At 73.3% G+C, this 225,865-nt stretch carries 213 protein-coding genes, 1 tRNA gene, 7 pseudogenes and 1 riboswitch (2 of these 222 cut by a window edge); of the genes and pseudogenes, 122 read left to right on the top strand and 99 right to left on the bottom strand.

Features of this window, described 5'->3' with window-relative positions:
• Window positions 1-822, bottom strand: the 5' portion of a protein-coding gene (locus O7598_RS27880; protein ID WP_269694184.1) for an MFS transporter. The gene continues 360 nt to the left of window position 1, outside the view; only the first 822 of its 1,182 coding nucleotides appear in the window; its start codon is at window positions 820-822; its stop codon lies off the left edge, out of view.
• A gap of 153 nt (window positions 823-975) precedes the next feature.
• Between O7598_RS27880 and O7598_RS27875 the strand changes: the two genes are divergently transcribed.
• Window positions 976-1,758 (top strand): IclR family transcriptional regulator, encoded by a 783-nt coding sequence (locus tag O7598_RS27875; protein ID WP_269694183.1) that lies wholly within the window; start codon window positions 976-978, stop codon window positions 1,756-1,758.
• 71 nt (window positions 1,759-1,829) lie between these two features.
• On the opposite strand, the gene O7598_RS27870 is transcribed toward O7598_RS27875, so the two are convergent.
• A complete protein-coding gene (locus O7598_RS27870) occupies window positions 1,830-3,947 on the bottom strand; it encodes a PhoX family protein (protein ID WP_269694182.1) in 2,118 nt (705 codons plus the stop codon).
• 165 nt (window positions 3,948-4,112) lie between these two features.
• Between O7598_RS27870 and O7598_RS27865 the strand changes: the two genes are divergently transcribed.
• Together O7598_RS27865 and O7598_RS27860 are read left to right on the top strand one after the other, a co-directional pair.
• Window positions 4,113-4,703: a sigma-70 family RNA polymerase sigma factor gene (locus O7598_RS27865; protein WP_269694181.1), complete on the top strand. Its 591-nt coding sequence runs from the start codon at window positions 4,113-4,115 to the stop codon at window positions 4,701-4,703.
• Window positions 4,700-5,389 carry an anti-sigma factor family protein gene (locus O7598_RS27860; protein WP_269694180.1) on the top strand — a complete coding sequence of 230 codons (690 nt, stop codon included), beginning with the start codon at window positions 4,700-4,702 and terminating at the stop codon, window positions 5,387-5,389. Before O7598_RS27865 ends, O7598_RS27860 begins: the two co-directional genes overlap by 4 nt.
• Here the strand turns inward: O7598_RS27860 and rarD are convergent.
• The 4 genes from rarD to eccE form a co-directional block, all read right to left on the bottom strand.
• Window positions 5,374-6,306, bottom strand: a complete 933-nt coding sequence (gene rarD / locus O7598_RS27855; protein ID WP_269694179.1) for an EamA family transporter RarD — start codon at window positions 6,304-6,306, stop codon at window positions 5,374-5,376. The two genes, O7598_RS27860 and rarD, sit on opposite strands and share 16 nt — an antisense overlap.
• Before the next feature lie 26 nt (window positions 6,307-6,332).
• On the bottom strand, window positions 6,333-6,791 hold the full coding sequence (locus tag O7598_RS27850; RefSeq protein ID WP_269694178.1) for a GNAT family N-acetyltransferase: 459 nt from the start codon (window positions 6,789-6,791) through the stop codon (window positions 6,333-6,335).
• A gap of 98 nt (window positions 6,792-6,889) precedes the next feature.
• The gene (locus tag O7598_RS27845) at window positions 6,890-7,276 is read right to left on the bottom strand and encodes a phage holin family protein (RefSeq protein ID WP_269694177.1); all 387 of its coding nucleotides are present in this window, start codon (window positions 7,274-7,276) and stop codon (window positions 6,890-6,892) included.
• 50 nt (window positions 7,277-7,326) lie between these two features.
• Window positions 7,327-9,123: a type VII secretion protein EccE gene (eccE, locus tag O7598_RS27840; RefSeq protein ID WP_269694176.1), complete on the bottom strand. Its 1,797-nt coding sequence runs from the start codon at window positions 9,121-9,123 to the stop codon at window positions 7,327-7,329.
• 242 nt (window positions 9,124-9,365) lie between these two features.
• On the opposite strand from eccE, the gene O7598_RS27835 reads away from it, so the two are divergent.
• Window positions 9,366-9,683, top strand: a complete 318-nt coding sequence (locus O7598_RS27835; RefSeq protein ID WP_091062809.1) for a WXG100 family type VII secretion target — start codon at window positions 9,366-9,368, stop codon at window positions 9,681-9,683.
• Window positions 9,684-9,705: 22 nt separating this feature from the next.
• Window positions 9,706-9,999, top strand: coding sequence for a WXG100 family type VII secretion target (locus O7598_RS27830; protein WP_091062807.1), 294 nt, complete (start codon window positions 9,706-9,708; stop codon window positions 9,997-9,999).
• A 43-nt stretch (window positions 10,000-10,042) separates the two neighbouring features.
• On the opposite strand, the gene mycP (O7598_RS27825) is transcribed toward O7598_RS27830, so the two are convergent.
• Window positions 10,043-11,248, bottom strand: coding sequence for a type VII secretion-associated serine protease mycosin (gene mycP, locus O7598_RS27825; RefSeq protein WP_269694175.1), 1,206 nt, complete (start codon window positions 11,246-11,248; stop codon window positions 10,043-10,045).
• 191 nt (window positions 11,249-11,439) lie between these two features.
• On the opposite strand from mycP (O7598_RS27825), the pseudogene O7598_RS31515 reads away from it, so the two are divergent.
• From O7598_RS31515 to O7598_RS27810, 3 genes and pseudogenes are all read left to right on the top strand, one after another.
• A pseudogene (locus tag O7598_RS31515) lies at window positions 11,440-11,670 on the top strand (hypothetical protein); the annotation flags it as partial.
• 1,908 nt (window positions 11,671-13,578) lie between these two features.
• Window positions 13,579-14,739 (top strand): annotated as a pseudogene (locus O7598_RS31510) (SseB family protein); the annotation flags it as partial.
• The gene (locus tag O7598_RS27810) at window positions 14,736-15,101 is read left to right on the top strand and encodes a hypothetical protein (protein ID WP_269694174.1); all 366 of its coding nucleotides are present in this window, start codon (window positions 14,736-14,738) and stop codon (window positions 15,099-15,101) included. The pseudogene O7598_RS31510 and the gene O7598_RS27810, both read left to right, overlap by 4 nt.
• 1 nt (window position 15,102) lies before the next feature.
• Here the strand turns inward: O7598_RS27810 and O7598_RS27805 are convergent, their stop codons facing one another.
• The 5 genes from O7598_RS27805 to acs form a co-directional block, all read right to left on the bottom strand.
• Window positions 15,103-16,035: an alpha/beta fold hydrolase gene (locus O7598_RS27805; protein ID WP_269694173.1), complete on the bottom strand. Its 933-nt coding sequence runs from the start codon at window positions 16,033-16,035 to the stop codon at window positions 15,103-15,105.
• Between the two features lie 84 nt (window positions 16,036-16,119).
• On the bottom strand, window positions 16,120-16,629 hold the full coding sequence (locus tag O7598_RS27800; protein ID WP_269694172.1) for a hypothetical protein: 510 nt from the start codon (window positions 16,627-16,629) through the stop codon (window positions 16,120-16,122).
• A 110-nt stretch (window positions 16,630-16,739) separates the two neighbouring features.
• Entirely contained in the window at window positions 16,740-19,142 is a 2,403-nt protein-coding gene (locus O7598_RS27795) for an immune inhibitor A domain-containing protein (RefSeq protein WP_269695001.1), read from the bottom strand.
• Window positions 19,143-19,488: 346 nt separating this feature from the next.
• Complete coding sequence (locus tag O7598_RS27790; protein ID WP_269694171.1) at window positions 19,489-22,281, bottom strand: immune inhibitor A domain-containing protein; 2,793 nt, start codon at window positions 22,279-22,281, stop codon at window positions 19,489-19,491.
• 205 nt (window positions 22,282-22,486) lie between these two features.
• Window positions 22,487-24,475: an acetate--CoA ligase gene (gene acs, locus O7598_RS27785; RefSeq protein ID WP_269694170.1), complete on the bottom strand. Its 1,989-nt coding sequence runs from the start codon at window positions 24,473-24,475 to the stop codon at window positions 22,487-22,489.
• Between the two features lie 197 nt (window positions 24,476-24,672).
• Between acs and O7598_RS27780 the strand changes: the two genes are divergently transcribed.
• Window positions 24,673-25,419 carry an oxidoreductase gene (locus tag O7598_RS27780; RefSeq protein ID WP_269694169.1) on the top strand — a complete coding sequence of 249 codons (747 nt, stop codon included), beginning with the start codon at window positions 24,673-24,675 and terminating at the stop codon, window positions 25,417-25,419.
• A gap of 16 nt (window positions 25,420-25,435) precedes the next feature.
• Here O7598_RS27780 and O7598_RS27775 read toward each other — a convergent pair whose 3' ends face one another.
• The 3 genes from O7598_RS27775 to O7598_RS27765 all read right to left on the bottom strand — a co-directional run bounded on the left by O7598_RS27775 (window position 25,436) and on the right by O7598_RS27765 (window position 28,315).
• Window positions 25,436-26,242 carry an HAD family hydrolase gene (locus O7598_RS27775; RefSeq protein ID WP_269694168.1) on the bottom strand — a complete coding sequence of 269 codons (807 nt, stop codon included), beginning with the start codon at window positions 26,240-26,242 and terminating at the stop codon, window positions 25,436-25,438.
• A 366-nt stretch (window positions 26,243-26,608) separates the two neighbouring features.
• Complete coding sequence (locus tag O7598_RS27770) at window positions 26,609-27,496, bottom strand: hypothetical protein (protein ID WP_269694167.1); 888 nt, start codon at window positions 27,494-27,496, stop codon at window positions 26,609-26,611.
• Window positions 27,497-27,622: 126 nt separating this feature from the next.
• On the bottom strand, window positions 27,623-28,315 hold the full coding sequence (locus tag O7598_RS27765) for a VHL beta domain-containing protein (RefSeq protein WP_269694166.1): 693 nt from the start codon (window positions 28,313-28,315) through the stop codon (window positions 27,623-27,625).
• 329 nt (window positions 28,316-28,644) lie between these two features.
• Here O7598_RS27765 and ssd point away from each other — a divergent pair, with 329 nt between their 5' ends.
• The 8 genes and pseudogenes from ssd (at window position 28,645) to O7598_RS27725 (ending at window position 34,671) form a co-directional block, all read left to right on the top strand.
• Window positions 28,645-29,748 carry a septum site-determining protein Ssd gene (gene ssd, locus O7598_RS27760; protein ID WP_269694165.1) on the top strand — a complete coding sequence of 368 codons (1,104 nt, stop codon included), beginning with the start codon at window positions 28,645-28,647 and terminating at the stop codon, window positions 29,746-29,748.
• Entirely contained in the window at window positions 29,745-30,956 is a 1,212-nt protein-coding gene (locus O7598_RS27755) for a TadA family conjugal transfer-associated ATPase (protein WP_269694164.1), read from the top strand. Before ssd ends, O7598_RS27755 begins: the two co-directional genes overlap by 4 nt.
• Window positions 30,953-31,957: a type II secretion system F family protein gene (locus O7598_RS31380; RefSeq protein ID WP_332367392.1), complete on the top strand. Its 1,005-nt coding sequence runs from the start codon at window positions 30,953-30,955 to the stop codon at window positions 31,955-31,957. The genes O7598_RS27755 and O7598_RS31380 overlap by 4 nt, the downstream gene beginning before the upstream one ends.
• A complete protein-coding gene (locus O7598_RS27745) occupies window positions 31,957-32,685 on the top strand; it encodes a type II secretion system F family protein (RefSeq protein ID WP_269694163.1) in 729 nt (242 codons plus the stop codon). The genes O7598_RS31380 and O7598_RS27745 overlap by 1 nt, the downstream gene beginning before the upstream one ends.
• A gap of 23 nt (window positions 32,686-32,708) precedes the next feature.
• Window positions 32,709-32,876: a DUF4244 domain-containing protein gene (locus O7598_RS27740; RefSeq protein ID WP_081883916.1), complete on the top strand. Its 168-nt coding sequence runs from the start codon at window positions 32,709-32,711 to the stop codon at window positions 32,874-32,876.
• 86 nt (window positions 32,877-32,962) lie between these two features.
• Entirely contained in the window at window positions 32,963-33,331 is a 369-nt protein-coding gene (locus O7598_RS27735) for a TadE family type IV pilus minor pilin (RefSeq protein WP_269695000.1), read from the top strand.
• A 146-nt stretch (window positions 33,332-33,477) separates the two neighbouring features.
• Window positions 33,478-33,828, top strand: a pseudogene (locus O7598_RS27730) (Rv3654c family TadE-like protein); the annotation flags it as partial.
• Between the two features lie 177 nt (window positions 33,829-34,005).
• The gene (locus O7598_RS27725; protein ID WP_269694162.1) at window positions 34,006-34,671 is read left to right on the top strand and encodes a hypothetical protein; all 666 of its coding nucleotides are present in this window, start codon (window positions 34,006-34,008) and stop codon (window positions 34,669-34,671) included.
• Between the two features lie 401 nt (window positions 34,672-35,072).
• On the opposite strand, the gene O7598_RS27720 is transcribed toward O7598_RS27725, so the two are convergent.
• The 3 genes from O7598_RS27720 to O7598_RS27710 form a co-directional block, all read right to left on the bottom strand.
• A complete protein-coding gene (locus tag O7598_RS27720; protein WP_269694161.1) occupies window positions 35,073-35,651 on the bottom strand; it encodes a hypothetical protein in 579 nt (192 codons plus the stop codon).
• Between the two features lie 232 nt (window positions 35,652-35,883).
• Window positions 35,884-36,090 carry a hypothetical protein gene (locus O7598_RS27715; protein ID WP_089154522.1) on the bottom strand — a complete coding sequence of 69 codons (207 nt, stop codon included), beginning with the start codon at window positions 36,088-36,090 and terminating at the stop codon, window positions 35,884-35,886.
• Between the two features lie 278 nt (window positions 36,091-36,368).
• Window positions 36,369-38,849: a DEAD/DEAH box helicase gene (locus O7598_RS27710; protein ID WP_442929939.1), complete on the bottom strand. Its 2,481-nt coding sequence runs from the start codon at window positions 38,847-38,849 to the stop codon at window positions 36,369-36,371.
• A gap of 92 nt (window positions 38,850-38,941) precedes the next feature.
• Between O7598_RS27710 and O7598_RS27705 the strand changes: the two genes are divergently transcribed.
• From O7598_RS27705 to topA, 6 genes are all read left to right on the top strand, one after another.
• Window positions 38,942-39,292, top strand: coding sequence for an STAS domain-containing protein (locus O7598_RS27705; RefSeq protein ID WP_091062772.1), 351 nt, complete (start codon window positions 38,942-38,944; stop codon window positions 39,290-39,292).
• Window positions 39,292-39,729, top strand: a complete 438-nt coding sequence (locus tag O7598_RS27700) for an ATP-binding protein (protein ID WP_091062769.1) — start codon at window positions 39,292-39,294, stop codon at window positions 39,727-39,729. Before O7598_RS27705 ends, O7598_RS27700 begins: the two co-directional genes overlap by 1 nt.
• A 294-nt stretch (window positions 39,730-40,023) precedes the next feature.
• Entirely contained in the window at window positions 40,024-42,372 is a 2,349-nt protein-coding gene (locus O7598_RS27695) for a sodium-translocating pyrophosphatase (protein WP_269694159.1), read from the top strand.
• A gap of 97 nt (window positions 42,373-42,469) precedes the next feature.
• Window positions 42,470-43,009 carry a hypothetical protein gene (locus tag O7598_RS27690; protein ID WP_269694158.1) on the top strand — a complete coding sequence of 180 codons (540 nt, stop codon included), beginning with the start codon at window positions 42,470-42,472 and terminating at the stop codon, window positions 43,007-43,009.
• On the top strand, window positions 43,000-43,599 hold the full coding sequence (locus O7598_RS27685) for a hypothetical protein (protein ID WP_269694157.1): 600 nt from the start codon (window positions 43,000-43,002) through the stop codon (window positions 43,597-43,599). The genes O7598_RS27690 and O7598_RS27685 overlap by 10 nt, the downstream gene beginning before the upstream one ends.
• 314 nt (window positions 43,600-43,913) lie before the next feature.
• Window positions 43,914-46,733, top strand: a complete 2,820-nt coding sequence (topA, locus tag O7598_RS27680) for a type I DNA topoisomerase (RefSeq protein ID WP_269694156.1) — start codon at window positions 43,914-43,916, stop codon at window positions 46,731-46,733.
• Window positions 46,734-46,883: 150 nt separating this feature from the next.
• Here the strand turns inward: topA and O7598_RS27675 are convergent, their stop codons facing one another.
• Window positions 46,884-48,200 (bottom strand): D-arabinono-1,4-lactone oxidase, encoded by a 1,317-nt coding sequence (locus O7598_RS27675; RefSeq protein ID WP_442929900.1) that lies wholly within the window; start codon window positions 48,198-48,200, stop codon window positions 46,884-46,886.
• A 219-nt stretch (window positions 48,201-48,419) separates the two neighbouring features.
• On the opposite strand from O7598_RS27675, the gene O7598_RS27670 reads away from it, so the two are divergent.
• Window positions 48,420-48,995, top strand: a complete 576-nt coding sequence (locus tag O7598_RS27670) for a TetR/AcrR family transcriptional regulator (RefSeq protein WP_269694999.1) — start codon at window positions 48,420-48,422, stop codon at window positions 48,993-48,995.
• Between the two features lie 53 nt (window positions 48,996-49,048).
• On the opposite strand, the gene O7598_RS27665 is transcribed toward O7598_RS27670, so the two are convergent.
• Window positions 49,049-50,257 (bottom strand): amino acid deaminase/aldolase, encoded by a 1,209-nt coding sequence (locus tag O7598_RS27665; protein WP_269694154.1) that lies wholly within the window; start codon window positions 50,255-50,257, stop codon window positions 49,049-49,051.
• Window positions 50,258-50,563: 306 nt separating this feature from the next.
• Here O7598_RS27665 and tmk point away from each other — a divergent pair, with 306 nt between their 5' ends.
• The 6 genes from tmk (at window position 50,564) to O7598_RS27635 (ending at window position 56,573) form a co-directional block, all read left to right on the top strand.
• Window positions 50,564-52,630, top strand: a complete 2,067-nt coding sequence (tmk, locus tag O7598_RS27660; RefSeq protein ID WP_442929938.1) for a dTMP kinase — start codon at window positions 50,564-50,566, stop codon at window positions 52,628-52,630.
• Window positions 52,627-54,009, top strand: a complete 1,383-nt coding sequence (locus O7598_RS27655) for a DNA polymerase III subunit delta' (RefSeq protein WP_269694152.1) — start codon at window positions 52,627-52,629, stop codon at window positions 54,007-54,009. Before tmk ends, O7598_RS27655 begins: the two co-directional genes overlap by 4 nt.
• A 152-nt stretch (window positions 54,010-54,161) precedes the next feature.
• The gene (locus tag O7598_RS27650) at window positions 54,162-54,491 is read left to right on the top strand and encodes a YbaB/EbfC family nucleoid-associated protein (protein WP_269694151.1); all 330 of its coding nucleotides are present in this window, start codon (window positions 54,162-54,164) and stop codon (window positions 54,489-54,491) included.
• A 1-nt stretch (window position 54,492) separates the two neighbouring features.
• The gene (locus O7598_RS27645; RefSeq protein ID WP_269694150.1) at window positions 54,493-54,798 is read left to right on the top strand and encodes a hypothetical protein; all 306 of its coding nucleotides are present in this window, start codon (window positions 54,493-54,495) and stop codon (window positions 54,796-54,798) included.
• A complete protein-coding gene (locus O7598_RS27640; RefSeq protein WP_269694149.1) occupies window positions 54,798-55,466 on the top strand; it encodes a hypothetical protein in 669 nt (222 codons plus the stop codon). The genes O7598_RS27645 and O7598_RS27640 overlap by 1 nt, the downstream gene beginning before the upstream one ends.
• Before the next feature lie 261 nt (window positions 55,467-55,727).
• Window positions 55,728-56,573, top strand: coding sequence for a PSP1 domain-containing protein (locus O7598_RS27635; RefSeq protein WP_269694148.1), 846 nt, complete (start codon window positions 55,728-55,730; stop codon window positions 56,571-56,573).
• A 92-nt stretch (window positions 56,574-56,665) separates the two neighbouring features.
• Here O7598_RS27635 and O7598_RS27630 read toward each other — a convergent pair whose 3' ends face one another.
• Window positions 56,666-58,522, bottom strand: a complete 1,857-nt coding sequence (locus O7598_RS27630; RefSeq protein WP_442929899.1) for a metallophosphoesterase family protein — start codon at window positions 58,520-58,522, stop codon at window positions 56,666-56,668.
• A gap of 12 nt (window positions 58,523-58,534) precedes the next feature.
• Here O7598_RS27630 and O7598_RS27625 point away from each other — a divergent pair.
• Window positions 58,535-58,608 (top strand) — tRNA-Thr (locus O7598_RS27625).
• A 17-nt stretch (window positions 58,609-58,625) separates the two neighbouring features.
• Here O7598_RS27625 and O7598_RS27620 read toward each other — a convergent pair.
• On the bottom strand, window positions 58,626-58,787 hold the full coding sequence (locus O7598_RS27620) for a hypothetical protein (RefSeq protein ID WP_269694146.1): 162 nt from the start codon (window positions 58,785-58,787) through the stop codon (window positions 58,626-58,628).
• Entirely contained in the window at window positions 58,784-59,335 is a 552-nt protein-coding gene (locus tag O7598_RS27615; RefSeq protein ID WP_269694145.1) for a tyrosine-type recombinase/integrase, read from the bottom strand. The genes O7598_RS27620 and O7598_RS27615 overlap by 4 nt, the downstream gene beginning before the upstream one ends.
• 483 nt (window positions 59,336-59,818) lie before the next feature.
• Here O7598_RS27615 and O7598_RS27610 point away from each other — a divergent pair.
• A pseudogene (locus O7598_RS27610) lies at window positions 59,819-60,634 on the top strand (IS5 family transposase); the annotation flags it as partial.
• Window positions 60,635-60,772: 138 nt separating this feature from the next.
• Window positions 60,773-61,599, top strand: a protein-coding gene (locus tag O7598_RS27605; protein ID WP_269694998.1) for an IS5 family transposase whose coding sequence is annotated in 2 segments (ribosomal slippage) — window positions 60,773-61,109 and window positions 61,109-61,599 — 828 coding nt in all. Because the reading frame shifts where the segments join, the coding sequence is not laid out codon by codon here.
• A 61-nt stretch (window positions 61,600-61,660) separates the two neighbouring features.
• On the opposite strand, the gene O7598_RS27600 is transcribed toward O7598_RS27605, so the two are convergent.
• Entirely contained in the window at window positions 61,661-65,377 is a 3,717-nt protein-coding gene (locus O7598_RS27600) for a hypothetical protein (protein ID WP_269694144.1), read from the bottom strand.
• Between the two features lie 958 nt (window positions 65,378-66,335).
• Here O7598_RS27600 and O7598_RS27595 point away from each other — a divergent pair.
• The 4 genes from O7598_RS27595 to O7598_RS27580 all read left to right on the top strand — a co-directional run bounded on the left by O7598_RS27595 (window position 66,336) and on the right by O7598_RS27580 (window position 68,925).
• On the top strand, window positions 66,336-66,755 hold the full coding sequence (locus O7598_RS27595; protein ID WP_332367412.1) for a mycothiol transferase: 420 nt from the start codon (window positions 66,336-66,338) through the stop codon (window positions 66,753-66,755).
• Between the two features lie 30 nt (window positions 66,756-66,785).
• Entirely contained in the window at window positions 66,786-67,292 is a 507-nt protein-coding gene (locus O7598_RS27590; RefSeq protein WP_269694143.1) for a SigE family RNA polymerase sigma factor, read from the top strand.
• Entirely contained in the window at window positions 67,289-68,434 is a 1,146-nt protein-coding gene (locus O7598_RS27585) for a hypothetical protein (protein WP_269694142.1), read from the top strand. Before O7598_RS27590 ends, O7598_RS27585 begins: the two co-directional genes overlap by 4 nt.
• A gap of 95 nt (window positions 68,435-68,529) precedes the next feature.
• A complete protein-coding gene (locus tag O7598_RS27580; RefSeq protein ID WP_269694141.1) occupies window positions 68,530-68,925 on the top strand; it encodes a VOC family protein in 396 nt (131 codons plus the stop codon).
• Between the two features lies 1 nt (window position 68,926).
• Here the strand turns inward: O7598_RS27580 and O7598_RS27575 are convergent, their stop codons facing one another.
• Window positions 68,927-69,439, bottom strand: coding sequence for a hypothetical protein (locus tag O7598_RS27575; RefSeq protein ID WP_269694140.1), 513 nt, complete (start codon window positions 69,437-69,439; stop codon window positions 68,927-68,929).
• A gap of 126 nt (window positions 69,440-69,565) precedes the next feature.
• On the opposite strand from O7598_RS27575, the gene O7598_RS27570 reads away from it, so the two are divergent.
• The gene (locus O7598_RS27570) at window positions 69,566-70,150 is read left to right on the top strand and encodes a hypothetical protein (RefSeq protein ID WP_269694139.1); all 585 of its coding nucleotides are present in this window, start codon (window positions 69,566-69,568) and stop codon (window positions 70,148-70,150) included.
• Window positions 70,151-70,277: 127 nt separating this feature from the next.
• Window positions 70,278-71,024 carry a hypothetical protein gene (locus O7598_RS27565; RefSeq protein ID WP_269694138.1) on the top strand — a complete coding sequence of 249 codons (747 nt, stop codon included), beginning with the start codon at window positions 70,278-70,280 and terminating at the stop codon, window positions 71,022-71,024.
• Between the two features lie 215 nt (window positions 71,025-71,239).
• Here O7598_RS27565 and O7598_RS27560 read toward each other — a convergent pair.
• Window positions 71,240-71,686 (bottom strand): annotated as a pseudogene (locus tag O7598_RS27560) (SRPBCC family protein); the annotation flags it as partial.
• Window positions 71,687-71,757: 71 nt separating this feature from the next.
• Window positions 71,758-72,378: a pyridoxamine 5'-phosphate oxidase family protein gene (locus tag O7598_RS27555; RefSeq protein WP_269694137.1), complete on the bottom strand. Its 621-nt coding sequence runs from the start codon at window positions 72,376-72,378 to the stop codon at window positions 71,758-71,760.
• A 165-nt stretch (window positions 72,379-72,543) separates the two neighbouring features.
• Here O7598_RS27555 and O7598_RS27550 point away from each other — a divergent pair, with 165 nt between their 5' ends.
• From O7598_RS27550 to O7598_RS27540, 3 genes are all read left to right on the top strand, one after another.
• The gene (locus O7598_RS27550; RefSeq protein WP_091063178.1) at window positions 72,544-73,050 is read left to right on the top strand and encodes a DUF2231 domain-containing protein; all 507 of its coding nucleotides are present in this window, start codon (window positions 72,544-72,546) and stop codon (window positions 73,048-73,050) included.
• Window positions 73,047-73,574, top strand: a complete 528-nt coding sequence (locus O7598_RS27545) for an Hsp20/alpha crystallin family protein (protein ID WP_269694136.1) — start codon at window positions 73,047-73,049, stop codon at window positions 73,572-73,574. The genes O7598_RS27550 and O7598_RS27545 overlap by 4 nt, the downstream gene beginning before the upstream one ends.
• A 61-nt stretch (window positions 73,575-73,635) precedes the next feature.
• Window positions 73,636-74,757, top strand: a complete 1,122-nt coding sequence (locus O7598_RS27540) for a glycosyltransferase family 9 protein (RefSeq protein WP_269694996.1) — start codon at window positions 73,636-73,638, stop codon at window positions 74,755-74,757.
• On the opposite strand, the gene O7598_RS27535 is transcribed toward O7598_RS27540, so the two are convergent.
• Together O7598_RS27535 and rfaE2 are read right to left on the bottom strand one after the other, a co-directional pair.
• Window positions 74,732-75,604, bottom strand: coding sequence for a glycosyltransferase (locus O7598_RS27535; RefSeq protein WP_269694135.1), 873 nt, complete (start codon window positions 75,602-75,604; stop codon window positions 74,732-74,734). The two genes, O7598_RS27540 and O7598_RS27535, sit on opposite strands and share 26 nt — an antisense overlap.
• Complete coding sequence (rfaE2, locus tag O7598_RS27530) at window positions 75,601-77,418, bottom strand: D-glycero-beta-D-manno-heptose 1-phosphate adenylyltransferase (RefSeq protein WP_269694134.1); 1,818 nt, start codon at window positions 77,416-77,418, stop codon at window positions 75,601-75,603. The genes O7598_RS27535 and rfaE2 overlap by 4 nt, the downstream gene beginning before the upstream one ends.
• Before the next feature lie 139 nt (window positions 77,419-77,557).
• Between rfaE2 and O7598_RS27525 the strand changes: the two genes are divergently transcribed.
• Both O7598_RS27525 and O7598_RS27520 read left to right on the top strand, forming a co-directional pair.
• Window positions 77,558-78,115, top strand: coding sequence for a type 1 glutamine amidotransferase domain-containing protein (locus O7598_RS27525; protein ID WP_269694133.1), 558 nt, complete (start codon window positions 77,558-77,560; stop codon window positions 78,113-78,115).
• A 54-nt stretch (window positions 78,116-78,169) separates the two neighbouring features.
• Window positions 78,170-79,843, top strand: a complete 1,674-nt coding sequence (locus O7598_RS27520) for an MDR family MFS transporter (RefSeq protein WP_269694132.1) — start codon at window positions 78,170-78,172, stop codon at window positions 79,841-79,843.
• A gap of 195 nt (window positions 79,844-80,038) precedes the next feature.
• On the opposite strand, the gene O7598_RS27515 is transcribed toward O7598_RS27520, so the two are convergent.
• Window positions 80,039-80,530, bottom strand: coding sequence for an NUDIX domain-containing protein (locus tag O7598_RS27515; RefSeq protein WP_269694131.1), 492 nt, complete (start codon window positions 80,528-80,530; stop codon window positions 80,039-80,041).
• A gap of 84 nt (window positions 80,531-80,614) precedes the next feature.
• On the opposite strand from O7598_RS27515, the gene O7598_RS27510 reads away from it, so the two are divergent.
• A complete protein-coding gene (locus tag O7598_RS27510; protein ID WP_269694130.1) occupies window positions 80,615-82,264 on the top strand; it encodes a long-chain fatty acid--CoA ligase in 1,650 nt (549 codons plus the stop codon).
• Window positions 82,265-82,439: 175 nt separating this feature from the next.
• Here the strand turns inward: O7598_RS27510 and O7598_RS27505 are convergent, their stop codons facing one another.
• The 5 genes from O7598_RS27505 to O7598_RS27485 form a co-directional block, all read right to left on the bottom strand.
• Entirely contained in the window at window positions 82,440-83,453 is a 1,014-nt protein-coding gene (locus O7598_RS27505) for an NADPH:quinone reductase (RefSeq protein WP_269694129.1), read from the bottom strand.
• A 66-nt stretch (window positions 83,454-83,519) separates the two neighbouring features.
• A complete protein-coding gene (locus tag O7598_RS27500; protein WP_269694128.1) occupies window positions 83,520-84,173 on the bottom strand; it encodes an HAD family hydrolase in 654 nt (217 codons plus the stop codon).
• A 28-nt stretch (window positions 84,174-84,201) separates the two neighbouring features.
• Window positions 84,202-85,050: an SCO6745 family protein gene (locus O7598_RS27495; protein ID WP_269694995.1), complete on the bottom strand. Its 849-nt coding sequence runs from the start codon at window positions 85,048-85,050 to the stop codon at window positions 84,202-84,204.
• A 139-nt stretch (window positions 85,051-85,189) separates the two neighbouring features.
• Entirely contained in the window at window positions 85,190-85,894 is a 705-nt protein-coding gene (locus O7598_RS27490; protein WP_442929937.1) for an FKBP-type peptidyl-prolyl cis-trans isomerase, read from the bottom strand.
• Window positions 85,895-85,980: 86 nt separating this feature from the next.
• Window positions 85,981-86,580 (bottom strand): DUF4241 domain-containing protein, encoded by a 600-nt coding sequence (locus tag O7598_RS27485; RefSeq protein ID WP_269694126.1) that lies wholly within the window; start codon window positions 86,578-86,580, stop codon window positions 85,981-85,983.
• 130 nt (window positions 86,581-86,710) lie between these two features.
• Between O7598_RS27485 and O7598_RS27480 the strand changes: the two genes are divergently transcribed.
• Entirely contained in the window at window positions 86,711-87,103 is a 393-nt protein-coding gene (locus O7598_RS27480; RefSeq protein ID WP_091062701.1) for a PPOX class F420-dependent oxidoreductase, read from the top strand.
• Window positions 87,104-87,157: 54 nt separating this feature from the next.
• Here the strand turns inward: O7598_RS27480 and ku are convergent, their stop codons facing one another.
• Window positions 87,158-88,150 carry a non-homologous end joining protein Ku gene (gene ku / locus O7598_RS27475; RefSeq protein WP_269694125.1) on the bottom strand — a complete coding sequence of 331 codons (993 nt, stop codon included), beginning with the start codon at window positions 88,148-88,150 and terminating at the stop codon, window positions 87,158-87,160.
• Window positions 88,151-88,235: 85 nt separating this feature from the next.
• Between ku and ligD (O7598_RS27470) the strand changes: the two genes are divergently transcribed.
• Together ligD (O7598_RS27470) and ligD (O7598_RS27465) are read left to right on the top strand one after the other, a co-directional pair.
• Window positions 88,236-89,174, top strand: coding sequence for a non-homologous end-joining DNA ligase (gene ligD, locus O7598_RS27470; RefSeq protein ID WP_269694124.1), 939 nt, complete (start codon window positions 88,236-88,238; stop codon window positions 89,172-89,174).
• Window positions 89,164-90,075, top strand: coding sequence for a non-homologous end-joining DNA ligase (gene ligD, locus O7598_RS27465; protein ID WP_269694123.1), 912 nt, complete (start codon window positions 89,164-89,166; stop codon window positions 90,073-90,075). Before ligD (O7598_RS27470) ends, ligD (O7598_RS27465) begins: the two co-directional genes overlap by 11 nt.
• On the opposite strand, the gene O7598_RS27460 is transcribed toward ligD (O7598_RS27465), so the two are convergent.
• Entirely contained in the window at window positions 90,005-91,174 is a 1,170-nt protein-coding gene (locus tag O7598_RS27460; protein ID WP_269694122.1) for a hypothetical protein, read from the bottom strand. The two genes, ligD (O7598_RS27465) and O7598_RS27460, sit on opposite strands and share 71 nt — an antisense overlap.
• Window positions 91,175-91,275: 101 nt before the next feature.
• Entirely contained in the window at window positions 91,276-91,650 is a 375-nt protein-coding gene (locus tag O7598_RS27455; protein WP_269694121.1) for a DUF4267 domain-containing protein, read from the bottom strand.
• An 88-nt stretch (window positions 91,651-91,738) separates the two neighbouring features.
• Between O7598_RS27455 and O7598_RS27450 the strand changes: the two genes are divergently transcribed.
• The 7 genes from O7598_RS27450 (at window position 91,739) to O7598_RS27420 (ending at window position 97,467) form a co-directional block, all read left to right on the top strand.
• Window positions 91,739-92,317, top strand: a complete 579-nt coding sequence (locus tag O7598_RS27450; RefSeq protein ID WP_269694120.1) for a TetR/AcrR family transcriptional regulator — start codon at window positions 91,739-91,741, stop codon at window positions 92,315-92,317.
• 27 nt (window positions 92,318-92,344) lie between these two features.
• Complete coding sequence (locus tag O7598_RS27445; protein WP_269694119.1) at window positions 92,345-93,082, top strand: TIGR03089 family protein; 738 nt, start codon at window positions 92,345-92,347, stop codon at window positions 93,080-93,082.
• Between the two features lie 73 nt (window positions 93,083-93,155).
• Window positions 93,156-94,208, top strand: a complete 1,053-nt coding sequence (locus tag O7598_RS27440) for a hypothetical protein (protein ID WP_269694118.1) — start codon at window positions 93,156-93,158, stop codon at window positions 94,206-94,208.
• Between the two features lie 20 nt (window positions 94,209-94,228).
• On the top strand, window positions 94,229-94,633 hold the full coding sequence (locus tag O7598_RS27435; RefSeq protein ID WP_269694117.1) for a YbaB/EbfC family nucleoid-associated protein: 405 nt from the start codon (window positions 94,229-94,231) through the stop codon (window positions 94,631-94,633).
• Entirely contained in the window at window positions 94,630-95,286 is a 657-nt protein-coding gene (locus O7598_RS27430) for a hypothetical protein (RefSeq protein WP_269694116.1), read from the top strand. Before O7598_RS27435 ends, O7598_RS27430 begins: the two co-directional genes overlap by 4 nt.
• A gap of 45 nt (window positions 95,287-95,331) precedes the next feature.
• Complete coding sequence (locus O7598_RS27425; protein WP_269694115.1) at window positions 95,332-96,180, top strand: GNAT family N-acetyltransferase; 849 nt, start codon at window positions 95,332-95,334, stop codon at window positions 96,178-96,180.
• Window positions 96,181-96,516: 336 nt separating this feature from the next.
• The gene (locus tag O7598_RS27420) at window positions 96,517-97,467 is read left to right on the top strand and encodes a zinc metalloprotease (protein ID WP_269694114.1); all 951 of its coding nucleotides are present in this window, start codon (window positions 96,517-96,519) and stop codon (window positions 97,465-97,467) included.
• A gap of 49 nt (window positions 97,468-97,516) precedes the next feature.
• Here the strand turns inward: O7598_RS27420 and O7598_RS27415 are convergent, their stop codons facing one another.
• Entirely contained in the window at window positions 97,517-99,196 is a 1,680-nt protein-coding gene (locus O7598_RS27415; RefSeq protein ID WP_269694113.1) for a DNA repair helicase XPB, read from the bottom strand.
• Window positions 99,197-99,369: 173 nt separating this feature from the next.
• On the opposite strand from O7598_RS27415, the gene O7598_RS27410 reads away from it, so the two are divergent.
• Window positions 99,370-100,245 (top strand): L,D-transpeptidase family protein, encoded by an 876-nt coding sequence (locus O7598_RS27410; RefSeq protein ID WP_269694112.1) that lies wholly within the window; start codon window positions 99,370-99,372, stop codon window positions 100,243-100,245.
• A 113-nt stretch (window positions 100,246-100,358) separates the two neighbouring features.
• Complete coding sequence (locus O7598_RS27405) at window positions 100,359-100,592, top strand: hypothetical protein (RefSeq protein WP_269694111.1); 234 nt, start codon at window positions 100,359-100,361, stop codon at window positions 100,590-100,592.
• A 4-nt stretch (window positions 100,593-100,596) separates the two neighbouring features.
• Here the strand turns inward: O7598_RS27405 and O7598_RS27400 are convergent, their stop codons facing one another.
• Window positions 100,597-103,062: a helicase-associated domain-containing protein gene (locus tag O7598_RS27400; protein WP_269694110.1), complete on the bottom strand. Its 2,466-nt coding sequence runs from the start codon at window positions 103,060-103,062 to the stop codon at window positions 100,597-100,599.
• A gap of 37 nt (window positions 103,063-103,099) precedes the next feature.
• Between O7598_RS27400 and O7598_RS27395 the strand changes: the two genes are divergently transcribed.
• Both O7598_RS27395 and O7598_RS27390 read left to right on the top strand, forming a co-directional pair.
• The gene (locus O7598_RS27395; RefSeq protein ID WP_091062662.1) at window positions 103,100-103,723 is read left to right on the top strand and encodes an HAD family hydrolase; all 624 of its coding nucleotides are present in this window, start codon (window positions 103,100-103,102) and stop codon (window positions 103,721-103,723) included.
• 28 nt (window positions 103,724-103,751) lie between these two features.
• Window positions 103,752-104,138 (top strand): cold-shock protein, encoded by a 387-nt coding sequence (locus O7598_RS27390; protein WP_073826071.1) that lies wholly within the window; start codon window positions 103,752-103,754, stop codon window positions 104,136-104,138.
• Here the strand turns inward: O7598_RS27390 and O7598_RS27385 are convergent.
• Window positions 104,099-104,929, bottom strand: coding sequence for a 1,4-dihydroxy-6-naphthoate synthase (locus O7598_RS27385; protein WP_269694109.1), 831 nt, complete (start codon window positions 104,927-104,929; stop codon window positions 104,099-104,101). The two genes, O7598_RS27390 and O7598_RS27385, sit on opposite strands and share 40 nt — an antisense overlap.
• A gap of 323 nt (window positions 104,930-105,252) precedes the next feature.
• Between O7598_RS27385 and O7598_RS27380 the strand changes: the two genes are divergently transcribed.
• The gene (locus tag O7598_RS27380; RefSeq protein ID WP_269694108.1) at window positions 105,253-106,137 is read left to right on the top strand and encodes a GNAT family N-acetyltransferase; all 885 of its coding nucleotides are present in this window, start codon (window positions 105,253-105,255) and stop codon (window positions 106,135-106,137) included.
• Here O7598_RS27380 and O7598_RS27375 read toward each other — a convergent pair.
• The 3 genes and pseudogenes from O7598_RS27375 to O7598_RS27370 form a co-directional block, all read right to left on the bottom strand.
• Window positions 106,109-106,759, bottom strand: a complete 651-nt coding sequence (locus O7598_RS27375) for a futalosine hydrolase (protein WP_269694107.1) — start codon at window positions 106,757-106,759, stop codon at window positions 106,109-106,111. The genes O7598_RS27380 and O7598_RS27375 overlap by 29 nt on opposite strands.
• Window positions 106,756-106,926 (bottom strand): annotated as a pseudogene (locus O7598_RS31505) (MFS transporter); the annotation flags it as partial. The gene O7598_RS27375 and the pseudogene O7598_RS31505, both read right to left, overlap by 4 nt.
• A gap of 96 nt (window positions 106,927-107,022) precedes the next feature.
• Window positions 107,023-108,426 (bottom strand): annotated as a pseudogene (locus O7598_RS27370) (MFS transporter); the annotation flags it as partial.
• A gap of 65 nt (window positions 108,427-108,491) precedes the next feature.
• Here O7598_RS27370 and O7598_RS27365 point away from each other — a divergent pair.
• Entirely contained in the window at window positions 108,492-109,331 is an 840-nt protein-coding gene (locus O7598_RS27365; protein WP_269694105.1) for a DUF3027 domain-containing protein, read from the top strand.
• Between the two features lie 4 nt (window positions 109,332-109,335).
• On the opposite strand, the gene O7598_RS27360 is transcribed toward O7598_RS27365, so the two are convergent.
• Window positions 109,336-109,551, bottom strand: coding sequence for a DUF2530 domain-containing protein (locus O7598_RS27360; RefSeq protein ID WP_425412829.1), 216 nt, complete (start codon window positions 109,549-109,551; stop codon window positions 109,336-109,338).
• A 138-nt stretch (window positions 109,552-109,689) separates the two neighbouring features.
• On the opposite strand from O7598_RS27360, the gene O7598_RS27355 reads away from it, so the two are divergent.
• The 5 genes from O7598_RS27355 (at window position 109,690) to thpR (ending at window position 114,222) form a co-directional block, all read left to right on the top strand.
• On the top strand, window positions 109,690-111,171 hold the full coding sequence (locus O7598_RS27355; protein ID WP_442929898.1) for an NCS2 family permease: 1,482 nt from the start codon (window positions 109,690-109,692) through the stop codon (window positions 111,169-111,171).
• Window positions 111,172-111,232: 61 nt separating this feature from the next.
• On the top strand, window positions 111,233-111,682 hold the full coding sequence (locus O7598_RS27350) for a MarR family winged helix-turn-helix transcriptional regulator (RefSeq protein WP_189193212.1): 450 nt from the start codon (window positions 111,233-111,235) through the stop codon (window positions 111,680-111,682).
• A gap of 69 nt (window positions 111,683-111,751) precedes the next feature.
• The gene (locus tag O7598_RS27345; protein WP_269694103.1) at window positions 111,752-113,038 is read left to right on the top strand and encodes an MFS transporter; all 1,287 of its coding nucleotides are present in this window, start codon (window positions 111,752-111,754) and stop codon (window positions 113,036-113,038) included.
• Between the two features lie 112 nt (window positions 113,039-113,150).
• Window positions 113,151-113,660 (top strand): hypothetical protein, encoded by a 510-nt coding sequence (locus tag O7598_RS27340; RefSeq protein WP_269694102.1) that lies wholly within the window; start codon window positions 113,151-113,153, stop codon window positions 113,658-113,660.
• 4 nt (window positions 113,661-113,664) lie between these two features.
• Window positions 113,665-114,222, top strand: a complete 558-nt coding sequence (thpR, locus tag O7598_RS27335; RefSeq protein ID WP_269694101.1) for an RNA 2',3'-cyclic phosphodiesterase — start codon at window positions 113,665-113,667, stop codon at window positions 114,220-114,222.
• Between the two features lie 61 nt (window positions 114,223-114,283).
• Here the strand turns inward: thpR and O7598_RS27330 are convergent, their stop codons facing one another.
• The 4 genes from O7598_RS27330 to O7598_RS27315 form a co-directional block, all read right to left on the bottom strand.
• Window positions 114,284-115,270, bottom strand: a complete 987-nt coding sequence (locus O7598_RS27330) for an aldo/keto reductase (protein WP_269694100.1) — start codon at window positions 115,268-115,270, stop codon at window positions 114,284-114,286.
• 68 nt (window positions 115,271-115,338) lie between these two features.
• Window positions 115,339-116,427: a septation protein SepH gene (gene sepH, locus O7598_RS27325; RefSeq protein WP_269694099.1), complete on the bottom strand. Its 1,089-nt coding sequence runs from the start codon at window positions 116,425-116,427 to the stop codon at window positions 115,339-115,341.
• A 191-nt stretch (window positions 116,428-116,618) separates the two neighbouring features.
• Entirely contained in the window at window positions 116,619-117,746 is a 1,128-nt protein-coding gene (gene serC, locus O7598_RS27320; protein ID WP_269694098.1) for a phosphoserine transaminase, read from the bottom strand.
• Window positions 117,747-118,007: 261 nt separating this feature from the next.
• Complete coding sequence (locus O7598_RS27315; RefSeq protein ID WP_269694097.1) at window positions 118,008-119,114, bottom strand: citrate synthase 2; 1,107 nt, start codon at window positions 119,112-119,114, stop codon at window positions 118,008-118,010.
• Between the two features lie 272 nt (window positions 119,115-119,386).
• On the opposite strand from O7598_RS27315, the gene pdxH reads away from it, so the two are divergent.
• The 7 genes from pdxH to O7598_RS27280 all read left to right on the top strand — a co-directional run bounded on the left by pdxH (window position 119,387) and on the right by O7598_RS27280 (window position 125,274).
• The gene (pdxH, locus tag O7598_RS27310) at window positions 119,387-120,016 is read left to right on the top strand and encodes a pyridoxamine 5'-phosphate oxidase (protein WP_269694993.1); all 630 of its coding nucleotides are present in this window, start codon (window positions 119,387-119,389) and stop codon (window positions 120,014-120,016) included.
• Window positions 120,013-121,305: an MFS transporter gene (locus O7598_RS27305; protein WP_269694096.1), complete on the top strand. Its 1,293-nt coding sequence runs from the start codon at window positions 120,013-120,015 to the stop codon at window positions 121,303-121,305. The genes pdxH and O7598_RS27305 overlap by 4 nt, the downstream gene beginning before the upstream one ends.
• Before the next feature lie 15 nt (window positions 121,306-121,320).
• A complete protein-coding gene (locus O7598_RS27300; RefSeq protein WP_269694095.1) occupies window positions 121,321-122,247 on the top strand; it encodes an aldose 1-epimerase family protein in 927 nt (308 codons plus the stop codon).
• A gap of 2 nt (window positions 122,248-122,249) precedes the next feature.
• The gene (locus O7598_RS27295; RefSeq protein WP_269694094.1) at window positions 122,250-122,852 is read left to right on the top strand and encodes a nitroreductase family protein; all 603 of its coding nucleotides are present in this window, start codon (window positions 122,250-122,252) and stop codon (window positions 122,850-122,852) included.
• Between the two features lie 54 nt (window positions 122,853-122,906).
• The gene (locus O7598_RS27290; RefSeq protein WP_091062625.1) at window positions 122,907-123,212 is read left to right on the top strand and encodes a type II toxin-antitoxin system VapB family antitoxin; all 306 of its coding nucleotides are present in this window, start codon (window positions 122,907-122,909) and stop codon (window positions 123,210-123,212) included.
• Window positions 123,213-123,243: 31 nt separating this feature from the next.
• Window positions 123,244-124,404: an acyl-CoA dehydrogenase family protein gene (locus tag O7598_RS27285; protein ID WP_269694093.1), complete on the top strand. Its 1,161-nt coding sequence runs from the start codon at window positions 123,244-123,246 to the stop codon at window positions 124,402-124,404.
• A 99-nt stretch (window positions 124,405-124,503) separates the two neighbouring features.
• Window positions 124,504-125,274 carry a DUF4230 domain-containing protein gene (locus O7598_RS27280; RefSeq protein ID WP_269694092.1) on the top strand — a complete coding sequence of 257 codons (771 nt, stop codon included), beginning with the start codon at window positions 124,504-124,506 and terminating at the stop codon, window positions 125,272-125,274.
• 54 nt (window positions 125,275-125,328) lie between these two features.
• On the opposite strand, the gene O7598_RS27275 is transcribed toward O7598_RS27280, so the two are convergent.
• Both O7598_RS27275 and O7598_RS27270 read right to left on the bottom strand, forming a co-directional pair.
• On the bottom strand, window positions 125,329-125,532 hold the full coding sequence (locus tag O7598_RS27275) for a PspC domain-containing protein (protein WP_181571422.1): 204 nt from the start codon (window positions 125,530-125,532) through the stop codon (window positions 125,329-125,331).
• A 157-nt stretch (window positions 125,533-125,689) separates the two neighbouring features.
• Entirely contained in the window at window positions 125,690-126,604 is a 915-nt protein-coding gene (locus O7598_RS27270; RefSeq protein WP_269694091.1) for an alpha/beta hydrolase, read from the bottom strand.
• A 106-nt stretch (window positions 126,605-126,710) separates the two neighbouring features.
• Here O7598_RS27270 and O7598_RS27265 point away from each other — a divergent pair, with 106 nt between their 5' ends.
• The 7 genes from O7598_RS27265 (at window position 126,711) to O7598_RS27235 (ending at window position 135,932) form a co-directional block, all read left to right on the top strand.
• Window positions 126,711-127,124 (top strand): MarR family winged helix-turn-helix transcriptional regulator, encoded by a 414-nt coding sequence (locus tag O7598_RS27265; RefSeq protein WP_269694090.1) that lies wholly within the window; start codon window positions 126,711-126,713, stop codon window positions 127,122-127,124.
• Window positions 127,125-127,319: 195 nt separating this feature from the next.
• Window positions 127,320-128,690: an L-serine ammonia-lyase gene (locus O7598_RS27260; protein ID WP_269694089.1), complete on the top strand. Its 1,371-nt coding sequence runs from the start codon at window positions 127,320-127,322 to the stop codon at window positions 128,688-128,690.
• A gap of 65 nt (window positions 128,691-128,755) precedes the next feature.
• On the top strand, window positions 128,756-129,583 hold the full coding sequence (locus O7598_RS27255; protein ID WP_269694088.1) for an ABC transporter permease: 828 nt from the start codon (window positions 128,756-128,758) through the stop codon (window positions 129,581-129,583).
• Complete coding sequence (locus O7598_RS27250) at window positions 129,584-130,327, top strand: ABC transporter ATP-binding protein (RefSeq protein WP_269694087.1); 744 nt, start codon at window positions 129,584-129,586, stop codon at window positions 130,325-130,327.
• Window positions 130,324-132,252: a DUF5941 domain-containing protein gene (locus O7598_RS27245; protein ID WP_269694086.1), complete on the top strand. Its 1,929-nt coding sequence runs from the start codon at window positions 130,324-130,326 to the stop codon at window positions 132,250-132,252. The genes O7598_RS27250 and O7598_RS27245 overlap by 4 nt, the downstream gene beginning before the upstream one ends.
• A 16-nt stretch (window positions 132,253-132,268) precedes the next feature.
• Window positions 132,269-134,452, top strand: coding sequence for a bifunctional glycosyltransferase/CDP-glycerol:glycerophosphate glycerophosphotransferase (locus O7598_RS27240; protein WP_269694085.1), 2,184 nt, complete (start codon window positions 132,269-132,271; stop codon window positions 134,450-134,452).
• Between the two features lie 157 nt (window positions 134,453-134,609).
• On the top strand, window positions 134,610-135,932 hold the full coding sequence (locus O7598_RS27235; RefSeq protein WP_269694084.1) for an ABC transporter ATP-binding protein: 1,323 nt from the start codon (window positions 134,610-134,612) through the stop codon (window positions 135,930-135,932).
• Window positions 135,933-136,422: 490 nt separating this feature from the next.
• Here O7598_RS27235 and O7598_RS27230 read toward each other — a convergent pair whose 3' ends face one another.
• Window positions 136,423-136,947 carry a hypothetical protein gene (locus tag O7598_RS27230; RefSeq protein ID WP_269694083.1) on the bottom strand — a complete coding sequence of 175 codons (525 nt, stop codon included), beginning with the start codon at window positions 136,945-136,947 and terminating at the stop codon, window positions 136,423-136,425.
• An 88-nt stretch (window positions 136,948-137,035) separates the two neighbouring features.
• Here O7598_RS27230 and O7598_RS27225 point away from each other — a divergent pair, with 88 nt between their 5' ends.
• The 3 genes from O7598_RS27225 to O7598_RS27215 are packed head-to-tail and all read left to right on the top strand — an operon-like array spanning window position 137,036 to window position 140,673.
• Window positions 137,036-137,503: a DUF4442 domain-containing protein gene (locus O7598_RS27225; protein WP_269694082.1), complete on the top strand. Its 468-nt coding sequence runs from the start codon at window positions 137,036-137,038 to the stop codon at window positions 137,501-137,503.
• Between the two features lie 48 nt (window positions 137,504-137,551).
• Window positions 137,552-138,304, top strand: a complete 753-nt coding sequence (locus tag O7598_RS27220; protein WP_269694081.1) for a beta-phosphoglucomutase family hydrolase — start codon at window positions 137,552-137,554, stop codon at window positions 138,302-138,304.
• Window positions 138,301-140,673, top strand: coding sequence for a glycoside hydrolase family 65 protein (locus O7598_RS27215; RefSeq protein WP_269694080.1), 2,373 nt, complete (start codon window positions 138,301-138,303; stop codon window positions 140,671-140,673). Before O7598_RS27220 ends, O7598_RS27215 begins: the two co-directional genes overlap by 4 nt.
• A 48-nt stretch (window positions 140,674-140,721) precedes the next feature.
• Here O7598_RS27215 and O7598_RS27210 read toward each other — a convergent pair whose 3' ends face one another.
• The 3 genes from O7598_RS27210 to O7598_RS27200 form a co-directional block, all read right to left on the bottom strand.
• The gene (locus O7598_RS27210) at window positions 140,722-140,901 is read right to left on the bottom strand and encodes a hypothetical protein (RefSeq protein WP_269694079.1); all 180 of its coding nucleotides are present in this window, start codon (window positions 140,899-140,901) and stop codon (window positions 140,722-140,724) included.
• Window positions 140,902-140,963: 62 nt separating this feature from the next.
• Window positions 140,964-141,311, bottom strand: a complete 348-nt coding sequence (gene trxA, locus O7598_RS27205) for a thioredoxin (RefSeq protein WP_269694078.1) — start codon at window positions 141,309-141,311, stop codon at window positions 140,964-140,966.
• Window positions 141,281-141,673 carry a MerR family transcriptional regulator gene (locus tag O7598_RS27200; RefSeq protein ID WP_269694077.1) on the bottom strand — a complete coding sequence of 131 codons (393 nt, stop codon included), beginning with the start codon at window positions 141,671-141,673 and terminating at the stop codon, window positions 141,281-141,283. The genes trxA and O7598_RS27200 overlap by 31 nt, the downstream gene beginning before the upstream one ends.
• A 203-nt stretch (window positions 141,674-141,876) precedes the next feature.
• Between O7598_RS27200 and O7598_RS27195 the strand changes: the two genes are divergently transcribed.
• A complete protein-coding gene (locus O7598_RS27195; RefSeq protein ID WP_269694076.1) occupies window positions 141,877-142,530 on the top strand; it encodes a dienelactone hydrolase family protein in 654 nt (217 codons plus the stop codon).
• 95 nt (window positions 142,531-142,625) lie between these two features.
• Here the strand turns inward: O7598_RS27195 and O7598_RS27190 are convergent, their stop codons facing one another.
• Window positions 142,626-143,972: an AI-2E family transporter gene (locus O7598_RS27190; protein ID WP_269694075.1), complete on the bottom strand. Its 1,347-nt coding sequence runs from the start codon at window positions 143,970-143,972 to the stop codon at window positions 142,626-142,628.
• A 129-nt stretch (window positions 143,973-144,101) separates the two neighbouring features.
• On the opposite strand from O7598_RS27190, the gene O7598_RS27185 reads away from it, so the two are divergent.
• Complete coding sequence (locus O7598_RS27185; RefSeq protein WP_269694074.1) at window positions 144,102-144,284, top strand: antitoxin; 183 nt, start codon at window positions 144,102-144,104, stop codon at window positions 144,282-144,284.
• A 136-nt stretch (window positions 144,285-144,420) separates the two neighbouring features.
• Here the strand turns inward: O7598_RS27185 and O7598_RS27180 are convergent, their stop codons facing one another.
• The 6 genes from O7598_RS27180 to O7598_RS27155 form a co-directional block, all read right to left on the bottom strand.
• A complete protein-coding gene (locus O7598_RS27180) occupies window positions 144,421-144,708 on the bottom strand; it encodes a hypothetical protein (RefSeq protein WP_269694073.1) in 288 nt (95 codons plus the stop codon).
• A 98-nt stretch (window positions 144,709-144,806) separates the two neighbouring features.
• The gene (locus O7598_RS27175; RefSeq protein WP_269694072.1) at window positions 144,807-145,424 is read right to left on the bottom strand and encodes a C39 family peptidase; all 618 of its coding nucleotides are present in this window, start codon (window positions 145,422-145,424) and stop codon (window positions 144,807-144,809) included.
• Between the two features lie 141 nt (window positions 145,425-145,565).
• Window positions 145,566-145,979 carry a pyridoxamine 5'-phosphate oxidase family protein gene (locus O7598_RS27170; RefSeq protein ID WP_269694071.1) on the bottom strand — a complete coding sequence of 138 codons (414 nt, stop codon included), beginning with the start codon at window positions 145,977-145,979 and terminating at the stop codon, window positions 145,566-145,568.
• A gap of 43 nt (window positions 145,980-146,022) precedes the next feature.
• The gene (locus O7598_RS27165; protein ID WP_269694070.1) at window positions 146,023-146,367 is read right to left on the bottom strand and encodes a YkvA family protein; all 345 of its coding nucleotides are present in this window, start codon (window positions 146,365-146,367) and stop codon (window positions 146,023-146,025) included.
• 40 nt (window positions 146,368-146,407) lie between these two features.
• Window positions 146,408-147,232, bottom strand: coding sequence for a hypothetical protein (locus O7598_RS27160; protein ID WP_269694069.1), 825 nt, complete (start codon window positions 147,230-147,232; stop codon window positions 146,408-146,410).
• Between the two features lie 139 nt (window positions 147,233-147,371).
• A complete protein-coding gene (locus tag O7598_RS27155) occupies window positions 147,372-147,791 on the bottom strand; it encodes a hypothetical protein (protein ID WP_269694068.1) in 420 nt (139 codons plus the stop codon).
• Window positions 147,792-148,018: 227 nt separating this feature from the next.
• Here O7598_RS27155 and O7598_RS27150 point away from each other — a divergent pair, with 227 nt between their 5' ends.
• Window positions 148,019-148,606 carry a lipocalin family protein gene (locus tag O7598_RS27150; RefSeq protein WP_269694067.1) on the top strand — a complete coding sequence of 196 codons (588 nt, stop codon included), beginning with the start codon at window positions 148,019-148,021 and terminating at the stop codon, window positions 148,604-148,606.
• Between the two features lie 66 nt (window positions 148,607-148,672).
• On the opposite strand, the gene O7598_RS27145 is transcribed toward O7598_RS27150, so the two are convergent.
• The 3 genes from O7598_RS27145 to eccB form a co-directional block, all read right to left on the bottom strand.
• Window positions 148,673-149,956 carry a WXG100 family type VII secretion target gene (locus tag O7598_RS27145; protein ID WP_269694066.1) on the bottom strand — a complete coding sequence of 428 codons (1,284 nt, stop codon included), beginning with the start codon at window positions 149,954-149,956 and terminating at the stop codon, window positions 148,673-148,675.
• The gene (locus tag O7598_RS27140; protein WP_269694065.1) at window positions 149,949-150,320 is read right to left on the bottom strand and encodes a hypothetical protein; all 372 of its coding nucleotides are present in this window, start codon (window positions 150,318-150,320) and stop codon (window positions 149,949-149,951) included. Before O7598_RS27140 ends, O7598_RS27145 begins: the two co-directional genes overlap by 8 nt.
• 117 nt (window positions 150,321-150,437) lie before the next feature.
• Window positions 150,438-151,907, bottom strand: coding sequence for a type VII secretion protein EccB (eccB, locus tag O7598_RS27135; RefSeq protein ID WP_269694064.1), 1,470 nt, complete (start codon window positions 151,905-151,907; stop codon window positions 150,438-150,440).
• A gap of 161 nt (window positions 151,908-152,068) precedes the next feature.
• Here eccB and O7598_RS27130 point away from each other — a divergent pair, with 161 nt between their 5' ends.
• Complete coding sequence (locus O7598_RS27130; protein WP_269694063.1) at window positions 152,069-153,244, top strand: type VII secretion protein EccE; 1,176 nt, start codon at window positions 152,069-152,071, stop codon at window positions 153,242-153,244.
• Here the strand turns inward: O7598_RS27130 and eccD are convergent.
• A complete protein-coding gene (eccD, locus tag O7598_RS27125; protein WP_269694062.1) occupies window positions 153,228-154,625 on the bottom strand; it encodes a type VII secretion integral membrane protein EccD in 1,398 nt (465 codons plus the stop codon). The two genes, O7598_RS27130 and eccD, sit on opposite strands and share 17 nt — an antisense overlap.
• 156 nt (window positions 154,626-154,781) lie before the next feature.
• Between eccD and eccCa the strand changes: the two genes are divergently transcribed.
• The 3 genes from eccCa to O7598_RS27110 all read left to right on the top strand — a co-directional run bounded on the left by eccCa (window position 154,782) and on the right by O7598_RS27110 (window position 159,572).
• Complete coding sequence (gene eccCa / locus O7598_RS27120) at window positions 154,782-158,747, top strand: type VII secretion protein EccCa (protein WP_269694061.1); 3,966 nt, start codon at window positions 154,782-154,784, stop codon at window positions 158,745-158,747.
• Window positions 158,748-158,953: 206 nt separating this feature from the next.
• The gene (locus tag O7598_RS27115) at window positions 158,954-159,262 is read left to right on the top strand and encodes a WXG100 family type VII secretion target (protein ID WP_091062557.1); all 309 of its coding nucleotides are present in this window, start codon (window positions 158,954-158,956) and stop codon (window positions 159,260-159,262) included.
• A 28-nt stretch (window positions 159,263-159,290) separates the two neighbouring features.
• A complete protein-coding gene (locus tag O7598_RS27110; RefSeq protein ID WP_091062555.1) occupies window positions 159,291-159,572 on the top strand; it encodes a WXG100 family type VII secretion target in 282 nt (93 codons plus the stop codon).
• A gap of 106 nt (window positions 159,573-159,678) precedes the next feature.
• Here O7598_RS27110 and mycP (O7598_RS27105) read toward each other — a convergent pair whose 3' ends face one another.
• Together mycP (O7598_RS27105) and O7598_RS27100 are read right to left on the bottom strand one after the other, a co-directional pair.
• Window positions 159,679-160,917, bottom strand: a complete 1,239-nt coding sequence (gene mycP / locus O7598_RS27105) for a type VII secretion-associated serine protease mycosin (RefSeq protein WP_269694060.1) — start codon at window positions 160,915-160,917, stop codon at window positions 159,679-159,681.
• 59 nt (window positions 160,918-160,976) lie between these two features.
• Window positions 160,977-161,318, bottom strand: a complete 342-nt coding sequence (locus tag O7598_RS27100; RefSeq protein WP_269694059.1) for a helix-turn-helix transcriptional regulator — start codon at window positions 161,316-161,318, stop codon at window positions 160,977-160,979.
• 171 nt (window positions 161,319-161,489) lie between these two features.
• Between O7598_RS27100 and O7598_RS27095 the strand changes: the two genes are divergently transcribed.
• On the top strand, window positions 161,490-162,146 hold the full coding sequence (locus O7598_RS27095; RefSeq protein WP_269694058.1) for a carbonic anhydrase: 657 nt from the start codon (window positions 161,490-161,492) through the stop codon (window positions 162,144-162,146).
• Window positions 162,147-162,212: 66 nt separating this feature from the next.
• On the opposite strand, the gene O7598_RS27090 is transcribed toward O7598_RS27095, so the two are convergent.
• The 3 genes from O7598_RS27090 to O7598_RS27080 form a co-directional block, all read right to left on the bottom strand.
• Entirely contained in the window at window positions 162,213-163,238 is a 1,026-nt protein-coding gene (locus O7598_RS27090; RefSeq protein WP_091062546.1) for a coiled-coil domain-containing protein, read from the bottom strand.
• A gap of 4 nt (window positions 163,239-163,242) precedes the next feature.
• A riboswitch (cyclic di-AMP (ydaO/yuaA leader) is annotated at window positions 163,243-163,373 on the bottom strand.
• 154 nt (window positions 163,374-163,527) lie between these two features.
• Window positions 163,528-164,817, bottom strand: coding sequence for a YibE/F family protein (locus tag O7598_RS27085; RefSeq protein ID WP_269694057.1), 1,290 nt, complete (start codon window positions 164,815-164,817; stop codon window positions 163,528-163,530).
• A gap of 228 nt (window positions 164,818-165,045) precedes the next feature.
• Window positions 165,046-165,345 carry a metal-sensitive transcriptional regulator gene (locus tag O7598_RS27080; protein WP_269694056.1) on the bottom strand — a complete coding sequence of 100 codons (300 nt, stop codon included), beginning with the start codon at window positions 165,343-165,345 and terminating at the stop codon, window positions 165,046-165,048.
• Between the two features lie 79 nt (window positions 165,346-165,424).
• On the opposite strand from O7598_RS27080, the gene O7598_RS27075 reads away from it, so the two are divergent.
• The 4 genes from O7598_RS27075 to O7598_RS27060 all read left to right on the top strand — a co-directional run bounded on the left by O7598_RS27075 (window position 165,425) and on the right by O7598_RS27060 (window position 169,090).
• The gene (locus O7598_RS27075; protein WP_269694055.1) at window positions 165,425-165,631 is read left to right on the top strand and encodes a heavy-metal-associated domain-containing protein; all 207 of its coding nucleotides are present in this window, start codon (window positions 165,425-165,427) and stop codon (window positions 165,629-165,631) included.
• Window positions 165,632-165,665: 34 nt separating this feature from the next.
• A complete protein-coding gene (locus O7598_RS27070; RefSeq protein WP_269694054.1) occupies window positions 165,666-166,595 on the top strand; it encodes a hypothetical protein in 930 nt (309 codons plus the stop codon).
• The gene (locus tag O7598_RS27065) at window positions 166,592-168,847 is read left to right on the top strand and encodes a heavy metal translocating P-type ATPase (RefSeq protein ID WP_269694053.1); all 2,256 of its coding nucleotides are present in this window, start codon (window positions 166,592-166,594) and stop codon (window positions 168,845-168,847) included. The genes O7598_RS27070 and O7598_RS27065 overlap by 4 nt, the downstream gene beginning before the upstream one ends.
• Window positions 168,848-168,916: 69 nt before the next feature.
• Complete coding sequence (locus O7598_RS27060) at window positions 168,917-169,090, top strand: CsbD family protein (protein WP_091416163.1); 174 nt, start codon at window positions 168,917-168,919, stop codon at window positions 169,088-169,090.
• 60 nt (window positions 169,091-169,150) lie between these two features.
• Here O7598_RS27060 and O7598_RS27055 read toward each other — a convergent pair whose 3' ends face one another.
• The 4 genes from O7598_RS27055 to O7598_RS27040 form a co-directional block, all read right to left on the bottom strand.
• Window positions 169,151-169,786, bottom strand: a complete 636-nt coding sequence (locus O7598_RS27055; protein ID WP_269694052.1) for a dihydrofolate reductase family protein — start codon at window positions 169,784-169,786, stop codon at window positions 169,151-169,153.
• A gap of 29 nt (window positions 169,787-169,815) precedes the next feature.
• On the bottom strand, window positions 169,816-171,060 hold the full coding sequence (locus tag O7598_RS27050; RefSeq protein WP_269694051.1) for an RNA polymerase sigma factor: 1,245 nt from the start codon (window positions 171,058-171,060) through the stop codon (window positions 169,816-169,818).
• Window positions 171,057-171,416 carry a YciI family protein gene (locus O7598_RS27045; RefSeq protein WP_269694992.1) on the bottom strand — a complete coding sequence of 120 codons (360 nt, stop codon included), beginning with the start codon at window positions 171,414-171,416 and terminating at the stop codon, window positions 171,057-171,059. The genes O7598_RS27050 and O7598_RS27045 overlap by 4 nt, the downstream gene beginning before the upstream one ends.
• A 618-nt stretch (window positions 171,417-172,034) precedes the next feature.
• Window positions 172,035-173,225, bottom strand: a complete 1,191-nt coding sequence (locus tag O7598_RS27040) for a DUF2786 domain-containing protein (RefSeq protein WP_269694050.1) — start codon at window positions 173,223-173,225, stop codon at window positions 172,035-172,037.
• 219 nt (window positions 173,226-173,444) lie between these two features.
• Here O7598_RS27040 and O7598_RS27035 point away from each other — a divergent pair, with 219 nt between their 5' ends.
• The 5 genes from O7598_RS27035 to O7598_RS27015 all read left to right on the top strand — a co-directional run bounded on the left by O7598_RS27035 (window position 173,445) and on the right by O7598_RS27015 (window position 177,712).
• Window positions 173,445-174,224, top strand: coding sequence for a DUF3152 domain-containing protein (locus tag O7598_RS27035; RefSeq protein ID WP_269694049.1), 780 nt, complete (start codon window positions 173,445-173,447; stop codon window positions 174,222-174,224).
• Window positions 174,225-174,256: 32 nt separating this feature from the next.
• Window positions 174,257-174,919: a response regulator transcription factor gene (locus O7598_RS27030; RefSeq protein WP_269694048.1), complete on the top strand. Its 663-nt coding sequence runs from the start codon at window positions 174,257-174,259 to the stop codon at window positions 174,917-174,919.
• Between the two features lie 2 nt (window positions 174,920-174,921).
• Window positions 174,922-176,112 carry a sensor histidine kinase gene (locus O7598_RS27025; protein WP_269694047.1) on the top strand — a complete coding sequence of 397 codons (1,191 nt, stop codon included), beginning with the start codon at window positions 174,922-174,924 and terminating at the stop codon, window positions 176,110-176,112.
• A gap of 85 nt (window positions 176,113-176,197) precedes the next feature.
• Window positions 176,198-176,689, top strand: coding sequence for a DUF2231 domain-containing protein (locus tag O7598_RS27020; RefSeq protein WP_269694046.1), 492 nt, complete (start codon window positions 176,198-176,200; stop codon window positions 176,687-176,689).
• 45 nt (window positions 176,690-176,734) lie between these two features.
• Window positions 176,735-177,712, top strand: coding sequence for an aldo/keto reductase (locus tag O7598_RS27015; protein ID WP_269694045.1), 978 nt, complete (start codon window positions 176,735-176,737; stop codon window positions 177,710-177,712).
• Between the two features lie 3 nt (window positions 177,713-177,715).
• Here O7598_RS27015 and O7598_RS27010 read toward each other — a convergent pair whose 3' ends face one another.
• Window positions 177,716-178,147: an ATP-binding protein gene (locus O7598_RS27010; RefSeq protein WP_269694044.1), complete on the bottom strand. Its 432-nt coding sequence runs from the start codon at window positions 178,145-178,147 to the stop codon at window positions 177,716-177,718.
• 164 nt (window positions 178,148-178,311) lie between these two features.
• Between O7598_RS27010 and O7598_RS27005 the strand changes: the two genes are divergently transcribed.
• Window positions 178,312-179,346, top strand: coding sequence for an extracellular catalytic domain type 2 short-chain-length polyhydroxyalkanoate depolymerase (locus O7598_RS27005; RefSeq protein ID WP_269694043.1), 1,035 nt, complete (start codon window positions 178,312-178,314; stop codon window positions 179,344-179,346).
• 67 nt (window positions 179,347-179,413) lie between these two features.
• Window positions 179,414-179,632 carry a hypothetical protein gene (locus tag O7598_RS27000; RefSeq protein WP_091062509.1) on the top strand — a complete coding sequence of 73 codons (219 nt, stop codon included), beginning with the start codon at window positions 179,414-179,416 and terminating at the stop codon, window positions 179,630-179,632.
• Window positions 179,633-179,646: 14 nt separating this feature from the next.
• Here O7598_RS27000 and O7598_RS26995 read toward each other — a convergent pair whose 3' ends face one another.
• Complete coding sequence (locus tag O7598_RS26995; protein WP_269694042.1) at window positions 179,647-180,357, bottom strand: GAF and ANTAR domain-containing protein; 711 nt, start codon at window positions 180,355-180,357, stop codon at window positions 179,647-179,649.
• A 170-nt stretch (window positions 180,358-180,527) separates the two neighbouring features.
• The gene (locus tag O7598_RS26990; RefSeq protein WP_269694041.1) at window positions 180,528-180,974 is read right to left on the bottom strand and encodes an STAS domain-containing protein; all 447 of its coding nucleotides are present in this window, start codon (window positions 180,972-180,974) and stop codon (window positions 180,528-180,530) included.
• 212 nt (window positions 180,975-181,186) lie between these two features.
• Between O7598_RS26990 and O7598_RS26985 the strand changes: the two genes are divergently transcribed.
• The 9 genes from O7598_RS26985 (at window position 181,187) to O7598_RS26945 (ending at window position 192,609) form a co-directional block, all read left to right on the top strand.
• The gene (locus tag O7598_RS26985; RefSeq protein ID WP_269694040.1) at window positions 181,187-181,891 is read left to right on the top strand and encodes an ANTAR domain-containing protein; all 705 of its coding nucleotides are present in this window, start codon (window positions 181,187-181,189) and stop codon (window positions 181,889-181,891) included.
• Between the two features lie 51 nt (window positions 181,892-181,942).
• Window positions 181,943-183,091: an FUSC family protein gene (locus O7598_RS26980; protein WP_269694039.1), complete on the top strand. Its 1,149-nt coding sequence runs from the start codon at window positions 181,943-181,945 to the stop codon at window positions 183,089-183,091.
• A 216-nt stretch (window positions 183,092-183,307) separates the two neighbouring features.
• Window positions 183,308-183,397 (top strand): K(+)-transporting ATPase subunit F, encoded by a 90-nt coding sequence (gene kdpF, locus O7598_RS26975; protein WP_036343797.1) that lies wholly within the window; start codon window positions 183,308-183,310, stop codon window positions 183,395-183,397.
• Window positions 183,397-185,052, top strand: a complete 1,656-nt coding sequence (gene kdpA / locus O7598_RS26970) for a potassium-transporting ATPase subunit KdpA (protein WP_269694038.1) — start codon at window positions 183,397-183,399, stop codon at window positions 185,050-185,052. Before kdpF ends, kdpA begins: the two co-directional genes overlap by 1 nt.
• A gap of 20 nt (window positions 185,053-185,072) precedes the next feature.
• On the top strand, window positions 185,073-187,247 hold the full coding sequence (gene kdpB / locus O7598_RS26965; protein ID WP_269694037.1) for a potassium-transporting ATPase subunit KdpB: 2,175 nt from the start codon (window positions 185,073-185,075) through the stop codon (window positions 187,245-187,247).
• Window positions 187,247-188,128 carry a potassium-transporting ATPase subunit C gene (locus O7598_RS26960; RefSeq protein ID WP_269694036.1) on the top strand — a complete coding sequence of 294 codons (882 nt, stop codon included), beginning with the start codon at window positions 187,247-187,249 and terminating at the stop codon, window positions 188,126-188,128. The genes kdpB and O7598_RS26960 overlap by 1 nt, the downstream gene beginning before the upstream one ends.
• Before the next feature lie 80 nt (window positions 188,129-188,208).
• Entirely contained in the window at window positions 188,209-190,755 is a 2,547-nt protein-coding gene (locus O7598_RS26955; protein ID WP_269694035.1) for a sensor histidine kinase, read from the top strand.
• Window positions 190,752-191,432, top strand: coding sequence for a response regulator (locus O7598_RS26950; RefSeq protein ID WP_269694034.1), 681 nt, complete (start codon window positions 190,752-190,754; stop codon window positions 191,430-191,432). Before O7598_RS26955 ends, O7598_RS26950 begins: the two co-directional genes overlap by 4 nt.
• Window positions 191,433-191,490: 58 nt before the next feature.
• Window positions 191,491-192,609, top strand: a complete 1,119-nt coding sequence (locus O7598_RS26945) for a magnesium and cobalt transport protein CorA (RefSeq protein ID WP_269694033.1) — start codon at window positions 191,491-191,493, stop codon at window positions 192,607-192,609.
• On the opposite strand, the gene O7598_RS26940 is transcribed toward O7598_RS26945, so the two are convergent.
• Window positions 192,587-193,768, bottom strand: coding sequence for an MFS transporter (locus O7598_RS26940; RefSeq protein ID WP_269694032.1), 1,182 nt, complete (start codon window positions 193,766-193,768; stop codon window positions 192,587-192,589). The genes O7598_RS26945 and O7598_RS26940 overlap by 23 nt on opposite strands.
• Window positions 193,769-193,943: 175 nt before the next feature.
• Here O7598_RS26940 and O7598_RS26935 point away from each other — a divergent pair, with 175 nt between their 5' ends.
• The 4 genes from O7598_RS26935 (at window position 193,944) to O7598_RS26920 (ending at window position 197,318) form a co-directional block, all read left to right on the top strand.
• Entirely contained in the window at window positions 193,944-194,864 is a 921-nt protein-coding gene (locus tag O7598_RS26935; RefSeq protein ID WP_269694031.1) for an ion transporter, read from the top strand.
• Window positions 194,865-194,904: 40 nt separating this feature from the next.
• Window positions 194,905-195,522, top strand: a complete 618-nt coding sequence (locus O7598_RS26930; RefSeq protein ID WP_269694030.1) for an ABC transporter ATP-binding protein — start codon at window positions 194,905-194,907, stop codon at window positions 195,520-195,522.
• Complete coding sequence (locus tag O7598_RS26925) at window positions 195,519-196,931, top strand: DUF6297 family protein (RefSeq protein ID WP_269694029.1); 1,413 nt, start codon at window positions 195,519-195,521, stop codon at window positions 196,929-196,931. The genes O7598_RS26930 and O7598_RS26925 overlap by 4 nt, the downstream gene beginning before the upstream one ends.
• 117 nt (window positions 196,932-197,048) lie before the next feature.
• Entirely contained in the window at window positions 197,049-197,318 is a 270-nt protein-coding gene (locus tag O7598_RS26920) for a GlsB/YeaQ/YmgE family stress response membrane protein (RefSeq protein ID WP_091062484.1), read from the top strand.
• 73 nt (window positions 197,319-197,391) lie between these two features.
• Here the strand turns inward: O7598_RS26920 and O7598_RS26915 are convergent, their stop codons facing one another.
• Window positions 197,392-198,975 carry a DUF4139 domain-containing protein gene (locus O7598_RS26915; protein ID WP_269694028.1) on the bottom strand — a complete coding sequence of 528 codons (1,584 nt, stop codon included), beginning with the start codon at window positions 198,973-198,975 and terminating at the stop codon, window positions 197,392-197,394.
• Between the two features lie 114 nt (window positions 198,976-199,089).
• Between O7598_RS26915 and O7598_RS26910 the strand changes: the two genes are divergently transcribed.
• On the top strand, window positions 199,090-200,484 hold the full coding sequence (locus O7598_RS26910; protein WP_269694027.1) for a glycoside hydrolase family 6 protein: 1,395 nt from the start codon (window positions 199,090-199,092) through the stop codon (window positions 200,482-200,484).
• 57 nt (window positions 200,485-200,541) lie between these two features.
• Here the strand turns inward: O7598_RS26910 and O7598_RS26905 are convergent, their stop codons facing one another.
• Window positions 200,542-201,312 carry a L,D-transpeptidase family protein gene (locus O7598_RS26905; RefSeq protein WP_269694026.1) on the bottom strand — a complete coding sequence of 257 codons (771 nt, stop codon included), beginning with the start codon at window positions 201,310-201,312 and terminating at the stop codon, window positions 200,542-200,544.
• Window positions 201,313-201,419: 107 nt separating this feature from the next.
• On the opposite strand from O7598_RS26905, the gene O7598_RS26900 reads away from it, so the two are divergent.
• Window positions 201,420-202,277 carry a hypothetical protein gene (locus tag O7598_RS26900; protein ID WP_269694025.1) on the top strand — a complete coding sequence of 286 codons (858 nt, stop codon included), beginning with the start codon at window positions 201,420-201,422 and terminating at the stop codon, window positions 202,275-202,277.
• A gap of 77 nt (window positions 202,278-202,354) precedes the next feature.
• On the opposite strand, the gene O7598_RS26895 is transcribed toward O7598_RS26900, so the two are convergent.
• Genes O7598_RS26895 through O7598_RS26875 form a run of 5 tightly spaced genes read right to left on the bottom strand, consistent with a single transcriptional unit; the run spans window position 202,355 to window position 205,443 of the window.
• Entirely contained in the window at window positions 202,355-202,633 is a 279-nt protein-coding gene (locus O7598_RS26895) for a PqqD family protein (protein WP_269694024.1), read from the bottom strand.
• The gene (locus O7598_RS26890; protein WP_269694023.1) at window positions 202,630-203,778 is read right to left on the bottom strand and encodes an asparagine synthase-related protein; all 1,149 of its coding nucleotides are present in this window, start codon (window positions 203,776-203,778) and stop codon (window positions 202,630-202,632) included. The genes O7598_RS26895 and O7598_RS26890 overlap by 4 nt, the downstream gene beginning before the upstream one ends.
• Before the next feature lie 7 nt (window positions 203,779-203,785).
• The gene (locus tag O7598_RS26885; protein ID WP_269694022.1) at window positions 203,786-204,643 is read right to left on the bottom strand and encodes an ABC transporter permease; all 858 of its coding nucleotides are present in this window, start codon (window positions 204,641-204,643) and stop codon (window positions 203,786-203,788) included.
• Window positions 204,640-205,254, bottom strand: a complete 615-nt coding sequence (locus O7598_RS26880; RefSeq protein WP_269694021.1) for an ABC transporter ATP-binding protein — start codon at window positions 205,252-205,254, stop codon at window positions 204,640-204,642. The genes O7598_RS26885 and O7598_RS26880 overlap by 4 nt, the downstream gene beginning before the upstream one ends.
• A gap of 33 nt (window positions 205,255-205,287) precedes the next feature.
• On the bottom strand, window positions 205,288-205,443 hold the full coding sequence (locus tag O7598_RS26875) for a lasso RiPP family leader peptide-containing protein (protein ID WP_269694020.1): 156 nt from the start codon (window positions 205,441-205,443) through the stop codon (window positions 205,288-205,290).
• Window positions 205,444-205,708: 265 nt separating this feature from the next.
• Between O7598_RS26875 and O7598_RS26870 the strand changes: the two genes are divergently transcribed.
• Window positions 205,709-207,136, top strand: coding sequence for a lasso peptide biosynthesis B2 protein (locus tag O7598_RS26870; RefSeq protein WP_269694019.1), 1,428 nt, complete (start codon window positions 205,709-205,711; stop codon window positions 207,134-207,136).
• Here O7598_RS26870 and O7598_RS26865 read toward each other — a convergent pair.
• Window positions 207,130-208,044, bottom strand: a complete 915-nt coding sequence (locus O7598_RS26865; RefSeq protein ID WP_269694018.1) for an NAD-dependent epimerase/dehydratase family protein — start codon at window positions 208,042-208,044, stop codon at window positions 207,130-207,132. The genes O7598_RS26870 and O7598_RS26865 overlap by 7 nt on opposite strands.
• Before the next feature lie 77 nt (window positions 208,045-208,121).
• On the opposite strand from O7598_RS26865, the gene O7598_RS26860 reads away from it, so the two are divergent.
• Window positions 208,122-208,775: a ScbR family autoregulator-binding transcription factor gene (locus O7598_RS26860; protein WP_269694017.1), complete on the top strand. Its 654-nt coding sequence runs from the start codon at window positions 208,122-208,124 to the stop codon at window positions 208,773-208,775.
• Here O7598_RS26860 and O7598_RS26855 read toward each other — a convergent pair.
• Window positions 208,756-209,634 carry a ScbA/BarX family gamma-butyrolactone biosynthesis protein gene (locus tag O7598_RS26855; RefSeq protein WP_269694016.1) on the bottom strand — a complete coding sequence of 293 codons (879 nt, stop codon included), beginning with the start codon at window positions 209,632-209,634 and terminating at the stop codon, window positions 208,756-208,758. The two genes, O7598_RS26860 and O7598_RS26855, sit on opposite strands and share 20 nt — an antisense overlap.
• 328 nt (window positions 209,635-209,962) lie before the next feature.
• Between O7598_RS26855 and O7598_RS26850 the strand changes: the two genes are divergently transcribed.
• Window positions 209,963-210,679, top strand: coding sequence for a LuxR C-terminal-related transcriptional regulator (locus O7598_RS26850; RefSeq protein ID WP_269694015.1), 717 nt, complete (start codon window positions 209,963-209,965; stop codon window positions 210,677-210,679).
• On the opposite strand, the gene O7598_RS26845 is transcribed toward O7598_RS26850, so the two are convergent.
• From O7598_RS26845 to O7598_RS26795, 11 genes are read right to left on the bottom strand one after another with little or no spacing between them, the layout of a single operon-like run.
• Window positions 210,649-211,674: a TauD/TfdA family dioxygenase gene (locus O7598_RS26845; RefSeq protein ID WP_269694014.1), complete on the bottom strand. Its 1,026-nt coding sequence runs from the start codon at window positions 211,672-211,674 to the stop codon at window positions 210,649-210,651. The two genes, O7598_RS26850 and O7598_RS26845, sit on opposite strands and share 31 nt — an antisense overlap.
• A 29-nt stretch (window positions 211,675-211,703) precedes the next feature.
• Complete coding sequence (locus O7598_RS26840) at window positions 211,704-213,092, bottom strand: phenylacetate--CoA ligase family protein (RefSeq protein ID WP_269694013.1); 1,389 nt, start codon at window positions 213,090-213,092, stop codon at window positions 211,704-211,706.
• Window position 213,093: 1 nt separating this feature from the next.
• On the bottom strand, window positions 213,094-214,203 hold the full coding sequence (locus O7598_RS26835) for an AMP-binding protein (protein WP_269694012.1): 1,110 nt from the start codon (window positions 214,201-214,203) through the stop codon (window positions 213,094-213,096).
• A gap of 17 nt (window positions 214,204-214,220) precedes the next feature.
• The gene (gene ispG / locus O7598_RS26830) at window positions 214,221-215,396 is read right to left on the bottom strand and encodes a flavodoxin-dependent (E)-4-hydroxy-3-methylbut-2-enyl-diphosphate synthase (protein ID WP_269694011.1); all 1,176 of its coding nucleotides are present in this window, start codon (window positions 215,394-215,396) and stop codon (window positions 214,221-214,223) included.
• A 1-nt stretch (window position 215,397) separates the two neighbouring features.
• Entirely contained in the window at window positions 215,398-216,369 is a 972-nt protein-coding gene (locus tag O7598_RS26825) for a 4-hydroxy-3-methylbut-2-enyl diphosphate reductase (protein ID WP_269694010.1), read from the bottom strand.
• Window positions 216,370-216,379: 10 nt separating this feature from the next.
• Window positions 216,380-218,170: a 1-deoxy-D-xylulose-5-phosphate synthase gene (locus O7598_RS26820; protein WP_269694009.1), complete on the bottom strand. Its 1,791-nt coding sequence runs from the start codon at window positions 218,168-218,170 to the stop codon at window positions 216,380-216,382.
• Between the two features lie 19 nt (window positions 218,171-218,189).
• The gene (locus O7598_RS26815; RefSeq protein ID WP_269694008.1) at window positions 218,190-218,396 is read right to left on the bottom strand and encodes a ferredoxin; all 207 of its coding nucleotides are present in this window, start codon (window positions 218,394-218,396) and stop codon (window positions 218,190-218,192) included.
• Window positions 218,393-219,760 carry a cytochrome P450 gene (locus O7598_RS26810; protein ID WP_269694007.1) on the bottom strand — a complete coding sequence of 456 codons (1,368 nt, stop codon included), beginning with the start codon at window positions 219,758-219,760 and terminating at the stop codon, window positions 218,393-218,395. The genes O7598_RS26815 and O7598_RS26810 overlap by 4 nt, the downstream gene beginning before the upstream one ends.
• Window positions 219,761-219,802: 42 nt before the next feature.
• Window positions 219,803-220,750, bottom strand: a complete 948-nt coding sequence (locus O7598_RS26805; protein ID WP_269694006.1) for a terpene synthase family protein — start codon at window positions 220,748-220,750, stop codon at window positions 219,803-219,805.
• On the bottom strand, window positions 220,740-222,308 hold the full coding sequence (locus O7598_RS26800; RefSeq protein WP_269694005.1) for a prenyltransferase: 1,569 nt from the start codon (window positions 222,306-222,308) through the stop codon (window positions 220,740-220,742). Before O7598_RS26800 ends, O7598_RS26805 begins: the two co-directional genes overlap by 11 nt.
• Window positions 222,305-223,390 carry a polyprenyl synthetase family protein gene (locus O7598_RS26795; protein WP_269694004.1) on the bottom strand — a complete coding sequence of 362 codons (1,086 nt, stop codon included), beginning with the start codon at window positions 223,388-223,390 and terminating at the stop codon, window positions 222,305-222,307. Before O7598_RS26795 ends, O7598_RS26800 begins: the two co-directional genes overlap by 4 nt.
• A gap of 291 nt (window positions 223,391-223,681) precedes the next feature.
• Between O7598_RS26795 and O7598_RS26790 the strand changes: the two genes are divergently transcribed.
• Both O7598_RS26790 and O7598_RS26785 read left to right on the top strand, forming a co-directional pair.
• Window positions 223,682-224,560 carry a bile acid:sodium symporter family protein gene (locus O7598_RS26790; RefSeq protein ID WP_269694003.1) on the top strand — a complete coding sequence of 293 codons (879 nt, stop codon included), beginning with the start codon at window positions 223,682-223,684 and terminating at the stop codon, window positions 224,558-224,560.
• Window positions 224,561-224,872: 312 nt separating this feature from the next.
• Window positions 224,873-225,865 carry the 5' portion of an acetylornithine transaminase gene (locus O7598_RS26785; RefSeq protein ID WP_442929897.1) on the top strand. 162 nt of this gene lie beyond the right edge of the window, so 993 of the gene's 1,155 nt are visible here — the first part of the coding sequence; the start codon lies at window positions 224,873-224,875; its stop codon lies off the right edge, out of view.

Below are 225,865 nucleotides of genomic sequence, written 5' to 3'. Positions count from 1 at the left end.
CGCCCGGCGGTCGGCCAGCCAGCCGACGCCCACCCGGGCCAGCACGCACACCGCGCTGCCCAGGGTCAGGGTGAGGCCGGCGAGGGCGGGGGACAGCCCTCGGCCGGCCGACGAGTCGACCAGGAACGTGGCCAACGCGTTCGCCGCGCCGGCGGCCAGCGTCGCGGCCAGCCCGACCACCACCAGCGCGGCCGTGCCGCCGCCACGGCCGGCGGAGCGGGTCCGGGCCCGCCGGTCCCGACCGGACCGGGGTACGGCCGCCAGCGCCGCAGCCGCGGCCCCGGCGGCGGCCACGAACGCCCAGCGCCAGCCGGCGGTCAACGCGACGGTCGGCACCGCCGCGCCGGCCAGCAGGGTGGAGACCGGGATGGCGGCCTGCTTCACGCCGAAGGAGAGCCCCTGGCGGTGGGCGGGTACGTGTTCGGCGAGCGCGGCGTTGCTGGCGAGCTGACCGAGGGCGTTCGCGGCGGCGCTGAGCGCCAGCAGCGCCACCAGCACCGGGTAGGACCGGGCCAGGGCCGCCACGGCCAGCAGCGAGCCGGCGGAGAGCCCGATGGCGACCCGGGCGATCGGGGCCGGGCCGTAGCGCTCGACCAGAGCGCCGGAGGGTACCGAGGCGAGCGCGCTGACCCCGAAGTAGACCGATACCGCCAGACCCAGCCCGGTCGGGCTGAACCCCAGCTCGTCGCCGAGTTGGACGGCGAGGCCACCGACCAGGAAGACCGGCAGGACGCAGGCGATCGTGGTGATGGTGGCGCCCGCGCCGACCCGGACGCCCCGTCCGGTGGTCGGTGGACCGGTTCGCGAAATTGTTTCGGTCATCGTCGGCCAACCTACGCCGAACGCGTTTTCGCTGCTGATCGTGTCTGTCGGTGCACGGTCTGTGTCCGGTGATCTGGCATCCTCGACCCGAACAGGCATTTCGCACTCGGCCTCTTTTTCATATGGTGTAAGTCCCCGGCGTCGGAGGTGGCTGTGCGCGACCCCCTGGCGGAACCTTCGGACCTGATCCGGAGCGTCTCCCGCGCGCTTCGAGTGCTCGAGTCGGTCGGCCGTGCGCCGAGGGGCCTCACCGTGAAACAGATCGCCCGCCGCTGCGAGCTGACCGTCGCCACCACCTACCACCTGGTGCGCACGCTGGCCTACGAGGGCTACGTGATCCGGCGCGAGGACGGCACCTACATCGTCGGGCTGGAGATCGCCGACCGCTACCGCGAGCTGGTCACCGCGTTCCGGGGGCCGCCGTCGGTCGGCGAGGCGCTGCGCCGGGCCGCGGCGGACACCGGGTGGAGCCACTACCTCGGCCGGTTCGTGGGCGGGCAGGTGGCGGTGACCGCGTGCGCCGAGGGGCCGCGCTCGCCCTACATGGAGGATCTGGTGCCGGGCTTCGACGAGGGCGCGCACGCCACCGCGCTCGGCAAGAGCCTGCTCGCCACGCTCACCGCCGAACAGCGCTTCCGTTACCTGCGCGAATACGGTATGCGCCCGTTCACCACCGCCACCCTCACCACGGTCGAGGCGTTCGAGGCCGACCTCGCCGCCGGCGACCGGCGCGGCATGCAGTTGGAGCTGGGCCAGTTCCGGCAGGGCGTGGCGTGCGCCGCGGTGCTGGTCACCCCGGACAAGGACATCGAGCGGCGGGTGGTGCTGGCCTGCGCGCTGCCGGCCGGCGAGATGATGACGTCCGCGCGGGTGGTCCGGGCGAAGCTGCTCACCGCCGCGCGGGCGGTCGCCGACGGGATCGCCACCGAGAACTGAGCGGGCCACCATCCTGGCGGGATGGTGGCCCGTCAGCGGGCGGCCCAGCGCCGGGCCGCCCCGGGGAAGGCTCAGCTGCCGACCGCGCCGCCGTCCAGCCGCCAGGTGACGACCACGCCGGGCTTGGCGAAGTCACCGTCCGGCCAGGTGGAGGCCGGGTTCTCCACCGACGCGCCGGAGATCTCACCGGGGTGCTGCACGGCCACGAACACCGACCGGTTGTCCCTGGTGATGAACGGGCCGCAGGTCTCCGCGCCGAGCGGCACGGTGAGGAACTGCTTCAGGTGCCCCCGCTCCGGGCCCTCGACGGCGGTGGCGAAGAGGCCGTCGTTGCTGCCCAGCGCGTTGCCGTCGGTCGAGATCCAGAGGTTGCCGGTGGCGTCGAACGCGACGTTGTCCGGGCAGGAGATCGGGGAGACCTTGCTCTTGTCGTAGCCGGCGAACCAGGTCGAGGCGTCGGCCGGGTCGCCGCAGACGATCGGCAGCGACCAGGCGAACGTCTCCGCCGTGTTGTCGCCCCCGTCCTCCACCAGCTCCAGGATCTGGCCGTGCTTGTTGGCGTTGCGCGGGTTCGCCTCGTCGGCCGGTGCCTTGCCGGCCTTGCCCCGGTCGGTGTTGTTGGTCAGCGCCACGTAGACCTTGCCGGTGAGCAGGCTCGGCTCGACGTCCTCGGGACGGTCCATCTTGGTCGCGCCGACCTTGTCGCCGGCCAGCCGGGTGAAGGTGAGCACGTCGGCGGCGGTCATCCCGTCGACGTACGAGCGGTTGCCGCTGACCAGCCTGATCCACCGGCCCCGGCCGCCGAAGCCGCCGTCGGCGGGGAGCGCGCCGGTGCCGTCGATCTCGCCGGCCGGGCTGTCACCCTCGATCCGGGCGACGTAGAGCGTGCCCGACTCCAGCAGCGTCAGGTTGTGCTTGCGGGCCACCCAGGAGTTGCCCGGCATGAACTTCTTGTCCGAGACGAACTTGTAGAGGTAGTCGAACCGCTCGTCGTCACCCATGTACGCGACCACGTGCCCGCTGCGCGCCACGATGACGTTCGCGCCCTCGTGCTTCACCCGGCCCAGCGCGGTGTGCTTGCGCGGCCGGGACTCCCTGTCGAACGGGTCGATCTCCACGACCCAGCCGAACCGGTGCGCCTCGTTGGGGTGCCTGGCCAGGTCGAAGCGCTCGTCGGCGCGGTCCCACTTGCGGCTGCCGCTCGGGTAGCGGACGTCGGTCGGGATGCCGTAGCGGGCCAGCTTCGGCTTCAGCTCCTCCGGCGCGCCGTCGCCGCCGACGAAGTACTGGTTGAAGTTCTCCTCGCCGGAGAGCACGGTGCCCCACGGCGTGACGCCGCCGGCGCAGTTGTTCAACGTGCCGACGACCGTCCGGCCCTTCGGGTCGGCGGCGGTCCGCAGCCACGCCGAGCCGGCGGCCGGGCCGGTCAGGTCGAACTTCGTGGCCAGCGCCGTGACCCGGCGGTTGTACTCCCGCCGGCCGCGCCGCACCGGCCGCCACTGCCCGGTGTCCGCCACCCGCTCCAGCTCGACCACGGACATGCCGTGCGCGGCCATCGCCACCCGCACCTGCTCCACGGTCAACGCGTCCTGACCGGTGAAGCCGGGGAACATCAGGTCCTCGTTGGTGTACTCGTGGTTCACCACGAGCAGCGCGCGCCTGCGGTCGATCGGCAGCACGCCGACGAAGTCGTTGTTGTAGCCGAACTGCCTGGCCTGCGCGGCGGCGCTCTGGTGGCGTACGTCGAACGCGGGCGCGCCCGGCACCACCTCGTCGCCCCACTTGATCACCACGGCGTGGTCGTAGCCGTTCGGCACGACGAGCGTGTCGAGCTTGTTCGGCGGGATCGGCTTGAACGTCAGCGCCCCGCTGCCCGGGCGGCCGGCGGCGGCCGGGGCCGGGCCGGGCGCGGTCGGGGTGGCCGGCGCCGCGGCGGCGGGTGCGGCGCCGGTGAGTGCACCGGCGGCGGCGCCACCGAAGCCGAGCACGAGCGCGCCCACCGCGCCGGCCCGGACCACTCCACGCCGGGAGACCTCGGCGTCGACCAGGTCACCGAAGTACGGGTTGTCGGAACGGTTGGGCACCGGGTGGTCGCAGGCGTTGCCGCACCGGTACAGACAGGTCATCGCGTCGCGGCTGCCGTGCCGGGTGCCACCCAGCAGCGGGAGCAGGCGGGGACGGTCGCTCATGAGGTGGAGCCTCCTGATCGGACTCGAAGGCGCCGGGCGGTCGGCCCGGGCGCGTACCCGCCGGACGGTGCCAGGGCGCGGTGAGCGCCGGTCGGCCCGAATCTGAACCGGGCGTGAACAGCTCCGGCGTGACCTGGGGCTGAACCGTTCGGCGTCACGGCACGTATGGAAGGGCGAACGCAACGCCCGGACGGGCGGACGCATCGCCGGTCTCCCCGCCGCCGGAAGCGAGGTACCGCCATCAGTGACCACGACGCCCAACTGCTGCGCGCGCTGCACGACGAGCATGCCGACGCGCTGCTCGCGCACGCCCTGAGGCTGGTCAACGGCGATCGGCCGCGGGCCGAGGACCTGGTCCAGGAGACGCTGCTACGAGCCTGGCGGCACCCGGAGTCGCTGGACCCGCGACGCGGCTCGGTCCGCGCCTGGCTCTTCACCACCGCCCGTAACCTGGCCATCGACGCGTGGCGTCGCCGCTCGGCCCGGGTCGGCGAGGTCTACACCGACGAACTGCCCGAAACCGCCGAGACGGTCGACGAGACGGAGCGCGCGGTGGAGGCGTGGACGGTGGCGGAGGCGCTCAACCGGCTGAGCCCGACCCACCGCGAGGTGCTGGTCGAGTGCTTCTACCAGGGACGGTCGGTGGCGGAGGCCGCCGCCCGGCTGGGCGTGCCGCCGGGCACGGTGAAGTCGCGCACCCACTACGCGCTGCGCTCGCTGCGGTTGGTGCTGGCCGAGATGGGGGTGACCGGATGACCAGCTGCGAGTTCGCGCACGACGACGGGGCCTACGTGCTGGGCGCCCTCGCCCCGGCCGACCGGGTCGCCTACGAGCGGCACCTGGCCGGCTGCGCGCAGTGCCGGGAGGCGGTGGCCGAGATCGCCGTGCTGCCCGGGTTGCTGGGTCGGCTCGACCCGGCCGGGCTGGAACAGTTCCTGGAGGTGGGGCCGGAGACGTCGCGGGTGCCCGCGCTGCTCGACGCCGCGCGGGAGCGCCGGCGCCGCGAGCGGTCCCGCACCCGACGGCGGTACGCGTTGACCGCGCTCGCCGCCGCCGCGCTCGCGGTGCTCGCCGGTGTCGGGGTGGCCGTGGTCCGGCCGCCGGCCGAGCCGGCCACCCGCCCGGTGGCGCTCACCTCCATGCGACCGGTCGCCGGCACCGTGCCGGTGCACGCCGAGGTGGGACTGACCGAGACGCCGTGGGGCACCGAGGTCACCATGCACTGCGGCTACGACCGGCGGGCCGGGCACCGCGAGGCGTACACGTTCCGGCTGGTCGCGCACGGCCCGGACGGCGCGACCGAGCAGATCGGCTCCTGGCTGGCCGCCCCCGGTGACGACCTGCGCTTCTCCGGCGTCACCCGCTTCACCCGGGGCGAACTGGTCCGCCTGGAACTCCTCCGCGCCCCCGACACCCCCGTCCTCGCCTACGACCTCCGCTGACCCGCCACCCCCACCAGCGAGGAAGTGGGGTGGGCGCGGGGGCGGCGGCGGGACTGGCGCAGGGCGTCGGCGGTGAAGACCACGAGGGCCAGCCAGACCAGGGCGAAACCGGCCAGCCGGGCCGGCGGCATCGGCTCGTGGAAGATCAGCACGCCGCAGCCGAGCTGGAGGATCGGCGCGAGATATTGCAGCATGCCGACGGTGGACAGCGGCAGCCGGTTCGCCGCGCCGGCGAAGAGCAGCAGCGGAATCGCGGTGGCCGCGCCGGCCAGCACCAGCAGCGCGGTGTGCCCGGCGGAGACGTGCCCGAACGTCAGGTCGCCGCGCGTCGACAACCAGACCAGGTAGGCCAGCGCGGGCAGCGCCAGCACCGCCGACTCGACGAAGAGCCCCTCGGCGGCCGGTAGGCCGAGCCGCTTCTTGACGAGGCCGTAGCCGGCGAAGCTGAACGCGAGCGTCAGCGCCAGCCAGGGCAGCCGCCCGTAGTCGACGGTGAGCACGGCCACCGCGAGCGCGCCGACGCCGAGTGCCGCCCACTGCGCCGGGCGCAGCCGCTCGCGCAGTGCGACGACGCCGAACAGCACGGAGACCAGCGGGTTGATGAAGTAGCCGAGCGCCGTCTCCACCACCCGGTCGGAGTTCACGCCGTAGATGTAGGTGCCCCAGTTGACCGCGATCAGCACGGCGGCGAGCGCGATGCCGGCCAGCGCCCGGGGGCGCCGGGCCAGCGTCCGCAGGAAGGCGACGTGCCGCATCGCGGCCAGCAGCAGCGCCACGAACGCCACCGACCAGACGATCCGGTGCGCGAGGATCTCCCCCGGCCCGGCCGGGCGGAGCAGCTTCAGGTAGATCGGGAAGAAACCCCAGAGCAGGTACGCGCCGATGCCGTACAGGTAGCCGAGGCGGAGCTGGTTCACCGCTCCACCGTAAGTGGTGAATTCGGCTATTGGTCCTTTCCGGTGATCGGCGTCACCCGCTGGTCCAGCTCCAGGTACCGATCCGCCGCCACCGGCTGGAAGCCGAGCTTCGCGTACACCCCGTGCGCGTCGAGCGTCGCCAGCAGGATCCGGCGTACGCCCAGCTCGGCCAGGTGGTCGCGGACGCCGCCGGCCAGCCAGGTGCCCAGCCCGCGACCCCGCTCGGCCCGCTCCACGTAGACGTCGCAGAGCCAGGCGAACGTGGCCCGGTCGGTCACCACCCGGGCCACCGCCACCTGCCGGCCGTCGCCGGGCCGGTGGACACCGAAGCCGATCGAGCCGGCGAAGGCGCGCTCGACCGTCTCCCGGTCCCGCCCGAGCGCCCAGTAGGCGTCGGTGGCGAGCCAGGCGTGCACCCGGTCCAGGTCGAGTCGGTCCGGGTCGGTGCTGAGCTGGTAGCCGTCGGCGCGGGTCACGGTGAACACCCGCCCGAGGGTAGTGCCGGTCCCGGGCCGTACCTCCGACGGTTTCCCGTCTGCTGGACCGGCCGGCCGCCGGACGCGCGGCGACCGGCCGGGACCCGTCAGTCGCGGTCGAGGACGGCGCCGAGGATCCAGGTGACGATGCCGACGAAGAGCGCGCCCAGCACCGCCGCCGGCCAGAACCCGTCCACGTGGAAGTGCAGCCCGGCCTCCCCGGCGATCCAGCTGGTGAGCAGGAAGAGCAGACCGTTGACCACAAGCGCGATCAGACCGAGGGTGAGCAGGTAGAAGCCGCAGCCCACGGTCTTGATGATCGGCTGGAGCACCGCGTTCACCACGCCGAAGATCACCGCGACGAGCACCAGCGTGGTCACCGTCTCGGTGGCCGACCCGGAGTCCAGCGAGATGCCCGGGATGAGCAGCGTGGCGAGCCAGAAGGCCACCGCCGTCGTGACCACCCGGATCAGAAGACCCTTCAGAAAATCCATGGCCGGGATCGTGCCACGCCGTTTCCACCTGCGGAACCCGTGCCGGCGGCTCAGCGCCGGGTCGGACGACCGACCAGTTGCGACTCGACCGGGGTCGGCGAGAGCAGCGCCCAGCGCAACGCCCGCCGGTTGACCACCGCCACCATGTCGTCGCGGATCCGGGTGAGCCAGTCGGCGGAGGCGCCGAGGCCGAGCGCGGTGCCGGCCAGCGCCGCCTCGGCCGGGTCGAGCGGTTGCAGGACGGCCAGGTCGGCGCGGGCCAACGCGGGCGCGTCGGCGGGCGTCAGCTCGTCGCGCACCACCAGCACGGACTGCCACGCCGCCGCCGGCCCGGCCTCCGGCGGAACCGGGCCGGCGTCGACCACCAGCAGCAACGGCCGCAGCGGCGAACCGGGCGGGCCGCCGGCCGGCCGCCCGGGCGGGAGCAGCGGCACCGGTGCCCCGACACCCCGGACGAAGGCTTCCCAGGCACGCGGCCGGGCCGTCTGCACCGCCACCCGCGCGCCGAGCGCCAGCGCTCGCAGCACGACGAGCTGCGCGGCCGGAACCCCGCCGACCAGCAGCACCCGGGTCGTCGCCGGCCGGAACAGCCGGACGGTGAGCGGCCCGCCACGCCGGTTGGCGCCCACCATCAGGCCGGACCCGCCGACCGGCAGGTCCGGCGCGGCCGGCGGCGTGCCGGCCGCGGGCGCGCCCGCTCCGGTGACCGCCAACGGCAGGGTGGCGGCCAGCCCGGTCAGATGCTCGCCGTCGAGGCGGCGCAGCTCGCCGCCCGCGTCGGTGGCCACCCGGCCCAGCGCCCGCTCGGCCACCACCAGCTCCGTCGGGCTCCCGGCGGCCACCCGGACGGTCAACTCGGCCGGGGTCGGCGCGGAGTCGGCGCGGGGGCCGACGCACAGCGCGACGGTGGTGGCGGTGGCCGGCACCGCCAGCAGCCGGGGCACCAGGGAACGGACGGCCTCACCCCGGGGATCCGGCCACCGGCGCAGCCGCCAGGTGGCCTGCGCCAGCCCACCCACGGTGAGCAGCGACCAGGCCTCCCGGGCCGGTGCGCCGGCGTCGTGGTGGGCCAACTCGGCGATCACCCGCAGTGCCGCCGGGACGCCCAGCGGACGGCCGGTGAGCGGACCGAGCCGGCGGACCATCCGCCGGACCGTGCCGGAGAGCGCCCGCAGCAGTTCCTCGTCCGGCCAGCCGTCGGCCCGCATCACCCGGACCGCCAGCACCACCCGGGCGCGCCCGGCCAGCCGGCCGTCGGTGAGCTGGCGGTAGGACGTCCCGGCCGGGCCGGCGGCGACGGCCGGCGCGGGCGCGGGGGAGGCCGAGAAGAGCAGTTGGAGCCGGACCGGTGGGCTCTCCGGAGTGGCCGGGGGAAGCAGGTCGAGCGGCGCCGGGAGCGCCAGCGGGTGGTCACCGAGCAGGTCGTCCGGATCACCCAGCTCCAGCAGCGCGGTCAACCCGCCCGCGTCGTGCAGCACGGCGGCCGGACCACCGGCCAGCTCCGCGGCGTGCGGCACGGTGCCCGGCCCGACCAGCTCCAGCAACGCCGCCGGGTCGGCCGCCGCGGGCAGGGTGCGGCGACGGCTGAGGTACGCCCCGGCGACGGTCAGCCACTCGTACCACCAGCGGCCCCGGAACCGGACCCACGCGGCGGGCAGCAGCAGCGTCGCCGTCAGCAGTGCGACCGCGGTGGGCACGACGCCCCGCCCCACGGCGGCCACGAGCACGGCGGCCGCCACCTGCGTCGTCACCACCTGGCCGGCGCGGAGCCGGACCGTCGACCGCCGTCTCCACTGTGGAGTCGAGCCGGGCGTGGGGGTGGGCCGGTCGGTCGTGGTCGCGGTCACCGCACCTCCTCGTCCGGCCCGCCGGGTGACGCCGCCGTGGCTCATCGTAGTGACGTCGTTGTCCACAGGGGAGGCCCGGGGGGTAGCAGAACCGGACTGGGGCGGCTACCGTCAGCGACGAAAATCGTCACGCGTGCGCCCGCCGCCCCCTCCCCTCCGGCGGCCGCGAGCGCCGCGTCGACGAGTCCACGGTGGCCACATCGGTGGCCAGCCACGACCGAGGAGACGAGGTGACGTCCGGGATGTCCCAGACCCAGGCAGAAGCCGCGGTGATGCAGCAGACCGCCGCGAAGTTCGAGCAGGTCGACCAGTCACTGCAGACCATGCTCAGCGGCCTGATGGCCGAGCTGGAGGTGCTGCAGCAGGCCTGGCGGGGCGCCGGTGGGCGCTCGTTCACGCAGGTCAAGCAGCAGTGGGCGCAGGACCAGGCGGCCCTGCAGCGGGCGCTGCGCGAGACCGCCACCGCGATCCGCAGCGCCGGCCGGCACTACGACGTCTCCGACACCGAGGCCGCCGGCCGGGTGGCGGGCACCAACCGCGGCATCCAGCTGCCGCTCTAGAGCATCGGAAGGGATCGAACCCATGGAGCACGGTGTGCTGGTCGTCAACTTTGCCGCCCTGCAACAGGCAGGCGCGGACATCCAACGGGCGCTGACCACCCTCGAGAGCCAGCTCGGGCAGCTCGAACGCGACGCCGCGCCGCTGGTGGCGAGCTGGAACGGTGAGGCGCGTGAGGCGTACGAGCAGCGGCAGTCCCGGTGGCGGGCCGCCTCGCAGGACATGCAGGCGATGCTGCGCGACATCAAGCTCGCCGTCGAGGACTCCGCGGCCGACTACCTCGACACCGAGAAGCGCAACGCCAACCTGTTCCACTGAGCCGGGCGCGGCCCGGGTGCCCCACCCGGGCCGCCCGCACCGGTCAGGCCGGCCCGGCCGGGCGCCAGCGTCGGCGGGCGCCCCGGGGCAGCACCACGGCCAACAGCGCCACGATCGCCGCCGCGCCGCCGGTCGCGCCGGCCACCAGCAGCGCCCGGTCCCGGGCCGTGGCCCGGCGGGCCCGGCGGGCCAGCGCCGCCGGGTCCGGCCGGTCGGCCGGGAGCGCGGCCCCGCCCCCCGAGCGGGCGGACGCTCCGCCGGGCGCCTCGGTCACCGCGCGGTACGGGTTCAGCACCCCCGCGCCATAGCCCTCACCCCGGCCCGGCGCCGGGTCGGTCCCGGCGATGATCCGTGCGGCCACCTCGGCCGCGCTCAGCTCCGGGCGATACTGCCGCAGCAACGCCGCGGTGGCGGCCACGAAGGGGGTGGCATAGCTGGTCCCCTCCGCCCGATGGTGGCCCTGCCGGGGCGCCGCCATCAGCACCTCGCCGCCCGGAGCGACCAGGTCGACGTACGCGCCGGTCTGGGAGAAGGCGGCGCGCGTCCCGTCCCGCCCGATCGCGCCCACACCGAGCACCCCGTCGTACGCCGCCGGGTAGGGCCGCGGGTCGCCGTTGTCGTGCAGGTTGCCGGCGGCGGCCACCACCACCACCTCCCGCCGCAGGGCGTAGCTCACCGCGGCGCGTACGGCCGGGTCGTCCGCGTAGAGCACGACCGAGAGGTTGAGCACGTCCGCGTCGTGGTCGACGGCCCAGCGGATGGCCGAGGCGAAGCCGGCCGCGTCGACCGTGCGCCCCGACTCCCGCCCGTCGACCACCTGCTGCTCGCTCACCCGTACCGGCAGAATGCGCGCGCCCGGCGCGAGCCCGCGGAACGCGACGCCCGGTTGCGGCGTGGCGGCGATGATGCTCGCCACGCCGGTGCCGTGCCCGGCGCAGTCGCGGGTGCCGTCCCCGCCCGGGTCGAGGAAGTCCGCGCCCGTCGACACCCGGCCGGTGAGCTGCGGATGGGACCGGTCCACCCCCGAGTCGACCACCGCCACCACCACGCCGGCGCCGGTCGCGAGCGGGGCGAGGCGCTCCGGGGCGTACCGTTGCTGGGTCCACGGCTGCTCGGCCACCGGCCGGGCCGGCGCGGGCGGCGTGGCGCAGCGGGCCGGCGCGCGGGCCGCCGCCGGAGCGGCGGGCAGGCCGGTGACGAGGAGGGTCGCCAGGGCGGCCAGCGCCGGGCGCGCGAGGGGCCGAGCCATCGACGACCTCCGTAACGTGTCGACTCCGGAACGGGATGTTAGCGCCTCGCCGACGCCACGGCCGACCGTCGATGGCCAGACATTGTGATCTTGTTACCACCTTGTAGGTTGTAGGCGATGCCTGTGGCCTGTTCACGGAAGGAGAGGTGGCCGTGACCGGATGGGAACCGGCCACCGAGGCCGAGGTGGCGATGCGGGACGCGCTGCACGCGCAGGACCAGCAACAATACTTCCGCGTCCTGACCCACGTCGATCTGGTGCTGCCGGTCGCCGGCGGGTCCGGCGCGGGGTGGGGCACCTGGACCTCCGGGGGGCGGACGCACGTGCTGGCGTTCACCTCCGTCGCCGCGCTGCGGGCCAGCCTGGGCGAGAACGCCGGCGCCACGCGCCGCCTGCCGTTCGCCGACCTGGCCGCCGGCTGGCCCGACCAGGAGTGGTGGTTGGCGGTCAACCCCGGCCTGCCGGTCGAGGGATACCTGCCGGCCTGGTACGTCGCGCAGCTCGCCCGGGGCGACGTCCGGCTGCCCGGCCGGACCATGGGTGCCCGGGCCCGCCTGGAGCGGGTGCAGAGCGCCGCCCGGGCCGCCCGCAACGGCGCCACCGGATCCGCCCACGAAGACCCGGCCGTCCTGGTCCCCGCCGCCTCCCCGCCCCCACCCCCGGTCCCTCCGGACCGCCGCGGGCGGGTGGCGGAGCCCGAGGAGCCCGCGACCGTGCCGATGCGGACCGTTCCGGTCCTGGGCCGTCGCGTCCCGACCGTGTCGCCGCGCCGCCCGGAGCCGACCACCGGCGAGCGGGGCCGTACCGCGTCGGGCGACGGATCCGACGTGGACGCGCTCGACGGCTGGCTCACCGACCTGCGCCGCCATCCGGGCGAGCCGGACCCGTTCGCCGCCGGCCGCACCGCGCCGGCCGCGGAGACGCCCCCGGCGCCACCGCCGGCCCGGTCCTTCTTCGAACCCACCTCGGGCCGGTCGACCCGGCGGTCCTCGCCGCTGGACACCCCCCGACGGCCCGCCGAGCGGGCCACACCGCCGTCCCGGTTCGCCGGCGGCCAGCCGTTCCCCCGGCGCCGGCCGCTCAACGAGCCGGTGCGCGAGGACCCGACCCGGGCGTTCGGGATGGGCCCGGACGAGCCGGCGTCGCCGCTGCACGCCGCCGAGCCGGCCGCACCGTTCCAGCCGGCGCGCCCGCCCGAGGACGCCACCCGGACGCTGCCCCGCCGTCCCGCCGGTCCGGCCGCGCCCGCCGCGGACGAGTGGGCGCCGACCGCCCCGCAGCGGGACGCCCCGGGGTGGCGCGCCCTGGAGGAGCCGGCGGAGGTGGAGGAGTTGCCGCCGTCGATCGCCGAGCCGGTGTCCGTCCCGCCCGCGCCGGTCCCTCGTGACTTCACGCCGATCGTCATCGAGGGCGTCGTCATCGAGGCCCGTGACCTGACCGATCCCGCGCCGGCCTGGTCGCCGCCGGCCGCGGACGGGTACGCCACCGGCCCGGCCGCCGGTGAGGCGGCGCCGTGGGCGGGCTCCACCGACCCGCTGCCCCACCTGGCCGCGCCGGTCGAGGAGAAGGCCGCGCCGGTCGAGGAGAAGACGGCGCCGCTCCCGCCGTTGGCCGGTCCGGACGACGTGACGGTGCGCCTCGGTCGACCGGCCGCGCCCTCCGCCGAGCCGACGGTGTCGCTGTTCGAGCCGACCAGCCCGCTGTTCGAGCCGACACCGGACGAGCCGTCCCCGGTGGCGTCCCCCGCCGGGGAGCCCCGCAGGTCGCTGTTCGAGCCGCAGCCCTCCGCGGAGTCGACCTTCGGGACGCCGACCCCGGCCGAACCCACCGTGTCGCTGTTCACGCCGGCATCGTCCGAGGAGTCGACGGTGGCGTCGTTCGGTCCGGGCTCGCCCGAGGAGCCGACGGTGGCGTCGTTCGGGGCGGGCTTGTCCGAGGAGTCGACCACGTCGCTGTTCGGGGCGGGCTCGTCCGAGGAACTGACCACGGCGTTCGCGCCGTCGTCCCCGGTCGAGCCGACCGCGTCGCCGGTCACGCCGACGTCGTCGGAGGAGTCGACGACGTCGATGTTCGCCCCGGCACCCCCGGAGGACGCGACCCCGCTGTTCGGGCCGGCCTCGTCGGCGAATTCGACCACGGCGTTGTTCGGGTCCGGGCCGGGGGAGGATCCGACCACGGCGTTGTTCGCGCCGGGACCGGCGGAGGAGTCGACGACGGCGTTGTTCGCGCCGGGACCGGCGGAGGAGTCGACGACGGCGTTGTTCGCGCCGGGACCGGCGGAGGAGTCGACGACGGCGTTGTTCGCGCCGGGACCGGCGGAGGAGTCGACGACGGCGTTGTTCGCGCCGGGACCGGCGGAGGAGTCGACCACCGCGCTGTTCGCGCCGGCGTCGGCGGAGGAGTCGACGACCGCGGTGTTCGAGCCGGCGGCGGCCGAGCCCACGTATCGCCCCGCCGGGGCCGAGCGGACCGTCGCCGAGCCGGTGGCCGCCGGTTCCCCGCCCCCGGCGGCCGAGCCGGACTTCGAGCCGGCGAACGAGGTGGAGGAGGAGTTGCTGGCCGCGGCCGGCAGCGGGAACACCGACGGCTTCCTCACCACGCTGCTGCTGGCGCGGGTGCTGCTGCCTGTCGCGTTCGACTCGGCGGCCGGCAGCCGCCCCGGTGACCCGGGCTTCTCCTGGCGGACCGAGACGGTCGACGGGGTGCGGTACGTGGCGGTCTTCACCTCGCCGGAACGGCTCGCCGAGCACGCCGAAGGCCCCGTCGACACGATCCGGGTCAAGTTCGTCCAGCTCATCCGGCGATGGCCGGACGAGAACTGGTCGTTCCTCATCAACCCGGGCAGCCCGGTCGGCGCCGCGTACCCGGGGGAGCAGGTCCTCGCGCTGGCCAACTGGGCCGCCGAGGTGGGGCTCGGCGACGACCCGGAGACCGAGCCGGAGCCGGCCGCCACCGGGCCGGCACCGGCGGCCCGGCCCCGGTCGGACGCGCCGGCGGCGCAGCCGAGCCGCCCGGTGACGATGCAGAAGGCGATCGCGGCGAGCCAGCTCTCCTACTACCTGGAGCGAGGCTACGACCGGGTGTCCGGCTTCGTGCACCGGGCCGGGGAGCTGAGCCACCTGCGTACCCCGGCGGAGCTGTACGACGCCCTCGGCCTCGGCCATCCCGGCTCCCCGTTCTCCCGCGACGACGAGGAGCTGTACCTGCTGCGCTGGCCGGCCTACCGGCCGAGTCTCTACCGGATCCCGTACGGCGGGCAGAACGAGGCCGCGATGCGCGCGATGGAGGGCTGGGTGATCGAGCGGTCGCCGTTCCGCGGCAACGGCTTCGCACCGGGCGAGAGCAGCGACGTGATCGCCGAGTTCAAGGTGGACAGCGCCCGGCTGCCGCACGGCGCCGAGCTGTGGCGGGTCGGCGCCGACGGTGACGCCCGGCTGGTCGCGGTCCTGGACACCGACGCCCTGCTCTGGCGGAAGGCGGACGAGGCGTGACCCGCGACGGCTACGTGGCGCGCTGGCACGGCCGGGAGTACCAGGCCAGCCCGGACGGCGACGACGTCCGCCTGTACCAGCCGGAACCGGACGAGGGCTTCACCGAGGTACGCCCCGGGCGGTACGTCCGGGTGGTGCCGGCGGCCGAGGTCGACGACCTGGCGTACGTGCGAACCATCTGCACCTGGCAGGGGCAGCCGTTCATCGTGCTGGCCGAGCACGAGGGCTGGTTGCGGGTGGAGTACACCGGCGGGCGCTGGCCGGTGGCGGAGGCGATGGGGCTGGAGGCCTTCGACTTCGGCGTCTACCAGGGCTGGGCGCCCGCCACCGAGGTGGCCGGGCTGGGCGAGCAGCGGGTCTGAGTCAGGACTTCGCCCACCGCAGGATCTCGCCGAGCACCAGGTCGCGGGCCTCCACGTGCGGGAAGTGGCCCACGCCGTCGAGCAGCCGCCACTCGTAGGGTGCGCTGACGTAGCGGCCGGAGCCCTGGGCGGTGCGGGGCAGCGACGCCTCGTCCAGCGCGCCGTGCAGTTGCAGCGTCGGCGTGACCAGCGGCTGCTGCATCAGCTTCACGAACCGGTAGCCGTGCAGCCGCAGCACCGACCGGAACGCCCACCGGTAGCCCTCCAACGCGCAGAACGCGGCCTGCGGGATCTGCATGGCCACCCGGCAGCACCGGGCGTAGTCGGCGAAGTCCGGCCCGGCCACCCAGCGCGGTCCGCCCCAGCGGCGCAGCATCTCCTCCACCTCGGCGGCGCCGTCCCGGGTCAGCACGTGCTCGTAGCGGGGAAGCTGGAACTTCAGCGTCGCGGTGGCCGAGGCGAACTGGCCGCGCGGGTCGGCGACGATGGCGGTCCGTAGCCGGAGGGGGTGCGGCGCGCCGAGCACCACGAGCCGGCGGACCAGCGTGGGGTGGAACGAGGCGGCGGTCCAGCCGATGAGGCCGCCGGCGCCGGTGCCGACCACGGTGGCCGAGCGCTCGCCGAGCGCCCGGATCAGCCCGGCCACGTCGGCGGCGAGCGTGTAGCCGTCGTACCCCCGGGGTGGTTTGTCGCTCGCGCCGTAACCGCGCAGGTCGACGGCGACCGCGCGGAAGCCGGCGTCGGCGACCGCGGGGAGCATCTCGTGCCAGGCGTACCAGTATTCCGGGAAGCCGTGCAGGAAGAGCACCATCGGGCCGGTGCCCGCCTCGACGACGTGGAACCGGCTGCCGTTGGCGCCGACGAACCGGTGCGTCCACGGCCCTTCGGGCATCACGCAGGACTCGTCGGCGGCCCCGCCGCGCTGGTCGGTCATGGGCTCAGCCTAGGGCCGGGGGTGGTGCGTCGACCCCGCAGGTGCGCAGGATCAGGGGTTTCTCCGGGACGGCGGCACGGGCGGTCAGGCCACGCGTTCGATACGCAGCAGGCCGAGCGGCCGGCCCGGTCCGCATTCGACGCCCTCCGGCGCCGGGCCCACGGTGACCCGGACCCAGGTGCCGGCGGGCCACGTGCCCTTGTCCCGGCCGTAGAGCCCGTGCTCCTGGCCGTCGTCGGTGACCAGGGTGTAGCAGGGGCCACCGCCGCCGTGGCTGATCCGGCCGGCGAGGACGTTCGGCTTCATCTGGTCGGTCGGGTGCCGTGGGGGCCCGGTCGGCGGCCGGAGCGTCGGCAGGTCGGTCGCGGAGAGCGGGGGCCGGCCGGAGGAGGCGGCCGGGGTGGGCGCCGCCGGGGTGGGTGGCGTCGTCGCGGGCTCGGGTGTGGCTGCGGCGGTGGGTTCGGCGGGACGCTCGGACGCGGGCACGTCGGTTCCTTCCTGCGGGCCGGCTTCCCGGTCGGCGCAGCCGGCCAGGGTCAGGGCCAGGGGCAGTGCGAGGACCGCGGCCAGGCGGCGGTCGAGGCTCGTGGTCACCTGCCTGGGACGCGCGGCGGGCCGGCGCGGTTCCCGTCCGGCGCACAACGGGCGAGGCCCGGGCAGGTGACCTGCCCGGGCCTCGCCGTGGTGTTGCGTGGATCAGCGGTTCAGGAGAAGCGGACCTTCAGCGAGGTGCCGTCCTGCTCCAGGACCTTGATCTTGGTGCCGGTGGCCGGGAGCTTGACGCCGTGGTTCGGCAGCTCCGGGTACCAGTACTGCTTGGTGTCGTCGAACAGCGGCTGCGCGGCCTGGCCACGGACGTACTGCGGCTGGCTGTTGATGTGCAGCGTGAACGAGTCCGCCTTCTTCAGGCTGAACGGCGCGTCGTAGACCTGGACGCGGGCCCGCCAGGGCGCCCCGGTCAGGTTGTAGAGCGGCCGCGGGTGAGCGTCGATGATCATGTTGCGACCCTCGCCCGGGTGCACGAACGTGTCGTTGTCCGCCCACCGGAGGTTCCAGTAGGAGATCAGCAGACCCTCCTGGTACGCGTAGTGGTCCACGTAGTCCGGGCGGGTGTTCGCGTAGCCGAAGTAGTACGGGCCGGTCTTGAGGTACTTGTCGTACGAGGTGTACGACCGGTTGCCGGCGATGTAGTAGTTGTCGAACTTCCGGATGTAGGTCTCCTCGACGATGCTCCAGCCGGACAGCGTCCAGCCGGCGGCACCGGTCTCGGCACCGTCGCTGAGCAACGTCTGCCCGTCGGCGGTCACGGTGAGCGCGTCACCGTAGAAGCCACCGGCGGAAACGCCGCCGTCCGTCTGGTAGCGGAGCCGGAACTGCACGACCTTGCCGGCAGCCGCGTCCATCGGGATGTTGACGTCGACCCACTGGCCGCCGCTGGAGCCGTCCAGGGCGAAGCGCCCGGGCGAGATCTCCTTGAGCGCCTTGCCGTTGGCCGTGCCGGGCAGGGTGGCCCAGGTCTGGCCACCGTCGGTCGAGGCCTCGAAGAAGAGGTAGTCGTAGTCCTCTTCGATGTTGTAACGACCCTTCATCGACAGCGCGGCGCTGGTCTTCCCGGTGAGGTCGATGGTCCGCGTCATCGTGGTGTTCAGGTCGTCCTCGTTGCCCGAGAAGAACTGCTTCGTCCCCTCGAACGGCTTGCCGTTCTGGAACGTGTACTCCCGCTGCGGCAGCACCACCACGGCACCCTGCGCCTTGGCGGTGTTGTACTCCTGCGGGCCCAGCTCCAGCGTGCGCTTCTGACCGGCGACGACCGTCTCGTAGTCGAGCCAGCCGAGCTGGAGCTTGTTCCAGGCACCCAGGTCGCCACCGCGGTCGCCGATGCCGGCGTCGTTCTTGGCGCCGAGCCGGCTCTGGGCCATCAGGGTCCAGTGCTCGTTGTTGTTGTCCCCACCACTGGTGACGTTGTAGTCGTCCGGCAGACCGAGGTCGTGGCCGTACTCGTGGTAGAAGACGCTCCGGCCACCGTTCTCCGGCTGGATCGTGTAGTCGCCGATCCAGACCCCGGTGTTGCCGATCTGGGTGCCGCCGGCCGGGAAGTTCTCCGGACCGGTGCTGCCCTGGTCGCTGGCGAACGCGTACCAGCGGTGGCTCCAGATGGCGTCCTCACCCTGGATCGGGTCACCGTCGGCCTGGTCGCCGCCGGCGTGGACGATCTGGAAGTGGTCGATGTAACCGTCCGGCTCGTTGAAGTTGCCGTCGCCGTCGAAGTCGTAACGGTCGTACTCGTCCATCGACTTGACGTCGGCGGCGATCTGCGCGTCCGAGCGACCCTGCGCCTTCTGGTCCTCGACCCACTGGTTGGCGGCGTCGCGGACCAGCGCCCAGGTGTTGGTGCAGACGTTCGAGGCGCACGGGTAGCCGTCGGAACGGCCGTAACGAGCCTCGTTGTACTTGACCTTCACCCAGTTGGTGACCTCGCCGTCGACGCTGTACCGGCCCGACGACTGGGCCTCGTAGTACTGCTTCAGCGACTCGTCACCCGGCTTGGTGCCGAAGTACAGCTGCCGGAAGTGGTCGGCGCTGAAGTCCTTCTGCCAGATCGTGGAGTTGTCCACAGCCCGGTTGGGCTCGGGGATCTGGTTGACGCGCGGCCCGTCGAACCGGGTCGGACCCGCCGTGTCGGGGTCGGTGTCCTGGTCCGGGTAGTTCGGGTGCCGCTCGTCGCCGAACTCCGCGAGGATGACGAAGATCTTGTCGGTCCGCTCGCGGGAAAGCTCGACGTACTGGTCCTTGGTCGGACCCTTGCCGGCCTTGGTGCTCTTGGCGGCCGTGCCCGCCGCGGCACCCTCGGCAGCCGTCTCGCCAACCTTGACGACGGTGCTGCCGTTGATCTTCTGGGCCTTCGCCCTGCCGGACAGAACCTCGCTGAGGCCTTCCTGGCGCAGCGCGCGCCGCTTGTCCTCGAGCGGGTTGGGCAGGTCGTGCTCAGCCTGCGCAGGCTCGGCCACCGACGGAGCGGTGGTCGGCAGCTTCGGCGTCGGCGCGGCACTGGCGGACGTACCTGCCATCAGCCCCGTCGCGGTCAGCGAAAGCCCGAGCAGACCCACTGCGACTTTGCGCACGTGGTACCTCCGGTGTGAGGGAACCGGCCCCTTGGGGGTACGGGCCGGTGGAACGTCCCACAAGTGGGACCCCTGGTGAACATAGACACTGCTGGGACCGGTGTGAAGATGTGCGCGTCGATTTGTAGCAACTTTTTGTTGGGGACGACTTTGCCCGTCACACCCCGGCCCGGCGTCGCGGCGCTGACCAGCGCCGATGTCCAATCGTCCAGACGCAACGACACCGATGGATATGCGGAAGGGTCGGGAGCGCGGCGGCTCCCGACCCTTACCTCATCCGGTCCGTTCAGCCCATTTTCCGGTCATTCCGGTTCCGGTTTGACGCTGTCGATCAGCTCCTCGGCGGGACCACGAACACCGTGGCGTACGCGTTGTCCCGGGCGGCCTTCAGGATGACGATCGAGGTGCCGTACGCGACGCCCGCGTCCCGCGGGTTGCCGGTACCCAACACGATCGCGCCGCCACCCAGCTCCGTGCCGTACCAGTCGGTCGCCGGGCTGCCGTCCGGGTTGACCACCCGGGTGGTGTACCGCTGGTTGCCCTTCGACGGGACGACCACCGAGGCGTCGTTGTCCCGCGCGTACGCCGCACCGTCGCGGATCTCGATGCCCGGGTACCAGCCCTTGGCGTCGGTGAAGGCCCGCACCGGCGCCTGGGCGCCGAACTTGGTGCAGTACTCGCTGTACGGCTCGTCCGCCGCCTCCAGGCACTCCTTGAACGGGTACGTCTTCGTCAACCCGAACGCGGCGTTGGAGGACTGCGGGCGGCTGGGCAGGTTCTTCAGCACCGACGGGTCCTTCGCGGCCGCCGTGCCCGTGCGGCGCAGCGGGTCGTTGTGCGAGTCGACGATCAGCAGCCCGCCCTTGGCGCCGTAGCTGGGCAGCGCGGTCATCTGCCCGGTGACGTGGTTGACGTCGCCGAGCTCGGTGTCCCGGTACCAGACCAGCATGCCCGGCGCGTTGTAGGAGATCCGGTCGACCTTCCACGCCTCGTGCGAGTAGACGGTGTCGTAGGCGTACTTCAGGCCCTTGTCGAAGCCGTCGAAGTTGCGCCACTCGGCCAGGTAGTAGTGCGACCTGACCTGGGTGCCCGTGTCGATGTGCCAGCCCGCGCCACTGGTGTCGGTGAACGTGCCGCCGGTCTGGGTCCAGCCGGCCGCGCCGCCCTCGACGTCGTCGCTCCACGTGGTCGCGCCGCCGCCGGTCACCGAGAAGTCGTCGGCGAACCAGCCGCGCTCCTGGAACGCCTCGTCGGTCGCGTACCGCAGCCGCACCTGCACGGTCTGCCCGGCGTACGGCGACAGGTCGACGTAGTCGTGCCGCCAGCCGCCGGTGCTGCCGGTCAGGCCGTACTTCTTGTTGCCGAAGTCGACCATGCGCCCGTTCGGGTCGGAGTAGCCGTCGTCGGTGGAGACCAGCGCTCCGGCCTCGTCGTAGACCTTGCGTTCCGTCCAGGTGGCGCCGCCGTCGGTGGAGACCTCGACGAAGCCGTAGTCCCAGTCCTCCTCGATGACGTAGTCGTTCCACATCCAGAACTTCGCATCAGCGGCGTTCGGCACGGTCACCGTGCGGCTCAGCTTGACGTCCGCCCACGCCTGGTCGGCGCCGGAGTACCACATGTTCGCCCCGCTGTGCGGCTCGGCCAGCGTGATCACCTTGTCCGGCAGGTCGATCTTGATGCCGTCCTCGGTGCCGACCGGCGTACGCGAGGTCTGCCCGAGCTTGACCAGCTTGGACCGGTCGCCCGGCCCGAAGGTCTTCGGCTCGGCCCAGCCGAGCACCCACTTGTCCCAGATACCCATGTGGGTGGGGAGCGCCTGGAAGATCTCACCGGAGTGCGAGCCGGACGCCATCAGGTCCCAGAAGTCCACGTCGGAGTCGGCGTTGCCGGAGGTGTCGTAGAGGTCCGGCAGGCCGAGGTCGTGCCCGAACTCGTGGGCGAAGACGCCGACGCCGGCGTCCTCCGGCTGCACGATGTAGTTGGACACCTTCAGGTTGGTGCCGGGGATGGTGTAGCCGCCGGCCACGGTGGACGAGTGCGCCCAGACCGAGTAGATGCCGACGTCGCCGCCACCGCGGGACTTGCCCTGGTTGGCGTGCACCAGCACCAGGTGGTCGATCACACCGTCCGGCTCGTGGAAGTTGCCGTCGCCGTCGCGGTCGCTCTGGTCCTCGATGTCGTAGTCGGCCCACGGGAAGCTCGGGTCGGAGGCGGCCAGCGCGTCGATCGCGTCGGTGGCGAGCCGGCCGGCGCCCTGCGGGTTGTCCGGGTGGCCGTTCATCGACTGCTCACGCCCGGCGACCCAGTTGCCGTTCTCGTCCTGGAAGCAGCGCGACGCCGCGTACCAGCCCTCCGAGTGCGGGACCGTGATCCACGGGCTGGCCTGCCCGTCCACGGTGTAGGCGTTCTTCGACATCTCCAGGTACATGTTGTGCATGGTCCGTCCGGCCAGGCTGATGCCCGGCTTGCCGTCCGGCCCCTTGAGGTCCTTGCGGACCCGCTCGGTGATGCCCTTCTTGCTGTAGAGCATCTTGTCGTAGTGGGCCGGGGAGAAGTCCGGCACCCACATCGAGTTGTTGTCCTTGTGCGGCAGCGTGGCCGGGTTCGGGATGGTGTTGTGCCGCGGCCCGTTCTGCACGGTGCCGGGAACGCAGGTGCGATCCTCGAAGACCGTCTTCGGGACCATCACGTTCGTGAAGTCGTCGTTGGCCTTGTCGTTGAACTCGACCAGCAGCGTCAGCAGCTTGGCGGTCTGGGTGTTCTTCGCCTTCTTGATCTTCCGCGGGCTCTGGCCGGTGCGGATGGACTTCGCCTCCAGCTTGGCCAGTTCCCGGGCGGTGGCCGGGTTGCCCCCGGCGTACTTCCGGTCGTAGGCGCGGGCCTCGTCGGCCGGCGAGGCGAAGACCCCGTCCTTACCCTTGGTCTCCCTGCCGCCGGTGTCCGGCTGCACCTCGGGCTCGGCGTAGTTGATGTAGTACTCGTCCGCCGCGATGGTGGCCGGCGCGGAGCGGGACGGTTGGGCCGCCGCGCTGCCCGCCGCGGTCAGCGACGTGGCCGCGAGGGCGATGGCGGGCAGCGCGACGAGTAGTCGCCGGCCCGCCCGGGACTGCGAAATGGGGAGCATGCCACTCCGATCGTAGGGAATGGTGAAGGACCGGTCGACTCAGTGACGCCTGTCGAAATCCGCCGGTTGCGGCTGAAGGTAGTCGACCGGGCTCGCCATCGACAGGGGTGAACAGGCCAGTGCGCCTCCGCCGATCGACCGGCATGATCCCGGGTACGCGAGAGGGCGGGCCGCCGCGCGACCCGCCCCCCTCGTTCCGCTGTGCTCAGTCCTCGTCGGACTTGCCGCCGCTCATCCCCGAGGAGATCAACTCCATCACCGAGGAGTCCTGGAGCGTGGTCACGTCACCGAGCGACCGGTTCTCCGCCACGTCCCGCAGCAGCCGACGCATGATCTTGCCGGAGCGGGTCTTCGGCAGCTCCGGCACCAGCATGATCTGTCGCGGCTTGGCGATCGGGCCGAGCGTCCTCGCCACGTGGTTGCGCAGCTCGGCGATGAGCTGCTCGCCCGCGTCGCCGCCGGTCTCCGCGCTGCCGCGCGGGATGGCGAACGCCACGATCGCCTGCCCGGTCGTCGGGTCGGTCGCGCCGACCACCGCCGCCTCCGCCACCGACGGGTGGCTGACCAGCGCCGACTCGACCTCCGTGGTGGAGATGTTGTGCCCGGACACCAGCATCACGTCGTCGACCCGGCCGAGCAGCCAGATGTGCCCGTCGTCGTCCTTCTTGGCGCCGTCACCGGCGAAGTAGACCCACTTGTCGCCGGCGTTCGCGCCCGCGCCGAACCGCGACCAGTAGGTCTCCAGGAACCGGCTGTCGTCGCCCCAGATGGTGCGCAGCATCGACGGCCACGGCTCGGTCAGCACCAGGTAGCCACCGCCGCCGTTCGGCACCGACTCGCCCTGGTCGTCGACCACGTCGGCGGCGATGCCGGGCAGCGGCGCCATCGCCGAACCGGGCTTCGCCTCGGTCACGCCCGGCAGCGGCGAGATCATCATGGCGCCGGTCTCGGTCTGCCACCAGGTGTCGACCACCGGCAGCTCGCCCCGGCCCACGTACTGCCGGTACCAGATCCACGCCTCCGGGTTGATCGGCTCGCCGACGCTGCCGAGCAGGCGCAGCGACGACAGGTCGTACCCGGCCGGGACGTCCTCGCCCCACTTCATCATGGTCCGGATCAGCGTCGGCGCGGTGTACAGGATGCTCACCCGGTACTTGTCGACGATCTCCCAGAACCGGCCCTTGTGCGGGGTGTCCGGGGTGCCCTCGTACATGACCTGGGTGGCGCCGTTGGAGAGCGGGCCGTAGACGATGTAGGAGTGCCCGGTCACCCAGCCGATGTCGGCCGTGCACCAGTAGACGTCCGTTTCCGGCTTCAGGTCGAAGACCGCGTGCGTGGTGTACGACGCCTGGGTCAGGTAGCCGCCCGTGGTGTGCAGGATCCCCTTCGGCCGGGCGGTGGTGCCGCTGGTGTAGAGGATGAACAGCGGGTGCTCGGCGTCGAACGGCTGCGCCTCGTGCTCCGGCGAGGCCTTCTCCACCGCGTCGTGCCACCAGTGGTCCTTCGCCGACCAGCCGACCTCCTCGCCGGTGCGGCGGACCACCAGCACGTGCTCCACCGACGGGCAGTTCGCCACCGCCTCGTCGACGGTCGGCTTGAGCGCCGACGGCTTGCCCCGGCGGAACCCGCCGTCCGCGGTGATCACCACCTTGGCGCTGGCGTCCTGGATCCGGTTGGTCAACGCGTCGGCGGAGAAGCCGCCGAACACCACGCTGTGCGTGGCGCCGATCCGGGCGCAGGCGAGCATCGCCACCGCGGCCTCCGGGATCATCGGCAGGTAGATCGCCACCCGGTCGCCGGCCGTCACGCCCAGCTCGGTCAGCGCGTTGGCCGCCTGGCAGGTGAGCCGGTGCAGGTCGGCGTAGGTGACAGTGCGGGTGTCGCCCGGCTCGCCCTCCCAGTGGATCGCCACCTTGTCGCCGTGCCCCGCCTCCACGTGCCGGTCCACGCAGTTGTACGCCACGTTGAGCCGACCACCGGTGAACCACTTCGCGAACGGCGCGTTCGACCAGTCGAGCACCTGCTCCCACGGCTGCGCCCAGGCCAGCCGCCCGGCCTGGCGCTCCCAGAAGGCGAGCCGGTCACCGGCCGCCTCGTCGTACGCCGCCGCGGTCACGTTGGCGTTCGCGGCGAGTTCGGCCGGCGGCGGGAACTGGCGCGTCTCGTTCAGCAGATTGGCCAATGCCTCGCTCATACGGTGACTCCTTCGTCGCGTGACCTGCGTCTCCCTACTCCGGGGAAGGTTAGCCGCGCCGTACCGCACCCGCGACCGCCCCGCCCCGCTCCGCGCGCCCAGCGGCGCCCCCTCCGCGCTGAGGTGTAAGGAGGGGCCCCCTGTTAACGCCTCCGGTAGAGGAAGGGCCCCCTCTTAACACCCCGTACCGTGTACGGGTGACCACTGATCCGCTGGCCCCGCTGCTCGCGCTCGCCGACGTCGCGTCCGCCGTCGAGCGGGCCCGCGACCGGGTCGACCAGGCCCACCGGCACCGGGCGCTGCGCCGCCAGGGCGGCCCGCTCGCCGCGGAGGTCAGCCTCCGCTCCGCGGTGGCCAGCGCCGCGCTGGAGGGCCGGGAACACGACCGCGAGGAGGTACGCGCCGGCACGGTCACCGACCCGGTGCTCCAAGGCGCGCTGCGGGTGGCCGGCGCGCTGCCCGGGCTCAGCGACCTCTGGCCGAAGGCGCCCCGGCAGGTGCTCGCCCGGCTGCACGTGCTCGCCGCCCGCGACGTGGTGACCGAGGACGAGGTGGGCCGGCCGGTGACCGACCCGGTGGTGGCGGCCCGGCTCGACGGCCTGTCCGGCCTGGTGGCCGGCGGCACCAAGGTGCCACCGCTGGTGCTGGCCGCCGTGGTGCACGGCGAACTGCTGAACCTGCGCCCGTTCCCCGGCCCCTCCGGCGTGGTCGCCCGGGCCGCCGCGCGACTGGTGCTGATCTCCACCGGCTTCGACCCGCGTGGGTTGGTCGGCGTGGACGTCGGGCACCACGAGCGGGAACCGGAGTACGTCGGCGCGGCCGGCGCCTTCGCCACCGGCACCCCGGACGGCCTGCGCTCCTGGCTACGGCACTACATGGCCGCGGTGGAGGTCGGCGCGGACCAGATCACGCTGATCGGCGACGAACTCCTCGCCGCCTCCTGAACCCGGCCTTGCGCCGTCAGCCGGTGGGCGCGGCGGCCCGGGTGCGCCGATGCCGGCCGTACCAGGCGATGCCGATGGCCACACCGACACCCACGCCGAGCGCCGCCGCCGCGACCGGCACCGCCGGCCGCTCACGCAGCCGGCGGCCCAGCGGGATCGGATGCCGGAACTCCAGCACCGGCCAGCCGTTCTCCGCCGCCAGCTTGCGCAGCGTGCGGTCCGGGTTGACCACGCTCGGGTGACCCACGCACTCCAGCAACGGCCGATCGCTGTACGAATCGGAGTACGCGTACGAGTCGGCCAGGTCGTAGTCGCGCTCCAGGGCCAGCTCGCCCACGGCGTCGACCTTGCTCGGACCGGCCGCGTAGAACTCGACCTCGCCGCTGTAGCGACCGTCGACGACCGCCATCCGGGTGGCGATCACGTCGGTCACACCGAGCAACTCGCCGATCGGCCGGACCATCTCCTCGCCCGAGGCGGAGACCAGCACCACGTCCCGGCCGGCGGCCTGGTGCTCCTCGATGAGGGCTGCCGCCTCGGCGTACACATAAGGGTTGATCAGCTCGTGCAGCGTCTCCGCGACGATCTGGCGGACCTGTTCCACCGGCCAGCCCTTGCAGAGCGTGGCCAGATAGTCCCGGGTGCGGGCCATGGTCTGCTCGTCGGTGCCGCCCAGCCGGAACATCAGCTGCGCGTACGCCGACTTGACCACGTCACGCCGAGTGATCAGCCCGTCCCGGTAGAACGGCCGACCGAACGCCAGGGCGCTCGACTTGGCGATGACGGTCTTGTCGAGATCGAAGAAAGCGGCACTACGGCCCACGGCGCGAAAGTCTAGCCGGACGGGACGCCCGCGACCGCCCACCCCGGGGCCGCGCGGGCGAGGTGTACCCGACGGAGTGACGGCGGTCACATCTCTGTGCGAGAAATTAGCTTTGCGTGGAGTGAACACCACTCGACGTATAAGGGTCGGCTGCGGCATGCTTGTCCTCGCGACAGGAGTTCGCGTCCGGTCGCCCGCAGACCCTCGGCGGTTGCACCCCCCGTGACCGCTGAGTCGGTTCGGCTCGACCCCCCCGGAGCCGAACCACCCGACGACCCCCGTCTCCCCCCGACGGGGGTCGTCCCTTTTCGCCCCGACACGATGGAGCGGTCGGACCGTCGCCGGCCCGACCGCCCCTGTCCGCTGTCAGGACCTGCGCAGCGTGACGACCGTGGTGTCGTTGACCTCGACGTACTGGTTGTACTGGCTGTCGTAGCCCTGGGCCCTGGTGCTGACCTCGACGTCGCCCTTGACGAACGGCTGAGTGCCGGGCGGCGTGGCGGTGGCGGTCCAGGCGGCCGGGCTGCCCGGCACGCAGTTCACCCGGGTGATGAAGTCGGCCCGGACGATGGCCTTCTTGACGATCTCGGTGACCGTGCCGTAGAGCGACACCGAGGTCGGCTGGTTGCAGGTGACGGTGCCGTGCACGACGGCCTTGCCGCTGACCGTGCTGGCGGTGCCGTCGGTGGCCACGGCGAGCGCGAGGTCCAGCGGCGCCGGTGCCGGCGGGTTGGCGATGTGCACCTCACCGCGGGCCGCCGCGGTGCCGCCCTCGCAGTGCTGCTCGAAGGTGGCGTCGAACGTCTGGACGTAGCCGTTCGGCCCGAAAACGGCGTTGAGCACCGTGAACGTGCCGGTCAGCTGGTTGCAGCCGCGCCCGTTCCCGTCCAGGCTGAGCCCGGGACCGGCGCCGTTGAAGGGGTAGCGCGTCGCGTTCTCGTAGGTGCCCGGGACCAGTGGCTGGCTGCCCGGGGCGTCGAAGTCCAGGTACCACCAGTCGCCGTTGTAGCCGTTGACGTTGACCGACACGTGGCTGGTGTCGGTGGACGCGGCGGTGGTGAGCTGGTCACCGCCGGCGACCGAGTAGGCGTACGATCCGCCGCCGGTGATGTAGTCGCCCGGGTCGCCGCTGAAGGTGACCGAGCCCGACTCCACCGGCTGCGCCTGTGCCGGCGCGGCGGCGACGAGCCCGCCCAGCGCCCCCGTGATCGAGAGGCCGGCCGCCAGGGCCGCCCTCCGCCAGGTGTTGTGCATCCCCGCTCCTCTCGGATGAGACGGCTGGGCGGTCGTGCCGCCCGGAAGTTGCCGTCGGTCAATTACCGCTGAGCGTGGCCGTGGCGTTACACCCCGAGGACGAAGGCATCCATAGTGGACAGCAAACTAGCGAACGACCGCGCGCAGGGTCTCCGATGCGGGCTCGAAGCAGACCAGCGCCCGACCTCGATCGTCGGTCACCACCCACGGGTGCCCCACGTACGTCTGCTGGTGGTGGGTCTGCCCCGGCCGCAGCACCGCGTACCGCTGGCGTTGGCCGCCGTAGTCCAGCCAGTAGACGACGACGGTTCCCGATCGGGCGTTGACGAAGTCGACGAAGGTCTCCGGGCCGCCGCTGCGGGAGCGCAGCGACGATTCCCGGGACGCCGGCAGCGGGGTGAGCTCACCAGGCCGTGGCGCGGGTGGCGTGGTGCGGCTGGCCGTCGGCTTCGGCGCCGGCGGCCGGGCGGCCGGCGTGGTGCGGCGTGGCGGCGCGGGCCGGCGGGTGGGCAGGGCGGCGCGGGTGGAGAGCGACACGGGCGCCGGAGAGTACGACTCGGTCGACACGTCCGCCGCCGGCGTGGAGTTTCCCGGCGAGGCCAGGATCGCCTCGCTGCCGATGGGTGGCGGCAGGTCGGGCCGGCGGGGCATCGCGAAGAAACTGAGCGTGCCGACGAGCACGACGACCACGATGCCGATCGTCACCGAGGCGAGCGTGGCCGGGGACGGGTCGCGAAGCCAGGCGTCGCCGGGCGGGGGAGCGGGACGGGCGTGGCGGCGGGCGGGTGGTGTTCCGGCGCCCTGCGGTGGATCGGTCATGGCCTCGATTTCACGAGCCGGTGCCGTCCGTTCTGCGGCAAGGGATCCGATTATGCGGGACGGGTGATCCCCCTCGTCAATGGCTGACGGTCTTTCCGCGCCGACCGGTGGGCCGGGGTGGGTCGGCCTTTTCGGAGCCTCGGAACGCCGTGCCGTCAGGGACTACCCGCCGATCCGGCGGCCCGGGCACATAGCAGATCGACTCGTCCGCCGGGGCCTGTCCACATCGCGCCGTTGTCCACAAGCGGGCGTCCGGTGTCCCCGCGCGGAGCGGTCGACTTGGGCAGGCTGCGTCGCGGCACGTCCGAGTCCGACCGATGGAGGCCGCCATGCCGCCCCGTACCCCGCTCCCGCCGTACCGTCGGCTGCCCCTGCTCGTCACGGCCGACGGCGACCTGCTCGACGAACTGCTGCGGCTCGCCGCGGCCGGCGGCACCGAGGTCGAGCTGGCGGCCGACCCGGCCGCGGCCCGCGCCCGCTGGGCCCCGGCGCCGCTGGTGCTGGTCGGCGCCGACCAGGCGGCGGCCTGCCTGCGGGCCCGCCTGCCGCGGCGTCCGCGCACGGTCCTGGTCGGTCGCTCCGGCCAGCTCGATCCGGGTACGGAGTTGGCCGAGCTGATCGGCGCCGAGCACGTGGCGGCGCTGCCCGCGGCGGAGCCCTGGCTGGTGGACCGGTTCGCCGAGTGCGTGGCCGGGCCGGCGGATGCGGGCCCGGCGCGGGTCGTGGCGGTGCTCGGCGGGCGCGGCGGCGCCGGGGCCAGCGTGCTCGCCGGCGGGCTCGCCGTCAGTGCGGCCCGGGCCCGGCTGCGCACGCTCCTGGTCGACGCCGATCCGCTGGGCGGCGGGTTGGACCTGGTGCTCGGCTGGGAGCAACTCGACGGGTTGCGCTGGCCGGAGCTGGCCGGCGCCGACGGGCGGGTCGATCCGCCGGCGCTGGTCCGTGCCCTGCCCAGCCGCGGTGACCTGGTGGTGCTCTCGTGGGACCGGGGCGACCTGCGACACCTGCCGGCGGAGGCGATGGCCGCCACTGTCGACGCCGGCCGGCGCGGGCGGGACCTGGTCGTGCTCGACCTGCCCCGGCATCTCGACGACGCGGCCGTGATCGCCCTCCAGGCCGCCGACCGGGCGATCCTCGTGGTGCCCGCGGAGCTGCGGGCCACCGCGGCCGCGGCCCGGGTGGCCGCCGTCGTCGCCCCGCACTGCGCCGACCTGTCGGTGATCGTGCGGGGCCCGGCGCCGGGTCGGCTGCGGGCGGCCGAGGTGTCCCGTGCGCTCGGCCTTCCGCTCGCCGGCACGCTCCGGCCCGAGCCCGGCCTGTGTCGAGGGCTGGAACGCGGCGAGGCACCCGGCGCCACCGGCAAGGGTCCGCTCGCCGCGCTGTGCCAGCGGCTCGTCGACGAGCTGACCGGCCGATCCGCGGCGGGCGCGGCGTGACCGGGCCGGTCGACCCGGAGGAGCTGGCCGCCCGCGTCCGGCACCGGTTCGCCGCCGAGGCCACGCCTGTCACGTCCGCCGCGGTCGTCTCCGCGGTACGCGCCGAGCCGGCCGCCGGCGTGCTCGGTGACACCACCCTTCTGCGCATCGCCGACCGGGTGCACGACGACCTCGTCGGCGCCGGCCCGCTAGCGCCGTTCCTGGCCGATCCGGAGGTCACCGACGTGCTGGTGAACGGGGTCCGGGTCTGGGTCGACCGGGGACGAGGGCTGCACCAGGTGGCGGTGCCGCTCGGCACGGTCGACGACGTACGCCGGTTGGCGCAGCGGCTGACCTCGGCCGCCGGTCGCCGGCTCGACGACGCCTCGCCCTACGCCGACGCGCGACTGCCCGACGGCACCCGGCTGCACGCCGTGCTGCCGCCGGTGGCGACCGACGGCCCCTACCTGTCGCTGCGCACCTTCCGACAGCGACCGTTCACGCTGGACGAGTTGGTCGAGCACGGCACCGTGCCCCGCCCGGTCGCCCCGCTGCTCGACGCGGTGGTGGCCGCCCGGCTGGCCTACCTGGTGACCGGTGGCACCGGCTCCGGCAAGACCACCCTGCTCAACACGCTCCTCGGGCTGGTGCCCGGCAACGAGCGGATCGTGCTGGTCGAGGATGCCGCGGAGCTGCGTCCGGTGCACCCGCACGTGATCGGGTTGCAGGCGCGCACCGCGAACGTCGAGGGCGTCGGCGTGGTGGGGCTCGGTGACCTGGTCCGGCAGGCGCTCCGGATGCGACCGGACCGGCTGGTGGTGGGCGAGTGCCGGGGCGCCGAGGTGGTCGATCTGCTGGCCGCGCTGAACACCGGACACGACGGTGGGGCGGGGACGTTGCACGCCAACGCGCCGACGGACGTCCCGGCCCGGCTGGAGGCGCTCGGCATGCTCGGCGGGCTGCCGCGGGTCGCGCTGCACGCCCAGGTCGCCGCCGCGTTGCAGGTGGTGCTGCAACTTCGCCGGACCGGAGCGGGGCGGGTGCTCGACTCGATCGGTCTGCTCCTGCCGGAGGGGCCCGATCGGGTGGTGACAGTGGTCCCGGCGTGGATCCGCGGCCGTGGCCTCGGCCTGGCCGCCCGGTCGCTCGGCAACCTGCTGCGGGAGCGGGGCGTGCCCGTACCGCCGATCCTCCGGGTGGTCTGGCCCGGCTCGGCGGGATCGAAGTGACCGGGCAACTCTGGTTGGCGTGCGTGCTCCTGGCCGGTGCCGCCGCGGCGGTCGCCTGGCCGGCGCGCGCCGGTCGGGTCCGGCGGCGGACGGTCCTCGACCTGCCAACCGCCTCGGGCGGCGACACCCGACCGCCGGCTCGCGGGAGAGCCACCGGCACCGGTGCCCGCGGATCGGTGCGCCCGTCTCCGAGGCGGTACCGGCGGTCGCCCGGCGACGCTGACCGGCGGCGCCGGCCGGGCATCGGGCGGGGCCGTGCGCGGCGCCGGGCCAGCCTCGACGGTCACCGGCCCGGCCTCGACGGTCGTTTCCCCAGCCCGGACGGCTACCGGCCCGGTGTCGACGGCCGACTGCCGCGCGGGTTCGCGCTTGTCGACCGGTCGCTCGGTGTCGGACGGCGCCTGTCCGCGACGAGGACGGCACGGCACGTGTTGCCGGCGGCGGCGGTGCTCGGTGGCGGGGTCGGCGCCGTTCTCGGCGGCCCGGTGGCCGCGCTGGTGCTGGCCGCCTACGGCACGCTCGCCGCCCGCGCGGCCGTGCGCCGACGCGCACAGCGGGAGGCCGACCGGACACACCGCCGCGATCTCGACCGGCTCGCTGCGGCCGCCGCCGACCTGCGCGCCGGTCTACCCGCCGGCGCGGTGCTCGACGGGGGCACGGGCCGGATCGCCAGGCTGTGCCACGCCGCGGTGCGGCTGGCCGACCGGACCGGGGCGCCGCTGGCCGACCTGCTGGAGCGAATCGAGGCCGACGCCCGCGCGGCCGACCGGGGCCTGGCGGCGGCGGCCGCCCAGGCCGCCGGCTCTCGGGCAACCGCCTGGCTGCTCGCCGCCCTGCCGCTCGGGGGGATCGGTCTCGGTTACGCCATCGGCGTCGACCCGGTGGCCGTGCTCCTGCACACGCCTGTCGGTGGCGGCAGCGCCACGGCGGCAGTCGTCCTCCAAGTCGGTGGTCTGCTCTGGGCGGAGCGGCTCGGCACCGGGCCCGGGCGGGCCGCCTGATGTCCCGCCAGGTGCTGGCCGCCGCCTGCCTCGGCGGTGCCGCGTCGCTGGTGGTCGTGGCCGGGCCGGTCATCCGTCCGGCGCGGCGACTGCGCCGGCTTGCATCCGCCCCTGCACGACCGCGCCCGACCTGGTGGCCGGACCGGATCCGGCTGGGTGCCGGGCTGGCCGCGGTGGCCGTGGTGGTGGTGGTCGGCGGTTGGGCCGGTCTGCTCGCCGGGCCGCTGGCGGGCGTGGCCGCCGACCGTCTGCTCCGCCGGATCGAGCCGCGCGCCGCGCGGGAGCGGCGCCTGCGCGAAACCGCCGACCTGCCACTCGCCGCCGATCTGCTGGCCGCCGCGCTCCGGGCCGGCGCGCCCGTGGACCGTTCGGCGGTTGCGGTGGCGGAGACGCTCGGCGGGCCGCTCGCGGACCGCCTCGGCCGGGTCGGCCGCACGTTGAGCCTGGGCGGTACGCCGACGGAGGCCTGGGCCCACCTGCGGCAGGTGCCCGGAGCGGCAAGCCTGGTCGGCGCCGCGATCCGATCGTCGAACAGCGGCGCCGCGCTCGCCGGCGCGCTCACCCGGCTCGCCGACGACCTGCGGGCCGAGCGCTCGATCGCAGCCGAGGCGTCCGCCCGGCGCGCGGGGGTGCTCATCGTGCTGCCACTCGGGCTGTGCTTCCTGCCCGCCTTCATTCTCGCCGGTCTGGTGCCGGTGATCGTCGCCGTCCTCGGCGACGTGCTGTGAACCATCGAGAAGGGACGTACGACATGCGCAAGCTCATCGCCCGCCTACGGGGCGACGCCGGCATGAACACCGCCGAGTACGCCGTGGGCACCCTCGCCGCGGTCGCCTTCGCCGGCATCCTGCTGAAGGTGCTCACCTCCGGAAACGTGCAGTCCGCGCTGACCGCCGTGATCGACCGGGCCCTGAAGTGACCGGGCGCCGGCGGGCCGGCCGACGGCCCGGTGTCCCGACGGTCCCGGTGGTCGGGGCGGCGCCGCCCGACGGTCCGCGCGTCGATCTGCGGCGTCGCTCGTGGGTGCTCCGGGAGCGGGGATCGTTCACCGCCGAGCTGGCGGCCGGCCTGCCGGCGTTGATGCTTCTCCTCTTCGCCGGGCTCACCTCGGTCGACGCGGTCACCACCCGGGCGGGTTGTGTCGACGCGGCCCGGGAGGCTGCGCTCGCCGCCGCTCGGGGCGAGTCCGGCGTCCCTGCCGGCGCCTGGTACGCGCCCGCCGGCGCGGAGGTGACGGTTACGGTGGCCGGCGACCGGGTGGTCGCGACCGTCCGGGCGCCGGTGCGGACGGTCGGCGCCCGGCTGCCCCGGTTGACCGTGACGGGCGTCGCGGTGGCCGCCGTGGAGCCCGGTGCTCCCGGCCCGACATCGTGACAGCGGGAAGATCGTCACCGTGCGGCGTCGAACCGTGTGCTCCCGGGCCACTCGCCGCCGGCCCAGTTGGCGGGACGTTCGCTGACCGGGCGGTTCCTAGGCCGTCCGCCAACGGCGCTCCTTGTGGGCCGCTCGCCACCGGGTTCGCGGATGATCGCGGTGGGGCGACCGTGTGCCTGCTCGCGGTCGGTCTGGTGTTCGTGCTCGTCGGACTGGCCGGCGCCGGGCTCGGGGCCGCCCGGTGCGCGCGCCATCAGGCCCGGGTAGCGGCCGACTTCGGCGCGCTCGCGGGCGCGGCCCGGGCGCTCGATGGGCCGGACACCGCGTGTGGGCGAGCCGCCGAGTTGGTGGCGGCCAACGGCGGCCGACTGACCGGCTGTCGAACCGACGGGCTCGACCTGATCGTCACGGCGCAGGTGCGGGTCGCGCCCATGCCGGGGCTGGCCCGGGCCGCCACCGCGACATCGCGAGCCGGCCCGACCAGGATCGACGCCTGAAGCCGGATCGGTAATCGCTAGGTGCACGAGGTGGCGATGTTCCCATGACGCCCCGATCCCCGGGGCTCGTGCGCGGCCGGCCGGGTGGCCCCCGAAATGTATCGGCCGCGCGCGGGTTCCGTTACCCGCGGCGGGTGCGAGCCCTGGACATTGATGGCCTGACCTATAGTTTGCGTCATGTCGTCAGACCTGATCGGCGCACGCGGCTGCTTCGCGGCGCGCCGAGACGGGTCAGCGGTCCGAGACCTGGCCAAGGTGGCGGCCACCCTCGCCCTGCGGCGGCCCCTGGTGCTGAGGGGAGCCCCAGGATCCGGCAAGACAATGGTCGCCGCCCTCCTGCTCATGGGCTTGCGCGCCAAACCGGGCGACGCGTTCTCGCCCTTCTCCGTGCGGATCGACGGCCGCTTGGTCGAGGCGCCCGTCGAGCCCTCCGGGCGGTTCGGCTCACCTGAGTTGCAGCCATTGCGCTGGCACAGATTCGGTGACGTCTGTCGGCTCGTGAAGCGGCTCATCGCGCTCGAACGCAGGCTCCAGACCTCCGAATCTTCGGCGGCACGTGTGTCGACGTCGTCGACAGACGCATATCGGCAGGACGGGCGCACCGTCGTCAGCGCGAAGTGGTGGCGCGTGCTGGTCCGGGGTGACCGGACATACCGGTACCTGCTCCGGCGGATCGAGATCTACCTACGTCGCCTGCTGGGTGTCACGAGCGCGGTACCCACCGATGAGGACGAGCACTACACCGGTATCGATCATTCGTGCGAGAGTCACCGTAGCCGTGCGCCCGGAAGTGCCCGAAAGACACCGATTTTTCCTGTCTTTCGGGAGCTGGCGGCCGTGTAGATCCGTGCTCCCTCGTCCTGTGGGAGCCACCCGTGCCAACCTGGCCTGCGGAACTCATCGGTCATCTGCCTTCGGAAGCCCTTGTACCCCTAGGAATGGCCTACCTCGCGTACAGAGCGATCCGCCGTCTCCTCGAGTCGCCTCTGTCGATCGCCACGCTGTTCGGTGTCCTCGGCGGCCAGGAGCGCCGCAAGGACGCCATCGAGATCGTGGGCAAGTTGTGTGCCGCCGACGAGGATCGAGAGGCCGAGAAACCGCCCACTTCGTCGTACCCACGTCGGCGGCGGCGACGCCGGCGGCGCCGGAGGCGATGAGGTGAGTCCGGTTCGCCGGGTACGACGCAGAATGATGGAGCTGGCCGGCGGAGTCCGTCGTGACGAGCTCCGCCGGCCGGCGACGGGTCAGCGGGACTGAAGGGCGTCCAGGCCCACCGCCATGGCGATGACCAGCCGACGGTCGATGTGTGGGTGCTGGATGTCCACCACATACCGGTCGCGGAGGCCCCACTTCTTGTCGACCGAGAACACCGGCTGGCCACCGGCGACGAAGTCGAAGTGGTAGGGCAGCCAGGAGAGCGAGTCGACGAAGCGGCGCAGCAGCGCCACCGGCAGGCTGCGCTCCTGCCCGGTCGCCGGCGGCAGGCCGGGCTGCTCGACGTGCCAGGTCGAGCGCAGCAGCGACTGGGCGAAGTCCTTGCGGAACAGGCCGATCGGGGTGCCGGCGTGGTCGGTCACGTCGTAGGTGGCGCCGAGGTCGAGGCGCTGGCGGGCCTTGAAGCCGAGGAGGGGGTGCTGCTTGCTGTCATCGGTGTAGATGGTGACCTGCTCCTTGAAGGCGAGCCGCTTCTGCTGCGCGAACGCGAGCAGCCCGCCCTCGGAGCCGTCCGGTGCCGCGGCGTGCACCTCGTACTGGTTGACCATCATCCGGATCCGTTGACGGACGATGAAGCGGTGCTGCGCCTGCAGGTTGTCGAGCGACATCTGATCTCCTTCGAGGGGTCGCCGGAGTGTCGCACAGCGCCGCCACCAGCGTGCGCCCGCAAAGCGCCGACGTCGCCCCCCGTCAGCGGAGCCCTCGCCAGTTTGATCGACTCCGGCTCGCCGAGGTGGGGCGGTCCACGGAGGCATGACACCGCCACCTCGGCGAGCTGGCGAAGCCCACTGGACGTCAGCACCAAGCGTCCGCGGCAGCGCGCCCGGCAGGACCGGCGGTTCAGCGTCCGCCGTCGACCGTGGCCTTCATCGCCCAGGTGTTGAGCACCTGGTGGATGCCGCGCAGGCGTTCGTTGATCTGTTCCAGCCGCTCCGCCTGCGCCAGGTTCGCCAGCGCCGTGCCCAGCGCGATCTGCTGGTCGGGGGTGAGGCTTTCCTGGTCGATGGTGTAGAGCAGCTCGACGGTCTCGGCGATCGTGTCGGCCACGGCGGCACCTCCGGCGGACGGGTCTCGGGGTCACGTCTGCGCTACCGGAATGATGCATGGAAGCGCTCCCATACATCAATGCCCCGTCGCGCCCGACCTCATGCCCCCGTCCCACCCACCAGACGCCGATCCCGCCGGTCGAGCGCCGAGGTCGGCGCCCCGGCGCGCCAGTTCGGCGAGGTGGCGGGGTCGAGCGGCCCTCGATGCCGCCACCTTCCCGAGCTGGCGTCGGGTCGGCGCGCGTTGTGGACGAGCCGGTCGGTGGACGAGCGACGAGGTCAGTCCGGCGGGGTGCCGCCGGCCGCCGTCGACGGTCGGAGCGTCCGGTCGTCCTGTCGGGGCAGCCGCCCACCGCCCGCGGGTCCCGCCGCGTCGTCGGCGGGCGCGCCGGGAGCGGCGGCGGCCAGGTTGGTGAGCACCACGTCGAGGACCTTCACCGCCTCCGGCTTGGCCAGCGGGTTGTTGCCGTTTCCGCACTTCGGGGACTGGACGCAGGACGGACACCCGGTCTCGCACCCGCACTCGACGATCGCGTCGCGGGTGGCGCGCAGCCAGGCGGCGGCCGTCCCGTACGCCCGCTCGGCGAAGCCCGCCCCGCCGGGGTGACCGTCGTAGACGAAGACGGTGGGCGCCTCGGTGTCCGGGTGCAGGGCGGTGGACAACCCGCCGATGTCCCACCTGTCGCACGTCGCCATCAGCGGCAGCAGGCCGATCGCGGCGTGCTCGGCGGCGTGCAGCGCGCCGGGGACGTCCGCCGTCTCCACCCCGGCGCGGGCCAGCGACCCGGGGGAGAGCGTGAACCACACCGCGACGGTGCGCAGCTCCCGCGCCGGCAGGTCCAGCGGCCGGGTGTCGATCACCTCGCCGGTGGCGATGCGGCGCCGCTGGTACGACACCACCTGACTGGTCACGTCCACCTCGCCGAGGAACAGCCCGACCGGGCCGGCGTCGGTGTACGAGCGGACGGAAACCACGGAGAGCGCTGTGACGTCGCGGGCGTGGGTGGACCAGTCCGGCTCCTCGGCGTGCACCAGCGCGCACCCGTCGGCCAGGTCGAGCGAGTCGACCACGTAGGAGACGCCCTGGTGCAGGTAGACCGCGCCGGTGTGCAGCAGGAAGTGCGCGGAGCCGCCGTCGACGGTGCCGAGGAGCCGGCCGGTGGACTCCTCCACCACGCAGACCGGCGCGCCGCCCTCGCCGCGCAGGTCGACCTCGGGGCGTTCCCGGTGCCGCCAGTACCAGCCGGTGGGCCGCTGCCGCAGCGCGCCGGCCTCGACCAGCGAGTCCACCGCCTCCTTCGCACCCTCGCCGAAGAGGTCCAGGTCGGCGGGGGTGAGCGGGGCCTCGTGAGCGGCGCAGGCGAGCTGCGGCGCGAGCACGTAGGGGTTGGCCGGGTCGAGCACGGTGGCCTCGACCGGCCGCCCGAACAGCGCCTCCGGGTGGTGCACGAGGTAGGTGTCGAGCGGGTCGTCCCGGGCCACCAGCACCGCGAGGGCCTCGTCGCCGCTGCGCCCGGCGCGCCCGGCCTGCTGCCACAGTGAGGCCCGGGTGCCCGGCCAGCCGCAGATCAGCACCGCGTCCAGCCCGACCAGGTCGACGCCGAGTTCCAGCGCGTTGGTGGAGGCCAGGCCGAGCAGGTCGCCGTGCAGCAGCGCCCGTTCCAGCTCCCGGCGTTCCTCGCGCAGGTAGCCGGCGCGGTAGGCGGCCACCCGACCGCCCAGCCCGGGCACCGCCTCGTCCAGCGTCCGTCGGGCGTTCGCGGCGACCACCTCGGCGCCCCTGCGGGACCTGACGAACGCGAGCGTGCGGACCCCCTCCACCACGCTGTCGGCGAGCAGGTCCGCGGTCTCCCGCAGCGCCGAGCGCCGGACCTGGACGAGGTCGGCGCCGGGCGACGGGTCGGTGGGCGGCAGCAGCGGCGGCTCCCAGAGCGCGAACGTCACCCCGCCGCGCGGCGACGTGTCCTCGGTGACGGCGGCGACGGGCAGGCCGGTGAGCCGCCCGGCCGCCGTCGCCGGGTCGCCCGACGTGGCCGAGGCCAGGAGGAAGACCGGCGTACGCCCGAAGCGGGCGCACTGCCGCCGCAGCCGCCGCAGCACGTGCGCGACGTGGGAGCCGAACACGCCCCGGTAGGTGTGGCACTCGTCGACCACCACGTACGCGAGGCGACGCAGGAAGCCGGACCAGTGCGCGTGCCCGGGCAGGATGCCGTGGTGCAGCATGTCCGGGTTGGTCAGCACGAACCGGGCGTGCCGGCGGATCCACTCCCGTTCGGCGCGCGGCGTGTCCCCGTCGTAGGTGGCGGGGCGTACCCCGTCCAGCTCCAACGCCGCGACGGCGCGGAGCTGGTCGGCGGCGAGCGCCTTGGTGGGGGCCAGGTAGAGCACTGTGGCGCGCGGGTCGGTGAGCAGGGTGCTCAGTGCCGGCAGCTGGTAGGCCAGCGACTTGCCGGACGCCGTGCCGGTGGCCACGACGACGTGCTGGCCCGCGTACGCCAGCTCGGCGGCCTCGCTCTGGTGCCGCCACGGGGCGACCACGCCGCGTCGCGCGAACGCCGCCCGTAGTTCCGCCGGGGCCCAGTCGGGCCACGGCGCCGGTTCGCCGGTGCGGGCCGGCACCCGTTCGACGTGGGTGACCGGGTCCGTGGTGTGACGCAGCCGCAACCGCCGCAGCAGCTCGCCCGGCGCGCGCCTCGGGCCGGGCCTGTCGTCGGTCACGTCCTGCACTCTCGCACTGGTGTTCGGAATTGGGAACCGCAGGGTGGGGGTATGGGGAGGGGCAGGCCGGTGACCTGAAGTGGTCGCACGGGGGGATGGTTAGATGCCCAGGAGAGTTTACCGAGGAGGGGCCGATGGAGCTGTCGCTGGCGACCCACGCCGTGGGGGAGCACACGGTGCTCGAGGTCGGCGGTGAGGTGGATGTCTACACCGCCCCCCGGCTGCGGGAACGGCTCATCGAGCTGATCGACGGCGGGGCCCGCCACGTGGTGGTGGACCTGGGGCGGGTGGACTTCCTCGACTCGACCGGGCTCGGCGTGCTGGTCGGCGCGCTCAAGCGGCTCCGTTCGGCCGGCGGCTCCTTCGCCCTGGTCTGCGACAAGGAGCCGCTGCTCAAGATCTTCCGGATCACCGCCCTGGACCAGGTCTTCCCGCTGCACCCGACGGTCGACGCGGCCATCGCCGCCGACTCGACCGGCGCGTGATGGCCACCGTCAAGCTGTCCTTCTCCCCGGCCCCGGTCCACGTCCGCACCGCCCGTCTGGTCGGCGTCGCGGTGGCCCGGCGTGCCGGCGTACGCGAGGACCTGCTCGACGAGGTTCGCCTGGCCATCGGCGAGGCGTGCACCCGGGCGGTCGCCCTGCACCGGCAGTACGGCCTGGCCGAACCGGTGTACGTGGAGATGTCCGACGGCGGGCCGTACACGGTCCGGGTGGTGGATCGGGCCCCGATCGAGGCGGGTCTCGGGCTGGCCGCGCTCGGCCCGGACGAGCTGGCGAAGGAGTCGCTCAGCGAGGACGCGCTCACCACCGGCGTGGGCTTCGCCCTGCTCGCCGGTTTCGTGGAGGATCTGCAGGTCCGCCCGGTCGACGAGGGTGTCGGCACCGAGGTCCGGATGGCCTGGCCGGCCGGCCGCGCCTGACCCGTTCGTCCCGCAGGCCGCGTTCCCCGTACGGGGAGCGCGGCCTCGTCGTGTTGACCGCCCTATATATCAGATTTCCTCGCATAACACAGTTACGAAGATCATCGAGACTGGGTGCCCCCTCGGTGTGACCCTCACCACGCGGGAGGGCTACAGTACCCGGGTTGTCAGCAAGTGATCGCTGCCCGCAGCCAGCGGGAACGGGTGGATGGCGCGCGCTGGCGAGTTCGCATCCAGGCGTCGGCCCGTGCGTCTCCACGAGCCGACGCGAGTGTTCGGTACAGGAGGACACAGATGTCCGGGACCTTGGCCGCCGACGGCGGCGCACTGTCCCTTACCGGAGCCAACGTGACGTACGTCGTCATCGCCGCGGTCATCGCGCTGGTGGCGCTCGTCTTCGCCGCCGCCTTGACCAAGGCGGTACTGGCAGCCGGTACGGGAACCACCAACATGCAGGAGATCTCCGGGGCGGTGCAGGAGGGCGCGTCGGCGTACCTGCTGCGGCAGTTCCGCACCCTGGCGATCTTCGTGGTGATCGCCGTCGTGCTGCTGTTCCTGCTGCCGGTGCACGACACCGACGGCAACCAGACCCTGGTGAAGATCGGCCGGTCGGCGTTCTTCGTGGTGGGTGCGCTGTTCAGCGCGTTCATCGGCGGCGCCGGCATGTGGCTGGCCACCCGCGCCAACCTGCGGGTCGCGGCCGCCGCGCGGGAGCGTGAAGGCGGGCGCGAGGGCGCCATGAAGATCGCCTTCCGCACCGGTGGCGTGGTCGGCTTCCTCACCGTCGGCCTCGGCCTGTTCGGCGCGGCGCTCGTCGTCATCCTGTTCAAGGGCGACGCCCCGACCGTGCTGGAGGGCTTCGGCTTCGGCGCCGCGCTGCTCGCCATGTTCATGCGGGTCGGCGGCGGCATCTTCACCAAGGCCGCCGACGTCGGCGCCGACCTGGTCGGCAAGGTCGAGCAGGGCATCCCGGAGGACGACCCGCGCAACGCCGCCACGATCGCCGACAACGTGGGCGACAACGTCGGTGACTGCGCCGGCATGGCCGCCGACCTCTTCGAGTCGTACGCGGTCACGCTGGTCGCCGCGCTGATCCTGGGCCGGGCCGCGTTCGGCGAGGACGGGCTGGTCTTCCCGCTGATCATCTCCACCATCGGCGTGCTGGTCGCGATCGTCGGGGTGTTCATCACCCGGCTGCGCACCAGCGACCGCAACGGCCTCACCGCGATCAACCGTGCCTTCTACGTCTCCGCGGTGATCTCCGCGGTGCTGGTGGCGATCGCCGCGTTCGCCTACCTGCCGGCCACCTTCGGTGAGCTGGAGGGCGGGCTGACCGACGTGGACCGCAACCCGCGGCTGGTCGCCATCGGCGCGGTCGTGATCGGCATCGTGCTGGCCGCCGCGATCCAGGCGCTCACCGGCTACTTCACCGAGACCAACAAGCGCCCGGTGCAGGACATCGGCAAGAGCTCGCAGACCGGCGCCGCGACCGTCATCCTCGCCGGCATCAGCGTCGGCCTGGAGTCGGCGGTCTACTCGGCGCTGCTGATCGGCGCGGGCGTGTTCGGCGCGTTCCTGCTCGGCGGCAGCTCGATCACCCTGTCGCTGTTCGCGGTCGCGCTGGCCGGCACCGGCCTGCTCACCACCGTCGGCGTCATCGTCGCGATGGACACCTTCGGCCCGATCTCGGACAACGCGCAGGGCGTGGCCGAGATGTCCGGCGACATCGACGAGCACGGCGCGCGGACGCTCACCGAGCTGGACGCGGTCGGCAACACCACGAAGGCGATCACCAAGGGCATCGCGATCGCGACCGCGGTGCTGGCCGCGACCGCGCTGTTCGGCTCGTACACCGACACGCTGCGTTCCTCCTACGAGGACGCGGGCGTGGGCGACGTCGGCGCCGAGATCCTCAACTCGCTGAACGTGGCGAACCCGCGCAACCTGGTCGGCCTGATCATCGGCGCCGCGGTGGTCTTCCTCTTCTCCGGTCTGGCCATCAACGCGGTCTCCCGCTCGGCCGGCGCCGTGGTGATGGAGGTACGCCGGCAGTTCCGCGAGCTGCCCGGCATCATGGACCGCACCCAGCGGCCCGAGTACGGCAAGGTCGTCGACATCTGCACCCGGGACGCGCAGCGCGAGCTGATGACCCCCGGCCTGCTGGCCATCCTGGCCCCGATCGCGGTCGGCTTCGGCCTCGGCCCGGGCGCGCTCGCCTCCTACCTGGCCGGCGCGATCGGCGCGGGCACGCTGATGGCGGTCTTCCTGGCCAACTCCGGCGGCGCCTGGGACAACGCCAAGAAGCTCGTCGAGGACGGCGCGTACGGCGGCAAGGGCTCCGAGTCGCACGCCGCGACGGTCATCGGCGACACCGTCGGCGACCCGTTCAAGGACACCGCCGGCCCGGCGATCAACCCGCTGCTCAAGGTGATGAACCTGGTCTCGCTGCTGATCGCCCCGGCCGTGGTGGCCTGGAGCGTGGGCGACGACAAGAACAACGCACTGCGCATCACGATCGCCGTGGTGTCCGCGTTGATCATCGTGGCGGCCGTGGTGTTCAGCAAGCGCAAGGGTGTGGCGATGGACGACTCGGACACCGGTGCCGGCGCCCCGGACCAGCGCCCGGAGACGGTCAACGCCTGATCTCCACGGAACGGTTCCCGGTCGGCCGCCGGCCGGCCGGGAACCGCGCCAAACCTGACCGGTGGCAGTTCCACCCGGAGGTCGTACGCTGCAAGCCATGCGTACGTGCCGGGCGGCAACCGCCGGAAAGCTCACGGTGGTCCTGGCCACGCTGGTTCTCGTCGTCGCCGGTTGCGGCGGCCCCAGCCCGCGCGCCTGGGCCGCCTCGGTCTGTCAGGCGCTCAGCCCGTGGCGCGCGGAGATCTCCAAGCTGACCAGCAGCACCCAGCAGCAGATGACCGCGCAGACCACGCCGGCGCAGGCCAAGGAGAACCTGGTGCGGCTCTTCGCCGGGGCCGAGGAGGCCAGCGAGACCGCCCGGCGCAAGGTCGAGGAGGCGGGCGTGCCCGAGGTCGAGCGCGGCACCGAGGTGTCGGCCGGGTTCCAGGGCTCGCTGGGCAAGATGCGGGACGCCTACGGGCGGGCCCGGACCGCCGTCGACGGGCTCGACACCGCCCAGGCCGGCCCGTTCTACGACGGCGTGCGCGCCGCCGTGGACACGCTCAACAAGGAGTACGACGCGAGCGCGCTGGACACCAGCAAGCTCAACTCACCCGAACTCAAACAGGCCTTCGACGAGGTCCCGGAGTGTCGCTGACGCCGCCTGCGAAGAACCCGGCCCGCCAGCCCTCGCTGTTCTCCACCGAGGCGGCCGACCCCGTGCTGGCGGACCTCTCCGGCCTGCTCGCCGGGCCGGGGGAGGTGGTGCGGATGGGCGGCACGGCGCGGCTCTCCGTGGTGGTGGACGCGGCCTGGCGGGTGCACGTGCTGGTGGCCGAGCTGGGCGCCCGGGGGGTGCCGGCGAGCTGGGAGCCGACCGAGGACGGCCGGCACCGGGTGCGCACCGCGTACTCGACCACGCTGGCGCCGCTCGCGCGGGCCTGGCTGCGCGGCACGGCGAAGCGGCCACCGGCCCGGTTCCACCTCGACGGGCGGCGGCTGCGGCTCTGGGTCGCCGCCGCCGGGGCGGCCGAGCCGGGCGGGTTCCGGCTCCGGCTCGGTCCGGCCGACGAGCCGAACTGGCCGGCGGTACGCGCCGCGCTGGCCGCGGTGGGTCTGCCGGCCGCGTTCGTGGAGCCGGACGAGGGCGGACCGGCCTACCGGATCGGTGGTCGGAGGGTGATCCGCCTCGCCGAGCTGGTGGGTGAGCGGCCCCGGGCCGCGCCGGCCGCCGACTGGCCCGGCTGAGCCGCCGCGCAACCCGCCGGCTGTCCGATCACGGACACCCGCTCCGGTGGTTCCGCCCAGGAAAACGATCGGGGTGACCTCCGCCGGCCGGTGTGCGATCGTCACAGTGACCCGCTCGGCGCCCTACCCACGGTGTACGGTGGCGCCGTCCGGCAGGGTTCGGCCGGCGGCCGCCGGAGGAGGCGGCCCGTTTGCCGCCCACGAAACCCGGAACGTGGACGGCGCGTTACGTTGGACGTCCGGGCCACCGGTGGTCCGCGCGGTGCAACACGGCCCGAAGCGGGCATGGCGTAGGAGTGAGGTCGGGGAGAGACGTGCCGAGCAACGCTGGAACCACCCGTCTGGTCATCGTCGAGTCACCGGCGAAGGCCAAGACGATCTCGGGCTACCTCGGCCCGGGGTACGTCGTGGAGGCCAGCTTCGGCCACGTCCGGGACCTGCCCCGCAACGCCGCCGACGTGCCGGCGAAGTACAAGGGTGAGCCGTGGGCGCGGCTCGGCGTCGACGTCGACAACGGCTTCCACGCGCTCTACGTGGTCTCCGCCGACCGCCGCCAGCAGATCAACAAGCTGGTGAAGCTGGCCAAGGAGGTCGACGAGATCTTCCTGGCCACGGATGAGGACCGCGAGGGCGAGGCGATCGCCTGGCACCTGGTCGAGACGCTCAAGCCCAAGGTGCCGGTCAAGCGGATGGTCTTCCACGAGATCACCAAGCCGGCCATCCAGGCGGCGGTGGCCAACCCCCGGGAGATCGACCGCGACCTGGTCGACGCCCAGGAGGCCCGGCGCATCCTCGACCGGCTCTACGGCTACGAGGTCTCCCCGGTGCTGTGGAAGAAGGTCATGCCGAAGCTCTCGGCGGGCCGGGTGCAGTCCGTGGCGACCCGGATCGTGGTCGAGCGGGAGCGCCAGCGGATGGCGTTCCGCACCGCCGAATACTGGGACATCCTGGCCACCCTGGCGGTGGCGAAGCCGGGCGAGGGCCCACGCACGTTCAACGCCACGCTCGTCGCGCTGAACGGCGACCGGATCGCCACCGGCAAGGACTTCGAGCCGACCACGGGTCGGGTTCGCGCCGGTGCCGGGGTGGTGCACCTCGACGAGGGTGGGGCCAGAGGGCTCGCGGCCCGCCTGGCGGACCGGCCGTTCACTGTCACCCGGGTCGAGGAGAAGCCCTACCGCCGCCGTCCGTACGCGCCGTTCATCACCTCCACCCTCCAGCAGGAGGCGGCCCGCAAGCTGCGGTTCTCGTCGCAGCAGACGATGCGTACCGCGCAGCGCCTCTACGAGAACGGCTACATCACCTACATGCGTACCGACTCGGTGAACCTGTCGGAGACCGCGATCGCCGCGGCCCGCCGGCAGATCGTCGAGCTGTACGGCGAGCGCAGCGTGCCGCCGGAGCCGCGCCGCTACACCGGCAAGGTGAAGAACGCGCAGGAGGCGCACGAGGCGATCCGCCCGGCGGGGGACAACTTCCGCACCCCGGGCGACGTGGCCAAGGAGCTCTCCGGCGAGGAGTTCAAGCTCTACGAGTTGATCTGGCGGCGCACCATCGCCTCGCAGATGACCGACGCGGTCGGCTCCAGCGTGTCGGTGCGGATCCGGGCGGTCTCGACGGCGCAGGAGGAGGCCGACTTCGGCGCCACCGGCAAGACCATCACCGACCCGGGCTTCCTGCGCGCCTACGTCGAGTCGAGCGACGACGAGAACGCCGAGGCGGAGGACGCCGAGCGGCGGCTGCCCACGCTGGTCAAGGACCAGCCGCTGACCGCCGACGAGCTGGCCGCGCAGGGCCACCACACTCAGCCGCCGTCGCGTTACACCGAGGCCTCGCTGGTCAAGGCGCTGGAGGAGCTGGGCATCGGCCGTCCCTCCACGTACGCGTCGATCATGCAGACGATCCAGGACCGGGGCTACGTCAACAAGCGCGGCCAGGCGATGATCCCGACGTTCCTGGCGTTCGCCGTGATCGGGCTGATGGAGCGGCACTACCCGCGCCTGATCGACTACGACTTCACCGCCAGCATGGAGAACGAGCTGGACGAGATCGCCGGCGGTGACCACGCCGCGGTCGACTTCCTCACCTCCTTCTACTTCGGCAGCGCCAACGGCGCCGGCGACCAGGCCATCGCGCACGCCGGCGGGCTGAAGAAGCTGGTCACCGAGAACCTCAGCGAGATCGACGCGCGCAGCGTCAACTCCATCCCGCTGCACACCGACGACGAGGGGCGCGAGGTCGTCGTCCGGGTCGGGCGCTACGGGCCGTACCTCCAGCGGGCGCTGCCGGGCGGCGAGCAGCCGGCGCCGGCGGGCGAGGGCGAGGAGGGCGGCTCGCAGGGCGACCGGGCGCCGATCCCGGAGGGCCTGGCCCCCGACGAGCTGACCCCGGAGAAGGTGCACGAGCTGTTCCTCGGTGGCGGCGGCGAGCGCAAGCTCGGCGACGACCCGTCGACCGGCGAGCCGATCCTGCTGAAGTCCGGCCGCTTCGGCCCGTACGTGGCCAGCGGCGAGCGGAAGTCGTCGCTGCTGCGCTCGCAGTCGCCGGACGACGTCACCCTGGAGCAGGCGTTGCGGCTGCTCAGCCTGCCCCGGCTGGTGGGCGTGGCGCCGGACGGCGTCGAGGTCTTCGCCAACAACGGCCGCTACGGCCCGTACGTCAAGCGCGGTGACGAGTTCCGTTCGCTGGACTCGGAAGACAAGATGTTTACCGTCACGCTGGACGAGGCGCTGGCGCTGCTGGCCGCTCCGAAGACGCGCCAGCGCCGGGCCGCCGCTCCGCCGCTGCGGGAGATGGGCGTCGACCCGCTCACCGAGAAGCCGCTGGTGATCAAGGACGGGCGCTTCGGCCCGTACGTCACGGACGGGGAGTTCAACGCGTCGCTGCGGCGCGCGCAGACGCCGGAGGCGCTGACGCTGGAAGAGGCGTCGGAGATGCTCGCCGAGAAGCGGGCGAAGGGTCCGGCCCCGAAGAAGAAGGCCGCCAAGAAGGCCGCTCCCGCCAAGAAGACGACCGCGGCGAAGAAGACGACCGCCGCGAAGAAGACGACGGCGGCGAAGACGACCGCGGCCGCGAAGAAGACCCCGGCGAAGAAGGCGGCCCCCCGGAAGGCGACCTCCACCCCCAACGAGTGAAGCCCGGTCGGTGGGCGTGGGCGATGGGCGCTGGGCGTGTCGCGCTGGAAACGAGGCATCGCTGTTGAGCGGTATGCCTCCGAGTCATAATTATGACCCGGAGGCATACCGCATTTTTCTGGAGTCTCTTCCGCCGCAGGTCGCCGAGAGTCAGGAACCGAGCACCTGACGCAGGTACGGGTTTTCGAAGACGTTGTTCGGGTCCAGGCGGGAGCGGACGGCCTGGAAAGCGCCGAACTTCGGGTAGGCGGTGGCGAGCGACTCCGCGTCGCGCCAGTGCAGCTTGCCCCAGTGCGGCCGACCACCCAGCTCGGTCGCCACCTGCTCGAACGCGCGGAAGTACGGCTCGTACGGCATGCCCACGTACTGGTGGACCGCGATGTAGGCGGAGTCCCGCCCGTAGGAGTGGGAGAGCCAGATGTCGTCGGCGGCGGTGAACCGCACCTCGACCGGGAACAGCACCTTGAACGGCAGCCGGTCGACGATCCGGCGCAGTTCGGTGAGCGCGGTGGGCAGCGCGTCGCGCGGCAGCCCGTACTCCATCTCCACGAAGCGGACCCGGCGCGGGGTGCAGAAGACCCGGTCGGAGCGGCCGGTGTAGGCGCGTTCGGTGAGCGCCCGGGCGGAGACGGCGCTGATCCGGGGGGCGAGGGCGGGCACGGCGCGGCCGAGCCGGCAGGCGCCGGCGAAGACGGTGTTGGACAGGAACTCGTCGTCGAGCCAGCCGCGCCAGCGGGGCAGCGGCCGGTCGTCGGCGGGAACCCGGTCGTTGGTCTTGACCTGCACCCGGTCGGTGTAGGGGAACCAGTAGAACTCGGCGTGGTCGTGCGACTCGTAGAGGCCGGGCAGGTCGTCGAGCACCTCGGCGAGCGCGGCCGGCCGTTCGTGCGCGCGCAGCACGAACGCGTCCACGCAGCTCAGGGTGACCTCGACGAGGACGCCGACCGCGCCGAGGCCGACCCGCGCCGCGTCGAAGACGTCGCGGTTCTCGTCGGCGGAGCAGCGCAGCACCTCGCCGGTGCCGGTGACCACTGTCAGCCCGGCCACGAAGGTGGAGAGGCAGCCGAGCTTGGCGCCGGTGCCGTGGGTGCCGGTGGAGAGCGCGCCGGCGATGGTCTGCGCGTCGATGTCGCCGAGGTTGGGCACCGCCAGCCCGTGGCCGGCGAGCAGGTCGTTGAGCGTGTGCAGGGTCATCCCGGCCGGTACGGTGACCAGGCGGCGCGCCACGTCGACGGTGACGTCGGTCTCCAGGTCGGCGAGGTCGAGCCGGTGCCCGTCGGCGACGGCGGTGGCGGTGAAGGAGTGGCCGCTGCCGACGGCCCGGATCGTCGTGCCGGCGGCGGCGGCCCGGTGGACCGCCTGCGCGACGTCCGCCACACTCCGGGGGCGCTCGGTGACCAGCGCGGTGCTGTGTTGGTTGCCGGCCCAGTTGGACCAGGCGGCGGGGGGACCGGCCATGGCGAACACTCCTCGACATGAATATGAACTGAATTCATATCAGGAACGTTGTGCCTGGTAAATACCGCAATCGAGCCCGGCTCGTTGTACCGGTAGTCACAGACTCGTGACGTGCAGATATGTTCATCCGTCGAAGGGGGGTGGCGCCGAGTGTCCACACCAGCCGCCACGACCGGGCCGCTGCGTCGGGTACCGGTGCAGGGTCGAAGTGTCGCGCGGGTCCAGCGGATGCTGGACGCCTGCGCCGAGCTCGTCGACGAGGTGGGGTACGAGGGCTTGACCACGACCCTGCTCGCCGAGCGTGCCGAGGTGGCGATCGGGTCGGTCTACCAGTTCTTTCCGGACAAGCGGGCTATCGTGCAGGCGCTGACCCTGCGCACGATGGAGTCCTACCTCCAGCGGCTCGACGAGCGTTTCGCCTCGGACGACCTGACCCACTGGTGGGACGGGGTCGACGCGGCGATCGACGAGTACATCTCGATGCACCGCACCGTCCCCGGTTTCCGTACCCTGCACTTCGGCGACGTGGTCGACCTGCACCTGCTGGACGACCAGCGGGACAACAACGGGGTGATCGCGGAGCAGCTCGCCCGCGTGCTCACCGAGCGGTTCGGTCTGGCCGGGGTGCCCGACCTGCGGTTCCACCTGGAGGTCGCGGTCGAGGCCGCGGACGCCCTGATCAAGTTGGCGTTCCGCCGCCGGGCCGAGGGCGACGAGCGGGTGCTCGTGGAGGCGAAGGCGCTGATCCGGGAATACCTGCACCGGCAGGTGAACGCCCCGGTGGAGGCCGCGCACCAGGGCTGAGCGGCACGCGAGCGGCGGGTTCCCGAAGTGCGCCGGGGCCCGCCGTCGTCACGTCAGAGGAACGCGTGGCCCTCGCCGCGGTAGGTGGGCACGGTCGCGACCACGGCGTCGCCCTCGATCAGGTGCAGCTCGTTGACGTGCTCGCACACCTCGCCCGCCTTGGCGTGGCGGAACCACACCCGGTCGCCGACCCGCAACGCGTCGGCCGCGTCACCGGTGAGCGGGGTCTGCACCTCGCCGGCGCCCTCCGGGCCGAGCAGCTTCAGCCCGGCGGGCAGCCACGGCCGGGGCAGCCGGCTCTCCGCCGCCGGACCGGAGGCGATCCAGCCGCCGCCGAGCACGGTGGCCAGCCCGGGCGCCGGGCGCCGGACCACCGCGCAGGCGAAGAACGCCGCCGGGGTCGGCCGCCAGGCACGGTACGCGTCGAAGAGCGTCGGCCCGAAGAGCCCGGAGCCGGCGGTGACCTCGGTGACCGCCGGGTCGGCGCTGGTGGCGGCCACGCTGCCGGTGCCGCCACCGTTGACGAACTCCAGGTCGGCGTGTTCCCGGACGGCGGCGACGGCGGCCGAGCGGCGGGCCAGCAGTTCCCGGTACGACCCGCGCTGGGCGACCCGGATCGCGGAGCCGACCAGCGCCTGCCCGGGCGGGGCGTCGCCGAGGCCGGCGATCTGCGCCTCGTACGACATCAGGCCGACGAGCCGGAAGCCCGGCCGGTCGGCGACGGCGGCGGCGAGCGCGCCGGCCGCCCGGGCGCTGTGCACCGGCGAGCGGCGCACGCCGACGTGCACCTTGCCCCGCAGCGGTCGCCAGGAGGCGTCCAGGTCGAGGCAGACCCGCAGCGCGGGTCGGCCGCCGGGCGGGCACACCCGGTCGATCAGGTCGAGTTGCCCGGCGTCGTCGATCATCAGGGTGACCGCCTCGGCGCGGGCCGGGTCGGCGGTCAGCTCGGTGAGCGCCCCCCGGTGGGCGGTCGGGTAGGCGACCAGCACGTCGTCGGCGACGCCGCCGCGGGCCAGCCAGAGCGCCTCGGGCAGGGTGAAGGCCATCACGCCGTGCCAGCCGGGCCGCTTGAGCGCCCGGGTGAGCAGCTCGCGGACCCGCACGGACTTGCTCGCCACCCGCAGCGGCTTGCCGCCGGCCCGGGTGGCCAGCGCGTCGGCGTTGGCGTCGAACGCGGAGAGGTCGACCACCGCGTACGGCGGATCGAGGTGGGCGGTCGCCCGGTCGAGACGATCGCGAAGTTCGGCACGGTCGATGGCCACGTCTGCACGCTAACTGTCGGGACGGCAATGCGAAATACCCTCGCGTCTGTCCGGGCTGCGCGCGGTCGCTCCGGCGGCCTAGGCTCGACGAGCAGGCGATGTCACGGGGGGCGACGCCCTCCGCGCGACTAGAGTGTTCCACCGGGGATGCCCAGACCTGGGCCGGCACGTGGAGGTACGGCCATCGAAAGCCAGAAGAACGGCGAGTCGTCCGGCGTGTCGTCGCCCGGCACGCAGGCCGACCGGTCCGGCATCGCCGCCATCCGCTCGGTGCTGCGCATCCGGCCGTTCCGCAGGCTGTGGATCGTGCTCAGCGCGGCCTCCTTCGGCGACTGGCTCGGCCTGCTCGCCACCGCCCTGTTCGCCGCCTCGCAGGTGTCCGGCAGCACCGCCCAGGGCGCGGCCTTCGGCGGCGTGACCGCGATCCGGCTGCTGCCGGCGCTGGTTCTCGGCCCGATCGCGGGCGTCTTCGCCGACCGGTTCGACCGCAGGTGGACCATGGTCATCTGCGACCTGCTGCGCTTCGTGCTCTTCGCCTCGATCCCGCTCTACGCGCTGACCGGCGCCGCCGGTGGCCTGGTGGTCGGCTGGGCGCTGATCGCCACCTTCCTGATCGAGTCGATCACGCTGCTGTGGATCCCGGCCAAGGAGGCGGCGGTCCCCAACCTGATCCCGCGCACCCGGCTGGAGGCGGCCAACCAGCTCACCCTGATCACCACGTACGGCCTGACGCCGGTGGCCGCCGCCATCGCGCTGGCCGTGCTGACCCGCGGCCTGCCCGGCGCGGTCGGCGGCAATCTGCCCGACTGGGCCCAACCGGCCCAGCTCGCGCTCTGGTTCAACGCCTTCTCCCGGCTCGCCACCGCGCTGGTGGTGGCGTTCGGGATCAAGGAGATCAGCGAGGCCCAGCGCGGCGAGGCCGATCGCACCGAGCAGAGCATGTTCCGCCAGTTCTCCGAGGGCTGGAAGTTCATCGGCCAGACGCCGCTGGTCCGCGGCCTGGTGCTCGGCATCTTCGGCGCGTTCGCCGGCGGCGGCATCGTGGTCGGCACGGGCAAGTTCTTCGCCAACTCGCTCGGTGCCGGTGACGCCGCGTTCTCGCTGCTCTTCGGCGCGATCTTCGTCGGTCTGGCGCTCGGCATCGGGCTCGGCCCGATGATCGTGCGGGACATGTCCCGCCGCCGCTGGTTCGGCATGAGCATCGTGCTGGCCAGCGCGTCCGTGCTGGTGCTCGCGTTCGCCATCCACCTGTCCATGGCCATCGTCGGCGCGATCCTGGTCGGGGCCGGCGCCGGCATGGCCTTCCTGGCCGGCACCACGCTGCTCGGCGGCGAGGTCGCCGACGAGGTGCGCGGCCGGGTCTTCGCGGTGGTGCAGATCGGCACCCGGCTGGTGCTGATCCTGGCCATCGCGCTGAGCAGCCTCCTGGTCGGCGTCGGCGGCTCCCGCCAGCTCACCATCGCCGACCTGGGCATCTCCATCTCCTCGACCCGGCTCCTGCTGCTCGCCGCCGGCGCGGCCGGCATCTTCGCCGGGATCAGCGCGTTCGGCCAGATGGACGACAAGAAGGGCGTGCCGGTCCTCGCCGACCTCTGGGGCTCGATCCGGGGTCGCCCGCTGATGCCGGCCGAGCCGTTCGTCTCCTCCGGCCTGTTCGTGGTCTTCGAGGGCGGCGAGGGCGCCGGCAAGTCCACCCAGCTCGCCGCGCTCGCCGAGCGCCTGCGCGGCGGGGGCCGGGAGGTCGTGGTCACCCGCGAGCCGGGTGCCACCGGGGTCGGCGAGCGGATCCGCTCGCTGGTGCTGGGCACCGCCGCCGACGACGCGCCGTCGCCGCGCGCCGAGGCGCTGCTCTACGCCGCCGACCGGGCCCACCACGTCGCCACCGTGGTCCGCCCGGCGCTGGTCCGCGGCGCCGTGGTGATCAGCGACCGCTACGTCGACTCGTCCCTGGCCTACCAGGGCGCCGGCCGGACGCTGCCGGTCGACGAGGTCTCCTGGCTCTCCTCCTGGGCCACCGGTGGGCTCAAGCCCGACCTGGTGGTCCTGCTCGACGTCGACCCGCACACCGGGCTGGGTCGGGTGGCGGCCCGCAGCGAGGACGCCGACCGGCTGGAGGCCGAGTCGGTGGCGTTCCACGAGCGGGTCCGCTATGCGTTCCTCGACCTGGCCGCCGGCGACCCGAAGCGCTACCTGGTGCTCGACGCGTCGCGCCCGGTCGAGGAGATCGCCGACGCGGTCGCGCGCCGGGTGGACGAGTTCCTCGTCGACCCGGCCGGGATCGTGCACCCGCGCCCGGCGCAGGGTCCGGACACCTCGGTCCAGCCCGAGTTATCCGAATCGGAGCTGGTGACGATGGAGCAACGCCGAAGATGACGGACGTCTTCGCCGACCTGGTCGGGCAGGACGAGGCGGTGGTGACGCTGCGGCGGGCCGCCGCGTCGGCCGCCGCGCTGCTGCGGGCCGGCGCGCCCGTCGCGGCCCGCGTGGGTGGCGGGGATCCCGACGGGTACGACGACCTCGACGCGCTCGCCGAGCAGTTCGACGAGCCCGGCGACCCGCGCGGCGCGGGCGCGGGCGCGTCCGGCGGTGGGCCGGGCGTGCCTGGCGGTGAACCGGGCGCGGCCGGCGGTGGGCCCGGCGAGGTGGCCGCCGCCGGGGTCGAACCGGGCGCCGGGATGACGCACGCCTGGATCTTCACCGGGCCGCCCGGCTCCGGCCGCTCGGTGGCCGCCCGCGCGTTCGCCGCCGCCCTGCAGTGCGTGCACGGCACCGGCTGCGGCCACTGCCCCGGCTGCCACACCACGCTGGCCGGCACCCACGCCGACGTGCGGCTCGTGGTGCCCGAAGGGCTCTCCATCTCGGTCGGCGAGATGCGCGCGCTGGTGCTGCGCGCGGCGAGCACGCCCTCCGGCGGTCGCTGGCAGGTCGTCATCATCGAGGACGCCGACCGGCTCACCGAGGCCGCCGGCAACGCGTTGCTCAAGGCGGTCGAGGAGCCGCCGCCGCGTACCGTCTTCCTGCTCTGCGCCCCGTCCACCCACCCGGACGACATCTCGGTGACCATCCGGTCGCGGTGCCGGGTCGTGCCGCTGCGTCAGCCGCCGGCCGGCGCGGTGGCCGAGATGCTGGTCCGGCGGGACGGGATCGCCCCCGAGGTGGCGCAGTGGGCCGCCGCGGCCGCACAGGGGCACGTCGGTCGGGCCCGGCGGCTGGCCCGCGACCCGGAGGCCCGGCAGCGGCGGGAGGCCGTGCTCGCCGTGCCGCGCCGGCTCACCGGCGTGGGCGCGGCGTTCGACGCCGCCTCGGCGTTGATCGAGGCCGCCGAGGCGGAGGCCGCCGCCTCGGTCGCGGAAGCCGACGAGACGGAGCGGGCGGCGTTGCAGACCGCGCTCGGTGCGGGCGGCACCGGCCGAGGCGCGGCCGGGGCCATGCGGGGCGCCGCCGGCCAGCTCAAGGAGCTGGAGAAGCGGCAGAAGTCGCGGGCCACCCGGGCCCAGCGGGACGCGCTCGACCGGGCGTTGGTCGACCTGGCCGGTTTCTACCGCGACGCGCTCACCGTGGCGCTGCGGGCCCCGGTCGCCCCGGTGCACACCGACACCGCGACGACGGCTGCGGCCGGCGCCCAGAAGTGGGACGCCGAGGGCTCGCTGCGCCGCCTGGAGGCGGTGCTGGAGTGCCGCGCGGCGATCGAGGCGAACGTCAAGCCACGGATCGCGGTCGAGGCGATGATGCTCTCCCTCTGGCGGGGCTGACCCGGCCGTCCGCACGCTGTCCACAGGGCATCGACACGCGCGATTGACGTGCGGTACGGTCCGGTGATGCCGCGGTGACCGAGGCGGCACGCTCAGTGAGGGTGGCGTCGGGGTGGGGCCGGCGGCGCCGACCGGCCGGGAGGAGTGCGCCGATGGCGCGGGGGGAGATCGACGAGGCCTGGATCGAGGAGGCGGTGCGGCGCTACCGCCGCATCGAAGTCCAGCAGGCCGAGTTCGACCAGGCGGTCGCCACGGTGGAGGTCACCGTCCGTTCACCCGACGGCCTGGTCGAGGTGGTGGTCACCGCCGGCGGGCGGATCACCGACGTCCGCTTCCTCGGCCCGCTGCACCAGCGCCACCCGCGCGACGTGGCCGGCTCGGTGCAGGCCGCGGTGACCGCCGCCGCCGACGCGGCGCAGTGGGCCCGGGAGAAGCTGCACAACGAGACCTTCGCGGCCTACCGGCCGCTGGCGGGAGCCTGACATGGAATCGCTGCGCGCGCTGGCCGCCCGCCTCGACGACGCCGGCGCCACGCTCGCCACGCTGGCCCGCACGGTGACCGCCACCGACCCGCCGCACCCGGCGTTCGGCGCCCACGCCGCCGGTCGCCCCGGCGAGGTGGGGCGGGCCCTGCACCGGCAGTGGACCGCCGCCACCGCCGACCGGGCGCGCGAGGCGCAGGCCGCCGCCAACCGGCTGGCCGCCGCCGCGGCGGCGCTGCGCAGCGCCGCCGAGCGTTACGCCGCGGCCGACGACGCGGTGGCGCACCGGCTGGCCCGGGAGGCCTGATGGACGCGCTGGACCGCCTCGCCGAGCCGGGCCTCGACCTGCTCGTCCGGGTCGACACGCTGCTCGCCGCCGGCGCGCCCGAGGGGCACCGGCTCTGGCCGCTGCTGCGTCGGATGCAGGTGCTCCCCGGCGCGGCCGTGCGCGAGTTCCTCGAACTGCACCCCGCGCCGCTGACCGGCGCCGGCCACGCCGTGCGCCGGCTCGTCCGGGGGTACGACGACGCCTGTGCCGTCCTCGCCGACCAGGTCGCCTGGTCCGGGTCGGCCGCCGCGGCCTACGACGACGCGCGCACCGCGCTGCTCCGGCACCTCGACGAGGGCCCGGAGAGCCTGGTCGGCCGGCTGGAGTCGACCGCGGGCTACGCGGACGCGCTGGCCGGTTGGGTGGAGAGCAGCCGGGCGGCGCTGGCGCGGGCGCTCGCCGAGGTGATCGGCTCGGCCGAGGCGGTCACCGTGCACGCCGCCGTACGATCCGGGGTCGAGGCCGGCCCGGTCGGCGCCGCTGCGGCGGCGGAGATCGCCACGCGGGTGCTGGGTGTGCTCGGGGTGGCTTACGACGGGGCCGAGACGCTGCTGCGCCAGTGGGGGCCGAGCCTGGCCGAGACGACCTGGCGGGACCGCGCCGTCGCCGCGCCGCGCTACGGCGGCACCACCCGGATCGACTACTGACGGTCCACGGCGGCGCACGCCGATCCGGCCGTGGCCGGGCACCGGCGTGCGACGCCGTGGCCTTCCCCTGCACCCCCCGCAGGTATGCCTTCACTCAACGCGGTCGGCGGGCGTTTGTCCCGGCGCCGGCCCAGGTTTCAACCGTCCGGGCGAGGCGTGGGGGTCGCTTCGGTCGGGTCGACCGGGATGGATCGCTGCGCGGTGTGACCGGTCGGCGACCGGTGAGCCGTCCGGCCGCGCGGGCCCGCGTAGGGTAGGCGCATGGGCATGCTCTGCGCGGTCAGCTTCAACCGGTACGGGCGCCTCTACTACCTCGACCCTGGTGAGCTGCGCCCGCAGGTGGGCGACCGGGTGCTGGTGCCCACCGACGACGGTCCCGAGGTGGCCGAGTGCGTCTGGGCCGCGCAGTGGGTCAGCGAGGACACCGACGGTTTCCCGAAGCTGGCCGGCGCGGCCGGCGACGAGGACATGCGCCGCGACGAGGTGCTGCGCCGGCGCAAGGCCGACGCCAAGGTCGCCGCAAAGCGGCTGATCCGGGAGCACGGCCTGCCGATGAAGGTGGTCGCCGTCGACCATGTCCTCGGCACGCCGGAGACCGGCAGCGACCGCACCACGATCTACTTCACCGCACCGCACCGGGTGGACTTCCGTTCCCTCGTGCGCGACCTGGGGGCGACCCTGCACTGCCGGGTCGAGCTGCGGCAGCTCTCCGCCCGCGACTCGGCGCGGGTGCAGGGCGGCATCGGTTCCTGCGGGCGTGACCTGTGCTGCGCCACGTTCCTCACCGACTTCGAGCCGGTGACCATCCGGATGGCGAAGGACCAGGACCTGCCGCTCAACCCGCTGCGCATCTCCGGCGCGTGTGGGCGCCTGATGTGCTGCCTGAAGTACGAGCACCCGCTCTACCAGCGGTTCCAGGAGTCCGCCCCGGCGGTCGGCACCCGCGTCGACACGCCCCAGGGCGAGGGCAAGGTGGTCGGCCACAGCGTTCCGCGCGACGCGGTCACGGTCCGACTGGACGCCGACGGCTCCCGCTGCCAGTGCAGCCGCGCCTCCGTCTGCGCCCCCCGCCAGTCCCACGACCAGCACTACAACCCCTCCTCCTGACCCACCCCCCACCCCAGCGCGTTGATCATGAAGTTATTGCGCCGACACGCCGATACCGGGGGCAATAACTTCATGATCAACGCGGGCGGGGGTCAGCGGAGGGTGATGGGGGGTTCGGCCAGGCGGGGGGTCAGGGGGGTTTTCGGGGTCAGCCAGGGGGCTGTGGGGGACTGGTCCTCGTTGAGCTGCCAGGCGTGGGAGACCCTGTCCAGGGCGATCGGGTAGATCGTGAGAGTGCCGTCCGGGTCGAACCGGAACCGGAGGAACGCCTTCGAGTCCTCGATGCCCTGGCCGGCGAAGAGCTCGTTCAGGTTCACCCCGAACGCACCCGCCACCAGCAGATAGAGCGCCACCAACTGACTGGCGACCAGCCCGCTCACCGGGCCGTACAGCACCACCGCCGCGACCGCCGGCAACGGCCACGGCCACTCGTAGAACGGCAGGTGCAGCCAGACCCAGGTGCCGCCGGCGGCCAGCGCCACGTGGGCCACCCCGTGCGCCACCCCGAGGATCCAGTGCCGCACGTGCCGCTTCCCGCCCGCGCTCGGCGGCTTGGCGAAGAACGCCGCCCCCAGCAGCGTCACCACCAGCATCGCCACCAGCGGGACGCTGAACAGCCGCTGCGCGGTGGAGTCGGCCCGCTGCGCCGCCACCCCGGCCATGGCCAGCATGAGCAGCGTGTGCAGGGTGCCCAGCAGCGTGGTGAAACCCGGGTTGCGGAACGGCAGCCGGCCGAAGATGCCCCAGCCGTACCGGCGGGAACGCGCCTTCTCCGGATAGCGGGCGGCCAGGTCGTACTCGCGGGTGCGGCTGGCCCGCCGGGTCAGCGTGTCCCGCGGCGGCACCTCCAGCTTCTCCGGCAGCTTGTGCGTGGGATACAGGTAGGCGCCACCGCCGCCGCAGGTGATGAGCTGCCGCTCCGGGCCCGCGTACCGGGCGTAGTGGTGCAGGTCGCCGGAGACCAGCACCCGGACCTGCGCCCCGGTGGGCGCCACGATGGTACGGATGAAGTAGTCGACCGAGTCGTACGCGTTGGGGTGTTCGGCGGCCTTGACCCACGTCGGCGCCGGCACCGCCACGATCACCCGGGACCGTGGGGTGAGCTTGCGGGCCACCTCGTCGAAGTAGGTGAGCTGCGGATCGTCCAGGTACGACCCGGACTGGTCGTCGAGGCCCAGCAGCCACCAGCCGGCCGGCAGCTCGACCGCGAAGTACGAGCGGGACTGCCCGGTGCCCCAGCCGGCGAAGTGCCGGTCCCGGGAGCGCACGAACAGTCGCAGGAACGCGGTCAGGCCGTCGTACCAGTCGTGGTTGCCCGGCACCGCGAAGAGCGTCGGGCGCTCCGGCGGCGCGACCGGCAGCGCCGCCTGGTACGGGCCCTTGCACCGGTCCTCGTACGCCTCGTAGCCGGCCGACGGGTAGACCTGGTCGCCGCCCATCACCAGCGTCTGCGCCCGGGGCAACCGGTGCCCGTCCACGGTCAGCTCCGGCTGGGCGAGCAGGTAGGCGATCGAGTAGGTGGCGTCGAAGCCGTCGCCCAGGTCGGCCACGTAGTCCAACCAGAGCCCGCCGTCCGGCCCGACCTGCCGGAACGTGTCGTCGCCGAACGCGTTCTGCAGCTCCCGCTTGTCCAGGTACGCCCCGAACAGCATGGCCAGCAGCGTCCGCAGGCCGGTGCTGATCAGCAGCAGCGGCGCGAGCCAGGGCACCGGCCGGCGCGGGGTGAACCCCAGTTCCAGCGGGTCCAGGCGGTGCGGCCGGCGGGTGGCCCGCTCGCCCGGGCGCGTCTCGGGGTCCGGCTGCCGCGGCGGTACGTGATCGTCGCTCACCCGCCGCAGGGTAGTCCGCACCGGGCGGGAAGTCTCTCCCGAGCGGGGCTTCCCGTGCCACGGTGTCCGGTTCCGGACGAGGGGGATCCCGTTCGGCTCCCGGCCGGGCGTGCCGTACACTTGACGATCGTTGCCGCCTTAGCTCAGTCGGCTAGAGCGACGCACTCGTAATGCGTAGGTCGACGGTTCGATTCCGTCAGGCGGCTCGGTACAGAAGCCCAGGTCAACGACCTGGGCTTCTGCGTTTCCCAAGGTCCACAGCAGCGCCGCCGGCCGTGCCAGTCCGCAAATAGTCCGCATCCCGCGCGGCGACCGCCTCGTCCAGGCGGTTGGCGACCGCGTCCAGGTCGTCACCGAACAGGCCCGCGTACACGTCCAGCGTCATCGACGCCGAGGCGTGCCCGAGCATCCGCTGCACCGCCTTGACGTGGCGCCCGCCGCCACGGCCAGACTCGCCGCCGTGTGCCGCAGATCGTGCGGAGTCAGCCCCGCCAACCCAACCGACGCAGCAGCCGGCGCGAAGACCCGAGAACGGAAGTTGGTGTTGCGCAGCGGCCCACCGTTCGGAGCGGTGAACACCAGCGCGTCCCGGCCCTTCCCGGCGACGTGCGCGGCCAGCTCGTCGACGAGGAACCGCGGAATCGGCACCGACCGCCGCTGATGGTTCTTCGGCGTGCCCTCCACCAGCTCGCCGCCGACCTCCGCGAACGCCACCGCCACGGTCACCCGACGCCGCAGCAGATCCAGCTGCGAGACCCGCAGCGCCGACGCCTCCCCCCACCGCAGCCCGGTGTAGGCCAGAAACCGCGCCAGCAGTCCGTACCGACCGCACGCCTCCGCGAGCATCGCCAACTGGTCGTGGTCGAGGGACACCGGTTCCTCCTTGACCACCCGAGGCAGCCGCACGCCCCGCTCGGCCTGCTGGCGGCGCAAGCGCCGGCCGATAAGAGCCTTTGCCTCCGGCGGGGGCCAGACGACTCCGAGATGGAGTTGCCGAACGGTTCCGGTTCGTGGGTGGTGGGATGCCATCCCGTCAGCCACCGACCCAGGCGAAGCCGAGCAGACCAGGGCCAGGGTGACAAGGTCGTTCCTTAGGGTTCTTACGTCTGGATGGTTGTTCCGGGCCGCCGGGCCGCCGGGCCGCCGGGCCGCCGGGCCGCCGGGCCGCCGGGCCGCCGGGCCGCCGGGCCGCCGGGCCGCCGGGCCGCCGGGCCGCCGGGTTGGCTGGGTGTGGCTCAAGGTCGTTTGCCGTTGGGTGGCCATGGACGAGCGGCCGCCCAGCCAGCCCAGGGCGCCTTGGCCGCTGATTGAGATCTGCGAGTCGTCGCTTGCTAAGAGGGCATCTGATCCGTGTAGCGGTTGATTCACGTTCGGTCGTGGCTGCGGTGGGCTCGGCTCGTTGATCACGTCGTGGGTGTGAATCGGCGCGGGTATCGGTCGGACTTGTCGGATGAGCGGTGGGCGTTGATTGAGCCGGTGCTGGCCGCGTGGCGGGCGGCTCGGGTGGGTTTGGGGATCAGCCGGCCGGTGCATGACCTGCGGGAGATCGTCAACGCGATCCTGTATGTGGCCAGGACGGGGATCGCGTGGGAGTACCTGCCGCATGACTTCCCGCCGGCGAAGACGGTGTACGACTATTACGCCAAGTGGGAGGCGGACGGGACCACGCAGCGGATCCACGATCTGCTGCGGGAACGAGTCCGGGTCGCTCGGGGTCGTCGGGGGAGCCCGTCGGCGGTGGTGTTGGACTCGCAGAGCGTGAAGACCTCCTGCAACGTCGCCGAGTCCAGCCAGGGCATTGACGCGGCGAAGAAGATCAAGGGACGCAAGCGGCACATCGCCACCGACACCCTCGGTCTGCTCCTGGCGGTGATCGTCACCGCCGCGTCGGTCCAGGACTCCGCCGGCGGCCGGCACCTGCTCGACACCGTTTCGGCCGACCATCCGACTGTGTCCAAGGCGTGGGTTGACGGCGGCTACAACACCGCGGTGCGTGCGCACGGCGCCCGGCTGGGCGTCGACGTCGAGGTGGTGCCCCGCCCGGCAGGCAAGGGCTTCCACGTCCAGCCACGACGGTGGGTCGTCGAACGCACCTTCGGCTGGCTTATGCAGCACCGACGACTCGTCCGCGACTACGAGACCCTCCCGCAACGCACCCGAGCGATGATCCACTGGGCGATGGCTAACACAATGAGCCGCTATCTCACCGGGGAATCCACCCCAACCTTGCGAAACCAGCTAAACGGACCAACCTCGCCAACCGAGATCAGATGCCCTCTTAGAGGTCCTAACTTAATGATGTTGGGCGTAACCGACCGGTTGTGAGGGTCGTTTCGTCTGAACGTGAGGAGGGGTGAGCAGCCGCCGTGGATCGTCTCGGACGAGTTGTGGGCCGAGATCGCACCGCTGCTGCCACCCCGCCCACCACGGCGCAGCCGGTATCCCGGGCGTAAGCCCCTGGACGACCGCAAGGTGCTGTGCGGGATCTTGTTCGTGCTCTACACCGCGATCCCGTGGGAGTACCTCCCGCAAGAACTCGGGTTCGGCTCCGGGATGACCTGCTGGCGCCGGCTACGCGACTGGAACGACGCCGGGGTGTGGCAACGACTGCACGAGATACTGCTCGCGAGGCTGCGCGGCGCGGGGCAGTTGGACATGTCCAGGGCGGTGATCGACGGCTCCCACATCCGGGCGCTCAAGGGCGGCCCAAAACCGGTCCGAGCCCGGTCGACCGCCGCAAGCCTGGCTCGAAACACCACGTCATCACCGACGCCGGCGGCATCCCCCTCGCCGTCACACTGACCGGCGGCAACCGACACGACTCCACCCAGACCACCGCGCTGCTCGACGCCATCCCCGCGATCGGCGGACGCCCGGGCCCACCGAGGCGGCGCCCCGACCGGCTCTACGCCGATCGGGGCTACGACTACGACAGCCACCGCGAACAAGTCCGCGCCCGCGGCGTCACCCCCGTCATCGCCCGACGCGGCACACCCCACGGCTCCGGCCTCGGCACCCACCGATGGGTCGTCGAACGCACCATCGCCTGGCTGCACTGGTTCCGCCGCCTACGCATCCGCTGGGAAATCCGCGACGACATCCACGAAGCCTTCCTCAGCCTCGCCTGTTCCCTCATCTGCCACCCCGGCCCTGGCCCGCTCCACGGTGTGTGGGTCGGCGGCGGACGGGATGGCTAAGGCAGCTGTGGTGCGGTTCGCTGGCGACATGGCGATGGCAGTGGGTACGGACTGACCTGGCTCAACGTTCGTTGCAGGTGGTCTTCCAGGTCAGGACACACGCATCGTCCCCGGCGGTGACGAGCAGGGTGGTTCCGTCGGGGCGGCTCCAGGTGCCCACCGCGTTGATCCCGCTGGTGTGGCCGTGGAGTTCGCCGGCGGGTTGCAGGGTGTCGGGGTCCCACAGCCGCACGACGTTGTCGTCGCCGGCGGTGACGAGCAGGGTGGTGCCGTCGGGGCGCATCCAGGTCCCCACCGCCCTGATCCCGCCCAGGAGCCCGCTGGTGTGGCCGTGGAGTTCGCCGGCGGGTTGCAGGGTGTCGGGGTCCCACAGCCGCACGACGTTGTCGCCGCCGGCGGTGACGAGCAGGGTGATGCCGTCGGGGCGCATCCAGGTCCCCACCGCCCTGATCCCACGCCAGCCCCCGCTGGTGTGGCCGTGGAGTTCGCCGGCGGGTTGCAGGGTGTCGGGGTCCCACAGCCGCACGACGCGGTCCTCGCCGGCGGTGACGAGCAGGGTGGTGCCGTCGGGGCGCATCCAGGTGCCCACCGCGTTGATCCCGCCGGTGTGGCTGTGGAGTTCGCCGGCGGGTTGCAGGGTGTCGGGGTCCCACAGCCGCACGACGTTGTCGTCGCCGGCGGTGACGAGCAGGGTGGTGCCGTCGGGGCGCATCCAGGTGCCCACTGCCCTGATCCCACGCCCGAGCCCGCTGGTGTGGCCGTGGAGTTCGCCGGCGGGTTGCAGGGTGTCGGGGTCCCACAGCCGCACGACGTTGTCGTCGCCGGCGGTGACGAGCAGGGTGGTGCCGTCGGGGCGGCTCCAGGTCCCCACCGCGTTGATCCCGCTGGTGTGGCTGTGGAGTTCGCCGGCGGGTTGCAGGGTGTCGGGGTCCCACAGCCGCACGACGTTGTCGCCGCCGGCGGTGACGAGCAGGGTGGTGCCGTCGGGGCGGCTCCAGGTGCCCACCGCGTTGATCTCGCCGGTGTGGCTGTGGAGTTCGCCGGCGGGTTGCAGGGTGTCGGGGTCCCACAGCCGCACGACGTTGTCGTCGCCGGCGGTGACGAGCAGGGTGGTGCCGTCGGGGCGCATCCAGGTCCCCACCGCCCCGATCCCGCCCCAGCCCCCGCTGGTGTGGCCGTGGAGTTCGCCGGCGGGTTGCAGGGTGCCGGGGTCCCACAGCCGCACGACGCGGTCGCCGCCGGCGGTGACGAGCAGGGTGATGCCGTCGGGGCGCATCCAGGTCCCCACCGCCCTGATCCCGCCCAGGAGCCCGCTGGTGTGGCCGTGGAGTTCGCCGGCGGGTTGCAGGGTGTCGGGGTCCCACAGCCGCACGACGTTGTCGTCGCCGGCGGTGACGAGCAGGGTGATGCCGTCGCGGCTCCAGGTCCCCACCGCGTTGATCCCGCCGGTGTGGCTGTGGAGTTCGCCGGCGGGTTGCAGGGTGTCGGGGTCCCACAGCCGCACGACGCGGTCGCCGCCGGCGGTGACGAGCAGGGTGGTGCCGTCGGGGCGCATCCAGGTCCCCACCGCCCTGATCCCGCCCAGGAGCCCGCTGGTGTGGCCGTAAAGTTCGCCGGCGGGTTGCAGGGTGTCGGGGTCCCACAGCCGCACGACGTTGTCGTCGCCGGCGGTGACGAGCAGGGTGGTGCCGTCGGGGCGGCTCCAGGTCCCCACCGCCCTGATCCCACGCCCGAGCCCGCTGGTGTGGCTGTGGAGTTCGCCGGCGGGTTGCAGGGTGTCGGGGTCCCACAGCCGCACGACGTTGTCGCCGCCGGCGGTGACGAGCAGGGTGGTGCCGTCGGGGCGGCTCCAGGTGCCCACCGCGTTGATCTCGCCGGTGTGGCTGTGGAGTTCGCCGGCGGGTTGCAGGGTGTCGGGGTCCCACAGCCGCACGACGTTGTCGTCGCCGGCGGTGACGAGCAGGGTGGTGCCGTCGGGGCGGCTCCAGGTCCCCACCGCGTTGATCTCGCCGGTGTGGCCGTGGAGTTCAGTGTGGGCTACTCCTCGCCAGATCGCGCGGTCAGCGCGTGGAGCGCCGGGGGGAAGCTGGGCCGCACAGGCGGCGGCGAGGGCGGTGCTGCGGCACTTCACCGCCCAGACATGTAGCCAGCGCAGCTGCTCATCAGCGGTCAGGGCGCTGATGTCGCCCGTTAGCTCTCGTGCGGCGATGGCCTGGCGGGCTTGCGGATCGGTGACGATCTTCCTGATGCGCAGTAGCGGTGGCAGTGCAATCCACAGAAGGTAGCCGGGGTCCAGGGCCAGCCGGTCGAGTTCTCCCGCCGCGGCGGCGTGGTTGGTCAGATGGTGCGCGGCGTAGCTGCCGGCGTCTTCCCACCGTCGGACGCCCGCCTCATCCGCAGCGGGGGTGAGCCGGGCCAGGATCCTACGGTGGGCTTGCCGGGTTGCCTGAGCGCAGCGCGCCGAGAGCTGCACCACCGTGTCGTCCTGGTGGCTGGTCTCGCGTCCGGTCAAGAAGTCCCGCAGACTCTGGTGCCGCAGCCGGTACCAACCAGTCGGATCCTCCGCCCCAGGATCACCCCTGGTGTGGGCCAGGAACGGCCGTAACGGGCCGTCTAGGACGTCCTGCACCTGCCCCAGAGGCAGATCCCCGGCCCAATCGGCGAGCGCGGCACTCGTCAACAGTTCGGTGACCGCTGCCAGCGTGCCCAGAACCGGCAGCACCACAGCGTCCCACCGGCCTGGGTCCCGCTCCCGTATCCGCCGCAGGTTCTCGCTGTAATACCCGGCCAACCCCGCCGGTAGCGCATCGAGACGGTCAACGGGCAGGTCACCGTCGCAGACCTGATCGATCACCGACAGCGCATAAATCCACACCCCGCCGGCAGCCGCGAGCAGACCTCTCGTGAACGCCTCCGGGGCGACGTTGCCCACAGCGAGCCGGGCCGCCAACACGCGGTCGCTGCGCGCACGGAAGGTGATGTACTCCCGTAGATCGTCGAGGTTCGCCTGTCCGGTGACATCGATGCGCTCCACCCTCGCTTCCGCTGGCAGCGGATGCCCCGGACGGGTCGTGGCCACCACCACCACACCCGGCGGCAGCATCCGAGGCAGGCCGAACGCGACCTCACCCGCCGACGGGGCGGGCGCCTCGTCCAACCCATCGATCAGGACCACCAACGGCGACATCTCCCCACGCGCACGCCGCCGCGCCTGAATCGTCATCAGCTGCTGAGCGAACCACGCCGGATCGGTGTAGTTGCCCGGAAGCCCCGCCGACCCATCCACAGAGTCCGTCAGCGGGTATGCGTAGGTGATCTGGGCGGCGAGGTTCGCGCGCGCAGCTTCCGGACTGATCGACTGACGAGAGAAGTGCGCCGGCCAACGCCGCGTCGGCGAAAACGCCAAATACGTCGCCAACGCGCTCTTCCCCAGCCCCGCCTCCGCCTCCACCAACACGTAACCACCAACCCGGCGGTCAGCGACCTTCGCGATGAGTTCGTCGATCTTCTCCACCAGCCACCCGCGGCCGGTGAACCCGCCCACCGGCTCATCACCGACCGTCAGCCCAAGCTCAAGCGGAATCAACGACGGATCAAGAACCACATCCGCCAAACCCGTCGCATTGCCTGCCAGGATCGTGCCCGCAACCGTCCCATAATTCACCCCGACCGTCGGCCCGGAACCCCCACCCAGCACCGAACCGATCCGCTCCGGCACCCCACGACCGAACACACCATCACACTCCCCGGTCACCGCCGCCGCCACGAACATCGCCATAGCTGACGCCGATCGTCGGCCCGGCCCCACCCCCCGACACCCTGCCGATCCTGTTGTCACCGGTGTGCACAACACCAGCCCTCGCGCCCACGGTCGCGCCACGGTAGGTCAACCACGCCGACAACCCTGACCCGAGCACCGCAAGCACCACAAACCCCACCCAGAACCACGGGCCCTCACCGAGGTTGTTCCCCACCACCCCGGCCACCGTCCCCACAGCAAACGCCGCACCCGACCCGGCCGCCAACTTCCCCGCACCAGCCACGACGCCCTCCTCATCCCATCCACCAACCAGCATGCCCGACCGAAGCCACGCCAGTCCTCAATGGATTCGAAATGCAACCACCGAGCGCAAGCGGGCTCAGCATCCCCCGAGGGCCAGGCGGTCCCACGCAGGGCACAACGATGCCCAACGAGTCATGAACCATCTGCACTGGCGGGACATCGAGGGGCCAGCCGAGGACGACTGACAGGCCCAATAGCCGACGCCCTGCGCGGAGCCTGCCTCGGTCCTCATCCAGTCCTCAAGAGGTCGAGCGCCGGCCGCGGGCACTGAGAGATGCCGAGAGGCGTTCTCGCAGGCCGGCCAGGGTTCGACCAGGTGAACGATGGTGGGCAACTTGATCTCGTAATGCGTAGGTCGACGGTTCGATTCCGTCAGGCGGCTCGGTACAGAAGCCCAGGTCATCGGCCTGGGCTTCTGCATTTCCCAAGGTCCATGACACCGCCCCCGGACGTGCCGGTCGGCAAATGTCCCCATCCTGCGCCGACCGAGTCGTCCCTGGCAGGCTTGTGCCGCATGAACGACGACTTCGCGAAGCCAACCTGCACGGGAGACTGCGGCGGGACCGCGTCCCGTCCCGACTCCGTCGCCCGGCCGCGAGGCGCTGCTCTGAAAACTCGACGGCTTGTCCGAGTATGACGTGCGCCGGTCTTCGACCGCCCATCCCCGGAACCGCTGCCCGGGTGGGAGGACTCCGACGGCAACGGTTTCTGGGCGACCGAGGACGAGACCCGCGATCAGGTCATCGGGTTCTACCGGCGCACGTGGGAACACTCGGACGCGACGATCAACGAGCTTTCCCTCGACGCTCCACGTCACGTGCCGTGGTGGTCCGAGCCTTATCCGAACACGAACCTGTTCGCCATCATGGTCCATGTCCTCGGCGAGTCCATCCGGTATGCCGGGCACGCCGACATCCTGCGCGAGGGTCTCGACAGCCGGACCGGGGTGCGCGCCGAGAATGAGCAGCAGATCGACGAGGAAGCCCGTGCAGCCCTACCGAGCGGAGATCGAGCAGGCCGCCAGGTCGGCCGCACGAGTATCCCAAGGATGTCGGGTCCGTCTGGGCAACCATCACGCCGGGTCGACACGTAGATGAGGTGCAGGCCCGACGGAGGAGGACGGTTGGCCGACCGCACCGAGTACGACCAGTTCGTGGTCGACCGATCGCCCCGGTTGCTGCGCGTCGCCTATCTGCTCACCGGCGACTGGGCGGCGGCCGAGGATCTGCTGCAGACCGCCCTGGTCAAGGTCTGGTTCGCGTGGCCCCGGGTGCGCGGAGACGCCGAGGCGTACGTCCGTCGGACCATCGTCAACACCTACCTCTCCTGGCGCCGCCGTCGCTGGACCGGAGAAATCCCGCAGGCGGTGCCCGAGCGCGTCGAGGCGGCCGACCGGGTCACGCAGTACGTCGAGCGGGACGCGTTGTGGCGGATGCTCGCGGAGCTTCCCCGGCGGCAGCGGGCGGTCCTCGTGCTCCGCTACTTCGAGGATCTCACCGAGGCGCAGATCGCCGAGACGCTCGGCATCAGCGTCGGCACCGTCAAGAGCCAGGCCAGCAAGGGCCTGGCGAAGCTGCGCGCGCACCCCGCGCTTGCCGACCGCCGGGACGAGAAGGAGCTCATCCGATGACCGTCGAAGAGGAGCGCCTGCGCCGTCTCCTGACGGCGCAGAGCGCGGAGGTTCCGTCCGGCGAGGACCGTCTGGTGGTGCTGCACCGTCGCATCACCCGGCAACGGCGGGTACGCGCCGCCGGCGTCGCCGCCGCCGTGGTGCTGGCGAGCAGCGCGACCTCGGTGGGTCTGGTCGCGCGTCAGCCCGCCGACTCGACGCCGTCGCCGCCGGCCAGCACATCCTCGGCGTCGCCGGCCCCGACCGTCACGCCGGGTCCGGCGCCCACGCCCGCCGGCGAGCTGCTCCCGGAGTACCTACGCGGGCATCGTCGGGTGCTGGCGCGCGAGGTGGTCCTGCCGGGGCAGTCGACGGTCACCCTGACGTTCACGCCGGACGCCACGGACTTCCGGCTGGGCATCAACTGCGACGACCGGCTGCGTGCGGGGGCGGTGCCCGGCCGATCCGACCACCTGATCCAGGTCGCGGTCGGCAGGAAGGTCGTCGGCACCGGAGACTGCGGCTCGTCGATGCTGCCGGGGCCGGCGCTCGTCGACGCCGGGATGAACGGACACTACGCCCAGTGGAGTGAACTGGGAATCCGTGCGGGGAAGCCGGTGACGATCGTGGTCAGGATCGGCAAGCCGGTGGCGACCGACAACGCGGATGCCCGGCCGGGCGCCGCGACCCACCTCGCCGGCGCGCTGGGGGTCGGCGTCTACACCCCGGTGCCGTTCGAGCAGTTCCCGATGCCGCCCCGGCCCCCCGAACTGGTTGATCTGGACACCGTCGCCGAGTCGGCGACGGGGAATCCTGGTGAGCCCTTCCCGAACGAACTCGGTGCGATCGACGCCCGCACCGCCGCGTCGCCGAACGGCTCGTACCGGCTCGACCTGGCCATGCCGCTGCAGTTGAACATCTACGTCTGCGCCGTGGCGCCCGGCCGGATCCGCGTGCTGGTCGACGGGAAGGAGGTGGAGCGGCGGGCGTTCTACGACTGGTCCGGCGAGTGCGGGACAGGAGGCGCGTTGGCCTCCGAATACGACCTGCCGCCCCGGTTCAAGGTGCCGGTCCGGACCGGGAAACGGGTGACCGTCACGGTCGTCGCCGACAGCTTCACCGTGGCGGGTTGGCAGGTCGGCTTCGCACCGGGTCTCGATTGACCGGCGGGCGTCGGGGGAGGGACCGATGAGTTCGGACCGGTCGCGTGGTCCACCTCGATGACCGTTCCTCTCCGCGCAGACCTGGAGTTGCCACCATGGCCGATCCGACCGTGACCGTCAGCCTGCCGATCGCCGACCGTGTGACGTCACACCGCTTCTACGTCGACGCCCTCGGCTGGACGGCCGTCGGTGAACCGGCGGCGGACGGGATTCCGGAGCCGCTCCAGTTCGCCGTGAACGACGGCCTGCGGCTGATGCTGGTGCCGAGCGGGGGCTTCGGTTGGGTGATCGGCGACCACGAGGTCGCCGAGCGGGGCCACAGCGAGTGCGTGCTGAGCTGGGTCGCCGGAGATCCGGACGAGGTCCGGCGGATCGTCGACCGGGCCCGAGCCGCGGGTGCCCGCGTGGTGACGCCGCCAGCCGGGCAGCCGTGGGGCTACACCGCCACGTTCGCCGACCCGGACGGTCACCTGTGGATGGTGACGGCGTGAGTCAGGTGGCGGCCCGTTGCGCGGCGGTGGTCAGGACGAAGAGTGCGATCAACACTCCCGACCCGGCTCGTACGCGTGGACCCCGGCTGAGCAGGCCCACCACGAGCGTCACCGCCAGCCCGAGCAGCCAGTGCCCGGCCTCGGGATGTCTGTCGGGTTCGAAGCCGAACTGGCCGAGGGCCGCCTTGCCGTAGGCGACGAGCGCGGTTCCGGCGGCCCAGACGATCAGCGTCCAGGCGCAGCGGAGCCCGGGGCTCTCGGTCAACCGTGAGCCGTGGCGAGTGAGCGTGCCGAGCAGGTAGGTCAGGGCCAGCAGCGCCGCCGCGCCGGCGAGCAGCAGGACGTGCAGCCCGACGAAGACCCCGAGCAGCACCCACGGACCCTCGGTGACCCCGCGCAGAAACAGTGCGGCCGTCGCGCCGACCACCGCCGACTGCCCGATCGCCAACTGGTTCGGGTTGGCCGGCTGCGATGCGGACGCCGCCGGTCGTGGTGAGGTGGACCGCTCCGCCATCCGGTCAGGGTGGCACATCCGACGCACCGCCGCCGTCGTCCGACCTGGCCCGCCGCAACAGCCTCTCGATCACCCCAGGCTCCTCGTCCACTCCCCGACTGTCGCAGGTGCCCTAGCATGCTGTGGATGACGGGGGAGACGGGTGGGCGGCCCGTCCCCGTCACCGCGGCCTGCGTCCTGCTCGCGCTACTCGTCGTCGTCGGCTCGTGGGGCGGCATGGTGCTGGTGGTCGCCGGCCAGGTCGTCCCCACATGGTTGGTGAGCGGCGCCCTGCTGTTCGCACCGCTGGTGATCACACCGCTCTGGCACCGCGCGAACCGGTGGGCGCGCGTGCCGGACGACGTGGGCCGGAGCGCGCGGACGCGCCGTGTGCTGGTGCTGCTGACCGTCCTCGCCTGGCTGGGGACCGGACTCGGCCTGCTGGACGACCTTTCCGCCACGTACCGGGTGCTGGAGCCGAGCGGACCGGACGGCTGCCGGGCGGTGGCCCGGCAGACGTCGTTCCTCTTCGCCGGCGGTGGGGAGGTGTACGCCGTCCCGGCGACCGGGATCGGATGGCAGGTGAGCACGTGGACCGCCGACGACGGCGGGACACCGATCACCGACCACGCGTACGAGCTGAGGTGGAGCGACGACGGCGGCAGCCTGATCCTGCACGGCGACGTCGGTCAGCCGGTCTGGCCCGCCCTGCACGAGGTCGACTGCCGCTGACCGTTCTCGCGGGGCACCGGCCGCCCCGCCGGTTCCGCTATCGTGCCGTGGTCGGCCGCCGGGCGCGCGGCCGGCGTTCGGGGGAACGCGCACCATGACTCGTCGCAGACTGTCGTCCGTTGTGGCCATGACCGTCGTCCTCACGCTGGCTGCCGGCTGCACCGACCCGGTCGAGCCCGCCTCGGCCCGGTTCGAGGGTCCGCCGCCCGGCAGTGCCACACCCATACCCACGCCGACCGTCGACGTCCGGGCCGAGCTGGTCGAGGCGCTGCGGCGGTCCCAGGGCGTCCCCCACCGGTATGCGGTGCGCGGCGGCATGCCCGAGGGGAAGAAGGTCAGGGGCGAGGGCGCGCTGGAGCCGAAGGCGCGGAGGTCCCGGGCGACCGTCTCGATCACCGGCGGCAAGGATCCGCAGAAGGGGAGCCGGATCGTGATCGGCACCGACAGCTGGTCGCGCGAGTCGGCCGGCGAGCAGTGGGTGCACGTCGACCTGAAGCGGATCCGCCGCGATGACCCGTTCCTGCGCTTCGACTGGGCCGACCCGACCGGGCTGAAGGCGTTCGCCACGTCGATCGTCTCGGCCGACCGGACCGGCCCGCGCACGTACACCGGGCGTTTCGACCCGAACGGCAAGGACGCGAAGCCGTTCCTCCCGGTCGGCGCGCCGGGCATCATCTCGCTGGGTATGCCGCCGTCACCGTTCACGGTCGAGACCGACGCGCGGGGCTGGGTCACCTCGATCTCGGTGACGTTGACCCCGAGCGAGGGGCCGAAGCTGGCGCTGGTCACCACGTTGAGCGGGCACGGGACGGCCATGAAGATCAGCAAACCGTCGGGCGCGGCCGAGGCAGCCGACTTCTACTACAGCAAGTAACGAAGGGAGCCCGGCGGGCGCGACCGAATCGGCCGGCCCCCCGGGCCCACTCCGGCAGGGCGGAAGAAGGTCTATCGGGGCGGGTACGTGTCGGTCGGCGCGTACTCCGGTTCGGTCTCCGGCGGCGGCGGTTCCTCGTCGGTGTCCGCGCGGTGTCGGGCCGCCGGCTCTGCCGGGTCGACCTCGGCGGAAGGCTCGAGCATGCCGCCGGGGGCGATGGTGCCGCGCCAGCCGCCCGACTCGACCTGCTGGCCCTCGATGAACTCCTTGAACCGCTCCAGGTCGGATTCCGCCTGCCGGTCCACCAGGTGCAGCTTCTCGCCGGCCTGCTCGACGAGGCCCTCCGGCTCGTACTCCAGAAGGAGCTGGACCTGGGTGTGGCCGGCGTCGATCGGCGCGAACCGGACCATGCCGGCGTTCGCCTTGCCGCCGGTGGCCGCCCACGCCACCGACCGGTCCGGCACCTGCTCGACGATGGTGGCGTCCCACTCGCGCTGCACGCCGGCGATCTCGGCGACCCAGTGCATCCGCCGGTCGTCGAGCTGCCGCACCTCCCGCACACCGCCCATGAACCGCGGGAAGTCCTCGAACTGGGTCCACTGGTTGTAGGCGGTGCTGACCGGCACGTCGACGTCGATGGACTTCTCGACCTTCCTGGTCATGACCACTCCTTGTCGTCCCGTCGTCTACACCGGATCCGTACCCCGGCGGATCCGGCCTAACCGGCCGCCGGTCAGACGTAGAGCTTCTTCGCGTAGTCGGGGCCGTAGTGCCGTTCCAGGTCGGCCAGGCTCTCGGCGGGCGCCTCGACCTCCTTGACCAGGCGGGGCCGGGACGGCAGCGCCTCCGGCTCCCAGGTCTCCGGCCGCCACAGCTCGGAGCGGAGGAACGCCTTCGCGCAGTGGTAGAAGATCTGCTCGACGGCCACCTCGACGGCGAGCACCGGCTGGTGGCCCTTGACCTCCATGTCGGCGAACCAGGGCGCGTCGCGGACCAGCCGGGCCCGGCCGTTGATCCGCAGCGTGTCGGTGCGGCCGGGGATCAGGAAGATCAGCCCGACGTGCGGGTTCGCCAGGATGTTGCGGTAGCCGTCGGCGCGCCGGTTGCCGGGCCGCTCCGGCAGGGCGATGGTGGTGTCGTCGAGCACCAGCGCGAAGCCGGGCGGGTCGCCCTTGGGGGAGACGTCGCACGTGCCGTCCGCGCCGGCGGTGGCGACCAGGCAGAACGGTGAGGCGGCCAGCCACTCCCGGTCGCGCTGGTGCAGGGTGCGGCGTTCCTTCGCCAGTGCCCGGCCCATCGGCTCGCCCAGCAGGTCGCGTAGTTCCTCCGGGCTGGTGATCTCCTGCGTCGTCACGTCTGCCTCCCCCGTCCGTTGACCTTGACGACGGTTCCGGCCCGCGACGGGTCGGAATCCGCCATGGTCAGTCTAGGAGCATGTCGGACGCCGGGTTTGCCCCCGACGTCGACGGGTAGGGACCGGATCACAGCGCGTGTCCGGACGCGACGGTTGGAGGTCGAGATGGAGAGCCGACTGAAGGTGCTCGGCCATCCCGTGCATCCGATGCTGGTGATGTTCCCGGTGGCGCTCCTGGTGACCGCGGTGATCTTCGATGTGGTCGACACCGTGGGTGGGCCGGACTTCCTCGGCGAGGTCGCCTACTGGAACATCACCGTCGGTCTGATCGGTGGCCTGCTGGCCGCCGTGGCCGGCGCGTTCGACCTGCTCGCGCTGCCGACCGGCACCCGGGCCAAGCGGGTCGGGCTCCTCCACGCCGCCGCGAACATCGCGGTGATCCTGCTCTTCGCCGCCGTCTGGGTGGTCCGGCTCAACGCCGACTCGCGGGCGGCCGGTGGCGCCCTGATCGCCATCGAGGTGGTCGCCGTGGCGATCCTCGGGATCAGCGCCTGGCTCGGCGGCGAACTGGTGGACCGGCTCGGCGTCGGCGTCGACCCGGAGCACGACCTCAATGCGTCCAGCTCGCTGCGACCCGGCCCGGCCAACCAGCGGATCGGAGACGTGCGATGACGGAACAGCGGAGCTGGCTCGGTCGCCAGCAGGGTTGGGACCCGATGGGCGAGCTGCAGGCCCTGCGCTCCGAGCTGAGCCGCCTGGTCGGCGGTCGCTCCGGCACCCCCGACGTGGAGACGTCCGAGGTGGCCGACGGCTGGGAGGTGACGGTCCGGCTCCCCGGTGTGGCACCGGAGGAGGTGGCCGTCGAGCTGGACGACCGGGAGCTGTGCGTCCGGGCCCGGTCGGAGGCCGAGGTCAACGCCGACCAGGGCATCCCGGGCGGATTCACCACCCGCGGCTTCGAATACCGCGTCGACCTGCCGTCGCGCGTCGACCCGGAGCGGATCGACGCGGTGATGGACCACGGCCTGCTCCGGGTGCGGCTGCCCCGGGCGGCCCGGCCCGCGCCGCGCACCATTACCGTCGGCCGCACCGGCCCGCACGTGGCCGCCGGTCGTACGCCGAGCCAGGCCGACCCGGCCGCGGACCGGGAGCTGCACCACCCGGACACCACCGTCGACGAGATCGACCGTCCCTAGGCGCGCCGTGGCCGACCCGTTCGAAGACTCCAGTTCGGCGCGTGTGTCGCCGCGCCGCGACGTGGAGCCGTCGTCGGTGCTCGGCCCGGTCGGTGAGCGGGTGCCGGACGTCGGGCGGATCGCCGTGCTGCGGGCCAACGCGCTCGGCGACTTCATCTTCGTGCTGCCCGCACTGGAGGCGTTGCGGGCCGCGTACCCGTCGGCGGAGATCGTGCTGCTCGGCGCGCCGTGGCACGCGGCGCTCTGGCGCGACCGGCCCGGCCCGGTGGACCGGGTGCTGGTGGTGCCGCCGGGGCCCGGCATCCGCGAACCCGGGCCCGACGAGTCCCCGGTCGACCCGGCCGGCTTCCTGGCCGCCGCCCGCGCGGAACGGTTCGACCTGGCGGTGCAGGTGCACGGCGGCGGCGCCAACTCCAACCCGTTCGTCGCAGGCCTCGGCGCCCGGGTCACCGCCGGGCTGCGGGCCGGCGACGCGCCGCCGCTCGACCGCTGGCTGCGCTACGTCTACTACCAGCACGAGGTGATCCGTTACCTGGAGGTGGCCGCCCTGGTCGGGGCGCCGGCCACCACCATCACCCCGGCGCTGGCGGTCACCGACGCCGACCGGGCCGAGGCCGTCGCGGTGCTCGGCCCGGCCACCCGGCCCCGGGTGGCGCTGCACCCGGGCGCCACCGACACCCGGCGGCGCTGGCCGGCGGAGAGCTTCGCCGAGGTCGCCCGGGCGTTGACCGCCGACGGGTACGAGGTGCTGGTGACCGGTACGCCCGTGGAGCGGGAGACGGTCGACGCGGTGGTCGCGGCGGCCGGCGTGCCGGTCCGCCCGCAGGTCGGCACGCTGGGTCTCGGCGCGCTCGCGGCCGCGTACGCGGACTGCGCGCTGGTGGTCTCCAACGACACCGGGCCGCTGCACCTGGCCGCCGCGGTAGGCGCACCCACGGTGGGGATCTTCTGGGTCGGTAACCTGATCAACGGGGCGTCCCCGCTGCGCGGCCGGCACCGCCCGATCGCCTCCTGGACCACCCGGTGCCCGGTCTGCGGCGTCGACTGCACGCCCGGGATCTACCCGCACCGGCCGGGCGACGGCGACTGCCCGCACCGGGTGTCGTTCGTGGCCGACGTGCCGGCCGTCGAGGTCGTCGAGGCGGCCCGCGAGCTGCTCACACCTCCGCGTTCGACTCGTTGAGCACGACCTCCCACGCCTCCACGTCGCGTTCGGTGACCGTGGTCGGCGACTCCAGGTGGTAGGCCCCGCTGGGCAGGACGCCGGCGCCGCCGTGGCGCTCCAGCACCGCGAGCTGGGCGGCCACGTCCTCGCCCTGGTGCCGCTCGGGCAGCCGCTCCCAGAAGTCGAAACCGCCGGCGTCGACCAGCTTGGCCCGGTCGTAGAGCACGCAGCCACCGATCCAGGAGATCTTGTACGCCCGCCAGGCGCCCGCCGGCAGCGCCAGCTTCTCGGTGACGTGCAGCAGGTTCGCCGCCGGGTGGATCGACGCCCGGTGCCACTCCGGCGTGCCCGGGCGGATCCGCTCCGGCTCCGGGCGGCCCGCCCACTCCTCGTAGTGCCGGTGGGTGTCCGGGCGCACGTCGTCGGCGTAGGAGAGGCCGTGCACCGCGTTGCCGACGAACCCGCAACCCAGCTCGTCCAACGCGCCGACCAGCCGGGACAGGCTGCCCGGCTCCAGCCACACGTCGTCGTCGAGGCAGAGCACCGCGTCGGCGGTCGACTGCGCCAGCAGGTAGGAACGGTGCTCGGCCAGCCCGCGCCGGGGCAGCCGCCGGGTCAGCAGCACCGGGTGCCCGCGGTGGCGCAGGGCCCGGACCATGGTGGCCGCGGCCGGGTGCGCGTACGCGGGGTCGCCGTCGGACTGGTCGCTGACCACCACCCCGAACCCGGGCACGCCCTCCTGGGCGGCCAGCCCGGAAAGGGTGACCGCCAGCTCGGCCGGCCGGTTGCGGGTGGGGATCAGCACGTCGACCCGCCTCCGGTGGCGGAACTGCTCGGGCGTGCCCGGGTCGAGCGGTCGGGTCACGCGGGCCTGCTCTCGCCGACGGTGGGGTTGTGCTGGTGCGACTGGGCGCGGATGCGGTCGATGATCGCCGAGGTGGAGCGGTCCGGCACGTAGCCGAGCGTGCGTACCTGGCCGCCGAGGCGGCGTACCAGCGGCGCCTCCGGCACCATCTCCGGCGGGTAGTCGCCGCCCTTGACGTAGACGTCCGGCCGGACCGCCTCGATCAGCCGGGCCGGCGAGTCCTCCTCGAAGATCACCACGTGGTCGACGCAGGCCAGCGCCGCCAGCAGCGCGGTCCGGTCCTCGACCGGGTTGACCGGCCGGTCCGGACCCTTGAGTCGCCGTACGCTGCCGTCCGAGTTGACCGCCACGATCAGCAGGTCCCCGAGCGCGCGGGCCTGGGTCAGGTAGCGGACGTGCCCCGGGTGCAGCACGTCGAAGCAGCCGTTGGTGAACACCACCGACCGGCCCGCCGCGCGGTGCTCGGCGACGAGCGCGGTCAGCTCCTCCGCGCCGACCAGGGCCGGATGCCCGGCCTCCTCGCCGGCGGTGCCCAGCGCGGCGAGCAGGTCCTCCCGCCGGCACACGCAGGTGCCGGTGTCGGCCACGGTGATGGTGGCGGCGAGCTGGGCGAGCTGCGCCGCGGTCGGCAGGCCCGCCTCGGCGGCGAGCGCCAGCGTCATCGCCGCCAGGTACGCGTCACCGGCGCCGACGGCGTGGCTGGCCGGGACCGGGGTGCTGTGGCTGCGTCGGGGTGAGCCGTCGGCGCCGCCGACCACCGCGCCCTCGGTGTCCAGGGTCACCGCCACCACGTCCGCGCCGGTGTGCGCGCGCAGCTCGGACAGGCGCGACTCGGCCAGCACGGCCCGGTCCACACCCTCGCCGGCCGACGCGCTCACGGTCACCCCGGTGCCGGTGACGCTGAGGCCGTTCCCGGTCAACGCCACCCGCTCCTCGCCGGGTGTCGGCTCGCCGGTCGGCCCGGACGCCGCGGAGCGCCCGGCGACCTCACCGGTGGGGCGTTCGCCGGCCCCGCCGGGCGCGGCGCCGACCACCAGCTCGGACGGGCCGTCGGCCTCCGCCGGATGGTCCAGGTGCAGGTCACCGCCGCCACGGACGGCACCCCGTTCGGCCTGGGCGAAGCCGGCGGCGGCGCGGGCCAGCAGCCGGGTCGCCTCGGCGAAGCTGGGGGTCACCACGGTCGGGTTCAGGCCGCGCCAGTCGGCCAGGTCGTGCGCGTCCAGCGCCACCGTGCCGTACCGGTCCCGGTTGGCGACCAGCCAGGCGCGTACGGTCGAGGGCAGCGCGCCCAGGCCGTAGTCGCAGACCACGAGCGTGATCGGCGCCCCGGCGGCCACCGCGCGCAGCTCCTCGGTGGCGCAGTGCAGCGCGGTCAGCAGGCGGGCCACCCCGTCGTCCTCGAGCGCGTCCTCCGGGCCGCCGGAGTCCTCCCGGAGCAGGATCTGGTTGCCGGCGAGCATCCGTCGCTTGACCGGGGTGGGCCGGCCGGGCTGGCTCACCGTACGGTCCCAGACCGCCGCCCGGTCCAGGCAGTCGTGCAGCTCGTCGCCGGCGACGTCGGCGCCGACCGGGGCGACCAGGGCGGCCCGGCCGCCGAGCGCGGCCACGTTGACCGCGGTGTTCGCGGCGCCCCCGGCGGCGGAGATCCGGCGGCGCAGGGTGAGAACCGGCGCGGGGGCCTCCCGGCAGAGGCGCTCCGACTCGGCGAACCGCCACTCGTCCAGCATGGCGTCGCCGACGACCAGCACGGGACGCTCCTGCCAGCTCGCCACCACGGTGGCCAGCCGGCGCTCTTCCGCCGCTGCTCCTGCCATGCCCCTCCGGGTCCCCCGGCGCCGACCGGCCAAACCTGGCCGCCCGGCGGCCGGCTGCGACGGGGGCCACCCGGCGCGTCCGGTTTCGGGGCATCGGCCGGGGGAACCGTCCAGACACACCTCGGAGAGGAGAAGCAGCATGGCAGCGACACTTCAGGGCAAGCGGATCGCCTTCCTGGCCGCCGACGGCGTCGAGGAGGTCGAGTACACCAAGCCTCGCGAGGCGGTGGAGAACGCCGGCGCCCAGGTGGAGCTGGTCTCCATCGAGTCCGGCTCGATCCAGGCGTTCAACCACCTGGACCACGGCAAGCAGTACCAGGTCGACGTCACCACCAAGGAGGCGGACGCCGGAGCGTACGACGCTCTGGTCCTGCCCGGCGGCGTGGCGAACCCGGACTTCCTGCGGACCGACCCGGACGCGGTCCGGTTCGTGAAGTCGTTCTTCGACGCCGGCAAGCCGGTCGGGGTGATCTGTCACGGCCCGTGGACTCTGGTCGAGGCGGACGTGGTGCGCGGCCGCACGATCACCTCCTGGCCGAGCCTGCGCACCGACCTCACCAACGCCGGCGCCAACTGGGTGGACCAGGAGGTCGTCACCGACAACGGGCTGGTCAGCAGCCGCAAGCCGGACGACCTGCCGGCGTTCTGCGCCAAGATCGTGGAGGAGTTCGCCGAGGGCCGGCACAGCGCGCGCTGAAAACTCGAGGTCCCACCGGGGGCATGATCCGCCCCCGGTGGGATAGGAAGCGGGATGACCGCCCAGACCGCCCGTCCCGCCCTGCCCGCCCGCCAGATCCGCCTGCTGATGTTCGGTCTGATGACCGGCATGCTGCTGGCCGCGCTCGACCAGACCATCGTCGGCACCGCGCTGCCCACCATCGTCGGCGAGCTGGGCGGCATCGACCACTACTCCTGGGTGGTCACCGCGTACCTGTTGGCGTCGACCGCGTCGACGCCGCTGTACGGCAAGATGGCCGACCTGTACGGGCGCCGGCCGGTCTTCCTCTTCTCGATCGGCGCGTTCCTGCTCGGCTCGCTGCTGGCCGGGCTCTCGCAGGACATGACCCAGCTGATCGTCACCCGAGGCGTGCAGGGCCTCGGCGCGGGTGGCCTGATGACGCTGGCGTTCGTCATCATCTCGGACGTGGTGCCGCCTCGGGAGCGAGGCCGCTACCAGGGCCTGTTCGGTGCGGTGTTCGGCCTGTCGTCGGTGGCCGGCCCGCTGGTCGGCGGCTACTTCGCGGAGACCAACTGGCGGTGGATCTTCTATATCAACGTGCCGCTGGCGATCCTCGCCATCGTGGTGTGCTGGCACGTCATGCGGTTGGTGCCGTTCCAGCGTCGCGAGCACACTGTCGACTGGATCGGCGCCGCGCTGCTGGTGGCCGGCGTGAGCTGCCTGCTGCTGGCGCTGAGCTGGGGCGGCAACTCGTACGCCTGGGGCTCGGCGGTGATCGTCGGGTTGTTCGTGGCCGGCGCGGCGCTGGGGGTGGCGTTCCTGTTCCAGGAGGCCCGGACCCGGGAGCCGATCCTGCCGCTGCGGCTGTTCCGCAGCCGCACGTTCGCGCTTGCCAACTCCGCCGGCTTCGTGCTCGGCCTGGTGATGTTCGGGTCGATCATCTTCATCCCGCTCTACCTGCAGATCGTCAAGGGCGCGTCGCCGACCCGCAGCGGTCTGCTGATGCTGCCGATGATGGCCGGCATCATCGTCACGTCGATCCTGACCGGCCGCGCGATGAGTCGGATCGGCCGGTACAAGTGGTTCCCGGTGGTGGGCTCGGCGGTGCTGGTGACCGGCATGCTGCTGTTCCGCCAGCTCCAGGTGGAGACGTCGCTCTGGCTCGCGTTCGGCTACATGGTGGTGATCGGCGTCGGGCTGGGCCTGTGCATGCAGTCGCTGATCCTGGCCGTGCAGAACGCGGTGGACGTCCGCGACCTGGGCGCCGGCACCTCCTCGGCCACGTTCTTCCGGTCGCTGGGCGGCTCGTTCGGGGTGGCGATCCTCGGCGCGGTGCTGTCCACGCGGCTCAGCTCCGCGCTGGCGGACCGGCTGCCCGGCGCGCTCGCCCAACTCCCGCCGCAGCAGCGGGCGGCGGTGGCGGCCGGCGGCACGGAGAACATCTCGATCAACGACCCGGCGACGATCCTCGCCCTGCCCGGGCCGGTGCGCGCCGCCATCCAGGCCTCGTTCGTCGAGTCGCTGCACCTGGTCTTCCTGACCACCGGACTGGTCGCGGTGCTGGCGGTGCTGGTCACCCTGGCCATGCCGAACCACCAGCTGCGGGGCGCCGGCCCGCAGGGCGCCACCGGCGGCGCCGACCCGTTGGGCGGGAAGGCCGCCGCCCCGGGTGGCAAGCCGTTGCCCAAGGAGTCGAAGGACGAGGCCGCCGCCGAGATGGAGGCGAAGTCGCAGACGATGCTCTGACGCACGGTGCGTCTCCGGCCCCGAGGGCTCTGCTCGTGCGGGCCCCGGCAGCCGGCGGGCGCTCGGGAAACATGCGGTCGAGAGCGGTATGCCGCTGAGGCATAAATATGCCTCAGGGGCATACGGGTTTTCCGGGAATCCTTCTTCGCGTCGCGACTCGCCGAGCGTCGCGACACGCCGCCGCGAGCGCGACCGTCACTTCAGGATCAGGCGGTTGGTCTGCTCGAAGACGGCCAGGTCGGCGAGCGTCTCGTGCACGCTGGACGAGAGCGGGGTGGGGAACTCCTCCGGGTGGAAGAACCCGGCGTCGGTGGTCTCGTCGGTGAACCGGGACAGCTCGCCGTCCCACTCGTCGACCCGGAACGCGGTGGTGAAGACCTGGTAGGTGTGCCCGTACATGTTGGTGTGGGTGCGGTCCGGGCCGGTGTAGAGCGCGAACGCGCTGACCCGCAGCGCGCGCAGGCCGGTCTCCTCGCGGACCTCCCGCACCGCGCAGTCGGCGATCGACTCGCCCAGCTCCATGGCACCGGCCGGCAGGGCCCACTGGCCGTTGTCGGAACGTTGGATCAGCAGCACCCGGGCGGCGTTGTCGCGCACCACGGCTCGGGCGCCGACGAACATCAGGGTGCGGTCACCGGCCAGCGCGCGGAGCTGCCCGACGTACGAGTCGGCCCACGAGATGCTCACCCGGACAATCTACGCAGCATTCCCGGCCGCCTCGGCCGTTCCGGGGGTTCCGTTCGTGTGAACGGCGACACTACGTTGTTACCCATGCGTAGCACGATGATGGACGCCCCTCTCCAGGTCTCCCGGATCCTCGAACACGGCTCCACCGTGCACGGCGCGGCGGAGGTGGTCACCTGGACCGGCGCCGAACCCCGCCGGATGACGTACGCGGAGGTGGGCCGCGCCGCCGCCCGGCTGGCGCACGCGCTGCGCGACGAGTGCGGCGTGACCGGCGACGAGCGGGTCGCCACCTTCATGTGGAACAACAACGAGCACCTGGTGGCCTACTTCGCCGTGCCGAGCATGGGCGCGGTGCTGCACACGCTCAACCTCCGGCTCTTCCCCGACCAGGTCGCCTACATCGCCAACCACGCCGAGGACCGGGTGGTGCTGGTCGACGGCACGCTCGTCCCGCTGCTCGCCCGGGTGATCGGCGAGCTGTCCACGGTGCGGCACGTGGTGGTGGTCGGCGGCGGCGACCCGGCTCCGCTGGTGGCGGCGGCCGGCGACCGGATCACCGTGCACCACTGGGACGCGCTGCTGGCCGACCGGCCGGACGTCTTCGACTGGCCGGAGGTGGACGAGCGGGACGCGGCGGCGCTCTGCTACACCTCCGGGACCACCGGCAACCCCAAGGGTGTGGCCTACTCGCACCGCTCGATCTATCTGCACTCGCTCCAGGTCTGCATGCCGGAGGGCTTCGGCCTCGGCCCGGGCGACCGGGAGCTGGCCATCGTGCCGATGTTCCACGCGATGTCCTGGGGCCTGCCCTACGCGGCGTTCCTCTCCGGTGCCTCGCTGATCATGCCGGACCGCTTCCTCCAGGCCGAGCCGATCGCCGCGATGATCGCCGCCGAGCGGCCCACGCTGGCCGGCGCGGTGCCGACCATCTGGACCGACCTGCTGGCCTACCTGGACGGCCACGACGTGGACACCTCCTCGTTGACCGAGGTGATCGTCGGCGGTTCGGCCTGCCCGCCGGCGCTGATGCACGCGTTCCACGACCGGCACGACATCGACGTCATCCACGCCTGGGGGATGACCGAGATGTCCCCGCTCGGCTCGGTGTCCCGCGCCCCGGCCGGCGCCACCGGCGACGACGCCTGGCGCTACCGCTACACCCAGGGTCGCGTCCCGGCCGGGGTGGCCGCGCGGATCGTCGGCCCGCTGGGTGAGCCGCTGCCCGCCGACGGGACGTCCGTGGGTGAGCTGGAGGTCCGCGGGCCGTGGGTGACCGCCCGGTACGTCGGCGACGACGTCCCGGACCCCGAGAAGTTCCGCGACGGCTGGCTGCGGACCGGGGACGTCGGCACGCTCTCGCCGGACGGCTACATCACCCTCACCGACCGCGCCAAGGACGTGATCAAGTCGGGCGGCGAGTGGATCTCCTCGGTCGAGCTGGAGAACGCCCTGATGGCCCATCCGGCGGTGCTGGAGGCGTGCGTGGTGGGCGTGCCGGACGAGCGGTGGGACGAGCGGCCGCTGGCGACCGTGGTGGTCCGCGAGGGCGCCTCGGTGACCGCCGAGGAGCTGCGGGACTTCCTGGCCGGCTCGGTGGCCCGGTGGCAGTTGCCGGAACGCTGGGCGTTCATCGACGCGGTGCCGAAGACCAGCGTCGGCAAGTTCGACAAGAAGGTGGTGCGTTCCCGCTACGCCGACGGCGGCCTTGAGGTGCGGGAACTGACCGCGCCGTAACACTTTCCGGCGTACCGTCGCCAACACGGGTAGGAGCATGTTTCCAACGGACATTCCTCCCAGAGGGCGGCCCCGGCGTTCGCACCGCGCCGGGGCCGCCCGTCCGTTACGGGGTGACCCGCACCGTCATTGTTGCGAAACTTGTTCGCCTCTGTCCTGATGTCGGGGAAATCGCCTACTCGTCGGCGGTGCTGACGAGCACCTTGCCCACCGCGCCGTCCCGCACCGCCTGCTGCGCCGTCGCCGTCTCGGCCAGCGGGTGGCGGTGCAGCGGCAGGCCGGCCTCCTCGCCGACCCGGATCGCACCCTGCGCCACCGCCGCCGCGATGTCGGTGACCGCCTGCGCCTTGGCCACCTTCGGCGCGGTGTAGACGAGCACGAACTGCCAGCGCGCGTTCGGGCCCATCAACGGCCGGATCGGCAACGTCACCTCGTCGCCGCCGTCGTCGGCGTAGACGCAGACCGCGCCGCCGGTCCGCAGGATCTGCACGTCGGCGGCGGCGTTACGGGCGGCGGAGACCTCGACGATCGTGTGCACCCCGTCGGGCGCGACCTTGCGGACCTCCTCCACCACGTCCTGCTCGCGATAGTTGATCACGAAGTCGGCTCCGGCCGCGGCGGCGAGCTGCGCCTTCTCCGGCGTGCTCACCGTGGTGATCACACAGGCGTCGGCCCAGCGGGCGAGCTGGATCGCCGCGTTGCCGACCGCGCCCGCCCCGCCCTGCACCAGCACCACGTGGTCGCTCAACGCGCCGGCGTGCAGCTTGTCCGGCATGAACTCGCCGGCGGTCAGGCAGCGGTGCGCCGTCATGAACGGGATGCCCAGCGCCGCGCCCAGGTCGAACGAGGCCGAACCCAGCGGCACCGCGTGCCGGACCGGGACCACGGTGTACTCGGTGGCCGTGCCCCAGGGACGCTGCCACGCCGCCTCCCACACCCAGACCCGCTCGCCGATCAGGATCCGGTCGACGCCCTCGCCGACCGCCTCGACCACCCCGGCGCCGTCCTGGTGCGGGATCTGCCAGCCGGCCGGCAGCGGCCACGCCTCCCGGGCCTTCCAGTCCGTCGGGTTCACCCCCGAGACGGCCATCCGCACCAGCACCTCGCCGGGCCCCGGCTCCGGCACCGGCCGCTCCACCAGCTGGAGCACCGAGGCGTCCCCGCTGCGCTCGTACACGATCGCCCTCATCGCCGTCCCTCCGCCGTCGTCGTCGGATGCGCTACCCGAACCCCACCCGAACATGCCGCCCCTGGCTCAGCCCAACCCGGCCAGCAGCTCCGGGGTGAGCGCGTCGATCGAGGGGAGCAGCACGGCCGCGAGCGCCTCGGCGTCCGGATCCAACGGGTACGAGCCGTGCGGCACCGCCACCACCCGGCACCCGGCCGCCGCCGCCGAACGGACCCCGTTCGACGAGTCCTCCACCGCCACGCACCGGGCCGGGTCGACGCCCAGCCGCGCCGCCACCGCCAGCCACACGTCCGGCGCCGGCTTGCCCCGGGCGGTCTCCTCGGTCGACAGCGTCGCCCCGAACGCGTCGGCCAGGCCGGTCGCGTCCAGCGCGGCCGCGATCAGCCGGGTCGGCGACGAACTGGCCAACCCCAGCGGCCACCGCGCTGCCACGCCGCGTACCACCGCGTCGGCCCCGTCGATCAGCGGTACGCGCTCCGCGTAGCGCCGGGCCATCTCGGCCACCACCTCGGTGGCGACCTGCTCGGCCGACCGGTCGACGCCCAGCTCGCCGCTGAGGTAGCCGGCCCACTCGCCGGTGCTCATACCCATCAGCCGCCGCTGCGTGTCGGGTTGCCAGGTGCCACCGTGCGCGGCCACGTACGCCCGCCGGACCTCCTCCCAGACCGGCTCCGAGTCCACGATCACGCCGTCCAGGTCGAAGAGCACCGCGTCCACCATGCCGCCATCCTGCCCCAGTCGGCCCGGCTCAGCCCGGCAGCGTCGCCTCGGCGGAGCGCTGCGCCGGCAGGCCGATCGGCGCCTTCGGCGGGATGATCGTGCGGCACCGGGTCGCGATCGGTTCCAGCAGCTCCCGCAGCCGCCCGGTACGCTCCGCGCCCAGCGCCCGCCACGGGCCGGACGCGGCCCGGTCGGTGGCCTCCTCCACGGCCCGGAACGCGGCGGTGGAGTGCGCGGTGGGGCTGCGCCCGTCGGTCAGCCAGCCCTTGTCGACCAGCCGCGCCTCGGCGGCGGACCACTCCTCGTCGGTCCAGCCCCGGGCCGGCTGGTGGAACTCGCGGAACTGGTCCACCCGGCACCGCCAGGCCACCACCTCGACCGGGTCCAGGCCGGTGCCGACCAGCGCCGCGACGTGCCCGTCGCCCCGGTGCTCGCGCAGCGTGGCGGCGGCCTGCCAGAGCCGGGCCAGCGGGTATTCCCCGCGGGGCAGGGCGGCGTTGACGGCACCGAGCACCCGCCCGGCCGTGTCCACCCGCCCGGCCGCCTCCTCCAGCAGGCCGGCGACCTCGACGAGGTGCGACTCGGGCAACTCGTAGGTGAACTCGGCGAGCGCCTGCACGGCGCCGGTGAGCCGGGCCCGCAGGGCCTCCTCCGGGGCGGCCAGCCGCCACACCGACGGCAGCGCCCGGGCCACCATCGGCGGCGCGAAGCTGAAGAACGCCGCGGTCACCGTCGGCGCGTCGACCGCGCCGAGCGGCGCGGCCCGGCCGGCGAAGTAGCCGCGCCAGTAGCCGCGCAACCCGACCGCCTCGAACGCGGCCCGGGCGCGCGGGTGGAAGTAGGTCACCGCGTGGACCGGCTCGAAGAGCGTCCACATCTGCCGGGCCACCCCGGGGTCGTCCAGCGCCGCCACGTGCACCTCCGCGTCGGTATGCAGGTCACCGCGAGCGGTCGGGCCGCCCGCGGTGACCATGAACCTACTGCCGGTGGGTGACCGGGCGGAAGCCTGGAGTGATCTACTGCGCAGCCAGCACGTCGACGACGAAGCGCAGCGGGCCGGCCGGACGGCCGCCCTCGGCCTTGTCGCCGTACGCCAGCGCGGCCGGCAGGTCCAGCTGCACCCGGCTGCCCACCGGCACGCCGACCAGGCCCTGGTCCCAGCCCTTGATGACCTGGCCCACGCCGATCGGGAAGGTGGCCGGCTGGCCGTTGTCCCAGGACGCGTCGAACTGCTTGCCGTCCTTGTAGAAGACGCCCACGTAGTTCGTGGTGATGGTCTGCCCGGCCTTCACCGCCGGCCCGGTGCCCTTGACCAGGGTGGTGACGGTCAGCTTCTTCAGCTCGCCGGTGCCGGCCTTCACGGTCGGCTTGGTCTTCAGCGCCGGGTCGATGTTGGCGGGCAGCTCCGGGGCGGGCGGTGCGGTCGGCTCGGCCTGGTCGGCGGGCGCGCTTGGGCTGGCCGCGGAGGCGTTGCTGGCCGGCTTGTCGTCGTCCCCGCTGTTCAGCCAGACCAGGCCGCCGACCAGGGCCACCACGGCGAGCACACCGGCCGCCGCGCCCAGCATCGACTGCCGGCGCCGTCGCGCCTCGGCGGCCTTCTTCTCGGCCAGCTGGGCGGCCAGCCGCCGCCCTGCCTTGGTGGCCGGGGCGGCCTGGTCCTCCGACCGGTTCTCCACACGCTCGCTCACGTCGACTCCCTGCAGGTGGGTGGATGCGCGCAAACGGTACCCGCCCACACCCCCGCAGTGCGGAAAGGCGGGGGCCCTTCTTAACGCATTCGGTATAGGCGGGGCCCCTTGCTCACACCTCAGCCCTCGGCGGGCACGACCATGAAATCGGTGACGAACCTCGCGACCCGGCCGTCCGCGCCGCGACCCACCCAGGTGCCGTAGCAGCCGTCGCCCCAACCCGACCAGACCGTCAGCACGTTCGCGCCGGTCGCCTCGTCCACCACCACGTCGACCAGGCCGGGGACCGGGCCACGGTCGGACTCCCCGTCCTCGGCGAGGAAGACCTCCTCGATCCGGTCGTCGTCCCAGCCCTCGACCACGGCGAGGGCGTCCCGGTCGGCGAGGGTGCCGGTGCCGGCGTCCACGCCGTACCCGAAGAAGTCGTCCGGTCCCAGCGCACCGACGTCCTGGCCCTCCACGACGGCCATCTCCCACTGCGCGACCGGCTCGTCCCGGACGACGACCTCCAGCGCCGCCACCCGCCGGTCGGTCCCGCCGCCGTCGTGGCGCACGGACGACACCCAGGCACGCGCCGGGTAGCGGCCCGGCGCGACCGAGACGGTGTACGGATCGCTCTCCGGGCAGACCAGCGGATCGCACCCCACCAGATGCCCGGTCGGCAACACCACCTCACCGGCCGGGTACGCCTCGAGCACGTGCTCGGACGTCCCGTCCACGAACCGGGCGCCCGGCGTGAGCAGCCGCGCGAAATCTGGGTGTACGGCATCGGAACGGTCCTCTCGCTGGCTGACGGCCGGCGGAGCGTACCGGCGGCGGCCGACAACCGACCGGGGTACGTTCTCGACCATGGCGATCCTCACCGAAGAAGACGTGGCCCTGCTCGGCGAGCCGCAGCTCGCGCACGTGGCCACCATCGAGTCCGACGGCACCCCGCACGTCACCCCGGTGTGGGTGGACACCGACGGTGAGCACATCGTGTTCAACACGGCCAAGGGCCGGCAGAAGTACCTGAACATGGCCCGCAACCCGGTGGTCGCGGTGTCCGTGGTGGACAAGGCGGACGACTTCCGCACGCTGTGGGTCAAGGGCACCGCCGAGTTCGTCACCGAGGGCGCCGACGAGCACATCGACCGGATGGCGAAGAAGTATCTCGGCCAGGACACCTACCCGTGGCGGCGTCCCGGCGAGGAGCGCGTCATCGTCCGGATCACCCCGACGGAGAAGCTCGGCCGCGGGTGATGACAAGGGGTCCCGCCGATGCCGGAAACGTCAAGCGGGGCCCCTCCTTGCACCTCAGGCGGTCTTCTTGCGGGCGGGAGCCTTCTTCGCGGTCTTCTTCGCCGGCTCGGCCTTCTTCGCCGTGGCCTTCTTCGCGGCGGTCTTCTTGGCGGCGGTCTTCTTCGCCGGCTCGGCCTTCTTGGCCGGGGTCTTCTTCGCGGCGGTCTTCTTCGCCGAGCGGGCCGACGAGATCGGCGTCGGCTCGGCCCCGCCGCCGGACGGCGCCTCGCCCCGGGCCGCCCGGGCCCGCTCGACCGACGCCTTCAACGCCGCCATCAGGTCCACCGCGGCGGCCGGCGCGGCTTCTTCCTCCTCCGGCTGCACCACCTCGCGGCCCTCGACCTTCGCGTCGATGACCTCCTGCAACGCGGCCCGGTAGTCGTCGGTGAACGCGTCCGGCTCGAACTCGCCGGCCATCGAGTCGATCAGCGAGCTGGCCATCGCCAGCTCGGGCGGGCGGACCTTCAGGTCCTCGTCGAGGAAGCCGAAGTCGGGCTGGCGGATCTCGTCCGGCCAGAGCATCGTGTTGAGCAGCAGCACGCCCTCGCGGACCCGCAGGGTGGCCAGCTGTTCCCGCTGGCGCAGCGCCACCTTGACGATCGCCACCCGCTCCGAGTCGGTCAGCGCGTCGCGCAGCAGCACGTACGGCTTGGTGGCGGTGCCCTCCGGTTCGAGGAAGTAGGCCTTGTTGTAGAGGATCGGGTCGACCTGCTCCGCCGGCACGAACTCCAGCACGTCGATCGCGTGCGAGGTGCTCAGCGGCAGGTCGGCGAAGTCCTCGTCGGTCAGGATGACCATCTCGCCGCCGCCGACGTCGTAGCCCTTGGCGATGTCGTCGTAGGTGACCTCCTCGCCGCAGACCGAGCAGGTCCGCTTGTAGCGGATGCGACCGCCGTCCTCGCGGTGCACCTGGTGGAACCGGATGTCCTTCTCCTCGGTGGCCGAGTAGACCTTCACCCCGATCGACACCAGGCCGAACGACACCGCCCCCTTCCAGATGGCCCGCATCCCCGCTCCTCTCCCCGGCTGAACACCAGAATCGCAAATGATCGAACCTGACGCACGCCCTTCGGCGTGCAACTACAGTCAGGAGGTGCCCGGCGCGCCGCTGAAGCCGATGCTCGCGATGACCGGGCAGCTCCCGGCCGGTGCCGCCTGGGCGTACGAGTTCAAGTGGGACGGGGTCCGCGCGCTCGCCGACATCTCCCACGGCGACCGGCACTTCTACGCCCGCTCCGGGGTGGAGATCACCACCGCGTACCCGGAGCTGCTGAACCTGGCCGAGCAGGTCGACGACGCGCTGCTCGACGGCGAGGTGGTGCTCTTCACGGACGGGCAGCCCTCGTTCACCGCGCTGGCCGAGCGGATGCACGTGCGCAACCCGGCCAAGGCGGCCCGGCTCGCGGCGACCGTGCCGGTCACGTACATGATCTTCGACCTGTTGCGGCTCGACGGCGTGGACCTGACCGCCCGGCCGTGGCGGGAGCGACGGGCGGCGCTGGAGTCGCTCGGGCTCGGCGCCGCGCGGTGGGCGGTGCCGCCGGTCTTCACCGACGGCCCGGCCACCTGGGCGGCGGCCGGCGAGCACGGGCTGGAGGGGGTGATGGCCAAGCGGGCCGACTCGCTCTACCGGCCGGGGGTGCGCTCGCCGGACTGGGTGAAGGTGAAGCTGGAGGTCACCGGCGACTTCGTGGTCGGTGGCTGGCGGCCCGGCGCGCGCCGCGTCGGTGGGCTGCTGGTGGGCGTGCCCGGGCCGGACGGGCGGCTCGTCTACCGGGGGCGCGTCGGCGGCGGGATCGGCGCGGCGATCGAGCGGGAGCTGCTGCGTGAGCTGGAGCCGCTGCGCGCCGGCACGTCGCCGTTCGCCGCGGGCGTGCCGCGCGAGGATGCCCGGGGCGCGATCTGGGTAGAACCCCGGGTCGTGGTGGAGGTCAAGTACGGCCAGCGCACGCCGGACGGCCGGCTGCGCTTCCCGCGGATCCTGCGCCTGCGCCCGGACAAGCCGCCCGAGGAGGTCGACGATGCCGGCTGACCGGTTCAAGGTCGAGGTCGAGGGGCGTGCGCTGGAGCTGTCCAACCTGGACAAGGTGCTCTTCCCGCAGGCCGGCTTCACCAAGGGCGAGGTGATCGACTACTACACCCGCATCGCCCCGGTGCTGCTGCCGCACCTGACCGACCGGGCGCTCACCCGGATCCGCTTTCCCAACGGCGTCGACGGCGGCTCGTTCTTCGAGAAGAACGCACCCGCCGCGACCCCCGGTTGGGTACGCACCGAGAACCTGCCCGCCCCCGGGTCGAGCAAGGGGCGGGAAACCATCGACTACGTGGTCTGCGACGACCTGCCCACGCTGGTCTGGCTGGCCAACCTGGCCGCGTTGGAACTCCACACGCCGCAGTGGAAGATCGGCGCGCACCCGGACGTGATGGTGGTCGACCTGGACCCGGGCGCCCCGGCGGCGCTGAAGCAGTGCTGCCAGGTGGCGTTGCTGATGCGCGACCGGCTGGCCGACGACGGGATCGACGCCTACCCGAAGACGTCCGGGAAGAAGGGCATGCAGCTCTGCTGCCCGATCGCCGGCACCCAGGACGCGGAACTGGTCTCCGGCTACGCCCGGCGGATCGCCCGGGAGCTGGAGCAGGCGCACCCGAAGCAGATCGTGTCGAAGATGGCGAAGAACCTGCGCCCCGGCAAGGTCTTCATCGACTGGAGCCAGAACAACGCGGCGAAGACGACGGTGGCGCCCTACTCGCTGCGGGCCCAGCCGGTGCCGGCCGTGTCCACGCCGCTGACCTGGGACGAGGTGGAGGCGGGCGCGGCCGGCAAGCGGCCTTCGACCCGCCCCTGGACCGCGACCGAGGTGCTCAGGCGGGTGGCGAAGCAGGGTGACCTGCTGGCGCCGCTGCTCGACGGCGGTCCCGAGCTGCCCGCCTGAGCCGCCACCACGCGCCGCCGACCAGGAGCACCACGATCACGCTGATCGCCACGTCACCCACCAGGTCCGCCGCCGGGCTCGACGGGGAGTAGGTCGGCACGTCGTACGCGGAGACGGCCGCGGCGAGCACGCTCGCCGAACCGGCCGCGAGCACGTGCCGTTGTCCCCAGCCGGCCCGCCGCGACCAGCGGGTGAGCAGGACCGCGGTGACCGCGGCGAGCATGAGCGCGAGCCCGACCCCCGGCCAGCCCGGCACGATGCCGGCCCCCAGATAGGCGACCAGCACGACCAGCGCCGGCCAGATCGGCCGGGGCGCTCTCCGGGCCACCGTCGGCGCCGCCCACGTGCCGGCCGACCGCGCCGGGTAGGCGTCCTGGCCGACCGCGTGCTGGCCGGCGGAGTTCGGGTCGACCGCGTCCGGGTCGACCGTGTCCTGGCCGGCCGCGTCCCGGTCGCCGGGCCGGCCGACGGGTCGCCGCGCGCGTCGCAGCGCGACGGTGATCAGGACCATTGCCACCCCGGCGGCGAACAGGAGCTGGACCGGCGAGGCCAGGAACCCCTTGCGGCCGCCGTCGTCGGCGAAGACCAGCAGGCTGCCGCCGAGCCAGAGCAGCGCGGTGACGGCCAGCCCCGGACGGCCCAGCCAGGGCCGCGACCGGCGGCCCGCACCGAGGTACGACTCGACCAGCGCGATCGCCGCGCAGATGGTCAACGCCACGTGGTTGCCCACGTAGTCGACCGCCTGCCGGGCGCTGAACCCGAGACCGGGCACCAGCGTCGCCTCAGCGGCGGCGCGGGTGTCGGCGAACTGGGTGTCGTCGAGGAAGTCGGGATTGAACAGCGACTGGTCGACCAGGCCGGCCTGGACCACGCCGAAGGCGGCGGCGAGCAGGACGATCCCCGGCCAGCCCAGCCCGAGGCGCCGGGCGGTCTCCCGGATCAGCAGCGCGGCGCCGCCGTACATGGGGGCGAGCAGGACCACGACGAACGGCATGCCGAGGAGGGTGAAGCCACCCCAGACGCACTCCGCGGTCCAGGGCGCGAGCAGCAGCAACGCGACCGCCGGGGCGAGCCGGCGGCGCAGCGGTCGGGTCGTCATGCCCGCACCGTGCCGTAGCCGTCCGGCCCGTCGATACGGCCATCGGCCGGCCGGACCCGCGACCAAAGTCGACGGTCGTGGATCCGGCCGGCGTCGGATCTCTAGAGGGCGAACAGCAGCGCGGCGTCCAGGAGTACGACCACGGCGGTGGCGAAGTGGATGCCGAAGGCGACGGCCCGGGTGCCGCCGTGGCGGAGCACGATGACCGTGTCGCCCAGTGGGGCCAGCGCGACGACCAGCATGAACCAGGCGACCGCCTCGGCGCCGGTGAACGCGATCAGGGCGAGGCCGACCAAGCCGTAGGTGAGGTCGCGGACGCCCTTGACCGTGAGGTAGGCGGGATCTCCCTGGCCCTCCGCGGCCGGGACGCCGTAGCCGGCGGCGGAGGCGCGCGGCGCCACGAGGAAGCGGACGCCGATGAAGGCGATGAAGAGGCTGAGGACGATGGCGAGCCCGTAGGCGAGGGGGGTGAGCATGACCGACTCCAAAAGCTAGCGCTGCTAGATGTGAAGGCGACGCTAGCAGAGCGCTGGCAAGATGGCTAGCGGTGCTAGGATGGTGGTCATGTCGATTCAGGCGCGCCGGGAGCGGGAGCGGGCGGAACGCGAGCGGGCGATCATCTCCGCCGCCCGGGACCTGGCCGAGTCGGAGGGCTGGGACGCGGTCACCACCCGCCGGCTCGCCGCCGAGATCGAGTACAGCCAGCCCGTCCTCTACAGCCACTTCAAGGGCAAGGACGCGATCATGGCCGCCGTCGCCGTGGAGGGCTTCGGCAACCTGGCCGACGACCTCACCGCCGCCCGGGCCGACGCGACCGACCCGCGCCGTGCGGTGGCCGACGTCGCCGCGGCGTACGTCTCGTTCGCCGAGCGCCGGCCCGCCCTCTACGACGCGATGTTCACCCTCGCCGTCGAGCTTCCCTTCGCCAGTCAGGAGGTGCCGGTCGACCTCGCCCGGGGCTTCGCCCAACTGGCCGAGGCGCTGCGCCCGTTCGCCGGTGACGACGACCTGGAGACGTTCACCGAGACCTTCTGGAGCGGACTGCACGGCCTGGTCACGCTGATGCGCAACGGGCGGCTGCGACGGGCCGGACATGAGCGGCGGCTGGCCCTCCTGGTCGACCGGTTCGCCCGGCTAGGGTGAGCTGACCGCAACGGAGGAGCGCACCCGATGGCCGCATCCGTACCCACCGCCGTGCCGACCGACGAGCCGCTGTTCAGCTACCGCGACGACGTGACCGGCGAGTGCGCCGATCTCGACGCGGCGCAGCTGGGGGCATGGGCGGCCCGCAGCGCCGGGTTGCTCCGCGACGGCTGCGGGCTGCGCCCCGGCGACCGGATGGCCGTGCTGCTGCCCCCGCACTGGCGCACCGCGGCGGTGCTGCTCGGTGCCTGGTCGGTCGGGCTGACGATCTCCTTCCGGCCCCGGGCGCTGGCCGGGCTGCCGGTGCTGGAGCCGGGCGCGGACCGACCGTACGACGCGGTGTTCGTGACCCCGGAACGCCTCGACGACTGGCTGGAGGACGTGCCGGAGGGGACCCACCGCTACCTCGTCGGCGCCGGCCCGGGCCCGCTCGACGAGGTGCCGCCGGGCTGGCTGGACTGGTCGGCCGAGGTGCTGCGCCACCGCGCCGACCCGCCGGACTACACCGCCGTGGACCCGGCCGGTCCGGCCACTCCGGACGGCACCAGCTTCGGCGCGTGGCGGCGGCTGGCCGCGGAGGTCGCCACGCAGCTCGACCTGCGCCCCGGCGACCGGCTGCTGGTCGACGCCGCCGAGCACGAGCAGCCGCTGAAGTGGCTGCTGGCCCCGCTCGCCGCGGGCGCCTCGGTCGTCGTCCACGCCCACCTCGACCGCTCCCGGTTGGACGCCCACCTCGCCGCCGACCGGGCCACCCGCGTCCTCTGAGCCGCTGATCTCCGGGCACACCGGGGCGCAGCCGTTCGCCTACGATGCCCGGGGAGCGCACCGGGAGGGCATCATGGCCGATTTCACCGTGGATCCGGACGACGTCCGCATCCATGGGCGGACGCTGGGCCGCACCGTCGCCGAGGACTACGCGCAGCGGGCGGAGGAGATCTCCCGGGACAGCGCCATCGACCCGCCCGGGTTCGGCATCGCTCTGTCACCGTTCGAGGCGCTCTACATCCAGCACGTCGGGTTCCTGATCGACGACGTGCGCGGCGCGGCCGACGTGTGCCGGCAGATCGGCGCGAAGCTCGGGGTCGTCGCCGACCAGTACGAGCGCGCGGAGGACCTGCACGTCAGCGGGTTCGGCGGCACGCCGGCCCCGATGGGCTCCTACGGCGACGCGTACGGCCGGACGGGCGCCGCGCAACTCGCCACCGACCCGGCGGCGCTCGGCGCCGCCGCCACCGTCGGCGCCACGATCACGCTGGCCGAGATCGGCGGGATCGTCGGTGGCATGGCGGCCTGCGCCGCGCTCTGCCCCACCTTCATCATCGGCCTGGCCGGGGCCGTGCTCTTCGTCGCCAACCCGCTGGGCATCGCCCAGGCCGGCGCCGACCTGATCCGCCACGGCGACCAGCTCCAGAAGGCGCTGAACGCCAACTTCGACAAGATCTGCTCCGCCGCCACCGGCACCTGGAAGGGCGAGGGCAAGGACAGCTTCGTCATCATGGCCACCAAGCTCAAGGCGCACCTGGACGAACTCGGCGCGTACATCCGGATCCTCGGCGAGGCGCTGCACTCTCTGGAGATCGCCCTCAGCGGCCTGTGGATCGCCCTGGGCGCGATGACCGTGCCGTTCCTGACCTGGCTGATCGCCATGCGCGCCGCCGAGCTCATCCCCGGCGCCGCCGTCGCCCTCGAACCGCTCATCCAGGCGGCCGGGGCGGCCGTGGCCAGCTCGGTCACCTCGATGGTGGCGGCCGTCGGCGCGGTGGGCGGGCTGGCCCTGGCGCTGGTCAACGGCCTCGCCAAGGACTTCCTCAAGCTGATGACGCTGCCGGACGACGGCGCGGCCGGCACTCCCGACCTGACCGAGTTCCGCGTCGGCGAGAACTTCGCCTGAGCCGTGCGAGAGGAGACGCCATGATCGACCCGGACGCGCGGCGCCGCATCGAGGGCATGGCCGAGCAGGCCAACCGGTTCGCCGCCACCATGTCGGATCTCACCGGCGAGGGCAGCGACGACGCGGGGCTGGTGCGGGCGTCGTGTGCCGCCGGCGGTCGCCTCGTCGACATCGAGCTGGCCGCGGAGACCCGGCGGATGCAGACGTACGAGCTGCGCGAGGCGATCCTGGCCGCCACCGGCCGTGCCACCGACTCGGCCGCCGCGAAGCTCGCCGAGGTGGTCGCGCAGATGACCGGCGGTGCCGACGTGTACGGCGGCGACGCCGTCCGCCAGGCCCGCGAACAGGTGGCCCAGTACCAGCGGCTCGTCGACGCACAGCGGGAGAAGCTCGAACAGCTCCGCGCCGACCTCGGCCGGTCATGAGCCGCGCGACCGCGGAACTGCGCCTGCGTCGCCCGCTGCTGCGGGTGCTCGGCGCGCTGCGCCCGGTCCCCGCCGGCTACCAGATGCGCCCGGCGATCCTGCTGCCGCTCCTCGCCCTCGCCGCGGTCGCGTTCGTGCTGCTCGTCATCGTCGGCGCGCCGCTGGGCCGGCGCGGCTCGGCGTTGCCCTACGTCCTCGCGTTCGTGGTGGCGGCGGGAATCGCGCTGCCGTACCCGGTCCTGACCCTCGCCGCGGTCACCTGGTACGCCTACGGCGCCGGGCACCCCATGCTCTCGGTCGTCGACGGGGAGGTCCAGGGCCGGCTGCGTGGCGTGTGGGCCGGCGAGGTCGCCGCCGCCGACCCGACCGACCCGTCCTGGTGGGACCTGCGGTTGCCGATCGCCGCGCTCACCGGCGTGCGGGTGGAACGCGACCGCCCCGGCGGCCCGCTCCTCATCCTCGACCTGCCGCCCGAGGCGGCGGCGGCGCTGCTGGCCGACGAGGACTCCGGCCAGCTGGCTCGACACTGGAACGAGCGGGTGGACAGTCCGGCCGCCTGGCAGGTCGGCCTCTACGTCGGCCGCCTCCGCCGCGAACGCCAGCTCCGCGCCCTGCTCGCCGCGCTCGGGGTGCAAGGCGGGGCCCCTTCTTAACGCCTCCGGTAGAGGTGGGGCCTCCTGTTGACATGGAGGAACACGGTGGACGGGTTGACCTGGCGGGAACTGGGCGAGGCGGACCTGCCGGCGCTGGCCGGGCTGGCCGAGGCGGCCCTCGCCGTCGACGGCGGGCTGCCGCTGCTCACCACCGCACCGTTGCTGCGGGCGCGACTGCTGCAACCGCGTACCCTCGGCGCCTGGCGCGGGGGTGACCTGGTGGCCGCCGTGAGCGTCGGCGCGGACCGCAACCCGGTCACCGCCACCGGGCTGGTGCATCCGGCCTGGCGGGGCCGGGGGATCGGCGCCCGGCTGCTGGACCGGGCCGAGGAACAGGCCGGCGGCGCGGACCTGCTGCTCACCACCGAGACGTGGACGGCCGATGCGGAGGCGCTGTTCGTCGCGCGTGGCTACACGCGGACGTTCCTGGAATGGGTGCTGCGGCACGACCTCGACGCGCCGCCCGACGTGCCCGCGCCGGACGGCGTGACGGTGGAACCGGCGACGCTCGGGCCGGAACTGTTCGACGCCTACCGCGCGTCGTTCGCCGACCGGCCCGGGTTCGTCGAGCCGGCGGCGGACGAGTGGCTGGGCGACCTGCGCGACGACGAGGACTACCGGCCGGAGCTGTCGCTGATCGCGCGCGGGCCGGACGGCGAGGCGGCCGGCTTCGTCACCGTGCTCGGCGACTGGATCGACCAGGTCGGCGTGGTGCCCGGCTGGCGTGGCCGGCGCATCGGCGCCTACCTGGTGGCGCGCGTGCTGCGCGGGCTCGCCGAGGCGGGCGCGGACGCCGCGTGGCTCTGCGTCAACGACGACAACCCGGCGGCCGGGCTGTACCGCCGGCTCGGGTTCCGCGACGCCGGCCGTCGCGCCCGCTACCTGCGCCGCTGACCGGCGGCGGCGTCGTGATGACGTGGTCGGTCCGGGCGTGGGCCGCCGGACGCCCGGGCGTGTCGCCCAGAAAAGAAGTAAGCCTGAGAGCGACATACCTCAGGGTCATAAATATGACCCTGAGGTATGTCGCGTAGGAACACACATTCTCCGGGAGCTGTCACGCAGCGTGGTCAGCGCCGCATCACCGAGAGCGACGATAACGCGGCGCCGAGCGGTGCCGGGGGTGTTGTGAACGCCGTTGACGTGGTCTTATGTCGGGACGACGACGTCATCGATCCGCAGCGTTGACAACCCCGCGTCGGTGTTCCTTCCTGCCTCTCGAAAGGTGCAGCGATGCACAGGAAACCGACCATCCACCTCGCAGTGCTCGCCGCTGCCGCCGCCACGTTCCTCACCGCCGGCGGCGGGCCCGCCACCGCCTCCGCCGCCCCGACGACGCCGGCGGCGACCTGCGCGCCCGGCGCCGATTCGCACAGCGCCGCCCGGGTCCGGGAGGGCGCCACCGCCCAGGAGCCGGCGCTCTACTCGACGAACGAGGCCAAGGCGTACGGCGTGATCAAGGATGTGCCGCGCCTGGCCAACGGCAGCGTCACCGTGCCGACGATCTTCCACATGATCTCGGACCACCCGCTGAGCGCGGCCGAGAAGACCCGCTGGAACACGCTGATCGCGGCGCAGATGACCGTGCTCAACGACTCGTACGCGGGCCGGACCGCGGCCGACGCCTCGGACACGCCGTTCCGGTTCTCGCTGGTCGACACCACGTGGACCGTGAACAGCGCCTGGTACACGGTGGTGCCCGGCAAGAACGAGCGGGACATGAAGAAGGCGCTCTACACCGGCGACTCGCGCACGCTCAACGTCTACGCGGCGAACATCGGCGGCGGGCTGCTCGGCTGGGCGTACTTCCCGAAGGGCTACAACAACGGCCGCGACTACATCGACGGCGTGGTGATGCTCGACGAGTCGATGCCCGGCGGCACGGCCGGCAAGTACGCGCTCGGCGACACGCTCACCCACGAGGTGGGGCACTGGCTGATGCTGGAGCACACGTTCGCGCACGGCTGCTCCGCCTCCGGCGACTTCGTGGCCGACACGCCGCGTGAGGCGGCGCCGCAGTTCAACTGCCCGGTCGGCGCGGACACCTGCACCGCGCCAGGGCTGGACCCGATCCACAACTTCATGGACTACACGCAGGACTCCTGCATGAACATGTTCACCCCGGGCCAGGCCGACCGGATGAGCGACGCCTGGGTCGCGTTCCGGGCCGGCGGCAAGGGCTGACCGACGTCCGGTGGGCCGCGGAACCGCGGCCCACCGGCGTCCGCACCGGTCAGTCGACCGTCGGCAGCGGAGGGCCGAGCACGTCGTCGGCGTCCACGATGGTGTACGCGTACCCCTGCTCGGCGAGGAACCGCTGCCGGTGCGCGGCGTACTCGGTGTCGATGGTGTCCCGCGACACCACGGTGTAGAAGTGCGCCTGCCGGCCGTCGGCCTTCGGCCGCAGCACCCGGCCCAGCCGCTGCGCCTCCTCCTGCCGCGACCCGAACGTGCCGGACACCTGGATCGCCACCGCCGCCTCCGGCAGGTCGATGGAGAAGTTCCCCACCTTCGAGAGCACCAGCGTCCGCAACGAGCCGGAGCGGAACGCGTCGAACAACCGCTCGCGTTCCTTGTTCGTGGTCGACCCCTGCACGATCGGCGCGTCCAGATATTCGCCGAGCTGGTGCAACTGATCGAGGAAACCGCCGATGACCAGGACCTGCTCCTCCGGGTGCCGTTCCACCAGGGCACGGACCACCGGCAGCTTGGTGCGGGCGGTCGCCGCCATCCGGTAGCGCTCCTCCGCCTCCGCCGTCGCGTACGCCATCCGCTCCGCGTCGGTGAGCGTCACCCGTACCTCGGTGCACTCCGCCGGGGCGATCCAGCCCTGCTGCTCGATGTCCTTCCACGGCGCGTCGTACCGCTTCGGGCCGATCAGGCTGAACACGTCGCCCTCCCGGCCGTCCTCGCGTACCAGAGTCGCGGTGAGGCCGAGCCGGCGGCGGGCCTGGAGGTCCGCCGTGAAGCGGAAGATCGGCGCGGGCAGCAGGTGCACCTCGTCGTAGACGACCAGGCCCCAGTCGCGGGCGCCGAACAGGTCCAGGTGGGTGAACGCGCCGCCGCGCCGCGAGGTGAGCACCTGGTACGTGGCGATGGTGACCGGGCGGATCTCCTTGCGCTCGCCCGAGTACTCGCCGATCTCCTCCTCGGTCAGCGACGTGCGGGCGATCAGCTCGCGCTTCCACTGCCGGCCGGCCACCGTGTTGGTCACCAGGATCAGCGTGGTCGCCTTCGCCTCCGCCATCGCCGCGGCGCCGACGAGCGTCTTGCCGGCGCCGCACGGAAGCACCACCACGCCGGAGCCGCCGGCCCAGAACGCCTCGACCGCCTCCCGCTGGTAGGAGCGCAGCGTCCACGGCTTGCCACCGTCCTTGCCGGACTCGGCCAGCTCGATCTGGTGCGCCTCGCCGTCGACGTAGCCGGCCAGGTCCTCGGCCGGCCAGCCGAGCTTGAGCAGCGCCTGCTTGAGCCGGCCCCGCTCGGACGGGTGCACCGCGATGGTGTCGTCGTCGAGCTTCGCGCCGAGCATGCCGGCGAGCTTCTTGCTCTTCGCCACCTCGATCAGCACCACCCGGTCCAGGGCGCGCAGCACCAGCCCGTGCGCCGGGTCGTTGGCGAGTTGGAGGCGGCCGTACCGGTCCATGGTCTCGGCCACGTCCACCAGCAGGCCGTGCGGCACCGGATAGCGGGAGTACTTGATCAGGGTGTCGACCACGCCCTCCGCGTCGTGGCCGGCGGCCCGCGCGTTCCACAGGCCCAGCGGGGTGAGCCGATAGGTGTGCACGTGCTCGGGGGAGCGCTCCAGCTCGGCGAAGGGCGCGATGGCCATCCGGCAGGCCTGCGCGTCCGGGTGGTCGATCTCCAGCAGCAGCGTCTTGTCCGACTGCACGATCAGTGGTCCGCCGCTCACGCCGCGTCCTCCTCGCATCGTCAGGGATCCGTGCCCGCACGGCGGCTGACCTGCCGAAGGCGGACCATCCAGTGTTGCACGCCGGAGAACACCGGAAAAAAGTCTCGCCGGACAGGCAACGTCATACTCGCCCCACACGTCTAGCAAGCGGGACAACTGACCAGGGAGGGCCCATGCAGCGTGTCCGGTTCTTCGCCCGGGTCGCCGGCCTGGCGGTGGTCGTGCTGGTCGGCGTCGGCGCATGCGCGCTCGATCCGCAGACGGAGGGCGCCGGGGTCACCACCCCCGCGCCGGTCGGGCTGACGGAGGAAGCATCGGGGGCGAGCGCGCCGCCCACGCCCGAACAGACGGCGACGTCCCCGTCGGCGCAGCCGAGCCGGACGGCCACGCCGAAACCCTCCCGGTCTCCGACGGCGACCGCCGCCCCGAAGCGCACGCCGAAGGCATCCCGGCCCGCCGGGTGCCCGCAGGGGGAGCACCAGCGGGCCGTGGAGAGCTACCTGAGCCGGCTGGGCGGTTTCGGGACGCTGACCGTGGACGGCACGCAGTCGGCCGCCGACTGCACCGCGATCAAGAAGTTCCAGATCCGGTACGGCATCAGCCCGGCCTCCGGGCGCGCCGGCCCCACCACGTACGACGTGGCGAAGCGGCTGGCCGACACGGAGGTGTCGCGCTGCCGGGCCGGTTCCCGGCTCACGTTCTGCGTCGACCTGACCCGGCAGACCGTGTGGGCGATGCGCGGCGGGCGGGTGGTGCTCGGCCCGACCGTCACCCGCACCGGCATGTCCGGCTACGCCACACCGGCCGGCACCTACTCCGTCGGCGGCCGGAACCCGCGCGAGTGGTCCAACCCGTACGAGGTGTGGCTGCCCTACTGGCAGCAGTTCAACGGCGGGATCGGCTTCCACGAGACCACCACCTACCTGCACAACGGCGCGATCGGCTCGCACGGCTGCGTGAACCTGCTGCACCGCGACGCGGTACGCCTCTGGGAACTGGGCTCGATCGGCACCCGCGTGGTGGTGATCGGCCGCCGCCCCGGCACCTGAGCCCGCCCGCCCCGTGACCGGACCGCCCGGATCAGGGTTTTAACCCCTGTCCGCGCGGTTCGGTCGGTGCCACTCTGGAAGCCGGGTCCACCACGGGGCGGGGAGGGGCTGGCATGACCGTCGATCAGGACGTGCTTCCCGAGGACGAGCGGACGCAGCAGCAGGTCTCCACGGGGGCGATGGTCGGTTACGCGGCCGCCGCCGTGGGCGTGTTCGGTTGGTTCCTGTTCGGGCTGCTGGTGCAGCGGCAGGGCTTCGTCGACTCGGTAGGCGAGTCGGCCGGGGCGGCGTTCGCGCTGCTGCTGGCCGTCTCGGTGATCGGCACGCTGCGACGCAACGGGGAATAGCCGTTCACTCCTCCAGCACGGCGGCCGTGATCCGGTGCAACGCGAACGTGTGCAGCATCTCGGTGCGGTCGTCCTCGGCGCGCAGGTAGCCGGCGCCGATCGAGACGGGCCGGACCAGCCGGGAGGCGGTCGCCCCGTGTGCGTCGACGTAACCGACCCAGACCAGCGCCTTGTCGCGTACCGCCTGCTGGAGCACGGCCAGCGCGTCGCTGTGCCCGGTCACCGGCGTCGGGCCGGTGGTCGCGGTCGCGCCGCGGACCACCGCCGGGGCCCGCCGCGCCACCCGGGCCGCCATGTCGCCCCGGCGCATGTGCTCCACCACGCCGAGCAGGCGGGGCATCGGCAGCTTCGGCGTGGCCAGCGGGTCCACCGCGCGACTGGTGAGCGGTGTCCGGGCCGGTGCCCGCCGGGTCTTCGGCCGGGCCAGCACCGTCGCGCCGCTGGCGTCCTCGGGCACCGGGGCATACCCGGCGTCGCGCAACGCCAGCAGCATCCGGTTCACCTGGTAGGGCGTGACCAGCACCGTCGGGGCGAGCCGGCGGAACGCCAGCGACTCCAGCCGCCGGTCCGCCTGCACCTCGGTGAGCAGCGCCTCGTCGTCGCTGCGCACGTACCCGCCGGCGGAGCCGACCCGTAGCCCGCCGTGCTTACGGGCCACGTCGTCCACCAGGTAGGTCAGGCCCTGCGGCACCGGGGTGCGGGACCGGCGCCGGAACAGCGCGTGCAGGTCGTCGGCGGTGTAGCCGGCGTCCAGGGCGCGCCGGATGCTCGCCGTGGTGACCCGGTGCACGCTCGCCCCGCCCGCCGACTCGTGCTCGGCCACCACGTCCAGTTCGGCGGCGAGCGCCGGGTCGGGCGGGCCGGGCACCACCACGCTCAGGTCGGCCTGCACGAGCACGTGGTCGACCGGGGCGGGGAGCAGCCCGTCCAGTGCGCGTACCGCCGTGGACGGGTCACCCGACTCGGCGTCGGAGCGCAGCCCCAGCGGGTCGTCGCCGCGCTCGTCGGCGTCGGCCAGCTCGGCCAGCAGCAGCCGCCCGTACGAGGTGAGCGCGCCCAGCCCGGTCACCCCGAGCCGGGCCGCCTCGGTGAGCACCTCGCGGTGCGCCGTCTCCCGCCCCCGGGCCCGGCGGGGGGCCCGCCAGTCCAGCAGTTCCAGCACCTCGTCCGGGGTCGGCGCGGTGGCCTGTGGCAGGTCGGCCAGCACGGCGAGGACCGCGCGGCGGGCGGCCGGCGAGCCGGCGCGTTCCGCCTCGGGCGAGAGCACCGAGATCGGCCGGTCCCGGTCGTCGCGCTGGCCGACCAGGCCCACCTGGCGGGGCATCGCCAGCCACGCCCGGGCGAGCTGCTCCCAGCGCTGGGCCAGCGACGCCGCCCGCCACACCTCGTAGCCGCCGGTGGGCAGGATCTGCTGGTCGCCGCCGTAGCGGGTGGTGGCCGCGCCGGTCAGCTCCAGCTCGCCGGTCAGCCCCGCCGCGTACGCCACCTCGAAGATCAGCGCGGTGGTCGGTTCGTCCAGCCCGAGACCGCGGGCGAGCCGGCGCAGGTCGCGTACGCCGACGCCGCCGGAGCGCAGCACCGGGGCCGGCTCGACGACCAGCGCCTCCAGCAGCGCCTCGGTGTGCCGGACCACCTCCATGGTCTGCCCGGCGCCGGCCGAGTCGACGGCCTTGATCTCGCGGGGCGGGCCGGAGACCTCCGGCGGGCTGGTGCGCAGCGGGCCGAGGGGTCCGGCGTCGCGGCGCAGCACCAGCCCCACCTCGCGGGGCAGTTCGACGGTGCCGTGCGGGCCGCCGGACATCCGCACCAGCAGCCGGTGCTCGACCAGCCAGCGGATCGGGGAGCCGGTGGGCGCGCCGCCGTTGACCAGGTCGGGCGGGAGCACGTCCTCGACGCCGGTGGCGGGCGCCTCCAGCGCGCCCGGGGCCACGGTGCCGACCGGCGGCCCGGCGGCGAGCCGGTCCAGGACCGCCCGGGCCGAGGGCGGCGCGGCGAGCAGCGTCCGCCGCAGCTTCGCCGGGTCCGCGCAGAGCGCCGCCGCGCGGGGGTCCAGCTCCGCCGCCGGCCGGCCCAGCCCGGCGGGGTACGGGGAGACCTCGTCGACGCCGCCGACCACGTACAGGTCGTGCTCGGGGCCGTACAGCAGGAACCGGGCCCGGAGCCGGTCGATCGCGGCGCGGACCGCGGTCGGGGCGGGCGGGTGCGGCCCGGCGGTGGCCATGGCGAGGATCTGGTCGGTGGAGGTGGCGCCCTCGGGGCCGCGGGTGAGCCGGGCGGCGTCGAGGATCTGCAGGGTGAACTGGTCCAGTCCGTCGAGGGCACGGGCCACCGAGACCCGGGACTGGGCGCGCAGGGCGAGGGCGGACACATCGGTCGGCACCGGCACGACGAGGTCAGGCCGCAGCTGGAGCAGGGCGGCCAGGGACTCGTCGGGGAGGGCCCGCAGGTGGTCGGCGAGTGAGGTGGTCATCGTCGTACCACGCTAGCCCGCTGGGTAGGTTCTCGGCATGTCTCCGCTGATGGTCGGCTTCGACCTCGACATGACCCTGGTCGACTCCCGCCCGGGCATCGCCGCCGCCTACCGGGCGTTGACCGAGCGTACCGGCGTGCCGGTGGACGCGGAACTGGCCGTGTCCCGGCTCGGCCCGCCGCTGCGTACCGAGCTGGCGCACTGGTTCCCGCCGGAGCGGATCGAGGAGGCGGTGACGCTCTACCGCGAGCTGTATCCGGCGTATGCGATCACTCCGACGGTGCCGATGCCGGGTGCGGAGGCCGCGTTGCGCGCGGTGCACGAGCGCGGCGGGCGGGTGATGGTGGTGACGTCCAAGATCGGGCGGTTGGCGAAACTGCACCTGGACCACCTGGGGCTGGCCGTCGACGAGCTGGCGGGGGACCTGTTCGCCGAGCAGAAGGCGACCGCGTTGCGGGAGCACGGCGCGACGCTCTACGTGGGCGACCACGTGGCCGACATGGCCGCGGCGCGGGCGGCCGGAATCCCGGGCGTGGGAGTGGCGACCGGCCCCTGCCCGGTGGCGGAGTTGAGCGCGGCGGGCGCCCACCTGGTACTCAATGATCTTGTCGAATTCCCGAAGGCGGTCGACCGGATCATCGGGCTAGCCTTGGAGGGGTAGACGGTTCGAGTGGAGCGGGGTTCGACAGGTGCCGACGGGTCGAGTGAAGTGGTACGACGCGGCCAAGGGATACGGGTTCGTCACCAGTGACGAGGGTGGCGACGTGTTCCTGCCGAAGGGCGCGCTACCGGCGGGTGTCGCCGACCTCAAGGGTGGCCAGCGGGTCGATTTCAGCGTGGTGGACAGCCGGCGGGGCGCCCAGGCCATGGGCGTCAAGCTGCTGGAGGCGCCGCCGTCCGTGGCGGAGCTGCGTCGCCGGCCGGCCGAGGAACTGCACGGCCTGGTCGAGGACATGATCAAGGTGCTGGAGGCGAAGGTGCAGCCGGACCTGCGCCGGGGGCGTTTCCCGGATCGCAAGGCCGCGCAGAAGATCGCTCAGCTGGTCCACGCGGTGGCGCGCGAGCTGGAGGTCTGAGGGACGAGCCCGGCGTCGGCGGCCCGGCCCAGCAGCGCGTCCACGGCGGCGAAGCCGGCCTCGCCCAGGTCGGCGGTGAACTCGTTGACGTAGAGGCCGATGTGCTGGTCCACCACGTCGGGCTCCATCTCCTGCGCGTGCGCGAGCACGTACCCGCGGCTGGCCTCCGGGTCGGCCCAGGCCTGCCGCACCGACTCGCGGACCCATCCGGCGGCCTCGACGGGGTCGACCGCGCCGCGGCGGGCCAGGATCGCGCCGAGCGGGATCGGCAGCCCGGTGTCGCCCTCCCACCACTCGCCCAGGTCGACCAGGGCGGTCAGCCCGTGCCGCGGGTAGGTGAAGCGCGCCTCGTGGATCACCAGGCCGGCGTCGTACCGGCCGTCCGCGACGCCCGGCATGATCTCGTGGAACGGCACCACCTCGATCCGCTTCGGCGCCTGCCCGGCAGCCCAGAGCCGGAACAGCAGGTACGCCGTGGTCCGCTCGCCGGGCACCGCCACGGTCGCCCCGGACAGGTCGGCCCGGTCGCCCCGGGTCAGCACCAGCGGGCCGCAGCCCCGGCCCAGCGCGCCCCCGCAGGGCAGCAGGTGGTAGTCGTCGAGCAGCCAGGGCAGCGCCGCGTAGCTGACCTTCACCAGGTCGAACGCGCCCCGCTCGGCGGCCGTGTTGGTCACGTCCACGTCCGCGTAGGTCACCTCGACGGCCGGCGCGCCGGGCACCCGCCCGTGTACCAGAGCGTCGAAGACGAACGTGTCGTTGGGGCAGGGGGAGATCGCCAGGGAGAGCGCCACGCCCCTACCGTAACTCCGCCGGCTGCGAGGTCGGCCGGCCCGGCACTCGGGGCGGCCGGAGCGAAGGCTCCTGCTGGCTGCCTTTCGAGCTGATATCAGGAACGACTCAGGCCTGACCGCTGTCCCTGCGCCGCCATCCATGCCACTGGGCGGGCGCGCCGCTTGAGGTCCGATGCGGTGGCGGCGACATCACCAACGACTCAGCTCCAAAGGGACCCAACTATCCACATCCCTGTCCCGCGACCATGCCGATGTCCACAGGGTTATCCACAGGGGCGGCCACGCTGTTGAGGAGGCGGCCCCCGGCTCGGGACCATGATGCGGTGGCTGATCCGATTCCGCCGGCCGATCAGGGGATCGACCTGGGTGACCTGCTGCGCCGGCTGCGGCGGCGGGCCGACCTGAGTCAGCGGGAGCTGGCCGCGCGAGCGGGCCTCCCACAGTCCGCGGTCGCCCGGATCGAGTCCGGCCGGGCGACCGATCCGCGTTACCGCACGATCGAACGGCTGGTGCGGGCGGCAGGTGGCGGAATGGGTGTCGAGTTCGAGCGCGGGCACGACACGCGGGCGACTCCGTCGACCGAACCGGGGCCGGTGCCGCATGACGACATGCGCGACCAGGCGGGCCGCCACTATCCCGCCCATCTCGACGTCTGGAAGGTTTGCGAGCCCCGGGACTGGCCGGGCGCGTGGTGGGCCGAGTGGTACGCGTTGCCGCCGCGGCTCTGGCCGTTGCCCCTGCCGCCGGCGAGCTACCGGTTGAACCGCGACTACCGGGACGAGCGCCGGGCGCGTGCGCGGGTCCGCCGGTCGGTGACCGTGCGGCGGGTGACCGGTCCGACCGTGCCGGCCACGGCCTGGCGGTTCGTGGCGGAGATCCCTGGCGGTGAGTTGATCGGTGAGTTACGGGCGCACGACGAGAGCCCGCATCTGCGGTGGGGTGACGGCCTGCCGCTGGAGGAGCCGGAGGCCGTACTCGATGGAGTGCTGGTGATGGCCGCCTACCGGCGGTTGGGGATCGGCCGGCGCCTGGTCGATGCGTTGATCGCGGCGATCGCCGCGAGCCGGGGCGCGGTCTGCGTCCGGGCGTTGACCGAACAGGCGGGAATCGATTTCCTGCACGCGTGCGGCTTCGAGATCGAGGCGAGCCGGCCGGCGGCGATGCGGTTCGACCAGACGGTCAGCGGAGTGCGGCGGCGGCGGTGGTGAGCGCGGCGAAGGCGTCGCGCATGCGCCAGGCGTCGCGGTCGCGGGGGCCGATCGGGTTGGAGATCGTGCGCAGCTCGGCGAAGGGCACGTCGGCCAGGGCGGCGGCGACGGCCACGCCGTACCCCTCCATGGCCTCGGCCACGGCGTCCGGGTGCCGGTCGGCGAGGGCCGCCGTGCTCTCGGCGGTGCCGGTCACGGTGCCGACCGTGAGCACCGTGCCGACGGTGGCCGCCGGCAGCGCGGCGCGCAGGGCGACCAGCAGGGTCGGGTCGGCGGGCACGGTCCGGCCGACGCCCAGCAGTTCGGGAGCCATGCCCAGCTCCTCGACCGGGATGAAGCCGGCCGGTGACTCGGCGCCGAGGTCGGCGGCGACGCTGCGGTCGGCCAGCACGGTGCCGCCGACCGCGACCCGGTCGACGAAGCCGCCCGCGATGCCGGCGCTGACCACCGCGCGGTACGGCCGCCCGGCCGCCTCGGCCAGCGCCAGCAGCCGGGCCGTGGCGGCGGCGGCGACGGCCGGGCCGACGCCGACCGGTCGCACCGTCACGCTCGGGTCGGTGAGGCCGGCGCGGACCGCCTCGGCCTCGGCGGGCACCGCCGTGACTACCAGCAGACCGCTCACGCCACCGGCCCCCGGGGGTCGCGCCGGTTCTCGTCCTCGGCCGCGCCGGGGCCGCCGACCGACGAGGAGGGGCGGTAGATGTGGAAGCCGGGCGGCGCCAGGCCGTCGTCGTCCGGCACCGGCGGGTCGACCCGCTGCGGCGCCGGCGAGGTGGGCGCCGGATCGTCGAACGAGGTGACGGCGGGTTCGCGCGACGCGGTGCCGGTCGGCCGGCGGAACGCGGTGCCGGCGGCCTCATCCGGCGCGTCGGCCGGCGGCATCGCCGCCAGCTCGTCGTCGCCGAGCGGCCGGCCGGCCAGGTGCTCGCCGCGCAGGCGGCTGGCGACCAGGACCCCGCGCAGCGCCACCAGCACGGCCACGCCGGCGGCGACCGCCACCCCGATCAGCCCGGTGAACGGCACCAGCCCGAGCCCGCCGCCGGCCACGAACGCGAGCATCAGGGCGGTCTCCGAGTGCGCGAAGGAGCTGGCCCGCAGCCGCTCCGGGATCCGCTCCTGGATCGAGGCGTCCACCGCCAGCTTGGCTATCCCGCTCATCAGCGCCGCCACCAGGCAGAGCAGCGCCACCATGGGCAGCGAGAACTTGATCGCGGCGAGCAGTGCCACGCCGGCCACGATGATCGTGCCGCTGGACTGGATCGCGGTCGGCCGGTGGATCCGCAGCCGGGTGCCGAGCGCGGTGGCCAGGAACGTGCCGACCGCCAGCGCGCCGCCGACCAGGCCCAGCGCGGCCTGGTCGCTCAGCTCGCGGCCGAAGAAGTCGGTGGTCAGGTCGCCGGCCTTGATGGCGAAGGCGAGGAACAGCAGCAGGAAGCCGTAGAGCCCGCGCAGCGCGGCGGCACCGATCAGGGTGGCGATCACCAGTCGACCGGCGGGGCGGCCCCGGCCCAGCGGGCGCTCGCCGTCGCGGCGGCGCATCGCGCGCAGCGGGTGCGGCATCCGCTCCGGCGGCTCCGAATCGGCCTTCGGCGGCAGCCGGAGCGAGATCACCATGCCGAGCAGGAAGATCACCGAGGCGACCCGGAGCGGCCACTGCGGCCCCAGCCAGAACGCGGCCAACCCGATCGGGGCGACCAGCGCGCCGGCCACCGTGCCGTAGACGCTGGCCCGGGCACCGACCTGGGACAGCCCCAGACCCTCGGGGAGCAGCCGGGGCACCGCCGCCGAACGGGCCACCCCGTAGGCGCGGGAGAGGGCGAGCACCCCGAACGCCGCCGGGTAGAGCCCGAGACCGCCCATGTAGTCGGAGATCAGCCAGGCCAGGAACGCGCGCCCGAGCATGGTGGTGGCCAGCGCGTACCGGCGGCCGTGGCGGAAGTGGTCGAGCAACGGGCCGACCACCGGGGCGAGCATGGCGAACGGGACCATGGTCACCAGCAGGTAGAGCGCGACCTTGTTGCGGGCCTCGCCCAGCGGCACGTCGAAGAAGATCGTCCCGGCCAGGCCGATGGCGATGAGCGTGTCCCCGGCGCAGGAGAGCGCGTGCAGGTCGAACAGGCGGACCATGCCGACCTCGTTGCCGGCGCTGCGGGCCCGGGCGGTGCCGGCCCGGCGGGTCATCCAGCGCCCGCCGTGCAACGACCCCCGCAGCAGGAGGCGGGTGGCGCGGATGCCGGTGCCGACGGTCCGCCCGAAGAAGGAGCGGCCGGAGCGGGAGGACAGCGCCATGTGTCCCATCCTCGCCCATCCGCCCCGCGCGCGCCGCATCACCCGGAGAGAACCCGCCTACGGGCATGGGGAACAATGGAATGGTGACCAGGCCCGTATCCGCCCGCGCTCCCCGGCTCGACCAGGTCTGCGCCGCCGCCGTCGAGGTGGCCCGCGACGCCATCACCGAGGTGGAGCCGACCGACGTCGGCGACCACCTCCAGGCCGTCGCCGAGGGCGACCGGGTCGTCACCCACTACTTCGAGTGCCGGATGGCCGGCTACCGCGGCTGGCGGTGGGCCGTCACGGTGACCCGGGTGGCGCGTAGCAAGCACGTGACCATCTGCGAGACCGTGCTGCTGCCCGGCCCCGACGCGCTGCTCGCCCCGGGCTGGCTGCCCTGGCAGGAACGGCTCCAGCCCGGCGACCTGGGCCCCGGCGACCTGCTGACCACCTCGGCCGACGACGAGCGGCTCGCCCCGGGCTACCTGCTCTCCGACGACCCGGCCGTGGAGGAGACCGCCTGGGAGCTGGGCCTCGGCCGGGCCCGGGTGCTGTCCCGGGAGGGGCGCGCCGAAACCGCCCAGCGCTGGTACGACGGCGACCACGGGCCGGACGCCGCCATCTCGACCGCCGCGCCGGCCGCCGCCCGCTGCGGCACCTGCGGCTTCTACCTGCCGCTGGCCGGCTCGCTGCGGCAGTCCTTCGGGGCGTGCGGAAACTTCTTCGCCCCGGACGACGGCCGGGTGGTGAGCGCCGACCACGGCTGCGGCGCGCACTCGGAGACGCTCGTCGGAGCGGTCGAGACGCCGGTCGACGAACTGCCCACGGTCTACGACGACAGCGCGGTCGAGGCGATGTCGGTCAGCCGCGCGCCCGGATCGGTGGAGGCGGCCGAGCCGGCGGAGCCGTACGGCCACTCCTGACCGGTCAGCGCTGACGCTCGGCGGCCGCCCGACGGCGACGCCGGTTGGCATCGTGCCGCATCATCGTGGCCAGGCCGGGAAAGCCCCACAGAAAACCGGCGAGGCAGGTCCAGAGCCAGTTCTGGTGGCCGTGCGCGGTCAGCCAGTCGCGGAAGAAGAGCAGCAGCACCAGGCCGGCCACCGCCCAGGCGATCAGCCCGGCGACGGCGAACGGCACCATCGGCGGGTCGAGCGGCTCGGGCCGCGGCTGCTGCTCCTGGGGCACCGGCCCAGCGTACGTGATCGTCCTTCCCTGTCCGCCGGGTGATCTGGCACGATGCGCGCGACGAGACCGGTCGATCAACCAGATGAGGACCCGATGTCCATTGCTCCGCCGGCGGACCACGGCACACCGCCCGACCCCGCGCACCCGCGTAACGCGTTCGACCGCTTCTTCGAGATCTCCGCCCGCCGGTCGACACCCGGACGGGAGATCCGCGGCGGCTTCGCCACGTTCTTCACGATGGCGTACATCGTGGTGTTGAACCCGCTGATCCTCGGCGGTGCCGAGGACGCGGACGGACGTACCCTCGCCATCCCGGCGCTGGCCGCGGCGACCGCCCTGGTCGCGGGCCTGATGACCATCCTGATGGGGGTGGTGGCCCGGTTCCCGATCGCGCTGGCCGCCGGGCTGGGCGTCAACGCGCTCGTCGCGTTCGAGATCGCGCCGCAGATGACCTGGGCGGACGCGATGGGCCTGGTGGTCATCGAGGGTGTGCTGATCGGCATCCTGGTGCTCACCGGGCTGCGCACCGCGGTGTTCCGCTCGGTGCCGACGCAGCTCAAGACCGCGATCGGCGTCGGCATCGGGCTGTTCCTGACCATCATCGGCCTGGTCGACGCCGGGTTCGTCCGGCGGGTGCCGGACGCGGCGAACAGCACCGTGCCGGTCGGGCTGGGCATCAACGGCAAGATCGTCAGCTGGCCGATGCTGGTGTTCGTGGTGGGCCTGCTGGTCACCGTGGTGCTCGTGGTCCGCCGGGTCCGGGGCGCGATCCTGATCGGCATCCTGTCCTCCACGGTGCTGGCCATCGTGGTCGAGGCGATCGGCAACATCGGCCCCTCGTTCGTCGACGGCAAGCCGAACCCGAAGGGCTGGGCGCTGAACGTGCCCGAGCTGCCGAAGCAGGTGGTGGACCTGCCGGACCTGTCGCTGCTGGGCAACTTCAACGTGCTCGACTCGTGGACCCGGGTGGGCTGGCTGGTCCCGCTGATGTTCGTCTTCACGCTGCTGATCACGGACTTCTTCGACACCATGGGCACGATGGTCGCGATCGGCCAGGAGGGGGACATGCTCGACGAGCAGGGCACCCCGCCCCGGGCCAAGGAGATCCTGCTGGTCGACTCGATCGCCGCCGCCGCGGGTGGCGCGGCGTCGGTGTCGAGCAACACGTCGTACATCGAAAGTGCCGCCGGTGTCGGCGAGGGTGCCCGGACCGGGGTGGCCAACCTGGTCACCGGCCTGCTGTTCCTGCTGGCCATGTTCCTGGCGCCGCTGTCGGCGATCGTGCCGTTCGAGGCCGCGTCGACGGCGCTGGTGGTGGTCGGCTTCCTGATGATGACGGCGGTCCGGACCATCGACTGGACCGACTACGAGATCGCGATCCCGGCGTTCCTGACGATCGTGCTGATGCCGTTCACCTACTCGATCTCGAACGGCATCGGGGCCGGCATCATCAGCTACGTGCTGGTGAAGCTGGCGAAGGGCAAGGCCCGGGAGGTCCACCCCCTGCTCTACGGCGTGGCTGCGCTCTTCGTCCTCTACTTCCTGCGCGGGCCGATCGAGTCCGTGCTGCTCTGACGCTGGTGAGCCTGGTCATAACGCGTGTCGTTAGCCAGGCTCATTAGTTAGGCTAACTAGTGTGACGGAGCGGACGGTGACGGCGAAACGCGTGCCACCGGCGCAGCTGGCCCCCCAGCTGCGAGATGCGATCACCCGGCTCAACCGGCGGGTCCGACAGGCCCGACCGGTCGGCGACCTCACGGTCACCCAGCTGTCGGCGCTCACCAGCCTCAAACTGGCGGGCGCCCTCACGCCACGGGAACTGGCCGACGTCGAACGGGTGCAGCCACCGACGATGACCAAGATCGTCGCGAAGTTGGAGGAGCGCGGCCTCGTGCAGCGCACCCCCCATCCGACCGACGGACGGCAGGTCATCCTGGCGGCGACCGAAGGGGGACGGGCCGTGCTCGACCAGTTCGAGCGGGCCCGCAACGAATGGCTGGCCAGCCGGCTGGCCGCGCTCACCGAGGAGGAACGCGACACGCTGCGGCGGGCCGCGGACATCCTCCAGGGGATCGCTCGCGCCTGACACCGGGTCGCGCGGTCCGCTTCGTCCGTTGTGGATGAGGCGTACCCGACGCGAGGAGGCGCACCTAGAGTGCAGGCCAAGCTGAGCACGATGTTCCAGTCCCTACGAGTCCGCAACTACCGACTCTTCGCCACCGGACAGCTGATCAAACTGATCGGCGTCTGGATGATGTTCATCGCCCAGGACTGGCTCGTCCTCGAGCTGAGCGACAACTCCGCGACCGCCCTCGGCGTGGTCACCGCGTTGCAGTTCACCCCCGTACTCCTGCTCACCCTGCTCTCCGGCCGCCTCGCCGACCGGTACGACAAGCGGATGCTGCTCTTCGTCGCCAACGCCTTCTGGACCGTGCTGGCGCTCGGCATGAGCGTGATCGTCCTCACCGGCCTGGTGCAGCTCTGGCACGTCTTCGCGTTCGCCGCCCTGCTCGGCGTCGCCAACGCGGTGGAGACCCCGGTACGGCAGGCCTTCGTCTCCGAGCTGGTCGGCGTGCCGCTGCTGCCGAACGCGCTCTCGCTCAACGCCGCCGTGTTCAACTCCGCCCGAATCGTCGGCCCCGCCGTCGCCGGCCTCGCCATCGCCGCCTTCGACGTCGGCCCGGTCTTCATGTTCACCGCGCTCAGCTCGATCGCCCCGCTGGTCAACGTGGTCCGGATGCGCCCGGCGGAACTGCACCGCAAGGACCTGCCGCCGACCGGCGAACGGGACCAGGCCCGGGTGATCGACGGCCTCCGCTACGTCGCCCGCCGCCCCGACCTCCTGCTGCCCATGGTCGTCATGTCGGTGATCGGGATGAGCCTGTTCAACTTCCAGCTCACCCTCGCCGCGCTCGCCAAGACCGTGTTCCAGACCGGCGCCGCCTCGTTCGGCCTGTTCAGCACCGCGCTGGCGGTCGGCGCGCTGGTCGGCGCGCTCGCCGGCACCGGCCGGCGCAGCCGGCCCTCGGTCTGGCTGGTGCTCGGCGCGGCGGTCGGCTGCGCCAGCTTCGGCACGCTGGTCGGGCTCGTACCCGCGTACTGGATGGTGGTGGCGCTCCTGCTGCCCACCGGGTTCTTCATGATCTTCTTCGCCCAGGCGGCCAACCAGCGGGTGCAGCTCGGCGTCGACGCGTCCTTCCGGGGGCGGGTGATGTCGCTGTGGGTGCTGGTGTTCCTGGGCACCAACCCGGTCGGCGCGCCGATCATCGGGTGGACGGCCGAGCGCTTCGGCGCCGGCGCGAGCATCTGGATCGGTGGGCTGATCTCGCTGGCCGCCGCGTTGCTGGCGCTCACCTGGCAGCTGCGCCGCTCCGGTGCCCGGCTGCGCCTGCGGGTGCTGCCGATGCCGCGCTTCTACGTGGTGTCCGCCTCCGCCGAGTGAAAGGCGGGGCCCCCTCTTAACGCATTCCGCATAGGCGGGGGCCCCGCTTAACACCCGGGTCGGTTTTGGCAAACGGGTGGCGGGTGGGTGCGGCAGGGCTTAGCGTCGATGTGTGGGATTGGGGCAGGGTTTGCTGCTGGCGCTGGCGATCCTCGCCGTGTGCTGCCTGCCCGCCCTCTTCGCGTTGATCTTCTGCGCCGACGAGATCCTCGACCGGGTCGCCTGCGGCTGGGCCGAGTGGCGGGAGCAGCGCCGTGAGCGCCGCACCATCGCCCGCCTCGACCGGGCCATCGAGGCCGAGGCGCTGACCCGCGACATCGACCTCACCGAGTTCGAGCGGGAGGGTCGCCGCCCGTTGGAGCAGCTCGCCGTCGACCTGCGCCGGCTCGGCGGCCACCGGCTCGCCGCCGCCGACCGCTCGGTCGTGTGGCACGGCGCGGTCATCGAGGCGTACGACGAGCGGCTGCGCGCCGCCTGCCGCGCCCTCGGCATCGTCGAGCACCTGGCCGAGCTGGACGGCGTCGACCGGGAGATCGAACGGGTCCGCGTCGAAGGGCTGCTGCACGCCGCCGGGCTGACCCTGCCGGCCGCCCGGGCGGCGCACCACCAGCGACACCGCTGACCGGGTGCGGCTCTTCGCGGCGATCTACCCGCCCTCGGCGGCGGTCGCCGACCTGACGGTGCGGGTCGCCGAGCTGCGGGTCGCCGCCGCCCCGGGCGTCCGGCTCGCCGACCCGGCCCACCTCCACCTCACGCTGGCGTTCCTCGGCGAGGTGCCGGACGAGCGGCTGGTCGAGGTGGAGAGCGCGCTCGGGCTGGCCGCGGAGTCGTTCCGGGACGGCCGGGGCAGCTCGCCCCGGCTGCGTCTCGGTGGTGGGGGCAGCTTCGGCCAGGGCCGGTCCACGGTGCTCTGGGTGGATGTGGCGGGCGAGACCGAGGCGCTGGGCACGCTCGCCCGGCTGGTGCGTGACGGGTTGCGCCGGGCCGAGCTGCCGTACGACGACAAGCCGTTCCGGGCCCACCTGACCATCGCGCGTCCCGGCGACCGCGTCGACGTGCGGGCCGACCGGGAGGCGCTGCACGGGTACGCCGGCCCGGGCTGGTCGGCCGACGAGCTGGTGCTGGTCCGCAGCCACCTCGGCCGCCCCGCGCGCTATACCCGTCTCGCCGCCTGGCCGCTCTGACGCCTGTTAACAGGGGCCCCCTCCTATGCGGAATGCGTTAAAAGGGGGCCCCTCCTTGCACCTACCAGGCCCAGGCCTCGGGGCCGGGGCCGCCGTTGCCGACGGGCGGGAACAGCTCGTCGAGGCGGGTCACTGTCGCCTCGTCCAGCCGGACGTCGAGCGCGCCCAGGTTGCGGTCGAGCTGGTCCATGGTGCGCGGACCGACGATCGGCGCGGTCACGCCCGGCCGGGAGAGCAGCCAGGCCAACGCCACGTCCGCCGGGTCGCTGCCCAGGTCGGCGCAGAGCTTCTCGTACGCCTCGATGGTGTTCCGGTGCTCGGCCAGCGCGTCGGCCGAGCGGCCGGACGTGCCCCGGGCGGCGCTGCCGTCGGCCATCTTCCGGATGATGCCGGAGAGCAGCCCGCCGTGCAGCGGCGACCAGGGGATGATGCCCAGCCCGTAGTGCTGCGCGGCCGGGATCACCTCCAGCTCGACGTGCCGGGTGAGCAGGTTGTAGATGGACTGCTCGGAGACGAGGCCGAGGAAGTTGCGCTTGCCGGCCGCGGCCTGCGCCTGCGCGATGTGCCAGCCGGCGAAGTTGGACGACCCGACGTAGAGCACCTTGCCCTGCGCGACGAGCGTCTCCATCGCCTGCCAGATCTCCTCCCACGGCGTGGTCCGGGAGACGTGGTGCATCTGGTAGAGGTCGATGGTGTCGGTCTGGAGGCGCCGCAGTGAGTCCTCGCAGGCCCGGATGATGTGCCGGGCGCTCAGGCCCTGGTCGTTGGGCCACTCGCTCATCTTGCCGTAGACCTTGGTGGCCAGGACGACCTTGTCGCGGCGCCCGTCGCCCTGGGCGAACCAGCGGCCGACGATCTGTTCGGTGACGCCCTCGCCCTGCTTCCAGCCGTAGACGTTCGCGGTGTCGAAGAAGTTGATCCCGTGTTCCAGCGCCCGGTCCATGATGGCGAAGCTGTCCGGCTCGTTCGTCTGCGGCCCGAAGTTCATGGTGCCGAGGCAGAGCCGGCTCACCGACAGGCCGGTGCGTCCCAGGTTCGTGTACTCCATGGGTCCACCCTGGCACGCGGGCACTTCGAGTGCCTCACTTCACGTGTGCGCCAGGGTGGACCGGTGGATCAGGAGGACTCGCGGGCCGCCGGGCCGCTGCCGAAGAGGACATCGTCCCAGCTCGGCAGCCGCTTGCGCGGCTTGCCGCCGGCGTCGCCCGACTCGGTGCCGGAACCGCCGGACGCCGGCGGGTTGCCGGTGCGTCGGGGCCGCAGCACCGCCAGCGAGGGTACGGCCGGGATCTCCTTCGGCGCGTCCGAGTCGTCGTCGAACGCCGAGCCCTGGCCGCCACCGAGCAGCGCGGCGGCACCGCCGGCGACCGCCCGCTGCCGGGGCGCGTCGGAGCCGGCCAGCGCGGCCGGGGAACGGGTGTCGAGCCCGCGCCCGGACGTGCCGCCGAGCGGTCGGTCCAGCGAGGCGAGCAGCGCGTCCCGGCCGGCGCGGATCGGGTCCCGCCCCGGGCGGGCCTGCTCGACCCCGGACGGCAGGCCGTGCCCGCCCCGGCTCGGCTCGCCGCGCGACGGGCCGGGCAGCGCGTGACCGCCCCGCTCCGGCGCCGGCTCCTGGCCGAGGATCGGAGTGGGACGCTCGGCGCACAGGTATTGCGCCATGTCGTCGTGTGCGACCACGTTCTGCCGGGACTTGTCGAGATCCCACACCGCCTGCGCGGTGGCCTTGCCGGACGGCCAGGTGGCGATGATCCGCCAGGTGCCGTCGTCGCGGCGGTAGGCGTCCCAGGAGATCTTCTCGGTGTCGATGCCGTGCTGGGCCAGCCGGCCGTTGACGACCTCGGCCAGCGGGGTCGGCTTCTCGGCGCCCTTGAGCCGCGTGCGGCGGGCGTGCTGGGCCAGCATGGCCCGCTCCTGGAGCACCGGGCCGGCGTAGCGCAGCACCCGGTCGACCGGGACGCCGGCGATGCGGGCGACGTCCTCCGCGGACTCGCCGGACCGGATCCGGGCCTGGATGTCGCGCGGGGACAGCGACGGCGTGGGATCGGAGGAGGCGGGCACCACCGCGAGCGGGGTCGCGCCCGGCTCGGCGTGCAGCACCGAGGCCACGCGCTCGTCGATCGGCAGCGCGAGCAGGCGGCCCACCTCGTCGGTGAGCACCAGGGCCTGGCCGTCCTCGGAGAGAGCGACGAAGCGTACTGGGCGCATCGGCTTGCCTCCGTCCCGCTTCGCTGGCCGTCACACGCCACGAGCCGGCCACCCGGGCGTCTCGAACCACCGTACGCTCATCTTCCCAGCCGTGGGGAGAGCGACACCCCGGCATGTCGCGACTGAGCTGCGGCAACGATCACGGTGGGTGGCCGCCGGAGCCCCGGCGACCACCCAGCGTCACGACGTGATCAGAGTCGCTCCACCACGTGGTCGACGCACGCGGTGAGCGCCTCGACGTCGGCCGGCTCGACGGCCGGGAAGAGCGCCACCCGGAGCTGGTTGCGGCCGAGCTTGCGGTAGGGCTCGGTGTCGACGATGCCGTTGGCGCGCAGCACCTTGGCGATCGCGGTCGCGTCCACCCCGTCGGCGAAGTCGACGGTGGCGACCACGTTGGAGCGCAGCGCCGGGTCCGACACGAACGGGCTGGCGTACGGGGAGCGCTCGGCCCAGCCGTACACCGCGGCGGCGCTCTCGGCGGTGCGCTTGGCCGCCCAGGCCAGCCCGCCCTGGGAGTTCATCCAGTCGGTCTGCTCGGCGGCCAGGAAGATGGTGGCCAGCGCCGGCGTGTTGTAGGTCTGCTCCAGCCGCGAGTTGTCGATCGCGGTGACCAGGTCGAGGAAGGCCGGGATGTAGCGCCCCGACGCCTTGACCTCGGTGGCCCGGGCCAGCGCGGCCGGCGACATCAGGGCCAGCCAGAGGCCGCCGTCGGAGCCGAAGCACTTCTGCGGGGCGAAGTAGTAGACGTCGGTCTCGGCGACGTCCACGTCCAGCCCGCCGGCGCCGGAGGTGGCGTCGACGAGCAGCAGCGAGCCCTCGTCGGCGCCCGGCACCCGGCTGATCGGCACCGCCACGCCGGTGGAGGTCTCGTTGTGCGGGGTGGCGTAGACGTCCACGCCGGCCTCGGCGACCAGCGACGGCGCGCTGCCCGCCGCGGACTTGCGGACGGTCGGCTCACCCAGGAACGGCGCGTCGGCGACCGACTTGGCGAACTTCGCGCCGAACTCGCCGAAGCTGGCGAACTGGGCCCGGTCGCGGACCAGTCCGAACGTGGCGACCTCCCAGAACGCGGTGGTGCCGCCGTTGCCGATGACCACCTCGTAGCCCTCGGGCAGGGAGAAGAACTCGGCGAGCCCGCGGCGCAGCCGGGCGACCTGGTCGCGGACCGTCTTCTGCCGGTGCGACGTGCCCAGGTAGCTGGTGGCGACGTCGGCGAGCGCGGAGACCGCCGCCGGACGGACCTTGGACGGGCCGCAGCCGAAACGGCCGTCGGCGGGCTTGAGGTCGTCGGGAATCCGGATGGTCGGTGCGTCAGCCACGGTTTTCTCGATCCTTCCGCATGGGCGAGGGCGGGCCCTTTTCCTGCGGGCGCGGACCGACGACCGGCTCGTGCGCCGGGCGCACGGGACGGCCGGGATCCGAACCCGGCCGGCAGCGCTGCCGGCCCCCATCCTCGCACCCACCCGGCCGGACCCACCCGCTGGTCCCACGCCGGCCGCTGAGGCGTACGCCACAGAGCGGGTGTCAAAAGGGGCCCCCGCCTATGCAGAATGCGTTAGGCGAGGGCCCCTCCTTACCTCTCAGACGTTGTGCGGGATGGCGTCCCAGCCCTCGACCTGCTGCGGCTTGCGGGTGCCCGGGCCGACGTAGGTGGCGGACGGGCGGACCAGCCGCTGGAGCTTCTTCTGCTCCAGGATGTGCGCGGACCAGCCGCCCATCCGGGCGCAGGTGAACATCGAGGTGAACATGTGCGCCGGCACCTCGGCGAAGTCCAGCACCACGGCCGACCAGAACTCGACGTTCGTGGCGAGTACGCGGTCCGGGCGGCGGGCCTGGAGCTCGGCCAGGGCGGCCTTCTCCAGTGCCTCGGCGACCTCGAAGCGCGGCGCGCCCAGCTCCTTGGCGGTGCGCCGGAGCACGCGGGCACGCGGGTCCTCGGCCCGGTAGACCCGGTGGCCGAAGCCCATCAGCCGCTCGCCCCGGTCGAGGACGCCCTTGACGTACCCCTCGGCGTCGCCGCTGCGCTCGACCGCCTCCAGCATGGTGAGCACCCGCGACGGCGCGCCGCCGTGCAGCGGGCCGGAGAGGGCGCCGATGCCGGAGGAGATGCAGGCCGCCGCATCGGCGCCGGTGGAGGCGACGATCCGGGCGGTGAAGGTGGAGGCGTTCAGGCCGTGCTCGGCGGCCGAGATGAAGTAGGCGTCGACGGCCTTGACATGCCGCGGGTCGGGCTCGCCACGCCAGCGCTTCATGAACCGCTCGACGATGGTCTCCGCCTTGTCGATCTCCTTCTGCGGCACCGCCGGCAGGCCCAGCCCGCGGGCCGACTGGGCGACGAAGGACAGCGCGGTGACCGACACCCGGGCCAGGTCCTCGCGGGCCTGCTCGTCGGAGATGTCGAGGAGCTGGTCGAGACCCCAGTAGGGAGCCAGCATGGCGACCGCGGACTGGACGTCGACGCGGATGTCGCCGGAGTGCACCGGCACCGGGAACGGCTCGGCCGGCGGCAGGCCCGGGCCGAACCGGCCGTCCACCAGCAGCGCCCAGACGTTGCCGAAGGAGACCTGGCCGATCAGATCCTCGATGTCCACGCCCCGGTAGCGCAGCGATCCGCCCGCGCGGTCGGGTTCGGCGATCTGGGTCTCGAAGGCTACGACGCCCTCCAGGCCCGGCTTGAAATCGGACATGTCGTCTCCTGGCTTCCGGCTCGGTGCGCCCGGTGGGGCCGATCCGGCTCCGCAGCTCAGGCGACCCTCGGGATGTGGTTCGTGACATCTTGCCCGGTGAGTAACCACGTGCGCGACCCGCAGCCACTGTGCGCCACGCGACATCCCCGCCGGTGGACGCCGGTGCGGGTAGGAGAAGACTGGGTGGCGGGGCCTGGCCAGCGTCGGGGGACGCGGGCGAGCCCGGGAGAGGAACGGCGAGAGTGACAGGCGACACACCCGCCCCGGCCGGCATGCGTAACGAGTACGACGCCGACCTGGGCCTGACCGAATCGGACCTGGCCGCGGACTGGCACACCCAGTTCGCCCGCTGGTTCGCCGACGCGGTGGCCCACCCGCTGCCCGAGCCGAACGCGATGGTGCTCGGCACCGCCGACGCGCAGGGGCGGCCCAGCGGCCGCACCGTGCTGCTCAAGGGCTACGACGCGGAGGGCTTCGTCCTCTACACCAACCACCGCTCGCGCAAGGGCGCCGAGCTGACCGCCAACCCGTGGGCCAGCCTGGTCTTCCCCTGGTTCCCGATGCAGCGGCAGGTGACCGTCACCGGGCGGGTGGAGCCTGTCACCCGGGCCGAGACCGAGGCCTACTTCGCGGTCCGGCCGCGCGGCTCGCAGCTCGGGGCGTGGGCCAGCACCCAGTCCGCGGTGGTGCCGGACCGGGCCGCGCTGGACGCGGAGTACCGGGCCGCGGCGGAACGTTTCGCCGGCGTCGAGCCGATCCCGGCGCCGCCGCACTGGGGCGGGTTCCGGGTCCGCCCGGAGACGGTGGAGTTCTGGCAGGGCCGGGCCGGCCGGCTGCACGACCGGCTGCGGTTCCGGCTGGCGGAGAGCGGCGTCTGGGTCGTCGAGCGGCTCGCGCCGTGACACAGCTCAAGCAGGCCCGGCCGGGTGGACCCCGCCGCTGGGCGATCGACCTGCGCCCGCTCGGCGTGCCCGCGTACCGGCGGGTGTGGCTCGGCAACGCGGTGGCGATGTTCGGCTTCCAGTTCACCGCGGTGGCGGTGCCGGTGGAGATGTTCGACCTCACCGGCGGCTCGTTCTGGGTCGGGCTGCTCGGCGTCGCCGGGTTCGTGCCGCTGCTGGTCTTCGGGCTCTGGGGCGGCGCGGTCGCCGACGCCCGGGACCGGCGTCGGGTGCTGCTCGCGGCCGGCACGCTGCTCTGGGCCGCGACGCTCGGGCTGCTGGTGCAGTCGCTGGCCGGGGCGCGCAGCCCGGTGCTGCTCCTGCTGCTGGTCGGCGTGCAGGCGGTGGCGTTCGCGATCACCTCGCCGGCCCGCAGCGCGATCCTGCCCCGGCTGGTGCCGGCCGAGCTGGTGCCGGCGGCCACCACGCTGAACTACACCACGTTCACCGCCGCGGCGGTCGCCGGCCCGCTGGCCGCCGGGCTGATCTTCGCCACCTGGCGCGTCGACACCGCGCTGCCGGTCGCGTACGGGCTGGACGCGCTGCTGTTCACCGTCTCGCTCTGGGCGACGCTGCGGCTGCCGGCGATGCCGCCCGAGCCGGACCCGGGCGGCGGCGTCCGCAAGGCCGGGCTGGGCAGCATCGTCGACGGCTTCCGCTATCTGGCCACCACGCCGGTGCTGCTGCTCTCCTTCGCCATCGACCTGATCGCGATGATCCTGGCCATGCCGCGGGCGCTCTTCCCCGAGCTGGCGCAGGAGCGTTTCGGCGGCGGCGCGGCGGTCGGCTGGCTCTACAGCTCGATCGCGATCGGCGCGATGCTGGGCGGTCTCACCTCCGGCTGGATCGGCCGGGTCCGCCGGCAGGGGCTGGCGCTGGCCGTGGCGGTCGTCGGCTGGGGCGTGGCGATCGCGCTCGCCGGGCTGGCCGGCCGGCTCTGGCTGGCGGTGCTGCTGCTCGGCGTGGCCGGTGCCGCCGACCTGGTCAGCGCGACCCTGCGGCAGTCGATGCTGCTGGTCTACGCGCCGGACCGGATGCGTGGTCGGCTCCAGGGGGTGAACACGGTGGTGGTGGCCGGCGGTCCGCGCCTGGGCGATCTGCGGGCCGGCGCGACGGCCGCCGGGTTCGGCACCGGCGTCGCCATGGTGGGCGGTGGCATCGCCGCCGCCGTGCTGGCGACGCTGCTGGTGGTGGCGTTCCCCGCGCTGGTCCGCTATCGCGCCTCCACCCCCGCCGAGGAGCGTCGCTGACGGTAGGGTCGCCGAATGGGGAAAGACGTGCGGGCACCCTCCGGGGCACAGTGGACCATCTCCGCCGACGGCCACGAGGCCGTCGTGGTGGAGGTCGGCGGCGGGCTGCGGGCCTACCGGCACGACGGCGTGGACTACCTTGACGGGTACGCCGAGGACGAGCTCAGCCCCGGCTCGGCCGGGCACGTGCTGGCGCCCTGGCCGAACCGGATCCGGGACGGTCAGTACACGTTCGGCGACCGTTCGCTCCAGCTCGACCTGACCGAGCCGGAGCGGCACAACGCCCTGCACGGCCTGGTCAACTGGGTCCGGTGGGAGCTGGTCGAGCAGTCGCCGGGGAGCGTCACGATCGGCTACGACCTGCCGCCCACCCCCGGCTACCCGTGGTCGTTGCGGCTGCGCAGCCGCTGGAGCGTCGGCCCGGACGGCCTGCGCGCCGAGCACGAGGTGACGAACCTGGCTGGCGAGCCGGCCCCGTTCGGCTTCTCCGTGCACCCCTACTTCCAGCTCCCCAAGGTCGCGGTGGACGACCTGCTGCTGCGGGTGCCGGGGCGCAACCGGGTGCTGACCGACGGCCGGCTGCTGCCGGTGGCGGCGACCGAGGTGACCGGCACGGAATACGACTTCACCGCGCCCCGTCCGATCGGCGACCTGGTGCTCGACCTGGCCTTCGGTGACGTGGCGCGGGACGCCGACGGCGGTTCGGCGGTGACGCTCGGCGCCCCCGACGGCGCGTCCGGGCTGCGGATCTGGGCCGACCGTGAGTTCGGCTGGTGGCAGGTGTTCACCGGGGACACCCTCGGCGGGGAGCGGCACCGCCGCTCGGTGGCGGTGGAGCCGATGACCTGCCCGCCGGACGCGTTCCGGTCCGGCAAGGACCTGATCACGCTCGACCCGGGGCAGACCTGGCGCGGTGCCTGGGGCGTCCGGCCGGAGGCCTGAGCGTGGAGTTCGCCGACGTCGTCCGGCGCCGCCGGATGGTCCGCAACTACGACCCCGACCGGCCGGTGCCGCCGGAGACCGTGGACCGACTGCTGGACCATGCGGTCCGGGCCCCCTCGGCCGGGTTCGCGCAGGGTTGGGGCTTCCTGGTGCTGGAGGAGCCGGCCGACCGGGCGCGGTTCTGGGCGGCTACCACGCCGGCCGGCGGCGGCCGGGAACGCTGGCTGGCCGGGATGCGCCGGGCCCCGCTGATCGTGGTGCCGCACGCCAACCGCGACGCCTACCTGGACCGGTACGCCGAGCCGGACAAGGGCTGGGCGGACCGTGCCGAGGAGCGCTGGCCGGTGCCCTACTGGTATGTGGACACCGGCTTCGCCGCGCTGCTGATGCTGCTCACCGCCGTGGACGAGGGGCTGGGCGCCTGCTTCTTCGGCATCCCGCCGCAGCGGATCGGGGAATACCGGGATGCGTTCGGGGTGCCGCCGGAGCTGCACCCGATCGGTGCCGTCACCATCGGTTACCGAGCTGTCGACCACAAGTCACCGTCGCTGCGCCGGGGGCGGCGCCCGGTGGATGATGTGGTGCGGCGGGGGCGGTGGAGCTGAGCGGCTAGGCTGGCACCCACATCGTCAGCCGGGCCTGGGGGAGGAGAACGCGCCGTGATCTTCAGGGCGGTCCGGGACGGGCGTCCCTACCCGGAGCACAACTACACGCTGAAGCAGTGGGCCGAGATCCCACCGCGTCCGCTGCGGCTGGCCGAGCTCATCACCACCAAGCGGGAACTGGCTCTGGACAAGCTGCTCGCGGAGGACTCCACCTTCTACGGCGACCTCTTCCCGCACGTGGTGCAGTGGAACGGCGGCCTCTACCTGGAGGACGGCCTGCACCGGGCGCTGCGCGCCGCGCTTCAGCAACGCAACCAGATCCACGCCCGGGTGCTGGTCCTCGGCGAACAGGGCGAGTGACGCCCTCCTGAGTCTTGGTTAAGGTGACGCCATGACTCCTCTCGACCTGCTCGACCTCGACGCGTCGCTGAGCGAGGAGGAGCGCCAGATCCGTGCCGTCGTGCGCCAGCTCGTCACCGACCGGGTCCGCCCGCACGTCGCCGGCTGGTACGAGGACGGCCAGGCGCCGGCCCGTGAGCTGGCCCGCGAGTTCGGCAAGCTGGGCCTGCTCGGCATGCACCTGACCGGTTACGGCTGCGCCGGGGCGTCCGCCGTCGCGTACGGGCTGGCCTGCCTGGAGCTGGAGGCCGGCGACTCCGGCGTCCGCTCGCTGGTCTCGGTGCAGGGCTCGCTCGCCATGTACGCGATCTGGCGCTTCGGCAGCGAGGAGCAGAAACAGCGGTGGCTGCCGGCGATGGCGACCGGCGACGCGATCGGCTGCTTCGGGCTGACCGAGCCGGACCACGGCTCCGACCCGGCGTCGATGGCCACCCGGGCCCGCCGCGACGGCGACGACTGGATCCTCGGCGGCGGCAAGATGTGGATCACCAACGCGCCGATCGCCGACGTCGCGGTGATCTGGGCCCGCACCGACTCCGGCGTACGCGGCTTCGTCGTACCCATGGACACGCCCGGTGTGACGGCGCGGGAGATCCGGCGCAAGATGTCGCTGCGCGCGTCGCTCACCGGCGAGATCGCGCTCGACGACGTGCGGCTGCCGGCGGACGCCCAACTGCCCGAGGCGGTCGGCCTGAAGGCGCCGCTGAGCTGCCTGACCGAGGCCCGGCACGGCATCGTCTGGGGCGCGCTCGGCGCGGCCCGCGACTGCCTGGAGACCGCCCTGGAGTACGCGACGACCCGCACCCAGTTCGGCCGGCCGCTGGCCGGCTTCCAGCTCACCCAGGCGAAGCTCGCCGACATGGCGGTGGAGTGGAACAAGGGGCTGCTGCTGGCGCTGCACCTGGGCCGGCTCGCCGACGCCGGGACGCTGCGCCCCGAGCAGGTGAGCGTGGGTAAGCTGAACAACGTGCGGGAGGCGCTCGCCATCGCCCGGCAGTGCCGCACCATCCTCGGCGCGAACGGCGTCTCCGGTGACTATCCGGTGATGCGGCACGCCAACAACCTGGAGAGCGTGCTCACCTACGAGGGCACCTCGGAAATCCACCAGCTGGTCATCGGGCAACGGCTGACCGGGCTCTCCGCGTTCGCCTGACCTGGTCTTTCACCCGATCGTGGCACTCGGCGAGCGAGTGTCGCACGGTGCCCGTACCGTCATTGTCAGTCGATGTGTCGGACGAGGACGGTGAGGGCGATGGCCCGCGACGGTGACACCCAGCAGCCCACCAGGGAGTTCCCGGAATACCCGACCAGCGAGTCCCTGCACGACCGGGCGGAATACCAGCCCGACCCGGGCCCCGGCGTCCCCGCGCCGGCCGGCGGCGGTGGCCCGGCCCGCGGCCTGCTCTGGGTGCTCGGTGCCGCCGCGCTGGCGGTGGTGGTGCTGCTCGGCGTGCAGGCGACCGGCCTGCTGCCCGACTTCCGCAACCCGTTCGCCAAGGAACAGACCGACCGCAGCCAGCCGCCGCTGCTCAAGTCGATCCGCGACCTGAGCCGCTACGTGGCGGCGGAAGGCAACTTCCAGGTGGTGGTCGACGTGCAGAAGGACCGGCGCAACGTGCCCGACTTCCTGCTCAACGAGCGCACCCTCTTCGTCGGGGCGGGCCGGGTCGAGGCGTACGTCGACTTCGCGAAGATCGGTGACGGGGCCGTGGTGGTCTCCGAGGACGGCAAGTCCGTCGAGATCAAGCTGCCCGCGCCGCAGCTCGGCGAGACCGACCTGGACATGGACAAGAGCTACGTCTTCGCCGAGGAGCGGGGTCTGATCAACCGGCTCAACGACCTGGTGGCCGGCGACCCCAACCGGCAGCAGCAGATCTACAAGCTGGCCGAGGACCGGATCACCTCGGCCGCCCGGGACAGCGGGCTCACCGCCCGCGCCCAGGAGAACACCCGCAAGATGCTGGAGGGGCTGCTGCGCTCTCTCGGCTACCAGAAGGTGACAGTCACCTACACGGCACCCTGACCTCGCGCGACGACGCGCCCGCCTCGGAGGGGCGGGCGCGTCGTCGCGTGCGGGTCAGCGGGTGGCGAGGTAGCGGTCCTCGTTCGGCATCAGCACCCACAGGATCAGGTAGACGATCACCTGGGTGCCGGGCAGCAGCAGCGACAGCAGGAACAGCAGCCGGACCATGCCGGCCGACATGCCGAACCGCTTGGCGAGGCCGGCGCAGACACCGGCGAGCATGCGCCCCTCACGGGGCCGGACCAGTTTGCGACTCATCGTCGTCTCCCACTTCTGCGGCGATCCGCCGCGCTGATTCCACGGTAGAGAGGGGTGCGCGCCGCGCCCTCGGCCCCGAGGAGGATCGGCGACCCGGGCACCCTTAGTTGCTTACCCCGGAGCACCCGCACCGACGCACCCGCCCGGTTCGGATGCCTCACAGGTTGTTCGTGTAGAAGCTGGTGAGTCGTTCGACGGCGGCGTCGACGTATTCGGGTTCGTCGTACATCTCGTAGTGGCCGGCGCCGTCGATCACCATGAGGTCGACGGGGTCGGGGGCCAGCTTCCACAGCCGCATGCCGGTGTCGTAGGAGCCGGTGTTGCCGATGCGTCCGGCGAGGACGACCTGGAGCGGCTGGGTCATGAGCCGATCGGCCAGGTGGAACGCGTCGTAGCCCAGCAGGAGGGAGTCGCTGCGCTGGAGGCGCCGGTTCGTGGAGTGTTCGTTACGGCCGCGCTCGGTGCGGTAGTAGGTGACGGCCTGAGTGGTGTCGATGTCGGTCAGGCCCGCCGCGGTGGCGTCCTCCAGGGTGTCGGGCAGCCAGTTCACGCGGTTCGTCTCGCCGGAGCGGGCCTCGTCGGTCCGCGCGTCCGCGAGGGCGTCGAGTGCGGCGGCCGGACCGTCGGGGGAGAAGCCGCGGAACGCCGCGCCGATGTCGACGGGGACGACCGTGCCGACCGCCTTGATGCGGTGGTCCGTGCGAGCGGTGTGCACGGCGTAGCCGCCACCGGCGCAGATGCCGAGGACGCCGATGCGCTGCGGGTCGATGCCAGGGAGCGTGGTGAGCGCGTCGATGGCGTAGGAGATGTCCTCCCCTCGGCGGTAGGGGTCTTCGAGGTCGCGCGGCTCGCCCTCGCTCCGACCCTGGTGGGCGGGGTCGAGGACGAGTGCGGCGATGCCGCCGGCGGCGAGGCGGGAGGCGTAGTTGGCGCCGATCTGCTCCTTCACGCTGCTGCCCGGGGTGGAGAGCACCACGGCGCGCAGCGGTGCGCCGCTGTCGGCGTCGTCGGGCAGGTGGAGGTCCGCGGCGAGGCTGACGGGACCGCGCGGGACCGTGAGGTGCTTGAGCATGCCAGGCTCCCTTCGTGAGATTATGTTCCATAGAAGTCCAGTACAAGAAACCGTGTTGTACGAGATGGAACTAGTACGAAACTGTACCACGTGACGGAGGGGTCGCATGTCGGTCGACGGGGCGCAGCTGTGGACGCTGAACCAGCGACTGCTGGGCGTGGTGATGGATGCCTGCACCGGGCAGCTGGCCGAGGCCGGGTTGGAGACGAAGGAGTTCTTCGTCCTGGCCGAGGTGGAGGCGTCGCCGTACCCGGCCGAGATCGCGACGGCACTGCTGCTCCCCAAGGCGAGCGTGACGGTCTACGTCCGCAACCTCGTCGCCAAGGGGTTCATCCGGCGCGAGATCGACGACGCGGACCTGCGGCGTCACCGGCTCGTACTCACCCCTGAGGGCACCGAGGCGCGGGATCGTGCACTCGCCGCCCTCGCGGCGGAGTACGACCGCAGGCTGGCGAGGATCACTCCGCGGGACCGCACCGAGCTGCAGCGCATCCTTCAGCAGATGCTCTCGCCCGCATGAGTCCGCCGGGGAGCCGGGAGCCGGGAGCCGGGAGCCGGGCATGGTGCGGGGTGGGGGCGGGTATTGAGCTGGGCGGGTAGGCTCGCCGGTCGGCGCCTCCACCCTTGGCGCCGGCCGTCCGACCCCGGACAGGGGGCGCGGCATCGCACCGGTTCGGAACCGCACAACGGGGACGACGGCGAGGAAAGTGCAGCCATGATCAGTGTTTTCGACCTCTTCAGCGTCGGTATCGGGCCGTCCAGCTCGCACACCGTCGGGCCGATGCGGGCCGCCCGTACGTTCGTGGGCGGGCTGAAGGCCGACGGGCAGCTCGCCGACGTGGCCCGGGTGCGGGCGGAGCTGTTCGGCTCGCTGGGCGCGACCGGCCACGGCCACGGCAGCGACCGCGCGGTGCTGCTCGGGCTGGAGGGCGAGGCCCCGGAGACGGTCGACACCGACGGCGTCGGCCCGCGGGTGGCGCGGATCCGGGACGAGCGGCGGCTCCGCCTGCTCGGCAGCCAGGAGATCGACTTCGACCCGGACCAGGACCTGCTGCTGCACCGTCGCCGCTCGTTGCCGTACCACCCGAACGGGATGACGTTCGCGGCGTTCGACGCGGCCGGGAACGAGGTGCGGTCCCGCACCTACTACTCGGTCGGCGGCGGGTTCGTGGTGGACGAGGCGGCCGCCGGCGCGGACCGGATCAAGGCGGACGCCACCCGGGTCCGGTACCCGTTCCTCACCGGCGCGGACCTGCTCCGGGTCACCACGGAGACCGGGCTGTCGATCAGCGAGGTGATGCTCGCCAACGAGCTGTCCTGGCGCAGCGAGGCGGACGTCCGCGCGGGGCTGCTGCACATCTGGCGGGTGATGCAGGAGTGCGTGGAGAACGGCTGCACCCGCGACGGCGTACTCCCGGGTGGGTTGAAGGTCCGCCGGCGCGCGGCCGAGCTGCGGCGCGGCCTGGAGGCGGAGAACGGCGCGGACGACCCGCTGCGGGCGATGGACTGGGTGACGTTGTTCGCGCTCGCGGTCAACGAGGAGAACGCCGCCGGCGGTCGGGTGGTCACCGCGCCGACCAACGGCGCCGCCGGGATCATCCCGGCCGTGCTGCACTACTACACCCGGTTCGTGCCGGGCGCCTCCGACGAGGGGGTGGTCCGGTTCCTGCTGGCCGCCGGCGCGATCGGGGTGCTGTTCAAGGAGAACGCGTCGATCTCCGGTGCCGAGGTCGGCTGCCAGGGCGAGGTCGGTTCGGCGTGCTCGATGGCGGCGGCCGGGCTGGCGGAGGCGCTGGGCGGCACGCCGGAGCAGGTGGAGAACGCCGCGGAGATCGGCATGGAGCACAACCTGGGGCTCACCTGCGACCCGGTGGGCGGGCTGGTGCAGATCCCGTGCATCGAGCGCAACGCGGTGGCGAGCATCAAGGCGATCACCGCGGCGCGGCTGGCGTTGCGCGGCGACGGCGTGCACCACGTGTCGCTGGACAAGGTCATCAAGACCATGCGGGAGACCGGTGCGGACATGAAGGTCAAGTACAAGGAGACGGCCCGGGGCGGCCTCGCGGTCAACGTGATCGAGTGCTGACCCCGTTGGGGTGACCTCCCGCTGACGGCCGCCGCGCCCGCGGGGAGGAAGGCGACGATGGTGCGGTGACGTCCGGCGTCGCGGCGCTCTGGTCGGCCCGCACCTCGCTGCGCATCCTCATCCGGCGGGATCTCGCGGTGAAGTACCAGCAGTCGGTGCTGGGCTACCTCTGGTCGCTCATCGAACCCCTCGGCATGGGCCTGATCTACTGGTTCGTGTTCGGGGTGCTCTACTCCGGGGCGACCCGGCGGCACCTGGGCGAGGCGGCCGGGTCGTACCCGCTGTTCCTGATCACCGGGATCTTCGCCTGGATGTGGGCCAGTTCGGCGCTGACGGAGGCGGCCGGCGCGCTCACCGGGCAGGCCCGGCTGATCACCACGATGAACCTGCCCCGGCCGATCTTCCCGATCGGTCGGGTCGCCGGCCGTTTCGCCGAGTATCTGGCCGGCCTGCCGATCCTGGCCGCCATCGCGGCGCTCTACGCGGCCCAGGGGAAGATCCACCCCGGGTGGAGCCTGCTCGCCCTGCCGCTGGCCGTGGCCGTGCAGTTCGTGCTGCTGGTGGGCCTCGCGCTGCTGCTGTCGGCGGGCAACGTGCTGATGCGCGACATCGAGCGGATCATGCGGTTGGCGATCCGGCTGCTGTTCTACGCCACCCCGATCATCTATCCGTTCAACCTGGTGCGGGACTCCGGCATGCCGGGCTGGCTCAAGGTCGCCTACGAGCTGAACCCGCTGGTCGGGATCTTCCAGTTGCACCACGCGGTCTGGTATCCGGACGAGTTTCCGGACGCCCGGCTGCTCGCGATCACCGTGCTGGGCAGCGTGCTGGTGCTGGCGCTCGGCTGGTGGGCGTTCCGCCGCCTCGAACCGGCCGTGCTGAAGGAACTCTGAGTGGCGCCGATCATCGAGGCGGACGGGCTGGGCATCCGGTTCGTCCGGAACCGGCGTCGGCAGCTCCGGCTGCGGGAGCTGATCGTGCACCGGGGCGCCCGCGACCCCGACGCCGGCCGGTTCTGGCCGCTGCGGGACCTGTCGTTCCGGATCGAGCCGGGCGAGACGGTAGGCGTGGTGGGGCGCAACGGCACCGGCAAGAGCACGCTGCTGCGCCTGATCGCCGGCGTGCTCATCCCGGACGAGGGCACGATCCGGGTGCACGGCCGGGTGGCGCCGCTGCTGGAGTTGTCCGCCGGGTTCTCCGGCGACCTGACCGGACGGGAGAACCTCTACCTGGTCGGCGGGCTGCACGGGCTCTCCCCGGCCTACCTGCGCCGGCACTTCGACGAGATCGTCTCGTTCGCCGGTGAGCAGGTGGAACGCGCCATCGACACGTCCGTGCGGCACTACTCGTCGGGGATGAAGGTGCGGCTGGGGTTCGCGGTGATCGCACACCTGCCGCACCCGGTGCTGTTGGTGGACGAGGTGACCGCGGTCGGGGACGCGGAGTTCCGCGCGAAGTGCTATGCGACCATCGAGCGACTTCTCGCGGAAGGGCGCACGCTGGTGCTGGTGTCACACAACGACAAGGACCTCACCCGGTTCTGCCGTCGGGGGCTCTACCTCGACGCCGGACGGTTGACGGTCGACGGAACGATCGACGAGGCACTGCGGGCCTACGCCGACGCGGCGCAGCGGTGACGCTCGCGATCGTGCTCGCCGCCGACCCGGCGGCGGGCCTCGTCGCCGGGCCCGGGGAGCCGCTCACGGATCGGCTGGCCGCGCAGTGGCGCCGGGCCGGGGCGGACGACGTGCGGGTGGCCGCCGACCTGGCCGAGTTGGCCGACCTGGTGTCCGGCGCGACCGGCCCGGTGCTGGTCAGCGGTGCCGACCTGGTGGCGCACACGGCCGTACTCACGCATCTCGCGACCAGCCCGGTCGGGCCGACGGTGGCGCTGGTGCTCACCGATCCGCCGGCCGCCGGGCAGGCGACGGTGCGGGAGGAGCGCGGCCAGGTGGTCGCGGTCGGCGACGACGCGGACGCGACGGGGGTGTTCGGCGGCGCGCTGCGGGTCGGCGTGGCCGACCTGCCGGCGCTCGCCGACGCCGCCCGCGCGGCGACGGTGACCGGTGGGCCGCTCGCCGCGGTGGACCGGCTCGTGGCCGAACTCGCCGCCCGGGGGCCGCTGATCTTCGCCCACCGGGTACGCCTGCTCGTGGCGCACCGGGTCGGCGACGCGGCGCAGCGGGCCGCCGCCGAGGCGGCGGTGGCGGCGGTCGACGAGGACCGGGCCGAGCTGAAACTATCGGTGAAGGAGCGCGACGACTTCTTCACCACGTTCTTCGTCAGCACCTGGTCCCCGTACGTGACGAAGGCCGCCGCCCGGGTCGGGCTGGGCCCGAGCGGGGTCACCCTGCTCTCGGTGCTGCTCGCGGTGGCGGCGGCGGTGCTGTTCGGCGTCGGCGGCCGGCTCGCGCTGGTGGCCGGCGCGGTGCTGCTCTACCTGGGGTTCGTGCTCGACTGCGTGGACGGGCAGGTGGCCCGCTACACCCGGCACTTCAGCGCCTGGGGCGGCTGGCTGGACACGATGGCCGACCGGTTCAAGGAGTACGTGGTCTACGCCGGGCTGGGCTTCGGCGCCACGCACGCCGGGTTCCGCTACGGGTGGGCGCTGGCGCTGGCCGCGATGACGTTGCAGACCGTGCGACACATGACCGACACCTGGTACGGCGCGCTGCACGACGAGGCGGCCCGCCGGCCGAAGGTGGTGACCGGCGACGCCGGGGGGTTGGGCGGGAAGCTGAACGCCGCGTCGACCCGGGTGCAGGCGGACACCGGCTCGGTGTCCTACTGGCTGAAGCGGACCGTGGTGTTCCCGATCGGTGAGCGGTGGGCGTTGATCGCGCTGGCCGCCGCGCTGTTCGGGCCGCTGGTGGCGCTCTGCGCGGTGCTGGTGTGGGGTTCGTTGGCGTTCGCGTACACCGGGGCGTTGCGGACGCTGCGGGCGCGCTGGATGAAGGTGCCGGTGCTGACCACTGTCGACACCGGCCTGCACCGCGACGACGGATTGTTGACCCGGACGCTGCCGACGACGCGCCGGCCGTTGGCGGTGGCGGCGGTGGCCGCGCTCGGCGCGGCGGCGCTGCTGGTCTGGGCGCTGTGGGCGGTGCACGGTGGGCGCGACCTGCCGGGCTGGGGCGTGATCCTCGCGCTGGTGCTGCTGCTGGGCGCGGCGCAGGGTTCGCGGGCGCCGCACGCCGGGGCGCTGGACTGGCTGGTGCCGGCCGCGTTGCGGGCCGCCGAGTACCTGTTCGCCATCGCGGTCGGGGTGGCCGGGCGGGCGCCGGCCTGGCTGATCTTCGCCTACGTCCTGGTGCTCACGCTGCACCACTACGACCTCACCGCCCGGCTGGAGAAGCGGCAGTCCGCCCCGCCGCTGCACGCCGTCACGCTGGGCTGGGAGGGACGCTCGCTGCTGCTGGCAATCGGGCTGATCGCCGGAATTGCGAGTATCGCTCTGGCTACACTCGGTGCGTACCTTCTTGTGGTTTTCGTCGCGAGCGTGGTCCTCGCCTGGGTGGTCCTGCCGGCCCGCGCCCGTGGGGGTGCCCCCTCGCCGGGCTGACGGAGGGCGGGCCGGGATGACGCTGATCAGCTTCGTCGTGCCGGCCTACCGGGTGCAGGGCTACCTGCGGGAATGTCTCGACTCGATCCTCGGCCAGCCGTTCGGCGACCTCGAGGTGATCGGGGTGGACGACGCCTCACCGGACGACAGCGGCGAGATCCTGGCCGAGTACGCGGCGCGCGACAGCCGGGTCCGCCCGGTCCGGCTCGCCGAGAACGTCGGGCTCGGTCCGGCCCGCAACATCGGGCTGGACCGGGCCGTCGGCGAGTACGTGTGGTTCGTCGACGGCGACGACTGGCTGGTGCCCGGTTGCCTGCCGCACGTGGCCGACCGGCTCCGGGACACCCGGCCGGACGTGCTGATCGTGGACCACGTGCGGGCGCACTGGAACAACGTCGGCACCCGCAGCGCCATGCGGGACGTGTTCCCCGAACCGCCCGGCCCGGAGACGTTCGCGCTGCGGGACCGGCCGGAGACGCTGAAGTTGCTGCACACCGCCTGGAACCGGCTGGTCCGCCGGGAGTTCCTGATCGAGCGCGGGCTCCGCTTCGCGCCGGGCTGGTACGAGGACGTCTCGTTCAGCTATCCGGCGTTGATGGCGGCCGACCGGATCGGCGTGCTGGACCGGGTCTGCCTCAACTACCGGCAGCGCCGCACCGGGGCGATCACCCGTACCCGCGGCGACCGGCACTTCGAGGTCTTCGCCCAGTGGCACCGGGTGTTCCGGCTGATGGACCGGTGGGGGGCGGACGGCCTGCGGCCGGCGATCTTCGAGCGGATGATCTGGCACTACCTGACCGTGCTCGGCAACGGCGAGCGGATCGCGCCGGAGCTGCGGGCGCCGTTCTTCGCCCAGATGCACGCCGACCACGTCCACTTCCGGCCGCCCGGCGGCTATCCGGTCCCGCCGGGCGTGGAAGGGCTGAAGCACCGGCTGGTGGCGGCCGGCCGGTGGCGCACGTTCAGCGCCCTGCGCGAGGCACACCGGGCGCGGGACGCGGCGCGGGGGACGGCCGGGCGGGCCCGGCGGCGACTGGGGCCGGCGGTGCGGCGTACCGCCCGGCGGGCGCGGGACACCGCGTTGCGCGAGTACTACCGCGCCGAGCTGCGTCGCCCGATCGACCCGACGCTGGCGGTGTACGCGGCCTACTGGTACCGGGGGTACTCGTGCAACCCGGCGGCGATCTACGAGGCCGCCCGCCGGCTCGCCCCGCAGGTGCGCGGCGTCTGGATCGTCCGGCGCGACCGGGTGGCCACGCTGCCGCCGGGCGTGGAGTACGTCGTCGCCGGCACCCGCGAGTACCACCGGGTGCTGGCCCGGGCGCACTGGCTGGTCAACAACGTGAACTTCCCGGACTTCGTGCGTAAGCGCCCCGGCTCGGTGCACGTGCAGACCCACCACGGCACGCCGGTGAAGGTGATGGGGCTGGACCAGCAGCGCTACCCGGTGGGCGCGATGGGGATGAACTTCGCCGGCCTGCTGCGCCGGGTGGACCGCTGGGACTACAGCATCACCTCGAACAGCTTCTCCACCCAGATGTGGGAGCGGGCTTACCCGGCCGACCATGTCACGCTGGAGGTCGGCTACCCGCGCAACGACCGGCTGGCCCGGGCCACGGCCGAGGAGGGCCGCCAGGCCCGCGCCGCGCTGGGCATCCGGCCCGACGAGTACGTGGTGCTCTACGCGCCGACCCACCGGGAGCACCTGCCGGGCTGGCAGCCCCCGTTCGACCCGGACCGGATGCGCGACGTGCTGGGCCCGGCGGGACGGCTGCTGATGCGCAGCCACTACTTCCACGACCGGGACCGGCGGCCGCGCGGGCCGGCGGCGGGCGGGGTGCTGGACGTCAGCGCGTACGACCGGGTGGAGGATCTGTACCTGGCCGCGGACGTGCTGGTCACCGACTACTCGTCGGCGATGTTCGACTACGCCGTGCTGGACCGGCCGATCGTCGTCTACGCGCCGGACTGGGAGGCCTACCGGGTGGCCCGGGGCGTCTACTTCGACCTGCTGGCCGAGCCGCCGGGTGCGGTGGCGGTGGACTTCCCCGGGCTGCTCGACCTGTTCCGCTCCGGCGCGGTGGGCGACGAGGCGGCCGGGCGGGCGCGGGCCGCGTTCCGGGCCCGGTTCTGCGCGCTGGACGACGGGCACGCCGCCGAGCGGGTGGTCCGCCGGGTGTTCCTCGGCGAAACACAGTGAAAAAGTGTTACTGGCTGGTCACTTAACCGTAGAGCCCGGCGAATACCGCTTAATAGGACTGTCACGAGCCGAACATGGCACGTTTACCCGATGTGCGAATCCGATGATCCTGGTCACAGTCATTCCCGGGTTCGGGCGAGCGACTGGGGAGGTGACGGTGACCACCGTCGCGCTCAAGGATGTCACCAAGGTGTTCCAGGACGGAACCATCGCGGTCGACACCATAAATCTGGACGTCAACGACGGCGAGTTCATGGTGCTGCTGGGGCCGTCGGGCTGCGGCAAGTCCACCGTGCTGCGGATGGTGGCCGGGCTGGAGGATCCGACCTCCGGCGCGGTCATGCTCGGTGGTGAACTGGCCAACGACCTGCCGCCGCGGGACCGGAAGATCGCGATGGTCTTCCAGGACTTCGCGCTCTATCCGCACATGACCGTCGGCGACAACATCGGCTTCCCGCTGCGGCTCTCCGGCATCGAGCCCGGGCCCCGCGGCGAGCGGATCCAGGACGTGGCGGGCGCGCTCGGCATCGGTGACGTGCTGGCGCGCAAGCCGAGCCAGCTCTCCGGCGGCCAGCGCCAGCGGGTCGCCATGGGTCGGGCGATAGTGCGCCGGCCCGGCCTGTTCCTGATGGACGAGCCCCTCTCCAACCTGGACAGCGGCCTGCGCGCCGAGCTGCGGGCGGAGATCTCCGGGCTCACCCGTGAACTGGGCGTCACCACCATCTACGTCACCCACGACCAGGCCGAGGCGCTCACCATGGCCGACCGGGTGGCCATCATGCGCAAGGGCGTGCTCCAGGACGTGGGCACCCCCACCCAGGTGTACGGGCGGCCGGCGACCCTCTACGTCGCCGCGTTCCTGGGCAGCCCGCGGATGAACCTGCTGGAGGCGTCGGTCTACGTCCACCTCGACCGCTACGTCACGTTGAACCTCGGTGAGCAGTCGCTCTACCTGCCCTGGGACGACATCCGCAGCCGCGCGGTGGCGCACTACCACGGCGAGCGGATCGTGGTCGGGCTGCGCGCCGAGGCGCTCACCCCGGTCGCCCCGGACACCGCCGGCGACGTGCTGCACGGCCGGATCCGCTACCTGGAGCACCACGGCCACGAGTCGCTGGCCTTCCTCGACATCGGCGCCACCGCCATCGTGGTCGACGAGATGGGCACCCCGGTCGAGCGGGCCGCTCCCGGGCAGCGCAGCCTGCGCCGGTTCGGTCAGGTGATGCAGCGGCTCACCGGCCGGTCCGGCTCGTCGGGGGCGACCGCCGAGCCGTCGTCGAACGGCAACGGTGGCGGCGGCAACCGCACCAGCGTGCTGCCCGACCCGGGCCGGCACCACCGCCGCCCGGCCGAGCTGGCGGTGCGGCTGGCGCCGTACCCGCAAGTGTCGTCCGGGCACCCGCTGGCGGTGCAGGTGCGGATGGACGCGCTGCACTTCTTCGACGAGCGCGGCGACCGCATCGACGTCGGCTGGCGGTGAAAGGAAGGGCCCCCTCTTAACGCCTCCGGTAGAGGAGGGGGCCCCGCTTAACACCCGTCGTCGGGTGACACCGGCGGGCGGCGGTACGGGCCAACCTCGGCGAGGTGGCGTGGCCACCACGGACGGCGGCTGACCGAGGTGACCGCGGAACGGTGCGCGCCGACGATGGCGGGCGTGCCAGGGACCGTTGGATCGGGGAGTTCGATCGACCTCGCGGCCGGCGGGTCACCGCGGCGTGTCGCGCGACCCCGAGGTATCCCTTTTCGGCGATATACCGCAGCGGCATAATTATGACCAGGAGTCATGAGGCGTAAAAGCACACTCTTCGACAGCGGCGTCACGTCGGGTATTCGTCCTCGGCCCGCAGGTGCGAGCGCATTGCCCGCCGCAACTCGGAACGTCATCGCGCTGCCCCGGGGCGACAGGCAGGCGACGCCGGCCAGGGTAGGCGGCCGACCGGGCCGCGAGTTCGGTGTCGGACAGGGCCGGGTCAGGCCCTGCGGCGTAGTTCGCGGAGCACGCCGTGCCGGCGCAGCGCCCACGCGAGACGCCTGGCGCTCGGGTGCCGTACGAACAGCACCGCCGCCCGGCGGACCAGACCGAACCGGTTGTCGCGCACCTGGTCGTCGATCGCCTGCCAGATCAGCTCGCGCACGTCGGCGCTGTCCAGCACGGCCCGCACCTCGCGGCGTACCGCAGGATCCTCGGTCGCGGACGAGACGGCGGTGACCTGACCCGGCCGGTCCGCGAGCGGCGCGACTGCGGCGGCGACCAGCGGTCGGCGTACCCCGTCGCGCTCCAGCAGCAGCAACACCGCCTCCCGGACCTCGGTCGCCTCCAGGCCGGACCGCAGCAGGCCCAACAGGCTGCGCTCGACCTCGCCGTCGCGGTCCGGAGCGGACAGCGCGGCCAGCAGCACGGTCACCTCGTCGAGGTCGACGAGGTGTCGCAGCCCGTCGCGGAACTCCGGCAGCCCCCACGCGGCCTGGAGCCCTCTCGCGAGATCGCGGTTCATGGGTCACTCGCTACCCGGAGCGGACGGCAGGTGAAACTCCGGGGGGAGACGGCTTGCCGGGAAAGTTACCGGCGAGTAGCGTTCGGGCATGTCCATCGACTCTCGGCAGGTGGCGGCCGGCCTCCTCGAAGCGGTGCCGTTCGCCCGTACCCTCGGAATCGACGTCGTGGAGGTCGCGCCCGAGGCCGACGGCGGAGTCCGGGCCGTGGTCCGGCTCCCCGACGACCCGGCGCACCACAACCACGTGGGCGGCCCGCACGCCGGGGCCATGTTCACGCTCGGCGAGACCGCCTCCGGCGCGGTGGTCCTGGCCGCGTTCGGGCAGGTGCTCGACCGGGCCGTACCGCTGGCCGTGACCGCGACCATCGGCTACCGCAAGGTGGCGATGGGCCCGGTGCTGGCCACCGCGCGGCTCGGCCGCCCGCCGGCCGACGTGCTGGCCGAGCTGGACGCCGGGCAGCGGCCCGAGTTCGATGTCGACGTGGAGATCGGCACCGAGGACGGCACGGTCACCTCGACCCTCACCGTCACCTGGACGCTGCGCCCGAACCGCTGACGGCACGAATCGGGTTTGCCCGGTGACCCGCCTGGATAGATTCAGGCAATGCTGGGCCTACCCGCGCACGTGACCGCGTGTCTCTTCGATCTGGACGGCGTGCTCACGCAGACCGCCAAGGTGCACAACGCCGCCTGGGCGGAGACGTTCGACGCGTTCCTGCGCCGCCGGGCGACCGAGACCGGCGAGCCGTTCCACCCGTTCGACAGCGGACCGGACTACAACCGGTACGTGGACGGAAAACCACGCGCCGACGGAGTCCGGTCGTTCCTCGCCTCGCGCGGCATCACGCTGCCCGAGGGCACCCCCGACGACCCGCCGGACGCGGACACCGTCAACGGCGTCGGCAACCGCAAGAACGTCGTCCTGCTCCAGCGGATCGCGCACAACGGCGTCGAGGTCTACGACGGCTCGGTGCGCTACCTGGAGGCGGCGACCCGGGCCGGGCTGCGCCGGGCCGTGGTCTCGGCCAGCGCCAACTGCGAGGCCGTCGTGCACGCCGCCGGGCTGGACCGCTGGCTCGAAGCGCGGGTCGACGGCGTGGTCGCCCGCCGACGCGGGTTGCAGGGCAAACCGCACCCGGACACGTTCCTGGAAGGCGCCCGGATGCTCGGCGTCGAACCCGCGAACGCCGCCGTCTTCGAGGACGCGCTCGCCGGGGTGGCCGCCGGGAAGGCCGGCGGATTCGGGTACGTGATCGGCGTCGACCGGGTCGGACAGGCCGACGAGCTGCGCGCGCACGGCGCCGACGTGGTGGTTACCGACCTCGACGACCTGCTGACCACGGAGCCGGCCGCATGATCCGGGAACGGTCCTACCCGGTCGAGCCCTGGCACGTGCGTGAGGTGCGGCTCGACATGGACGTGCTGGCCCAGTCCGAGTCCGTCTTCGCGCTCTCCAACGGCCACATCGGGCTGCGCGGCAACCTCGACGAGGGTGAGCCGCACGGCCTGCCCGGCACCTACCTCAACTCGTTCTACGAGCTGCGCCCGCTGCCCTACGCGGAGGCCGGCTTCGGCTTCCCCGAGTCCGGGCAGACCATCGTCAACGTCACCAACGGCAAGCTGATCCGGCTGCTCGTCGACGACGAACCGCTCGACGTCCGCTACGGGGAGCTGCTCGACCACGAGCGGGTCCTCGACCTGCGCGCCGGCACGCTCCAGCGGGAGGTGCACTGGCGTTCCCCTGCCGGCCGGGAGGTCAAGGTCCGCAGCACCCGGCTGGTGTCGTTCACCCACCGCTCGGTCGCGATGATCAACTATGAGGTGGAGGCGGTCGACGGCCCGCTGCGGCTGATCCTCCAGTCCGAGCTGGTGGCGAACGAGTCGCTGCCGCCGCAGAGCCGCGACCCCCGGGTGGCCGCCGTCCTCGAATCGCCGTTGCAGGCCGAGGAGGAGCTGACCACCGACGACGGTGGCCTGCTCATCCACCGCACCAAGGTCAGCGGCCTGCGGGTCGCCGCCGCGATGGGCCACGACGTGCACGGCCCGGAACGCACCACCATCGAGTCCGAGGGGTACGAGGACTGGGTCCGCACCACCATCGGCTGCGTGCTCAAGCCCGGCGAGAAGCTGCGGGTGGTCAAGTACCTGACGTACGGCTGGTCCAGCCGCCGGTCGCTGCCGGCGCTGCGCGACCAGGTCGGCGCCGCGTTGTCCTCCGCCCGCCTCGACGGCTGGGACGGGATGCGCCGCGCGCAGCGCGAATACCTGGACACTTTCTGGGACGCCGCCGACGTGCGCGTCGAGGGCGACCCGGAGGTGCAGCAGGCGGTCCGGTTCGGCCTCTACCACGTGCTCCAGGCCGGCGCCCGCGCGGAACGGCGGCCCATCTCGGCCAAGGGCCTCACCGGCCCCGGGTACGACGGGCACGCGTTCTGGGACACCGAGATGTTCGTGCTGCCGGTGCTCACCTACACCCAGCCCGGCGCGGTGCGCGACGCGTTGCAGTGGCGCTACGACACCCTGGCCCAGGCGCAGGAACGGGCCCGCACCTTGAACCTGGAAGGTGCGGCGTTCCCGTGGCGCACGATCGAAGGGCCCGAGTCGTCGGCCTACTGGCCGGCCGGGACCGCCGCGTTCCACATCGCCGCCGACATCGCCGACGCGCTGCGCCGCTACGTGCTGGTCACCGGCGACGAGGCGCTGGAGAAGGAGATCGGGCTGAAACTGCTGGTCGAGACCGCCCGGTTGTGGCGCTCGCTCGGCCACCACGACCGCGCCGGCCGGTTCCACATCGACGGGGTGACCGGCCCCGACGAGTACACCGCCGTCAAGAACGACAACGTCTACACCAACCTGATGGCACAACGGAACCTGCTCACCGCCGCCGACTGCGCGATGCGCTACCGCGACCAGGCGCTCGACCTCGGCGTCACCGAGGAGGAGGCGGCCGCCTGGCGGGACGCCGCGCAGGACATGCACGTCCCGTACGACTCGGAGATCGACGTGCACGAGCAGGTGGAGGGCTTCACCCGGTTGCAGGAGTGGGACTTCGAGCACACGCCGCCGGAGAAGTACCCGCTGCTGCTGCACTACCCGTACTTCGACCTGTACCGCAAGCAGGTGGTGAAGCAGGCCGACCTGGTGCTCGCCATGCACTGGCGCGGCGACGCGTTCAGCGCCGCCGAGAAGCTGCGCAACTTCACCTACTACGAGCGGCGCACCGTCCGCGACTCGTCGCTGAGCGCCTGCACCCAGGCGGTGCTCGCGGCCGAGGTGGGCTTCCCCGAACTGGCCCACCGCTATCTGCGCGAGGCCGCGCTGATGGACCTGCACGACCTCAACGAGAACACCCGCGACGGCGTGCACATGGCGTCGCTGGCCGGCGCCTGGATCGCGCTCGTCGCCGGCTTCGGCGGCCTGCGCGACCACGACGGGACGCTCTCCTTCGCGCCCCGGCTCTCCAGCCGGCTCAGCCGCCTGGAGTTCTCGTTGCAGTGGCGGTCGATGCGGCTGCGGGTCGACGTCCGGCCGCACCAGACGACATACTCGCTGCGCAACGGCGGGCCGGACACGGTGCTGGAGCTGCTGCACCACGGCGAGCCGGTGCGGGTCACCTGCGCCCGGCCGGTGACCGTGCCGGTGCCGCAGGCGCACGCGCCCGGGTCGCAGCCGGAGCAGCCGCCGGGCCGGGCACCGCTGATGCACCTGCCGGAGCACGCCGGCTGAGGTCGCGCGGCCCCGCCCCGGCGGGCGGGACCGCGCTGTCCGCGTACCTCAGAACTGGCGTCCGTTGGACGGACGCCCGCCGGCGTCGCGCGGCGCCACCGCCCGCGGGTCCTCGGGGGTACGCGCCGACGCGGCGCGGTCGGCCCAGTCCGGCGAGCGTTCCAACTCCTGTTCACGCCGTTTCTGGTCGGTGGGTTCCTGCTCCCGCGTCCTGTCCTTCTTCGCCATGGGAGATCCTCGCGATCGGTCGGGTTCCGTGGTCACCCCGCGCCTTCCCGCCCGGCGTGGCCTCAACCGTCCAGGTGACCGGCGAAGCTCTGCCGCAGGTGGTTCTTGGGCCGGGACCCGACGATCGAGCCGACCACCTCGCCGCCCTTGAACACGAGCAGCGTCGGCGCGGACATCACCTGGTAGGCCCGGGTGGTCGCCGGGTTCTCGTCGGTGTTCAGCGCGACGAAGCGCAGGGCGTCGCCGAACTCCTCGGCCAGCTCGGTGAGGTGTTTCGACACCACCCGGCACGGCGGGCACCACTCGGCCCAGAAGTCGACCACGACCGGCCGGTCGGCGGCCAGCACCTCGGCCGTGAAGGTGGCGTCGGTGACCGGGCTCAGTCGGCCGGTCCGCGTGTCCTGAGGCATGTTTCCTCCCGATGGGCGATCGCGTGGGCGAGCTGATCGTGCAGGCGGCGGCGGACCGCGCCGAGCCGGTCCAGGTAGTCGTCCACCTCGGCGAGCTTGCGGCGCAGCACCGCCACCGAGTCGGGGCAGACGTCGCCGGAGTCGTGCCCGGCGCGCAGGCAGGCGACGAACGGGCGGATGTCGTCCAGCCCGAAACCGATCGCCAGCAGCGAGCGGATCTCGTGCACGACGCGCAGCTCCGCCTCGTCGTAGACCCGGTAGCCGTTGGCGGCCCGGGCCGGCCGGACCAGCCCGTGGGCCTCGTAGTAGCGCAGCGTGCGGGTGCTCGTGCCGGCCCGCTGCGCCAACTCCCCGATCCGCATCCGCGCCCCCGTCTCTCCGCCGCCGACGCTAGACCTTGCCGCCGACGTCAACGCAACCCCGCCGCACCCCGCGCCCGGCGCCCGGCGCCCGTCCACGTCCGCTGCGTCGATCATGAGGTTGGCGGGGCGGAGAGCGTTCTCCCGGCGGTCTAACTTCATGATCGCCGGGGTGGGGGGTATGCGGGGTGTGGAGGTGAGGGGCTGTGCGTGAGGTTTCGGTGCCGGTGGTGGAGGGTGGGCTGGTCGGGGACGTGGTGGTGCCCTCGGGGGCGGTCGGGGTGGTGTTGTTCGCGCACGGCAGCGGCAGCTCGCGGCACAGCCCGCGCAACATGGCCGTGGCGCGGGCGCTCACCGCGCGTGGGCTGGGCACCATGCTGGTCGACCTGCTGACCGTCGACGAGGAGGCGCGCGACGAGGTGACCGCCGAGCTTCGCTTCGACATCGGGATGTTGGCCGAGCGGCTGGCCGGCATCGTCGACTGGATGGGCGCCGACCCGGAGCTGGGCCGGTTGCCGATCGGGCTCTTCGGCGCCAGCACCGGCGCGGCCGCCGCCCTGGTCGCCGCTGCGGCCCGGCCGGAGCGGGTGGGCGCGGTGGTCTCCCGGGGCGGGCGTCCGGACCTGGCCGGCAGCTCACTGACGGCGGTACGCGCACCGACGCTGCTGCTGGTCGGCGGGCTGGACGAGCAGGTGATCACGCTCAACGAGCAGGCCCGGGACGAGCTGGGCGAGGTGGCGGAGCTGCGGATCGTGCCGGGTGCCACCCACCTCTTCGAGGAGCCCGGCACGCTGGAGCAGGTGGCCGACCAGGCCGGCGCCTGGTTCGTCGCCCACCTGCGCCAGCCCCACCCGGCCTGAGCCGTCGACCGCGCACCGGTCAGCCGACCACGGGCCGGTCAGCCTCGCGTCGGCGCGTCAGCCTCGCGTCGGCGGGTCAGCCTCGCGTCGGCGGGTCAGCCGGTGGCGTCGGCGGGGCGTGCCGCTTCGGCGGGCCGGTGACGCTGCACGGTGTCCAGCACCCGCCAGAGCACCGCGGCGATCGGCACCGAGACGAACGCGCCGGCCACCCCGGCGACAAGCGTGCCGGCGGTGACCACCACCAGGATGACCGCCGGATGCAGCTGCACCTGGCGGCGCATCACGAGCGGCTCCAGCAGGTTGCCCTCGATCTGCTGCACGGCGATCACCGCGGCCAGCGTGAGCAGGGCGGTGGTGGGGCCGTTCGCGGCCAGCGCGACGAGCACCGCCACCGCGCCGGCGACCGTGGCGCCGATGATCGGCACGAACCCGCCGAGAAACGTGATCAGGGCGAGCGGCAGAGCCAGCGGGACGCGCAGCACGACAAGCGCCAACCCGATGCCGATGGCGTCGATCGCCGCGATGATCATCGTGCCCCGGCTGTACGCGCCGAGCGTCCGCCAACCCGCCCGGCCCGCCGCGGCGGTCACCTCACGGCGCGGCCCGGCCAGCCGCCGCAGCACCCAGTGCCACATCGACCGGCCGTCCTTGAGCAGGAAGAAGAGCAGCACCAGGCCGAGCAGGAGCGCGCCGGCCACCTCCGCGGCCTTGCGGGCGCCGGCCACCGGATCGGGCGCGCCGGCGCTGACGCCCTGGCGGATCTGCTCGACCAGCTTGTCGAGCTGCTGGTCGGTGACCGGCAGGGTGGAGGTGACGAACTCGCGACTGCGTTGCAGGCCCTCGTCGAGCTGCTGGCTCAGCTCGCCGAACTGGCTCGCGGTGAGGTTCCAGACCAGCACCCCGGCGCCGACCAGGACACCGAGCAGCAGCAGGACGGTGAGCAGCGCGGCGAGCGCGGCGGGCACCCGCAGCCGGCGCAACCGCACCAGCACCGGGTCGAGCAGCGCGGCGAGGAAGAGCGTGCCGGCCAGCGCCACGGCCAGCGGGGCCAGCAGCACCGCCACCTGCCCGAGCAGCCACAGCCCGGCGGCCACCACCAGCAGGCACGCGCTCCAGGTCACCGCCGTCCGCACCGGCCAGGGCAGCCCCGCCCAGGTCTGCCGGGGCCCGGGGTGCGCCACCGCACCGGCCGATGCCTGCGACAGCCCGGCATCAGGCCGCGCCGCACCGGGGTGAGCCGCGCTGTACCGCGCCTCGCCCGGCCGTGCCTCGGCGGCCCGCGCATCGTGCGGGCGCGCGTCGGCGGCCCGCACGTCATCCGGGCGGGCCTCGGCGGCCCGTGCGTCGTCCGGGCGCGCATTGGCGGCCCGTGCGTCGTCCGGCCGGGCCGGATCGCGCCGGGCCGGGTCGTCTCGGGCCGGGTCGGGCCTGCCAGCGTCCACGTCGCCTCCTCGATCGAGGCCGTTGGTACCCGACGCGGGTGAATCCGACACCCGGGCCGTCATCGCCCGCCCGGTGTTTGCGCCCCCGGCCCTAGGGAAGGCTTTCAACGTACCGAAAGGAGATGCGACATGAGTGACTTCATGGACAAGGCCAAGGACTTCGCCGACAAGCACGACGAGCAGGTCGACAAGGGCATCGACAGGGCCGGTGACATGGCCGACCAGCGCACCGGCGGCAAGTACGACCAGCAGATCGACAAGGGCGTCGACATGGCGCAGCAGCGCACCGGTGAGGGCGACACCGCACGCTGACCACCCCTTCGGATCCCGGGCCGCCCGCGCGGTGGCCCGGGATTCGTGCCGTCCGACGCCACGCGTACCCCCGGCTCGTGACACGCGACGGCGGCCACGCCCCCGCCGGGGAGCGTGGCCGCCGCGGCGGTCGGGCTCAGGACTTCTCGCGAAGCTCCTCCATCGTGGTGGGACGGCCGGAGAGCGCGTCGCGCATCCGGTCCACCAGGCGGGTGCCGGGAGCCGGCATCCGGTTCACCGGCGGTCGGTCCGGAGCGGCCGGTTCGGCGCGCCGTCTTCTTGGCCGCCTCCACCTTGCCGGCCAGCTCGACCAGGTCCTCCCGGGCGCAGGCCGCGCGGAGGCGGGGAACAGGTCCGACTCCTCGTCCTGTGGCGGATCCGCCTCCTCGGCGATGGCGTGCCGCACCAGCTCGGCGATCACCACGTCGGCGAGGCTGCCGGCGGTGCTCGGGCGTGCCCTGCCGGCACCGAACCATGCGGGCCGGCCTCCGTGGCGGAGGCCGGCCCGTCCAGTTCGGTGGGTCAGGAGCTGTAACCGCGCCCGGCGATCCAGTTGGCCAGCTCGGTCACGCTCATCCAGTACGTCGGCTCGTCCGGCCGGGCCGGGTCCGCGATCAGCACCGTGTTCCCGTCGTCCTGGTAGCGCACCACGGTCAGGTAGTGGCCGGGGTAGTAGTGCTCCACCCCGTCGACGTCCCGGGCGCCGCCCAGGATGTTCGCCACCACCGGCCGGTCGGCGTCCACCGCGGCGCGGACGTCCGCCCGCAGCCGCTCGACCTGCCCGGGGGTGGCCACGTCGTCACGGATCTCGGTGGTCTTGTACTTGCCGCCGGTGTACTCGTTCAGCACCCGGGTGACGTCGATCGCCGAGTCGGTGCCGCTCTCGGTGGTGCCCAGTTTGGCGGCCAACTCGTCCTGGCTGACGTCCTTGCCCTCGGCCGAGAGCGCGATCCGGGCCGAGGCCGGCCCGCAGTAGAAGAAGTTCGGCTGCGCCTGGTACTCGTAGTCGGCGCTGCGGTCGCCCTTGCCCTTGACCGGGGTCGGGGCGGCGTGGGCGGCCGCGGTCGGGCCGGCGACGGCGCTGCCGGCAGCGGCCAGGCCGGCGACGGAGAGCAGGCACCTACGGACGATCGGGTTCATGCGGGGCTCCATTCGGGGGTCGACGCTCCGTGGGGAGACGCGGCACCTTCAGTGGCGCTCGGCGTACGCCAGAGTGCAACCGCCCTGGTGGTGGCCCCATTCCGGCGGTGAGCGGCGCCACCGACGAACCGGACGGACGCCTCAGTCGGGCAGGCTTCCCAACAGACGGGTCACCGTGATCTCCAGGACCACCCGCTCCGGATTCGGGCGCGGCGGGCGATAGCGGGCCGCGTACCGCCGCTCGGCCTCCGCCACCGACTCCGGGTCACGACGCACCACCGCCCGGCCCTCCACGGTCAGCCACCAGCGGCCGTCGACCTGACACACCGCCACCGGCGTGCCCGCCGCCCCGGCTGCCGCCACGTGCCGGGCCTTGGCCGACCCACCCGACGTGATCACGCGGGCCAGCCCGGTCTCCGGGTCGAAGGTCACCCCGACCGGTACGACGTGCGGGGTGCCGTCGGCGCGCAACGTGGTCAGCGTGGCGAGGTGCCGATCGGCGAAGAAGCGGGCGACACGCCCGTCGTGCGGGTCCAACCGGTGATCCCCGGACATGCCGTCTCCTCGCTCGCTGCCTGACCGTCGAGCTGATGATCGGTCATCGACGCGACGCGCCACCCGGCGGGGCGGCGGGCAGCGACGGGGTCGGAGCCTCCCGGGTGAGGCGTTGCGCCGCCCGGTGCTTGGCGGCCAGCCGACCCAGATAGAACAGCGCGCCGGCCAGCACGCCCATGTCGTCCAGGTAGATCGGGTCGGGCAGCAGGTCCACCGGCAGGATTGTGTAGATCAGCGCGCCGTAGAACGCGACCTTGCCGCCGGCGCCGAGCGCCCCGAGCATGCGGCGGGTGCGGACCACCCGGATCGCGAGCAGCACCGCCCCGACCAGCGTCGCCACGGCGACGACGGCGGCAAGGCCGACAAGCAACCAGGATTCACGGGACACGTCATCACGCTAGCCCAGCCGGGCCATCGCCGCCCGACGATCAGTAGGCCGCCACGGCGGCCCGGCCCCGGGCCACCGGCGCCAGCTCACGGGTGACCTCGGCGGCCGGCAGCTCCCGGGTGGTCTCCGGGCCGGCGAAGCCCACGATGGCGAGCGCCGCCTGCGGCTCGGCCACCGGGTGCAGCGCCGCGAACGCCTCCTCGCGCAGGCTCCGCGCCGCGGCCGAGGCGGTCTCGGCGGCCCGCCAGGCGGCCTGTTCCCGCTCCGCGGCGGCGTGGTGCCGGGCGCGGAGATTGTCCCGCACCAGCCGACGCAGCAGCAGTTCCTGCTCCACCGGGTGCCGGCTCGGGTCCCAGCCGCGCCCACCGAGGATGTCGCTGAGCTGCTGCACGGTGATCTCCTTGCGCCACTGGGCGTCCAGCGCCGCCCGGTGCAGCCAGCGCTCCCGGTCCGCGTACTCGGCCGGGGTCCGGGCGGTCCGGGGCAGCGGCAGCGCCGCGGCGGCGGCCAGCCGCCGGACGTCCTCCTCCGCCGCCTGGTAGACCAGCCAGCTCTCCTCGGCCTCGTCCTGGGCGGTCGACCAGTCGGCGCGGCTCCGCTCGGCGCTCACCGCCGCGCGGGACGCGGCCACCGAGACCTCGTCGGCGTAGCGGCTGCGTTCCCGGGCCCGCTCGCGGGACTGTTCGGCCAGATCGATGCTGCTCGGTCGCGCGGCCTCGCTGATCCGATCGCCGAACACCGAGCGGAACCGGGTCGGGCGGACGACAAGCGCGGCGACCACTACCGCCGCGAGGGCGAGCAGGGCCAGCCAGATCACGGCGGCGGCGGGGACGTCCGGCAGGACGGTGGAGAAGACGGTCTGCATCTGCGGCACCTCACGGTGGAACGTTTGTCGATCGAGGATTCGGCCCGGTTGGCGGGCGGTGTGCGCGACGGGGCGCGACGGGATGCGCGGCGGGCGGCGACGGCGGGGTCGCGCCGGGGCGTACCGGAAGGGTGGCCCGTCAGGCGCGCGGCGGCCCGCGGCGGGCGATGGCCGCCCGGAGCGGATCGGCGGCGGCGACCTCGACGCCGGGAACCGGCTCGGCGGCGCCGGCATCGGTGCGGGCGGGGACGGTCGGCCCGGTGGTGACCGACCCGGCGGTGTGGGTGGCGGGCGTCGTCGACGGTGCGACGACCGTTGCCCGCGTGGTGAAGACCGGCCGGAGCGGCGCGGCGTCGACACCGTCGGAGGCCGTCGTCGTGGCCGCCCTGCCGACGTCGACCGCCGCGACCGTGGCGCGCGTCGTCGTCGTGGCGGCGTCGGCGGGTGCGGCCGCCATGCCCTGCAACCCGGCGATCAACGCCAGCGTGGTCACGGCGGTGCGGGCGATCCGGCGCAGCATCGCCGTCCAGGTGGACGAGGCGAACGCTACGGGCAGCACCACATCAACCTATCGGTCAACGCCCGATCGCGCAGCTCGACGATCTTGCCGGTTGCGTGAGCCGTCCCACGGAACGCTGTGGACGGACCAGTTCTTCGCTTCCCGGGGCGCCGACGGATGCATCGACGAGGATGAGATTGGTGATAGTTTCCGGCCGGCCCGCTCGGGCACACTGCGGCGATCGCCCCCCCGACCGCGAGGAGAAGCCAATGGGAGCACGCCGGGCCATGAGCGCACTGGTCGCCGCGCTGACCGCCGCCACCGTCCTGGGCGCCGCCGCGCCGGCCGGCGCCGCGACCACCACGGTCGACACCGGGCCGCTTCGCCCGGTCGCCGACGTCGACGTCGATCGGTACGCCGGAGACTGGTACCAGGTCGCGGCGATCCCCCAGTGGTTCGAGATCCAGTGCTTCAAGAACGTCAAGGCCCGCTACGACGTCCAGGCCGACGGCACCGTCGGCGTGCGGAACACCTGCCGGACGATCGTCGGCACCACGAGCACCGTGAACGGGCGGGCCCGGAGCGAGAACCCGCCCGCCGACTCGGCGCTGACCGTCTCCTTCGTCAACCTCGGCGGCCGGTGGATCTACCTGGGAGGCCCGAACTACGTGGTGATCGGGCTGGACCCCGACTACCGCTGGGCTGTCGTCGGCGACCCGGACCGCAGCAGCGGCTTCGTGCTGTCCCGCCGGCCGGCGCTGGACGCGGCGCAGCTCGCCGACGTGAAGGCGACGCTCACCGAGAACGGCTACGACCTCTGCGACTTCCGCACCACCCGGCAGGACGGCGGCGCCAGGGCCGGCGCGTTCTGCTGACCGCCCCCGGCGACGACAACGGCGCGGCACCCGACATGGGTGCCGCGCCGTCGACGTCGAACCGGGTCAGTTGCCGCCGAGCACCGGCGGTGGCACCGCCCCGCCGTCGCCCCAGACCATCTCGTCCTCGGTGAGCCAGGTCAGCCGGCCCTCCGACTCGTCGTCGTCGGAGGTGCCACGCCCGCCTAGCACGCCGTTGCGGCCGGCCATCGCGGAACGCCCGGACGCGCCGGTGCGGCCGGACGACTTGCTCTCCGTCTCGACGGTCAGGCCGCGGCCCGAGGTGAGCCGCCCGGTGCCGGCCGCCGCCCGGTTCTCCGCGCCGGGCACGCCGCCCAGGCGGGCCGAGGACGCCGCGTTGGGGCCGGTGCCGGCGAGCGAGCCGGTGCTGAGCACACCGGGGCCGCCGAAGAGCCCGCCGCCACCACCGCCGGCCGTCGCGGTCGGCGGGTTGCCGGCGCCGGGGCCGAAGCCCGGGCCGCCACCGATCGTCGGACCGGCCGTGGCGCCGGTCAGCGGACCGGCCCCGGCCAGCGAGGTGCCGCTCGGGTCGACCGTGCCGCCGGTGGTGACCGAGCCGGGGGCGCCCGCGCCGGTCTGGCTGCCCGGGTTGCCGCCGCCCGGGCCGCCGTCACCCGGCGTGCCGCTGGTCGGGGCCGTGTGGTGCACGCCCGACGTGGTCGCGGTGCCGCTCGCGCCGGGACCGAAGCTGCCCAGGGTCGGGCCGGACGACGGCGTCTTGACCGACGGGCCGTCGTGCAGCGTCGGGCCGCTGCGGTCGTTGTGGCCGGGGAGGGGTTCGGGGGGTCGCTCCGGCACCACGATCCGGCCGTACGCCGAGAAGTCGTAACCCTCGGCGAGCTTCGCCACCACCTGCACCATCCGCTGGTGTGCCTTCTCCTGCTCGGCCTCGTCCTGCTGGTGGCCGATGATGCCGCCGATCACCGCGCCCGGCGCGCCGCCGAGCAGGAAACCCTTGCCGGCGCCGCCGAGCATCTTGTCGTTGTCGTCGGTCTTCTCCGGGCTCTCCGCCGTGGTCTGGGCGGAACGCAGGTCGCCGGCCATCATGTCGAGCGCCTGCCGGATGCCGGTCATGCCCTCGGCCAGATTGCCGGAGTAGTCGGAGACCATGGTGAGCCGGCGCTGGAACTCGCGCGCGGCGTCGCCGGACCAGGTCTTCGTCAACCCGTCCAGGTCGGCGGCGAGGTCACGGGTGAGGTCGTCGAGCGTGCCCTTGAGCGACGTCCACTGGGCGCTCAGCCCTTCGATCTGCGTCGGGTCGCCGGCGTTGACGCCCTGGTAGAGCTCCTCGTGGCTGACGTGCTGGTAGCGCTGGGTGTATTCAGACACGAGGATCCTCCTTCGGCTGCTTCATCGCCTCGTTCAGCCCGGAGAGCGCGGCCGCGATGTCGGCCGCCGCGGCGGCGTTGCGGGCCTCGGCGGTCTTGTAGTTCGTCATGATCGTCGCGGTCGCCTCGCGTGCGGCCAGGATCGCCCGGCGCAGCCGGTCGACGTGGTCGACGTAGCTCTGGTGGATCTCGGAGTAGCGACGCGAGTTGTCGGTCGCGTCGGTGAACGTGCCGAGCGCGGGCGGCCGGCACTGCATCTCGGTGTTGAGCTTGCGCAGCACCGACTCCGCCTCGTGCAGACGCCGCTCAAGCCGCAGGTGGAAGTCCTCCAAGGACAGTATGTCCACTGTCGTGCGCCCGGTCATGCTGTATCCCCGTTGTCGTCGTCGCGAGCCGTTGGAGCCACGCTCAGGTTAGTCGAATCGCGCCAGCCCGGGCGACCCGTGACCGCAGTGCTCCACTTCGGACGTACTGCCGGTGGGTCAACCACCCTGGACCTGGGCCGCCTCGCCACCGGCCGAGGGTGAGGCGGCGCCCTCCGGCACCGATCCGGCATCGAAGTATGTCAGCGCGCCCGCACGGTCCAGGGTCGGCCCGGTCGGCACCAGCGCCAGCAGCGACGCGGGCACCGCCACCGGCGGCACGTCGCCGTAGCCGAGTGCGCTCCGTGCGTCGCCGCCATCGGCGCCGAGCGGGTAGCGGATCCCCTGAGCGGTGATCAGGTAGACCGTGGAGCCGGCCGCCGGCTTGCCGCTCTCGCCGGCCGTGGCCTGCACCAACACGCCCTTGCCGCCGGGCAGCAGCACGCTCTCGGCGGTGCGGACCGCGTCCCGGCCGCCCTGCCGGGCCGGCACCGCCGTCGACGCGGTCAGCTCCGCCGGCGGGGAGTCGAAGACCTCCAGCGTGGTGGTCGGCGGCTGACCGGCCGGACCGGCCCGGTAGGTGGCGCACAGGACGGTGCGACCGGGACGCACCTCGTGCAGCGTGGGCATCCGGGCCGGCAGCCCCTCCGGCTCCAGCCGCTGGTCGGTGTAGAGCCGCCCGGCCTCGTCGGGGGTGATCTGGGTCACCCCGCCACCGCCGCCCTGGAGCAGCAGCGCGGTCACCTCGCGCACCGTCGCCAGCCCCTGCCGGGTGAGTACGTAGTACTGGCCGGCGGCCTGGTAGACCTGCCCGATCCGGGCCGGCCGGTCGGCCACGGTGAGCCCGCTCGGGCGGCCGTCGGAGTCGATCGTGGGCTTGCGCAGCACCGGGCCCACCGGCACCGCGTTCAGCAGCTGCTGCCCGACGGTGAGGTTGGTCGCGCCGGCCATCTTCAAGGCGACCAGCGCCTGCTCGTCGCCGGCCACGCGCAGCCGGGCGCCGCCGGTGAGCAGGTAACGCGCGTCGCTCGTGCGGACCAGCACGGCCTGGTCGGTGAGCCGCGTGCCGCCGGGCAGCGACCGGTCGATCAGCAGCCGGGTGGTGGAGCGTTGCGGGTCGTTCGGATCCGGCACGTCGCAGACCGACCAGGGAAGCCCCACCAGCGACTTGCGGTCCGGCAGGTCGTCCGGCGCGCCCACGATGCCGACCATCCGGCCGCGCGGCCGGTCCTTGATCGACGCCTGCGACATGGTGCGCACCTCGGACGAGGCGTCGTTGACCACCAGCCGGGCCGAGGCGTAGTTGAGCGTCGGGTGCAGCACCTGGTCGTCGCCGAAGTAGTAGGTGGCGCCGGTCTCCCGCTCGATCACCACCGTGTTCGCCGCGAGCGGCGCGGAGTTGCTGGTGAGCTGCCCGTACGCGCCCACGCCGCCGAGCACCACGGCCGCCGCGATGACGCTGCCGAACACCGCCATGCCGAGGCGGCGCATCGGCAGGTCGTTGGTCTCCGGGTCGCCGGCGAGCAACGCGGAGACGATGCGGCGGGTGACGAAGCGGTACGCCTGCACCTGATCGCGGCGGGTCCGCATGACTAACCTCCGGCAGGGGTGGGTCCGCGACGATCAGGTCCGAACAGCGTCGCGGGCTTCCCTACGATAAGGGGCCGTCGGGGGTGCGCCGGACCCCGTCCGCCACCCGACCACGTACCCCGCCGGCGGATGCCCAGGATGTCCAGAAGGGACGCTCACCGATGACGCAGCTCCAGGCGCCACCCGGTCGTACGGCCACCGCCCCCGCCGCGACGCCGGCGGACCGGCCGGTCACCCCGGCCGACAAGCGGCGGCGGGGCCGGCTCGGCCCGGTCGTCGTCGGTCAGCTCGTCGTGGTCGAGTGCGCGGCGCTCGCCGTCTGGTTCGCCACCGCCGGCCCGGTCTGGCTGCTCGCCACCGTCGCGGGGCTGGCGCTGCTGGCCGTGGTGGCCGCGTTCGCCCGGCGGGGCGGCCGCTGGTGGTACGAGGACCTGATGCTCCGCCGCCGGCTGCGCCGCCGCCGCGAGCGGGCCCGGGGCGCGCTGCCCGGCGGCGACCCCCGGCTGGCCGCGCTCGCCCCCGAGCTGACCGTGGTGGAGCTGACCGAACGCGGCACCCGGCTCGGCATCGGTCAGGACGACCGGGGCTGGTTCGCCGCGGTGGCGCTGACCGGCCGGCCCGGCGCGCCCGCCGGGCCGATCGAGGCGGCGACCGTGGACCGGGCCCTCGCGGTGCTCGCCGACTTCGCCGGCCCGGTCACCCAGACCCAGGTCGTCTCGCACACCCTGGTCTGGTATCCCGCGCCGGGCGCACCGCCCGCGGCGCACCGGACGGTGTGGGTGGCGCTGCGCCTGTCGGTGAGCGACGCCCGGTCCGAGACGGTGAGTCGCGGCGGCGGGCTGCACGGCGTGCACCGGACGGTGGCGGCCGGGGTGGGCCGGCTCGGCAAGGCGCTCAACGCCGCCGGGCTCGGCCACCGGGTGCTCGGCCGCGACGAGCTGCACGCGGCGGTGGTCTCCGGCGCCGGGCTCGACCTGGCCCCGGAGTCCCCGGTCGAGTCCTGGACCAGCCTGCGCGGGGGCGGCTGGACCCAGCGGTGCCTGGCGCTGCGGGTCCGTCCCAACGGCTCGCTGGGTGCGCTGGTGGACGCCGTCACCTCGACCTCCGCGCCCTCGCACACGGTCGCCGCCGTGGTGCTCCCCGGCGGCCGGCGGGTCCCGCCGCTGCTGCGGGTCGCGGCCATGGACGGGCACGCCGAGGCGCTGGTGAAGGTGGTCCGCGAGATGGCCCGGCGGGTCGGGGTGCCGGCCCGCCCGCTGGACGGCCAGCACGGCCCCGGCGTCTACGCCACCGCGCCGGTCGGCACCGCGATGGGCACCGTCACGGTCGAAGGTTGACGATCCAGCCGTACATGCCGCAGACCCAGACGGCGAGCGGCACCAGCGCGATGATCAGCAGGATCTCGACGATGTCCAGGGTGCGGCCCCAGACCGGGGAGATCCGCTTGCCGGCCACGGTCAGCCCGTAGACCAGGCTGATCACCGCCAGCACGGCCAGGCCGCCGAGGATCAGCCCCAGCCGGACCGCCAGCGACCCGGCGTCGAAGACCGCCGCGGCGGCCAGCCCGAGGCCGAGGCTGCCGGCGAGCAGCACCGGGACACGCTGGCCCCGGCCGAGGAACGGGCGGGCCCGCAGCAGCGACAGCAGTGCCAGCACCAGGCAGAGCAGGATCGCCGGCAGCCGGCCGTCGGCGGCGAGCACCACCTCGCCGCCGAGCACCAGCAGCGAGACGGTCCACAGCAGACCGGTCAGGAACGCGTCGGCGCGCTCGCTGTTGCGCAGCACCGACGGCCCGTCCACCGACTCGGTGTCGGTCTTCAGGTCCTCCGGGCCGGTCGGGATCGACGGTACCGGCAGCCGGGCGAGCCGGTAGGCGAGCATCGGCAGCGCCGGCAACGCGCCGAACGCCACCGCGGACACCACCGCCGCCGACGCGGCCGCGTCGATGCCGAACGCCAGGCTGAGCACCGCGCCGAGACCGACCGCCGCGCCCACGCCGACGGCGCCGAGGAACAGCGGCAGCCGGTCCCCGACGGCGAGCGCGGCGATCGCGGCGAAGAGCACCACCGCGGTGCCGGCGAGCAGCACGTGCGGGCTGGCCAGCTCGCCGAGCGGCCGGTCCCCGGCGAGCACCAGCAGGCCGCCGACCGCCGCGTAGCCCACCCCGACCAGGGCCAGCACCGCGCCGGTGCGGCTGTCGCCGGCCGCCCGGGACAGCACCGCGGCGCCGACCAGCAGGGCGATCGCGACCACCAGGGCGGCCACCGCGCCGGGCAGGTGCGGCGGCCCGGCGAACAGCGCTGCGACCGCGCCGGCGGCCAGCGCCGACGCGGCGAGAAGCACCGCGTACGCCCGGGTGGTGCCCACCTGCCAGGCTCCGGGCCGCTGGGTGGTGGAGGTGGCGACGGCGTCCACCACGTCGTCGAAGACGATCTCGGGTGCGGTGGCGGCCCGGGGGTTGAAGTAGAGCACCTCGCCGTCGCGGACGCCGAGCTGCGCGGCGGTGCGCCCGCCGTCGAGCGGCTGCCCGCCGAGCCGGGACAGGCTCCAGCCGCCGTGCCGCACGCCCTCGTCGGCGAGATCCTCGCCGGCGTAGCGCAGCAGCGTGGGCAGCAGGTCGGCCAGCGGCACGTCGGACGGCAACGCCAGATCCATCCTGGTGCGCGGCGCCACGATGGTGATCCGGCTCAGCCCGCCGGTCGCCGTCTTCGTCGCCACAGTGGCCTCCTCGCGCTCGCCTACGATCCACCCGGCCGTCGACGTCGCCCCCACGGGTCCACGACGCCTCCGGGAGATTACCTACGATGGCGGTCGCACAGGTTGCCCACCCGACGCTCGCCGGCGGTGGCAGCCCTTCTGGGGGAGGGGAGAGCCGTGAGTACGGTGGTGTTCCGCCGACTTCCGCGTCAACCGGGGCCGGCGCTGCCACGCGGCGAGGTGCTGCTGGAGTCCCCGCCCGAGCTGCCGGAGCCGCAGGCCAAGGGCATGGGTCAGGTGTTGATGATCCTGCCGATGCTCTGCGGCGTCGGCGCGATGGCCTTCCTCTACGCCGGTCGTGGCGGCGGCATGATGACCTATGTGGCCGGTGGCCTGTTCGGCGTGTCGATGCTGGGCATGGCGCTCGGCACGCTCGGCAACGGCGGCAACGACAAGGCCGAGTTGAACGCCCAGCGCCGCGACTACATGCGCTACCTGGCGCAGATGCGCAAGCGCACCCGGCGGGCGGCCGAGCAGCAGCGCGCGGCGATGACCTGGCGGCACCCGGAGCCGGACGCGCTCTGGTCGATCGCCGCCTCGCGCCGGCTGTGGGAGCGGCGGATCACCGAGGACGACTTCGGCGAGGTGCGGATCGCGCTCGGCCCGCAGCGGCTGGCGGTGGAGATCGTGCCGCCGGAGACCAAGCCGGTGGAGGACCTGGAGCCGATGAGCGCGATCGCGCTGCGCCGGTTCGTCCGCGCCCACTCCAGCGTGCCGGACCTGCCCACCGCGCTGTCGCTGCGCGCGTTCAGCCGGATCGCGCTGCGCGGTGACCGGGAGGCGGTGCTCGACCTGGCCCGGGCCGCGGTGGGCCAGCTGGTCACGTTCCACGCGCCGGAGGACCTGCTGGTGGTCGTGGTGGCCGCGCCGGACCGGCAGCCGGCCTGGGACTGGGTCAAGTGGCTGCCGCACGCCCAGCACCCGGGGCGGACGGACGCGGCCGGCGCGCGCCGGATGGTCTTCGCCGGCCTCAGCGAGGCGGAGTCGGCGCTCGGCAACGAGCTGGGCGGCCGGCCCCGGTTCGCGCCCGAGGCGAAGCCGCTCACCACCGCGGCGCACGTGGTGGTGGTGCTCGACGGCGGCGAGGTCTCGGCGACCTGCGCGCTGACCGGGCCGGGGCTGCTCGGCACGACCGTGGTGGACCTGTCCGGCGCGGTGCCGCGCGACGCCGGCCGCTGGCTGCTCTGCCTGGACGCCGGTGACGGCAGCGGGCTCGACCTGGTGCGGGGCGCCACCTCGTCCCGGCTGGGCCGGCCGGACCGGCTGACCCTGACGGCGGCCGAGGGGCTGGCCCGGCAGATCGCCCCGTTCCGGCTCTCCCAGCAGCAGGGCGCCAGCACCGACGAGCCGCTGGCCCGCAGCATGGAACTGCCCGACCTGCTCGGTGTCGGCGACGCGGCCACCGTGGACACCCGGCAGACGTGGCGTCCGCGCAGCCAGCGTGACCGGCTGCGGATCCCGCTCGGCCTGGGGCCGGACGGCAACGTGGTCGAGCTGGACTTCAAGGAGTCCGCGCACGAGGGCATGGGCCCGCACGGCCTGGTCATCGGCGCCACCGGTTCCGGCAAGAGCGAGCTGCTGCGGACGGTGGTCGGCGCGCTGGCCGTGACGCACTCCTCGGAGGAACTCAACTTCGTCCTGGTCGACTTCAAGGGCGGCGCCACCTTCGCCTCGCTGGACGCGCTGCCGCACACCAGCGCGGTGATCACCAACCTGTCCGACGAGCTGCCGCTGGTCGACCGGATGCGCGACGCGCTGGCCGGCGAGATGAACCGCCGGCAGGAGGTGCTGCGGGCGGCCGGCAACTACGTCTCCCGCTACGACTACGAGAAGGCGCGGGCGGCCGGCGAGCCGCTGGACCCGATGCCCAGCCTGCTCATCATCTGCGACGAGTTCTCCGAGCTGCTGGCCGCCAAGCCGGACTTCATCGACCTGTTCGTGATGATCGGCCGGCTCGGCCGTTCGCTCGGCGTGCACCTGCTGCTCGCCTCCCAACGGCTGGAGGAGGGCAAGCTGCGTGGGCTGGACACCCACCTGTCCTACCGGATCGGCCTGCGTACCTTCTCGGCGGTGGAGAGCCGGATCGTGCTCGGCGTGCCGGACGCGTACGAGCTGCCGAGCGCGCCGGGGCACGGCTACCTGAAGACCGACACGGCCACCATGCTGCGGTTCCGTGCCGCCTACGTCTCCGGCCCGTACCGGGCGCCGGGGCAGGTGCAGCGCTCGACCCGGGCGCAGGTGCAGCGCCGGATCGTGCCGTACGGCATCGACTACGTGCCGGCGCCGGCGCTGCCCACCCCGGCCGAGACCACGCCGGAGCCGGACCAGGCCGGCGACGGCAAGGCGTCGTCCATGCTGGACGTGCTGATCGCGCAGCTCAAGGGCCGTGGCCGGCCCGCGCACCAGGTGTGGCTGCCGCCGCTGGCCGAGCCGTCCGGGCTGGCCGAGCTGCTGCCGCCGCTGAGCGTGCACCCGACGTTCGGCCTGACCACCGCCGACTGGCCGGGTCGCGGCCGGCTGGCCGTGCCGGTGGGCATCGTGGACCGGCCGTACGAGCAGCGCCGGGATCCGATGATGGTGGACCTGGCCGGCGCCGGCGGCAACGTGGTGATCGTGGGCGCCTCGCTGAGCGGCAAGAGCACCATGCTGCGTTCGATGCTGGCCTCCCTGGCGCTCACCCACACGCCGCGCGAGGTGCAGTTCTTCTGCCTCGACTTCGGCGGTGGCGCGCTGCGCAGCCTGGACGGGTTGCCGCACACCTCAGGGGTGGCCGGCCGACGCGACGTCGAGGCGGTCCGGCGCACGGTCGCCGAGGTGGTCGCCGTGATCGACGAGCGGGAGACCCGGTTCACCCAGCACGGGATCGACTCGGTGGCGAGCTATCGGCGGCGGCGGGCCGCCGGTGAGTTCGCCGACGACCCGTTCGGCGACGTCTTCCTCGTGGTGGACGGCTGGAACACGCTGCGCCAGGAGTACGAGGAGCTGGAGCAGACCATCACCAACCTGGCCAACCGGGGCCTGGGGTTCGGCGTGCACGTGGTGATCACGGCGGTGCGCTGGGCGGAGATCCGGATCAACATGCGGGACCTGCTCGGCACCAAGCTGGAGCTGCGGCTCGGCGACGCGTCCGAGTCGGAGATCGACCGGCGGGCCGCGCAGAACGTGCCGGTCGGCGCGCCCGGACGCGGTCTGACCCGCGACAAGCTGCACTTCCTGACCGCGATCTCGCGGATCGACGGCAAGCGCGACATCGAGGACCTGACCGAGGCGTCGATCGCACTGGCCGGGCACGTGGCGACGAACTGGCCGGGCCGGCCGGCGCCGAAGGTGCGGCTGCTGCCGCGCAAGCTCACGGTCGACGAGCTGGCCCGGGTGGTCGACCGGGCCGCCCCGGGCATCCCGGTCGGGGTGAACGAGTCGGCGCTCGCCCCGGTCTACCTGGACCTGGCGAGCGAGCCGCACCTGACCGTCTTCGGCGACGCCGAGTGCGGCAAGACCAACCTGCTGCGGCTGATCGCCCGGGGGATCGCCGAGCGCTACACGCCGGCCGAGGCGCGGCTGGTCATCGCCGACTACCGGCGCGGGCTGCTGGGCGCGGTCGAGGGCGACCACCTGCTCGACTACGCGCCGTCCAACCAGGTGTTCAGCCAGGGTCTCGGCTCGATCCGCAGCGCCCTGCAGAACCGGCTGCCCGGCCCGGACGTGACCACCGCGCAACTGCGTGACCGCAGCTGGTGGAAGGGGCCGGAGCTCTACATCCTGGTGGACGACTACGACCTGGTCGCCTCCGGCGGCAGCAATCCGCTCAGCGCGCTGCACGAGCTGCTGCCGCAGGCGCGCGACATCGGCCTGCACCTGATCGTGACGCGGCGGGTGGGCGGCGTGGCGCGGGCCCTCTACGAGCCGGTGTTGCAGCGGTTGCGCGAGCTGGACTCGCCGGGCCTGCTGATGTCCGGCAGCCGGGAGGAGGGCGCGGTCTTCGGCAACCTGCGGCCGAGTCCGCAGCCGCCGGGCCGGGGCACGCTGGTCCGGCGGCGCGACGGCCAGCAGCTGATCCAGACGGCGTGGACCGAGCCGGCCTGATCGCGACCGGACACCGTCCAACTCGTACGGTCCGCGCCGGATCGCGTTGGCCTGTCGGAATTCGACGATGGGACGGCAGGGCTGCGCGGGCTGGACGTCGTCCGCTACGGTTCGGATGAAGTGTCCGTCGGTGGGGTGTGTTCGCCTTGCCGCGGGGGAGGGGCGCGGCGGATCCGCCGCCACAACATGACGGAAGGGTGTGAAGCATGGCGTTCGAGGTCAGTGCAGCGACTCTGCACACCGCCGCGAGTGACGTGCGGTCCACGCGCAGCGATGTCGACGGCGAGCTCAAGAAGCTGTGGAACGTGGTCGATGACCTGGCCATGGCCTGGAAGGGTCAGGCCTCCACGGGCTTCCAGAGCCTGATGAATCGCTGGACCGAGGACACCGCCAAGCTGCTGACCGCGATGGACAACATCGCGGACCTGCTTGACAAGTCCGGCACGACTCACCAGGTCAACGACGAAGAGCAGCAGCAGATGCTGGACAAGTTCCACTCTGCGCTCAACCCGTGATCCGCGAAGACAGGCAGAGGAGGAATCGATGAGCATCAAGGTTGACTACGCTGTCCTCGAGAGCAGCAACCAGCAGATGCAGGCCATCTCGCGGACCATCGACGAGAAGCTGGACACGCTGCGGGCCATGCTGACGAAGCTCGAGTGGGAGGGCCAGGACCGGGTCGCCTACCAGCAGCACCAGGCCCAGTGGGACGCCGCCGTGCGGGACATCAACAAGGTCCTCAACGAGATCGGCGGCGCGGTGGGCATCGCCCGCGAGAACTACATGACCACGGAGATGAGCAACTCCAAGGTCTGGGGCAACTGACCCTCGACCGGTCCACCACGGCTCCGCTCCGGCTCGCGCCGGGCGGGGCCGTGGTGCTTTCCGGGGTCGCCTCCCGCCCGTTTCCGGGCGCGGGCGGAGCGTCGGGTCAGGCGTCCCGGGGCACGTCGCGCCGGCCGGGGCGCCAGCCGCGCCGCCGCCCACGCACCAGGATCGGCCGCAGCGTCAGCAGGACGCCGGCCAGCAGCGCGCCGACGACGGCGACCCAGATCGCGACCGTGCGCTGCCGGGCCAGCGGGTCGGCGTGCGGCGCGGGGGCCGGCATCGCGCCCTGCGGCGGGTCGCTCCGCGTGCCCAGCAGCCCGGTCACCGCCCGGTAGGGGTTGACCATCCCGTACCCGACCTGGGCGTTGTGGCCGTCGGGCGGGTTGTCGGCGGTGCGGGTCAGCCGGTAGGCCACCTCTTCCGGGCTGATGTCCGGGTGCGCGGCCCGCACCAGCGCGGCGGCGCCGGAGACGTACGCGGTGGCGAAGCTCGTCCCGCCCTGCGGCTCGGCCCGGTAGCCGGACCCCTGCGGCGCCGGGCCGACGATGTTCAGGCCGGGGCCGGCGATGTCCACGTAGTCCGCGCTGACCGAGCTGCCGACGTGCCCGCCCTGCTCGTCGATGCCGGCGACCGCGATGACCCCCGGGTACGCCGCCGGGTAGGCCGGCCGGTCCTCGCGGTTCTCCTGCCGGTTGCCGGCGGACGCCACCACCACCACGCCCTTGCCGAGCGCGTAGTCGACCGCCGACCTGAGCGTCGGGTCGTCGAGGGTGACCAGGGACAGGTTGATCACGTCGGCGTCGTGGTCGACCGCCCAGCGGATCGCCCGGCCGATCTCGCGCGGCACGTCCGGGTCGAAGTTCTCCTTGTTCTCGGCGAGCACCCGCAGCGGCAGGATCCGGGCCTCCGGCGCGATGCCCGTGTAGGGCGAGCCGCTGCCCTCGCGGCCGGCGATGATGCCCGCCACCATGGTGCCGTGCCCGACCAGGTCGCACTGCCCCTTGAGGTGCACCAGCTGGTTGAAGTCCTCGCCGGGGAGCACCCGGCCGCGCAGCAGCGGGTGGCTCGGCGACACGCCGGAGTCGACGACCGCGACCGTGACGCCCGCTCCCTTGCCGACCCGCCAGGCGGCGGCCGGGTCGAGCCGGCTCAGCGCCCATGGCGCCTCGGTGGGGGCGGGACCGCCGGTGGGCCCGCAGGCCGGCGCCGCCACGGCTGGGGCGGGTGCCGCCAGCGCCGCGCCGAGCAGCGCGGTCACCGCCGTTCCGGAGAGGACGGACCTGATCCGGTGCCCGGTGGGGACGTGCCCCGTCGTCCCGTTCGGCCGCAAGCTGTCGCGCACGCGGTGAGATTACCGTCGCGGCCGCCGGCGCGCGGGCACGGGCGTGCGCCGGGCCGCGGTCACGGCTCGGTGGTGGCGTCCGGGACCGGCTCCACGGCGAAGAGGCCGAGCAACGCGCCCACCTGCTGGTCGGCCTCCGCCGGGTGCCGGAAGCGGCCGCTGGGGTTGATCGTGTATTCGTTGCGACGACCCACCCGGGTGCGGCGCAGGTAGCCGCCGGTCTCCAGGTCGGCGACGATGGCCTGGGCCGCCCGCTCGGTGACGCCCACCTCGTCGGCCACGTCCCGCAGGCGCGCGGTGGGGTTGCGCGCGATGGCCAGCAGCACATGCCCGTGGTTGGTGAGGAAGGTCCAGTTGCGGCGGCTCCCGTCCTCCCCTGGTGTCGTCGCCATGGTGGTCATCGTATGGCTTCCCGGGTCCGCGCTCGGACCCGGCGCGGGCAGGCACCGTGACGTATGAAATCCGTATCACGAAATCTTGACGTGCCTTCGGCCACGTGTGACCGTGGGTCGCGAGGTCGACACGGCTGTCGACCGGCCTGGTCGTTCCGCCCGAGGACGAGGTGAGCAGCGATGACCCCGACCACCCCTGACGAGGCACTCGCCGAACTGCGGGCCGGTAACCACCGGTTCGTCACCGGCGTGCCGCAGCACCCGAACCAGGACGCCGGGCGGCGGGCGGCGGTCGCCGACGGCCAGCACCCGTTCGCGGTGATCGTCGGCTGCTCCGACTCCCGGCTCGCCGCCGAGATCATCTTCGACCGGGGCCTCGGTGACCTCTTCGTGGTGCGGACCGCCGGGCACACCGCCGGCCCCGAGGTGCTCGGCAGCGTCGAGTACGCGGTCACCGTGCTCGGCACGCCGCTCGTGGTGGTGCTCGGCCACGACTCGTGCGGCGCGGTCCAGGCGGCCCGCGAGGCGGTCCGCACCGGCTCCGCCCCGGCCGGGCACCTGGGCGCGGTGGTGGACGCCGTGTCGCCCAGCCTGCTCCGCGCCGCCCGGCAGGGCGTCGAGGATCTCGACGGCATCGTCGACGTCCACATCGCGCAGATCGTGGAGACCCTGCTGGCCCGCTCGACGGTGCTCGCCGAGCGGGTGGCCGGCGGGGCGTGCGCGGTGGTCGGCATGTCGTACCGGCTCAGCGGCGGCGAGGCGCGGACGGTGGCGCAGTCTCCGGCGACGCTGCCCACGCCGGCCGCACCGGCGGACCCGGCGCTCGCCGCCGGCTGAGTCGCATCCTGGACACACGAGGAAGGGGCCGCCCGAGGGCGGCCCCTTCCTCGTGCGCCTGTCGCGTCAGAGCAGCGACATGTGCACGTGGTCGGTGTGGTTGGAGGGTCCGCTGTAGGAACTCCAGCCGGTTGCCGGGAACCAGATCTGCCGGTTCCAGATCACGTAGTAGATGCCCAGCCGGTCCGCGTTGCGGATGAGGAAGGCGGCCACCTCGTTGCCGTACCGGCGGGTGTCGTTGTTGTGCCACGGCGAGAAGCCGCTGTTCTGCAGCGACCAGTCGCAGGCCTTGCCCTTGGGGTGCTCCCACGGCCCGCCCGGACGGTAACAACCCACGAAGCGGTTGAAGCCGGCGCGCTTGACCTCCTTGTACGCGTGCAGCGTGCGCGGCGTGACGCATCCCGAGGTGGTGGGGTCGTTCTCGCTGCACGACTCCGACTTCCACCCGCCGTCGGCGGTGCGGCCGGGGCCGACCTTGGCGACCGGCGAGGTGGCCGAGACCAGGCCGCCGGTGAAACCGAGCCCACCGACAAGCTTCAGCGCCTTCTGCGCCTCGGTCCGCTCGCGGGCCATCGCGTTGGTCTGCTTCTCCTGCTCGCGCACCTCGGCGTCGGCGGCGATCTTGGCCTGTTCGGCGCGGGTCCTGGCCGCGTTGATGGCGGCGAGCCGCTGCGCGTTGTAGAGGTTCAGCTCGTCCAGGGCGCTGGCGCGTTCGACGAACGAGTCGGGCGACCGGCTCTCCAGCAGCATCGCCATCGCGCCCATCCGACCGGTCCGGTAGGACTGCGCGGCGATCTGGTTGACCTGCGGGCTGAGCGCCGCGAGGTCGGCCTCCGCCGCCGCCTTCTCGGCGGTCAGCCGCTTCTGGCGCTCCTGCGACTTGGTGAGCTTCGACTTCGCCTGGAGGTAGGACCGGTTGGCGGAGTCGATCGCCTCGGTGATGAGCGGCGGTTCGTCGTCCTCCGCGTGCCCCGAGGGCTTGGGGGCGGCGGCGTGCGGGGCGGCCGTCGCGGGGGTCGGCCCGACCAGCACGGCGAACGCGGCAAGCACGGCCACCACGGGTGTCGACCAGCGGCGCAGGGGTGCCGTCACAGTGTTCCCTTCCGTCGACCGCCGACCGGGTTAGCTGACGGGTTCGGGACGGAAGTGGCCCCTACCGCTCGCGCGGATTCACCCCATGTACCTGGTTCCCCGGTTCGCCCGGAGGCGATTGGGCGGCGGCACCGCAGGCGCCGGTGCGCGCCTTCGGCGGTGACCGGGGGCGAGGTTACCCGAGATCCCGACCGGGGATCTACGTCCGGAAGCCGACCAATCGCGAGAATTCGACATTGCCCAGCGTGAGCAGCATCGCGTTTGACGTCGGCCGTCACGCTGCGGAGTGTCACCATGCGGCCTCCGTACTCCTCGGCTCGCCGGGCCGCCGCCCGCCGAGCGCCTCCAGCGCCTCGTCCCGCCCCGGCGGCGGCGGGGCCGCCGCGGGTGGCGGGGCGGCGGCGTCCGGTCCGCGCCGCCCGGCGGTGGTGACGACCGCGGCCAGCGCGGTGGTCAGCGGTACGGCGGCGATCAGGCCGAGCGTGGCGACCGCGCTGCGGACGATCTCCTGGGCGAGGAACTCGCTGGTGAGGATCTCGCCCACCGGGCGGGAGTCGGCGACCAGCAGGAGCAGCAGCGGCAGCGAGGCGCCCGCGTAGGCCAGCACGATGGTGTTGACGGTGGACGCGATGTGCGCCCGGCCGACCCGGGTGGCCGCGCGGTAGAGCTGCCGCCGGGACAGCCCCGGGTTGGCGCGCGCCAGCTCGGTGACGGTCGCCGCCTGGGTGACCGTGACGTCGTCCAGCACGCCCAGCGAGCCGATGATGATGCCGGCCAGCAGCAGCCCGTGCAGGTCGACGTCACCCTGGAACATGGACAGTGTGGTGGCGTCCTCGCTGCCGAAGCCGGTCAGGTGCGTGGCGCCGGTGGCCAGCGTGCCGAGCACGCCGGTGACCACCAGGCTGCCGAGCGTGCCGAGCACCGCCACCGAGGTCTGCGCGCTGATCCCGTGCGTCAGGTAGAGCACCACGAACATGATCAGCGCGGCGCCGACGATCGCCACCGGCAGCGGGGAGCGACCGGCGCCGATCCCCGGCAGTACGAAGCCGAGCAGGATGGCGAAGCTGGCCACCAGCCCACCGAGCGCGGCCAGCCCGCGCCAGCGGCCGAACGCGACGATTGCGGCGGCGAAGAGCGCCACCAGCCAGATCAGCGGCGTACCGCGCTGGTGCTCGGCGATGTTGTAGGCCTTGACCGCGGGGTCGGCCGGGTCGGTCAGCTCGACCAGGATCACCTCGTCGCCGACCTCCACCCGGGGCGCTCCGGGCCCCGCCGGGATCGGCGTCTCGACCTGCCGGCCGGCGTCCGGGCCCTGCTCGGCGGCGACGGTGACGGTGCCGCACGGGCCGTCGTCACCCGCCGGCGACTCCGGGGTCGGCGGGCAGGGCTCGGTCACCACCCGGGTCACCGTGCCCTGGTGGCGCGGCACGTTCGCGCCGCCGGCCGGCTCCGGCCCCTGCCGGGGCCAGAGCACCAGAGCCGCGATCACGGTGAGCACGAAGAGCGGCACCACGGTCGCGACGAGGATCCGGCGTACCCGTGGCGACGCGGGGGCGGCGGGGCTGTGGTCGGCGCCCACGGCGTCTCCCAACTGTCGACGGCGACCCGGTCACCGGCCCGGTCGCTCCCCGGCCGGCGCGGACGCGTGCTGACCACGTCCGGTCGTCGCCGGGCCATGGTAGCCAGCCCCATTCGGACACCCCTCGCCTCACCGCCCCCGCGATCTTGCAGTTGGCGCCCCGGCAATGCCGGCAAACCGGGCATCGCGGGGGCCGAAACTGCAAGATCGACGAAAGGGGGGAGGGGGTCAGCCGCGCTTCATGAGGCGGCCCACGGCGGCCATCATCTCGGTGGCCATCTCGTCGGCGCGGCCCTCGGCGGCGCCCTCGTGCATGCAGTGCCGGGCGTGACCGTCGAGCAGGCCCAGGGCGACCTTGTCCAGCGCCGCCTGGATGGCCGAGATCTGGGTCAGCACATCGATGCAGTACCGGTCGTCCTCGACCATCTTCTCGATGCCACGCACCTGGCCCTCGACGCGACGGAGCCGGGCGAGGAGCTGGTCCTTGCTGGCGGTGTAGCCCCGGATCGGGGTGGACGGCGTGGTCATGCGTCGAGGATAGCGTACCCCTCGGGGGTATGGTAACGTTCGGCTTGTACCCCCAGGGGGTATCGGATCGGAGGGCGAGATGGACACCACCTACCAGGTGAACGGCATGACCTGCGGCCACTGCGTCAACGCCGTCAGCACCGAGCTGACCGCGCTGCCGGGCGTCACCGACGTCCAGGTCGACCTGGCCACCGGCCGGGTCACCGTCACCAGCCAGAGCCCGCTGGACGCGGACGCCGTCCGCGCCGCCGTCGACGAGGCCGGTTACGACCTCGCCGAGGCGTGACGGGCCCGGCAATCCGTCAACCGGAGGAGGCACCATGAACACGGCGACGAAGCTGAGCGGCTTCGCCCTCGGCCTCGCGGCGGTGTTCGGCGGGGCGTTCGGGATCGGCCACCTGGCCGGTCCCGCCGCTCCGGCCACCGAGACCAGCCACGACACCACCGACACCGACCACGGGACCACCGACACCGACCACGAGGCCGGCGCCACCGGCCACGGCGACGAGGGATCGGCCGACGCCGCGCACCTGCCCGGCGGGCTGCTCGTCTCCGAGCGCGGCTACACGTTCCAGCCGATCGCCGCCCCCGCCGGTCAGTTCGCGTTCCGGATCACCGGCCCGGACGGCAGGCCGGTCACCCGCTACGAGGTGGCCCACGACAAGCGCATGCACCTGATCGTCGCCCGCCGGGACCTGTCCGGCTTCCGGCACGTGCACCCGGAGCTGGCCGACGACGGCACCTGGCGGGTCGCCTCGCCGCTCGCCGGGCCCGGCGTCTGGCGCGCGTTCGCCGACTTCACCCCCACCGGCGGCGAGGCGCTGACCCTCGGTGTCGACGTCACCGTCCCCGGCACGCTGGCCGCCCGGCCGCTGCCGGCGCCGGCCACCAGCACCACTGTCGACGGCTACACGGTCACGCTCACCGGCACGCCGGAGCCGGGCCGCACCAGCCGGCTCACGCTCTCGGTCAGCCGGGACGGCCGCCCGGTCACCGACCTCCAGCCCTACCTCGGTGCGTACGGGCACCTGGTGGCGCTGCGCCAGGGCGACCTGGCCTACCTGCACGTGCACCCGGAGGGTGAGCCCGGCGACGGGCGGACGCCCGCCGGACCGGCGGTCACGTTCGCGGCCGAGGTGCCCTCGGCCGGGGCGTACCGTCTCTACCTGGACTTCCGGCACGGCGACACGGTGCACACCGCCGAGTTCACCGTCCTGGCCGGCGACCCGAGCGGGGAGGTGCCGCGATGACCACCACAGGAAAGGCGCTGCCGACCGCGCCGAACCTGATCGAACTCAAGATCGGCGGCATGACCTGCGCGTCCTGCGCCGCCCGGATCGAGAAGAAGCTCAACCGGATGGACGGCGTCGAGGCCACGGTGAACTACGCCACCGAGAAGGCCACCGTCCGGTACGCCGACGAGATCGCGCCGGACGACCTGATCGCCACCGTGGAGAAGACCGGCTACTCGGCCGTGGTGCCGCCCCCGCCCGCCCGGGCCGAGGCGACCACGGCCGCCGAGCCGGTGGACGAGCTGCGCGGCGCGCGTACCCGGTTGTGGGTCTCCGCCGTGCTGACCCTGCCGGTGATCGTGTTGGCCATGGTGCCGGCCTGGCAGTTCGACTACTGGCAGTGGGCCTCGCTCACCCTGGCCGCGCCGGTGGTGGTCTGGGGCGGGCTGCCGTTCCACCGGGCCGCGCTGGTCAACCTGCGGCACGGCGCGGCGACCATGGACACCCTGGTCTCGCTGGGCACGCTCGCCGCGTTCGGCTGGTCGCTCTGGGCGCTCTTCCTCGGCGACGCCGGGATGCCGGGGATGACCCACCCGTTCCGGTTCGACATCACCCGGAGCGACGGCGCCGGCAACATCTACCTGGAGGCCGCCGCCGGCGTCACGGTCTTCATCCTGGCCGGGCGATACTTCGAAGCCCGCGCCAAGCACACCGCCGGCTCCGCGCTGCGCGCCCTGCTCGAACTGGGCGCGAAGGACGTGGCGGTGCGGCGCGGCGGGCAGGAGGTGCGGATCCCGGTCGAACAGCTCGCGGTCGGTGACCGGTTCGTGGCGCGGCCGGGCGAGAAGATCGCCACCGACGGCGTGGTCGAGGAGGGCACCTCGGCGGTCGACGCCAGCATGCTCACCGGCGAGTCGGTGCCGGTCGAGGTGGGGCCCGGCGACGCCGTGGTGGGCGCGACCGTCAACGCGGGCGGCCGGCTGGTGGTGCGGGCCACCCGGATCGGCGGGGACACCCAGCTCGCCCAGATGGCACGGCTGGTCGAGGCGGCGCAGACCGGCAAGGCGGCGGTGCAGCGGCTCGCCGACCGGATCTCCGGCGTCTTCGTGCCGATCGTCATCGCCCTGGCCGCCGCCACGCTGGGCTGGTGGCTCGGCACCGGCGCCGGGCCGACCGCCGCGTTCACCGCCGCCGTGGCGGTGCTGATCATCGCCTGCCCGTGCGCCCTGGGCCTGGCGACGCCGACCGCGCTGCTGGTCGGCACCGGGCGCGGCGCGCAACTCGGCGTGCTGATCAAGGGGCCGGAGGTGCTGGAGTCCACCCGCCGGGTCGACACCGTGGTGCTGGACAAGACCGGCACCGTCACCACCGGCCGGATGGCGCTCGCCGAGGTGCTGCCGGCGACCGGCGAGGACGCCGGCGAGTTGCTCCGGCTGGCCGGCGCGCTGGAGGCGGCCTCCGAGCACCCGATCGCCCGGGCGGTCGCCGAGGCGGCGGCCGGGGCCGGGACGCCGCCCGCCGTCGTCGACTTCGCCAACGCGGAGGGCCTGGGCGTGACCGGCACGGTCGACGGCCGGGGCGTGGTGGTCGGGCGCCTCCGGCTGCTGAGGGAGCGCGGTCTCGACGTACCCGACGAGGTCGAGCGGGCCGCGACCGGCGCGGCGGCGGACGGCCGCACGGCGGTCCTGGTCGGCTGGGACGGGCGGGCCCGCGGGGTGCTCGCGGTGGCCGACGCGGTGAAGCCGACCAGCCGGGCGGCGGTCGACCGGCTGCGCGGCCTGGGGCTCACCCCGGTGCTGCTCACCGGCGACAACGCCACCGTGGCCGGCGCGGTGGCCGCCGAGGTGGGCATCGACGAGGTGATCGCGGAGGTGCTGCCGGCGGACAAGGTCGAGGTGGTCGAGCGGCTCCAACGCGCGGGCCGGGTGGTGGCCATGGTCGGTGACGGGGTCAACGACGCCGCCGCGCTGGCGCGGGCCGACCTCGGGCTGGCCATGGGCACCGGCACCGACGTGGCGATAGAGGCCGCCGACCTGACCCTGGTCCGGGGCGACCTGCTGGCCGCGGCGGACGCCATCCGGCTCTCCCGCCGCACCCTGGCGATCATCAAGGGCAACCTGTTCTGGGCGTTCGCCTACAACGTGGCCGCGCTGCCGCTGGCCGCCGCCGGGCTGCTCAACCCGATGCTCGCCGGTGCGGCGATGGCCTTCTCGTCGGTCTTCGTGGTGGCGAACAGCCTCCGGCTGCGGCGGTTTCGCCCGATCGGGTGACGTGGGATTGGGCCGGCGGCCGTCGGGGTAACCAGTTGTCGTCACGCAACCGCTGAGCTGGAGGTTCCCATGGGTCTCGACGACAAGATCGACAACACGTCCCAGGACACCGCGGGCAAGGTCAAGGAGGGCATCGGCCGGGCGACCGACAACGAGCGCCTCGAGGCCGAGGGCCGCAACGACCAGGCCGGCGCCAAGCTCAAGCAGGCCGGCGAGAAGATCAAGGACGCCTTCAAGAGCTGACGTACGACTTGCACAACCCACCGGGCCGGCCTTCGGGCCGGCCCGGCGTGCGTCGTGTGGTCAGTGGCGTACCCGATAGCGGATGTGGGTGACGCCGGGTGCCGCCACCACCTTTTCCGGCGCCAGGGCGGCGTCCAGCGGTCCGTCGAACAGCGGCGTGCCGCCGCCCAGCACGATCGGCACCACGTGCAGCCAGAGCGAGTCGAGCAGCCCGGCGGCCAGACACTGACGCGCCGTGCTGCCGCCACCGGCCACACAGACGTCACGGTCGCCGGCCGCTGCCCGGGCGCGCGCCAGCGCCGCCGCCGGGCCGTCGGTGACGAAGTGGAACTCCGTGCCGCCCGCCATCGACAGCGGCTCGCGGGCATGGTGGGTCAGCACGAACACCGGGGCGTGGAACGGCGGGTCCTCGCCCCACCACCCGGTCCAGGTGAGATCCCACGGCCCCTCGCCGCCGCCGAACATGCGGCGGCCCATCACGTACGCCCCGACGCCCGCGGTCATCTCCTCGATCACCTCGGCGTCGACGTTGCGCTCCCCGTCGGCGAGACCGTGCTGCGTGCGCCAACTCTCGGTGGCGAAGGCCCACTCGTGCAGCCGCAGGCCGCCCCGGCCGAGCGGATCCTGGACGCTCTGACCCGGCGCGGCCACGTAGCCGTCCAGCGACACCGACAGTTGACTGAAGACGTCTCCCATGGCTGGTGGACCACCTCCGGTGGCGGATCTCATCGGTCGGCCGCCAGGCGCGCGGCGCGTACCTCCAGGTAACGCCGCTCCGGCAGGCTGGTGGTGGCGCGCGCGGCGGCCAGGTAGGCGGCCCGGGCGTCCGCCCGGTCGCCGGCGAGTTCGAGCAGGTGCGCTCGGACGGCGGCCAGCCGGTGGTGCCCGGCGGTCCGGTCGTCGTCGCCGAGCGGCGCGAGCAGCGCCAGGCCGGCCCGGGGGCCGTCCACCATGGCCACCGCGACGGCCTGGTTGAGCGTGACCATCGGGTTGGGCGCGATCCGGGCCAGTACCCGGTAGAGCGCGACGATCTGCGGCCAGTCGGTGGTCGCGGCCGTCGGCGCCTCCGCGTGCACCGCCGCGATCGCGGCCTGCACCTGGTACGGGCCCGGCGCCGACCAGGTCAACGCCTCGGTCACCAGCGCGATCCCCTCCGCCACCGCGACCCGGTCCCAGCGGGTGCGGTCCTGCTCGGCCAGCGGCACCAGCTCCCCGGCCGGGCCGGTCCGGGCCGCCCGGTGCGCGTCGGTCAGCAGCATCAACGCCAGCAGCCCGGCCACCTCGCCGTCGGTCGGCAGCAGCCGGCGCAGCTCCCGGGCCAGCCGGATCGCCTCCCCGGTCAGCTCCACCCGGTGCAGCTCGTCCCCGCTCGACGCGGTGTAGCCCTCGTTGAAGACCAGGTAGAGCACCCGCAGCACCGCGCCCAGTCGCTCGTCCCGGTCCGCCGACGAGGGCAGCGTGAAACGCGCCCCGGCCGCCTCGATCCGCTGCTTGGCCCGGCGGATCCGCTGGCTCATGGTGGCCTCCGGCACCAGGTACGCCCGGGCGATCTCGGCGGTGGCCAACCCGCCCACCGCGCGCAGCGTGAGCACCACCTGGGCGCTGACCGGCAGCGCCGGATGACAGCAGAGGAACAGCAGCTTCAGCGTGTCGTCAGCGCTCGGCGGCTCCTCGTCGGCGGCCGGGGCGACCGCCGCGTACGCCGGCTGCCGGACCGCCACCGCGACCTCGCGCTCCCGGCGGGCGTGCTCGCTGCGCCACTCGTCGGTGAGCCGGCGGGTCGCCACGGTGACCAGCCAGGCGCGCGGACGGTCCGGCACGCCCTGCGCCGGCCACTGGGTGGCGGCGGCCAGCAGCGCCTCCTGGACCGCGTCCTCGCAGGCGTAGAACTGACCGTGTCGGCGCACGAGCACGCCGAGGACCTGCGGTGCGAGCGTACGCAGCAGGTCCTCGACCGCCCGGGAGGTCACATCTCCGTCCCGGCCTGCTCCATCACCGCACGCACCTCCAGCACGCCGAAGCCGTGCCGCACGTCCGGCCAGCGCGCGGCGATCTCGGCGGCCCGCTCCGGGGTGTCGCAGTCGACCGTCAGGTAGCCGGCGAACTGCTCCTTGCTCTCCACGAACGGCCCGTCGGTGATCTCCGTGCCGCCGCCGGCCGGCCGGACCGTGCGGGTCTGCGACGGGTCGGCCAACGCCTCCCCGCCGACCAGCTCGCCGGACTCGGTCAGCTCCTTCATGATGACGTCGACCTCACCGAAGATCGCGTTGCGCTCCGCCTCGGTCAGCTCGTCGGCGAAGCCGGGCCGGTTCCAGATCAGCAGCATGTACTTCACGGTCCACTCCTCGGGTCGGGGCCACCGTCGGTGGCGCCTCGCAGACGGGTCGGAGCCGCCCGGCCCGATCCGACACGGCGAGCCGTTCTTGTTCGGGCTCGGTCACCAAGACGCCCGGACCCTGCTGGTCGTAGATTCGGCGCCGACGGCGCGTGATCGGCTCCTGGACTTCAGCGGAGATGATGCTCCCAGCCCTGCCCTGGTCAGGACAAGCGAACACACGGCGCCCAGCGGTCGGTTACGCAGCGCGATCGGTTCGGGTGTGTGCGGAGAGTGACGCCATTGCTCGGGAGCGGCTGGCGCATCGAGGTGCCTTTGCTCTGCAGCCATATCCGCATCACGCGGTCGACCTGGGGTGCCGGCAGGACACCGATGCCGGCGACGGCCCGGTTTGGTCGCGTTCCGTAACCGCTGCGCGGATGGCTGCAGAGCAAAGGCGCCGAGGGGTCATCTCCGATCCGGACGCCGCTGTCACGCCGGGTGATCAGGGCGCGCGGGCCGGACACGAGCCCACACCCCGCACCGCGACGATCATGAAGTTGACGGTATGTGATGTCCGCTTTGTCGCCGGCTAACTTCATGATCAACGCAGGGCGAGGCGGACCGAGTTCAGCGGGCTCCGCGCAGGGGGCGGGGTGCGGGGTGGTTGGCGTCGAGGGAGGCCCGGTCGGCGGCGGTGGTGCCGGACGTCCAGCCGTCGGAGTCGCGGACCTGGAGGCGGTGCCGGGTGGTGCCCGGGAAGAGCTGCTCGGCGCGTTCTCGGACGGCGTCCGAGCGGGTCGCGAGCACCGGCAGCAGCCGGTCGTCGGCGTGTTCCTCGGCCGCCGCCGTGCTGGCCGCCCGCAGCCGCTCGCCGATGCGCAGCGCGAACGCGTTGAGGAACGACTCGTCGTAGCCCTTGGTGCGTCGCCCGCCGCCCTTGCCGCGCCCGGCCCGGCCGCGCAGCATCGCGGCGGTGGCCTGCACCAGCAGCGACGTGTGCAGCAGTTCCACCGCGACCAGGTCGGCCGGGAAACCGAGCACGGTGGCGAAGCCCAGGTCGTCGGACCACACCGACTCGCACCGGTTCGCGGCCGCCACCTCCTGGATCAGCAGCGCCTTCGCCGCCGCGTACGGGGCGTCGGTGCCCAGGCGCATCCCGCCCGGTCGGTCGGGGCGCTCCGCGGTCGCGTCGAGCAGCGCCGCGTCGATGCTGTGCCGGGCCATCAGCTCCTGCGCCTTCGCGGTGAACGCCTCCGCCTCGGCCGGGTAGGCCGTCGACTCGGCCTTGGCCAGCAGCGCGCGTACCCGGTCGAGCATCCGGGAGCCGGTGGCCGGTACGGCGGCGAGCGGGACGGCGGCGGCCCCCGGCGGCGGGCGGAGCAGCGCGATCGGGGGCAACCCTTCGATCAGGACGAGCGCGTCCACCGCGTCGCGCAGCGCCGTGATCCGGTCGCCGTCGGCGCGGCGGTCCAGCCAACCGGCGTCGGTGTCCCAGCGGGCGCCCAGGTCGGCGAGCTGCTCGTCGAACCAGGCCGGAACCGGGTCGGGCAGCGCGCGCCGCTGGGCGGCCGACGCGTCGCGCAGCAGCCGGGCACCGCGCGCGGTGAGCCGGCGCGTGGCGAGCCGGTCCAGGTCGACCGGTTGCCAGCCGCGCGGCCAGAGCCGGCCCAGCGTGCGGCACAGGCGGGTGAGCAGCGCCGCGTCCACCGCCGCGCCGTCGCCCACCACCAGAGCGTCGAGGGCGCGCTCGGCGGCGCGTACGTCGGTGCCGCGCGCCGCCACGAGGGCGGCGTCGAGCAGCGGCTCGGCTGATGACACGGGTGGCTCCCTGGAGTCCGACAGGCGGCAGGTCGTCCACCCCGTCACCGACGGTACCCGGCCCGCCGGTTCAACCGACCGGCGCCGGCGTCCGTACTCTCCTGCGGAGCAGGGGCGGTGCGACGGACGGAGAGCGACGTGGGCGGGCCGGACCGGGGCGTTCATCGGCGGCGACGGAGGTCGCGGGCCGGCGTCCGCGCGCTGGTCGCGGTCCTCGTCGTGACCGGCCTCACGGCCGGCGGTGGGTACGCCGTGAGCCGGCACCCGGACCTGCTGGCCTCGGTCGGGGTGGAGCGGACCGTGCCGGCGGCGGTGCCCGACGCCCGTCCGTCGGCAGCGACCGCCGCACCGGCGAAGGCCGCGCCCTCACCGGTCCCGGTGGCCGGTCGGGTGCCGCCCGGCATCAGCTACCCGGCCCGGGGTGGCGGCGGTTTCCGGACCGCCGACACCGTCGGCGCGGTGGCCGGGCGCTCCGGTGAGCTGCTGCGGTACCGGGTCGCCGTGGAGGACGGCATCCGCAACGTGGATGTGGAACGCTTCGCCCGGGAGGTCGCGGCGACGCTCGCCGACCGGCGGGGCTGGACCGGCGACGGCCGGTGGCGGCTGCAGCGGGTGGGCCGAGAGGAGCCGGCCGACTTCACCGTGCTGCTGACCACGCCGGTGACCCGCGGCGAGCTGTGCGGCGACCCGAGCGACCGCTACACGTCCTGCCGTAACGGCGACCGGGTCGTGATCAACGTGGCCCGCTGGGTGTACGGGGTGCCGCACGTGCCCGACCTCGACCTCTACCGGCAGTACCTGCTCAACCACGAGGTGGGCCACCGGCTCGGCCACGGCCACGAGCGCTGCCCCCGGGCCGGCGGTCCGGCCCCGGTGATGGTGCAGCAGACGCTCGGCCTGCACGGCTGCACGCCCAACGCCTGGCCGCTGGTCGGCGGCGAGCCGCTGGCCGGCCCGTCCGGCCAGTACGACGACCCGATCCCGGCCGGGGATCACTGAGGCACCGGGGCCGGCGGATAGATACTGGGCCGGTGGAGAACCGCCCCCGCCTGCTGCTGGTCGAGGACGACCGGGCCCTGTCCGGTCTCCTCGCCGACCTGCTCGCCGACGAGGGGTACGAGGTCGAGGTGGCCGGCGACGGGCACCTCGGCCTGCACCGCGCGTTGACCCGGGACTACCAGGTGATGGTGGTCGACCGGGGGCTGCCGGCGCTGGACGGCCTGGAACTGGTCGCCCGGCTGCGGGCGAACGGCGTCACCTGCCCGGTGCTGCTGCTGACTGCCCGGGGCGCGGTGCAGGACCGGGTGGCCGGCCTGGACGCCGGGGCGGAGGACTATCTCGTCAAGCCGTTCGAGGTGGTGGAGCTGACGGCCCGGCTCCGGGCGTTGCGCCGCCGGCACCCCGACGGCGCGGGCTGGTTGCCGCTGGGCCGTCGCCGGCTCGACGTGGGCAACCGCCGGGTGGTCGACGGCGCCGAGGAGATCCCGCTCTCCGCCCGCGAGTTCGCCGTGCTGCACGCCCTCGCCGGCCGGCCCCGCAAGGTCTTCACCCGGGCGGAGCTGCTCAGCGCGGCGTTCGACCGGGCCGACGCGCCGGGCACGGTCGACGCCTGCGTCCACCACCTGCGCCGCAAGCTGGGCCGGGACGCCGTCCGCACGGTGCACGGGCTGGGCTACCGGCTCGGGGGCGGCTGAGCGTGGACGAGGCTCGGCTCGCCCGTGCCCGCCGACGCAGCGTGGCCCACACCGCCGGCGCCATCGGGCTGGTCCTGCTGCTGGTCGGCGCCCTGATGTACGTGTTGACCAGCCGCCAGGAGTCGCGGGCGCTGGACGGCGAGCTGAGCCGGGTGCTGGCCGCCGCCGAGGACGTGGACGACCCGCCGCCCGGGCAGTTCCTGGCCCGGCAGCGCCCCGGCGACCCGGCCGTCGAGGTGACCCCGGGCGCGTCGCCGGAGCTGACCCGGGTGCTCGACCAGGCGGTACGCGGTGCGCCCGGCCGCCGCGACGCGACGGCCGGCGACGACCGGCCGGTCCGGGTGGCGGTGGAGCGCCGGCCGGACGGCACCGGCTGGGCGGTCGCCGCCGACCTGGCCCCGCTGCGTCGGCGGCAGGGGCAGCTCGGTCTCGCGTTGCTGGCCGCCGAGCTGGCCGGGCTGGCCGGCGCGCTGGTCACGGCCACGCTGCTGGCCCGGCGGGCGGTCGCCCCGCTGGCCGCCGCGCTGGGCATGCAGCGCCGGTTCGTGGCGGACGCCTCGCACGAGCTGCGGGCCCCGCTGACCGTGCTGCACACCCGGGCGCAACTGCTGGCCCGGCGCGCCCGGGACCAGCCGGCGGACCGGCTGGCCGGGCAGCTCGACCAGCTCGTGGCGGACACCCGGGCGCTCGGCGAGGTGGTCGAGGACCTGCTGGTGTCGGCCGCCGCCGAGCACCAGCCGCTGCCGGACACCGAGGTGGACCTGGCCGAGGTGGCCCGCGAGGTGGTGGAGAGCATGTCCGCGTACGCCTCGGAACGGCAGGTGGAGCTGCGGTGGGTGACCGGCGCTCCGGCGCCGGTCCGGGGCGCCCGGCCGGCCCTGCGCCGGGCGCTGACCGCGCTCGTGGACAACGCCGTCGGCCACGTGCCGGCGGGCGGTCACGTCACCGTCACCGTGGCCCGCCGCGACGGGCGGGTCGTCGCGGAGGTCGCCGACGACGGGGTCGGTCTGGACCCGGCGGAGGCGGACCGGCTGTTCGCGCGGTTCGCGCACGGCACGGCCGGTGCGGGCCGGCGGTTCGGTCTCGGCCTCGCCCTGGTCCAGCACGTGGCGCGGGCGCACCGGGGCGCCGTCGAGGTGAGCGGCGCGCCGGGGCGCGGCGCCACCTTCACCGTGTCGCTGCCGCCCGCCTGAGCGGGCGCTCGGGAGTTAAGAACTTCGCAAGAAACGCCGGGCACTGTGGGGGCCGGATCGGACCCCGACCGCCGAGGAGATCACCGTGCCCGACTCCGTGAACGGACTGCCGTTGCACCCGCTGGTGGTGCACGCCGTGGTGGTGCTGCTGCCGCTGGCCGCGCTCGGCGTGGTCGCGCTGGCCGTCCGACCAGTCTGGCGGGGACGCTTCGGCTGGCTCGTGGTGCTGGTCGCCGCGCTGGCCACTGCCGCGATCCCGCTGGCCACCGAGAGCGGGGAGAACCTGGAGCACCGGGTCGGCGACCCGGGGCGGCACGCCGAGCTGGGTGACCAGTTGATCTGGTTCGCGTTGCCGCTGCTGGTCGCCGCGGTCGCGCTGGTCTGGCTGCACCGCCGGGCGGACCGGCCGGCCGGTGACGGGCCGAGGGCCGGGTCCGGCGCGCTGGGCGTGGTGGTGGCCGTGCTCGCGGTGGTGGTGGCCGCGGCGAACCTGGTGCAGGTCTACCGGGTGGGCGACTCGGGCGCGAAGGCGGTCTGGGGTGACGTCCCGGCGGCCACCGCGGAGCACGGCGACTGATCCGCCGGGACTGCGGCCGTCCCCGGCCGGTGGTGTGATGGACGGATGGACTACGTGACGTTCGGCTCCACCGGCCTTCAGGTGTCCCGGCTCTGCCTGGGTTGCATGAGCTACGGCGAGCCGGGGCGGGGCACACATCAGTGGTCGCTGCCGGAGGACGCCGCCCGCCCCTTCATCAAGCAGGCGCTGGAGCTGGGGGTGAACTTCTTCGACACCGCCAACGTCTACTCCGACGGCACCAGCGAGGAGATCGTCGGCCGGGCGCTGAAGGACTTCGCCGACCGCGAGGACGTGGTGATCGCGACCAAGGTGCACGGCCGGATGGGTTCCGGACCGAACCGGGGCGGGCTGTCCCGGAAGCACATCATGAGTGAGATCGACGCGAGCCTGCGCCGGCTCGGCACCGACTACGTCGACCTCTACCAGATCCACCGTCTCGACCCGGCCACCCCGATCGAGGAGACGGTTGAGGCGCTGCACGACCTGGTCCGGGCCGGCAAGGTCCGCTACCTCGGCGCCTCGTCGATGTACGCGTGGCAGTTCGCCAAGGCGCTCCGGGCCGCCGAGCGGCACGGCTGGACCCGGTTCGTCTCCATGCAGAACCACTACAACCTGCTCTACCGCGAGGAGGAGCGGGAGATGCTGCCGCTCTGCCTCGACGAGGGCGTCGCGGTGATCCCGTGGAGCCCGCTGGCCCGGGGCCTGCTCACCCGGGGCCCGGGGGAGCGGACCGCGCGCACGGACACCGACGAGTTCGGCCGCAAGCTCTACGCGCGGACCGAGGAGCACGACCGGGCCGTGGTCGACGCGGTGGGCCGGGTGGCCGCGCAGCGGGGCGTGCCGCGCGCGCAGGTGGCGCTGGCGTGGGTGGCGCGCCACCCGGCGGTGACCGCGCCGATCGTCGGCGCGACGAAGCCGCACCACCTGACCGACGCGGTCGCCGCGCTGGAGTTGGAGCTGACCGACGCGGAGGTGGCAGAGCTGGAGGCCCCGTACGTTCCGCACCCGGTGTCCGGTTTCTGAGCGCTACCCCTTTCGCGGGAACGAGGCCCAGATGTGCTTGGTGGTCTCGGTGGCGTACCAGCCGACGTCCAACGAGATCGACTGGGCCAGGAACAGCCCGCGTCCGCCCGAGTCCATCGGGCTGATGTCGGTCAGCTCCGGCACCGAGCTGACGTCGTGGTCGGCCACGTCGAGCAGGAAACAGTCGTCGGTGGCCAGCAGCGTGACGATGGTGGGCGGCCGGCCGTGCCGCAGCGCGTTGCTGGACAGCTCGGTGGCGACCAGCAGGACCATGTGCGGCACCTCGTCCAGGTCCTCGCCCTGCACGAGCCCGTGCCGGTTCAGCGCATCACGCAACGAGGCCCGCACGTCACGGAGATCCTCAGGGGTGTCGAGCACCCACCGCTCCAGCTCGGTGGCCTGCGGCGGCGGCGGCGACGTGCGCAACTGTCCCATGATCTGTCTTTACCCTCCGTAGCGATCCGTTAAGCCCGGTGGGTAGGTGAGCCACACCCCGGTGACCGGGGACGTGTCGACCACGCGGATATCTGCTGTGGTCAATGTCACGCTACGGTGCCGGCACGCCGGTCGTCCCACCGGCGTTCCGACGGGAGCACACCATGAAGACACCGTGGAAAGCCGTCACCACCCTCGCCGCCGCGCTCCTGCTGATCCTGCCCGGCGGGGTCGCCGCCCGGGCCGCGGGCGCGCCGTCCACCAAACCGCCGGTCGCCGGCACGCTGCGGGCGTACCCGGTCTCCGCCGTCTACGTCGCCGGGGTCTCCTCCGGCGGCTACATGGCCACCCAGCTCCAGGTCGCGTACTCGGCCCGGATCCGGGGCGCGGCGATCTTCGCGGCCGGGCCGTACTACTGCGCGCAGAACACCATCCCGCAGGCGCTCTACGGCTGCGGCGACAACATCTACCCCACGTACGTGGGCAACCTGGAGGCGTACACCCGGACCTGGGCCGGGTACGGCTGGATCGACGGCACCGGCAACCTCTCCGGTCAGCCGGTGTACGTCTACCACGGCAACAGCGACGCCACCGTGAAGAAATCGGTCAGCGACGACCTGGTCCGGTACTACCAGGACTTCGGCGCGCGGGTCCGCTACGACTCCGGCAGCGCGGCCGGGCACTCCTGGGTCACCCCCTACGGCACGGTCGGCTGCACCGCCACCGCCTCGCCGTACCTCGCCGACTGCGGCACCGACCCGCAGGGCGCCTTCCTCGGCCACCTGCTCGGCTCGGTCTCCGCGCCGAACACCGGCCCGCTCAGCGGCAGCCTGATCCGATTCAGCCAGGACAGCTTCGCGGTCAACGGCTGGGCCAACGGGTTGAGCATGGACGCCAACGGCTTCGCGTACGTGCCGAGCGCCTGCGCCGCCGGCACCACCTGCCGGCTGCTGGTCGCCCTGCACGGCTGCGCCCAGGGGTACGCGAAGGTCGGCACCGCCTTCGTCGACCGGGCCAACCTCAACCAGTACGCCGACACCAACCGGCTGATCGTGCTCTATCCGCAGGCGACCGCCACCGCGGTGAACCCGAACGGCTGCTGGGACTGGTGGGGCTACCTCGGCTTCACGAACTACCCGATCAAGGGCGGGGCCCAGGTCGAGACCATCATGAACATGGTCCGCCGGCTCGACGGCTGAGCCCGCTGAGGTCCGGCCCGGCCTGCGGCTCTGGGCCGGACCGGGTCACCTACGGTACGGTCATCTCATGGTCGTGGAGGAACATTGGTGGAACGGCGTCAACATCCCTCGCGGGCGCCGCGACGTCTACATCTGCACCGACGGACAGCAGTGGCAGGTCCAGGCCCAGATCGGCGGCGCCGCCGGCCGGTCGAAGATCCAGCAGTGCCCGAGCCGCGTCTCGGCGAGCATCCTCGCCGGCGCCTGGCGGTCGAGCGGCACCGGCTGGCGGGAGATGCCGCGCTGAACCCGGAACGGCGGTCACTCACGACCGCCGTGCACGGCGCGGTCGACGAGTGACTCGGCGACCTCCCGCAGCTTCCGGTTGGAGTCCTGCGACACCCGGGCGAGGATGGCGAACGCCTCCTCGGCCGAGCAGCGGCGCTGACCCATGATGATGCCCTTGGCCTGCTCGATCACCGCCCGGCTCTGCATCGCCTCCTGCATCTGCTGCGCCAGCGTGGCGGTGCTCTCGTAGAGGTGGACGTTGGCCAGCGCGATGGCGGCGTACCCGGCCAGGGTCTGCGCGAGGTCGACCTGGTCGTTGAAGACTCCCGGGGCCGCGCCGTAGATGTTCAGCGCGCCGACCATCGCCTCCTGGATGGGCAGGCCGATCGACAGGGAACTGGCGGCGCCCGCCTCGTCGGCCCGGACCGCCCACTCCGGCCAACGGCTCTCCGCCGACATGTCCGGCACCAGCATGGCGGCCCCGGTGGTCGCGGCGTCCAGGCACGGGCCGCGGCCCTGCTCGTACTGCCACTCGTCCAGGGTCAGGGCCAGGTCACCGGTGTAGGCGGCGGTGTGCGCCTCGGCGCCCTGGACCAGGGTGACCGAGACCTCGGCGGTGCCGTGGATCGTGTCCTTGGCGACCTGCGCGATGGTCGACAACACCACGTCGAGGTCGACCTCGTCGTACTTGATGCGTCCGAGTCTGATCAGGGCTGCGGCGAGGTCGGGGTGGGCCTGCGGCATGAGCTGTGACGTCCTTGTGCGAAGCGCCGTCGCCCCAGGGGGGTGGGACGGCGGATGGCGGGGACGGCCCGCAGTCGCGGACCGCTGTCCGATCCGACGGATCGGGACATGCGCCGCTTCTTGACGCTCGTAACTGACGTCCCGAACGGGACGACAGTTACGGAACAACTCTACGACCCGGCGGGAGCGGGGACGACGCGACGTGCCGTCCGCCGGAGGACGGCGGGGACGGACGTACGCTCGACCACCTCGAACCCGTCGAGCGTGCCCGTCACGTCGAGGACGCGGCGGACCACCGGGGAGGGATAGCAGAGGGTCAGCCGCCCGCCCCGCTCGGTCACCAGCCGTCGGGCCCGGACCAGCGCGTCGGTGCCGTGCGCGCCGAAGAACGTGACCTCGGAGAGGTCCACCGCCACCAGCGGCGACCGGGCGGCGACGTTCTCCAACAGCTCCACCAGCAGGTGGGCGTTGCTGAGGTCGACCTCACCGGCGACCGAGACGCGCGTCACGTCCCCGCGGACCTCGCAGCTCAGCCACATGATCGGGTCGTCCGGCCGCAGCGACCCGGACGCGGTCCGGACGTGGTGACGGCCGAAGACCGGCAACTCTCTGGACACGGCACCTCCCACCCGACGAATCGGCGGACGCTCACCGGCCGGGAACGAGGCAGGCGGTGAGCGAGTGGTGGGCGCATGTCTTGACCCGTGCCCCGACAGTACGTCGCCCTGGCCGTCGCCGCACGTCGCGTTCGTGGTGCCGGGGGGACGACCGGCGAGTAGGTTGGGCGATGCCCGACCGTCCCGACCGCCGGCCGACGAAGGATCCGCTGATGGCAGCCCCGAATACGGACCCCGGTGCGGCCCTCGCCGAGCTGAGCCGGATCCGGCTCGACGAGATGGGCCTGCCGGACGTCCTGCGGCGCGTCGCCGAGCTGGCGAACCGGACCGTCCCGGGCAGTGCCCACGTCACCGTCACGCTTGCCCAGGGCGGCCGCAACTCCAGCGCCGCGTGCACCAGCGACCTGGCCCAGGAACTCGACGAGTGGCAGTACCGGCACGAACGCGGGCCCTGCCTGGACGCCGCGGCCAGCGCGGCCAGCATCTCGCTGCCCGACATGGCGGTGGAGGAGCGCTGGCCGGAGTGGGCCGCGCACGCCCGCGCGGCGGGCATCGGCAGCTCCCTGTCGATCGGGCTGCCGATCCAGGAGGCGGTCACCGGTGCGCTCAACATCTACGGCGTGGCACCGCACGCGTTCGACAGCGCGGCCGTCCGGACGGCGGAGGACTTCGCCGCGTACGCCGCGGTCGCCCTGGCCAACGCGCACCTCTACGACAGCGCGGCCACCGTGGCCCGGCAGATGCAGGAGGCGATGCGCAGCCGGGCGGTGATCGAGCAGGCCAAGGGCATCGTCATGGGTGAGCGGCGGTGCTCGGCGGACGAGGCGTTCGCGTTGCTGTCGAAGCTCTCCCAGGACACCAACCGCAAGGTCCGCGAGGTGGCCGAGGCCCTGGTCGCCAACGCCGCCAACCGCTGACTTCCAACGGCGGCGCGGGAATGGCCCGCCGGGAAGCGGGTACGCGCGGCCGTGGCCGGTGCGGGGGCGGGCGGACGGAGCTTCTCCGGCCGGTTGCGCGCCGCGCCGGCGCTGCTGACCGACCGGGTACGGCGGGTCCGGGCGGGTGCCGGGCTGGCCGCCCAGGCCGGGCTGGCCGCCGGCCTCTCCTGGTGGGTCGCGGACTCGCTGCTGCACATCGCCCAACCGGTCTTCGCCCCCATCTCGGCGGTGGTGGCGCTGGCCGCCTCGGTGGGCCAACGGCTGCGCCGCACGGTGGAACTGATCATCGGGGTGGCCGTCGGCATCCTGATCGGGAACCTGCTGATCCGCCTGGTCGGGATCGGCGCGTGGCAGCTCGGGCTGATCGTCACGCTGGCCGTGGTGGTGGCGGCGTTCGTCGGCCGGAGCCCGGCGCTGGTGGTGCAGGCCGGCGCGACGGCCGTGCTGATCGGCACGTTGACGCCGTCCGTGCCGAACCTCGAAGTACCCCGGGTGGTCGACGCGCTGATCGGCGGCGGGGCCACGCTGCTGGTGACCGCCGTGCTGCTGCCGCTGAACCCGCTGCGGATCATCAACCGGGCGGCCGGCCCGGCACTGGACCTGCTCGCCGACCAGCTGGACCGCACCGCCGACGCGCTGCGCGAGCGGGACGCGGAGAAGGCCCGCGTCGCCCGTGACCGGCTGCGGGACAACAAGGAGGAGATGGGCGCGTTCGGCGAGGCGGCGCAGGGCGCCCGGGAGGCCGCCGCGCTCTCCCCGCTCTACCGGACCGCCCGGGAGGGACCGCTCGGCCGGTATGCCGGGGCGGTCGAGCCGGTGGACCGGGCGATGCGCAACAGCGGCACGCTCATCCGCCGGGCGGTCACCCTCCTCGCCGACGGGGAGCGGGTGCCGGACGCCATGCCGGGCGCGGTGTCGGCGCTGGCCGAGGCGGCCCGGAAGCTGCGGAAGGAGTTCGCGCGCGGCGCGGCGGAGCCGACCCGCTGCCGCGAGTCGGCGCTGCGGGCCGTCGCCGAGGCCGGCCGCGCCTACCGGGCCGGGGTGGACTTCTCCGGCGCGGTCGTGGTGGCCCAGGTGCGCACCACCGCCAGCGACCTCCTGGTCGCCACCGACGTCGACCAGGACGAGGCGAACCGCCTGGTCCGCGCCGCGTTCGGCCCGTTCGACCGGGCGGCGTGAAAGGCGCGTGAAGAAACGGCCGCCCGGCGTGATGGTCGCGTTATAGCCCCTGTCCGTTCGCGCGACCTGGCGTTTTGATTGCCCGGCGCGACCGGGAGGCGGTCGCGAGGACATCTTCCGCTAGGAGAGGTCAGCCGTGTCTGACGTGCTGTTCGTGTTGCTGACGGTGGGGCTGTTCGCGGCTCTCGCCCTCGTGGTGAGGGGTGTGGAGAAGCGGTGAGCGCCGTCAACGCCGTCGGCCTGGTGCTGGCGATCGGGCTGGGCGTGTTCCTGGTCGTCGCCCTGCTGTTCCCGGAGCGCTTCTGATGAGCATGACCACAGCCGGGGTGCTGTTCGTGGTGTCGCTGGTGGTGGCGCTGGTCGCGGTGCACCGGCCGTTCGGCGACCACATGTACCGGGCGGTTTCCGGCACCCGGTCGTCCCGCGTCGAGCGGGGGATCTACCGCCTGGTCGGGGTCGACCCGGCCGCCGAGCAGACCTGGGGCGTCTACGTCCGCAGCGTGCTCGCCTTCTCGGCCGTCTCCGTCCTGTTCCTCTACGCGTTCCAGCGCCTGCAGAACCACCTGTGGCTCTCGCTGGGCTTCGACCCGGTGGTGCCGCACGGCGCGTGGAACACGGCCGTGTCGTTCGTGACCAACACGAACTGGCAGTGGTATTCGGGTGAGTCGACCATGGGCCACCTGGTGCAGATGGCCGGCCTGGCGGTGCAGAACTTCGTCTCCGCCGCGGTCGGCATCGCCGTCGCGGTGGCCCTGGTGCGCGGCTTCGCCCGCAGCCGCACCGGCGAGTTGGGCAACTTCTGGGTCGACCTGATCCGGATCACGCTGCGGATCCTGCTGCCGATCGCGGTGCTCGGCGCGATCGCGCTGATGCTCGGCGGCGTGGTGCAGAACCTGTCCGGCGGCACCGACGTGACCACGCTGACCGGCGGCGCCCAGACGATCACCGGCGGGCCGGTCGCCGGCCAGGAGGTGATCAAGGAACTCGGCACCAACGGCGGCGGGTTCTACAACGCCAACAGCGCCCACCCGTTCGAGAACCCGACCGCGTGGACGAACTGGCTGGAGATCTTCCTGATCCTGGTGATCCCGTTCAGCCTGCCCCGGGTCTTCGGCCGGATGGTCGGGCAGAACCGGCAGGGGTACGCGATCGCCGCGGTGATGGGGATCCTCGCGCTGGCCAGCATCACCCTGACCAACGTCTTCGAGCTGGCCGGGCACGGCACGGTGCCGCAGGCGGTCGGCGCGGCGATGGAGGGCAAGGAGGTGCGGTTCGACGTCTCGAACTCGGCCACCTTCGCGGCGGCCACCACGCTCACCTCGACCGGCGCGGTCAACTCGTTCCACGACTCGTACACCGCGCTGGGCGGGATGATGACGCTGGGCAACATGATGCTCGGCGAGGTCGCACCGGGCGGCGTCGGCGCCGGCCTCTACGGGCTGCTGATCCTCGCCGTGCTCACGGTCTTCGTCGCCGGCCTGATGGTCGGTCGGACGCCGGAGTACCTGGGCAAGAAGATCGGGTCCCGCGAGATCAAGTTCGCCTCGATGTACTTCCTGATCACACCGGCGCTGGTGCTCACCGGCACCGCCGCCGCGTTCGCCACCGGCAACGCCTCGACCGCGCTCAACACCGGCCCGCACGGGCTCTCCGAGGTGCTCTACGCGTTCACCTCGGCGAGCAACAACAACGGCTCGGCGTTCGCCGGCATCACCGTGAACACCCCGTGGTGGAACACCGCGCTGGGCCTCTGCATGCTGCTCGGCCGGTTCCTGCCGATCATCTTCGTGCTCGCGCTGGCCGGGTCGCTGGCCCGCCAGCAGCCCACCCCGGCGTCCGAGGGCACCCTGCCGACCCACAAGCCGCTCTTCGTCGGCATGGTCGTCGGCGTCACGGTGGTCCTCGTCGCGCTCACCTTCCTGCCCGCCCTCGCGCTCGGCCCGCTGGCCGAAGGGCTGTGACCACCATGAGAGACAAGGACATGACGGCACCTCTCGACACCGCCGACGCGCCGGCCATCGGCGCCCCGGCCGCCCCGGGCGGCCGGGTCGGCGGCGGACTGCTCGACCCGCGCCAGTTGATCGCCTCGCTGCCGGACGCGCTGCGCAAGCTCGACCCGCGCACGCTGTGGCGCAACCCGGTGATGCTGATCGTCGAGATCGGCGCGCTCTTCACCACCGTGCTCGCGGTGGCCGACCCGTCCGTCTTCGCCTGGTCGATCACCGTCTGGCTGTGGCTGACCGTGGTCTTCGCCAACCTGGCCGAGGCGGTCGCCGAGGGACGCGGCAAGGCCCAGGCCGCCACGCTGCGGCGAGCCAGGCAGGACACCGTCGCCACCCGCCTGCTCGGCTGGACGCCGGGCGCGGCGGCCAACGCCTACCGCGACGAGGCGGTGCCCGCGCCGCAACTGCGGCAGGGCGACGTCGTGCTGGTCGAGGCCGGGCAGATCGTCCCCGCCGACGGCGACGTGGTCGAGGGCATCGCCAGCGTCGACGAGTCGGCCATCACCGGCGAGTCGGCCCCGGTGATCCGGGAGTCGGGTGGCGACCGCAGCGCGGTCACCGGCGGCACCCGGGTGCTCTCCGACCGGATCGTCGTCCGGGTCACCCAGAAGCCGGGCGAGAGCTTCATCGACCGGATGATCGCGCTGGTCGAGGGCGCCAACCGGCAGAAGACGCCGAACGAGATCGCGCTCAACATCCTGCTGGCCGCGCTGACGATCATCTTCCTGCTCGCGGTGGTCACGCTCCAGCCGCTGGCGATCTACGCCAAGGGTTGGCAGGCCGCCGCACCGGACACGCAGGCGATCACCGACTCCGGCGTCACCGGCATCGTGCTGGTCTCGCTGCTGGTCTGCCTCATCCCGACCACCATCGGCGCGCTGCTCTCCGCGATCGGCATCGCCGGCATGGACCGCCTCGTGCAGCGCAACGTGCTGGCGATGAGCGGCCGGGCGGTCGAGGCGGCCGGCGACGTCAACACGCTGCTGCTCGACAAGACCGGCACGATCACCCTGGGCAACCGGCAGGCCGCCGAGTTCCTGCCGGTGGACGGCGTGGACGCGGCCACCGTCGCGGACGCGGCCCAGCTCTCCAGCCTGGCCGACGAGACGCCCGAGGGACGTTCGGTGGTGGTGCTGGCCAAGAACGAGTACGGGTTGCGCGAGCGCGAGCCCGGCCTCATCCCGCACGCCACGTTCGTGCCGTTCACCGCGCAGACCCGGATGAGCGGCGTCGACCTGGCCGCCGACGGCGGGGTCCGGCAGATCCGCAAGGGCGCCGCCGCCGCGGTGATGAAGTGGGTACGCGAGCACGGCGGCCACCCGACCGAGCAGGTGGGTGAGCTGGTCGACGCGATCAGCGGGACCGGCGGCACCCCGCTGGTGGTCGCCGAGCACACCGCCGGCGAGCCGGCCCGGGCGCTCGGCGTCATCCACCTCAAGGACGTGGTCAAGGCCGGGATGCGGGAGCGCTTCGACGAGATGCGCCGGATGGGCATCCGGACCGTGATGATCACCGGGGACAACCCGCGCACCGCGAAGGCCATCGCCGACGAGGCCGGCGTCGACGACTTCCTCGCCGAGGCCACGCCGGAGGACAAGCTCGCCCTGATCAGGAAGGAGCAGGAGGGCGGCCGGCTGGTCGCGATGACCGGCGACGGCACCAACGACGCGCCGGCGCTGGCCCAGGCGGACGTCGGCGTGGCCATGAACACCGGCACGTCGGCCGCGAAGGAGGCCGGCAACATGGTCGACCTCGACTCCGACCCGACCAAGCTGATCGAGATCGTGGAGATCGGCAAGCAGTTGCTGATCACCCGGGGGGCGTTGACGACGTTCAGCATCGCCAACGACATCGCGAAGTACTTCGCGATCATCCCGGCCATGTTCGCCGGCATCTACCCGTCGCTGGACCGGCTCAACGTGATGCGCCTGGCCAGCCCCGAGTCGGCGATCCTCTCCGCGGTCGTCTTCAACGCGATCGTCATCGTCGCGCTGATCCCGCTGGCCCTGCGCGGTGTGCGCTACCGCCCGGCCAGCGCCTCGAAGCTGCTCAGCCGCAACCTGTGGCTCTACGGCCTCGGCGGCATCGTGGTGCCGTTCGTCGGCATCAAGCTCATCGACCTGCTCGTCCAGTTCATTCCGGGGATCTCGTGATGCGCCTTCCCAGTTGGCTCTCCCAACACCTGGCCGCCCTGCGTGCCGTGCTCGTCCTCACCGTGCTGCTCGGGCTGGCGTACCCGCTCGCCCTGGTCGCCGTGGGCCGGATCCCCGGCCTGGACGGCCGGGCGGGCGGCTCGCTGGTCGCCGTCGGTGGCCGAACCGTCGGCAGTTCGCTGATCGGGCAGTCGTTCACCGACGCGGACGGCGACCCCGTGCCGCGCTACTTCCAGTCCCGCCCGTCCGCCGCCGGCGACGGCTACGACCCGACCGCCACCGCGGCGAGCAACCTCGGCCCGGAGAGCGTGGTGGACACCATCACCGGTGACGACGAAACCTCGTCGCGGAGCCTGCTCACCCAGGTCTGCGCGCGCAGCCTGGCGATCGGCGACCTCGACGGGGTGGACGGGCGGCGGCCGTACTGCACGCCGGACGGGGTGGGCGCGGTGCTCGCCGTGTTCCGCGCCGACGGCCTGACCGGAAAGATCACCCGCGTGGTCAGCGTCAACCAGGTCGCGCCGGCGACGCCGTTCGTCACCACCTGGCAGGGCGTGCCGGTGGAGCCGGCGAGACCCGGCCGGGACTACGTGGCCGAGGGCGGCCTGATCACCCCGGTCCGGGGGGACGCGCCGGCGCAGCCGGCCGTGCCGGCCGACGCGGTCACCGCCGGCGGCAGCGGCCTCGACCCGCACATCTCCCCGGCGTACGCGGAGATCCAGGTGGTCCGGGTGGCGCGGGAGCGCGGGGCGGACCCGGCGGCGGTCCGCCGGCTGGTCGAGGAGCACACCGCCGGCCGGTCGCTCGGCTTCCTCGGCGAGCCCGCCGTGAACGTGCTGGAACTCAACCTGGCGCTGGACCGGGAGTACCCGGCGCGCTGACGCCGGCAGGTGTTAAAAGGGGGCCCCGCCTCTACCGGATGCGTTAAGCGGGGCCCCCTCCTTTCCGAAAGGATGAGGTGGTGGGCAGAGGCGAGCTGCGGATCTATCTCGGGGCGGCCCCCGGCGTCGGCAAGACGTACGCCATGCTCGAAGAGGCCCAGCGCCGCGCCGAGCGTGGCACCGACGTGGTCGTCGGACTGGTCGAGACGCACGGCCGCAAGCACACCGCGGCAATGATCGGTGACCTGGAGCAGGTGCCCCGGCGCACGATCACCTACCGGGGCGTCGACCTCACCGAGATGGACCTCGACGCGGTGCTGGCCCGCCGGCCCGAGGTGGTGGTGGTCGACGAGCTGGCCCACACCAACGTGCCCGGCTCCCGGCACGACAAGCGCTGGCGGGACGTCCAGGAGCTGCTCGACGCCGGGATCAGCGTGCTCTCCACGGTCAACGTGCAGCACCTGGAGTCGCTCAACGACGTCGTCGCGCAGATCACCGGCACCACCCAGCGGGAGACGGTGCCGGACCAGGTGGTCCGCGCCGCCGAGCAGGTCGAGCTGGTGGACATGACGCCGGAGGCGCTGCGCCGCCGGATGGCGCACGGCAACATCTACCGACCCGACAAGATCGACGCGGCGCTCGGCAACTACTTCCGGGTCGGCAACCTCACCGCGCTGCGCGAGCTGGCGCTGCTCTGGCTCGCCGACAAGGTCGACGAGCAGCTCGACGCGTACCGGGCCCAGCAGGGCATCTCCGACACGTGGGAGGCGCGGGAACGGGTGGTCGTCGCGCTCACCGGCGGCCCCGAGGGCGACACGCTGGTGCGCCGGGCGGCCCGGATCGCCGCCCGGAGCAAGGGCGCCGACCTGCTCGCCGTGCACGTGGCCCGCAGCGACGGGCTGGCCGGCGCGGACCCGGCCCAGCTCGCCCGGCAGCGGGTGCTGGTGGAGAGCCTCGGCGGCACGTACCACCAGGTCCTCGGCACCGACATCCCGGCGGCGCTGCTCGACTTCGCGCGTGGCGTCAACGCCACCCAGCTCGTGCTCGGCGCCAGCCGCCGCGGCCGGTTCGCCCAGGTCTTCGCGCGCGGCGTCGGCGTCACCACCACCGCGCTCTCCGGCGCGATCGACGTGCACCTGGTCACCCATCCGCAGGCGGGGCGCGGGCGCCGGGGCGCGGCCGTGCCGGCGGCGCTGTCCCGCCGCCGCCGGCTGCTCGGGTACGCGCTCGCCGTGCTCGGCATGCCGCTGCTCACGCTGCTGCTGCGGACGCTGCCCGACCTCACCCTGACCAACGACATCCTGCTCTTCCTCGCCGGCGTGGTCGGGGTGGCGCTGGCCGGCGGGCTGTGGCCGGCGCTGGTCGCGGCGCTCGGCGGCTCGCTGCTGCTCAACTGGTACTTCACCCCGCCCTACCGCACGCTCACCATCGCCGAGGCCGACAACCTGCTCGCGCTCGGCGTGTTCGTCGGCGTCGCGGTCGCGGTGAGCGGGGTGGTCGACGTGGCGGCCCGGCGTACCCGGGAGGCGGCGCGGGCGTCCGCCGACGCGCAGACCCTGGCCACCGTCGCGGGCAGCGTGCTGCGCGGCGCGCGTCCCCTGCCGGCGCTGCTGGACCGGCTCCGGGAGACGTTCGGGGTGCGCGCGGTCAGCGTGCTGGAGCTGGCCGCCGAGGCCGAGGGGCGGCCGGGCCGGTCCGCCGACGAGGCCGCCTGGCGGGTGGTGGCCGGCGTCGGCGAGCGGCCACCCGGCAGCCCGAGCGCGGGTGAGACCGTGGTGCCGGTCGACGACCGGCTCAGCGTGGTGCTCGCCGGCCGGCGGCTGGAGGCCGCCGACCGCCGGGTCGTCGAGGCGTTCGCCGCCCAGGCCGCCGTCGCGCTGCGCCAGGAGCGGCTGGCCGAGGAGGCCGCCACCGCGCGCCCGCTCGCCGCCGCCGACCGGATGCGGACCGCGCTGCTCGCGGCCGTCAGCCACGACCTGCGTACGCCGCTGGCCTCGGCCAAGGCCGCGGTGAGCAGCCTGCGCAGCCACGACGTCGAGTTCGACGCCGACGACTCCGAGGAACTGCTGGCCACCGCCGACGAGTCGCTGGACCGGTTGGGCCGGCTGGTGGCGAACCTGCTGGACATGAGCCGGTTGCAGGCCGGCGCGCTGGGCGTCACCGCGACCGCGATCGGGCTGGAGGACGCCGTACCCCGGGCCCTGGACGAGCTGGGCGCCGCGGCGGCCGCGGTGACCACGGACATCGCGCCGGACCTGCCGGCCGCGCTGGCCGACCCCGGCCTGCTGGAGCGGGTGCTGGTCAACATCGTCGCCAACGCGCTGCGGCACAGCCCACCCGGCCGGCCGCCGACGATCACCGGCAGCGCCCACGCCGGCCAGGTCGAGCTGCGGGTCATCGACACCGGCCCGGGCATCCCGGAGGACCAGTGGGAACACGTGTTCCTGCCGTTCCAGCGCCTCGGCGACCGGGACAACCAGACCGGGGTGGGGCTCGGGCTGGCGCTGTCGCGAGGGCTGGCCGAGGCGATGGGTGGCAGCATCACCCCGGAGACCACGCCCGGCGGCGGTCTCACCATGGTGCTGCGGCTGCCGGCCGCCACCGAGTCGGGAGGGCCGCAGGAATGACCCGCATCCTGGTCGTCGACGACGAGCCGCAGATCCTGCGCGCCCTGCGGATCAACCTGCGGGCCCGCGGCTACGACGTCGAGGTCGCCGACAGCGGGGCCGCCGCGCTGAAGGCCGCCGCCGGCCACCCGCCGGACCTGGTGGTGCTCGACCTGGGCCTGCCCGACCTGGACGGCACCGAGGTCATCCGCGGGCTGCGCGGCTGGACCACGGTGCCGATCATCGTGCTCTCCGGCCGGGCCGGCAGCGAGGACAAGGTCGCCGCGCTGGACGCCGGCGCCGACGACTACGTGACCAAACCGTTCGGGGTGGACGAGCTGCTCGCCCGGATCCGCGCGGTGACCCGCCGGCTGGCCCCGAGCACGCCGGCCGTCCCGGCGCTGCGGATCGGCCGGCACACCGTCGACCTGGCCGACCGGACCGTCACCCGGGACGACGGCGCCGAGGTCAAGCTCACCCCCACCCAGTGGGCCATGCTGGAGAAGCTGCTGCGCAACCCCGGCAAACTGGTCAGCCAGCGGCAACTGCTGCTCGACGTCTGGGGGCCGGGATACGAGCAGGAGACCAACTATCTCCGGCAGTACATGGCCCAGCTGCGGCGCAAGCTGGAGGACGACCCGGCCCGGCCCCGGCACCTGGTCACCGAGCCCGGCATGGGCTACCGCTACCGGCCCTGACGTTTGCGCCGGCCGGCGGCGGGGACTCCGCGAGCCGGCCGAGCAGCGGGGGAGGGGCATGGCGGACGACCGGTTCGCGGCACCGCCGCCGGAGGGCTTCGGCAGGCGGCTGGACGAGCACGCCATCGACGCCGGCGCGGCGGAGCTGGAGCGTCCCGACGGCCTGGTCGACAGCGGCGTCTACGTCGACGGCGTACGACGCGCGTCGCCGGCCGGCCTCGCCGACACGTTCCGCTGCCTCCAGCAGCTCGACGACGCGATGGCCTGGATCGGGCTGCGCCGGCCCGGTCGCGAGCAGATCGCCTCGCTGGCCGCCGAGTTCCAGCTCCCCGAACTGGCCGTCGAGGACGCCATCAACGCCCACCAGCGCCCGAAGCTGGAGCGCTACGACGACACCCTGTTCGTGGTGCTGCGCGCCGCCCGCTACCTGGACGCGCGGGAGGCGGTCGAGTTCGCCGAGCTGCACCTCTTCCTCGGCCCCGGGTTCGTGATCACGGTCCGGCACGGGGGCACGCCCGACCTGGCCGCCGTGCGACGCCGGCTGGAGGCGGAACCGAACGTCCTCGCGCTCGGTCCCGAGGCGGTCCTGTACGCGGTGCTCGACCGGGTCGTCGACGGCTACGCCCCGGTGGTGGCGGGCCTGGAGAACGACATCGACGAGATCGAGACCGAGGTGTTCGGCGGCGACCCGAACGCCAGCCGCCGCATCTACGAGCTGAGCCGCGAGGTGATCCAGTTCCAGCGGGCGGCGCGACCGCTGCTGAAGGTCGTCGAGGCGCTCACCGGCGGCTTCGACCGCTACGGCACCGACGAGGAGCTGCGCCGCCGGCTGCGCGACGTGGCCGACCACCTCACCCAGGTGGTGGAGCGGGTGGACGGGTTCCGGCATCTGCTCCAGAGCATCCTCACCGTCAACGCGACACTGGTCTCGCAGGCGCAGAACGAGGAGATGCGCAGCCTCACCGCGGCCAGCTTCGAGCAGAACGAGGAGGTCAAGCGGGTCTCCGCCTGGGCGGCGATCCTGTTCGCGCCCACCCTGATCGGCACCGTCTACGGGATGAACTTCACCCACATGCCGGAGCTGGGCTGGCGGTACGGCTACCTGTTCGCGGTCGCCCTGATGGTCGCCGTCTGCGGCGCGCTCTATCTGCTGTTCAAGCGCCGCGGCTGGCTGTGAGCCCGGCCGCCCGGTGCCCTGCCGCGACCGTCGCCAGCGCCGCCGTGCCGAGCAGCGCGGCCGCCGGCGCGACGACCAGCCCGTACCGGACGCCGGCCGACAGCCCGGCGAGCGCGGAACCGGCGGCGCTGCCCACCACGAACGCGGTGCTCACCCAGGCGAACGCCTCGGCCACCGTGCCCGCCTCGGCCAGCCGCTCGGCGGTGAGGAAGACGGCGGTCAGCACCGGTGGCAGCGCCAGCCCGCTCACCGCGAGCAGCGCGGCCATCGGGACCGGGCCGGGCGCCAGCAGCAGCGGCAGGAAACCGGCCGTGAGCGCGGCGGCCAGCACCGGCAGCCGGCCCGGGCCGCCCGGTCGGACCCGGGTCCAGCACAGGCCGCCGACGAGCGCGCCGACCGCCTGCGCGGCGAGCAGCCAGCCGCTGAGCCGCCGGTCGCCGGCCGCCTCGGCGTAGCCGGTCACCGCCACCGCGATGCTGCCGACCGCCGCGCCCACGCCGACCACGCCGAGCATCATCACCGTGAACCGGGGTACGCGCAGCGGCCCGGCCCAGTGCCGCACCGCGGCCACCCCGCGCCAGGCCCGGGCGGCCGGGCTCAGCGCGTACATCGCGGTGCCGGCGAGCTGCACCACGGCGGCGGCGAGCAGCCCGGCGGCCGGCCCGCCGACGGTCACCGCGAGCAGCGTGACCAGCGGGCCCACCACGAAGATCATTTCTTGCAGCGCGATGTCCAGGGTGTAGGCGGTGGGGACCGTGGCCGGCGGCAGCAGGGCCGGCCAGAGCGTCCGCAGGCAGGCCTCCAGCGGCGGCGTGCCGAACCCGGCGACCACCGCGCCGACCACCGCACCGGCCAGGTGCCCGCCGGTGAGCGCCACCGCGCCGAAGCCCAGGCCGGAGACGACCGCGGCGATCCAGAGCACCGGCGGCTGCCGCCAGCGGTCCACCGCCCGGGCCAGCAGCGGCGTGCCCACCGCCATGCCGGCGGTGTAGGCGGCGACCAGCAGGCCGGCGGCGGCCAGGCTCAGCGACTGGCGGGCGAAGAGCAGCAATGCCAGCGGGCCGCTGGCGGTGGGCAACCGGCCGAGCTGGCTGCCCAGGAGCACCCGGACGACCTGCGGCGCGCGCAGCACCGACCGGACGGAGGTGTCGACGGACATGGGGCATCGCTCCCGGAGTGGGGGATCGGGTGGAGGCGTCGGGTGGGTCACGCGCCTCAGGGAGCGAAGTCGGCCCGCTCGTGGTCGTCGCCGTAGAGCGGGAGAGCAGGCGTGACCCAGTGCGCGTACGCGGTCGCCGGAATCACCAGCCGACGGTAACCCATAGGGTGTCGGGATGGTTGACCGGCGAGCCGAGGTGCCGGCCCAGCGGGGGGAGCGCCGTCGCGGCGGCGCACGACGGGGACTGGCGGACCGGTGCGCCCGGATGGTCCGGTCCCGGCCGTTCGAGGTCGCGATCGTCGTGCTCATCATGGCCAACGGTGCCGTGCTGGGCATCGAGACGTACCCGCACGCGGGCACCACGGCGTCGGTGCTGCGCTGGACCGAGTGGATGTTCCGGGTGGTCTTCGTCGTGGAGATCACCATCCGGGTGCTCGCGTACGGCCGCCGGCCGCAGGATTTCCTCCGACACGGCTGGAACGTGTTCGACCTGCTGGTGACCGTCGCGATCTTCGTACCGGGGCTGCACGGCGACTCGGCCGTGCTGCGGTTCGTCCGGGTGGCCCGGGTGCTGCGGCTGGTCCGCTTCTCGCCCGGCCTGCGCACCATCGTCACCGCGCTGTGGCGCAGCCTGCCGGGCGTGGCGGCGTTCCTGGCGCTGGCCGGCGTCACCCTCTACGTCTACGGCATGGCCGGCTGGCTCATCTTCGGCGACCGTTACCCCGAGCAGTACGGCGACATCGGCCGCTCGCTGGTGACGCTGTTCGTGCTGCTCTCCCTGGAGACGCTCCCCGACCTGCTGGAACAGGGCCTCGAGGTGTCGTCGTGGACGCTGCTCTACTACATCAGCTTCGTGATGATCGCGGTCAACCTGCTGCTGAACATCCTCATCGCGGTCATCGTCAACTCGATGGAGGAGGCGCGCCGGCTGGAGATGACCGAGGGACTGGCCCCGGACTACGACTCCGACGGCGACGGCGTGCCGGACGAGGTGGACCGGATCGCCATCAGCCAACGCCTGGACGACCTGCGCACGGTGATCGCCGAGCTGGAGCGGGAGTTGCGGATCGACCGCGAGGACGTGCCACGACGCTGAGGGCGGCTGCGCCGCTGTGCCACAGTGTGCGGTTGTGGAGATGCTCACGGTGCGGGGTCTGACCCGGAGGTTCGGGAAGCTGGCCGTCCTGGAGGACGTGTCCTTCGGCCTCCCCGAAGGGCGACTCGCCGTCGTCGTCGGGCCGAACGGCAGCGGGAAGACCACGCTGCTGCGGTGCGTGGTCGGCGCGGACCGCCCCGACGACGGCGAGGTGCTGGTGCGCGGGCGCCGCTGCTACGAGACCGACCCCGAGATGCGCGCGCTGCTGGCCGCGGCGCTCGACGACATCGACTTCTTTCCGGACCTGTCCGTCGCCGAGCACCTCGAACTGGTCGCGTACGCCCACGGCGGCGTCGGCGCGACGGTGGCCGAGGTGATCGCCGAGCTGGGCCTGGAACGCGCCCGCGACCAGCTGCCCGCGACGCTGTCCAGCGGGCAGCGGCGTCGGCTGGCGCTGGCCTCGTGTTTCGTCCGTCCGCGCCGCCTGCTGGTGCTGGACGAACCGGAGCAGCGCCTCGACGCCCGGGGGCGGGAGTGGCTGGCCGACCGGCTGCTGCGCGAGAAGGCCGACGGCACGGCCGTGCTGATGGCGACGCACGACGCCGAGCTGGCGGCGGCGGTCGCCGACGACCGGATCGAGATCGGCGTCGCTGCGTGACGACGGAACTCGACGTCCGACCGACCGGCCGGCCGGACGCCCGGCGGCTGCGCGGCCGGCTGCGGCGCACCCGGCGTCGCCACCGGACCGCCTCGCTCGGTGACGTGCTCGGTGACGCCTACGTGCTCCTGCTCTTCACCGGCATGTACGGGTGGGCCCTGATCAGCGAGGTACGCGACTACCTCGGCTCACCGTCGGGCCGGCAGGGCGACCCGGCGGACCGGTACTGGTTCGGGATCGCCGCCGCCCTGGCCGTCGCCGGCCTGGCCTGGCGGGCTCTGCGGGTGGTCGGCCCGCTGGTGGTGGCGCCGGCCGCGCAGTCCTGGGTGGTCAGCTCGCCGGTGGACCGGCGAGGCTGGCTGCTGCCCCGGTTCGTCGTGCTGGTCGTCGCCGCGACCACCGGCGGCGGGCTGCTCGGCCTGGCCGCGGCGGTGGCTACCGGCGCCGGAGCCGCGCCCGACCTGGCCGGCGCGACGGTGGCCGGTGCCGGCTGCGCGACGGTGGCCGTGGCGTCGGCCGTCGTCGTCCAGGGCGGCCCGGATCGCGCGGGACCGGCCCGGATCCTGGACCGCTGCCTGCTCGGCGCCGGTGCCGTGGTGGCGCTGGCGGTGGTCGTGGCGCATCTGAGCGGGCAGCCGGTGCCGCTGCCAGCCGTCCCGCTCGCCTGGACGCTCGGGCTCGCGGCGGTGCCGGCGGCCGTGGTGGCGGTCGCCGCGGCGTACCGGGCGCTGCCGTCGGTGGACCGGGCGTCCCTGGCCGCCGGGGCCGAGGTGGCCGACGCCGCTGCCGGCGCGGCGCTGCTGCTCGACCCCTCGTTCCTGACCGGGCTGGCGGAGAGCCGCCGCTGGCGTTCCCGGGGCGTGGTGTCGAGCCGCCGGTTCCGGCCGCTCGGCCGGTCCGTGGTGCTGGTGCAGGCCGAGCTGTGGCGGACGGTACGCCACCGGAGCGCGCTCGTGGTCTGGGCGGCGCTGCTGCTCACCGCGTACGCGGTCGCGGTGGCGCTGCCGTCGTCGGCCGGCGCGGCCCAGGTGGTCCTCGGCTTCCTGGCGGTGGGCCGGCTGACCGGGGGTCTGCGTGCCGTCGGCCGGTCTGCCGGGCTGCGCCGCTCGCTCGGCGGTGGCGACGTCCAGCTCTACCTGGCGCACCTCGTGGTGCCGGCGGTGTCCGTGCTGGTCTGGTACGCGGCGACGCTGCCCGTGGTACGGCCCACCGTCGGCGTCGTCGACGGGGTGCTGGCGCTCGGCACCGTGGCCGCCGCCTACCGGGCCGGCACCCGGCCGACCATGGGATACGGCGGCGCCACCGTCAACACCCCGGCCGGAATGATCCCTGTCGATCTCATTCGACAGGTGGTCCGGGGGCCGGACGTGATCGGCGCGCTGATCCTCGTCCAGCTGTTCTGGGGCTGATCCGCTGCTCACCGGGCCATGACAGTTCTGTGAAGAAACGCGCCTCACGTTTGGGTCGCGGCCCGATCGGGGCACCGAACGTGTCGACAGGTCATTCGGAAGAACAGGACGGCTCTCGTGGAAGTTACCGGTTTCCTCACCGCGATCATCATCGGTCTCGTCATCGGGGCCCTCGGCCGCCTCGTGGTGCCGGGCAAGCAGAACATCCCGATCTGGCTCACGCTGGTCATCGGTGTGGTCGCCGCGATCCTGGGCACGCTCGTCGCCGGCCTGTTCGGCGTCGACGACACCGCCGGCATCGACTGGATCGAGCTGCTGCTCCAGGTGCTCTTCGCCGCTGCCGGTGTCTACATCGCCGCCGGTGCGTACGGGCGCCGTCGCCACTGACGCTTGATTAGGAGGGGCCCCTTGTTATGCAGAATGCGCTAATAAGGGGCCCCTCCTAACGCGCAAACGCGCGCTACTCCCGCCAGCCGGCCACCTCGACGCCCCTGGCCAGCTCCACCCGGAAGCCCAGCGTGATCTCGCCGCTCTCGCCCGGCGCGAGCGACAGCCGCCAGGTCACCTCCCCCAGCTCGGTACGCTCCGCCGGCGGCGGCGTCAACGCCGTCTCCCGCACCACCACCGCCTCGTCGCGGGACACCGGCACCTGGTCGCGTACCTCCACCGCCGCCGGTCGCGGCGTGTGGTTGGCGACGGTGATCCGATACTCCACCTCCCGCCGCCGGGTCGAGCCGAGCGCCGCCTTCGTCTCGGTGCGCCGGTGCAGCTTGCGTTCCACCCGCAGCCGGTCGTCCACCCCGAGCGCCAGTTCGATCTCCTCGCCCGGGGCCCAGACCGGCAGCCGGGTCGACGTGACGAAGTCCGTGCCGTGGAACACCGCCGCCGGACCGGCGAGCAGCGTGTGCTCCGCCGTGTTGCGGACGGTGGCCCGCAGGTGGGCCTCGGCGGCACGGACCGGCGCGGTCACGTGGTCCAGTCGGGCCGGCAGCTCCAGCACCGCGATCGTGGCCCGGTGCGCGCTTCCGTCGGCCGGCACCGCCACCGCCCGAGCCGGCCGGTAGGTGGCCGCGCCGACCCCCTGCTCCACCTCGGCGACGCTCTCCCGCACCCGGGGGGCCGCGGACCGGGCGAGACCACCGCCGCCGGCCGGCGCCGCGCCGGGTGCCGGCGGCACCGGCATCCCGAGCGGCATGTCCGCCGTCGCCGCGCGCGGGGTCGCCGGCCGGAACCGGTCGAGATACCAGGGCGACAGTTCGGGTACGCCTGTCGTCGCCGCCGGGCGGGCGGTGGAGAGCCGCAGCTCGCACTCCGGCCAGTCCTCGCCGGTGCACTGGCTGACCTGCCCGAACCAGGTCACGGTCACGGTGTCGTCGATCAGCCGCAGGTCGTAGGAGGGCTGCCAGCGGGCGCCGTCCACCAGGTAGGTCAGTTCCAGCTCCACCTCGGCGTCGTCGGCGTCCACCGCGACGGTCACCTCGGCGGCCAGGTGGTCCGGCTCCCGCTTGCCGTGCGCGGCGTCGAGATCCCGCTCGACCGCGGCCAGTTCCTCCGCCAGTTCGGTGCGCCGCCGGGCCAGCCCGCGCCGCCGGCCCCGGGAGTCGGCGAGCTGGGCGGCGACCGAGTCGGCGAAGGCGGCCACGTCGGCCGGCGCCGCGTCGCCGGTGGCCAGCGAGCGGGCGTACGTGCCGCCGGCGCGCTCGGCCAGCCGGGCGAGGAATTCGCCGCGCTGCTCCTCGATGCCGTCCGCGTCCTCGGTCTCGGCCAGCTCGTCGGCCAGCTCGCGACGTCGCTGCTCCAGGCCGACCACCTGCGCGTCGGTGCTGCGGGCCCCGCGCCGGGTGGTCACGTCCACACCGAGCACGGTGGCGGCGCCCCGGCCGCCGACGCGGATCGAGTCCCGCCGCAGGCCGGCGGGGAGCGGCGCGACGCGTACCCGATGGTCACCGGCGGCGAGCCTGACGCCGCCGCGGCGGGTGATCCGCGCGCGGTCCGGGTAGACGGTGACGCCGACGACGGGGGCCTCGATCTCCGCAGTTTTCACGGCGGTGAGGGTAGTTCAGCCGCGCATCTTGGCAGCGGTGCCCGGCTCCGCTACCGTCCATGGGAACGCTCCCATGAACTTAGATACATCTATGTGATCAGGAGGAAACACATCGTGGCTATCCTCTCCCTCCGGCGCCGCAGATCGGCGGTCGTCAGCGCGGCGGCCGTCGCCGGTCTCACCGCCGCCGGCATCTGCCTCACCGTCGGCGGCGCGTCCGCCGGCACGGTGTCCGGATCGCTCTACCGCGACCCGAGTTCGGCGGTCGTCCGCTGGGTCGCCGCCAACCCCGGCGACTCGCGGGCCGCCGTCATCCGCGACAAGATCGCGAGCCAGCCGCAGGCCCGCTGGTACGCCAACTTCAACCCGTCGACCATCCAGTCCGAGGTCTCCAGCTTCGTCGGCGCCGCCAACGCGGCGCAGCAGATCCCGGTGCTGTCGGTCTACGAGATCACCAACCGGGACTGCGGCGGGGCCAGCGCCGGTGGGGCGCCGGACCTGAACCAGTACCAGACCTGGGTGTCCAACTTCGCCCGCGGGCTCGGCAACCAGACGGTCCTGATCATCCTGGAGACCGACTCGCTCGCCCTGCAGACGTGCCTGAGCAGCGCCGAGCTCAACGCGCGCAACCAGGCGATCTCGACGGCCACCCGCACCATCAAGTCGGGCAACCCGAACGCCAAGGTCTACCTCGACGGCGGCCACTCCACCTGGAACAGCGCCAACGAGACGGCCAACCGGCTCCGGAACGCCGGCGTGCAGTACGCCGACGGCTTCTTCACCAACGTGTCGAACTTCAACCCCACCTCGAGCGAGGCGAACTTCGGCCGGGCGGTGATCTCCGCGCTCAACGGCATGGGCATCTCCGGCAAGCGCCAGGTCATCGACACCAGCCGTAACGGCGGCGCGAGCGGCGACTGGTGCGCCGACGACAACACCGACCGGCGCATCGGGGCGTACCCGACGACGAACACCGGCGACGCCAACATCGACGCGTACCTCTGGGTGAAGCCCCCGGGGGAGGCGGACGGCTGCCGCTACACCGCCGGATCGTTCCAGCCGGACCTGGCCTTCAGCCTGGCCAACGGCGCGCCCAACCCGCCCACCACCACGCCGCCGACGACCGCGCCGCCGACCAGCGCGCCGCCGACGACCACCCCGCCGACGACCACTCCGCCGACGACGGCTCCGCCGACCACCACGCCGCCGCCGACCGGTAACGGCTGCTCCGCGTCGGTGGTGCTCAACCAGTGGTCCGGTGGCTTCACCGCGAGCGTGACGGTCACCGCCGGCTCGACCGCCCTCAACGGCTGGACCGTTACGCTCACGCTGCCCGGCGGCGCCGCGGTCACCGGCGTCTGGAGCGCCCAGGCCAGCGGCACCAGCGGGACCGTCCGGTTCACCAACGTGGGCTACAACGGCCAGGTCGGCGCCGGACAGTCGACCAACTTCGGCTTCCAGGGCACCGGCACCGGCCCTGGAGCGACCGCCGGCTGCACCGCCGGCTGACCCGCCCGACACCACAGGCCCGGCGCGGAGGACCGACCTCCGCGCCGGGCCTGCCGGTCAGTAGCGGCCGAGACTGTCCAGCGGGCACATCACGATGCGCGGCTGGGCCGCCGGGTCGAGCCACCGGAGCACGCGCACCAGGTCGGCGTGGGACAGGCTGACGCAGCCGGCGGTGGGACCGGACGGCGTCCTGCTGAACTCGTGCAGGAAGATCCCGCTGCCCGCGTTCGGCACCGGCTTCGACACGTTCGGCGCCATGTTGTAGGTGATCACAGCGAAGTGCGTGTAGGCGGGCTTCTCCTTCCACAGCGCCTCGCTGTAGCCGCCGGGACTGGTCGCCCGGTGCTGGAACGTGTTGTAGGCGGACGACTTCGGGTTCTCGTTCCACCAGTCGTTCGTCACGACCCGGTGGTAGGGGTATCTGACGCCCGGGTTCGCGGCGATGCCGTAGAGCGTCGGACCGAACGCGTAGACACCGGTCGGCGTGGTGGCGACACCCTCGACGTGGTGGTCGCTGAAGAACTTCGACCCGATGCGGGCGGACAGCGCCGCGGAGACCGGGGTCCACCGCCCGTCCACCTTGGCGAACGTCTCCAACGTGGCGTAGCTGGTCTTCCAACTGGCCGCCGTCACGACCACGACCTGCCGGGTGGCCGCCGGCAGGGTGGTGAGTCGGCTCGCCTTGTTGCCCGCCGGCGAGACCCCTGATCGCGGGCGGGTCGGGCCGGTGCCGACGCCGGCGGATGCCGCCGCGGCCGGCGCCGCGCCGGCGACGAGGGGGGTGACGACGCCGGCCGCCGCGCCGATGATCAGGGATCTCCGCTTCATGGGCCCGATCCTCCCACCGGGTGCGCGGCCCCGGTGCCCCGTGAGCCGACCGGCCACGCCCCGCTGCCACGTCGCACCCCGCCGGAGGATGATTCGTTGAGCCCGGTATGGAACGGGCGGCAGGAACGGAAGGGCGGTCGGTCTACGGCCTGCACGTGCACGGCCTCGACGACGTCGACGAACTGCCCGAGTACGACGCCACGCTGCCCGGCCAGATACCGGTGCACGTCCGGCAGGCACCCCCCGGCCCGGTGCCCGATCCGGTGCCGATGAGCGACCGGTACGGCGTCCTGCTGATGCCCAGCGGCCGCACCTTCGTCGCCGACCGCACCCGGGGCACCGCCACCTATCACGGCGAGCCGGTCCCGCCCGACGTGCTCGCCCACCCCTACCTCGCCCCGGTGGCGACGGTCTTCAACCGCTGGGCCGGCCGGGACACGTTCCACAGCGGCGCGTTCGTGCACGCCGGGCTCGCCTGGGCGGTCATCGGCCCCCGTACCGCGGGGAAGTCCAGCCTGCTCGCGGCACTGTCGGCACGGGGTGTGCCGGTGCTCAGCGACGACATCCTGGTCGTCGACGACGGGCAGGTGCACGTCGGCCCGCGCTGCGTCGACCTGCGGCAACCGGTGCCGGGGCTGGATCCGGTCCGCCGCACGGTGCGCTTCGGATCCCGGTTGCGGGTCGCCCTGCCGCCGGCGCCGGCCCGGACCAGGCTCGGTGGCTGGCTCTTCCTGCGTTGGTCCGACGACGTGACGATGCGACCGGTGCCCGGCCGGGAACTGCTGACCCGGCTCGCCGCCGCGCGGTCCTGGTCCTGGCTGCCCTCGGACCCGACGGCGGTGCTCGGGATCGCCACCCTGCCCGCGTGGGACCTCGGCCGGCCGAAGGACTGGTCCGCGCTGGACCGGACCTGGAGACTGCTCGACGAGCACCTCGGCGCGGCCCGGGCCGAGGTCCCGGTCTGAGCGGTCCCGGCCCGGCGGTCCCGGCCCCGGCGGTCCCGGCGGCCGGGCCGGAACGACCGATCCCGGATACGACGGGGTCAGGCCGCCCGGGTCAGGCCATACCGGCCCAGGTCGGCGAGGAAGGCGGCCACGTCGGCGCGGGCCCGCGCCCGGTCCACCGCACCGTCGCCGACCAGGGTGTCGACCAGATCCTCGGTGGTGGCCCCGCCGACCAGTCGACGCCAGAGCAGCGCCCCGGCACGGTCCAGTCCGAAGTAGACGGACTCCTGGAGGTCGAGCAGCACCGCCTCCTCGCCCGTCTCCCGCCAGGTGACCCGGGTGCCGTCGACCCGGTAGGCGGTGTCCTGCTGAGTCATGTCGTGACCTCCCGGTCGTCGGTGGTCCGGGCCGGCGGCACCACGGACGCCGGCCCGGGCGGGTTGGCGCGCAGCCAGAGATGCTGCACGAGCAGTGCGGTGCGCCACGGGATCCGCTCGCCGGACCAGACCGCGCGCAGCCGGTCCGGGTCGACCAGGTTCGCGTCGACGCCGGTGCCGTCCCACCCACGGACGAACTCCCGGGTGGGCGTACGCAGGAAGACGTCGTTGAAGGAGGCCTTGCGGCGCGGTGCGGTGATCTCGGGGGGCAGCGCGTCGCCGCTGATCGCGGCCAGCAGGCTCTGGCGGGTGGGGTCGCGCCGGTGCCCGTGGCGCGCGGCAAGCGCGGCCTGGAACCCCTCGTCGAAGAGGGGGTGAACGGGTAGGACGTCGTGGTCGGCGCCGATCGCGGCGAGCGACGAGAGGTTGAGCAGCCGGGACCGGCTGCGCATGTGGAACTCCATCCGGTCGTGGAGCCGGTGCGGCTCGGCCCGGTGCCACTCCCGGGTGGCCCGCCGGATCTGCGCGGCGGCCTGCGGCCTCAGCCAGGCGAGTTGCGGCTGTGGGGTGTACCGCCCCAGGGCCCGGTGGCGCAGCCGCCCCAACCGTCCACGTAGCCGCGTCACCAGCGGTCGGCGCCAGCCGGCCAGGATCTGGTCGCCGCCGACGCCGGTGAGCATCGACCCACCGGCTGCCAACTCGACGACGGGCAGGTGCAGGTGCTGGTTGGCCGGGGCGAGCAGGCCGTGGTGGTGCAGCAGCCGGCGCGCCACCGGGCCCACCAGGTCCAGGTCGTCGTCGGCCCGCAGGATCTGCCAGTCGGATACGCCCATCGCTCGGATCACCCGTTCCTGCCAGGGCGACTCCTCGGCGCGGGGAGCATCGGTGAACCGCCAGGTGACCGGGATCGGGTCGGGTAGCCCTTCGCGTCGCGCCACCCGGACGGCCACGGCCAGCACCAGCGACGAGTCCAGCCCGCCGGAGAAGCTGAGCACGCACGGCGACCGGCGGAGCGCGGGCAGGACCGCCGCCTCCAGCGCGGTGAGCGGGTCGGGAACCGGGCGTCGGGCGGGACTCGGGGGCACGGGGGGCAGTTGGCCGATCACCAGGCCGGCCGCGATGTCGCGGGGTGTGGGACGCAGCATGGATGCCTCACTCGCGGGTCAGGATGCCCCGGCGGGCACCGATTCGTAGCGCCTGGCCGAAGGCCCAGCAGGACAGCGGAAGCAGCAGCGCGGCGCTCAGCAGCAGCGCCCCCGCCGAGCCGGCCCACGACTCGCCGGCGACGGCCGCGCGCAGCCCGTCCAGCGCGATGCGGGTCGGCAGCACGGCGGTGAGGTCGGGCAGCGGGCCCGGGAGCGCGCTGACCGGGAAGTAGGTGCCGGACATGAACGCCAGCCCGACCGTCACCAGACTCGCGATGATCTCGCCGCGGCCGACCGCGACACCGAGCGCGGCCAGCATGATGCCGACCCCCATCACGGCGGCGCAGCTCAACGTCAGCACGACGGCGACGCCCCACCAGTCGGCGCGTCCGACGTCGAGGTGGAAGAAGGCGGTGAGCAGGCTGAGGTAGACGAGCGCGCGAGCCATGGCGAAGAGGAGCGGGTGGACGGCCAATCCGACGGCCAGCGTCGACCTCGGCAGCGGTTGGGCGACCAGCATTTCCAGGGTGCCGCTGCGCTGCTCGCGGGCGACCCGCTTGGTCACGTGCGAGGCGCCGGCCTGGATGACGAGCATGAAGACGATGCCCATGGCGACGAAGTCGAAATAGCTGCCGGACGCGAGCGCCGGGTGCCCTCGGGTCGGTGCGACGACCCGCGAGATGAACAGGTAGACGAGCAGGTTCACCACGCCGAACGCGAGATCCAGCAGCAGCGGCCAGCGGAGTGCCCGCCGGTCGCCGAGGTCCCTCGTGGCGAGGGCGAACAGGGCGCCGCCCACGGACGCGCCGCCGGCGACCGGTTCCCGGCGCGGCGGCGCGGGTCGGGTGCGGACGACGTCTGTCATCCGCCCGCCCCGAGCGTGATCTCCCGGTAGCCCCGGTCGCGCCGGTCGGTGTGGTGCGAGACGACCACGCAGGTCAGGCCCGCGCGTCGGTCGAGGGCCTCCCACAACCGGGCGCGCGAGCGGGCGTCGAGCGACCGGTCCGGCTCGTCGAGGACGAGCAGGGCGGGGTCGCCGACCAGCGCGCGGGCGATGCTCACCCGGGACCGCATCCCGGCCGAGCAGCGGCTGACCGGCACGGTGGCGTAGTCGCCGATGTCGAGTTCCTCCTCGACCCGGGACACCGCCGCGGCGGCCGCGCGTCGACCGAGGCGGATCCGGGCCACCAGGGCCACGTTCTCCCGGGCCGACAGCTCTTCGTAGAGCCCCTGCTCAGGCGCGAGGCAGACCCCGGTGAGACGCCGGGCGGCCGTCGTGCCGACCGGATGGCCGGCGACGGTGGCGCGCCCGGCGCTCAGCGCGAGCGTGCCGGCCAGGCAGCGGAGCACGGTGGTCTTGCCGGCCCCGTTGGGCCCGGTCAGGAGCGCCCGGTGCCCGGCCGGCAGGGACAGGTCGAACCCGGCGAAGACCCAGCGCCGGCCGAACCGTCGGCCGGCCTGTCGCAGTTCGAGCATGGGGAGCCTTCCATCGGGTCACGGGGGACGAGGTCAGGGCTGGTCGATGTCACTCCCGGTGTCGTTGCCGTCCGACTCCTCGTCACCGGCGCCGAGCGTCAGCTCCGCGAGGGTGCCGAGCCGCTGCACGGTGGGCGGCTGGTAGACGTCGTCGGTCGACGCCGGCTGATCGTGTGCGACGTGCTGCATGACGTGCCTCCGTGTGTGCTCAAGGGTTGTGTGGTGACCGTAACGACCAAGCGGACACTTACCTTCAAAATCCACAAAAGCGGACGAAGGCCGCACGCTCCTTTCACTCCATCGGGGATCCTCGGCCTTCCCCCTTCCGGGTGCCGCTGCACCGGCACCGAACATCACCCGCATCCCGTGCCGGGACCGGTCGTTGGCAGGGCGTGAACGGGGAACTCGCACCGGGAGGGTGCGCCGACGACGCGCGGCCGGCTGGGGCTTCGCCGTGACCACGATCTCCCGATCGGCCCGCTGCCTAGCGCTCGACGCCACCGCCGTGGCGGTCTGCGCCGCGCTGGCCGACCAGGGCATCCCGGCCCTCCTGCTCAAGGGGTCGGGGCTGGCCCACCGGCTCGGCCTGCTGGGACGGCGTGTCTACAGCGACATCGACCTGCTGGTCGCCCCCGGGGCGTTCCACCCGGCGCAGCGGGTGCTGGCCGGCCTCGGCTGGCACAGTCCGCTTCCGGACGACCCGGCCGCATACGAACGGCCCTGGCGCCTGCCGGGGCCCGTCGCGCTCACCGTCGACCTGCACCGCGGCTTCCACGGCGTGGGCGATCGGGAGGCTCTCTGGGTCGAGCTGCACGCCTCGGCCGAGCCGTTCGCGCTCGCCGGCGGGACGGTCCTCGTGCCCGGCGCCACGGCCACCGCCCTGCTGGTCGCGCTGCACGCCGCCGTACCCGGAAGCTCCGCCGGACCGCGGGCGGACCTGGCACGGGCGCTGGCGGTGTTCCCGGACCCGGTCTGGCGGGCGGCCGCGGACCTGGCGGAACGGATCGACGCGGCGCCGCTCTTCGCGGTCGGGCTGCGTGCCGAGCCGGCCGGCGCCGAGCGGGCGACGGCGTTGGCCCTGGATCGGCCGGCCAGTTCGGCACTGTGGCTCCGGGCCCGCCGGGGGTCGTCCGTCGCACTGGGCCTCGCGCGCCTCGCCGAGCTGCCCACCGTCCGGGCCCGACTGGGATATCTGGCGCGCCGGCTGTACCCGACGGCGGTGGAGATGAGATACACCGTCCCGCTGGCCCGGCGTGGGTGGCACGGCCTGCTGCTGGCCCGGGTCCTCCGATTCGGCCGACACGTCGGCCGAGTGCCGCGGGCGGTGCCCGAACTGCGCCGGGCGGCCCGCCGGATCGCCGAGGAGGCCGCGTCCGACCGGCGCCCGCAGGCGGGCGCCCCACCGCTCGTCGACATCCCACCGCTCGTCGACATCCCGCCGCCCGCCGCCGGACGCCGGTCGCCCCTGCCGGGCGCGCTGGTCCGGCTGGTCCGGCGGGACGGCCTGCCGGCACTGCGCACCGCACTGTGGACGGCCCGCGCCGTGCGCCTGCTCCGCCGGCAGCTTCCCCGCCGCCGCTTGGACGCCGTCCGGCTGCCCCCGCCGCCGGCGGTCGCCGGCGGACACCGGCACGTCGTGCTCGGTGCGCTGCGCCGGACCGGGGCGAACTGCATCGAGCGCAGCCTGGTCCTGCAACGCTGGTATGCGAGCCAGCGGATCGCGCGGACGCTGGTGATCGGCGTGACCACGCCCAGCGAAGGGTTCCGCGCACACGCCTGGCTCGACGGCGAGACCGACGCCGAGCAGCAGTCCATGATGGAACTCACCCGCCGGCCGACACCGCCGGGCTGGTTGGCCGGCGGCGGCCGGGCAGCTCACTGACGGGGGTCGCCGCCTGCCCCGTCGGCCAGGTCCCGCTCCACCGGAGGGCCGGGCGGGATGCCGGCGTCCCGCCACACCGCGGTCGAGTCGTACCAGTGGTCCACGGCGGCCAGCTCGATCAGGCGGTCGGGCAGGTGCGGAAGGAGCGTCCGGGCGGCGGCGCGGGACAGGGTGCCGCGCGGCAGGGCGACCTCCAACCGTCCGGCGAGCGCGGCGAGGGCGTCGCCCAGGCGGATCGGCCGCGGGTGGTTCGCGTGGTAGACCGGGGCCGTCGGCGCGCCGATCCGGTCGAGCGCCAGCGCCACCGTGACACGGGCGAGATCGGGTACGCCGATCATGGACATGAGCGCGTCACCGTTCTCGATCAGGCCGGGTCCCGCGAGCAGGGCCGCGAGCCCGGGCAGAACCCAGCGGTCGCCGGCCCCGTAGACGAGATGCGGGCGGAGTACCAGCCCACCGGCGGAGCCGACCCAACCCTCGGCGGCGAGGCGGCTGGCACTCGTCGGTGAGGCGGGCGCCGTCGGCAGCGCACCTTCGGTCGCGCCGCGGTGCGGCCCGGGACCGTAGACCGACGCGGTGCTGACGTAGACCAGACGGCGTACCCCGGCTTCGGTCGCGGCCCGGGCCAGGGCCGCCGTGCCCAGGTCGTTGACCACGGCGCAGCGACGTGCGTCCGGCCCCACGTACGACGCGGCATGGATGACGACGTCGACCTCCGCGCAGGCGCCGGCGAGCGTGGCGGGTTCGGCGAGGTCCCCCCGGACGACGGTCACCGCCGCGCGAGGTGACACGGCGCGCCCGGGACGCAGCAGGACGCGGACGTCGACCGCCGCGCGTCGGAGCAGTACCGCCAGGACGGCCGAACCGACGAACCCGGTCGACCCGGTCAGAAGGACCCGATGACGCATCTCGCCCCCGTCGGCCCGGCGGTCGGTAACCCTTCGGCCGTGGCCGTCCCACCAGGTGAATGCCTAAAATCTCGCCCATGGCGAAGCAGGCACGAGCTGAGCAGACGCGAACGGCGATCCTGTCGGCTGCTGCGGACGTGTTCGACCGGTTCGGCTACGACACGGCGAGCCTCGGGGACATCATCAGCACAGCCGGGGTCACCAAGGGCGCGTTGTACTTCCACTTCGGGTCCAAGTCGGAGTTGGCGCAGGCGGTGGTGGAGCTCCAACACGTCACCTGGATGAGGATCGCCGAGTCGGCTGCCGCGCCGGAGAACCCCGCCCTGACGTCGATGATCAGGCTGTCCCATGCCCTGGCCGCCCAGATGATCAGTGATCCGGTGATCCGCGGTGGCATTCGGCTGACGCTGGAGCGGGGTTCGTTCGAACACGGCGGGACTACTCCCTATCTCGACTGGATCGCCATGACCAGGGACCTGTTGGATCGGGGCGTCGAGGAGTCGGACATCAGGGCGGAGACGGATGTGGCCGCCGTCGCGCACTACATCGTGGGTTCATTCACCGGTCTCCAATTGTTGGCCCACGTGCTCGACGAGCGGCCCAAATTGAACGACGCGGTCACCCAGATGTGGAAACTGCTGCTGCCCGCGTTGGTTTCCGCCCCAAGACTGGGGCATTTCCTCGACGTTGCGGCGGAAACCCGCTCGCAGTTCAGCGCTCAGCCAGTGTGACGGAACCGTCTGCCGCCACGCGTCCATTCTGGGTGAACTGGACGGCGGCTTCCAGCGCCTCACCTCCGGTTTTGAACGTCGTGGTCACGTGGCAGGGCTGGTCGATGTCGATGAAATAGGTGAAGTCGGCGGTGCCGCCCACCATGGACAGCGGTCTTTTCGCCGCCAGTGAGGCGGCCTGCCGCATCGCCTCGTAGATCATCATGCCGGGCACGTGGTCGAGCGGGTGGTCGAAGAAGACCGGGTGGTCGGCCGGCACCCGCAGTTCCGCGCCGTGGCCACCGTCCGGCGGGGCGACCACCACGTCACGCGGATCGGCCCGGCCGACGGCGGCGGGCTCGGCCGCCTCCAGAGGGCGGGGCCGCATCGACCCCGGCGTCCGGTCGCCCCATCGAAGCCGCTGGTAGGTGGCCGGGGTGACGCACCGGGCCCAGCCGGTGGCGGTGGCCAGGCACCGCCGGCCCCGGTGCACCTCGAACTCGAAGCGGATGGCGGCCGTGCCACCCGGTCGGACGCGCGCGTCGGCGATCCGCACCGTGACGGCGCTGTTGAACGGGCTGTCGGAGCCGCGGAGGAGCGCGGCCTCGCGCCGCCACCGCAGCCGCTGCATGATGAAGGGATTGTGCCGGGGAATCCCGTAGCCCTCGTGGCTGACCAGAATTCCGGCCTGACGCACGGTCTCGATGATGACGAGCGTGTCAAATGAATTCCCGGCGGGGGCGTACAAACGGTGCCCCGCAGGCCATTGCGCGCCACAGACAAATGAGTCGTCCCCGGTGCGGTGCCAACTCGTCAGCAACACCTCCGAGACCGCCGCGCGATGGACGAGACGTCGCGGAACGGTGGACTCGTAGGACACCGGCGGGATGGTGGGAGATGGTGTGATTTCCGGTGTGGCGAGGCGTAGGGCGTCGACCTGGCGACTCATCGTTTTCCCCCGTCGTCCATCCACGAACCTCGAAGAATAATACCGACCGGACGGTCTTCTTACCAGTCGACGGTGGCCCCGTTCGACGAATCCCGTCGACGGCACCGGTCGGTACGCGGGTGGGCCGTCGTGACGGACGGTGATCAATTGAGGTCACACAGTTGACAAAACCGGGCGGTCGGTTTTTTATTTCAAGCATCGTCCACGCATGACCCGTCCGATGTCTCCCACGGGGGAGCACGACTGAGCGAGGCTATCGATGCAGGTGATCATTGCGGACTCCGACGCCATGGGACGCAGGCTGATCCGCAAGGTGGTGGACAACCTCACGGACCACGACGTGATCGGCGAAGGGGAGAGTCTGGGGCAGGCCACCGACTCGGTCCGGCAGCGCCGACCGGACGTTCTGGTGCTGTCCAGCACCCTGCTCACCGACGATCGACGCACGGTCGGTGAGCTGATCGACCGCACCGAAGCGGCGCTGGTGGTGGTCGCGGTCAACGGCAGCGGCTCGACGGTCTGGCAGGGCATGAGTGGTGGGGCCAGTGGCTACGTGCTGCGCGACCGGCTCGCCAACGACCTGCCGCAGGCGCTGGGAGCCGCCGAGGCGGGCAACGCCTTCGTCTCGGCGCCGCTCGCCCGGCAGATGATCGGATACCTGGCCGGCTGCTTCGACAACAACTACGACGGGCCCAGCCGGTCGGACGTGATCCGTGCCCTGCTGCCGAGGGAACGCGAGACCCTCCAGCGGCTCGCCAACGGCGAGTCCACCGAGGAGATCGCCACGGCCATGTCCGTCACCACCGCCACCGTGCGCGCCTACGTGTCCCGGCTGTTGCGCAAGCTGGGGGTCCGTAGCCGCGGCGAGGCGGTCGCGGTGGCATACCGCTCACGCTTCTACTCGCCGCAGCGTACGCAACCGCCGGCCGAGGCGCCGGACGCGGATCACGGCACCGCGAGGGCCCTGCACCGGTAACCACCCGCCGGGTCGAGCAGGTCCAGGGCGTTACGCAGCGACCGCACCACGAACATCCGCTGGAGCCAACGGTCCGCACCGTCGTAGCGGGGGGTGAACTCGCTCCGACCGTGGACCGTGGTGGAGTTGTCGATGATGACCAGGTCGCCGCTGAGCAGCACCGCTTCGCGGCGGACGGCCTGCAGCGCGGTGTGCAGGGCGTCCAACGCCGCCTCGGCCTGCGGGTCACACGGCGCGGTGTCGTCGAAGTCGACGGTGAGCAACGGGTGGGCCGGGCTGCCGGCCAACACCGGCGCGGGGTCGAGATAGGGCCGGCTCACCTGACCGCGGCAGAACGACGGCGCGAGCCGGGTGCGGAATCTCGGCTGCCGCAGCACCGCGTCGTCGACCGGGTCGAGCAGCCGCACCGCCCGGCTGATCGAGCTGGTGATGGAGGCCGCCCGCTGGTCGTGGTCGGGGCGTAGGCACAGCAGGCCGAGGAAGTCCGGTCGGCTGACGTGGAAGGCGTTCTCGGTGTGCAGCTTGAAGTAGACCGCCCCGGTGTTCTGCTGCTGATCCTCCTCCCCGGGGACGGGGCAGATGTCGTGGATCAGCGCGCCGTGCTTCTCCTCGGCGTACGAGATGGGATCGCCCATCCGGGACATCAACAGCAGGAGCAGGGCGGCCGACGTGGTGCACTCCACCGCCACCGAGTTGACGGCCTGGGGAGTCGGTGGAAGGTCGGCCGGCAGCGGCAGGTTCCGGATGGTCAGGCCGCCGTCCGGGTTGCCGTAGCGGCGGAAGTGCTCCAGGGCACGGAGCAGCCCTTCCGGCAGGTGACCGTGGAGCAGTTGGGCGGCGGTCACCGTCTCGGGCCGATCGACCTCGGACACTCTCGACCGCAACCGCTCCACCACCAGCGCCACCTGGTCGACCTCGCGCGGGGACAGCGTGTATCCCGACGCACTGTCGGATCGGTCATCTACGGCCTGGTCGGCCAACGACGCGTGGGTCACGTGCAACTCTCCTTCTTCCGTCCCACCGGTCAGGACTTGTCCAGCTCACCGGCGAACGGGATGATCAGGCGATACTTGCCGCCGGCGGACTGCTCGGGCGGCTCGTCGCTCCACGTCACCTCGATGTCCGGGAGCTGATGGGCCTGGAGGAACGTCTGGATCTCGCCGTGCACGATCCGTCGAAGCTCGGTCGGGTCGGCGTGGTGGGCGGTACGCATGCGGACGCTGAGGCTGCGTGGCGAGGTCTGGTGGACCTGCGCCAACTCCAGCCCGGGGGCTCGGTCGATGACGCCGGCCAACGCCACCGGGGCGACCGGCACCTGACCGCCGTGATCGTCCTCGAACACCAGCGGATCGCTCGCCCGGCCCTGCGCCCGGATCGCCGGGAACGGGTCACCGCAGGGGCACGGGTCCGGACGCACGAGCAACGAGTCCCCGAGGTCGTAGCGAAGCACCGGCTGCACCTCGTTCGCGAGGTTGGTGATCAGCACGGTGTGGGACACCTCGCCCGGGGCGACCGGCCGGTGGTCCCGGTCGACCGGCTCGACGATGACCCAGTCGCTGTTGACGTGCAGCCAGCTCTCCGGGCAACTGGCTGCCGTCGACATGAACTCGCAGGCGCCGTAGCCGTTGCCGATCCGGGCCCGGAAGACCGACGCGATGCGTCGGTAGCCCTGGGCGGAGAGGCCCTCGGCGCCGAGCACCACGAGAGTCGGTCGGATCCGCAGCCGGCCGGCCTCCTGCTCGCCGGCGAGCAGGGCGAGCTGGCCGGCGTAGCCGATCAGGACGTTGGGACGGAACTCGTTCAGCTGTGCCACCAGCTCCGGCAGCGGGGAGAAGACGGAGAAGACCCGGAGCCGGTCCTCGCCCACCCGGCGACCGTCGGGACGCCGCGGAAGCACCGTCGACGAACCGAAGTGCCCCCCGGTGGCGAGGATCGTGGCCGCCCGCGCACCGCCGGCGAGGATGCGGGCGGCGTCCGGCCAGCGCAGCCAGCGACCGAAGGCGCGCAGGGCCATCGCGCTGGTGACCGCGGTGCTCCGGTCGTCGAACAGGAAGATCCCGCGGACACCACTGCTGCCCGAACTGGTTCCCACCCGGTAGGAGTCCAGGAACGGCTGGCCGACCCGGGACGGATCGTCGATGAAGTCCCGGGCGAGATCCAGAGTGACCCGCCGGTCGGCGCACCACCTGTCGAAGTTCGCCATCAGCGTGCGCTTGTCGGTGGTGGGCAACCGGCGGACGTCGTCCACCTCGCCGGGCAGCCCTTGGTAGAGCTCCCGGTAGTAGGGCGAGCGGGCCCGCGCGTGCGCCACCAACCGGGTGAGTCGCGCGCGCTGGCGCCGGGCGACGGCCTCCGGTCCGCCCTTGCGGGCCCGGCGCATGTCGCGCAGCAGCCAGCCGATGCTCTCCGCCATGTCAGTACACGCCCTCGACGACCGGCTTGCCGGAGAACTCCGTCACCGGCTGCACGTCGGCGATGGAGTCGCCACCGCTGTTGCGGGGGTGCGGCAGACGGATGGCGGAGTCGCGCTCCAGGTTGTTGGGCAGCAGCAGCCCGCGGCTGATGTGGTGCTGGAGCACCTGGCCCCGCTCCCCGTAGGGCACGTTCTCGCCGGTGGCCGGGTCGATCACCGAGAAGATCGTCACCGGGGAGGGCGGGTCGAAGATCGCCGCGTCCTCGCCGGAACCGCCGGCGCGTTCGACGATGCCGCCGACGATCATCGTGCTCGCATAGCCACCGATGAACCGGACGCCGGGAAAGACGTCACGCTGGTACCGGTTGCGGGCCTCGATGTCCATCTTCGTGCCGCCCCAGCCGATCACGTCCACCCGGTCGTTGATCAGCTCGACCATGCCGCTCCGTCGGCAGAGCGCGTCGAGCAGCGGGGGAGTGCTGTAGAACACCGAGATGTCCTGGCTCCGCAGGATCCACTCGGCCTGGTCGACGACGTGCTCGACGTACTGCGCGACCTCGTCGGTGGCGCCCCGGGCGATCAACCGCTTCACCCAGCGTGGGTCGAGGTCGAGCAGGAAGCACATCGCGTGGAACTTGGCCGCGGTGGCGCGGATCAGGTGCCCGGCCATGTGCGGGTCGGTGGGGCCCATGCAGAGCCAGTCCCCGCCGCGCCGGATGGCGCCGTGCTGGGCCAGGCCGGCCGCGTGCCAGGCCGTCGCCTGCTCGAGCGTCTCGGCCATCCACATCAGGCGCTTGGGCGGGCCGGTGGTGCCGCCGCTCTCGGCGATGAGGGGCTGGACGTAGTCGTCCCCGTAACCGCGGGGGATCAGGTCGCGGACCGGTACGTCGCGCAGCTGGTCCACGATGTTCGGGAACATCGTCAGGTCCGCGATCGACCGGACGTCTGCGCGGGGGTCGAAGTCGAAGCTCTTCGCCTGGTCCAGCCAGAAGGGCGAGCCGGTGCTGGGGTCGAAGTGCCACTCCATCGCCGCCGCGATGAGCTCCTCGGCCGCGAGGGGCTCGTCCCAGGGGCGGTCCAGCGGCGAGGTGGTGCCGAACGACGTGGTCATCGATTCTCCTTGGGGGTTCAGTGCACGGTGACGGTGGCGCCGCCGGGCACCAGTTCGCGTAGTTCGTCGGGGAGTTCGGCGCCCATCTCGTCGGCGATGCGTAGGGCCTCCTCGATCAGGGTTTCCACGATCTGGGCCTCGGGGACGGTCTTGACGACCTTGCCCTTGACGAAGATCTGGCCCTTGCCGTTGCCGGAGGCGACACCCAGGTCGGCCTCGCGGGCCTCACCGGGACCGTTGACCACGCAGCCCATCACCGCCACCCGCAGCGGCACCGGCAGCCCCTCCAGCCCGGCGGTGACCTCCTCGGCCAGCTTGTAGACGTCGACCTGGGCCCGACCGCACGACGGACACGACACGATCTCCAGGCCACGCTCACGCAGACCCAGCGACTCCAGGATCTGGTTGCCGACCTTGATCTCCTCGACCGGCGGCGCGGACAGCGACACCCGGATCGTGTCGCCGATCCCCTCGGCCAGCAGCGCCCCGAACGCCACCGCCGACTTGATCGTGCCCTGAAACGCCGGACCGGCCTCGGTCACACCCAGGTGCAGCGGGTAGTCACACTGCTGCGCGAGCTGCCGGTAGGCGCGGATCATCACCACCGGGTCGTTGTGCTTCACCGAGATCTTGATGTCGCGGAACCCGTGCTCCTCGAACAACGAGCACTCCCACAACGCCGACTCGACAAGCGCCTCGGCGGTTGCCCGCCCGTACTTGGCCAGCAGCCGCTTGTCCAGCGAGCCGGCGTTCACGCCGATCCGGATCGGCACGCCCGCGTCGCCGGCGGCCCGGGCGATCTCCTTGACCTTGTCGTCGAACTGCCGGATGTTGCCCGGGTTCACCCGCACCGCCGCGCATCCGGCGTCGATCGCGGCGAACACGTACTTCGGCTGGAAGTGGATGTCGGCGATCACCGGGATCTGCGACTTCCTGGCGATCGCGGGCAGCGCCTCCACGTCGTCCTGCGACGGCACGGCCACCCGCACGATCTGGCAACCCGACGCCGTCAGCTCCGCGATCTGCTGCAACGTGGCATTGACGTCCGAGGTCAGGGTGGTAGTCATGGACTGCACCGACACCGGCGCGCCACCACCGACCGGCACCGAACCCACCATGATCTGACGACTGACCCGACGCGCAGCCAGCGGCGGCGGCGGCACGGGAGGCATACCGAGACCGACGGCGCCCACCTCAGGCATCCCGTCCGGGAGCGGGACGCAGCGCGGCGCGCAGCTCCTGCGGCAGGGCGAAGACGATGTTCTCCACCGCCGTGGTGACGTGCTCGACGGTGGTGAAGCCCCGCTCACGCAGCCACCCGAGCGCGTCCTCGACCAGTTCGTTCGGCACCGAGGCGCCGGCGGTGAGCCCCACCGTGCGCGCGTCGCCCAGCCACTCCTCGGCGATCTCGTGCGCGAAGTCGACCAGGTACGCCGCACCCGCGCCCGCCTCCAGCGCGACCTCCCGGAGCCGCTGCGAGTTCGACGAGTTGGGCGAGCCGACCACGATGATCACGTCACACGCGGGCGCCATCGCCTTCACCGCCTCCTGGCGGTTCTGGGTGGCGTAGCAGATGTCGTCGCTGGGCGGCGACTTCAGCGCGGGAAAGCGGGCACGGAGCCGGCCGACCGTCTGCTGCGTCTCGTCGACCGACAGCGTGGTCTGGGAGAGCCACACCACCCGCTCCGGGTCGCGGACCGTCACCGAGTCGACGTCCTCCGGCGTGTCGACCACCTGGATCTGCGCCGGCGCCTCACCCGCCGTACCGAGGACCTCCTCATGCCCTTGATGGCCGATGAGCAGGATGTCGTACCCCTCGGCGGCGAACCGGCGCACCTCGTTGTGCACCTTCGTCACCAGGGGGCACGTGGCGTCGATGACCCGCAGTGAGCGGGCGGCGGCGGACGTGTGCACGTCCGGGGCGACCCCGTGCGCGGAGAAGATCACCGTCGCGCCCTCGGGCACCTCCTCGTTCTCCTCGACGAAGCGGACCCCCTTCGCCGTCAACGCCTGCACCACGTGTCGGTTGTGGACGATTTCCTTACGCACGTAGATCGGCGGGCCGTACAACTCCAGCGCCTTCTCCACGGTCTGCACGGCGCGCTCCACCCCCGCGCAGTAACCCCGGGGATTGGCCAGCAGAACCTTCTTCTCTCCGATGTCCATCTGCGCCCCTCTACTGCGTCGTCAGCGAGTCGGTGACCAGGCGGCGAAGTTCGGTGACCAGCGCTCCGGCGGTCAGTCCGACCTCGGCCAGCAACTGCGAGCGCGACGCCACCGCCAGGAAGTCCGAGGGAATGCCGAAGGTCAGGCACGGTGTGTCGATGCCGTTGTCGGAAACGGCCTGCGCGAACGCGGCACCGACCCCGCTGACCTTGAGGTTGTCCTCCACCGTGGCGACCGTCCGGTGCTGCCGGGCGAGCTCGAGCAGCGCGGGATTGACCGGCCGGACCCAGCGGGGGTCGACCACCGTCACCCCGATCCCGTGCCCGGCCAACTGGCGGGCGGCGTCCAGGCAGGTGCCGGCCATCACGCCGACCGCGACCAGCAGCAGGTCGGACCCGGACCCGAAGCGGCCGATGATGTCGACTCCGTCGCGCTGCTCGAGCGCCTCGATGTCCTCCGGGGCGCTCCCCTTGGGGAAGCGGACCACCGTCGGGACGTCCGCGACGGCGACCGCCTCGCGGAGCAGTTCCCGCAGCCGGGACCCGTCCCGAGGGGCGGCGATCCGCAACCCCGGCACGACGTGCAGCACCGACATGTCCCACATGCCGTTGTGGCTGGGGCCGTCGTCGCCGGTGATGCCCGCCCGGTCGAGCACGAACGTCACGCCGGCGCGGTGCAGGGCCACGTCCATCAGCACCTGGTCGAAGGCCCGGTTGAGGAACGTGGCGTAGACCGCGACCACCGGGTGCAGGCCCTCCGCCGCCAGGCCGGCGGCGCAGGTGGCAGCGTGCTGTTCGGCGATGCCCACGTCGATGACCCGGTCCGGGAACTTCTCCGCGAACGGCTGCAACCCGACCGGCTGCAACATGGCGGCGGTTATCGCGACCACGTCGGGGCGCTCGGCGCCGATCTGGACGAGCTCGTCGCCGAAGAGCGAGGTCCAGCTGGGCGCCGTGGCATTAGTGATCAACTGTCCGGTCACCGAGTCGATCACTCCGATGCCGTGGAAGCAGTCCCGGTCGTCACTCTCCGCCAGCGGATAACCGCAGCCCTTGCGGGTCACGCAGTGCACGACGACGGGTGCCCCGAGCGCCCGCGCCGTGGTCAGCGCCTCCTCCACGGCGGCCGTGTCGTGACCGTCCACCGGGCCGATGTAGTGCAGGCCGAGCTGCGCGAAGACGCCCGGGTGGGCCGGCGACGGCCCGGCGGCGGGCTCCCGGTGGTCGCGCAGGCTGGACAGGTGGCGGGCGAGGCCGCCCACGGTCGGCGCGTAGGACCGGCCGTTGTCGTTGAGGACGATGACGACCGGACGGTCGGTGGCACTGGCGATGTTGTTGAGCGCCTCCCAGGCCATCCCGCCGGTCAGGGCGCCGTCCCCCACCACGGCGACGACGCTGCGGTCCCGCACGCCGAGGATCTGCCGGGCCCGCGCGATGCCGTCGGCGTACGACAGCGCCGTCGAGGCGTGCGAGTTCTCGATCAGGTCGTGGTCGGACTCCGCGCGACTCGGGTATCCGGACAGGCCGCCGCTCTGCCGCAGCCGGGAGAAGTCGTGTCGCCCGGTGAGCAGCTTGTGCACGTACGCCTGGTGCCCGGTGTCCCAGAGGATGGAGTCGTGCGGGGAGTCGAAGACCCGGTGCAGCGCGATCGTCAACTCGACCACCCCGAGGTTCGGCCCCAGGTGCCCGCCGGTGCGGGACACCGACGCCACCAGGAACGCGCGGATCTCCGCGCTCAACGTGGCGAGTTCCGCCGGGTTCAACCTCTTGAGGTCGTGAGGTGTGTGGACTTCTGTCAGCACGGGATCACCCCTTCCTGGCTCATGTGCCCGGCACGGTGATGGCCTTCACCGGGCACCGTTCGGCGGCCTCCAGGACGTACTCCCAGACGTCGGCCCCGGCGTCGGTGGTGCGCAGCGTCACGACCCCGTTCAGGTCCTGGTCGAAGACCTCCGGCGCGTGCATCACGCACTGGCCGGCGCCGACGCAGACGTCCCGGTCCACCGTCACCTCGTGTGCGGCGCTCATGCCGCCCGCCTCGGCAGGACCATCGACAGGCCGCGCGGCATCAGCGTCACCGTGCCGGTGGGCCTGACCTGGTCGCCGTCCACCGGCCGCAGGTCGCGGTGCAGGGCGATGATCGCCAGCGACGTCATCGCCTCCGCCCAGGCGAAGCCCTCCCCGACGCACCGGTGGGCGCCCTCGCCGAACGGCATGTACGCCTCCGGCGTGACGTCGGCGGCCCGCTCGGGAAGCCACCGGTCCGGGTCGAAGGTGTGCGGGTCCCGGAACAGCCGGGGATCGCGGTGCTGCGAGTAGAAGGAGTAGAGCACCGTGCTGCCGCCCGGGATCAGGTGCTGGCCGAGGCGGACGTCCTTCGTCGCCGTGCGGGACAGGAAGTAGGTGGGCGGGTAGAGCCGCAGCGTCTCCTTCACCACCCGGCGGGTCAGCTCCAGCTCGGGCAGCTGCTCGTGCCGGGGTGGCTCGCCGTCGGGCAGGACCCGGTCGACCTCGGCCCGCAGGGACCGGAACACCTCGGGGTGCCGGCCCAGCTCGTGGCAGGCCCAGCTCATGGTCAGCGCCGTCGTCTCGGCCGAGGAGAGCAGGATGCTGATGACCTCGTCCCGCAACTGCCGGTCGGTCATCCCCTTCCCGTCCCCCTCGTCGGTGGCGAGCATCAGCAACGACAGCAGGTCGTCCCCCTGCTGCTCGGTCCGCCGGTAGGAGGCGATGATGCCGTCGATCACCGCGTGCAGCTCACGCATGGTGGCGCCGAACCGGCGGTTCGTCGGCAGCGGCAGGTGCTCGACGAGGCCGGTCGGGTCCATGGCCCGGAGGCTGACCCCCCGGGTCAGCACCGGCAACGCCCGTTCGATGACGGAGACCGCGGACGCCCCCAGGTCCGTGGAGAAGAGGGCCCGGGTGCCGATCGTCGTGGCCAGCGAGACGAACTCCGGCTTCAACTCGATCGGCCGGTCCTCCGGCCAGGACGAGATGCGCTCCATGGCGATCCGGCGCATCACGTCGCCGTACCCGTGGACGCGCTTGCGGCTGAAGGCCGGCAGCACCAGGCGGCGCTGCCGGCGGTGCGCCGGGCCCTCGGCGGTGATGATGCCGTCGCCGGCGACCGCCCGCGCCTTGCGGAAGTGGATGCCGCGCGGGAACAGCGCGGCGTCGTTCACCAGCATCTGGTGCAGAAGGGTGTGGTCGTTGACGAGGTACGCGGTCGACGGGCCGAGACCGACCCGGACCACCGGGCCGTAGCGGCGGGCCTCCTGCAGGAAGTCCAGTCGCCGCCGGAGCAGCTGGAGGCCGTGACCGACGAGGGGCAGCCCGGCCGGGACGCGGGGAGGCCGGGCCTCCCGTCGGGGAGCGTGCGTGGTGATGGACACGGACACCTGCCTTTCGCAGTGACCACCGGCACCGGTGGCTGGTCAGCTCTGGCTTCGGTAACGCGCCGAGCGCGCCGGCCAGCGGACGGCGGCCGACATGAACGACTCGTAGTGGTGGAAGTAGCGGCGGACGGCCTCGTCGTCGGGCAGACCGAAACTGCCCGGTTCGGCGCGGATGTGCTGGAAGGTCGCCAGGGCCTGCTCGGCGAGGCGCCGGGCGTACGCGACGGCCCGGTCCTCCGGCCAGTCGTACTCGTGCTCCAGGACGATGACGATGTTCGAGCTGATCCCGTCCCGGCGTTCCGCGTCGAGGGAGTAGAGGTCGTTGGCGATGCAGCCGTAGTCGGCGACCGCCGCGTCGACCAGCCGCACGCACGGGTGCAGCCGGACCGCCTCGGGCAACGCGAGCCGGTCGACGAACCAGTCCAGCTCCACCTGCACGCTCATGGTGCTGAACACCCGACGCATCAGCAGGTAGGACGACAGGTCGGGGACGCGCCCGCGGCTGCGCAGGTCCAGCTCCCACAGCGTCGCGGCCAGGTAGTTGCGGATCTCCTGCCGCAACCGGGTGGTGTCGAACTCCGGATCGATGCGCGCGATGTCGTCGAGGATCCGGGCGAGCAGCCGGACGAGCGGGCCGTGCGCCGGCCCGGCGGGCCGCCCGCCCAGCACCTCCTCGATGGAGTCGTGCTGCGCCCGCACCCGGCTCCGCCAGGCGCCGTCGAAGTCCACCAGGTCGCTCCAGGCGTCGTCGAACAGCACCAGGAAGGCGATCCAGAGCGTGGCCACCTGGAGCCGGTCCTGGTCGGTGTCCGGGAACGTGAGCGCGGCGGCCTCACCGAGCGCGATGCCGTTCAACACCTTGGCGCTGGAGGGGCCGACCAGGCCGATCTCGGCGGCGACCTGCCGGACGTAACCCGCGGCGGCCGCCCCACCGGGGTGCGACCGGTCGGGGAAGGGACAGGGCACGAGCAGCGTCTCAGTCTCCATGGGCGCTCCCGTCGAGGCGGTGCAGGACCGCGAGGCAGGTGGCCCGCACGATCCGTACCGGGGTGTAGATGTCCTTGCCGATCCAGAGCGCCGGGGTCCGCGGGGTGATCTCCGCCGCGGCCAGCGTCGCGCGGGCCGCGGCCATCCCGGCCCGGATCTCCGCCCGCCGGTCGTCGCGGGTGCTGAGGCTCAGGATCCAGGCGGCGTACGCCGTCTCCTCCGCGGTCCCGGAGCCGTGCCCCCAGCGGTCGCCCTGCCGCGTGCCCAGGATCCAGTCGACGGCCCGTTCCACCGCCGGCCGTGCCTGGGCGCCGCCGTAGCTGGCCAGGGCGTTCGCGCAGGTCGCCGTCGCGTAGTACGGCGAGCCGTGCCACTTGTCCGCCCAGCTCCCGTCGGCCGCCTGCGCGTCGACGAGCCAGTCCCGGGTGACCCGGGCCGGCGCGGCGTACCGGTCCGCCTCGTCGGGGCGCCGGTCGAGCCGGTGCCCCAGCGCCTCCAGCGCGTGCCCGTTCGCGGTCGGCGAGGGGGTGCGCTCGTCGGGATAGGTGTAGAACCGGGTGCCGTCGTAGTAACGCAACAGGCTGTCCAGGTCGGGGGAGCGGCCGTGCGCGTCCAGCGCCCACAGGACCGAGGCCGTGTCGTCGGCGTCCACCGGCAGGCCGTCGCCGGCGGCCGCGCCGTCCTCGCCGAGGGCCAGCTCCAGGGCGTCGAGTACGGGCTCCGGCACCCGGCACGGCACCCGGTGGACCTGGAACAGGTTGATGATCCAGGACCGTTCGAAGTGCGGCATCGGGGCGCCGACGGGAAAGAGCCCGTCCGCCCGCGCCTGCACGGCGTCCAGGTAGCGCAACGACGGATGGTCCGCCTCCGGGCGGTTCCGCAGCCAGGCCGCGGTCGCGGCCGGGGAACAGCCGACGCTGCCGGAGACCGGCGTCACGGCCGGATCGGCCGACCGGTCCGAACCGATGATCTCCCAGCTGTGCCAGAGCTTCGGGGGTACCGGATGCCCGGCGGCCGTCGCGCCGCGGAGCCGACGCAGGATCTCCGGCGCCGTACCCGGTGGGGTGGCGAGCGGACCACCTCCGGCCACCGGCGCCAGGACCGGGTGGTGGGCCGCCTCGAACCGGCGCAGGTGATCGTTGACGAGGTCGATCAGCCGGGGCACGAGAACCTCGATGGCGACCAGGTCGGGCAGGGCGACCTCGGGCTCGTCGAGCCAGCCGCGTAGCGCCCGCGCGCCGGCGGCGGCGGCCCCGGCCAGTTCCTCGGTCGGCACCGCCCGGTCCTGGGGCAGGCCACGATCGCAGGCCGTGAGCAGCGCCTCGGTGGCGCTCAGGCTGGTCACCAGGCGGAAGCCCGCCAGACCCCAACCGCCGTCGGTGGCCTGCTCGGCCAGCAGGAACCGGAGGCGGGCCGGGTGTCCGTCCAGCCAGGGCGCCTCCGAGACGATCCGGCCGCACTCGTACACCGAGGGGCTGATCAGGGCCCAGTCGTCCGCGGCCGCCTCGTGCAGCAGCATGTCCGCCGCGGTGGTCGTGGCGAGCGGCGCGGCGCTCATGCCGCCCTCACCGTCGCGGCGCGCGCCAGGTCACGGAGGGCGTCCCGGGCGTCGGGATGGAAGGGGGCGTCGTCGAGGACCGCGAGACCCTGGCGCAGCCGTTCCTCGATCATCTGCTCGACCTTCGCGGCCGCGCCGGTCGCCACGAGGACCGCGCGGGCCTGCGCCGCGCCGGCCTCGTCGAGGGCCGGGTCGCCGACGAGGCTCGACAGGGTGGCCCGCTGGGTCGGGTCGGCGTCCCGCAGCGCGAGGGCCATCAACACCGTGCCCTTGCCCTCACGCAGGTCGTCCAGGGTGGACTTGCCGGTGTGCCGGGCGTCGCCGAAGATGCCGAGGAGATCGTCCCGGAGCTGGAAGGCCTCCCCGATGGGCAGCGCGAAGGCGGTGCAGGCGTCGAGCAGCGACTCGTCGGCGCCGGCCAGCGCGGCGCCGATCTGCAGCGGTCGCTGCACCGTGTACCGGCCGCTCTTGTAGCTGGCGATGGTGAGGGCGGTCCCGACGTCCGGCGAGGTGTCGCTGCTGAGCAGGTCGTGGTACTGACCGAACATCAGCTCGGAGCGCATCTGGTCGAGCAGCGGCCGGACGGCCCGCAGCTGCGTCGGGGTCATCCCGCTGCCGTGCAGCATCTCGTCGGACCAGACCATGGCCAGGTCGCCGACCAGGATGGCGCTGTCCCGCCCGAAGCGCTCGTTACGGGCCCGGTGGTCGCCGCGGCCCAGGAGCGCGAGCGAGACGTGCAGGCTCGGATGGCCGCGGCGTACCGCCGCGTTGTCGACGATGTCGTCGTGGATCAGCGCGAAGGCGTGGAAGAGTTCGAGGGAGGCGGCGGCTCGCACCGCTGCGGGATCCCGCGGTGAGCCGCCCGCCGCCTGCCACCCGCAGAGGCAGAGCAACGGCCGCAGGCGCTTTCCGCCGGCCAGGACGTAGGCGCGCAGCGCCTCGACCACCCCCTCCATGGCGGTGCCCGCCGAGAGCCCCGCCTTCTCGGTGAAGAAGGCGTCCAGCGCGTCGTCGACCGCGCCACGCAGGTCGGTGCGGAGCGTGCGGGAGTGCGGGCCTATTCCGGCCTCGATGGTCACCATGGGCTCAGCGAATTCCTTCCAGCACGGTTTGCGGCCCGCGCCGCGCATTTCGCGGCCGGCGGACAAATGAGGACGGTGCTGCCGCGGTGCCGCCATTAATCGGCTGTTCCACGCTCCTCGGCCCTGCCGACGCTACCGGCGGCGCTTTCCGCCCGGCAAGGCCGCCGATGTCAACAGCGGAGTCGCGAATGTTGATGCCGGTGGTGCGATCGTAGGCCTTTTCAAGGACTTGGCCATGCGTCAATGTGCGGTGATCGGAGCACGTCCCCGACAATTGCGGAGGTCGACGTCTTGACCCTGCCACCGCTCGCCGGGCTGCTGCTGCCCCTCGTCATCGCCGTGCTGATGTTCGGCCTCGGTACCACCCTCACCCGTGGGGACTTCGGCGCCGCGTTGCGTCGGCCCCGGGCCCTGATCTGCGGGCTGGCCTGCCAACTGCTGGTCCTGCCGGTGCTCTGCCTCGCCCTGGTCGTCGCGCTGCGACTGCCACCCGAGCTGGCGGTCGGCATGCTGCTGCTCGCGGCCTCGCCCGGCGGCACCACGGCGAGCCTCTTCAGTCACCTGGCCCGTGGCGACGTCGCGCTCAACATCACCATGACGGCCGTGAACACGGTGCTCTCCGTGGTGACCCTGCCGGTGGTCGTCAACCTCGCCCTGGCGTACTTCCTGCCGGCCGAGGCCGGGTCCGCCGGCCTCGGTCCCGCCGAGATCGTCCGCCTGGTGCTGGTCATCCTGGCCCCGGTCGCGGTGGGCATGGTCGTGCGGGCCCGCGACGCCGCACTCGCGCGCCGGCTCGAACCCCTGATCCGGGGCCTGTCGGTGGCGTTCCTGGCGCTCATCGCCGTCGCCACCGTGCTGCACGAGGGGGCACAACTGTTCGCCCAACTCGGTCGGGTGGGGGCCGCCGCCATCCTGTTCTGCCTGTCCAGCCTGGCCCTCGGGTACGCCGTCCCGCGCCTGTGCGGCGTCGAGGGGCCGCGTGCCGTCGCGGTCGGCATGGACGTCGGCATCCACAACAGCGCGCTCGCCGTGACCATCGCCCTCGACCCCGGCATGCTCGGCGATCCCGAGATCGCGATCCCGGCCGTCGTCTACGCGGTGATCACCGTGCCCTGCGCGGCGCTGGCCGTCCTGCTGCTGACCCGCCGGCGCCAGCGCGTGCCGGTGTGAGTGGCCCGTCGTGCAACAGATGTGCATGCGCGAGTCGCGAAGGAGGAAAGCGCCGACGACGCGGTGTGCATCGTTGACGGGTAATCGGCGGCGGAGGGTTGCGGCCCATTGTTTGGGTGTGTTCACATGACTGGTATCGCGACCGGGTCATCGGGGCGCAGCCGTCCGACGGGCGAGCGGAAAGCGATTATCCCGCTAATTGAGCGGGATCGTGCGTGGGTTTTCCTCTGATCGAGAGAAGGCATTCTGCTGATGGCTTCCGACGTATTGTCTGCCGAATCTGGACTTCGGCGTCGGTTCGAAGATGCGTTGATGCCCAACTACGGCACCCCGCCCCTGGTCATCTCCCACGGCAGCGGCAGCCGGGTGTGGGACACGCAGGGCCACGCCTACCTGGACCTGATTGCCGGCATCGCCGTCTCGGCGCTCGGGCACGCCCACCCGGCGCTCGTCGAGGCGGTCTGCCGGCAGGTCGGTCGCCTCGCCCACATCTCCAACCTCTACCTGCACGAACCCGAGGTGCTGCTGGCCGAGCGCCTGCTCCACCTGCTCGGCGGCGACGGCCGGGTCTTCTTCGCCAACTCGGGCACCGAGGCCAACGAGGCCGCGTTGAAGCTGGTCCGCCGGCACGCCGGCACCGGCCGGTCCCACGTCGTCGCGGCCTGGCAGAGCTTCCACGGCCGCTCGATGGGGTCACTCGCCCTGGCCGGCAAGCCCGCGATCCGCGACCCGTTCGCCCCGTTCGGATTCGACGTGCGCTTCGTGCCCTACGGCGACACCGAGGCCCTGGCCCGGGCGGTGACGCCGGAGTGCGCGGGCGTCTTCCTGGAACCCATCCAGGGTGAGGCCGGGATCGTCGAGCCACCCCCGCACTATCTGCGCGCCGCCCGCGACCGGTGTGACGAGACGGGCGCCGTTCTGGTCCTCGACGAGGTGCAGAGCGGGATCGGCCGGACCGGAGAGTGGTTCCACCATCTCGCCGTCGGAGTCCGGCCGGACGTGGTGACCCTCGCCAAAGGGCTCGGCGGTGGGCTTCCCATCGCGGCCTGCGTCGGGTTCGGCAGGTTCGGCTCGGTCTTCGCCAAGGGCGACCACGGCTCCACCTTCGGCGCCAACCCGGTCGCCTGCGCCGCCGCGCTGGCCGTGCTGGAGGTCATCGAACGCGACGACCTGCTGGCGAACGCGAGGACGGTCGGCGGGGTGCTGCGCGACGGGATCGCCCGGACCGACCATCCCCTGCTGCGGGGCGTCCGCGGCCGCGGCCTCTGGCTCGGCATCGTGCTCGCGGGACCGTACGGCACCCGG

This window comes from Micromonospora sp. WMMC241 (assembly GCF_027460165.1).
Taxonomy (GTDB): Bacteria; Actinomycetota; Actinomycetes; order Mycobacteriales; family Micromonosporaceae; genus Micromonospora; species Micromonospora humi.
This window is presented reverse-complemented; position numbering and strand designations above follow the sequence as displayed.

Bases quoted from the DNA above. Each gene is read 5' to 3' on its own strand.
- O7598_RS27265 (WP_269694090.1), top strand. From the start codon at position 126,711: ATGTCGGTCGACGGGGCGCAGCTGTGGACGCTGAACCAGCGACTGCTG.
- O7598_RS27400 (WP_269694110.1), bottom strand. From the start codon at position 103,062: ATGACCACCTCACTCGCCGACCACCTGCGGGCCCTCCCCGACGAGTCC.
- O7598_RS27705 (WP_091062772.1), top strand. From the start codon at position 38,942: ATGGAGCTGTCGCTGGCGACCCACGCCGTGGGGGAGCACACGGTGCTC.
- O7598_RS27640 (WP_269694149.1), top strand. From the start codon at position 54,798: ATGGACGCGCTGGACCGCCTCGCCGAGCCGGGCCTCGACCTGCTCGTC.
- O7598_RS27315 (WP_269694097.1), bottom strand. From the start codon at position 119,114: ATGTCCGATTTCAAGCCGGGCCTGGAGGGCGTCGTAGCCTTCGAGACC.
- O7598_RS27365 (WP_269694105.1), top strand. From the start codon at position 108,492: ATGGGGAACAATGGAATGGTGACCAGGCCCGTATCCGCCCGCGCTCCC.
- O7598_RS27450 (WP_269694120.1), top strand. From the start codon at position 91,739: ATGTCGATTCAGGCGCGCCGGGAGCGGGAGCGGGCGGAACGCGAGCGG.
- O7598_RS26940 (WP_269694032.1), bottom strand. From the start codon at position 193,768: ATGTCCGTCGACACCTCCGTCCGGTCGGTGCTGCGCGCGCCGCAGGTC.
- O7598_RS27065 (WP_269694053.1), top strand. From the start codon at position 166,592: ATGACCACCACAGGAAAGGCGCTGCCGACCGCGCCGAACCTGATCGAA.
- sepH (WP_269694099.1), bottom strand. From the start codon at position 116,427: ATGCGCCCAGTACGCTTCGTCGCTCTCTCCGAGGACGGCCAGGCCCTG.
- O7598_RS26815 (WP_269694008.1), bottom strand. From the start codon at position 218,396: ATGAGCGCCGCACACGAGGTGACGGTGGACCGGGACGTCTGCGTCGGC.
- O7598_RS27230 (WP_269694083.1), bottom strand. From the start codon at position 136,947: ATGAACCGCGATCTCGCGAGAGGGCTCCAGGCCGCGTGGGGGCTGCCG.
- O7598_RS27585 (WP_269694142.1), top strand. From the start codon at position 67,289: ATGACCGTCGAAGAGGAGCGCCTGCGCCGTCTCCTGACGGCGCAGAGC.
- O7598_RS26840 (WP_269694013.1), bottom strand. From the start codon at position 213,092: ATGGCGGAGAGCATCGGCTGGCTGCTGCGCGACATGCGCCGGGCCCGC.
- O7598_RS26995 (WP_269694042.1), bottom strand. From the start codon at position 180,357: ATGCCGCAGGCCCACCCCGACCTCGCCGCAGCCCTGATCAGACTCGGA.
- O7598_RS27620 (WP_269694146.1), bottom strand. From the start codon at position 58,787: ATGACGCTGGACGTGTACGCGGGCCTGTTCGGTGACGACCTGGACGCG.
- O7598_RS27170 (WP_269694071.1), bottom strand. From the start codon at position 145,979: ATGTCCGGGGATCACCGGTTGGACCCGCACGACGGGCGTGTCGCCCGC.
- O7598_RS27270 (WP_269694091.1), bottom strand. From the start codon at position 126,604: ATGCTCAAGCACCTCACGGTCCCGCGCGGTCCCGTCAGCCTCGCCGCG.
- mycP (WP_269694175.1), bottom strand. From the start codon at position 11,248: ATGGCTCGGCCCCTCGCGCGCCCGGCGCTGGCCGCCCTGGCGACCCTC.
- O7598_RS27525 (WP_269694133.1), top strand. From the start codon at position 77,558: ATGGCAGCGACACTTCAGGGCAAGCGGATCGCCTTCCTGGCCGCCGAC.
- O7598_RS27110 (WP_091062555.1), top strand. From the start codon at position 159,291: ATGAGCATCAAGGTTGACTACGCTGTCCTCGAGAGCAGCAACCAGCAG.
- O7598_RS27010 (WP_269694044.1), bottom strand. From the start codon at position 178,147: ATGGGACAGTTGCGCACGTCGCCGCCGCCGCCGCAGGCCACCGAGCTG.
- O7598_RS27015 (WP_269694045.1), top strand. From the start codon at position 176,735: ATGGACTACGTGACGTTCGGCTCCACCGGCCTTCAGGTGTCCCGGCTC.
- pdxH (WP_269694993.1), top strand. From the start codon at position 119,387: ATGCGTAACGAGTACGACGCCGACCTGGGCCTGACCGAATCGGACCTG.
- O7598_RS27455 (WP_269694121.1), bottom strand. From the start codon at position 91,650: ATGCTCACCCCCCTCGCCTACGGGCTCGCCATCGTCCTCAGCCTCTTC.
- O7598_RS27430 (WP_269694116.1), top strand. From the start codon at position 94,630: ATGAGCCGCGCGACCGCGGAACTGCGCCTGCGTCGCCCGCTGCTGCGG.
- O7598_RS26950 (WP_269694034.1), top strand. From the start codon at position 190,752: ATGACCCGCATCCTGGTCGTCGACGACGAGCCGCAGATCCTGCGCGCC.
- O7598_RS27550 (WP_091063178.1), top strand. From the start codon at position 72,544: ATGGAGAGCCGACTGAAGGTGCTCGGCCATCCCGTGCATCCGATGCTG.
- O7598_RS27460 (WP_269694122.1), bottom strand. From the start codon at position 91,174: ATGACGACCCGACCGCTGCGCCGCCGGCTCGCCCCGGCGGTCGCGTTG.
- O7598_RS27115 (WP_091062557.1), top strand. From the start codon at position 158,954: ATGGCGTTCGAGGTCAGTGCAGCGACTCTGCACACCGCCGCGAGTGAC.
- rfaE2 (WP_269694134.1), bottom strand. From the start codon at position 77,418: ATGGCAGGAGCAGCGGCGGAAGAGCGCCGGCTGGCCACCGTGGTGGCG.
- O7598_RS27080 (WP_269694056.1), bottom strand. From the start codon at position 165,345: ATGACCACGCCGTCCACCCCGATCCGGGGCTACACCGCCAGCAAGGAC.
- O7598_RS27355 (WP_442929898.1), top strand. From the start codon at position 109,690: ATGTCCATTGCTCCGCCGGCGGACCACGGCACACCGCCCGACCCCGCG.
- O7598_RS27790 (WP_269694171.1), bottom strand. From the start codon at position 22,281: ATGCTCCCCATTTCGCAGTCCCGGGCGGGCCGGCGACTACTCGTCGCG.
- O7598_RS27765 (WP_269694166.1), bottom strand. From the start codon at position 28,315: ATGACCGATCCACCGCAGGGCGCCGGAACACCACCCGCCCGCCGCCAC.
- O7598_RS27045 (WP_269694992.1), bottom strand. From the start codon at position 171,416: ATGCTGCTGATCTGGAACCGGCCCGGCTTCGCCGACGAGCTGACCGAG.
- kdpA (WP_269694038.1), top strand. From the start codon at position 183,397: ATGAGCATGACCACAGCCGGGGTGCTGTTCGTGGTGTCGCTGGTGGTG.
- O7598_RS27520 (WP_269694132.1), top strand. From the start codon at position 78,170: ATGACCGCCCAGACCGCCCGTCCCGCCCTGCCCGCCCGCCAGATCCGC.
- O7598_RS27545 (WP_269694136.1), top strand. From the start codon at position 73,047: ATGACGGAACAGCGGAGCTGGCTCGGTCGCCAGCAGGGTTGGGACCCG.
- O7598_RS27575 (WP_269694140.1), bottom strand. From the start codon at position 69,439: ATGGCGGAGCGGTCCACCTCACCACGACCGGCGGCGTCCGCATCGCAG.
- kdpB (WP_269694037.1), top strand. From the start codon at position 185,073: ATGACGGCACCTCTCGACACCGCCGACGCGCCGGCCATCGGCGCCCCG.
- O7598_RS27435 (WP_269694117.1), top strand. From the start codon at position 94,229: ATGATCGACCCGGACGCGCGGCGCCGCATCGAGGGCATGGCCGAGCAG.
- O7598_RS27650 (WP_269694151.1), top strand. From the start codon at position 54,162: ATGGCGCGGGGGGAGATCGACGAGGCCTGGATCGAGGAGGCGGTGCGG.
- O7598_RS27060 (WP_091416163.1), top strand. From the start codon at position 168,917: ATGGGTCTCGACGACAAGATCGACAACACGTCCCAGGACACCGCGGGC.
- O7598_RS27220 (WP_269694081.1), top strand. From the start codon at position 137,552: ATGCTGGGCCTACCCGCGCACGTGACCGCGTGTCTCTTCGATCTGGAC.
- O7598_RS27075 (WP_269694055.1), top strand. From the start codon at position 165,425: ATGGACACCACCTACCAGGTGAACGGCATGACCTGCGGCCACTGCGTC.
- O7598_RS27405 (WP_269694111.1), top strand. From the start codon at position 100,359: ATGACCGTCGATCAGGACGTGCTTCCCGAGGACGAGCGGACGCAGCAG.
- ligD (WP_269694123.1), top strand. From the start codon at position 89,164: ATGCCGGCTGACCGGTTCAAGGTCGAGGTCGAGGGGCGTGCGCTGGAG.
- O7598_RS26930 (WP_269694030.1), top strand. From the start codon at position 194,905: ATGCTCACGGTGCGGGGTCTGACCCGGAGGTTCGGGAAGCTGGCCGTC.
- O7598_RS26805 (WP_269694006.1), bottom strand. From the start codon at position 220,750: ATGGAGACTGAGACGCTGCTCGTGCCCTGTCCCTTCCCCGACCGGTCG.
- O7598_RS27835 (WP_091062809.1), top strand. From the start codon at position 9,366: ATGTCCCAGACCCAGGCAGAAGCCGCGGTGATGCAGCAGACCGCCGCG.
- O7598_RS27070 (WP_269694054.1), top strand. From the start codon at position 165,666: ATGAACACGGCGACGAAGCTGAGCGGCTTCGCCCTCGGCCTCGCGGCG.
- O7598_RS27805 (WP_269694173.1), bottom strand. From the start codon at position 16,035: ATGACCGACCAGCGCGGCGGGGCCGCCGACGAGTCCTGCGTGATGCCC.
- O7598_RS26860 (WP_269694017.1), top strand. From the start codon at position 208,122: ATGGCGAAGCAGGCACGAGCTGAGCAGACGCGAACGGCGATCCTGTCG.
- ssd (WP_269694165.1), top strand. From the start codon at position 28,645: ATGCCGCCCCGTACCCCGCTCCCGCCGTACCGTCGGCTGCCCCTGCTC.
- acs (WP_269694170.1), bottom strand. From the start codon at position 24,475: ATGAGCGAGGCATTGGCCAATCTGCTGAACGAGACGCGCCAGTTCCCG.
- O7598_RS27480 (WP_091062701.1), top strand. From the start codon at position 86,711: ATGGCGATCCTCACCGAAGAAGACGTGGCCCTGCTCGGCGAGCCGCAG.
- O7598_RS27215 (WP_269694080.1), top strand. From the start codon at position 138,301: ATGATCCGGGAACGGTCCTACCCGGTCGAGCCCTGGCACGTGCGTGAG.
- O7598_RS27770 (WP_269694167.1), bottom strand. From the start codon at position 27,496: ATGCACAACACCTGGCGGAGGGCGGCCCTGGCGGCCGGCCTCTCGATC.
- O7598_RS27745 (WP_269694163.1), top strand. From the start codon at position 31,957: ATGTCCCGCCAGGTGCTGGCCGCCGCCTGCCTCGGCGGTGCCGCGTCG.
- O7598_RS27100 (WP_269694059.1), bottom strand. From the start codon at position 161,318: ATGACCACCATGGCGACGACACCAGGGGAGGACGGGAGCCGCCGCAAC.
- O7598_RS26900 (WP_269694025.1), top strand. From the start codon at position 201,420: ATGGAACGGGCGGCAGGAACGGAAGGGCGGTCGGTCTACGGCCTGCAC.
- O7598_RS27130 (WP_269694063.1), top strand. From the start codon at position 152,069: ATGACGCAGCTCCAGGCGCCACCCGGTCGTACGGCCACCGCCCCCGCC.
- O7598_RS27440 (WP_269694118.1), top strand. From the start codon at position 93,156: ATGGCCGATTTCACCGTGGATCCGGACGACGTCCGCATCCATGGGCGG.
- O7598_RS27150 (WP_269694067.1), top strand. From the start codon at position 148,019: ATGAGCGCACTGGTCGCCGCGCTGACCGCCGCCACCGTCCTGGGCGCC.
- O7598_RS27095 (WP_269694058.1), top strand. From the start codon at position 161,490: ATGACCCCGACCACCCCTGACGAGGCACTCGCCGAACTGCGGGCCGGT.
- O7598_RS27645 (WP_269694150.1), top strand. From the start codon at position 54,493: ATGGAATCGCTGCGCGCGCTGGCCGCCCGCCTCGACGACGCCGGCGCC.
- O7598_RS27870 (WP_269694182.1), bottom strand. From the start codon at position 3,947: ATGAGCGACCGTCCCCGCCTGCTCCCGCTGCTGGGTGGCACCCGGCAC.
- O7598_RS27580 (WP_269694141.1), top strand. From the start codon at position 68,530: ATGGCCGATCCGACCGTGACCGTCAGCCTGCCGATCGCCGACCGTGTG.
- O7598_RS26825 (WP_269694010.1), bottom strand. From the start codon at position 216,369: ATGGACATCGGAGAGAAGAAGGTTCTGCTGGCCAATCCCCGGGGTTAC.
- O7598_RS27330 (WP_269694100.1), bottom strand. From the start codon at position 115,270: ATGGAGTACACGAACCTGGGACGCACCGGCCTGTCGGTGAGCCGGCTC.
- O7598_RS27690 (WP_269694158.1), top strand. From the start codon at position 42,470: ATGCGTACGTGCCGGGCGGCAACCGCCGGAAAGCTCACGGTGGTCCTG.
- O7598_RS26880 (WP_269694021.1), bottom strand. From the start codon at position 205,254: ATGCTCGAACTGCGACAGGCCGGCCGACGGTTCGGCCGGCGCTGGGTC.
- O7598_RS26800 (WP_269694005.1), bottom strand. From the start codon at position 222,308: ATGAGCGCCGCGCCGCTCGCCACGACCACCGCGGCGGACATGCTGCTG.
- O7598_RS26945 (WP_269694033.1), top strand. From the start codon at position 191,491: ATGGCGGACGACCGGTTCGCGGCACCGCCGCCGGAGGGCTTCGGCAGG.
- O7598_RS27500 (WP_269694128.1), bottom strand. From the start codon at position 84,173: ATGGTGGACGCGGTGCTCTTCGACCTGGACGGCGTGATCGTGGACTCG.
- trxA (WP_269694078.1), bottom strand. From the start codon at position 141,311: ATGCCTCAGGACACGCGGACCGGCCGACTGAGCCCGGTCACCGACGCC.
- O7598_RS27280 (WP_269694092.1), top strand. From the start codon at position 124,504: ATGGCCCGCGACGGTGACACCCAGCAGCCCACCAGGGAGTTCCCGGAA.
- O7598_RS26850 (WP_269694015.1), top strand. From the start codon at position 209,963: ATGCAGGTGATCATTGCGGACTCCGACGCCATGGGACGCAGGCTGATC.
- O7598_RS27225 (WP_269694082.1), top strand. From the start codon at position 137,036: ATGTCCATCGACTCTCGGCAGGTGGCGGCCGGCCTCCTCGAAGCGGTG.
- O7598_RS27260 (WP_269694089.1), top strand. From the start codon at position 127,320: ATGATCAGTGTTTTCGACCTCTTCAGCGTCGGTATCGGGCCGTCCAGC.
- O7598_RS26865 (WP_269694018.1), bottom strand. From the start codon at position 208,044: ATGCGTCATCGGGTCCTTCTGACCGGGTCGACCGGGTTCGTCGGTTCG.
- O7598_RS27360 (WP_425412829.1), bottom strand. From the start codon at position 109,551: ATGGTGCCGTTCGCCGTCGCCGGGCTGATCGCCTGGGCGGTGGCCGGC.
- O7598_RS27240 (WP_269694085.1), top strand. From the start codon at position 132,269: ATGACGCTGATCAGCTTCGTCGTGCCGGCCTACCGGGTGCAGGGCTAC.
- O7598_RS27055 (WP_269694052.1), bottom strand. From the start codon at position 169,786: ATGGGAGACGTCTTCAGTCAACTGTCGGTGTCGCTGGACGGCTACGTG.
- O7598_RS26985 (WP_269694040.1), top strand. From the start codon at position 181,187: ATGGCAGCCCCGAATACGGACCCCGGTGCGGCCCTCGCCGAGCTGAGC.
- O7598_RS27695 (WP_269694159.1), top strand. From the start codon at position 40,024: ATGTCCGGGACCTTGGCCGCCGACGGCGGCGCACTGTCCCTTACCGGA.
- O7598_RS27175 (WP_269694072.1), bottom strand. From the start codon at position 145,424: ATGAACCCGATCGTCCGTAGGTGCCTGCTCTCCGTCGCCGGCCTGGCC.
- O7598_RS27860 (WP_269694180.1), top strand. From the start codon at position 4,700: ATGACCAGCTGCGAGTTCGCGCACGACGACGGGGCCTACGTGCTGGGC.
- O7598_RS27600 (WP_269694144.1), bottom strand. From the start codon at position 65,377: ATGGCGATGTTCGTGGCGGCGGCGGTGACCGGGGAGTGTGATGGTGTG.
- O7598_RS27300 (WP_269694095.1), top strand. From the start codon at position 121,321: ATGGGGAAAGACGTGCGGGCACCCTCCGGGGCACAGTGGACCATCTCC.
- O7598_RS27635 (WP_269694148.1), top strand. From the start codon at position 55,728: ATGGGCATGCTCTGCGCGGTCAGCTTCAACCGGTACGGGCGCCTCTAC.
- O7598_RS26885 (WP_269694022.1), bottom strand. From the start codon at position 204,643: ATGACAGACGTCGTCCGCACCCGACCCGCGCCGCCGCGCCGGGAACCG.
- O7598_RS27510 (WP_269694130.1), top strand. From the start codon at position 80,615: ATGCGTAGCACGATGATGGACGCCCCTCTCCAGGTCTCCCGGATCCTC.
- ku (WP_269694125.1), bottom strand. From the start codon at position 88,150: ATGCGGGCCATCTGGAAGGGGGCGGTGTCGTTCGGCCTGGTGTCGATC.
- O7598_RS26905 (WP_269694026.1), bottom strand. From the start codon at position 201,312: ATGAAGCGGAGATCCCTGATCATCGGCGCGGCGGCCGGCGTCGTCACC.
- O7598_RS26960 (WP_269694036.1), top strand. From the start codon at position 187,247: ATGCGCCTTCCCAGTTGGCTCTCCCAACACCTGGCCGCCCTGCGTGCC.
- O7598_RS27200 (WP_269694077.1), bottom strand. From the start codon at position 141,673: ATGCGGATCGGGGAGTTGGCGCAGCGGGCCGGCACGAGCACCCGCACG.
- O7598_RS27185 (WP_269694074.1), top strand. From the start codon at position 144,102: ATGAGTGACTTCATGGACAAGGCCAAGGACTTCGCCGACAAGCACGAC.
- eccB (WP_269694064.1), bottom strand. From the start codon at position 151,907: ATGCGGACCCGCCGCGATCAGGTGCAGGCGTACCGCTTCGTCACCCGC.
- O7598_RS26835 (WP_269694012.1), bottom strand. From the start codon at position 214,203: ATGACCACGTCGTTCGGCACCACCTCGCCGCTGGACCGCCCCTGGGAC.
- O7598_RS27570 (WP_269694139.1), top strand. From the start codon at position 69,566: ATGACGGGGGAGACGGGTGGGCGGCCCGTCCCCGTCACCGCGGCCTGC.
- O7598_RS27000 (WP_091062509.1), top strand. From the start codon at position 179,414: ATGGTCGTGGAGGAACATTGGTGGAACGGCGTCAACATCCCTCGCGGG.
- O7598_RS27410 (WP_269694112.1), top strand. From the start codon at position 99,370: ATGCAGCGTGTCCGGTTCTTCGCCCGGGTCGCCGGCCTGGCGGTGGTC.
- O7598_RS27700 (WP_091062769.1), top strand. From the start codon at position 39,292: ATGGCCACCGTCAAGCTGTCCTTCTCCCCGGCCCCGGTCCACGTCCGC.
- O7598_RS27445 (WP_269694119.1), top strand. From the start codon at position 92,345: ATGGCCGCATCCGTACCCACCGCCGTGCCGACCGACGAGCCGCTGTTC.
- O7598_RS27275 (WP_181571422.1), bottom strand. From the start codon at position 125,532: ATGAGTCGCAAACTGGTCCGGCCCCGTGAGGGGCGCATGCTCGCCGGT.
- O7598_RS26795 (WP_269694004.1), bottom strand. From the start codon at position 223,390: ATGGTGACCATCGAGGCCGGAATAGGCCCGCACTCCCGCACGCTCCGC.
- O7598_RS27830 (WP_091062807.1), top strand. From the start codon at position 9,706: ATGGAGCACGGTGTGCTGGTCGTCAACTTTGCCGCCCTGCAACAGGCA.
- O7598_RS27395 (WP_091062662.1), top strand. From the start codon at position 103,100: ATGTCTCCGCTGATGGTCGGCTTCGACCTCGACATGACCCTGGTCGAC.
- O7598_RS27210 (WP_269694079.1), bottom strand. From the start codon at position 140,901: ATGGCGAAGAAGGACAGGACGCGGGAGCAGGAACCCACCGACCAGAAA.
- O7598_RS27005 (WP_269694043.1), top strand. From the start codon at position 178,312: ATGAAGACACCGTGGAAAGCCGTCACCACCCTCGCCGCCGCGCTCCTG.
- O7598_RS27720 (WP_269694161.1), bottom strand. From the start codon at position 35,651: ATGTCGCTCGACAACCTGCAGGCGCAGCACCGCTTCATCGTCCGTCAA.
- O7598_RS26890 (WP_269694023.1), bottom strand. From the start codon at position 203,778: ATGCTGCGTCCCACACCCCGCGACATCGCGGCCGGCCTGGTGATCGGC.
- O7598_RS27565 (WP_269694138.1), top strand. From the start codon at position 70,278: ATGACCGTCGTCCTCACGCTGGCTGCCGGCTGCACCGACCCGGTCGAG.
- O7598_RS27725 (WP_269694162.1), top strand. From the start codon at position 34,006: ATGTCGTCAGACCTGATCGGCGCACGCGGCTGCTTCGCGGCGCGCCGA.
- O7598_RS27160 (WP_269694069.1), bottom strand. From the start codon at position 147,232: ATGCAGACCGTCTTCTCCACCGTCCTGCCGGACGTCCCCGCCGCCGCC.
- O7598_RS27740 (WP_081883916.1), top strand. From the start codon at position 32,709: ATGCGCAAGCTCATCGCCCGCCTACGGGGCGACGCCGGCATGAACACC.
- O7598_RS26875 (WP_269694020.1), bottom strand. From the start codon at position 205,443: ATGCAGCACGTCGCACACGATCAGCCGGCGTCGACCGACGACGTCTAC.
- O7598_RS27495 (WP_269694995.1), bottom strand. From the start codon at position 85,050: ATGTGGACGCTCTTCGAGCCGGTCCACGCGGTGACCTACTTCCACCCG.
- O7598_RS26935 (WP_269694031.1), top strand. From the start codon at position 193,944: ATGGTTGACCGGCGAGCCGAGGTGCCGGCCCAGCGGGGGGAGCGCCGT.
- O7598_RS27285 (WP_269694093.1), top strand. From the start codon at position 123,244: ATGACTCCTCTCGACCTGCTCGACCTCGACGCGTCGCTGAGCGAGGAG.
- O7598_RS26895 (WP_269694024.1), bottom strand. From the start codon at position 202,633: ATGACTCAGCAGGACACCGCCTACCGGGTCGACGGCACCCGGGTCACC.
- O7598_RS27140 (WP_269694065.1), bottom strand. From the start codon at position 150,320: ATGACCGGGCGCACGACAGTGGACATACTGTCCTTGGAGGACTTCCAC.
- O7598_RS27655 (WP_269694152.1), top strand. From the start codon at position 52,627: ATGACGGACGTCTTCGCCGACCTGGTCGGGCAGGACGAGGCGGTGGTG.
- O7598_RS27845 (WP_269694177.1), bottom strand. From the start codon at position 7,276: ATGGATTTTCTGAAGGGTCTTCTGATCCGGGTGGTCACGACGGCGGTG.
- O7598_RS27420 (WP_269694114.1), top strand. From the start codon at position 96,517: ATGCACAGGAAACCGACCATCCACCTCGCAGTGCTCGCCGCTGCCGCC.
- O7598_RS27670 (WP_269694999.1), top strand. From the start codon at position 48,420: ATGCTGGACGCCTGCGCCGAGCTCGTCGACGAGGTGGGGTACGAGGGC.
- O7598_RS27865 (WP_269694181.1), top strand. From the start codon at position 4,113: ATGGAAGGGCGAACGCAACGCCCGGACGGGCGGACGCATCGCCGGTCT.
- O7598_RS27505 (WP_269694129.1), bottom strand. From the start codon at position 83,453: ATGAGGGCGATCGTGTACGAGCGCAGCGGGGACGCCTCGGTGCTCCAG.